Origin of the sequence: Nonomuraea solani (assembly GCF_900108335.1) — a bacterium.
Lineage (GTDB): Bacteria > Actinomycetota > Actinomycetes > Streptosporangiales > Streptosporangiaceae > Nonomuraea > Nonomuraea solani.
On the sequence record NZ_FNVT01000001.1, the window covers coordinates 721285 to 951970 of the forward strand.

187 protein-coding genes and 1 tRNA gene (2 of these 188 running past the window's edge) are annotated in these 230686 nt (G+C 71.7%); 101 read left to right on the forward strand and 87 right to left on the reverse strand.

The window, feature by feature from the left end; genetic code table 11:
• Positions 1-278 carry the beginning of an MFS transporter gene (locus tag C4V41_RS03230; RefSeq protein WP_103954181.1) on the reverse strand. 1126 nt of this gene lie to the left of the window's left edge, so only the first 278 of its 1404 coding nucleotides appear in the window; it begins with the start codon at positions 276-278; the stop codon falls past the left edge of the window.
• 67 nt (positions 279-345) lie between these two features.
• On the opposite strand from C4V41_RS03230, the gene C4V41_RS03235 reads away from it, so the two are divergent.
• Entirely contained in the window at positions 346-819 is a 474-nt protein-coding gene (locus C4V41_RS03235) for a MarR family winged helix-turn-helix transcriptional regulator (RefSeq protein ID WP_160150150.1), read from the forward strand.
• A gap of 48 nt (positions 820-867) precedes the next feature.
• Here C4V41_RS03235 and C4V41_RS03240 read toward each other — a convergent pair whose 3' ends face one another.
• From C4V41_RS03240 to C4V41_RS03265, 6 genes are read right to left on the reverse strand one after another with little or no spacing between them, the layout of a single operon-like run.
• Positions 868-3144 (reverse strand): family 43 glycosylhydrolase, encoded by a 2277-nt coding sequence (locus C4V41_RS03240; protein WP_103954183.1) that lies wholly within the window; start codon positions 3142-3144, stop codon positions 868-870.
• Entirely contained in the window at positions 3141-4610 is a 1470-nt protein-coding gene (locus C4V41_RS03245) for a sulfatase-like hydrolase/transferase (protein WP_103954184.1), read from the reverse strand. The genes C4V41_RS03240 and C4V41_RS03245 overlap by 4 nt, the downstream gene beginning before the upstream one ends.
• Complete coding sequence (locus tag C4V41_RS03250; protein ID WP_103954185.1) at positions 4607-5575, reverse strand: aliphatic sulfonate ABC transporter substrate-binding protein; 969 nt, start codon at positions 5573-5575, stop codon at positions 4607-4609. The genes C4V41_RS03245 and C4V41_RS03250 overlap by 4 nt, the downstream gene beginning before the upstream one ends.
• A gap of 27 nt (positions 5576-5602) precedes the next feature.
• Entirely contained in the window at positions 5603-6382 is a 780-nt protein-coding gene (locus C4V41_RS03255) for an ABC transporter ATP-binding protein (RefSeq protein ID WP_103954186.1), read from the reverse strand.
• Positions 6379-7188 (reverse strand): ABC transporter permease, encoded by an 810-nt coding sequence (locus tag C4V41_RS03260; protein ID WP_200823712.1) that lies wholly within the window; start codon positions 7186-7188, stop codon positions 6379-6381. Before C4V41_RS03260 ends, C4V41_RS03255 begins: the two co-directional genes overlap by 4 nt.
• Positions 7185-8411: an ROK family transcriptional regulator gene (locus C4V41_RS03265; protein WP_103954187.1), complete on the reverse strand. Its 1227-nt coding sequence runs from the start codon at positions 8409-8411 to the stop codon at positions 7185-7187. The genes C4V41_RS03260 and C4V41_RS03265 overlap by 4 nt, the downstream gene beginning before the upstream one ends.
• A 256-nt stretch (positions 8412-8667) precedes the next feature.
• Between C4V41_RS03265 and C4V41_RS03270 the strand changes: the two genes are divergently transcribed.
• Both C4V41_RS03270 and C4V41_RS03275 read left to right on the forward strand, forming a co-directional pair.
• The gene (locus C4V41_RS03270) at positions 8668-9678 is read left to right on the forward strand and encodes a BtrH N-terminal domain-containing protein (RefSeq protein WP_160150151.1); all 1011 of its coding nucleotides are present in this window, start codon (positions 8668-8670) and stop codon (positions 9676-9678) included.
• Between the two features lie 68 nt (positions 9679-9746).
• On the forward strand, positions 9747-12563 hold the full coding sequence (locus C4V41_RS03275) for a beta-galactosidase (protein WP_103954189.1): 2817 nt from the start codon (positions 9747-9749) through the stop codon (positions 12561-12563).
• 6 nt (positions 12564-12569) lie between these two features.
• Here the strand turns inward: C4V41_RS03275 and C4V41_RS03280 are convergent, their stop codons facing one another.
• Complete coding sequence (locus C4V41_RS03280) at positions 12570-12902, reverse strand: putative quinol monooxygenase (RefSeq protein WP_103954190.1); 333 nt, start codon at positions 12900-12902, stop codon at positions 12570-12572.
• Positions 12903-13018: 116 nt separating this feature from the next.
• Here C4V41_RS03280 and C4V41_RS61645 point away from each other — a divergent pair, with 116 nt between their 5' ends.
• The 6 genes from C4V41_RS61645 to trpA are packed head-to-tail and all read left to right on the forward strand — an operon-like array spanning position 13019 to position 17172.
• Complete coding sequence (locus C4V41_RS61645; protein ID WP_160150152.1) at positions 13019-13171, forward strand: hypothetical protein; 153 nt, start codon at positions 13019-13021, stop codon at positions 13169-13171.
• Positions 13164-13256: a TfoX/Sxy family protein gene (locus tag C4V41_RS63940; RefSeq protein ID WP_235029880.1), complete on the forward strand. Its 93-nt coding sequence runs from the start codon at positions 13164-13166 to the stop codon at positions 13254-13256. Before C4V41_RS61645 ends, C4V41_RS63940 begins: the two co-directional genes overlap by 8 nt.
• Complete coding sequence (locus C4V41_RS03285; RefSeq protein ID WP_200823713.1) at positions 13253-14572, forward strand: LLM class flavin-dependent oxidoreductase; 1320 nt, start codon at positions 13253-13255, stop codon at positions 14570-14572. Before C4V41_RS63940 ends, C4V41_RS03285 begins: the two co-directional genes overlap by 4 nt.
• The gene (locus C4V41_RS03290; RefSeq protein WP_103954191.1) at positions 14569-15087 is read left to right on the forward strand and encodes an NADPH-dependent FMN reductase; all 519 of its coding nucleotides are present in this window, start codon (positions 14569-14571) and stop codon (positions 15085-15087) included. Before C4V41_RS03285 ends, C4V41_RS03290 begins: the two co-directional genes overlap by 4 nt.
• 34 nt (positions 15088-15121) lie before the next feature.
• Positions 15122-16333 carry a tryptophan synthase subunit beta gene (gene trpB / locus C4V41_RS03295; protein ID WP_235029881.1) on the forward strand — a complete coding sequence of 404 codons (1212 nt, stop codon included), beginning with the start codon at positions 15122-15124 and terminating at the stop codon, positions 16331-16333.
• Positions 16330-17172: a tryptophan synthase subunit alpha gene (gene trpA / locus C4V41_RS03300; RefSeq protein WP_103954193.1), complete on the forward strand. Its 843-nt coding sequence runs from the start codon at positions 16330-16332 to the stop codon at positions 17170-17172. Before trpB ends, trpA begins: the two co-directional genes overlap by 4 nt.
• Positions 17173-17456: 284 nt before the next feature.
• Here the strand turns inward: trpA and C4V41_RS03305 are convergent, their stop codons facing one another.
• Positions 17457-18251, reverse strand: coding sequence for a GntR family transcriptional regulator (locus tag C4V41_RS03305; RefSeq protein WP_103954194.1), 795 nt, complete (start codon positions 18249-18251; stop codon positions 17457-17459).
• 108 nt (positions 18252-18359) lie between these two features.
• On the opposite strand from C4V41_RS03305, the gene C4V41_RS03310 reads away from it, so the two are divergent.
• Entirely contained in the window at positions 18360-19583 is a 1224-nt protein-coding gene (locus C4V41_RS03310; RefSeq protein ID WP_407669904.1) for an endonuclease/exonuclease/phosphatase family protein, read from the forward strand.
• Here the strand turns inward: C4V41_RS03310 and C4V41_RS61650 are convergent.
• Both C4V41_RS61650 and C4V41_RS03320 read right to left on the reverse strand, forming a co-directional pair.
• A complete protein-coding gene (locus C4V41_RS61650; RefSeq protein ID WP_160150153.1) occupies positions 19580-19927 on the reverse strand; it encodes a hypothetical protein in 348 nt (115 codons plus the stop codon). The genes C4V41_RS03310 and C4V41_RS61650 overlap by 4 nt on opposite strands.
• The gene (locus tag C4V41_RS03320; RefSeq protein ID WP_103954197.1) at positions 19846-20118 is read right to left on the reverse strand and encodes a hypothetical protein; all 273 of its coding nucleotides are present in this window, start codon (positions 20116-20118) and stop codon (positions 19846-19848) included. Before C4V41_RS03320 ends, C4V41_RS61650 begins: the two co-directional genes overlap by 82 nt.
• Positions 20119-20384: 266 nt before the next feature.
• On the opposite strand from C4V41_RS03320, the gene C4V41_RS03325 reads away from it, so the two are divergent.
• Complete coding sequence (locus C4V41_RS03325; protein ID WP_235029882.1) at positions 20385-23282, forward strand: M36 family metallopeptidase; 2898 nt, start codon at positions 20385-20387, stop codon at positions 23280-23282.
• A gap of 104 nt (positions 23283-23386) precedes the next feature.
• Positions 23387-24502 (forward strand): amidohydrolase family protein, encoded by a 1116-nt coding sequence (locus tag C4V41_RS03330; RefSeq protein WP_103954198.1) that lies wholly within the window; start codon positions 23387-23389, stop codon positions 24500-24502.
• On the opposite strand, the gene C4V41_RS03335 is transcribed toward C4V41_RS03330, so the two are convergent.
• The 3 genes from C4V41_RS03335 to C4V41_RS03345 form a co-directional block, all read right to left on the reverse strand.
• Positions 24499-24753, reverse strand: a complete 255-nt coding sequence (locus tag C4V41_RS03335) for a helix-turn-helix domain-containing protein (protein ID WP_160150154.1) — start codon at positions 24751-24753, stop codon at positions 24499-24501. The genes C4V41_RS03330 and C4V41_RS03335 overlap by 4 nt on opposite strands.
• 119 nt (positions 24754-24872) lie before the next feature.
• A complete protein-coding gene (locus tag C4V41_RS03340) occupies positions 24873-25520 on the reverse strand; it encodes a response regulator (RefSeq protein WP_103954200.1) in 648 nt (215 codons plus the stop codon).
• Positions 25517-26614: a sensor histidine kinase gene (locus C4V41_RS03345; RefSeq protein WP_103954201.1), complete on the reverse strand. Its 1098-nt coding sequence runs from the start codon at positions 26612-26614 to the stop codon at positions 25517-25519. The genes C4V41_RS03340 and C4V41_RS03345 overlap by 4 nt, the downstream gene beginning before the upstream one ends.
• Before the next feature lie 113 nt (positions 26615-26727).
• On the opposite strand from C4V41_RS03345, the gene C4V41_RS03350 reads away from it, so the two are divergent.
• Genes C4V41_RS03350 through pip form a run of 3 tightly spaced genes read left to right on the forward strand, consistent with a single transcriptional unit; the run spans position 26728 to position 29405 of the window.
• Positions 26728-27672: an ABC transporter ATP-binding protein gene (locus tag C4V41_RS03350; protein WP_103954202.1), complete on the forward strand. Its 945-nt coding sequence runs from the start codon at positions 26728-26730 to the stop codon at positions 27670-27672.
• Positions 27669-28433 carry an ABC transporter permease gene (locus tag C4V41_RS03355; RefSeq protein ID WP_103954203.1) on the forward strand — a complete coding sequence of 255 codons (765 nt, stop codon included), beginning with the start codon at positions 27669-27671 and terminating at the stop codon, positions 28431-28433. Before C4V41_RS03350 ends, C4V41_RS03355 begins: the two co-directional genes overlap by 4 nt.
• Positions 28434-28451: 18 nt before the next feature.
• Positions 28452-29405: a prolyl aminopeptidase gene (gene pip / locus C4V41_RS03360; RefSeq protein ID WP_103954720.1), complete on the forward strand. Its 954-nt coding sequence runs from the start codon at positions 28452-28454 to the stop codon at positions 29403-29405.
• A gap of 42 nt (positions 29406-29447) precedes the next feature.
• Here pip and C4V41_RS03365 read toward each other — a convergent pair whose 3' ends face one another.
• Both C4V41_RS03365 and C4V41_RS03370 read right to left on the reverse strand, forming a co-directional pair.
• Positions 29448-29843 carry a hypothetical protein gene (locus tag C4V41_RS03365; protein ID WP_103954204.1) on the reverse strand — a complete coding sequence of 132 codons (396 nt, stop codon included), beginning with the start codon at positions 29841-29843 and terminating at the stop codon, positions 29448-29450.
• 131 nt (positions 29844-29974) lie between these two features.
• Positions 29975-31231, reverse strand: coding sequence for a serine hydrolase domain-containing protein (locus C4V41_RS03370; protein WP_103954205.1), 1257 nt, complete (start codon positions 31229-31231; stop codon positions 29975-29977).
• A gap of 202 nt (positions 31232-31433) precedes the next feature.
• Between C4V41_RS03370 and C4V41_RS03375 the strand changes: the two genes are divergently transcribed.
• The 12 genes from C4V41_RS03375 (at position 31434) to C4V41_RS03430 (ending at position 46019) form a co-directional block, all read left to right on the forward strand.
• Positions 31434-32972, forward strand: a complete 1539-nt coding sequence (locus tag C4V41_RS03375; protein ID WP_146103509.1) for a hypothetical protein — start codon at positions 31434-31436, stop codon at positions 32970-32972.
• 63 nt (positions 32973-33035) lie between these two features.
• Positions 33036-34067, forward strand: coding sequence for a LacI family DNA-binding transcriptional regulator (locus C4V41_RS03380; RefSeq protein ID WP_103954207.1), 1032 nt, complete (start codon positions 33036-33038; stop codon positions 34065-34067).
• Between the two features lie 229 nt (positions 34068-34296).
• Entirely contained in the window at positions 34297-35388 is a 1092-nt protein-coding gene (locus C4V41_RS03385) for a Gfo/Idh/MocA family protein (protein ID WP_103954208.1), read from the forward strand.
• Positions 35385-36287, forward strand: coding sequence for a DUF6807 domain-containing protein (locus tag C4V41_RS03390; protein WP_235029883.1), 903 nt, complete (start codon positions 35385-35387; stop codon positions 36285-36287). Before C4V41_RS03385 ends, C4V41_RS03390 begins: the two co-directional genes overlap by 4 nt.
• Positions 36284-36994: a cupin domain-containing protein gene (locus C4V41_RS03395; RefSeq protein ID WP_103954210.1), complete on the forward strand. Its 711-nt coding sequence runs from the start codon at positions 36284-36286 to the stop codon at positions 36992-36994. The genes C4V41_RS03390 and C4V41_RS03395 overlap by 4 nt, the downstream gene beginning before the upstream one ends.
• Before the next feature lie 47 nt (positions 36995-37041).
• The gene (locus C4V41_RS03400; RefSeq protein WP_146103510.1) at positions 37042-37986 is read left to right on the forward strand and encodes a hypothetical protein; all 945 of its coding nucleotides are present in this window, start codon (positions 37042-37044) and stop codon (positions 37984-37986) included.
• Between the two features lie 5 nt (positions 37987-37991).
• Positions 37992-39020: a LacI family DNA-binding transcriptional regulator gene (locus C4V41_RS03405; RefSeq protein WP_103954721.1), complete on the forward strand. Its 1029-nt coding sequence runs from the start codon at positions 37992-37994 to the stop codon at positions 39018-39020.
• Between the two features lie 44 nt (positions 39021-39064).
• Positions 39065-39805: a class I SAM-dependent methyltransferase gene (locus C4V41_RS03410; RefSeq protein WP_103954212.1), complete on the forward strand. Its 741-nt coding sequence runs from the start codon at positions 39065-39067 to the stop codon at positions 39803-39805.
• Positions 39806-39855: 50 nt separating this feature from the next.
• Positions 39856-40239, forward strand: coding sequence for a YbaB/EbfC family nucleoid-associated protein (locus tag C4V41_RS03415; protein ID WP_146103511.1), 384 nt, complete (start codon positions 39856-39858; stop codon positions 40237-40239).
• 104 nt (positions 40240-40343) lie between these two features.
• Positions 40344-42530: a hypothetical protein gene (locus C4V41_RS03420; protein WP_103954214.1), complete on the forward strand. Its 2187-nt coding sequence runs from the start codon at positions 40344-40346 to the stop codon at positions 42528-42530.
• Positions 42527-43651 (forward strand): DUF58 domain-containing protein, encoded by a 1125-nt coding sequence (locus tag C4V41_RS03425; protein ID WP_103954215.1) that lies wholly within the window; start codon positions 42527-42529, stop codon positions 43649-43651. The genes C4V41_RS03420 and C4V41_RS03425 overlap by 4 nt, the downstream gene beginning before the upstream one ends.
• A 265-nt stretch (positions 43652-43916) precedes the next feature.
• Positions 43917-46019: a DUF3488 and transglutaminase-like domain-containing protein gene (locus C4V41_RS03430; RefSeq protein WP_103954216.1), complete on the forward strand. Its 2103-nt coding sequence runs from the start codon at positions 43917-43919 to the stop codon at positions 46017-46019.
• A 297-nt stretch (positions 46020-46316) separates the two neighbouring features.
• Here C4V41_RS03430 and C4V41_RS03435 read toward each other — a convergent pair whose 3' ends face one another.
• From C4V41_RS03435 to C4V41_RS60585, 3 genes are read right to left on the reverse strand one after another with little or no spacing between them, the layout of a single operon-like run.
• Positions 46317-48539 carry a protein kinase domain-containing protein gene (locus tag C4V41_RS03435; protein ID WP_103954217.1) on the reverse strand — a complete coding sequence of 741 codons (2223 nt, stop codon included), beginning with the start codon at positions 48537-48539 and terminating at the stop codon, positions 46317-46319.
• Positions 48536-49753 carry a hypothetical protein gene (locus C4V41_RS03440; RefSeq protein ID WP_103954218.1) on the reverse strand — a complete coding sequence of 406 codons (1218 nt, stop codon included), beginning with the start codon at positions 49751-49753 and terminating at the stop codon, positions 48536-48538. The genes C4V41_RS03435 and C4V41_RS03440 overlap by 4 nt, the downstream gene beginning before the upstream one ends.
• A complete protein-coding gene (locus C4V41_RS60585) occupies positions 49750-50367 on the reverse strand; it encodes a hypothetical protein (RefSeq protein WP_146103512.1) in 618 nt (205 codons plus the stop codon). Before C4V41_RS60585 ends, C4V41_RS03440 begins: the two co-directional genes overlap by 4 nt.
• Before the next feature lie 131 nt (positions 50368-50498).
• Between C4V41_RS60585 and mycP the strand changes: the two genes are divergently transcribed.
• From mycP to C4V41_RS03485, 8 genes are all read left to right on the forward strand, one after another.
• Entirely contained in the window at positions 50499-51653 is a 1155-nt protein-coding gene (gene mycP / locus C4V41_RS03450) for a type VII secretion-associated serine protease mycosin (protein WP_160150155.1), read from the forward strand.
• A gap of 81 nt (positions 51654-51734) precedes the next feature.
• Positions 51735-52058, forward strand: a complete 324-nt coding sequence (locus C4V41_RS03455; RefSeq protein ID WP_103954221.1) for a WXG100 family type VII secretion target — start codon at positions 51735-51737, stop codon at positions 52056-52058.
• A gap of 16 nt (positions 52059-52074) precedes the next feature.
• Positions 52075-52374: a WXG100 family type VII secretion target gene (locus tag C4V41_RS03460; protein WP_103954222.1), complete on the forward strand. Its 300-nt coding sequence runs from the start codon at positions 52075-52077 to the stop codon at positions 52372-52374.
• 5 nt (positions 52375-52379) lie between these two features.
• Complete coding sequence (locus C4V41_RS03465; protein ID WP_103954223.1) at positions 52380-52718, forward strand: hypothetical protein; 339 nt, start codon at positions 52380-52382, stop codon at positions 52716-52718.
• Positions 52719-52773: 55 nt separating this feature from the next.
• Entirely contained in the window at positions 52774-54057 is a 1284-nt protein-coding gene (locus C4V41_RS03470) for a WXG100 family type VII secretion target (RefSeq protein ID WP_103954224.1), read from the forward strand.
• Positions 54058-54059: 2 nt separating this feature from the next.
• Positions 54060-54395 (forward strand): hypothetical protein, encoded by a 336-nt coding sequence (locus tag C4V41_RS03475; RefSeq protein ID WP_103954225.1) that lies wholly within the window; start codon positions 54060-54062, stop codon positions 54393-54395.
• 11 nt (positions 54396-54406) lie between these two features.
• The gene (locus C4V41_RS03480) at positions 54407-55108 is read left to right on the forward strand and encodes a hypothetical protein (RefSeq protein WP_103954226.1); all 702 of its coding nucleotides are present in this window, start codon (positions 54407-54409) and stop codon (positions 55106-55108) included.
• The gene (locus C4V41_RS03485) at positions 55105-55524 is read left to right on the forward strand and encodes a hypothetical protein (RefSeq protein WP_146103513.1); all 420 of its coding nucleotides are present in this window, start codon (positions 55105-55107) and stop codon (positions 55522-55524) included. The genes C4V41_RS03480 and C4V41_RS03485 overlap by 4 nt, the downstream gene beginning before the upstream one ends.
• Before the next feature lie 42 nt (positions 55525-55566).
• Here the strand turns inward: C4V41_RS03485 and eccCa are convergent, their stop codons facing one another.
• On the reverse strand, positions 55567-59553 hold the full coding sequence (eccCa, locus tag C4V41_RS03490) for a type VII secretion protein EccCa (RefSeq protein ID WP_235029884.1): 3987 nt from the start codon (positions 59551-59553) through the stop codon (positions 55567-55569).
• A gap of 103 nt (positions 59554-59656) precedes the next feature.
• Here eccCa and eccD point away from each other — a divergent pair, with 103 nt between their 5' ends.
• Positions 59657-61039 (forward strand): type VII secretion integral membrane protein EccD, encoded by a 1383-nt coding sequence (gene eccD, locus C4V41_RS03495; protein ID WP_103954228.1) that lies wholly within the window; start codon positions 59657-59659, stop codon positions 61037-61039.
• Between the two features lie 119 nt (positions 61040-61158).
• Positions 61159-62586: a vanadium-dependent haloperoxidase gene (locus tag C4V41_RS03500; protein WP_103954229.1), complete on the forward strand. Its 1428-nt coding sequence runs from the start codon at positions 61159-61161 to the stop codon at positions 62584-62586.
• A 65-nt stretch (positions 62587-62651) separates the two neighbouring features.
• On the opposite strand, the gene C4V41_RS03505 is transcribed toward C4V41_RS03500, so the two are convergent.
• Positions 62652-62840 (reverse strand): hypothetical protein, encoded by a 189-nt coding sequence (locus C4V41_RS03505; RefSeq protein ID WP_103954230.1) that lies wholly within the window; start codon positions 62838-62840, stop codon positions 62652-62654.
• A 574-nt stretch (positions 62841-63414) separates the two neighbouring features.
• On the opposite strand from C4V41_RS03505, the gene C4V41_RS03510 reads away from it, so the two are divergent.
• Genes C4V41_RS03510 through C4V41_RS61660 form a run of 3 tightly spaced genes read left to right on the forward strand, consistent with a single transcriptional unit; the run spans position 63415 to position 65740 of the window.
• Positions 63415-64314 carry an ArsR/SmtB family transcription factor gene (locus tag C4V41_RS03510; protein WP_146103514.1) on the forward strand — a complete coding sequence of 300 codons (900 nt, stop codon included), beginning with the start codon at positions 63415-63417 and terminating at the stop codon, positions 64312-64314.
• 17 nt (positions 64315-64331) lie between these two features.
• Positions 64332-64637, forward strand: a complete 306-nt coding sequence (locus C4V41_RS61655) for a hypothetical protein (protein WP_160150156.1) — start codon at positions 64332-64334, stop codon at positions 64635-64637.
• Positions 64634-65740, forward strand: a complete 1107-nt coding sequence (locus C4V41_RS61660; RefSeq protein WP_200823714.1) for a transglycosylase SLT domain-containing protein — start codon at positions 64634-64636, stop codon at positions 65738-65740. The genes C4V41_RS61655 and C4V41_RS61660 overlap by 4 nt, the downstream gene beginning before the upstream one ends.
• Here C4V41_RS61660 and eccB read toward each other — a convergent pair.
• Positions 65734-67131: a type VII secretion protein EccB gene (eccB, locus tag C4V41_RS03520; protein WP_103954233.1), complete on the reverse strand. Its 1398-nt coding sequence runs from the start codon at positions 67129-67131 to the stop codon at positions 65734-65736. The two genes, C4V41_RS61660 and eccB, sit on opposite strands and share 7 nt — an antisense overlap.
• Before the next feature lie 149 nt (positions 67132-67280).
• On the opposite strand from eccB, the gene C4V41_RS03525 reads away from it, so the two are divergent.
• From C4V41_RS03525 to C4V41_RS03540, 4 genes are all read left to right on the forward strand, one after another.
• The gene (locus C4V41_RS03525; RefSeq protein ID WP_146103515.1) at positions 67281-67589 is read left to right on the forward strand and encodes a hypothetical protein; all 309 of its coding nucleotides are present in this window, start codon (positions 67281-67283) and stop codon (positions 67587-67589) included.
• Positions 67586-68431, forward strand: coding sequence for a hypothetical protein (locus C4V41_RS03530; protein ID WP_103954235.1), 846 nt, complete (start codon positions 67586-67588; stop codon positions 68429-68431). The genes C4V41_RS03525 and C4V41_RS03530 overlap by 4 nt, the downstream gene beginning before the upstream one ends.
• Before the next feature lie 263 nt (positions 68432-68694).
• Complete coding sequence (locus tag C4V41_RS03535; protein WP_235029885.1) at positions 68695-70953, forward strand: glycoside hydrolase family 3 N-terminal domain-containing protein; 2259 nt, start codon at positions 68695-68697, stop codon at positions 70951-70953.
• A 2-nt stretch (positions 70954-70955) separates the two neighbouring features.
• Positions 70956-72449, forward strand: a complete 1494-nt coding sequence (locus tag C4V41_RS03540) for a glycoside hydrolase family 43 protein (protein WP_103954237.1) — start codon at positions 70956-70958, stop codon at positions 72447-72449.
• Between the two features lie 103 nt (positions 72450-72552).
• On the opposite strand, the gene C4V41_RS03545 is transcribed toward C4V41_RS03540, so the two are convergent.
• Complete coding sequence (locus C4V41_RS03545) at positions 72553-73524, reverse strand: endonuclease/exonuclease/phosphatase family protein (protein WP_103954238.1); 972 nt, start codon at positions 73522-73524, stop codon at positions 72553-72555.
• A gap of 131 nt (positions 73525-73655) precedes the next feature.
• On the opposite strand from C4V41_RS03545, the gene C4V41_RS03550 reads away from it, so the two are divergent.
• Complete coding sequence (locus C4V41_RS03550; RefSeq protein ID WP_103954239.1) at positions 73656-74384, forward strand: AAA family ATPase; 729 nt, start codon at positions 73656-73658, stop codon at positions 74382-74384.
• Here the strand turns inward: C4V41_RS03550 and C4V41_RS03555 are convergent.
• From C4V41_RS03555 to C4V41_RS03590, 8 genes are all read right to left on the reverse strand, one after another.
• Entirely contained in the window at positions 74381-75172 is a 792-nt protein-coding gene (locus tag C4V41_RS03555; protein WP_103954240.1) for an SAM-dependent methyltransferase, read from the reverse strand. The genes C4V41_RS03550 and C4V41_RS03555 overlap by 4 nt on opposite strands.
• A 33-nt stretch (positions 75173-75205) precedes the next feature.
• The gene (locus C4V41_RS03560; RefSeq protein ID WP_103954241.1) at positions 75206-77023 is read right to left on the reverse strand and encodes a hypothetical protein; all 1818 of its coding nucleotides are present in this window, start codon (positions 77021-77023) and stop codon (positions 75206-75208) included.
• 3 nt (positions 77024-77026) lie between these two features.
• On the reverse strand, positions 77027-82237 hold the full coding sequence (locus C4V41_RS03565; protein WP_103954242.1) for a hypothetical protein: 5211 nt from the start codon (positions 82235-82237) through the stop codon (positions 77027-77029).
• A complete protein-coding gene (locus tag C4V41_RS03570) occupies positions 82237-85467 on the reverse strand; it encodes a hypothetical protein (RefSeq protein WP_103954243.1) in 3231 nt (1076 codons plus the stop codon). Before C4V41_RS03570 ends, C4V41_RS03565 begins: the two co-directional genes overlap by 1 nt.
• Positions 85464-86636, reverse strand: coding sequence for a Kelch repeat-containing protein (locus C4V41_RS03575; RefSeq protein WP_103954244.1), 1173 nt, complete (start codon positions 86634-86636; stop codon positions 85464-85466). Before C4V41_RS03575 ends, C4V41_RS03570 begins: the two co-directional genes overlap by 4 nt.
• 16 nt (positions 86637-86652) lie before the next feature.
• Complete coding sequence (locus C4V41_RS03580; RefSeq protein ID WP_103954245.1) at positions 86653-91485, reverse strand: DUF6603 domain-containing protein; 4833 nt, start codon at positions 91483-91485, stop codon at positions 86653-86655.
• The gene (locus tag C4V41_RS03585) at positions 91478-94039 is read right to left on the reverse strand and encodes a M64 family metallopeptidase (RefSeq protein ID WP_146103517.1); all 2562 of its coding nucleotides are present in this window, start codon (positions 94037-94039) and stop codon (positions 91478-91480) included. Before C4V41_RS03585 ends, C4V41_RS03580 begins: the two co-directional genes overlap by 8 nt.
• A gap of 112 nt (positions 94040-94151) precedes the next feature.
• Positions 94152-94916, reverse strand: a complete 765-nt coding sequence (locus C4V41_RS03590; RefSeq protein ID WP_103954247.1) for a SpoIIE family protein phosphatase — start codon at positions 94914-94916, stop codon at positions 94152-94154.
• 313 nt (positions 94917-95229) lie between these two features.
• Between C4V41_RS03590 and C4V41_RS03595 the strand changes: the two genes are divergently transcribed.
• The 3 genes from C4V41_RS03595 to C4V41_RS03605 are packed head-to-tail and all read left to right on the forward strand — an operon-like array spanning position 95230 to position 98164.
• Complete coding sequence (locus tag C4V41_RS03595) at positions 95230-96384, forward strand: sensor histidine kinase (protein WP_146103518.1); 1155 nt, start codon at positions 95230-95232, stop codon at positions 96382-96384.
• The gene (locus C4V41_RS03600; RefSeq protein ID WP_146103519.1) at positions 96381-97499 is read left to right on the forward strand and encodes a hypothetical protein; all 1119 of its coding nucleotides are present in this window, start codon (positions 96381-96383) and stop codon (positions 97497-97499) included. Before C4V41_RS03595 ends, C4V41_RS03600 begins: the two co-directional genes overlap by 4 nt.
• On the forward strand, positions 97496-98164 hold the full coding sequence (locus C4V41_RS03605) for a response regulator (protein ID WP_200823715.1): 669 nt from the start codon (positions 97496-97498) through the stop codon (positions 98162-98164). The genes C4V41_RS03600 and C4V41_RS03605 overlap by 4 nt, the downstream gene beginning before the upstream one ends.
• 55 nt (positions 98165-98219) lie before the next feature.
• On the opposite strand, the gene C4V41_RS03610 is transcribed toward C4V41_RS03605, so the two are convergent.
• Positions 98220-98558 carry a Uma2 family endonuclease gene (locus C4V41_RS03610; protein ID WP_103954251.1) on the reverse strand — a complete coding sequence of 113 codons (339 nt, stop codon included), beginning with the start codon at positions 98556-98558 and terminating at the stop codon, positions 98220-98222.
• Positions 98559-98883: 325 nt separating this feature from the next.
• Between C4V41_RS03610 and C4V41_RS03615 the strand changes: the two genes are divergently transcribed.
• Positions 98884-99540, forward strand: a complete 657-nt coding sequence (locus C4V41_RS03615) for a lytic polysaccharide monooxygenase auxiliary activity family 9 protein (RefSeq protein WP_103954252.1) — start codon at positions 98884-98886, stop codon at positions 99538-99540.
• On the opposite strand, the gene C4V41_RS03620 is transcribed toward C4V41_RS03615, so the two are convergent.
• Complete coding sequence (locus tag C4V41_RS03620) at positions 99510-100598, reverse strand: LacI family DNA-binding transcriptional regulator (protein ID WP_103954723.1); 1089 nt, start codon at positions 100596-100598, stop codon at positions 99510-99512. The two genes, C4V41_RS03615 and C4V41_RS03620, sit on opposite strands and share 31 nt — an antisense overlap.
• A 147-nt stretch (positions 100599-100745) precedes the next feature.
• Here C4V41_RS03620 and C4V41_RS03625 point away from each other — a divergent pair, with 147 nt between their 5' ends.
• Genes C4V41_RS03625 through C4V41_RS03665 form a run of 9 tightly spaced genes read left to right on the forward strand, consistent with a single transcriptional unit; the run spans position 100746 to position 110427 of the window.
• Complete coding sequence (locus C4V41_RS03625) at positions 100746-102647, forward strand: primary-amine oxidase (RefSeq protein WP_235029886.1); 1902 nt, start codon at positions 100746-100748, stop codon at positions 102645-102647.
• A 14-nt stretch (positions 102648-102661) separates the two neighbouring features.
• Positions 102662-104290 (forward strand): ABC transporter substrate-binding protein, encoded by a 1629-nt coding sequence (locus C4V41_RS03630; RefSeq protein ID WP_103954254.1) that lies wholly within the window; start codon positions 102662-102664, stop codon positions 104288-104290.
• Positions 104291-104292: 2 nt separating this feature from the next.
• Positions 104293-105261 carry an ABC transporter permease gene (locus tag C4V41_RS03635; protein WP_103954255.1) on the forward strand — a complete coding sequence of 323 codons (969 nt, stop codon included), beginning with the start codon at positions 104293-104295 and terminating at the stop codon, positions 105259-105261.
• Positions 105258-106073, forward strand: coding sequence for an ABC transporter permease (locus C4V41_RS03640; RefSeq protein WP_103954256.1), 816 nt, complete (start codon positions 105258-105260; stop codon positions 106071-106073). The genes C4V41_RS03635 and C4V41_RS03640 overlap by 4 nt, the downstream gene beginning before the upstream one ends.
• On the forward strand, positions 106070-107041 hold the full coding sequence (locus tag C4V41_RS03645) for an ABC transporter ATP-binding protein (protein WP_103954257.1): 972 nt from the start codon (positions 106070-106072) through the stop codon (positions 107039-107041). The genes C4V41_RS03640 and C4V41_RS03645 overlap by 4 nt, the downstream gene beginning before the upstream one ends.
• Positions 107038-107775, forward strand: a complete 738-nt coding sequence (locus tag C4V41_RS03650; protein WP_235029887.1) for an ABC transporter ATP-binding protein — start codon at positions 107038-107040, stop codon at positions 107773-107775. Before C4V41_RS03645 ends, C4V41_RS03650 begins: the two co-directional genes overlap by 4 nt.
• On the forward strand, positions 107772-108758 hold the full coding sequence (locus C4V41_RS03655) for a P1 family peptidase (RefSeq protein ID WP_103954258.1): 987 nt from the start codon (positions 107772-107774) through the stop codon (positions 108756-108758). Before C4V41_RS03650 ends, C4V41_RS03655 begins: the two co-directional genes overlap by 4 nt.
• A gap of 2 nt (positions 108759-108760) precedes the next feature.
• Positions 108761-109366 (forward strand): FMN-binding negative transcriptional regulator, encoded by a 606-nt coding sequence (locus tag C4V41_RS03660; RefSeq protein ID WP_103954259.1) that lies wholly within the window; start codon positions 108761-108763, stop codon positions 109364-109366.
• On the forward strand, positions 109363-110427 hold the full coding sequence (locus tag C4V41_RS03665) for a C45 family autoproteolytic acyltransferase/hydolase (protein ID WP_103954260.1): 1065 nt from the start codon (positions 109363-109365) through the stop codon (positions 110425-110427). The genes C4V41_RS03660 and C4V41_RS03665 overlap by 4 nt, the downstream gene beginning before the upstream one ends.
• A 3-nt stretch (positions 110428-110430) precedes the next feature.
• Here the strand turns inward: C4V41_RS03665 and C4V41_RS03670 are convergent, their stop codons facing one another.
• On the reverse strand, positions 110431-111594 hold the full coding sequence (locus tag C4V41_RS03670; protein WP_103954261.1) for an acyl-CoA dehydrogenase family protein: 1164 nt from the start codon (positions 111592-111594) through the stop codon (positions 110431-110433).
• 68 nt (positions 111595-111662) lie between these two features.
• On the opposite strand from C4V41_RS03670, the gene C4V41_RS03675 reads away from it, so the two are divergent.
• Genes C4V41_RS03675 through C4V41_RS03695 form a run of 4 tightly spaced genes read left to right on the forward strand, consistent with a single transcriptional unit; the run spans position 111663 to position 115639 of the window.
• A complete protein-coding gene (locus tag C4V41_RS03675; protein ID WP_200823716.1) occupies positions 111663-113096 on the forward strand; it encodes an aldehyde dehydrogenase family protein in 1434 nt (477 codons plus the stop codon).
• Positions 113093-114394: a CaiB/BaiF CoA transferase family protein gene (locus C4V41_RS63945; RefSeq protein WP_235029888.1), complete on the forward strand. Its 1302-nt coding sequence runs from the start codon at positions 113093-113095 to the stop codon at positions 114392-114394. Before C4V41_RS03675 ends, C4V41_RS63945 begins: the two co-directional genes overlap by 4 nt.
• Positions 114391-115053 (forward strand): GntR family transcriptional regulator, encoded by a 663-nt coding sequence (locus C4V41_RS03690; protein ID WP_103954263.1) that lies wholly within the window; start codon positions 114391-114393, stop codon positions 115051-115053. Before C4V41_RS63945 ends, C4V41_RS03690 begins: the two co-directional genes overlap by 4 nt.
• A complete protein-coding gene (locus C4V41_RS03695; RefSeq protein ID WP_103954264.1) occupies positions 115046-115639 on the forward strand; it encodes a TetR/AcrR family transcriptional regulator in 594 nt (197 codons plus the stop codon). Before C4V41_RS03690 ends, C4V41_RS03695 begins: the two co-directional genes overlap by 8 nt.
• A gap of 29 nt (positions 115640-115668) precedes the next feature.
• Here C4V41_RS03695 and C4V41_RS03700 read toward each other — a convergent pair whose 3' ends face one another.
• Complete coding sequence (locus C4V41_RS03700; RefSeq protein WP_103954265.1) at positions 115669-116244, reverse strand: hypothetical protein; 576 nt, start codon at positions 116242-116244, stop codon at positions 115669-115671.
• Positions 116245-116283: 39 nt separating this feature from the next.
• A complete protein-coding gene (locus C4V41_RS03705; RefSeq protein WP_103954266.1) occupies positions 116284-117600 on the reverse strand; it encodes a hypothetical protein in 1317 nt (438 codons plus the stop codon).
• A gap of 141 nt (positions 117601-117741) precedes the next feature.
• Between C4V41_RS03705 and C4V41_RS03710 the strand changes: the two genes are divergently transcribed.
• Positions 117742-118464 carry a thioesterase II family protein gene (locus tag C4V41_RS03710; RefSeq protein ID WP_103954267.1) on the forward strand — a complete coding sequence of 241 codons (723 nt, stop codon included), beginning with the start codon at positions 117742-117744 and terminating at the stop codon, positions 118462-118464.
• 35 nt (positions 118465-118499) lie between these two features.
• Here C4V41_RS03710 and C4V41_RS03715 read toward each other — a convergent pair whose 3' ends face one another.
• A complete protein-coding gene (locus C4V41_RS03715; RefSeq protein ID WP_103954268.1) occupies positions 118500-120959 on the reverse strand; it encodes an FtsX-like permease family protein in 2460 nt (819 codons plus the stop codon).
• On the reverse strand, positions 120959-121690 hold the full coding sequence (locus tag C4V41_RS03720) for an ABC transporter ATP-binding protein (protein WP_200823776.1): 732 nt from the start codon (positions 121688-121690) through the stop codon (positions 120959-120961). The genes C4V41_RS03715 and C4V41_RS03720 overlap by 1 nt, the downstream gene beginning before the upstream one ends.
• 272 nt (positions 121691-121962) lie before the next feature.
• On the opposite strand from C4V41_RS03720, the gene C4V41_RS03725 reads away from it, so the two are divergent.
• Positions 121963-123972, forward strand: coding sequence for an endo-1,3-alpha-glucanase family glycosylhydrolase (locus C4V41_RS03725; RefSeq protein ID WP_103954269.1), 2010 nt, complete (start codon positions 121963-121965; stop codon positions 123970-123972).
• Positions 123973-123979: 7 nt separating this feature from the next.
• On the opposite strand, the gene C4V41_RS03730 is transcribed toward C4V41_RS03725, so the two are convergent.
• Positions 123980-124855 carry a MurR/RpiR family transcriptional regulator gene (locus C4V41_RS03730; RefSeq protein ID WP_200823717.1) on the reverse strand — a complete coding sequence of 292 codons (876 nt, stop codon included), beginning with the start codon at positions 124853-124855 and terminating at the stop codon, positions 123980-123982.
• Between the two features lie 141 nt (positions 124856-124996).
• Between C4V41_RS03730 and C4V41_RS03735 the strand changes: the two genes are divergently transcribed.
• The 6 genes from C4V41_RS03735 to C4V41_RS03760 all read left to right on the forward strand — a co-directional run bounded on the left by C4V41_RS03735 (position 124997) and on the right by C4V41_RS03760 (position 131545).
• Entirely contained in the window at positions 124997-126373 is a 1377-nt protein-coding gene (locus C4V41_RS03735; RefSeq protein ID WP_103954271.1) for an MFS transporter, read from the forward strand.
• Positions 126370-126828 (forward strand): GAF domain-containing protein, encoded by a 459-nt coding sequence (locus C4V41_RS03740; RefSeq protein ID WP_103954272.1) that lies wholly within the window; start codon positions 126370-126372, stop codon positions 126826-126828. Before C4V41_RS03735 ends, C4V41_RS03740 begins: the two co-directional genes overlap by 4 nt.
• Positions 126825-128063 (forward strand): metal-dependent hydrolase family protein, encoded by a 1239-nt coding sequence (locus tag C4V41_RS03745; RefSeq protein ID WP_103954273.1) that lies wholly within the window; start codon positions 126825-126827, stop codon positions 128061-128063. The genes C4V41_RS03740 and C4V41_RS03745 overlap by 4 nt, the downstream gene beginning before the upstream one ends.
• A gap of 17 nt (positions 128064-128080) precedes the next feature.
• Positions 128081-128860 (forward strand): alpha/beta hydrolase, encoded by a 780-nt coding sequence (locus C4V41_RS03750; protein ID WP_200823718.1) that lies wholly within the window; start codon positions 128081-128083, stop codon positions 128858-128860.
• 66 nt (positions 128861-128926) lie between these two features.
• Positions 128927-130453 (forward strand): carboxylesterase/lipase family protein, encoded by a 1527-nt coding sequence (locus C4V41_RS03755; RefSeq protein WP_103954274.1) that lies wholly within the window; start codon positions 128927-128929, stop codon positions 130451-130453.
• 108 nt (positions 130454-130561) lie between these two features.
• Positions 130562-131545, forward strand: a complete 984-nt coding sequence (locus C4V41_RS03760; protein WP_327535809.1) for a LacI family DNA-binding transcriptional regulator — start codon at positions 130562-130564, stop codon at positions 131543-131545.
• 3 nt (positions 131546-131548) lie between these two features.
• Here C4V41_RS03760 and C4V41_RS03765 read toward each other — a convergent pair whose 3' ends face one another.
• Together C4V41_RS03765 and selD are read right to left on the reverse strand one after the other, a co-directional pair.
• A complete protein-coding gene (locus tag C4V41_RS03765) occupies positions 131549-132085 on the reverse strand; it encodes a hypothetical protein (protein WP_103954276.1) in 537 nt (178 codons plus the stop codon).
• A 56-nt stretch (positions 132086-132141) separates the two neighbouring features.
• Positions 132142-133125 (reverse strand): selenide, water dikinase SelD, encoded by a 984-nt coding sequence (selD, locus tag C4V41_RS03770; protein WP_103954277.1) that lies wholly within the window; start codon positions 133123-133125, stop codon positions 132142-132144.
• A gap of 19 nt (positions 133126-133144) precedes the next feature.
• Between selD and C4V41_RS03775 the strand changes: the two genes are divergently transcribed.
• The 9 genes from C4V41_RS03775 to nrfD all read left to right on the forward strand — a co-directional run bounded on the left by C4V41_RS03775 (position 133145) and on the right by nrfD (position 142285).
• Positions 133145-133237 (forward strand) — tRNA-Sec (locus C4V41_RS03775).
• A 21-nt stretch (positions 133238-133258) separates the two neighbouring features.
• A complete protein-coding gene (gene selA, locus C4V41_RS03780; RefSeq protein WP_103954727.1) occupies positions 133259-134524 on the forward strand; it encodes an L-seryl-tRNA(Sec) selenium transferase in 1266 nt (421 codons plus the stop codon).
• On the forward strand, positions 134515-136251 hold the full coding sequence (selB, locus tag C4V41_RS03785; RefSeq protein WP_103954278.1) for a selenocysteine-specific translation elongation factor: 1737 nt from the start codon (positions 134515-134517) through the stop codon (positions 136249-136251). The genes selA and selB overlap by 10 nt, the downstream gene beginning before the upstream one ends.
• Positions 136252-136260: 9 nt before the next feature.
• Positions 136261-136764, forward strand: coding sequence for a hypothetical protein (locus tag C4V41_RS03790; RefSeq protein WP_103954279.1), 504 nt, complete (start codon positions 136261-136263; stop codon positions 136762-136764).
• A gap of 60 nt (positions 136765-136824) precedes the next feature.
• Complete coding sequence (locus tag C4V41_RS03795) at positions 136825-137394, forward strand: molybdopterin-binding domain-containing protein (RefSeq protein ID WP_103954280.1); 570 nt, start codon at positions 136825-136827, stop codon at positions 137392-137394.
• Between the two features lie 12 nt (positions 137395-137406).
• Positions 137407-139830, forward strand: a complete 2424-nt coding sequence (gene fdnG, locus C4V41_RS03800; protein ID WP_103954281.1) for a formate dehydrogenase-N subunit alpha — start codon at positions 137407-137409, stop codon at positions 139828-139830.
• Positions 139830-140576: a formate dehydrogenase accessory protein FdhE domain-containing protein gene (locus tag C4V41_RS03805; RefSeq protein ID WP_103954282.1), complete on the forward strand. Its 747-nt coding sequence runs from the start codon at positions 139830-139832 to the stop codon at positions 140574-140576. Before fdnG ends, C4V41_RS03805 begins: the two co-directional genes overlap by 1 nt.
• A gap of 1 nt (position 140577) precedes the next feature.
• Positions 140578-141390 (forward strand): 4Fe-4S dicluster domain-containing protein, encoded by an 813-nt coding sequence (locus tag C4V41_RS03810; RefSeq protein WP_103954283.1) that lies wholly within the window; start codon positions 140578-140580, stop codon positions 141388-141390.
• A complete protein-coding gene (nrfD, locus tag C4V41_RS03815) occupies positions 141383-142285 on the forward strand; it encodes an NrfD/PsrC family molybdoenzyme membrane anchor subunit (protein WP_103954284.1) in 903 nt (300 codons plus the stop codon). Before C4V41_RS03810 ends, nrfD begins: the two co-directional genes overlap by 8 nt.
• Before the next feature lie 125 nt (positions 142286-142410).
• Here the strand turns inward: nrfD and C4V41_RS03820 are convergent, their stop codons facing one another.
• Entirely contained in the window at positions 142411-142767 is a 357-nt protein-coding gene (locus C4V41_RS03820) for a winged helix-turn-helix transcriptional regulator (protein WP_103954285.1), read from the reverse strand.
• A gap of 93 nt (positions 142768-142860) precedes the next feature.
• Between C4V41_RS03820 and C4V41_RS03825 the strand changes: the two genes are divergently transcribed.
• The gene (locus C4V41_RS03825; RefSeq protein ID WP_103954286.1) at positions 142861-143967 is read left to right on the forward strand and encodes an FAD-dependent oxidoreductase; all 1107 of its coding nucleotides are present in this window, start codon (positions 142861-142863) and stop codon (positions 143965-143967) included.
• 79 nt (positions 143968-144046) lie between these two features.
• A complete protein-coding gene (locus C4V41_RS03830) occupies positions 144047-144688 on the forward strand; it encodes a hypothetical protein (RefSeq protein WP_103954287.1) in 642 nt (213 codons plus the stop codon).
• Positions 144689-144691: 3 nt separating this feature from the next.
• On the opposite strand, the gene C4V41_RS03835 is transcribed toward C4V41_RS03830, so the two are convergent.
• From C4V41_RS03835 to C4V41_RS03855, 5 genes are read right to left on the reverse strand one after another with little or no spacing between them, the layout of a single operon-like run.
• Positions 144692-148081: a serine/threonine-protein kinase gene (locus C4V41_RS03835; RefSeq protein ID WP_103954288.1), complete on the reverse strand. Its 3390-nt coding sequence runs from the start codon at positions 148079-148081 to the stop codon at positions 144692-144694.
• 34 nt (positions 148082-148115) lie between these two features.
• Positions 148116-149492: a glycoside hydrolase family 28 protein gene (locus tag C4V41_RS03840; RefSeq protein WP_103954289.1), complete on the reverse strand. Its 1377-nt coding sequence runs from the start codon at positions 149490-149492 to the stop codon at positions 148116-148118.
• Positions 149493-149503: 11 nt separating this feature from the next.
• Positions 149504-150514 carry a glycoside hydrolase family protein gene (locus C4V41_RS03845; protein ID WP_146103520.1) on the reverse strand — a complete coding sequence of 337 codons (1011 nt, stop codon included), beginning with the start codon at positions 150512-150514 and terminating at the stop codon, positions 149504-149506.
• Positions 150490-153024, reverse strand: coding sequence for a family 78 glycoside hydrolase catalytic domain (locus tag C4V41_RS03850; RefSeq protein ID WP_103954291.1), 2535 nt, complete (start codon positions 153022-153024; stop codon positions 150490-150492). The genes C4V41_RS03845 and C4V41_RS03850 overlap by 25 nt, the downstream gene beginning before the upstream one ends.
• On the reverse strand, positions 153018-154517 hold the full coding sequence (locus C4V41_RS03855; protein WP_103954292.1) for an alpha-L-fucosidase: 1500 nt from the start codon (positions 154515-154517) through the stop codon (positions 153018-153020). Before C4V41_RS03855 ends, C4V41_RS03850 begins: the two co-directional genes overlap by 7 nt.
• 135 nt (positions 154518-154652) lie before the next feature.
• On the opposite strand from C4V41_RS03855, the gene C4V41_RS03860 reads away from it, so the two are divergent.
• Both C4V41_RS03860 and C4V41_RS65770 read left to right on the forward strand, forming a co-directional pair.
• Positions 154653-157514: a glycoside hydrolase family 2 TIM barrel-domain containing protein gene (locus C4V41_RS03860; protein ID WP_103954293.1), complete on the forward strand. Its 2862-nt coding sequence runs from the start codon at positions 154653-154655 to the stop codon at positions 157512-157514.
• Positions 157515-157536: 22 nt separating this feature from the next.
• Positions 157537-159135 carry an acyltransferase gene (locus C4V41_RS65770; protein ID WP_103954294.1) on the forward strand — a complete coding sequence of 533 codons (1599 nt, stop codon included), beginning with the start codon at positions 157537-157539 and terminating at the stop codon, positions 159133-159135.
• Here the strand turns inward: C4V41_RS65770 and C4V41_RS03870 are convergent.
• Genes C4V41_RS03870 through C4V41_RS03880 form a run of 3 tightly spaced genes read right to left on the reverse strand, consistent with a single transcriptional unit; the run spans position 159116 to position 164531 of the window.
• A complete protein-coding gene (locus tag C4V41_RS03870; RefSeq protein WP_160150157.1) occupies positions 159116-160189 on the reverse strand; it encodes a GDSL-type esterase/lipase family protein in 1074 nt (357 codons plus the stop codon). The genes C4V41_RS65770 and C4V41_RS03870 overlap by 20 nt on opposite strands.
• Positions 160186-162840 (reverse strand): alpha-L-rhamnosidase, encoded by a 2655-nt coding sequence (locus tag C4V41_RS03875; RefSeq protein WP_200823719.1) that lies wholly within the window; start codon positions 162838-162840, stop codon positions 160186-160188. Before C4V41_RS03875 ends, C4V41_RS03870 begins: the two co-directional genes overlap by 4 nt.
• A complete protein-coding gene (locus C4V41_RS03880) occupies positions 162837-164531 on the reverse strand; it encodes a beta-L-arabinofuranosidase domain-containing protein (RefSeq protein ID WP_200823720.1) in 1695 nt (564 codons plus the stop codon). The genes C4V41_RS03875 and C4V41_RS03880 overlap by 4 nt, the downstream gene beginning before the upstream one ends.
• 134 nt (positions 164532-164665) lie before the next feature.
• Between C4V41_RS03880 and C4V41_RS03885 the strand changes: the two genes are divergently transcribed.
• Entirely contained in the window at positions 164666-166558 is a 1893-nt protein-coding gene (locus tag C4V41_RS03885) for a glycoside hydrolase family 127 protein (protein WP_200823721.1), read from the forward strand.
• A 36-nt stretch (positions 166559-166594) separates the two neighbouring features.
• On the opposite strand, the gene C4V41_RS03890 is transcribed toward C4V41_RS03885, so the two are convergent.
• Both C4V41_RS03890 and C4V41_RS03895 read right to left on the reverse strand, forming a co-directional pair.
• Entirely contained in the window at positions 166595-167878 is a 1284-nt protein-coding gene (locus C4V41_RS03890; RefSeq protein ID WP_235029889.1) for an alpha/beta hydrolase family protein, read from the reverse strand.
• 246 nt (positions 167879-168124) lie between these two features.
• A complete protein-coding gene (locus C4V41_RS03895; RefSeq protein ID WP_103954299.1) occupies positions 168125-168451 on the reverse strand; it encodes a PadR family transcriptional regulator in 327 nt (108 codons plus the stop codon).
• Positions 168452-168573: 122 nt separating this feature from the next.
• Between C4V41_RS03895 and C4V41_RS03900 the strand changes: the two genes are divergently transcribed.
• The 4 genes from C4V41_RS03900 to C4V41_RS03915 are packed head-to-tail and all read left to right on the forward strand — an operon-like array spanning position 168574 to position 170983.
• Complete coding sequence (locus C4V41_RS03900) at positions 168574-169536, forward strand: GlxA family transcriptional regulator (protein WP_407669925.1); 963 nt, start codon at positions 168574-168576, stop codon at positions 169534-169536.
• A complete protein-coding gene (locus tag C4V41_RS03905; RefSeq protein ID WP_103954301.1) occupies positions 169533-170279 on the forward strand; it encodes an HD domain-containing protein in 747 nt (248 codons plus the stop codon). Before C4V41_RS03900 ends, C4V41_RS03905 begins: the two co-directional genes overlap by 4 nt.
• A 7-nt stretch (positions 170280-170286) precedes the next feature.
• Positions 170287-170541, forward strand: a complete 255-nt coding sequence (locus C4V41_RS03910) for a DUF3817 domain-containing protein (protein ID WP_103954302.1) — start codon at positions 170287-170289, stop codon at positions 170539-170541.
• Entirely contained in the window at positions 170528-170983 is a 456-nt protein-coding gene (locus tag C4V41_RS03915) for a hypothetical protein (protein WP_103954303.1), read from the forward strand. The genes C4V41_RS03910 and C4V41_RS03915 overlap by 14 nt, the downstream gene beginning before the upstream one ends.
• On the opposite strand, the gene C4V41_RS03920 is transcribed toward C4V41_RS03915, so the two are convergent.
• On the reverse strand, positions 170968-171774 hold the full coding sequence (locus tag C4V41_RS03920) for an MBL fold metallo-hydrolase (RefSeq protein WP_103954304.1): 807 nt from the start codon (positions 171772-171774) through the stop codon (positions 170968-170970). The two genes, C4V41_RS03915 and C4V41_RS03920, sit on opposite strands and share 16 nt — an antisense overlap.
• Positions 171775-171821: 47 nt before the next feature.
• Between C4V41_RS03920 and C4V41_RS03925 the strand changes: the two genes are divergently transcribed.
• Positions 171822-172202 carry a MerR family transcriptional regulator gene (locus C4V41_RS03925; RefSeq protein WP_200823723.1) on the forward strand — a complete coding sequence of 127 codons (381 nt, stop codon included), beginning with the start codon at positions 171822-171824 and terminating at the stop codon, positions 172200-172202.
• A 48-nt stretch (positions 172203-172250) separates the two neighbouring features.
• Here the strand turns inward: C4V41_RS03925 and C4V41_RS03930 are convergent, their stop codons facing one another.
• Both C4V41_RS03930 and C4V41_RS03935 read right to left on the reverse strand, forming a co-directional pair.
• Positions 172251-172970: an ABC transporter permease gene (locus tag C4V41_RS03930; protein WP_103954305.1), complete on the reverse strand. Its 720-nt coding sequence runs from the start codon at positions 172968-172970 to the stop codon at positions 172251-172253.
• Between the two features lie 17 nt (positions 172971-172987).
• A complete protein-coding gene (locus C4V41_RS03935) occupies positions 172988-173863 on the reverse strand; it encodes an ABC transporter ATP-binding protein (RefSeq protein ID WP_103954306.1) in 876 nt (291 codons plus the stop codon).
• Between the two features lie 138 nt (positions 173864-174001).
• Between C4V41_RS03935 and C4V41_RS03940 the strand changes: the two genes are divergently transcribed.
• Positions 174002-174604 carry a response regulator transcription factor gene (locus tag C4V41_RS03940; protein ID WP_103954307.1) on the forward strand — a complete coding sequence of 201 codons (603 nt, stop codon included), beginning with the start codon at positions 174002-174004 and terminating at the stop codon, positions 174602-174604.
• Between the two features lie 2 nt (positions 174605-174606).
• Here the strand turns inward: C4V41_RS03940 and C4V41_RS03945 are convergent, their stop codons facing one another.
• From C4V41_RS03945 to C4V41_RS04020, 16 genes are all read right to left on the reverse strand, one after another.
• Positions 174607-175908 carry a glycoside hydrolase family 28 protein gene (locus C4V41_RS03945; protein WP_103954308.1) on the reverse strand — a complete coding sequence of 434 codons (1302 nt, stop codon included), beginning with the start codon at positions 175906-175908 and terminating at the stop codon, positions 174607-174609.
• Positions 175905-177920, reverse strand: a complete 2016-nt coding sequence (locus C4V41_RS03950) for a hypothetical protein (protein ID WP_200823724.1) — start codon at positions 177918-177920, stop codon at positions 175905-175907. Before C4V41_RS03950 ends, C4V41_RS03945 begins: the two co-directional genes overlap by 4 nt.
• Positions 177917-178921: a DUF5605 domain-containing protein gene (locus C4V41_RS03955; RefSeq protein ID WP_103954309.1), complete on the reverse strand. Its 1005-nt coding sequence runs from the start codon at positions 178919-178921 to the stop codon at positions 177917-177919. Before C4V41_RS03955 ends, C4V41_RS03950 begins: the two co-directional genes overlap by 4 nt.
• Positions 178918-180294 (reverse strand): DUF5060 domain-containing protein, encoded by a 1377-nt coding sequence (locus tag C4V41_RS03960; RefSeq protein WP_200823725.1) that lies wholly within the window; start codon positions 180292-180294, stop codon positions 178918-178920. Before C4V41_RS03960 ends, C4V41_RS03955 begins: the two co-directional genes overlap by 4 nt.
• A 14-nt stretch (positions 180295-180308) precedes the next feature.
• Positions 180309-181739: an ABC transporter substrate-binding protein gene (locus C4V41_RS03965; RefSeq protein ID WP_160150158.1), complete on the reverse strand. Its 1431-nt coding sequence runs from the start codon at positions 181737-181739 to the stop codon at positions 180309-180311.
• Positions 181736-182914: a sialidase family protein gene (locus C4V41_RS03970; RefSeq protein ID WP_103954312.1), complete on the reverse strand. Its 1179-nt coding sequence runs from the start codon at positions 182912-182914 to the stop codon at positions 181736-181738. Before C4V41_RS03970 ends, C4V41_RS03965 begins: the two co-directional genes overlap by 4 nt.
• Positions 182914-183957, reverse strand: a complete 1044-nt coding sequence (locus C4V41_RS03975) for a sialidase family protein (RefSeq protein WP_103954313.1) — start codon at positions 183955-183957, stop codon at positions 182914-182916. The genes C4V41_RS03970 and C4V41_RS03975 overlap by 1 nt, the downstream gene beginning before the upstream one ends.
• Positions 183954-184994 carry an ABC transporter ATP-binding protein gene (locus C4V41_RS03980; RefSeq protein ID WP_103954314.1) on the reverse strand — a complete coding sequence of 347 codons (1041 nt, stop codon included), beginning with the start codon at positions 184992-184994 and terminating at the stop codon, positions 183954-183956. The genes C4V41_RS03975 and C4V41_RS03980 overlap by 4 nt, the downstream gene beginning before the upstream one ends.
• The gene (locus tag C4V41_RS03985) at positions 184991-185986 is read right to left on the reverse strand and encodes an ABC transporter ATP-binding protein (protein ID WP_103954315.1); all 996 of its coding nucleotides are present in this window, start codon (positions 185984-185986) and stop codon (positions 184991-184993) included. The genes C4V41_RS03980 and C4V41_RS03985 overlap by 4 nt, the downstream gene beginning before the upstream one ends.
• Positions 185961-187097 (reverse strand): ABC transporter permease, encoded by a 1137-nt coding sequence (locus C4V41_RS03990; RefSeq protein ID WP_103954316.1) that lies wholly within the window; start codon positions 187095-187097, stop codon positions 185961-185963. Before C4V41_RS03990 ends, C4V41_RS03985 begins: the two co-directional genes overlap by 26 nt.
• A 6-nt stretch (positions 187098-187103) precedes the next feature.
• Positions 187104-188102, reverse strand: a complete 999-nt coding sequence (locus C4V41_RS03995) for an ABC transporter permease (protein WP_268808520.1) — start codon at positions 188100-188102, stop codon at positions 187104-187106.
• 9 nt (positions 188103-188111) lie between these two features.
• A complete protein-coding gene (locus tag C4V41_RS04000; protein ID WP_103954317.1) occupies positions 188112-190163 on the reverse strand; it encodes an ABC transporter substrate-binding protein in 2052 nt (683 codons plus the stop codon).
• 14 nt (positions 190164-190177) lie between these two features.
• Positions 190178-192514: an Ig-like domain-containing protein gene (locus C4V41_RS04005; RefSeq protein ID WP_103954318.1), complete on the reverse strand. Its 2337-nt coding sequence runs from the start codon at positions 192512-192514 to the stop codon at positions 190178-190180.
• A 256-nt stretch (positions 192515-192770) separates the two neighbouring features.
• Positions 192771-193793 (reverse strand): sugar-binding transcriptional regulator, encoded by a 1023-nt coding sequence (locus tag C4V41_RS04010; protein ID WP_235029891.1) that lies wholly within the window; start codon positions 193791-193793, stop codon positions 192771-192773.
• A 266-nt stretch (positions 193794-194059) separates the two neighbouring features.
• Positions 194060-195313, reverse strand: a complete 1254-nt coding sequence (locus C4V41_RS04015; protein ID WP_146103521.1) for a hypothetical protein — start codon at positions 195311-195313, stop codon at positions 194060-194062.
• Between the two features lie 13 nt (positions 195314-195326).
• Positions 195327-196754 (reverse strand): pectinesterase family protein, encoded by a 1428-nt coding sequence (locus tag C4V41_RS04020; RefSeq protein ID WP_146103522.1) that lies wholly within the window; start codon positions 196752-196754, stop codon positions 195327-195329.
• A 112-nt stretch (positions 196755-196866) separates the two neighbouring features.
• Between C4V41_RS04020 and C4V41_RS04025 the strand changes: the two genes are divergently transcribed.
• The gene (locus C4V41_RS04025; protein WP_200823726.1) at positions 196867-198144 is read left to right on the forward strand and encodes a helicase-associated domain-containing protein; all 1278 of its coding nucleotides are present in this window, start codon (positions 196867-196869) and stop codon (positions 198142-198144) included.
• A 251-nt stretch (positions 198145-198395) separates the two neighbouring features.
• Here C4V41_RS04025 and C4V41_RS04030 read toward each other — a convergent pair whose 3' ends face one another.
• From C4V41_RS04030 to C4V41_RS04060, 7 genes are all read right to left on the reverse strand, one after another.
• Positions 198396-201362, reverse strand: a complete 2967-nt coding sequence (locus tag C4V41_RS04030; protein WP_103954322.1) for a glycosyl hydrolase — start codon at positions 201360-201362, stop codon at positions 198396-198398.
• Between the two features lie 66 nt (positions 201363-201428).
• A complete protein-coding gene (locus C4V41_RS04035; RefSeq protein WP_200823727.1) occupies positions 201429-203225 on the reverse strand; it encodes a right-handed parallel beta-helix repeat-containing protein in 1797 nt (598 codons plus the stop codon).
• Positions 203226-203236: 11 nt separating this feature from the next.
• Positions 203237-204004, reverse strand: a complete 768-nt coding sequence (locus tag C4V41_RS04040; protein WP_103954323.1) for an RraA family protein — start codon at positions 204002-204004, stop codon at positions 203237-203239.
• Positions 204005-204039: 35 nt separating this feature from the next.
• Complete coding sequence (locus tag C4V41_RS04045) at positions 204040-205944, reverse strand: hypothetical protein (protein ID WP_103954734.1); 1905 nt, start codon at positions 205942-205944, stop codon at positions 204040-204042.
• Between the two features lie 2 nt (positions 205945-205946).
• On the reverse strand, positions 205947-206753 hold the full coding sequence (locus C4V41_RS04050) for a carbohydrate ABC transporter permease (protein WP_200823728.1): 807 nt from the start codon (positions 206751-206753) through the stop codon (positions 205947-205949).
• Entirely contained in the window at positions 206750-207679 is a 930-nt protein-coding gene (locus C4V41_RS04055) for a carbohydrate ABC transporter permease (protein WP_200823729.1), read from the reverse strand. The genes C4V41_RS04050 and C4V41_RS04055 overlap by 4 nt, the downstream gene beginning before the upstream one ends.
• Entirely contained in the window at positions 207676-208947 is a 1272-nt protein-coding gene (locus C4V41_RS04060; RefSeq protein ID WP_103954324.1) for an ABC transporter substrate-binding protein, read from the reverse strand. The genes C4V41_RS04055 and C4V41_RS04060 overlap by 4 nt, the downstream gene beginning before the upstream one ends.
• Positions 208948-209108: 161 nt before the next feature.
• Between C4V41_RS04060 and C4V41_RS04065 the strand changes: the two genes are divergently transcribed.
• Positions 209109-210224, forward strand: coding sequence for an FCD domain-containing protein (locus C4V41_RS04065; protein ID WP_103954325.1), 1116 nt, complete (start codon positions 209109-209111; stop codon positions 210222-210224).
• Here C4V41_RS04065 and C4V41_RS04070 read toward each other — a convergent pair.
• Complete coding sequence (locus tag C4V41_RS04070) at positions 210200-212617, reverse strand: glycoside hydrolase family 95 protein (protein ID WP_200823730.1); 2418 nt, start codon at positions 212615-212617, stop codon at positions 210200-210202. The two genes, C4V41_RS04065 and C4V41_RS04070, sit on opposite strands and share 25 nt — an antisense overlap.
• 235 nt (positions 212618-212852) lie before the next feature.
• On the opposite strand from C4V41_RS04070, the gene C4V41_RS04075 reads away from it, so the two are divergent.
• Entirely contained in the window at positions 212853-213734 is an 882-nt protein-coding gene (locus C4V41_RS04075; protein WP_103954326.1) for an aldo/keto reductase, read from the forward strand.
• 3 nt (positions 213735-213737) lie between these two features.
• Complete coding sequence (locus tag C4V41_RS04080; RefSeq protein WP_103954327.1) at positions 213738-214571, forward strand: amidohydrolase family protein; 834 nt, start codon at positions 213738-213740, stop codon at positions 214569-214571.
• 4 nt (positions 214572-214575) lie between these two features.
• Here the strand turns inward: C4V41_RS04080 and C4V41_RS04085 are convergent, their stop codons facing one another.
• The 6 genes from C4V41_RS04085 to C4V41_RS04110 are packed head-to-tail and all read right to left on the reverse strand — an operon-like array spanning position 214576 to position 220037.
• On the reverse strand, positions 214576-215622 hold the full coding sequence (locus tag C4V41_RS04085) for an aldose 1-epimerase family protein (RefSeq protein WP_103954328.1): 1047 nt from the start codon (positions 215620-215622) through the stop codon (positions 214576-214578).
• Entirely contained in the window at positions 215619-216320 is a 702-nt protein-coding gene (locus C4V41_RS04090) for an SDR family NAD(P)-dependent oxidoreductase (protein ID WP_103954329.1), read from the reverse strand. Before C4V41_RS04090 ends, C4V41_RS04085 begins: the two co-directional genes overlap by 4 nt.
• A complete protein-coding gene (locus C4V41_RS04095; protein ID WP_103954330.1) occupies positions 216317-217351 on the reverse strand; it encodes a type 2 periplasmic-binding domain-containing protein in 1035 nt (344 codons plus the stop codon). The genes C4V41_RS04090 and C4V41_RS04095 overlap by 4 nt, the downstream gene beginning before the upstream one ends.
• Positions 217339-218529, reverse strand: coding sequence for a CaiB/BaiF CoA transferase family protein (locus tag C4V41_RS04100; RefSeq protein ID WP_103954331.1), 1191 nt, complete (start codon positions 218527-218529; stop codon positions 217339-217341). Before C4V41_RS04100 ends, C4V41_RS04095 begins: the two co-directional genes overlap by 13 nt.
• A 1-nt stretch (position 218530) precedes the next feature.
• On the reverse strand, positions 218531-219295 hold the full coding sequence (locus C4V41_RS04105; RefSeq protein WP_235029892.1) for an enoyl-CoA hydratase/isomerase family protein: 765 nt from the start codon (positions 219293-219295) through the stop codon (positions 218531-218533).
• A 31-nt stretch (positions 219296-219326) separates the two neighbouring features.
• On the reverse strand, positions 219327-220037 hold the full coding sequence (locus C4V41_RS04110) for a FadR/GntR family transcriptional regulator (protein WP_160150159.1): 711 nt from the start codon (positions 220035-220037) through the stop codon (positions 219327-219329).
• A gap of 113 nt (positions 220038-220150) precedes the next feature.
• On the opposite strand from C4V41_RS04110, the gene C4V41_RS04115 reads away from it, so the two are divergent.
• The 7 genes from C4V41_RS04115 (at position 220151) to C4V41_RS04145 (ending at position 229221) form a co-directional block, all read left to right on the forward strand.
• Positions 220151-220786 carry an aspartate/glutamate racemase family protein gene (locus C4V41_RS04115; protein ID WP_103954738.1) on the forward strand — a complete coding sequence of 212 codons (636 nt, stop codon included), beginning with the start codon at positions 220151-220153 and terminating at the stop codon, positions 220784-220786.
• Positions 220783-222075 carry a RuBisCO large subunit C-terminal-like domain-containing protein gene (locus tag C4V41_RS04120; RefSeq protein WP_103954334.1) on the forward strand — a complete coding sequence of 431 codons (1293 nt, stop codon included), beginning with the start codon at positions 220783-220785 and terminating at the stop codon, positions 222073-222075. Before C4V41_RS04115 ends, C4V41_RS04120 begins: the two co-directional genes overlap by 4 nt.
• Complete coding sequence (locus C4V41_RS04125) at positions 222072-223268, forward strand: four-carbon acid sugar kinase family protein (RefSeq protein ID WP_160150160.1); 1197 nt, start codon at positions 222072-222074, stop codon at positions 223266-223268. Before C4V41_RS04120 ends, C4V41_RS04125 begins: the two co-directional genes overlap by 4 nt.
• A 359-nt stretch (positions 223269-223627) precedes the next feature.
• Positions 223628-224605, forward strand: coding sequence for an ABC transporter permease (locus C4V41_RS04130; RefSeq protein ID WP_103954336.1), 978 nt, complete (start codon positions 223628-223630; stop codon positions 224603-224605).
• Between the two features lies 1 nt (position 224606).
• The gene (locus C4V41_RS04135) at positions 224607-225449 is read left to right on the forward strand and encodes an ABC transporter permease (protein ID WP_103954337.1); all 843 of its coding nucleotides are present in this window, start codon (positions 224607-224609) and stop codon (positions 225447-225449) included.
• Entirely contained in the window at positions 225446-227515 is a 2070-nt protein-coding gene (locus C4V41_RS04140; protein ID WP_103954338.1) for an ABC transporter ATP-binding protein, read from the forward strand. The genes C4V41_RS04135 and C4V41_RS04140 overlap by 4 nt, the downstream gene beginning before the upstream one ends.
• On the forward strand, positions 227512-229221 hold the full coding sequence (locus C4V41_RS04145) for an ABC transporter family substrate-binding protein (protein WP_103954339.1): 1710 nt from the start codon (positions 227512-227514) through the stop codon (positions 229219-229221). Before C4V41_RS04140 ends, C4V41_RS04145 begins: the two co-directional genes overlap by 4 nt.
• Before the next feature lie 50 nt (positions 229222-229271).
• On the opposite strand, the gene C4V41_RS04150 is transcribed toward C4V41_RS04145, so the two are convergent.
• Together C4V41_RS04150 and C4V41_RS04155 are read right to left on the reverse strand one after the other, a co-directional pair.
• Positions 229272-230102 (reverse strand): NAD(P)H-binding protein, encoded by an 831-nt coding sequence (locus C4V41_RS04150; RefSeq protein ID WP_103954340.1) that lies wholly within the window; start codon positions 230100-230102, stop codon positions 229272-229274.
• Positions 230103-230133: 31 nt separating this feature from the next.
• Positions 230134-230686: the 3' portion of a saccharopine dehydrogenase NADP-binding domain-containing protein gene (locus C4V41_RS04155; RefSeq protein ID WP_200823731.1), read on the reverse strand. It continues 473 nt past the right edge of the window; only the last 553 of its 1026 coding nucleotides appear in the window; the start codon falls outside the window, past its right edge — the gene reads right to left on this strand; its stop codon occupies positions 230134-230136.

Here is a 230686-nt window from a genome sequence, read left to right on the forward strand (position 1 = left end):
GCCGAGGCGGCGGCGAACCCGGCGATGCCGATGAGGAAGACGCGGCGGTAGCCGTACAGCTCGCCGAGCCGGGCTCCGGTGATGATGCCGAGCGCGAACGCGAGCGTGTAGCCGGCGAGCATCCCCTGCAGGTGCGCGGGCGACGCGCCGAGCTCGGCCCTGATGGAGGGGACGGTGACGTTGACGATGGTGACGTCGAGCAGGTCCATGAAACTGGCGAGCAGGATCACGGCCAGCGCGACCGCGCGCGTGCGGCCCTGGGCGGGAGCGGACAGCATCGAGGCCTTCCGATAGAATTGCCTTAGTCATGAAGTATCTTAGTAACGAAGGTAAATGGTGATGCGCATGGACGTCAAACCGCGGAACGGGGAGGAGGGCGAGCAGGCCGACCGGATCGTGCTCGCCATGACCAACCTGGCCGGCGCGCTGGGGCGGCTGAACGACGTGATCGCGCAGCAGGCCGGCGTCGGTCCCACGGACCTGATGTGCCTGCACACGCTCAACCGCGAGGGCCCGAGCACCGCGGGCGCGCTGAGCGCCCGGCTCGGCCGGACGACCGGCGCCATCACGCAGATGATCGACCGGCTGGAGAGGGCGGGATTCGTCCGGCGCGGGCCCGATCCTGACGACCGCCGCCGCGTCGTGGTCGAGGCCGTGCCCGAGGCGCTCGAAAAGGTCGCCGCGGCCTACGCGGGGCTCGACGCCCGCAGCCGCCGGCTGATGGGCGAATACACCGCCGACCAGCTCAGGATCGTGCACGCCTTCCTGGAGGCCAGCCATCACCTGGTCGTCCAGGAGATCGACTCACTGACCGGGTGAACGCGAAGTGGCGGGCCCCTTCACGGAGCCCGCCACCGGTGTGCGCGATCAGTCCTGGTAGGTCCTGACGTAGTCGAACGCGGCCACCGCGCCCGACCGGTTCATCGAGAACAGGCCGATCTTGAGCTTGTCCTTGGCGGGCAGCGTCCAGACGCCGTTGCGCACCCAGCGAGAGCCGTCCCGGCTGGTGGCCGCCCTGACCTCCGTCTCGTTGTTCGCCGCGTCATGGTGGTACGACAGCCGCAGCCACATCGTCTCCGCCGCCGGCCCACCGAACATCGGGGCGTTGGCCACCGCCATCGGCGGGGTGGTCGTCGGCCGCTCGCCCTCCTTGGCGAACTCGCTCATCCGCAGCAAAGCCCCGTTTCCCCGGGACAGCGGGATGGCCGAGTGGGCCATCTTGAAGTAGCGGTCGTCGTTCTCGTACAGCAGGATGCCGGCCTGCTGGTTGCCCTGCGCCGGCGCGAAGCGCAGCTTGGCCTCCACCGTGTAGTCGCCGTCAGGGGCGTCCCTGAGCAGCACCGACGCCGTGTTGTTGGCCTGGTGCAGCTCGGCGTTCTGGGTCGGCCACGACAGCGCGCCGCCGGACACCGTCACCCCGGCCGCCGGGCCGCGGACCCAGCGCCACGCCGCGTCCACCGCCGAGCCGTCGAACTCGTCGCTGTGGGCGGGCAGCGACGTGCCCTGCCGGGGCTCGGGGATCCGTTGCGTGACGGGCGTGTAGAGCCTGGCGGCGCCCACGTTGTCGGCGTCGGCCCGGCCGCGCGCGATCGCGCCGGCCGAGCCGGGCCGTGCCGCGGCCGCCGGCAGCGTACGCCGCTGCACCGCCACCGGGTCGCCCAGCTTGTCGGCGCTGACCTGCACCGACAGTTCGGTGCCGCGCAGCTCGGCGACGACCGTGTGCCAGGTGCCGTAGTCGAAGCCGGCCGGCAGCGCCGTCACGGTCTCGCCGCGGCTCTGGCCGCCGGCCACCACGTCGGTGACCAGGGCGCCGCGCTGCCGGTCCAAACGGGCCGACACGTGGTTGCCGCGATCGAAGAAGGCGAGCGTCAGCCCGGCCGCGCCGGACCCGGTGACCCGCACGTCGGCCTGCGCGCGCACGTCGGCGACCGCCGTCTTGCGGCCGGTGACCAGGTAGCCGGTGCCGGTGCCGAGGTGGGACACGTAGCCGTGCGGGTCCTGCGCGGATCTGGTCGTCCAGGAGCCGCCCTCGGTACGCCAGCCGGTCGTCGAGCCCTCGCCGAACGTGCCGCCCACGTCGTACGAGGTCACCGGCGCCGGCTGCGCGCCCTCCGACGGCCCGGCCCCGGCGCGGACCACGGGCCAGCCGTCGATCCAGTCCAGGCGGTCGATCAGCAGCGGGCGCCTGCTCAGGTTCGCCCGCGCCCCGGTGACCGGCCCGAAGTCCGGGTCGGCCGTCGAGATCGCGTGGTAGACCAGCCAGTCCTGGCCCGCCAGGTCGGTCTGGAAGCCGCTGTGCCCCGGCCCGGCCCACTTGTTGCCGTTGGAGCCGGCCACGATGGCGCCCTTGCTGGTCAGGGCCATCAGGTCCACGCCCTCGTCGTCCGTGAACGGGCCGGACGGGCTGGTGGAGCGGCCGACCTTGACCTGGTAGCCGCTGAAGGCGCCGTCGCAGCAGCCGGCGTCGGAGTAGAAGATGTAGTAGAAGCCGCCCCGGCGGACGACGTAGCCGCCCTCCATGCGGCGGCCCCTGGCCACCTGCGTGGCCGTGCCCTCCACCAGGGTCGCGCCGGCGTTCATCCGCGCCACGCAGATGACGTCGTAGCTGCCCCAGTACATGTAGTTGGTGCCGTCGACGTCGGTGAACTGCGCCTGGTCGATGTGCCCGGTGGGGCAGGTGGACTGGGTCGCGGCCGGCAGGATGTCGCCCCGGTCCGTCCACGGCCCCGCCGGCGTCGGCGCGGTCGCCAGGCCCAGGTCGCCGCTGGCGAGCGAGTAGTACAGGTGGTAGGCGCCCTTGATGTAACGGATGTCGGGCGCCCAGAGGCGCGCGCCGTCGTGCCAGGCGGGCTTCGTCGCCGGGGTGAACACCTCACCGGCGTACTCCCAGCTCACCATGTCCTTCGAGCGCAGGATCGGCAGGATGCGCTCGCCGTCCTCGCCCTTGCTGTTGAACACGGGGTTCTGGGTGCCGTAGGCGTACCAGAGGCCGTCCCTGGCGTGGATCATCGCCGGGTCGGGGAAGGTGTCGACCGTGCCGGCCGACACCGGGTTGGAGTACGTGGGGGGTGCCGCCGCCGCGGCCGGTAACGGGCTGACGATCAGCCCCGCCAGCAGCGCGGAGATGCCGAGGAAGGTCCTCATGGGGAGGGTTCTTCTTTCTCGAAGGAGCTCAGCGTGGGGTCGTAGTCCAGGGCGCCGATGTCGTACATGGGCGTCATCCAGTGGTAGAAGTTGTCGCCGCGCTCGCGCAGCAGGTCGTACAGCCTGCGGCTCAGGCGGCGGCGGACCGGGGCCAGCTCCGGGTGGGTGTACCGGTTGCTCAGCTCGTGCGGGTCGCGCCGCAGGTCGTACAGCTCGTTGACCGACTCCGGGTTGACGATCAGCTTGTAGCGGTCGTCGCGGATCATGCGTTGCGGGTACGGGAAGTGGTGGCCGTGGAACTCGGCGAGCAGTTCGGCGGGCCACTCGGGGTGCTCGCCGCTCACCAGGGGGACCAGGCTGCGGCTGTCCACGGCGGGCTTGGTGTCACAGCCGGCCAGTTCGAGGATCGTGGCGGTGCAGTCGGTCAGGTTCACGAACTCGTTCCTGACCTGCGGCTCCTGGCCGGGGATCCGGACGATGCCGGGGATGCGGTAGATGTCCTCGTACATGGCCGGGCCCTTGTCGTGCAGGCGGTGGGCGCCGGTGAACTCGCCGTGGTCGGCGGTGAAGAAGACCGAGGTCCGGTCCGTCAGGCCCAGCTCGTCCATGCGGTCGAGGATGCGGCCGATCTGCTGGTCGATGAGGGTGACGTAGCCCCAGTAGACCGCGATCAGCTTGCGGGTGACCTCGATCGGGATCGTGTCGAACGTCCAGTGCGCGCTGTAGTTGCGCTGCACCGGCGGCTTGCCCTCGAACGTCTCCGCGATCGAGACCGGCAGCTCCACCAGGGCCGGGTCGTACATGTCGAAATACTCGTCGGGCAGCAAATACGGCAGGTGCGGCCCGAAGAAGTGCGTGGCCAGGAAGAACGGCCGGCCGTCCGCCGCGTACCGCTCCAGGTGCTCGATGGCCCTGGTCGCCAGGTAGTGCTCGAACGTCGCCTCGACCGGCTGGTGCAGCCGCGCCGCCAGCAGGTTGCCCTGGTTGCCGTTCGGCGTGGTGCCCCTGATCAACTCCGAGATCTTGTACGGCGGCAGCCCCCGCTCCTCCAGGTAGGCCAGGTAGTCGGGGTGGTCCACCGGGTTGTGCCAGCCCGGCAGGTCGGGCCCGTCGAAGCCGTACGAGGCGGCGTTGCGGCTGGTGCCGCCGTGCCACTTGCCGATCAGCCCGAGCTGGTACCCACGTTCCTTGAGCGCCTCCGGGAAGGTGAACGCGTCCTCCCGCAGGTCCTCCAGATAACCGACGTTGCGCTCGTAGTTCGCCAGCAGCCGGTGCCGGAACGGCGCCTGCCCGGTGAGCAGGCTGGCCCGCGCGGGCGTGCAGATGGCCGTCGGCGTGTAGAACCGATCGAAGCGCGTGCCGCTCGCGGCCAGCCGGTCCAGGTTGGGCGTGGCCACGTGCGGGTTGCCGTAGCAGCCCAGGGTGTCGACGCGGTGCTGGTCGGTCATCAGGAACAGCAGGTTCACTTGGAGAATGCCTTTTCGTAGAGGTCACCGGTGTAGTACGTGGCCGGGTCGGGCTTCGACTTGAGCTGGCCGGTGCCGACGAAGAAGTCGCCCAGGCTGTTCAGCCACTTGGCCACGGTGCCGTCCTTGGTCTTGGCGACCAGGTCGGCGGTGGTCATCGTCTGGACGTTCGCCGCGTCGGCCTTGACCTTGGCCGCGTCCAGCTTGAGCAGCGCGGCCGCCTCGGTGATCGACTCCTCGGGGTGCGCGGCCCGCCAGTCGTTGGCCTCCTGCAGCACCTTGATCACCTTGCTGGTGAGCGCCCCGTCCACACCGGTGCCGCCCACGAACGCGGTCGGGAACGAGCTGTCGGGGAACTCCTTGGTGCTGGCCAGCTCGGTCGTGCCGGGCACCTTCTGCTTGATCGTGTCGATCAGCGGGTACCAGATCCCGGCGCCGTCGATCTGCCCGGCGGCGAACGCCGACACGACGGTGGCCGGGTCCATGGGCACCTTCTGGATGTCCTTGACCGTCATGCCGGCCTTCCGCAGCGCCAGGTTGAGCACCATGTCGCCGGACGTGCCCTCCGGCACCCCGACCTTCTTGCCCTTGAGGTCCTGGAGGCTGTTGACGCCGGGCCGGCCGATGACGCGGTCGGCGTACGCCAGGGTGTTGATCGCGACGACCTTGGCCTTGCCCGAGGCGGGCAGCCACATCGCGCCCGGGCCGATGTAGCCGAAGTCGAGGTCACCGGCGCCGAGCGCCTGGATCTGCAGCGGCCCGTTGGTGAAGACCTTGATCTCCGGGGTGAGGCCCTGCTTGTCCCACAGGCCCTGCTTCTCGGCGATCGCGAGCAGGCTGGCGCCGTTGTAGTCGCTGATGTAGCCGAACCTGACCGTGGAGCCGTCGTCGGAGCAGGCGGTCACGGACAGTGCTATGAGGCTCACCGCCGAGGCGGCCGTCAGGGCGCGACGAAGAGAACGCATGGCGGATCAGTCCTTTCTGGGGGAGGTTCAGGCCGCGGACGCGGCGGGAGCCTGGTGGTAGACGGCGTGCCAGACCTCGTTGCGGATGCGCCCGAACTCGGGCGACAGCCGCATCTCCTCGGTCCTCGGGTAGGGCAGGTCCACGTCGATGACCTGCTGGATGCGGCCTGGCCTGGCGGCCATCACGATGACCCGCCTGGCCAGGTAGACGGCCTCGTCCACGTCGTGGGTGATGAACATGACCGTGCGCTGCTCCTGGCTCCAGGTGTCGAGGAGCTGGTCCTGCAGTTGCACCCGGGTGAGCGCGTCGAGGGCGCCGAACGGCTCGTCCATGAGCAGGACCTGCGGGTTGACCGCGTACGCGCGGGCGATCGCGCAGCGCTGCTTCATGCCGCCCGACAGCGTCTTGGGCAGCGCGTCGGCGAAGTCGGACAGCCCGACCAGCTCGATCGCCCGCTCGGCCCGCCGCCTGCGCTCGCCGGCGGGCAGCTCCATGAGCTTCAGGCCGAACTCGACGTTCTTGCGCACGGTCAGCCACGGGAACAGCGCGTACTGCTGGAAGATCACCCCACGGTCGGGGCCAGGGCCGGTGACCGGCCTGCCGTCCACCAGCACCTCGCCCGCGCCGGGCTCGACCAGCCCCGCGGCCATGCTCATCAGCGTGCTCTTGCCGCAGCCCGAGGGGCCCACGACCGTGACGAACTCGCGGTCGGCGATGTCCAGCGACACGTGGTCCAGCGCGACGAAGGTCTCGTCCTTCATCGGGTAGGTCTTGACCACGTCCCTGAACGAGATCTTGGCGTTCATCGGCGCTCCTGCCAGTCGGTGAGGCGGCGCTCGGCGAGCAGCAGCAGGCGGTCCATCAGCAGGCCGAGCACGCCGATGGCGATCAGGCCCACGAAGATCGTGGACAGGTCGTAGTAGAGCTGGGCCTGCTGCATCCGGAAGCCCAGGCCCTCTTGGGCGGCGATCAGCTCGGCGGCGACCAGCGTGCCCCAGGCGGAGCCGAGCCCGACCCGCATCCCGACCAGGATGAACGGCGTGGACGCGGGCACGACGACCTTGAGGAAGATGGTCCGGTCGGAGGCGCCGAGCACGCGGGCGGCGTTGATCAGCGTCTTGTCCACGTCGACCACGCCCTGGAACGTCGCCACGACGCTGGACAGGAACGACGCCAGGAAGATCACGAAGACCTTCGGCACCTCGCCGATGCCCATGAGCACGATGGCCAGCGGGATGATCGCCAGCGGCGGGATCGTGCGGAAGAACTGCACGTACGGCTCCAGCAGACCGCGCGCGGTGGCGTACCAGCCCATCAGGAAGCCGATCGGGATGGCCAGCAGCGTGCCCAGCAGGAAGCCGAGCAGCACCCGGCGCAGGCTGGCCAGCGCGTCCAGCACCAGCGTGCCGTCGGCGAGCAGCTCGCCCGCCTTGGCCGCCACCTGGAGCGGATTGGGCAGCCCCTGCACGCCGATCGTGGCCAGCAGGGTCCACACGAGGAGGCCGGCGACGACCGCGATCAGGTTGAGCGCGATGGCGCGCCGCGAGCGCGTGGGGCCGCGCCGCACGGCCGGAGCCGTCGGCGACTTGCCCAGCGCGGTGAGCTGGGTCATGGGGTCCTCGTCTGATTCAAGATCGGGTCCTCCGCGAGATCCGGGCCGGCCGGATAGCGAGCGAGCAGGGGGGATTCGTGCAGCACGAGCGCGATGCCGCCGAGCGCGCCGGCGGCCTCGCCGAGCGTCGCCCGGCGCAGGCGCACGCGGTGCCGGGAGACCGGCATGACGTGCTCGGCCAGCGCCCGCTCGACCGGATCCAGCAGCGGGGCGCCGGTCGCCGCCAGCTCGCCGCCGATCACGATCACGCTGGGGCCGATCGCGTTGCACAGGGCCGCGAGCACCTCGCCGATCCGCGCGCCGACGCCGTCCAGCAGCCACAGGGCCGTCTCGTCGCCGGACTGGACGGCCTTGATCAGCTCAGGCACGTCGTCGGCGCGGCCGCCGGCGGCGCGGTAGGCGTCCAGCACGGCCCTGATCGAGGCGACGGTCTCCAGGCAGCCGGTGCCGCCGCAGCCGCAGCGGGCGCCGCCCGGCTCGACCGTGATGTGGCCGAACTCGCCGGACAGGCCGTACGCGCCGCGGTGCAGCGACCCGCCGACCACCAGGCCGCCGCCGACACCGTGGGAGAGGCGCAGGTACAGCACGTCCTGGCCGCCGGCGGCGGCGCCCCAGATCGCCTCGCCGAGTGCGGCGAGCCGGGTGTTGTTGTCCAGCAGCACCGGGACGCCGAACCGCTCGTGCAGCAGCAGTTGTACGGGGTGCGGCGGCGGATCCTCATCGTCCTCGGGCTGTTCAGGGCCTTCGACGGGGCCCACGACTCCGACACCGATCGCGGAGAGGGCGCCCAGGCGCAGCGCACCCGACCCCGTGCCGGTCAGGGAGCCGATGAGCCGTTCCGCCAGCTCGACCCGCCCTTCCCAGGGCAGGTCGGCCGCGTGCGGCTCGCTGGCCGAGCCGACGATCTCGTGCGCCAGGTTGACGGCGGCGACGTGCAGCCCGCGACGGGTGAAGTCGATGCCGATCGCCTGGCCGGCGTCCGGGTTGAGGGTCAGGGTCTCGGCCGGCCTGCCGCGCCCGCGCGGCGCCTCCTGCTGGGTGGCGGTGACCACGGCGCCCGCGGCGACCAGGTCTGCGAGGATGTCGTAGAGGGTCGTGCGCGACAGCCCACAGCGTTTGCCCAGCTCGCCCCGGCTGAGCGGGCCATGCTTGCGCAGCAGCCCGAGCACGAGCTCTTCGTGCCCGCGCCGGAGCTGCGACAGGGGGCCAGGCGGTTGTGACATGACGCAGAGTCTGCCCACGCCACGCATTTTCGTCAATAACCCGGAAAAAACATTCTCGCCTCGTCCGGGGTAAGGTGAGGACCGGCGCCGTCCCGCGCCCGACCTCCTGACCGCGCGCCCACGCCGCGCGGCACCGCGGAGGCAGAGGGGATCGATGTCCTCGGGGCGACGTCTCGATCGTCACGGGTTCTCTGGACGGCGGGCCGTGCGGCCGGAGCGTGGGTCCTTCGCGCGGGGTCGCCTCGGGAGCACTGTCATGACCGGCCACAAACACCTCAAGCGCCGCGTACGCGACCGCATGGCCAAGACCGGCGAGTCCTACACCACCGCCCTGCGCCACGTCGCCGGCCGCGCGCGCCACCACCACGAGTCGGCGCTGCTGCGCCACGTGCTCGGCGGCGGCCACTCCGAGGCCATGCTGCTCGGCCTCGGCGGCGGCATCGGGTTCATGTACTTCGTCTTCGAATACCAGGGCCATCCGCCGATGCTCACGATCGTCGCCCAGGCCCACCCCGCGCCGATGATCCCCCTCGCGCTGACCAGGGCGGGAGCCCCGCACGAGATCCGGCGGACGGGCTCGGCCAAGGTCGCCGAGCGCAACCTGCGGGCCGCGCTCGACGCCGGGCGGCAGCCCATGTGCCGGGTCGCCCGCCACCTGCTGCCGTGGCGGGACGCGATGCCGTTCCCCGACCCCGTGGACGTCGCCGTGACCGGGCTGTCCGGCGACGTCGTCCGGGTGCGCGACGACGCCACCGCCGACCTGCCGCTCAAGGACTTCCTGGCGGCCTGGTCGGCGGTGCCGAAGGAGAAGCACCAGCTCATCGAGATCACCGGGCCGGCGGCGGGGGAGCCCGACGTGGCCGGGGCGATCGCGGACACCGCCGCCAAGCTGACCGGCCCGGTGCTCGGCAACGCCTTCGACGTCAACTTCGGGCTCTCGGGCATGCGCAAACTCGCCGCCCAGCTCGCCGACACCAAGGGGAAGCAGGGCTGGACCCGCAGGTTCGCCGACCCTGGCCCGCTGCTCGACCGGCTGAGCGAGTGCCTGGAGGTGGAGTACACCGCGCCGGGCGCGACCCGGCCGCTCTACGCGGACTTCCTGGCCGAGACCGGCCGGGCCGAGGCGGCGGCGGTCTACCGGGAGGCGGGCGGGCAGTGGTCGCGGGTGGCCGTGGCGGCGGCCGCGCACACGCCGCCGCCGGAGCTGGCCGCGATGGTGGCCGACGCCGTGCTGCTGGAGGAGCGCGGGGTCGCCCTGCTCCGTTGACTTTTGTTTGGATGGTCGCCAAATTAAAGGGGCGCGTGCCGTTCCGAGCCGACCCCTGGAAGGCGACCATGAGGCGCTTGTTCCCGGTGCTCCTTGCCCTGTTACTGACCTGCGTGGCTGTGCCGGGCCAGGCTCGGGCCGCGGGCGAGGTGACCTACGACGAGCACTCGCTGATGGTGGACGGGCGCCGGATCGTGCTGCAGTCGGCCGAGTTCCACTATTTCCGGCTGCCCAGCCAGGAGTTGTGGGAGGACGTGCTGGAGAAGTTCAAGGCGGCCGGGTTCAACGCCGTCTCGCTGTACTTCTCGTGGGCCTACCACTCGCCCCGGCCCGGTGTGTACGACTTCACCGGCGTGCGCGACGTGGACCGGCTGCTGCGCACCGCCGAACGGGCGGGCCTGTACGTGATCGCCAGGCCGGGGCCGTACATCAACGCCGAGAGCACCGGCGGCGGCTTCCCGGCCTGGCTGAAGACGGTGCCGGGCCGGGCGCGCAGCTTCGAGGCCGGGTATCGCGAGGCGTACCGGGAGTGGCTGCACCGGATCAATCCCATCATCGCCAGGCACCAGGTCACCGAGGGCGGCCCGGTGATCCTCTACAACGCGGAGAACGAGTACCAGGTCAACACCGACGCCGCGTACATGCAGGACATCCAGGACCAGGCCCGCGCCGACGGCATCGAGGTGCCGATCACCACGAACGACTGCTGCGACGCCGGGTCCTGGAGCTCGACCTGGGCGACCGGGCCCGGCGCGGTGCAGATCCCGGGCGTGGACGACTATCCGCAGTCCTTCGAGTGCGCGAACCCGGAGCTGTGGGGGCCGTGGGGCGAGGGCCTGACCGAGAAGCTGCGCGACGACATCCCGGTCTTCGCCGCCGAGTATCAGGCCGGGGCCATCGACCTGGGCAACGCCGGATACGAACGCTGCCGGGAGCTGACCGGGCCGGCGTTCATGAAGTTCTTCTACAAGAACAACCTGATGCGGACCGGCGCGACGATGTTCTCGTACTACATGGGGTACGGCGGCACGAACTGGGGCTGGCTGGCCCAGCCCAACGACGTCTACACCTCCTACGACTACGGCGCCGCGATCACCGAGGCCCGGCAACTGACGCCGAAATACGATGAGTTCAAGCGCCAGGGCCTCTTCCTCCAGGCGGTCACCCCGCTGGCCAAGACCGGCGCGGTGCCCTCGCCCGCGACCTCGGGCAACGCCGCGCTCACCACCGTGGCCCGGGCGAACCCCGACACCGGCACCCAGTTCGTCCTGGTCAGGCATGAGGACCGGGCGGCGACGAGCACCGACGAGACCATCCTCGACTGGGCCGCGCCCGACGGCCGTCACCAGGTGCCGGTCCAGGTCAAGGGGCGTGACGCGCACGTCCTGGTCGCCGGGTACGACCTGGGCGGCCAGCGCCTGGCCGTGTCCAGCTCGGAGATCATGACCCACGCCGCCATCGGCGGGCGGGACGTCGCCGTCCTGTACGGCACCGCGGGTTCGCCGGGCGCCACGGTGCTGCGCTACGCCTCCCGGCCTACGGTCAAGGTGCTCGAAGGGCGGGTGCGGGTTACTTATGACGAAGGCGACCTGCGCCTCGACTACGCCCACGAAGGGCTGGCCCGGGTGCTCGTCACGGGTGGCGGGCGGCGGCCGCTGCTGCTCCTGATCGGCACCGACGAGACGGCCGCCGAGTTCTGGCGGGCCGAGACCGCCGCCGGGCCCGTGCTGGTCCGCGGCACCGAACTGGTCCGCTCGGCCACCTCGTACGGCGACACCGTGCGCCTGGCCGCGGACACGAAGGCCGGCCCCGTCGAGGTGTTCACCCCGGCCGACCGGCTGCGGATCGGCCAGGACGAGATCCGGGTCACCCGCACGCCCAGCGGCTCCCTGCTCGGCGCCACCCGCGCGCCCGGGCAGGCACACCTGCCCGCGCTGACCGGCTGGCGCGCGCACGCCGAGTCGCCGGAGGCCGCGCCGGGCTTCGACGACTCCCGCTGGACCGCCGCCGACCACACCACGACCGTCAGCCCGCACAAGCCGAAGACCCTGCCCGTCCTGTACGCCGACGACTACGGGTTCCACTACGGCAACGTCTGGTATCGCGGCCACTTCACCGCCACCGGGTCCGAGACCAGAGTCGACCTGAACGCCATCACCGGCCTGCGCGGCAACTACCTGGTCTGGCTGAACGGCCGCTACCTCGGCTCGGCGGCGGGCGGCGTGCAGGCGGACTCCGGCGACCAGGCGACCCCGCCCAACCCCGACCCGGGCCCCGGCCGCTTCGACATCCCCGACGGCCTGCTCAAGGCGGGGGCCGGCAATGTGCTGTCCGTCCTCGTCGCCACCACGGGCCACAACGACGACTGGATCGCCGACGACCTGCGCTTCAAGCAGCCCCGCGGCCTGGTCGCCGCCTCCGTCGGCGACACGCCGATCACCTGGCGGATTCAGGGCACCGCCGGCACGGACCGGCTCCGCGGCCCGCTCAGCACCGGTGGCCTGTACGGCGAACGCACCGGCTGGCACCTGCCGACATATCCCGATAAATCGTGGAACAGCGCCACGGGCACCCTGCCACCCGGCGTCACCTGGCAGCGCACCTCGTTCCGCCTCGACCTCCCCAAGGGCCAGGACGTGCCGGTCGGGTTGCGCTTCGGCGGCGACCCGTCGCCCGCGTACCGGGTGCTGATCTTCCTGAACGGCTGGAACATCGGCCAGTACGGCGCCGACATCGGCCCTCAGCGCGAGTTCTCGCTCCCCGCCGGGCTGTTGAACGAGCACGGGACCAACACCCTCGCCCTGGCCATCACCGCCGAGCAGCCGACGACGGGCCCAGGACCGCTCGGCCTGTTCGCCTACGGGAACGTCCGGAGCGGGCGCTGAAGGGGCTCAGCCCCGCTCCGGCACCCGCATCTCGCCCAGCTCGGACCAGTCGTCCTGCGGGACGGTGGCGTTGACGATGCGGGGCGTCTCGGCGAGGTAGGGCGGGAGCGTCTGCTGGGCCTGCTTGAAGTGCGCCGACCGCACATGCGCGCCCCCCGCGTCGCCGTCGCGGAACGCCTCCACCAGCACGTATTCGGCGGGGTCGTCGAGGCTGCGCGACCAGTCGAACCACAGGCAGCCCGGCTCGGCGCGGGTCGCCTCGGTGAACTCGCGGGTGATCTCCTGGAAGCGGTCGGCGTGCTCGGGCAGGACGCGGAACTTCGCGGTAATGAAGATCATCGAAGGGCTCCCTCGATCAAGCGGCGGGTACGGGACGAGACTATCGGCCGGATAATTTCCTATATCTCATGTAGGAAAAGTTGACTTTGTCGCGCCGGGCTCGTAGCTTCTTGCGCATGAGCCCGGACATCAAGATCAGTATCCGGAACGTCACCAAGACCTTCCCGGCCAGGGGCCGCGCCGAACCCCGTACGGCGCTGTCCGGCCTCGACCTGCGCGCGGGCGAGCTCCTCACGCTCGCCGGCCAGGCGGTGCCCGCCCATGGCTGAGACCTGGCCCGACGCCTTGGAGGGCCTCGAAGGCGACGTCCACTGGTACGACCTGCCCGACGACGAGGCGGAGGAGGACACGTGACGAGAAGGCTGCACCTGAACGCGTTCCTCATGGGCGTCGGCCACCACGAGGCCGCCTGGCGGCACCCGCGCACCGAGCCCGCTCGCCTCACCGACGTCCGCCACTACCAGGAGCTGGCCAGGATCGCCGAGCGTGGCAAGCTCGACTCGGTCTTCCTCGCCGACGGCGTGGCGCTGCAGGGCAACGTCGCCCACAACGCGCTCGGCGGGCTCGAACCCCTCACGCTGCTGTCGGCCCTGGCCGCCGTCACCGACCACATCGGGCTCATCGCGACGGTGTCGACGACGTACAACGAGCCCTTCCACGTGGCCCGCAAGTTCGCCTCGCTCGACCACATCAGCGGCGGCCGCGCCGGCTGGAACATCGTCACCTCCGCCGGCGAGGCCGAGGCCGGCAACTTCGGCATAGAGCGTCCCTCGCACGCCCGCCGCTACGCCAGGGCGGCGGAGTTCCTGGAGGTCACGCGCAAGCTGTGGGACAGCTGGGAGGACGGCGCGATCCTGCGCGACCGCGCGGCCGGCCGCTACGCCGACACCGGCAAGATCCACCCGATCGAGCACGCGGGCGAGCACTTCGCGGTGCGCGGCCCGCTCAACACCTCCCGCCCGCCGCAGGGGCATCCGCTGCTGGTGCAGGCCGGGTCGTCGGAGGACGGCAAGGAGTTCGCCGCCCACTACGCCGAGGCCGTCTTCACCGCCCAGCAGACCCTGGAGGAGGCGCGGGAGTTCTACGACGACCTCAAGGGGCGGCTGGCCGCGTACGGGAGGAAACCCGGCGAACTGCTCGTCCTGCCCGGCATCTCGCCGATCATCGGCTCGACCGAGCGGGAGGCGCTGCTGCTGGAGAAGGAGCTGGAAGACCTGATCATCCCCGCGTACGGGCTGGCGCAGCTCTCCCGCATGACCGGCCTGGACCTCACCGAGGGCGACCTGGACGGGCCGCTGCCCGACGTGCCCGCCGAGACGGAAGGGGCGCAGAGCCGCCGCAAGCTCGTCGTTGACCTGGCCAGGCGCGAACACCTCACGGTCAGGCAGCTCATCGGCCGGCTGGCGGGCGGACGGGGCCACCTCGTCATGGCCGGGACGCCGGAGCAGATCGCCGATCGGCTCCAGGAGTGGTTCACCGGCGGCGCGGCCGATGGTTTCAACATCATGCCGCCGATCCTGCCCGGCGGGCTGTCCGACTTCGTCGACCACGTGGTGCCGGAACTGCGGATCAGGGGGCTGTTCCGGCACGAGTACGAGGGCCGTACGCTCCGCGACAACTACGGCCTGGCCAGACCTCGCTCCCGATACGAACAGGCGGTGGCCTCATGAGCGGCATTGTCACGGTGGTCGGCAACCCCCGCGAGGGGTCCAGGACGCTGGCCGTCGCCGAAGCGGCGGCGCGGGCGATCGGGAGCCGCCTCGCGGCCGGCCCCCACGAGGTCGTGGACCTGTCGGCGCTCGGCCCGCACCTGCTCGCGCCCGGCGCGTCGCCCGGCGTGGAGGTGGCTTTGGAGCTGGTACGCGAGGCGGACGTGCTGGTGGTGGCCAGCCCGACCTACAAGGGCACCTACACCGGGCTGCTCAAGGCGTTCCTGGACCGGTTGCCGCCGGACGCGCTGGCCGGGAAGGCGGCGCTGCCGCTGCTGGTGATGGGGGATGCCAAGCATGCGCTGGCGGTCGAGGTGCACCTGCGGCCGTTGCTGGTGGAGCTGGGTGCGACCGTGCCGACGCCGGGCCTGGCCGTGCTCGAATCCCAGTTGCCGGCGCTCGACGACCTGCTGTCGGCCTGGGCCGATCGGGTCGTCCCGGCTTTGAGTCTGGCGAAGGGACCGTCCATCGTGTAGAACTGTTCTAGAAGACTAGAACACGCGATGGGTGGTGACGGTCGTGGGACTGTCCGGGCATGAAGGGCCCTACTTCGGCGAATTCGGCGGGCGGTTCACGCCGGAGGCGCTGGTGGCGGCGCTGGACGAACTGGAGGCGGCCTTCCACAAGGCGATGTCGGAGCCGGAGTTCCGCGACCGGCTCGACACGCTGAACCGCGACTACACGGGTCGGCCGAGCCTGCTCACCGAGGCGCCGGCGTTCGCCCGGCACGCCGGGAACGCGCGGATCCTGCTCAAGCGCGAGGACCTCAACCACACCGGCTCCCACAAGATCAACAACGTGCTCGGCCAGGCGCTGCTCACCGTGCGCATGGGCAAGCGGCGCATCATCGCCGAAACCGGCGCCGGCCAGCACGGCGTCGCCGCCGCCACCGCCGCCGCCCTCCTCGGGCTGGAGGCCGTGATCTACATGGGCGAGGTGGACATGCGGCGGCAGGCGCTCAACGTCGTCCGCATGCGCCTGCTCGGGGCCCGCGTCGTGCCCGTGACGTCGGGTTCGCGCACCCTCAAGGACGCCATGAACGAGGCCATGCGCGACTGGGTGACCAACGTCGAGCACACCCACTACGTGATCGGGTCGGTGGCCGGGCCGCATCCGTTCCCGGCGATGGTGCGCGAGTTCCAGCGGGTGATCGGGACGGAGGCGCGCGAGCAGGTGCTCTCGCTGGCGGGGCGGCTGCCCGACGTGGTGTGCGCCTGCGTCGGCGGCGGCTCCAACGCGATCGGCCTCTTCCACGGCTTCCTGGACGATCCCGGGGTCGCGCTGGTGGGGCTGGAGGCCGGCGGGGCCGGGATCTCGACGGGACTGCACGCGGCGGCCGTCTCCGGGGGGTCGCCGGGGATTCTGCACGGGACGCGGACGTACGTGCTGCAGGACACCCACGGCCAGACCCTGGAGAGCCACTCGATCTCGGCCGGGCTCGACTATCCCGGCATCGGTCCTGAGCATGCCTGGCTGCACTCTCTCGGGCGGGCCCGCTACGAGGCGGTGCCGGACGCGGAGGCCATGGAGGCGTTCGAGCTGCTGGCCCGTACGGAGGGGATCATCCCGGCGATCGAGAGCGCGCACGCGCTGGCGGGCGCGCTCAGAGAGGGACGGCGCCTGGGGCCCGACGGGCTGGTGCTGGTGAACCTTTCGGGGCGCGGCGACAAGGACATGGACACGGCGGCCCGGTACTTCGGTCTGGTGGAGGAGGGCGCATGAGCACGCGAACGACGCACTCCGGCGTGGAGACGACCGGGAACGTCACCGTGGGGTCGGTCATCGAACGGGCCAGGCGCGAAGGCCGGGCCGCCCTGATCGGATACCTCCCCGTCGGTTACCCCGACGTCGAGACCTCGGTGGCGGCGATGCGGGCCATGGTCGCCGGCGGGGTGGACATCGTGGAGGTCGGGCTCCCGTATTCCGACCCGCTCATCGACGGGCCCCTCATCCAGCGCGCCACCGAGGCGGCACTGGCGGGCGGGGTCACCCCGGAGGACGGATTCACCGCCGTCCGGGCGCTGGCGGGGGTGCCCGCGCTGGTGATGACGTACTGGACGCTCGTCGATCGGTACGGGGTGGACCGGTACGCGGCGGACCTGGCGGCGGCGGGCGGGGCCGGGCTGATCACGCCCGACCTGATCCCGGACGAGGCGGCGAACTGGCACGCGGCGGCCGACCGGCACGGGCTCGACCGCGTCCACCTCATCGCCCCCACCTCCACCAGGGACCGGATCGATGTGGCGGCCCGCTCGTCCCGCGGCTTCGTGTACGCGGCCTCGCTCATGGGGGTGACGGGGGAGCGGGACGCGGTGAGCGCGGGGGCACGGGCGCTGGTGTCCCGCGCCAGGGAGGTCACGGACCTGCCCATCTGCGTGGGTCTCGGCGTCAGTGACGGCGCCCAGGCGGCCGAGATCGCCCAGTTCGCGGACGGCGTGATCGCCGGCTCGGCCTTCGTCCGTGCCCTGGCGAACGCCCCAGACGTACCGACCGCCCTGTCCGCCGTCCAGGCGGTAGCCCACGACCTCGCGACCGGCGTCCGCCAACGCCCTCCCACCTGACCAACCCCCACCTAGCACCCCACCCCCGGCTCCCGCCTCAGCGGGCCGGACCCGGCTTCCGGCGCTCGGCCCAGCGGCTCCCACCCCACTTCCGGCCTGCAGCTCAGCGGACCGGGCACCCCGATCCAGCGCCCGGCTCGGCGCCTCGCCCGCCACCGCCCAGCGGGCCGGGCTCACCGCCGGCTCCTGCCCAATCCCCTATCTCGAAAGGATCGCGCCGAAGTGCGGTGGGGAAGGGAAAACGCGGTGGTGCGCCAGAATCAGGCCGAGCCAACGGGGCCGGGTCAGTGGTCGAGGCGCAAGGAGACGGCGGGTTCCGAGGCGTGGCGTTTGGTGGTGAAGGCCAGGTGGGAGGCGCACATCAGGGCCAGGTCCGCCAGCAGCGGCCGGTCCGTCGCGTCGTACGTCACCCGCGTGCTCATCAGCGCCGCACCCCCGGCGGCCCGGTGCAGCAGCGCCGCCTGGGCCTCCGACAGGACCACCGGTTTGATGGCCTCCGTGGCCCACTCCGGCGACCCCCCGCCCCGCTCCTCGATGAGCCGGTAGAGCGGCACCCGTCCCAGCTCGTCGCCGGACAGCTCGGCCGCCGGGCCCGGCGGGATGTAGGAGAGCTGGTGGATCACGGGCGAGCCGTCGACCTTGCGCAGCCGTTCGACGACGGTGACCTCGGTGTCCGGCGCGAGCCGCAGCTCCGCCGCCACCCATCCGGGCGCCGGCGCCCGCCGCACCCCCAGGAGCACCGTCTCCAGGTCGATGCCCTGCCCGGCGAGCCCTTCGGCCAGGCTGCCCAGGCTGTTGAGCCCGTACGGGATCACGGTTCCCGCCACGAACGTGCCCAGCCCGTGCCGCTGCTCGATGCGCCCCTCCGTGCTGAGCCGCTGCAGCGCCTGCCGCACCGTCATGAGGCTGACCCCGTAGTAGGTGCCGAGCTCTCGCTGGGAGGGCAGCGGCTGGCCGGGTTCGAGTTCGCCGCCGTCGATCTGGGCGAGGAGATGTCGGTAGATGGCCTGATATTTCGGCTCGCCACCCTGGGACCCCGTGAGGTGCGGCCGCGGCTTCCCACCCGATGACGTCGGCATGCCCCACCCCTTCCCTCGCCGGCTCCAACCTGCCCCGCCGGCTCCGACGAAAAAGCCTACTGGCGTACGCCGCCGGGAAATGCCATGCTCCCTCCGAGGTGAGGCATCGTGAGGATCTTCCGGTGTGTCCTGGCCGCCATCGTCGCGGCCGCCGTCGTGCCCCTGTGGACGAGCGCCGCCGAGGCCGCCGACCGGGTCAGGTTCGCCACCTTCAACGCCTCGCTCAACCGCGCCGCCGACGGGCAACTGGTCGCCGACCTGTCCACGCCGGACAACGCGCAGGCGAAGGTCATCGCCGAGATCGTCCAGCGGGCCCGCCCCGACGTGGTGCTCATCAACGAGTTCGACTTCGACGCCGGCGGCGTGGCGGCCCGGCTGTTCCAGGACAACTACCTGTCCGTGGGGCAGGGCGGGGCGCGGCCGATCGCGTACCGGCACCGGTTCACGGCCCCGAGCAACACCGGGATCGCCTCCGGCTTCGACCTCAACAACAACGGCGCCGTGGTGACCACGCCGGGCGCGGCCGGTTACGGGGACGACGCGTTCGGGTTCGGGGCCTTTCCCGGGCAGTTCGGCATGGTGGTCTACTCGCGTCATCCGATCGACGTGCGCGCCGTGCGGACGTTCCAGAGGTTCCTGTGGAAGGACATGCCGGGCGCGGCCCTGCCCGACGACCCCGCGACGCCGGCGCCCGCCGACTGGTACTCGCCGGAGGAGCTGCGGGTCTTCCGCCTGTCCTCCAAGAGCCACTGGGACCTGCCGGTACGCGTCGGGCACCGTACCGTGCACTTCCTGGTCAGCCACCCCACGCCGCCCACGTTCGACGGCGCGGAGGACCGCAACGGGCGCCGCAACCACGACGAGATCCGGCTGTGGGCCGACTACACCAGGCCCGGCGGGGGCGGCTACCTCTACGACGACCGCGGCCGGCGCGGCGGGCTGGCCCCGGGGGCGGCGTTCGTGATCGCCGGTGACCAGAACGCCGATCCGCACGACGGCGACAGCTACCAGAACGCGATCCGGCAACTGCTCGGCCACCCCAGGATCAACGCCGCGTTCGCGCCATCGAGCGCGGGCGCCGCGGAGGCCGCGGTGCTGCAGGGCGGTGCCAACACCACGCACACCGGCGACCCGAAGTACGACACGGCCGACTTCTCCGACACAGCCCCCGGCAACCTCCGCGCCGACTACGTCCTGCCGTCCCGGCGGCTGAAGGTGACGGGCGGCGGCGTCTTCTGGCCGGTGGCCGCCGACCCGCTGTCACGATTGACCGGCGTGTTCCCGTTCCCCAGCTCCGACCACCGACTGGTCTGGCTGGACATCAGACCCTAGCCCGACCGCCGCCGGCCTGGGTGGACGTCAGGCCCTGAGCCCGGCCGCCGGCCGGGCCGGCTTTTCGGGCTGGAGGTCAGGTTCTGGGCCGGGTCAGCGCTTGGGGGCCGGGGGAGCTGGATCTGGGCCTTGGCGGGGTCGAGCTTCGTGGTGACCGCGCTCGCGGGCGGTGTCTTGATCGACACCTTGGCGCCCCAGCCCGTGTAACGGGTCTCCATCGCGGTCTTGCTCAGCCCGACCTGGCCGGTCTCCAGCCGCGTGGTCAGCTTGACCGGTCCTTGACGCTCATCGACCCCTTGTACGTCGAGCCGCTCCGCTTGGAGCGTGCCAGCAGCGCCTTCCACGTGCTCGGGTCGGCGGCGTTGACGAAGTCGCCGAACATGGAGTTGATCCCGCTCGTCCAGCCCGGCGACTGCTTCCACCACGTCTTGCCCTCCGGCAGGGCGGTGCCCGTCAGGCCGCCTTTGACGTAGGACGTGCGGCCGATGCGGATCGTGCGCTCCGGCTTGGTCAGGCCACTGGAACGGCCGGCCATGGCCTCGGAGAGGCCGAAGTCGTCGACCGGCTTCTTGTCGTCGGAGCCGGAGGGGAGCTTGCCCGTGATGTCGGAGGCCGCGACGGGATGGTCGGACTAACACGACCCTCGTCTCCGCCAAGGCGCCGGCCACCGGTCCCGCACTTATGGCCCGCTTATACGCCGATATTTCGTACTTTACAAGATCTTGTCAGTCGTATAAGAGCGGTGTTTCCTCATGCCCAGATGCGCGATTTCTGTGCATCCCTGGCACGCGGGAGGGAAACGTGTCGACCAAGCCTTGGTTACGCAGCACACTCGTCGTCGTCGCTCTCACAGCGTCGGCTCTACCCCTGGCAGGGGCCGCCCGGGGCGAACCCGGCGGGCAGGCCCCGGTGATCCACGACTTCCAGGCCGAGAACCACGCCAAGCCCGATGTGGACAACCGTCAGGGCCGGATACCGCCCCCGGCGGGCGCCAACGCGCGCAGAGCCGGACCTCCGGCCGACATCCAATGGAACGCTCTAGGCACCCCGGCCACCATCACGAGCAAGGAACCCTTGGCCGAGGGCCTGGGCTCCGACCCCGGGCAGGCCGCCCGGGCCTACCTCAAGAACAACGAGGCGGTCTTCGGGCTGCCCGCCGAGTCCGTCGACGCGCTGGAGACGGTCGCGATCAACCCCATCGGCACGGGTCACGCCGTGCTGTTGCGCCAGCGCTTCGGTGACCTGCCGGCCGGTGTGGACGGTCTTGTCGCGGTCGGTGTGGCCGGCGGGCAGGTCAGGCACGTCACGTCCTCGCTGTCCCGCCAGACCGGCGCGCCGCCGGCCGCGGCGATCACCGCGCAGCGGGCCATGGAGATCGCGGCCGGGGACGGCGGCATCGACCTGGCCAAGGCGATCACCAAGCAGGCCACGCCGGTGGCGGTGCCGGCGCCCGACGGGGTGCACAGCGCGTACCAGGTGGTGCTGATCGGGGGCGGCGCGGAGGCGGCGTACACGACGCATGTGGACGCCGTCAGCGGCGGCATCCTGACGCGGGAGAACCTGGTCGACCACCACCAGGACCCCGACAACCCGCGCTGGGAGGTCTTCCCGGCGAACCCGCGCGACGACCACTCCTCCGCCGACACCCGCCAGACCTGGTGCTTCAAGCCCGGTCCGGGCTGTGACCACGTGAGCGGCGGCGACCCGGCGACGGGCAAGGCGTGGGACGTCGACCACACCACCGGCACGCCGACGAACACCAGCGTCGGCAACGCGGCCAGGACGTACGAGAACCGGGCGAGCGGCGACCCGTTCACGGTCGGCACCCGTACGAACGTGCTCACGCCGAGCAGGAACTACATCTATCCGTGGCAGAACACCTGGTTCACCGCCAAGTGCGACCCGGCGGTGTTCGACCAGCCCGGCGAGAACGACCTGGAGGCGTCCATCGCCAACCTGAACGCCATGCACAACCGCATGCATGGCTGGTCGTACCGGCTGGGCTTCACCGAGACCGCCTGGAACATGCAGACGGACAACGGGGAGCGCGGCGGACTCGGCAACGACCCCGAGCAGGGCAACGCGCAGGCGGGCGCCCGGGTGCTGTCGGTGCGCGACAACGCCAACCAGATCACCGGGCCCGACGGGGTCGCGCCGATCACGAACATGTACCTGTGGCAGCCGGTCGCCGGTGCCTTCTACGGCCCGTGCGTGGACGGCGACTACGACATGTCGGTCATCGGCCACGAGTACACGCACGCGATCTCCGGCCGCATGATCGGCGGCCCGAACGCCGGCTGGAGCGGTGCCCAGGCCGGGGCCATGAACGAGAGCACGTCGGACCTGTTCTCGATGGAGCAGCTCTTCGAGTACGGCTTCCGCCCCTCGGGCGAGACCCCGTACGTCACCGGCGGCTACGTCACCGGCGACAAGACCCGCGGCATCAGGAACTACGACATGTCGAAGTCGCCGCTGAACTACAGCGACCTCAACTACGACATCGTCGGCCAGCAGGTGCACGCGGACGGCGAGATCTGGTCGGCCACGCAGTTCGACGTGCGGGCGGCCTTCGTCAAGCGGTACGGCCAGGGCTCGGCCAGGCAGCAGCGCTCCTGCGCCGACGGCACGACGCCGCTGGACAGGTGCCCGGGCAACCGGCGCTGGATCCAGCTCTCGTTCGACGCCCTGCTGCTGATGGCCTCGGGCGCGGTCAGCTACGTCGACCACAGGAACGCGCTGCTGGCGGCGGACCAGATGCGCTTCGGCGGTGCGAACCAGGACATCATGTGGCGCGCGTTCGCCGAGCACGGCCTGGGGGAGGGCGCGGCCAGCGCCGGCCCGAACGACCCCGACCCGACGCCGAGCTTCGTCAACCCGACCGGCAAGAACGGCTCGCTGCAGCTCAAGCCGCTCGGGGAGGCGAAGGGCGCGGCGCTGCGCCTGTACGTCGGCGACTACGAGGGCCGGGTCGTCCCGGTCGCGGACACCGATCCGGCGACGCCGCTCACCGACACGGCGCACATGACGCCCGGCGTGTACGACTTCGTCGTGGCGGGCGCGGGGTTCGGCCACAAGCGGCTGAAGTTCGCGGTGCTGCCGGGCCTCAAGCTGCCGCTTCCGCTCTCGCTGACGCGTAACCACGCCTCGGCGGCGAACGGGGCGACGGCGGCGGGCGACGGCGTCAACCAGGCCAGGCTGATCGACGACACCGAGGCCACGAACTGGGCCTCGCTCACCGGTGCGCCGGCGGGCAAGTCGGTCGTCGTGGACCTGGCGGGCGACGCGCCGGTCAAGGTCCGCAGGGTGCAGGTGAGCGCGATGCTCAGGCCGAACATCGGCGACGCGGCCGACCCCGGGGCGCAGAACCGCTTCTCCAGCCTGCGCTCCTTCGAGGTGCTGGCCTGCAGCGAGAACTGCGCCGACGCGGCGAACTATAAGAAGATCCACACCAGCCGGGCGAACGCGTTCGACACCGGGCTGCCGCGTCCCCGGGGCCGGGATCTGATCTTCAAGTCGTTCGACGTGCGCACCACGAGTGCCACGCACCTGATGTTCCGGGTGCTGACCTCGCAGTGCACCGGGAACCCGCTGTACGCGGGTGAGCAGGACAACGACCCGAACTCCGCGACGGACTGCGCCACGGCCAGCCCGCAGCGGGAACAGGTGAGGGCGGCGGAGTTCCAGGCATATTCGCACTGACCTCGTCGAGGGCCCGCGCTTCACGAGCGCGGGCCCTTCTGTGTAGTTAGATGCCGTACTATCTTGGACAAGGTCTATTCGACATCGAACTACATGGAGTGCCCATGCGTACCCGAATCCGCGACGTCCGCGTCTTCGACGGCGAGCGGACCCTGCCGGAAACCGACGTCCTCATCGACGGCGACCGCATCGCCGAGCCAGGCGCCGGCCCCGTGGACGTCGAGGTGGACGGCACGGGCAGGACCTTGCTGCCCGGCCTCATCGACGCCCACACGCACGCCTTCGACGGCGACCTGGCGGAGGCGCTGAAGTTCGGCGTCACCACCGAGCTCGACATGAACAACCTGCCGCCCATCCTCGCCGCCCAGCGCCGCCAGGCCGCCGAGCGCGACGACGTGGCCGACCTCCGCAGCTCCAGCATGATCGCCACCGCCCCGCACGGCCACCCGACCCAGATCATGACCCCGGACCTCCTGCGCTCCCTCGGAGCCGACGGCGGCCTCGACACGGTCGCCGATTCGGGCGAGGCGAAGGCGTTCGTGGAGGCCCGCCTGGACGAGGGCGCCGACTACCTCAAGATCGCCATCGACGACGGCGCGGTGTCGGGCATGAAGCTCCCGGCCCTCACCCCCGACCTGGCCGCCGTCCTCGTGGAGGCGGGCCACGCCGCCGGCCTCAGGGTCATCGCCCACACGGTCACCGCCAGGGAGGCCCTGCTGGCGCTGGACGCGGGGGTGGACGGCCTGGCGCACCTGTACTCGGACGTGCCGGAGGAGCGGGCCGAGGAGGTGGCGGCCAGGATCGCCGCGTACGACGCGTTCGTGGTCAGCACGATCACCTACATCGAGGCGGTGACCACCGCCCTCGCGAAAGGCATCCCGATGCACGCCCAAGGCGTCCGCAACGCCTCACACGCGGCCGCCGCGCTGCACCGGGCGGGCGTGCCCCTGCTGGCGGGCACGGACGCCACCCCCTTCGGCCCGGCGCACGGCGCGGCCCTCCACCGCGAACTCCTCCTCCTGACGCGGGCGGGCCTGACCCCCGAACAGGCGTTGCGGTCGGCTACGAGCGCCACGGCCCGCTGCTTCGGCCTCGCGGACCGGGGCGTGGTCGCTCCCGGCAGGCGGGCCGACCTGCTGCTCATCGAGGGCGACCCGACCACGGACATCACCGCGACCAGGTCCATCGCCGGCGTCTGGCGCGCCGGAACACGCCTTTAGGGCTTCTTGCGTACGGGCCGTTTCCAGAATTTCATCAGCTCCCCGTCGAGCCAGAGCGCCTTTTCGCACCGGGCGACGAAGTCCTTTCCCGGAGGCCGTTTGCCCCGTTCGACGAAACCGACGTACGCGCCGGAGAAATTGATCTGACGCCCCAATTCCCGCTGGGTCCATCCGCGTGCGGTCCGGTAAACGCGTAGCACGGATCCCAGGTCATCGTAGGGCGGGTAGTCCAGTTCCGGATCATTCGGCACTGATGACTCCGTTTGAAGGGTTCGCAGTGGCGATCGCCACCCCGAAACCTAACCCCTTTCCGGCATACTTAAAAGTCTCCAGTGAATTCTGCTATGAACGCAGATCCGGACAAATTCTTTCAGCCCAGTACGTTCTCATGCAGAGCGCGCAGCACAGCATTGGTACGGTCGCGAGCCCCCAATTTCAGAAGAAGGGTGGAAACGTGGTTCTTGACCGTACCCTCCGCGAGAAACAGGGCCCCGGCGATCTCGCGGTTGCTGTAGCCCTCCGCCACCAGCCGCAGCACCTCCAGCTCCCGTTCGGTGAGCTGCTGGATCGGCGGCAGGCCGGCGGCGGGCGGGCGGCGGCGCTGGACGGCGCGCAGCAGGCGGTCGGTGATCGAGGGGGAGATCAGGGTGCCGCCATCGGCCAGGACGCGGATGGCGTGGGTCAGTTGTTCGAGGGTGACGTCCTTGAGGAGGTAGCCGCAGGCGCCCGCGCGCATCGCGTCGAGGACGAGCGTGTCACTGTCGAACGTGGTGAGCACGAGCACCGGCGGCGCCTCCGCGGCCCTGTCCTGGAGCGCCGTCAGCACCCAGATGCCGTCGTGGCGCGGCATGCGCAGGTCGAGCAGGACGACGTCGGGGGCGTGCTCCTCGATGGCGGCCAGCGCGGTCATGCCGTCGTCGGCCTCGCCCGCCACCTCGATGTCGTCCGTCAGGTCGAGCAGGCTGCGGATGCCCTGCCGCACGAGGGTCTGGTCGTCGACCACCAGCACCCGGATCATCGCGCGGGCATCCGGGCGGTGACGCGGAACCCGTCGCTGCCGTCGAGCCGGACGTCGCCGCCGATCGCGCCGACGCGCTCGGCCAGGCCGCGCAGCCCGTTGCCGGGCCTGACCTCGGGGCTGCCCCGGCCGTCGTCGACGGAGGTGAGCCGCACGGTGTGGTCCGGCTCCGACTCGATGCGGATCCGCAGCGAGGTCGCCGCCGCGTGGCGGATGGTGTTGGTGACGATCTCCTGGACGACGCGGATGAGCGTCACGGTCAGCTCCTCGCCGGCCTGTACGTCGTCGTCGACGCACACGCCGATGTCCAGGCCGGGGATGTCGCGCACCACGGCGGCCAGCGATTCGCGCAGGTCGGGCGCGTCGGCGCGGAGCTGCCCGACCGTCTGCCGCACATCGCCGAGCAGGTCTCTCGCCACCCGGTTCGCCCGCTCGACGTGCTCACGCGCGGCCGGGCCCTCCTGGTGCCTGGCGACCTCCAGTTCGAGGGTGAGCGCGGTGAGCTGGTGCCCGATGAGGTCGTGAAGCTCCCTGGAGATCCGCAGGCGCTCGTGGGCGCGGGTCGTCTCCGCCAGGACGACGCTCGCCGCTCGCAGCTCGACGTGCGCCTCGGCCAGCTCGCGGCGCATCCGCTGCTCCCGGATGATCGCGATGGTGCTCAGCCACGTCGCCGCCTGGATCAGCAGGTAGAGCAGCGCGCTGAGCGTGACCTCGGCGCCGGGGGCGCCGGCCCGGCTCGCGGTCAGGGCGATGACGCCGGAGTTGAGCGCGATCACCACCGGACCGGCCCAGCGCGGCAGCACGTAGGCGCTCATGGCCGCGATGAACACCAGCAGGATCGACAGCCACCCGGCCTTCGGCGCGGTCAGGACCGTGGCCCAGCCCAGCAGGACGCCCGCGCCGTACGCGGCCCGCGCGACCCGGAGCCGGTTGTCCTCGCAGAGGGCGGTGATCGTCAGGGCGGTCACCAGACCTGCGAAGAGCACCGCCCAGGTCAGGGTCACGGCCCCGCTGAACAGGGTCGGCGTCCCCACCGCGACGCACATCAGGAGCGCCGTCAGGCCCGCCCAGGCGTCCGGCTCGATTCGCCGCATACGATCAACTCTAACGGCGCCCCGACCGGCGGCGGGGGTGCCGGAAGTCATGGGTACGAAGGCTGACCATCGGCACAAGCCGGACCTGCCCGTCCGCTCCTACCGTCGGGGACATGTCTGGAACATCCCCGGCCGTCGAAGCCGACGGCCTGCACAAGCGTTATCGCGCGAAGGTCGCCGTCGACGACGTCAGCCTGTCGATCCAGGGCGGCGAGATCTTCGGCATCCTCGGGCGCAACGGGGCCGGCAAGACGACCACCGTCGAGCTGATCGCCGGGCTGCGGCGGCCCGACCGGGGCACCGTCCGCGTCCTCGGCGTGGACGCGCACCGCGACCGCGCCCGGCTGCGGCAGATCCTCGGCGTGCAACTACAGGAGAGCCAGTTGCACGCCGCGCTCACGGTCACCGAACTGGTCCGCCTCTACCGCACCTTCTACCGTGACCCCCTGGACGCCGGCGAGCTCATCGAGTCCGTCGGCCTGACCGCCTCCCGCGGCACCCGCTTCCAGAACCTCTCCGGCGGCCAGCAGCAGCGATTGTCGATCGCGCTCGCCCTCGTCGGGCGGCCCCGGGTGGTGATCCTCGACGAGCTGACGACCGGGCTCGACCCGGAGGCACGCCGCCAGATGTGGGCCACCGTCGCGGCCCTGCGCGAGAACGGCGTGACCGTGCTGCTCGTCAGCCACGCCATGGAGGAGGTCGAGCGATTGTGCGATCGGGTCGCGCTGCTCGACGCGGGGCGGGTGGTCGCCCTCGACTCGCCCGCCGGGCTCGTCCGGCGGGCCGGATTCGCGCAGCGGGTGACGTTCGTGCCCGCCGGGCCCGTACCGGAAGGGCTGCTGGAGGGGCTGCTGGAGGGGCTCGGCGAGGTCGAGCGGGTACGCGCCGACGGCGGCCGGGTCGTCGTCGAAGGCCGGGACGATCTGCTCCAGGCCGTCAGCGTCGCCCTCGTGCGCGCCGGCGTCGTGGTGACCGAGACGCGCGGCGAGCGGGCGACCCTGGACGACGCCTTCGTCGCCCTGACCGGGCGGCATCTGGAGCACGAGGAGGTTCGATGACGGATATTTCGGTACACCGCCCTGGGCTCCGGTCCTGGGCCGAGTTGCTCGCCTGCGAGCTGAGGATGGTCGTCCGCGACACCGCCGGGCTGATCGTGCCGATCGGCCTGCCCATGCTCATCCTGGTGATGAACGCCTCGGCGGCCGGCGAGCAGGTCGTCGCGAACGGCCGGACGGCGCTCGACGTCTATGTGCTGCCGCTGGTGTTCACGATGGTCGTGGCGACCACCGGAATCGTCAACATGCCGAGCTTCCTGGCCTACTACCGGCGCAGCGGGATCCTCAGGCGGCTCGCGGTGACGCCCGCGTCGCCGGCGATGGTCCTCATCGCCCAGATGGTCGTCGGCGTGCTGCAGACGGGGCTGGGCATCGCGGCCGCGTGGGTGCTGGCGATGGTGGTGTTCGGCGCGCGGCCGCCGGTGCACGCGGGCGCGGCGGTCGGCGCGCTCGTCCTCGCGACGGCCGCGATGTACGCCGTGGGCATGATCGTCGCCGCCGTGGCGCCCACCCCGAACTCGGCCGTGGCGATCGGCCTGGCCCTGTACTTCGCTCTGGGGGCGCTCGGCGGCATGTTCGGGGGCCGCGACGGCCTGCCGGACGTGCTGGCGGCGGTCGGTGCCTGGCTGCCGTTCGGCGCCTCGGTCGAGGCTCTGTCGGCGGCGTGGGCCGGGGCGGCGGTTCAGCCCGCGCCGCTGATCGGGCTCTTCGTCAGCCTGCTGCTCGGCGGAGTGATCGCGGCCGCCTTCTTCCGGTGGGAATAGATGGTATGTCTGGTCTTCATGGGATATAGGGAGCTTTATCCGCCTGTGGAGCCGTACGAGACCGGGCACCTCGACGTCGGAGACGGCCACGAGCTCTACTGGGAGGTGAGCGGGAACCCGGACGGCAAGCCGGTCGTCTTCCTGCACGGCGGTCCTGGTGGCGGGACGCTGCCGGCGCAGCGGCGGTTCTTCGACCCATCGGCGTACCGGATCGTCCTGTTCGACCAGCGCAACTGCGGGCGCAGCCGGCCGCACGCCACCGAACCCGGCGTGTCGCTGGAGACCAACACCACCTGGCATCTGGTCGCGGACATCGAGCGGCTCAGGGAGCGGCTGGGGATCGCGCGGTGGCTGGTGTTCGGCGGGTCGTGGGGGAGCACGCTGGCGCTGGCGTACGCGCGGCGGCACCCGGAACGGGTGAGCGAGATCATCCTGCGCGGCGTCTACCTGGCCGGGGCCACCAACAGGGCGTGGACGTTCACCGAGACGGGGGCGGCGTGCCTGTTCCCGGCGGAGTGGGCCGCCTTCCGCGACCACATCCCCGCCGGGGAGCGTGACGATCTCGTGGGCGCCTACCACCGCAGGATGTTCGACCCCGACCCGGCGGTGCACGTGCCGGCGGCGCGCGCCTGGGCGGCCTGGGAGCTGTCGGCCAACTGGCTGCTGCCCGTCCCGATGCCGCCGCTGGACGACCGTGAGGTCGTCGCGTTCATGCGGATCGAGACGCACTACTTCACCCAGGACTGTTTCCTCAAGGAGGGTGAGCTGCTCGACGTCGAGGCGATCAGGCACATCCCGTGTGTGATCGTGAACGGCCGCTACGACATGAAGACGCCGCCCGAGGCCGCGTACGACCTGCATCGGGCCTGGCCGGAGGCCGAGCTCCACATCGTGGAGGACGCCGGGCACGCGGGCGCGGAGCCCGGGACGCTGCACCGGCTCATCGAGGCCACCGACCGGTTCCGGCCCTGACAAGGCCGAGGCCCGGCGATCAGTCGCCGGGCCTCAGAGTGTTTAGTAGATGCGGTACTTACGGCCGCAGTTGTCGAACTTGCCCGCCCAGCAGGTGTAGGTGTAAACCTTCTTGATCCCCCGGCCGCTCCAGGCACCGACGACCTTGCCGTCCCAGGACTTGTTGAACTTGTGCCAGCCGCCGTTCTTGTAGTACTCGAACCACACCCAGCCCTTCTTGCCACCGACCTTGTCGACGCCGTACCACTTCGTGAAGACCTTGCCGTGGGACTTCCAGGTCTTGCCGTACGTGTACGCCTTGTTGTCGCTGGAGAAGAACTTGCCCCACTGCACAGTGGTCGTGGACTGGGTGCTCGCCTGGGCCGCGGCCGGGCTGAGAGCGAGACCGGTGATGGCCGTCGAGCCGACCAGTGCGGCTATCGCCAGAGTCTTACGCATTTCGGGTTCCTCCCCCTGTCGGTGCTGCCGGGTGATCCGGTAGCAGGGACATTACGGAGGCCGTACGCGATCATCTGTGGACAAATCCACACACCCATGGTGATGGGCGACACACCTGCTGAACCACCAGGTCAGCGCCTGACCGGCACCCCGTCCACGGGGAACGGCGTGAACGACGGCCGCGCCGCCTTCGCCTGGGCGCCGCTCTGCCCGCACAGGCTCAGCATCAGGAAGTCCTCGGTCGCGAAATCGATCGGATGCGGCTCGATCTGGCCGTTCTCGTTGATGGTCTGGTACTTGAGGCGGTTGAACCCGAACGAGAGCAGCCGCTCGCCGTCCGGGGTCGCCAGCGACTGCGTGGCCATGCCGAACACGCCGCCGTCGTGCCCCCAGAACCGGCCGCACGGCAGGTCGAGGAAGTAGAGGCCGAGGCCGTAGTCGATCGCCGTGCCGGCGACCAGCACCGTCACGGTCTTCTGCATCTCGGCGAGCAGCGTGGGGCTGATCAGCTCGCCGCGCAGCAGCAGCCGGTAGAAGCGGTTGAGGTCGTTCATCGTGGACATGAGCGCGCCCGCCGTCGTGGCCCACGACATGTTGTAGACGCTGTAGTCGCGCGGCGGGTCGATGAAGCCGAACAGCGACTCGTACGCCTTGGAGTGCGGCCCGGGAATGCGCGGCGTCCTCGGGAAGGAGGTGTCCCGCAGCCCCGCCTTACGGATGACGAACCGGGTGATGTAGTCCTCGGCGGTCATACCCGTGATCTTCTCCAGGAGCAGCCCGGCGATCACGTAGTTGACGTTGGAGTAGCTGCCGGGCGCCACCCCCGGCTCACCGGTCGGCGGCTGCGCCAGGCTCAGGGCCAGCAGTTCCCGCTTGGAGATCTGGCGGAAACGGTGCTCGTCCAGGCTCCGGCCGGAGGGCTCGTAGAGCGACGGGAACGCCGGGCCGATGTAGTCGGCGATGTGGCTGGTGTGGTTGAGCAACATCCGCACGGTGATCCGCCGGCCGCGCTCGCCGGGCACCAGGTCGGGCAGGTAGCGGCCGATCGGGGCGTCCAGCTCCACCTTGCCGGCGGCGACCTGCTGCAGCACGGCCACCGAGGTGAACGTCTTGGTGATGCTGCCGACCCGGTGCACCATGTCGGGCCGCACCGGGCGGCGCGTGTCCACGTCGGCGACGCCGGCCGCGCCGCGCCAGGCCGCGGCACCGTCGCGGACCTCGGAGTAGGTGCCGTACATGCCGGCCTCGTGGATGGCGGTGAGTGACTTCCGCAGCGCCTGCCGGTCGAGCCCGGGGTCGGCGGCGGCGGGGACGGCCGATGTGCCGGCCGTAAGGAGCACGCCGATCGCGGCCGCTCCCGCGAGGCGCCTGAAACGACGAATTTTCATGAGGCCAGCATGATCGAGCGGAGTTCGCGGGGTTAGTCCACGGTGTCATCGGCCTCATATGACAGAAGTCATGCGTAGATTAGAAGCACCTCGTGGGGAGGTGCCGGATGGAACGGGTGAACGCGCCCTTCGAGTGGGCGATGGCCATTCTGGTGGGGTCCTTCTTTCTCGCGACGTGGTCCGTTTCCTGGATCTTCGCCGTGTGGGGCGCGGTCTGGTCTGCGCCTGGCACGCGCGTTCGCGCCGCCGTCAGATGACCCCGGAGCAACTGCGCGACAATCCGGGATTCAGGTACAACCTCGCCGCTCACGGCGTCCTTTACCTCATTCCCATCGGCGTCGCCGTGACTTTCTCCGTCGTGCTGCCGTGGTGGGTCCCCAGGAACGCCGACGGGATGGACGTGAGCCGGCTCATCGCCTTGCAGCGTCTTTTCGAGCAGGTTTCCACATTCTTTTCCGGCCAGCTGAAATTGAGCGAGCCGAAGGTGCTCGGGGTGCTGGCCGCCGTCTATCTGGCGAGCGTGCTGCTGGCCTCCCGGCGGGGGCGGCTCGTGGGCGGCCTGCATCGGGTGGCCGACCTCTACACCAAGTACAGCGGCCCGGCCGCCGCCGGGCTGGCGACGCTGGCCGCGTTCACCTTCTTCGGGATGCGCGCCGGCGACCCGGCCCACGAGCTGCGGTTGAAGGTCAAGGTCACGCAGGAGGGGTACGCCGAGGTCGCCAAGAGGGTCGAGGCCGAGCTGTCCGCGCGGGTCGTCAGCGGGCTCTACGCCAAGGTCAGGGCACGTTTCCCGGCGCCCTACCAGCGCGCGATCGCCGAGTTACCGCAGGTCGGCGAGCTGGCGGCGAGCGTGAGGCAGGAGGCCGACTCCGCCCGCGGCGTCTACGGCGTCACCGAACCGGCGGTCGAGCGGGCGCTGCGGGCCGCGCGGACGGGGGAGGGCGGCGCGGCCGAGTGGCGCGTCGAGAGCATGGCCGAGCCCGCCGCGCCGCCGGACGGGATCACGCCGGAGCAGGTCGAGGCCGCCCGGCGGGGCCTGGCAGGGACGAGCGCGGACACCCGGGCGATCGAGCTCGTCGACGACGGCCACAAGAAGGTGACCCTGCAGCTCGAAAAGGTGGTCAGCGAGCGGATCATGGCGCTCACCAAGTCGTTGTCGCAGGCCGTGCCGATGCTGGAGCCGCTGATGGCGGCGTTCGCCGACGCGACCGACAAGACCGTGCAGGACCGGATGGGGCTGGTCTACGACCGGGTCATGGCGACGGCCCAGCGCAGGCCGGGCGATCTTCCGGCGGTCATCGACCGCGAGGTCAGGGCCGTCGTCGCGGCGGCCGACGTGGCCGCGGCCGTCGAGCGGGCCACCCCGCGCGCCGAAGAGCAGGCCGGCCGGCACCGCAAGCTGCTGGCGACGCTGAAGAAGGGGGAATACCTGATCGACCGCCGGGTCGACCGGTGGGCGGCGGCGCAGGTCGCCAAGGACCGGCGGGAGGGCAAGCTGCCCAAGGCGCTCACGCTGTCCGAGCTTCTCAAGCTGACCGTGCCGCTCGACGTTCCCAAGCTGCCCGATCTGGCCATCCGCCCCGACCTGCTCCGCCCGCCGTTCGACCACCGCTCGCTCTACGGCCACGGCGCGCCGTACTTCTCCCGCCCGCCGTCCGAGTACCGCCCGCCTCCGCTGGGCGGTCACTTCCAGGCGCCGAAACCCGTGGCGCCGCCCCGCGTGGTCCCGCGCTTCCGCTGACCGGGCGGCCGGTGGCAGTACGCTTCATAACCGGTCGGTACGCGCGGGGAAAGGACAGAACGCATGCCCCATGCGGCGAGGCCCACGGTCACGCTGCACGACGTGGCCGCTGCGGCCGGGGTCTCGGTCTCCACCGCGTCACGGGTCCTGGGCGGCAGCGCCAGAAAGGTCGCCCCCGAGTACGAGGCCCGCGTGCTGGCCGCGGCGGCGGCCCTGCGCTACACGGTGGACGCCTCGGCCAGGGCGATGCGCCGGGCCAGCGACGCGATCGCGCTCGTGGCCGACGACCTCACGACGCCGTCCATGGGCATGGTGGTGTCCGCCATGGAGCGCGAGGCACGTTCGGCCGGGGCCTTCGTCACGGTGTCGGCCACCATGGGCGTCCCGGAGCGGCAGTCCGAGACCGTCCGCGTGCTGCGCTCGCTGCGCCCGCGCGCGCTCGTGCTCACCTCGAACCGCTATCTGGCGGCCGACGTCGAGGTCCGGCTGGAGAAAGAACTGCGGGCGTACGAGCGCGAGGGCGGACGGGTCGCGATCGTCGGCGAGACGGACCTGACTTTCGACTCGATCGGCTTCGACAATTACCGCGTCGGGCTGACCATGGGGGCGTTCGTCGCGGAAATCGGGCACCGCCGGGTGGCGATATTCGCGGGCGCCGGGAATCTGCGCAACCTGGGCGATCGGAGCGCCGGATTCATCGCCGGACTGCGCGCCGGTGGCGTCGCGGAACGCGATATCCGGCTCGTTCACTGCGAGGTGAGCCGCCGTGGCGGATTCGATTCCGCGCGGGCGCTGGCCGACGCGGGAATGGACGGCGTGCGGGCGGTTCTCGCGGCCAATGACATCGTCGCCGTCGGTGCCCTGAAGGGATTTCGGGCCGCCGGTCTCACGGTGCCCGACGACGTTTCCGTGACGGGGGTCGACGACATACCGCTCGCTTATGACGTGACGCCGCGACTGACGACGGTGGCACTGCCGCTCGCGGAGTCCGGGGCGGAGGCGATCCGCATCGTGCTGGGCGAAGGCGGCACAGGCCGCCGGATGAGCGTCGAAGGCCGCCTGATCGTCCGCGACAGCACCCGCCCGGCCCTCTGACGGCACCCGCCCCGCCCTCTGACAGCACCCGCCCGTCCTCTGACGGCCCCCGCATCACCGCTGGTCAGCGCTCTCGATCGCGGCGCTCACACTCCGCGTGCCCCTGTGGACACACTCTTGACGCTCGCGTAACAGCCGGGCAAACTGCGGAATACGTTTTCCCAAGGGCGTTCATCACCGAACCGCAGGCCGAGATCGACGGCGCCTGACCACCGATTCGAAGGAACACATGTCTGAACGAAGTTACCGGGCCGCGATCATCGGCACCGGGGGCATCGCCAACGCCCACGCCCAGGCCGTCGCCAACTCCGGCGGCCGGGCGGAGCTCGTGGCCGTGGCCGACGTGGACGCCGGGCGGGCCCGCGAGTTCGCCGCCAAATACGGCGAGTCGCGCGCCTACGGAAACGCGGAGGAGCTGCTGCGGGAGGAGGAGCTGGACGTCGTCCACCTGTGCACCCCGCCGCAGTCGCACGCGCCGCTGGCCATCGCCTGCCTGGAGGCCGGGGTGACGGCGCTGGTGGAGAAGCCGCCGACGCTGTCGCTGGCCGAGTTCGACGCGGTGATCGAGGCCGAGCGCCGCTCGACCGCGCACGTCGCGACCGTGCTGCAGCACCGCTTCGGCCCCGGTGCCGTACGGCTGCGGCGGATGGCGGCGGCCGGCGAGCTGGGCCGCCCGCTGGTGGCGACCGCCCTCACCCAGTGGTACCGCGACGAGGACTACTACGCGGTCCCGTGGCGCGGCACCTGGGAGTCCGAGGGCGGCGGCCCGACGATGGGCCACGGCATCCACCAGTTCGACCTGCTGCTGTCGATACTCGGCCCGTGGAGTGAGGTCACGGCCGTGGCCGCCCGCCAGGCCCGCTCGGTGGACACCGAGGACGTGTCGATGGCGCTGGTGACGTTCGAGAACGGCGCCGTGGCCACGGTCGTGAACTCGGTCCTCTCGCCGAGGCAGACCTCGGAGCTGCGCTTCGACTACGAGAACGCCACCATCGAGGTCGAGCACCTGTACGGCTACACCGACGACGACTGGACCGTGACCCCGGCGCCCGGGCACGAGGACGTCAAGGCCCTGTGGGGCGCCGACCCCAGCGGCGAGTCCAGCGGCCACACCGGCTGGCTGGCCGCCGTGCTCGACGCGCTCGACCGGGGCGAGGCCCCGCCGGTCACCGCCGCCGACACCCGCCGGACGATGGAGTTCATCGCCGCGCTCTACGCCTCCGCCTTCACCGGCGAGCGCGTACGCAGCGGCCAGATCACCGCAGACAGCCCGTTCGCCCTGCGCATGGACGGCACGGGCGCACCATGGAGGAACCAGTGACCCTGCAGGCCGACCACGCGCTCAACCGTTCGGTCACCGTGACCGCCGGGGGCGTCGAGCTGTTCACCTACGTCTACCGCCCGGACACGCCGGTGCTGGAGTCGCCCAAGCCGTACGTGCACCCGATCCGCACGCTCGGCGGCGCCCTGGTGTCGTTGTTCCGGCCGCACGACCACGTCTGGCACAAGGGCATCGCCTGGTCGCTGCCGCACGTGGGTGAGCACAACTTCTGGGGCGGGCCGACGTACGTCAAGGGTGAGTACGTCCAGCTCGCCAACAACGGCAGCGCCACCCACCGCGAGATGACCACGCTGACGGCCACCCCGGACCAGGTCGAGATCGGGCACACGCTCGGCTGGACCTCCCAGGCGGGCGCGCCCGTCATCGAGGAGCGGCGCGCCCTGACCGCGACGATCGTCGACGGCGCCACCTGGGCGCTGCTCTTCGAGACGACCATGACCAACGTGTCGGGCGCCACCATCGACTTCGGCTCCCCGACCACCAAGGGCCGTGAGAACGCCGGCTACGGCGGCCTGTTCTGGCGCGGCCCCCGCTCGTTCACCGACGGCGTCATCCAGTCGCCGGCCGGCGCCGGCGGCGACGAGCTGCGCGGCACCCGCGCCGAGTGGTTCGGCTTCCGTGGCCGGCACGACGAGAGCGGCGACCACTCGACGATCGTCATGGTCGACGACGCCGCCAACCCGCAGCACCCGCCGCAGTGGTTCGCGCGCACCGAGCACTTCGCCTGCCTCAACCCGGCGCCGTTCTTCAGCGAGGAGGTGCCGCTGCCGGACGGCGAGAGCATCTCCTTCCGGTACGCGGTCGTGATCGCCGACGGCGACCGGGGTGAGGAGGGCTGCGCGCTGCTGGCCAAGCAGGGCAGGGACGCGCTGCGATGACGTTTCCCGGAGGCACGTCGATCAGCCGTCTCTCCGTCTACTCGGGCGACGCCTGCGCCGACGGCCTGGAAGGCGGCACACCGCACCTGCACACGGCCTCCACGGAGGCGTACGTCGTGGTCGGAGGACACGGCGCCCTGCAGACCCTCGACGCGAACGGCCTGCGGGAGACCGAACTGAACCCCGGCTCGACCGTGTGGTTCACCCCCGGCACCATCCACCGGGCGGTCAACCGGGGCGGCCTGGAGGTGGTGGTCGTCATGTCGAACGCCGGCCTGCCCGAGGCCGGCGACGCCGTCATGACGTTCCCGCCGGAGATCGTGGCCGACCCGGAGAAGTACCAGGAGGCCGCGACCCTGCCCGACACGGACGTCGAGGAAGCCGTCAAGCGGCGCAGGGACCTGGCCGTCGAAGGGTTCCTGCGGCTCGCCGACGGCGGCCCCGAGGCGCTGCGCAGCTTCTACGACAGCGCCGTCGCCCTCGTCCGCCCCAAGACGGCGCGGTGGCGCGACATCTGGGAGAGCACGGCCGCCCGGGAGACCCGCCGCACCGCCGAGGTCCTCGACGCGCTCGAACGCGGCGACGGCGCGCACCTCCTGCGCTCCGCCCTGATGGAGAGCCCGCCGCACGAGCGGTGGGGGATGTGCGGGCACCTGCGCGCCCACGACGTCGCCCACCCCATCGTGCACACGCCCGACCCGAGCTGATCTCCTGCCGGCGCCCCCGCGCCCACCCCCCACCAAGGAGCACGGCGATGTCCCGACTTCTGAGCCTTTTGACGGCGACCCTCATGATGACCTCTTTCGCGACCCCCGCCGCCGCCGAGACCGGCACCGCCTACTACGTCGACGCCAACGGCGACGACTCCGCCTCGGGGCTCGACGCGGCGCACGCCTGGAAGAGCCTGGCCAAGGTCAGCGGCACCACGTTCCAGCCGGGCGACCGCATCCTGCTGCGCGCCGGGCAGCGGTGGAGCGGGCAGCAGCTCTGGCCCAAGGGCTCGGGCGAGAGCGGCGCCCCGATCACCATCGACCTCGACGCCCGCTACGACATCACCAACAACCTGCTCCGCTCGACCAGGGCGGGAGCGGTGCTGACCACCAGCCCGACGATCACCTACGACCACAACCTGTACGGCGGCGCGAGCCTCGCGGTCCCGCCCGGCGACCGGAACGCGGTCGTCACCGCCGACCCGCTGTTCGCCAAGGCCCCGCTCGACGGCCCCAACGGCACCCCGGAGACGGGCCCCGCCCTGGAGGCCGCGTACGGCCCGCGCATCACCTCCGGCTCCTACGCCATCGACGCCGGCACCGAGATCACCGGCAACGGCGGCCGCGACTACGCCGGCACCCCCCTCTACAACGGCGCCCCCGACATCGGCGCCTTCGAGTACACCACCCCTCAGGACGCCACCACCGAATCCGTCACCGGCACCGCCCTCACCCCGCGCACCCCCTGCCCGCAGAGGGCCGTCGTCCCCGTCACCGGCCGTAAGAACGGCGTCTACGTCTACACCGGCGAGCTGATCAACCAGGCCGGCCGCACCGCGACCACGTCCGTCAAGGTCACCGTCACCGACGCGAAGCCGGGCACACCCGCGCTGAGCGGCGACAACCGGGACGGCGGCCACACGGTCGCCGAGCCGGCGAACGCGGCGGGCGTGACGAGGGGCCGGCCCTTGACGGTGGTGACAAAATGACCGCCATGGCTGACGGGTCCACGGCCCCCTCCTCCCCGCCGACCCTGCACGACGTCGCCCGGGAGGCCGGGGTCTCGATCGCCACCGCGTCGCGCGCGCTCAACGGCAGCGTGCGCAACGTCCGGTCGGAGAACGCGTCCCGGGTGCGGGCGGCGGCGGCCAAGCTCAACTACGAGCCGCACCTGTCGGCGCAGGCGATCGCCAAGGGTTCGACCAGGACCGTGGCGCTGGTGGTGCGTGACGTGGCCGACCCCTACTTCTCCGCGATCGCCGCCGGGGTCGTCCAGGCGGCGGAGGAGAGCGGGCTGATCGTGACGATGGCGGTGGCCGACGGCTCGCCGGAGCGGGAGCTGGAGATCGTCAGGACGTTGCGGGGGCAGCGGCCCCGGGTCATCATCGTGGCGGGCAGCCGCATCGAGGGCACGGGCACCAGGGACGCGCTCGTCGAGGAGCTGGCCGAATACCGTACGGCGGGCGGCCGGGTCGTCATGATCAGCCAGCGGGACCTGCCGTTCGGCACGGTGACCGTGGACAACCGGGGCGGGGCCGCCGAGCTGGCCCGCGCGCTGCTCGGCGTGGGCTACCGGCGGTTCGCGGTCTTTCACGCGCCGCCCGAGATCCGTACGTCGCGCGACCGGCACGAGGGTTTCCTGGCGGGGCTGGCGGGCTCGGGGGTGCCTGAGCCGCTCGCGCTGGAGACCGGCTTCACCCGCGCGGGCGGCTATGAGGCGGCCCGGCGGCTGGTGGAGCGCGGGTTCGAGGACGTGGAGGCGGTGTTCGCGGTCAACGACGTGATGGCGATCGGCGCGATGACGGGCTTCCGCGACGCCGGGGTGGTGCCCGGGGTGGACATCGGGGTGGCGGGCTTCGACGACATCGAGTCGGCCGTCGACGTGCTGCCGCCGCTCACCTCGGTGGCCGTACCGCTGCGCGAGGTAGGACTGAGCGCGATGCGCCTGGCCCTGTCGGGAGGGGAGCAGGACGCGCGGCTCCCGGTCGGCGTCGTCGTCCGGGAGAGCACCCCGCCGCGCTGATATCGCGGTGCGGACCGCCACGGCGGTGCGGCATGATCCCGGCCATGGATTTCGAGCAACGGATCGACGAGGCGCTGGGCACCCCGTTCGAGGGCTGGGACTTCTCGATCTTTCGTGGCCGGATGACCGACGACGGCGGTTTGCCGTGGGACTACGGGGAACTGGTGCGGGAGCGGCTTCCGGAGGCCACCGCGCTGCTCGACCTCGACACGGGAGGCGGTGAGCTGCTGGCCTCGTTCGCCCCGCTGCCGCCCAGGACGGCGGCGACCGAGGGCCACCCGCCGAACCTCCCGATCGCCCGCGCCCGCCTGGAGCCCCTGGGCGCCGAGGTCGCCGAGCATTCGCGCTCGTTCGCCGATGGCTCTTTCGACCTGGTCCTCAACCGGCACGGGGCGTGCGACGCGCGGGAGATCGGGCGCCTGCTGGCGCCCGGCGGCGTGTTCGTCACCCAGCAGGTCGCCGGCCGCGACCTGGAGGAGGTCAACGCCGCGCTGGACGGCCCGCCGCACGTGGACGTGGACTGGGACCTCGCCACGGCGGCCGCCGCCCTTTCCGGCGCCGGCCTGGAGGTCACCTGGCGGCAGGAGGCGGTCTACATCACGACTTTTCATGACATCGGGGCGCTGGTGCTGTTCCTGCGTGTCGTCTCGTGGCAGGTCCCCGGCTTCACCCCGGAGAAGTACGCCGGCCGGCTGCGCGCCCTGCACGAGGACATGGAGAACGGCCGCCCGCTCCGCGCGACCGCCCGCCGTTTCGCCCTGCGGGCCCGCGCCGCGCTCGCGTGAACAGTTCAAATTTTTTCGAAGTGGCGGCCGTCGCCCGTACGCTCCCCGGCATGAACGACTTCGACCCCGAAGACCTGGAACGGATCACGACGCGGGCCGAGGAGATGCTGGCCCGCGCCGAGGAGCTCAAGAGCGAGATCGACGTGGTGGCCGGGCGCGGTGAGGCGGCGGACGGGCAGGTGCGCGTGACGGCCGGCGCGTCGGGCCGGCTGCTGGACGTCGTGCTCGCGCCGCGCGCCATGCGCTTGGACAGCGTGCGCCTGGCCGAGGCCGTGCTGCGGGCCGCTCAGGAGGCCCAGGACGACGTGGCCAGGCGGGTGGACGAGATGATGGAGCGGACCCTGGGCGGCACGGACGTGCCGGAGGAGCGGTTCGCCGACGTACTGGAGTCGCTGGAGTCGGACCTGAGGGCCATCGAGGACGAGCGGCGCTGATCTCGACATTTCCAGGTTATTTGAAGGGATGCCGAGACCTGGGGGCGTCGCCCTAGTGTGTCCGCGGATACGTGTGCGTACGGGGTCTCGCGGGATGTGAATCGGTGGCCATTCGGTGGCGAAGCGCGACAGGGCGGCGGGCGGCGGGAATCGTCGCGGCCGTCCTGGTCGCCGTGCTGGTGGGAGTCGGCCTGTTCCTGGGTACGGGCGTCTCCAGCGCCCGGCCCAAGCTGGCCGACGTGGGGGCCTGGCTGGCCAGCGCGCTCAACGGCGAGGTGGTGCACGCCAACGGCCTGTCCGGGCAGGTGGACGGCCGGGTTGACCTGGCCTCCGCCGGCGGCCAGGAGCTCAAGGTGGTGCAGGACGGCGACAACGTGCTCGTCATGGACGAGTCCACGGGCAAGGTCAGCCGCATCGACCCCACCCAGTTGGAGGTCGCCCAGACCGGGACGCTCGGCGCGGGCGGCATGCAGATCGTGATGGGGGCCGGGAAGGCGTACGGCGTGGATCCGCGCGCCGGCACCGTCCAGCAGCTCGACCCGCTGACCGTGGACACGATCGGCGCCCCGATCGCCCTCAAGCCGCCGCTCGGCCAGGCGGGCATCGACAAGAACGGCACACTCTGGGTGCCGGTGCCCGAGCAGGGCTCGCTGGTCCAGGTGAACGGCGCCCAGCAGGGCAAGGCCGTGACGGTCGGCGAGGCCGGTGACCCGCTGACGTTGACGATCGCGAACGGTGTCCCGCTGGTCACCAACTCCGCGTCCGCGTCCGCGATGGTGATCGGCTCGACCGGCACCCGGCTCCAGGTGAGCCTGCCCAGCACTGTCACCGACGCGGGCGGCGGCGGCCTGCTGGTCCCGGCCGTGGCCGAGAGCCAGGTCGTGCCGATCCTGGCGCCGAAGCAGGGCGCGCTCGTCCTGGTGGACACCGCCAGCGGCGCGCTGACGACGGTGTCGGTGAAGGGCGGCAAGCTGGGCGCGCCGCAGGCGCTCGGGCGGCGGATCTACATCGCCGATGAGAGCACGGGCCGGCTGATCGTGTACGACACGGTGGCCAAGCGGTTCGACCCGGAGAAGGTGGTCACGGGCAAGCCCGGGCCGCTGGAGGTGTTCGTCAAGGACGGGCTGCTCTGGGTGAACGACCAGTTCAGCGAGACCGCCCTGGTCATCGAGCAGGACGGCAGGGGGCACCGGGTCGGCAAGTACGACGAGGCGCTCGGCCAGAAGGACACGCCCACGCCGCTGCCGATCCCGAGCTCCATGCCGACGGTGGTCCAGCCGACCGTGGTGCCGACGGTGGTGCCGACCAAGAACCCCACGGGCAAGCCGACATCGGTCCCGACGAAGACGAAGACGGCCGTACCGACCGTGACCGTGACGAAGACCCCGACCGCCAAGCCCACGCCCACTCCTTCGGAGACCGAGACGCCCACTCCCACCCCGACTCCGACCCCGACCCCGACGCCCAAGGTCACGCCGGATCCGCCCGGGACGGTCACGGCCAACTCCGGGCCCGGCTGGATGGAGATCGTCTTCACGCCGTCGGGCAAGGGCGACGTCACCGGCTACTCGCTGCAGGGCGCGCCCTCCGGCGCCGACGTCACCCCGTCCCGGGTGCAGCCGGACGGCCCGTTCCAGTTCAAGGTGACCGGCGGGCAGTGCAGCCAGGAGTACTCGTTCAAGGTCGCCGCCGAGTACGACGGTGGCGAGGTGGTGTCCGCGGCCTCGATCCCGGTACGCCCCTGCGTCGCCCCCGGCCGGCCGTCGAACTTCGCCGCCAAGGGCAAGAACCACGGGGCCGACCTGACCTGGTCGGCGCCGGAGAACGCCAAGGACGGCGTCACGTACCAGCTCGAAGGCCCCGGCGAGCACCCGGCCGCGCCCGAGGGCACCAGCGCGGAGGTGACCGGGCTGAAGAACGGCCAGTCCTACACCTGGACGCTGCGCGCGAAGAACGAGGCGGGCGAGAGCCAGGAGCGGGCCGAGGCTACGGCGCAGCTCACGCCGCAGTCCGCGCAGTTCAGCAACGCCAACAACGACGACAGGGACACGCTCATCCGTTCCGGACCCAGCGCGGGCGCGGAGGTCGGCCGCATCCCGAAGGGCGAGTACATCACCATGACCGTGCTCTGCCAGCAGAAGGGCGCCGCCTTCACCGACAACGACACGGGGATGAGCAGTGACGTCTGGAACAAGGTGGAGTCCAGCCGGGGCAACGGCTGGCTCAACGACGTGCTCATGAACACCCCGAAGGGGGGCTTCCCGGCGGCCCCGCTCTGGGAATGTGAATGATCACGCGGGCGGGGTGGGGCCTGGCGGCCGCTTCGGTGCTGGTGTACGCCGTGGGCGCGCCCCTCGGCTACGCCCAGGCGGCGGTCCTGGCCCTGACCGGGGTGGCCGCCGTCGGGGCCGGGGCGCTGTGGACGCTGCGCGGGGTCCGGCTGGAGGTGCGGCGCGAAGTGACACCCGTCAAGGTGGCCCGGGGGGAGCCGGCGGTGGCGATTCTGCACGTGCGCAACACCGGGCGCTGGCGGCACGCCGGGCTCCTGGCGCGCGACGTGTGCCGGGGCACGACGGTGACGGTCGAGGTGCCGGCGCTGGCGCGGCACACGGCGCGGACGGTGTCGTACCGGCTGCCGACCCGCCGGCGGGGGGAGACGCCGGTGGGGCCGCTGCTGCTCGACCGGGTGGACCCGTTCGGGCTGGCGCGGCGCTCGGTCGCGTACGGGCGGCCCGACATGCTGCTGGTGCGGCCGCGTACCGTGGTGCTCGCGCCCCTGCGCTCCGGGCGGCAGCGCCACCTCGACGGGCTGACCTCCCGCTCGGCGCCCTCCGGCGCGAGCAGCTTCAAGGGCCTGCGCGAGTACGTGATCGGCGACGACCTGCGGCACGTCCACTGGCGTTCGACGGCCAGGACCGGGACCCTCATGGTCAAGGAGCTGACCGACGTCAACCTGCCGGACACGGTCACCATCCTGGACACCCGGCCGTCGTCGTACGAAGGGGACGACGAGTTCGAGCTGGCCGTGGACGTGGCGGCGTCGGCGGCCTGCGCGGTCACCCGGGACCGCTTCCCGGTGCGGGTGCTGACGGGGATGGGGGAACTGGTGCACGCGAAGGGCGGGCCCGGCGAGGACGAGGAGGTGCTCGACCGGCTGGCGCTGGTGGAGCGCGAGGCCGCCGCCGAACCGCCGCTGCACGCGCTGCGGCGGGCGGGCTCCGGTGGGGCGCTGGTGCTGGTCAGCGGGACGTTCGCGGCCCTGCCCGACGCGGCGGCGGTGCGGCGGCGCTTCGACCAGGTGCTGTTCGTCCGGGTGGGCGACCCGACGGACGGGGGGCCGCCGCGGGCGGCCGGGGTGAACGTCATCGAGGTGGCCGACCTTGAGGAGCTGGCGGCGGCATGGCCGGGCTGACCCGATGAACGGCACCGGCCACCCCCGGCTCACCCACCCGGCCCCGCCCCCGGCCGGCGGGATCGGCTCCGCGTTCGCGCCCACACCCGGGACCGGTCCTCCGGGTTCACCACCCGCTGGGACCGGTTCTGCGTCCGCGCCTGACCCTTCGGTTCCGGCACCCGCTGGGACCGGTTCGTCACCGGCTTCCGCGCCGTCTGGTTCGTCGCCGGTTTCCGGTTCGTCGGATTCGCGGCCCGTTGTGCGGGAGTCGTGGGGGCGGCGGGTGGCGTCCGTCGTGGTGGTGGCGTTGCTCTGCGGGGCGGCGGGGATGGCGTTCGACGGGGTGTTCCCGCTCGCGGCGTTGCCGCCCGTGGTGGCCGTCGCGGCGGTGGCGCCCGGTGTGCTGGCGATGCTGCGGTTGCCGCTGTGGGGAGCGATACCTGTCAGCGTGCTGGCCTGGCTCGTGGCGGTGTCGGCGACGATCTTCCGGGCGGAGGCGTGGCTGGGGTTCGTGCCCAGTCCGGCCGCCGTACGGGCCGCGCTGCTCGGGGTGCGGGACGCCGGTGGCCGGCTGCTGACCACGATTCTGCCGGCCGCCCCGGACAGCAGGGCCATCGTGCTGGTCAGCTTCCTCGTGTGGGCCGCGACCTTCGCCGGGTGCGAGCTCGCGCTGCGGACCAGGGCCGTCATGCTGCCCGCCGTGGCGGCGCTGCCCGTGCTGGCCGTCGCCGTCGTGCTCGGGGTCGCGGGTGCGGGGTCGGTGGTGCCGTACGCGGCCGTGTTCGCGGGGCTGGCGCTGCTGCTCGCGCTGGTCAGGACCTCGCGGTCGGCCGGGACGCTGGCTTTGGGGGTGCCGCTGCTCGCCTGCCTGGTGCTGGGCGCCGTGGTCGCGGCTCCCGTACTGCCCATGGCCGAGCGTCCGTACGATGTGCGCCGGCTCGTCGAACAGCCCCCGCCCCAGCCGATCAGAGGCGTGAGCGCGCTGGACCAGGTGTCGGCCTGGCTGCAGAACCCGCAGCGCGAGCTGTTCACCGTCCGTACGGCCTCCGAGGCGAACCTCCGGCTGGCGGTGCTCGACACGTTCGACGGGGTGACCTGGACGTCGAACGCCGGATTCGTCCCCACGGGCGGTCGCGTCCCCGGGCAGGAGGGCGAGCGCGACACCGTCGAGCAGCACTTCACCGTGCAGCGGCTGCCGGGGCCGTGGCTGCCCGCGGCGGACCGGCCGCTGCTGGCGAAGGGACCCGGCATCGTGGTCGATCCGGCGACCGGCATGCTGGCCAGCACGCAGGCGCGCGAAGGTCTGACATATCAGGTGACCTCGGGCATCCGCCAATACTCCACCGCGGAGCTGCGCGAGGCCACCCCCGCCGACGACCCGGCCGCGCGGCGGCTGCCCGACGGGCCCGACGGCCGTACGCCGCCGCAGCGCGCCCGCCTCGGCCAGATCGCCCGCCGGGCCACGGCCGGGGCGCGCAGCCCGACGCAGCAGGCCGCCAAGCTGGCCGCGTACCTGCGCAAGCTCGCCAAGAACGACGTCAACGCGCCGCCGGGGCACGGTTATCGCAGCGTCGAGTTCTTCCTTACGGAGTCGAAGCGGGGGACGACGGAGCAGTTCGCGGCCTCGTTCGCGCTGCTGGCGCGCTCGATCGGGCTGCCCAGCAGGATCGTCGTGGGCTTCCGGCCCGGGGCGGCCGAGGGCGGCCTGCGGCAGGTGCGGGCCGGGGATGTGCTGGCCTGGGCCGAGATCGAGTTCAAGGGGATCGGGTGGGTGCCGTTCTACCCGACGCCTTCGCGTACGCGGTCCGGTGGGGGTGGTGATGTCGTGGAGGGGGCGCCCAAGCAGGCCAGGGAGATCGAACAGGCCATCAACAGCGACTCCGCCCAGCCCAAACCAACCCAGAAACCCACCACCCGCCCCACCCCAACGGCCACACCTCGTCCGGGGACCGGGACCGGTCTTGTGGTGTGGGCCGTGGTGCCGGCCGCTGTGCTGGTGGTCTATCTGCTCGGCGTGGGCTTGGTGCCGCCCATACGGCGCTGGCGCCGCCGCCGGGCCTCCTCACCGGCGGCCCGGGTGGTGGGGGCGTGGCGCCAGACGGTCACCCGGTTGCGGGGGGCCGGGATCCCGGTCGCGTCGGGGGCGCTGACGGCCGGGGAGGTGGCGTCCGTGGCGGAGACCGCCCTGGGGCCCGCGGCCCGCGAACCGCTGACGGCACTCGCCGACCTGGCGAACCTGGCCACGTTCGGCGGCGCCCCCATGGACCAGGCCGACGCCGACCTGTCCTGGCGCCACTTCGGCGAGATCGACACGCTGGTCAGACGACGGGTCGGGACGCTGCGCAGACTGGGACACCGGCTGTCGCCACGATCCCTACTCGGATAGCCCCTGCTCAGCCAGAACGCTCCTCGGGCAGGGGTCTACGCGGGGTGCCGCCGCTCGCGCAGGTCCGGAGCTGCTCGGGGAGGTCGTGCTCAGGGCAGGGCGCTGCTCTGGCGGGTCGTACTCAGACAGGGCGCGTTTGGGGGAGGGCCTGCCCCGACCAGGTCCTGTGCGGCCGGACCAGGTCCTGTGCGGCCGGACCAGGTCCTGTGCGGCCGGACCAGGTCCTGTGCGGCCCGACCGGGTCCTGTGCGGCCGGACCGGGTCCTGTGCGGGCAGGGCAGGGCTTGGTCGGTGAGGTCAGGAGGGCGGTGGGGTGGCCAGGGGGAGCACGATCGGGGGCTGGACCTCCTCGTCCTGGCCGCCGCCCGCCTCGGCGGCGCCCCGGATGCACAGGGCCGACGACCAGGCCACGGAGGACGGCTGGCCCAGGCTGACCACGCTGCCGACCTTGAAGCAGTAGCCGGTCGCCGGGTTCAGGTTGCCGATCGTGTAGGAGTTACCGCCGCCGGTGGTCGCCGACATCAGGCGGTCGCCGGGGGCCTGCTGGATCACCACGGGGTAGTCGCTCTTGCGCACGGCCTTCCAGGACAGGGTCACGGTGGTGCCGTTGTCGGACACCACCTTGAGACTTTTGGGCCGGTACGCGGCCACCACGGCCGGATCAGCGGTCCGCTGGAGCGGGGGCGGTGACGTGGCGGGGCCGGCGGACGGTTCCGACTGAGCCTGGTCCGGCTGCTCGGCGGGTGTCTGGTCCGCCGGATTCTGGTCTGCCGGATTCTGGTCTGCCGGCAAACGGCCATCGCCCTGGGACGGTGCCACGGTGGGCACACCATCGGACGTTCCATTGGACCCAGCGTCGGACCCGCCATCGGCTGTGCCATCGGGCTGGGCTTCGGCCGGGGCACCCGCGGTCGCGGCGACGGGCTGCTGGGACAGGGGCTCCTGCAGTCGACCGCTCATCGCCAGGGCCACACCGCCCACCCCCACCAGCACCGCCAGCCCGGCCGCCCCCGCGATCAGCAACGGGACCCGCCTGTTCCGCCCACCCTGAGCGTCCACCGGCGCCTGGGGCACGGCGGCGTTGGTGGAAGGAGGCAGGAACGGCTGCGGCCCGGCCGGCGGTCTGACCTGCGACCGATCTGGATCAACCGTCCAAACCAGCTCCCGCGGCCCTGACCGCTCGGCCCCCGTCCCGTCACCCTCGGGCACCGCGCCAAGCGGCTGGCCCAACTCGGTGACGGGCGGTCGAGCGGTAGCCGGACGACCTGGCCCAACAACGGCCAGGCGACTCGCGAGAGACTGCTCCGGACCACTACCGGTGGCCGAAACGCGGCCCCCGGACGGCAGCCCAGAATCGGCCAGGTGGCCGGCGAAGGGGTGGTCCGGGCCGGAGGCCGTGGGTGGGCGGCCTGGGCCGGTGGTGCCGGTGGTCGGGTGGCCTGCGCCGGTCGTCGCGGTGGCCGGGTGGCCCGCAGCGGGTTGGCCGGGGCCGGTGGCCGTGGGTGGGCGGCTCGGGCCGGTGGTTGATGGGCGGGCGGCGGGTGACGGGCCGGGGTCGGCCAGGTGGTCGGCGAAGGGGTGGTCCGGGCCGGTGGCCGTGGGTGGTCGGCCTGGGCCGGTGGTGCCGGTGAGTGGGCGGCCTGATCCGGAGGTGGCTGTGGGTGGGTGGCCTGGGCCGGTCGTTGTGGCGATCGGGTGGGCTGGGCCGGTGGTGGATGAGCTGAGGGAGGTCAGGGCTGTGGTGAGGTCGGTGGCGGTGGGGCGGGCAGCGGGGTCCTTGGACATGGCCTGGGTCAGGGCCTGGGCGAGGTCCGCAGGGACGGTGGGTGGGAAGGGCGGGGGGTTCTCGGTGAGGACGCCGAGGACGAAGCGGGCCGTGCTGCCAGGCCCGTCCAGGGCGAACGCCGGACGGCCCACGAGCAGCTCGTATGCCATCGAAGCCAGCCCGTACACATCCGAGGCCGGCTGCGGCGGGTGGCCTTCGAGTTCCTCGGGTGAGGCGTGCGGCGAGGGCAGCGTCCCGTCCGGGAGCTCGACGATCGACATCAGGGCCGACATCGCGAACCCCGTCAGCATCACCCCCGTCCCCGTCATGACGACGTTCTCCGGCTTGACGCGCCCGTGCACCCCGCCGGCCCCATGGGTGGCCGCGAGGGCGCGCGCCACCGCGCGCAGCAGCCCCATGGCCTGCTCCAGCGGCATCGGCAGGCTACGCCCCGGCCGTTCGGCCAGCGTGAGTCCCTCGTGCAGGGGCGTCACCAGGAACGGCCGTCCGTCCCCCGTCGCCCCCACCTCCAGCACCGGGATGACGCCTTCGTGGGCGGCCAGTTCGTCGGGGAAGCCGAAGCCGCGGATGATCCGCTTCAGCGCCCGCTTGTCCACCTGGTGACAGGCGAGCGTCTTGACCAGCACCTCCGCCCCGCCCGCGTCGGCTCGGGCGAGGTGTACGGCCCAGGGACCGTCCTGACCGGCCCGCTCCAGCAGCCGGTAGCCGCGGACCCGTTCGGTGATGACCGTCATGCGATCACGGACGGGCCGCCCATGTCATCGCTCTCGAACGCCTCGTCCTCCACCAGCGGCAGCCGGTCGCGCTCCCGATCACGCTCCTGGTTGCCCTGCCCGCCGCCCATCATCGGCGGCATCATGCCCATCGGCATGCCGGCCGCCCCGACTCGTGCGCCGCCGAGGCCCTGCGCGCCCGCGGTGCCGAACGGCGTGACCGGCGAACTGCCAGGGGACATGCTGGGGCCGCCAAGGGAGCCGCCGGGCGGCTGGCCCGGCAGGCCCGTCGGCGGCACGCCCGGATAGGGCTGCAGGCTGGACAGGTCCGTCGTGGTGGGGGTGGTCAGCGGGGGGACGTTGGGCGTGTTGAGTCCGGGAGCCTTCAGATCGGGGGTCTGTGGCGTCTGGAGAGACGGGTCCCGCAGCGACGGGTTCTGCAGCGACGGGTCCTGGAGAGATGGGTTCTGCAGCGACGGGTCGGTGAGGGACGGGTCCTTGAGAGACGGGTCTTTGAGGGACGGGTCGTCGAGGCCGGGGATGTTCGGGTTCCCGAGGCCGTCCGGCGTGCCGAAGCCCGGAGTTCCGTACGGCGAGGGCAGCCCGGCCCCCGAGTACGGATCACCGGTCAAGCCGCCGGGCGGCAGGCCCAGGGACGGGCCGAGCGAAGGATCGGTCATGCTCACCTGGGGCGCGTTGGAGCGCTGCTCCACGTAGCCTTCGACGGCGTGATAGACGTCCCCCATGTACGCGTTGAGCAGCCGGAGATGATGGCGCGCGAGGGCGTGGCCGTTGTCCTCGACGGCGCCGAAGCTGTCGAAGAGGTCGTCGTCCAGGCTGACCGAGCCCGTCCCCGGGACGTTGCCCTTGAACCAGGGGAGCACCTGGGCGCCGTACCACTCCAAGGGCCGGCCGACCGTCGTGGCGGCGGCGTGGATCCGGGCGAGGTCCTTCTGCAGCTCGCCGATGGTCTCGAAGATGCCCTTCAGCGACTCCCCGCCGAGCGTTTCCGAGATGGCACGGGCCTGCGCGCTCAGCTCTCCCACCGACTCCTCGCACATCCGGGCGATCGCCAGGTAGTTCCGCCCGGCCTGCGCGATCCGTTCCGGCTCGGTCGCCTGGAGGAGCGCGGCGACGCCCTCGCTGCTCTCCGAGTCCCCGACGCCGAGCGGCCTGACGCCCCCGGGTTGCGGAGCCCGGCCGGACATGAGCGCTTCCTCGAAGTGGCCGCTCATGTACGCGTCCTCAGGTCGTTCGCGACGGATCCGTCCGCCGCCTTGGCCGACTTCACGGTCTGGTCGAGGGCCTCCACCACGGCCGCGTACACCGTCCACACCCGCCGGGTGGCGCCCTCCAGCGTGGCCTGCGCCTGGACCGTGGTCGCCAGCAGGTCGTCGGCGGCCTCCCAGGAGCCGAGGTCGCGCTGGTCGAGCCTGGACAGGTCGAGCAGGGCCTTGATTCCCGTCGTGCCCTCGCCCTCGCCTTGGAGACGGGCCAGGTCCGCGCGGAGCCTCTCCACGGGGGACGTCGGCCGCGCCTTGCCGGTGGCCGGGTCCTCGTAGGCGTCGAGGTCGATGAACAGCTCCCTCTTCGCCGCTCCGGGATTGACCGGATGGTCGGCGAGCAGCTTCTTGCCCTCCAGGTCCGGCGCCTGCGCGTAAGGCTGGCCGGGATAGGCGCCCTTTCCGTAGTCGACGAGGTGATCGGCGTAGGCGTCTTCGATGGTGTCGGCTTCGAAGTCGTACTCGGTGCCGGAGCCGCCACCTTCGTAGCTCTTGGTGTTCTGCTCCCGTTGCAGGTACGACCGGCCGACCTGCGGCCGCTCCTCGTCCCCCTCAGGTGCCGCCATGCTCACTCTCCGCGTCCACGTCGACGGACATACCGACACCTGCCTATCCCGCAGGCCGCCGCGCAGCGCGTCATTTCAAGATATTTCTAAGAGAGCCCCGACAAATCGGAAATCTCGGCAGACTCCGTACCGTGCCTGTCCATTGGTACGGCGCCGTGGCCCTCGCCCTGGTGTTCGTCCCCACCCCGGCGCCCACGCGCCCGGTGACCTGCGACCCCGAACCGGGGATCGCCGAGGTCACCGGTACGCCGTGGGCGCAGGAGCGGCTGCGGTTCCAGCGGGTGTGGCGGCTCACCAAGGGCGAGGGCGTGGCGGTCGCCGTCGTGGACAGCGGCGTGGACGCCACTCACCCCCAGCTCGCCGGCGTCGTCACGCGCCAGGTGGACCTCACGGCCACCGACCAGCGCGACTGCGTCGGCCACGGTACGGCGGTGGCCGGGATCATCGCCGGCCGTGACCTCACCTCGCGCGGCGTGCCCGTGATGGGGGTCGCGCCGGCGGCCAGGATCCTGGCGATCAAGCAGACGCAGGGGCAGTCGGGCGACGTGTCGCGGCTGGCCGAGGGCATCAGGCGGGCGGCCGACCTGGGGGCGGACGTGATCAACGTGTCCGTGCAGGCCCACGACGCGCCCCAGCTCAAGGCGGCGGTGACGTACGCGCAGGCCAAGGACGCGGTCATCGTGGCGGCGGCGGGCAACGTCAAGCAGGAGGACGGGGCGGTCTCGCCCGCGTACCCGGCCGAGTATCCGGGTGTGGTCGCGGTCGGGTCCGCCTCGCCGGACGGTAAGAAGTCGGACTTCTCCAACGGCGCCACCCGCATCTCGGTCACCGCGCCGGGAGCCGGGGTCACGAGCGCGTGGACGGGGGGCGGGTACCGGACAGGTCTTGACGGCACCAGCTTCGCCGCGCCCTTCGTGGCCGGGGTGGCCGCCCTGGTCAGGGCCAGGCATCCGGACCTCGACCACTGGCAGGTCAAGCGCCGGCTGGAGCGGACGGCCGAGGGCGGGGGCGCGTCGGGCACCGGCGCCGGGCTCGTCAACCCGCTGCAGGCGGTCACATCGGTGCTCCCGGCGACCGAGGAGAAGGCGGCCGGCGCGGCGCCGGTCGTCCTGGCCCGGGCGCCGGTGCCCGACGAGCGAATGCGCGGCATCGCCCTCGGGATCGCCGGGGGCGCGGTCGGGGCCACCGGACTGGTGGTGTTCCTGGCGCTGACGCTGCCCAGAGGCCGCCGAAGGGGGTGGCGGGCCGGGAACACCGCGATATTTACAGGAAAGTTGAAATCGTAGCCAACTTAAACTCCGACCATTTACGTTGTTCAAAGATGAAACCCGATTTAATTCGGGTTCGCCAGATCTGAGAGGTACACGGTGGCAGAGCCGACCCGCTTCCAAGAAGGTAGCCAGCACAGCGCCGCAGAACGCGCGCTCACCGCCCACGGAACCATCACGCAAATTCACAACAGGCTCACCCAGATTCCCGCGACACTCGGCGGGGCCTGGCAGGGCGAGTCGGCGACCGTCTACACGCAGGTGCTCAACGAGTGGAACCCGCAGTTCAAGAAGGTCATCGACGCGCTGCACACGATCGCGGAGAACCTGAAGGCCTCGGGTATCCAGTACACCGAGGCGACCACCAGTTCGCGCGAGGTCGCCGAGAATCTCAGGGCGGCACTCGGCGGCGGCAAGATCTGACGAACGGAGAAATACCATGACCGGTGGCGGCGACATCATTCTCGCCAATTTCGACGAGATGGACGAGATCGCGTCAGAGCTCGGCCGGGCCTACGCGAACCTGGTCGGCGAACTGGCCGACCTGGAAAGCGACCTGAAGGTCCTCGAAACCTGGGACGGCTCGGCCAAGGACGTCTACATGGAGGCCAAGCGCCAGTGGAACGAGGCCGTGGTCACCATGGGCGACACCATGCAGCGCTTCGGCCCCGCCCTGCACGACGCGACCGAGATCATGCGGGACGCTGAGAACACCAACGTCCGCCGCTGGGGCACCTGAGCGGGGTGGACGAGCCGCTCATCGACCCGGCTACGGCCGGCGACAAGACGATGTGCAAGCCGGAGGCGCTGCGTGACGTGGCCGGCAAGCTCTCCAAAGACCTGTTGCCGGGGCTCACGGCGATCCGCGACCAGACGTACAGGCTGCCGGACGGAGCCGCGGGGGACTGGGACGTCGCCCTCGGATATACCGGCACCGTGAGCCGGGCCCATGAGGCCACCAGAGACTCGCTCCGGCTGGTCCTGGACCAGGTCCAGCGCGTGATCGATGATCTGGTCGCCACCGCGGACACCGTGCGGGAGGCCGACGAGCGGGCCGCCGGCGCGGCGCCGCGTAACGGATAGCCGCGTAACGAATAGCCGCACAAGGGATAGCCGCGTAAGAGATAGAGGGAAGGCGTTGCCGGAACCAGTACCGATCAAGGATAGCGGCCTGCCGGCCGGGGACGTCAGCTCCTACGGCGACCGCGATCGGATCAAGCAGCGCATCGAGCAGGCGAAACCGGGGGAGTTCCAGCCGGTCATGGACGCGTACGGCGCCGCGTCCACAGAGCTGACCGAGGCGATCGGCGCGCTGGCGGGCTACGCCGCCAACCTGGTGGCCGACGGGAACTGGGGCGGCGAGTCGGCCAGGGCGATGCTCACCCGGATGAACCGGCTGCAGACGTACATGCGGTCGTTGCGGGACGGCCTGAACGCCCTTCCGCCGGGTCTGCGGACGGTGCGCGACGCGCTGGTCACCGCGCAGCGGGACTTCGAGGGGGCCACGGCGCTGCGCGGCGACTGGACGGAGGCGGGCCCCGGATACGGGCAGATGACCTACAACGATCCGGATCAGGAGGCCCGCACCTTCATGGCGGCGCTCAATCCCAGCTACCACGCCGGGCACGACGCAATGCCGCAACGGCTGCCGTGGGACGAGGTGCTGGCCTCGCCCGAGCCCTACATGCCGCCGATCGAACGCCCGCCGGCGCCGGTACGGGGGAACGACCTGCCCTATGGTGACACCTCGCGCTCCGGCCTGGCGGAGACGTCCGGCCCGGCGGCCGCGGGGTCGCAGTCGGGCACGTCCACGGCGGCGGCACCCGGGAGCCCGGCTCAGCCCACTCCCGGGCCCACGCCCGGGTCCGCTCCCGGGCCCACGCCGCAGACTCCACCGCCCGCCGCGCCGCCACCCGTCACCGCCGCTCCGCCGGTGCCCGCTCCCGGCGGGACCGGGCTGCTCAGCGGCACCACCCCCGGCCAGACCGGCGCCGCCCGGCCGGGCACACCGGTGACCACACCCCCGGGAACCGCGCCACCGGGAACCACGGACGCCGACCGGCCGAAAAGTCCCGTGCCCACGCCCGCAGCCACCCCCACAGCACGCCGCGACAGCGCGCCCACCAGCGGTCAGCCCACCGGAAATCCGTACACCACGACCGCCCAGGAGGCCGCGTCGCAGGGTCCCAGCGTGCGGCCCGGCAGCGTGCCGGTGGTGGACGGCTCCTGGCCCGCCACCCGGTCGCCCGTGGCCGGGGCTCAGCCGGGCACGACGGGTATGGCCGGCATGCCGTTCATGCCCATGGGCGGCGGCATCCCGCAGGACGGGCAGAGCGCGGCCCGCCGGCCGGTCACCTCCAAGAGCCGTGACGACGACTTCTTCCAGCCGGACGTCGACCACGGCCCGCCGGTGGTGGGATAGCCATGGCCGGAGACAAGATCGCTGTCGAGGCCGAGTCCATCCGCGAGATGGGCCGCAACATGATTGACGAGCCCATGCGAGACCTCGACGAGCTGGCCAGGACCGTCGCGCGGATCGAGCTGTCCGCCGTCGGCGGCTACGGCGTCTTCGGCCTGCTCGGCAGCTCGCTGGGCGACGCGTTCGACGAGGTCAAGCTGGCCGCCCAGACTTACGTGGCGGACAAGCGCAAGCAGGTGGCCGACATCCACACCAAGGCGTACGACACGGCCAACGGCTACGTGGGTGGCGACACGGACGCCGCCACGATCGCCGCGAAGATGCCGACCATCCCGACGTAAGGCGACATCCCATGCTTGAACAACCCGAGTCCGTCTTCCAGGGCTCGACCATGGCCTTGACGGGCTCGCTGCTCCTGGGCATGGGCCGTGGCCGCCGCGCCGCGATGCTCCTGCCGCTCATGGCCGGCGACACCGGCCGGCAACGGGCGGCGGCCGACGGGTGGGACGAGGTGGCCCGGTCGTTGACCGCCCATCCGGACCTCGTGGAGCGTTCGGTCACCAACGTGAGCTGGACCGCGCCCAGCGCCGAGCTCTTCACCGGCACGATACGGGACTACGCCGACGACGCGGGGGACAAGGCGGCGTCGCCCAAGGCGTCGGCCGACGTCCTGCGGACCACGGCGAACGTCTACGACGTGCTCGGCCAGGCGGCCTTCGCCACCGGGGCGGCGATGCTCACGGCGGGATACATCTACCGGATGGCCCAGCTCAACGCGTTCACCAGGGTCCCGGCGGAGGTGGCCGCCACCTCGTTCGGGATCCGGGCGGACCAGCAGGCCGGGCAGCTCGCGAGCCGGGTCAGGGCGTTCGCGATGAGCGGCCAGGGCATCGTGGGCAAGGCGGTCGCGAAGCTGGCCCAGATGTCGGCGGGCAAGAAGGTCGTCCTGGGCGGGATCGCCGGGGTGACGGGCGGAATGATGGGCCAGTCCGCGGTCGCGGGCGAGTTCGGTGACACCGCGATCAAGCCGGCGGCCCCCGGGGTGAAGGCATGATGGAGGAGGCCATCGACCGGCTGATCGCCGACGCCCAGCGGCCCGCCGACGGGCTCGACGCCCTCTATCAGCAGATGCTCACGATCAAGGGCATCGCGCAGGACCCGGACAAACTGGTCACGGTCGAGTGCTCGTCCGAGGGCGTCACTGGCCTGGAGATCGACCCCCGGGCCATGCGCTGGGGCTCGCAGCGCCTGTCCGCGACGATCCTGACGCTGATCGCCGGCGCCCTGGTCGACATGCAGGCCAAGTCGGCCGCGCTCCTCGGCGACGCCCTGGGCGAGGGCCCGCTGGACCTGGCCGCCGAGAACAACCCGGCCGACGTGCACATGCGCGAGGCGGGCGAGGCGTACGAGGCCGCCATGGACCAGGCGATGGCCGAGCTCTCCAGGATCCAGCGCGACCTAGAACGCTAGCCGGGGCCTCCGAGAACCGCCGGGAGGGGCCGTCGAGAACCGCTAGCCGGGGCCTTCGAGATAGGCGGTCTGGACGAGCTTCTCGCCGGACCGCCTGTCCACGTAGAGGCCACGCCCGGGCGGCAACTGCCGTGGCCGTACATTCCCGAAGAGCTGTCCCTCGTCCCGGGGCCCCGACAACATCACGGCCGGCGAGTTCATCTCCTTCAGCCGCCGCACGACCGGGTCGAGCATGCCACGCCCCGCGCCGCCCATGGCCCGCGCCAGCACCACGTGCAGGCCGATGTCCCTGGCCTGCGGCAGCAGGTCGCCGAGGACGGTCAGCGGGTTGGCCGAGGTCGCCACGAGGTCGTAGTCGTCCACGATCACGTACAGGTCCTGCCCGGTCCACCAGCTACGGGTGCGGAGCTGCTCCGAGGTCAGGTCGGGCGGCGGCAGCCGGTCCTGCAGCACCTCGTGCACGCCCTTGAGCAGGGTCGTGGCGGCGGTGCTCGAGGCGGCGTACCCGACGCGGTGCTCGGTGTCGGTGGCGTCCAGGAGCGAGCGGCGGTAGTCGATGACGATGAAGCGCGCCTCCATCGGCGTGCGCGCGGTCGCGAGGCCGTGCGCGACGACCTTGAGCAGGTTGCTCTTGCCGCTCTCGGTGTCGCCGAACACCACGAAGTGCGGGTCGGCGTCGAAGTCGAGCAGCACCGGCGCCAGCGCGGCCTCGTCGATGCCGATCGGCACGCGGGTGCCGCCCTCCGGCGGGGCCGGCAGGGTGTGCGCGGGGAGCAGGGCGGGCAGCAGCCGTACGGGCGGCGCCGGGTGGTCGTGCCAGGCCGCCGCCGCGGCCGCCACCAGGGCGGACACCCCGTCGGACAGGTCGTCCACGGTGGAGCGGCCGTCGATGCGCGGCAGCGCGGCCAGGAAGTGCAGCGACTCTCTGGTCAGCCCGCGGCCCGGCGCCCGCTCGGGGACGTTCGCCGCCGCCTTGCGGTCGATCTCGGAGTCGAACGAGTCGCCGAGCCGCAGCTCCAGCCGGGTGGCGAGCAGGTCGCGCACGCCGGCCCGGAACTCCAGCCACCGGTTGGCGGTGCCGACGACGTGGACGCCGAAGCCCAGGCCGCGGGTGACCAGGTCGCCGAGGTCCGCCTCCAGCAGCTCGTACTCCTGGCGCAGGGTCGACCAGCCGTCCACCACCAGGAACACGTCGCCCCAGCCGTCGCCCTCGTAGGCACCCGAGGCGACCATCCTGCGGTAGGTGGCCATGGAGTCGATCCCGCGCTCGACGAACAGCCGTTCGCGCCGCTCTACGAGCGTCTTGACCTCGGCGACCGTCCTGCGCACCGCGTCGGCGTCCAGCCGGGTGGCCACGCCGCCGACGTGCGGCAGCCCGGACAGCGCCGACAGCGTGCCGCCGCCGAAGTCCAGGCAGTAGAACTGCACCTCCTTGGGGGTGTGCGTGAGCGCCAGCGAGGCGATCAGCGTGCGCAGCAGCGTGCTCTTGCCGGTCTGCGGCGCGCCCACGATCGCGACGTTGCCCGCCGCCCCCGACAGATCCAGCCAGTACGGGTCCCGCCGCTGGTCGAACGGGCTGTCCACGATCCCGGCCACGGCGTGCAGCCGCCCGGGCCGCTCCTGCCCCGTCCCGGCGGCGGTGAGCCCGTGTCCCGGCGTGGACTCGATGGCCGGCAGGAGCCGGTCGAGCGAGGAGGGCTCCTTCAGCGGCGGCAGCCAGATCCGGTGCGCGCCGGTGCCCTTCCCGGCCAGCCGGGACACCACGATGTCCAGCAGGCTGTCCTGGCGGCTCTTGTCCTCCACGACGGGCGGCGCCTCGGCCACGGGCGGCATGGGCACGCGGTCGGGGCCGTACCAGACGATCTTCCCGCGGTGCGCCGAGCGCGGCGCCGCGGCCTGTCCCTGCGCGACGGCCGCCCGGTACGGCCCCGACACGTACGCGGCCTTGAACCGCGTCATGCCCGTGGTCTCGAACATCAGGTACGCGTTGCCCGGCTCCGGCGGCAGCGAGTACGCGTCCGCCACCCCCAGCACGGCCCGGCTCTCGGCCGCCGAGAACGTCCGCAGCCCGATCCGGTACGACAAATGCGTGTCCAGCCCCCGCAGCCGCCCCGACTCCAGCCGCTGGGACGCCAGCAGCAGGTGCACCCCGAGCGACCGGCCCAGACGGCCGATCATCACGAACAGCTCGATGAACTCCGGCTTGGCCGTCAGCAGCTCGCTGAACTCGTCCAGCACGATGAACAGCGTCGGCAGCGGCCGCAGGTTCGCCCCCTGCTCGCGGGCCTGCTCGTAGTCGCGCAGCGAGGCGTAGTTACCGGCCGAGCGCAGCAGCTCCTGGCGGCGTACCATCTCGCCGTGCAGCGCGTCGTGCATGCGGTCGACCAGCGGCAGCTCGTCCTCCAGGTTGGTGATCACCGCGGAGACGTGCGGCAGCCCGTCCAGGCCGAGGAACGTGGCGCCGCCCTTGAAGTCGACGAGCACGAAGTTGAGCGTCTCGGACGAGTGCGTGATCGCCAGCGCCAGCACCAACGTGCGCAGCAGCTCCGACTTGCCCGAGCCGGTCGCGCCCACCACCAGCCCGTGCGGGCCCATCCCGCCCTGGGCCGCCTCCTTGATGTCCAGCTCGACGGGCCGCCCGTCGGCGCCCAGGCCGAGCGGCACCCGCAGCCGGTTCCTGACGGGCCGGGGCTGCCAGGTCGTCGTGGGGGAGAGCAGGCGGGGGTCGCCGATCCTGAGCAGGTCGGTGAGCGTGGTGTTCGTGGCGAACACATCCCGCTCCTCCTCGTTGCCGCCCGCCGAGGCGGCCCGCATCGGCGCGAGCTGCCTGACCAGCGCGGCGAACGCGGGCGGCCGCAGCCGGTCGGGCCGACCGAGCGTGGTCCTGACCTCCTTGCCGAGCTCGTCCTCCGCGACCCTGACCACGGCGTCCTCGCCGACGTCGAGACGCAGGGTGAGCTGCGAGGGCACGGGCGGGGTGACGCCGCCGACGTCGATCACGGTGACGCCCTCGATGACGTCCAGGGCGAGCTGGCTGCCCGCGGGCACCGTGCCGCCGTCCACGACCACCACGTGGTACGGCACCGCCTCCGGCGTCAGCCCCTTGCTGAACCGCGAGCGGTCCTTCAGCTCGAATCCCAGCAGGTCGTCCAGCTCGCCGAGGTCGCCGACGACCAGCCGTACCGGCCCGGCCCCGTCCTCCTCGGTGGGGTGCAGGGCGTGCGGCAGCCACTTCACCGGCTCCCACTCGCGGGCCCGGTCGCCCGCGGCGCACACCGAGATCCGCAGGTCCTCGGGCGAGTGCAGCGCCGCCGCCTGGGCCAGCGCCGCCCGTACGAGGTCGCGCGCCGCCCCCGGCTCGCCGGTGACCACGATCCGCGCGAAGGAGTGCAGCGCCAGCGCCACCGGCAGCCCGGGCACGGTGGCGTGCGTGCGGACGAACCGGCGCAGCGCCCCGGCGGTCACCGGGTCGAGGTCCTCGATCGGCCGGGTCTCCGGCGGGATCATCGGCAGCGCCAGCCGCTGCGCCGAGGTGGCGATCCTGATCTGGGCGAAGTCGTCGTCGCGGGGCCGGCGCTCCCACAGCCGCGTGGTCATCACCAGCGACCACAGGGCGGCCGGGTCGGGGTGGTTCCAGGTCATGGCCTTGTACTGCTGCGCGGCGGCGTTCCGTACCCGCTTCCTGACCTGCTCCAGGTAGCGGTAGTAGTCGCGGCGCTGGCCGTTGAGCTGGTTCTTGCGCTCGCCGGCGTTGCGCATCATCTGACCCACGCTCATGCCGACCATCGACACCGCGAACAGCCCGCTCGACACCAGCATGATCGGATTGCTGGTGTTGCCGCCGGTGAACATGAGCGCCATCGCCCCGGCCCCGGCGATCATGGGCAGATACGTCAGCAACTGCGACATCCCGCCGCCCGTGACGGTCTCGGGGATCTCCGGAGGAGACTCCAGGAGCACCTCGCCGCCAGGAGGCTCAGGCGGCCGGCGCCGCTCCGGCCTGCGCACCACGATCAGGCTGCCGCTCACGAGCCCCATGAAAGCCACTGACGTAGGGATATAGGCGACACTTCAAAATTCCTGAACGTTTTTCGCGCGTCGTTCCCGCCCCGCGCTCCCTACACTCGTCCGGGTGAGCGCCACCGGAACCGACCTGTGCCGGGTCACCGTCGTGACCCCGCGCGGATTCCTGGACCTGGGCCTGCCACCGGACATCCCGCTGGGCAACCTGCTGCCGACGCTGCTGCGCATCGCGGGAGAAGGGCTCGCGGAGGCGGGCCTGGCGCACGGCGGCTGGGTGCTCCAGCGGCTGGGCGGGCCGCCGTTCGACCCGAACGCGACCCTGTCGGAGCTGGCCGTGCACGACGGCGAGCTGCTGCACCTGCGCCCGCGCGGCCACGAGCTGCCCGAGGTCGTCTTCGACGACGTGGCGGACGCGGTGGCGACCGGCGTGCTGGAGCACACGGGGCGCTGGCGGCCGGCCACCACCAGGACCTACGGCCTGCGCGCCGCCGCCGCCCTGCTCGGGCTGGGCGCCGCCGCGCTGCCGCTGACCGGCCCGCCCTGGACACCGACCGCGCTGGTGGCGGGCGCCGTCGCGCTGGTCCTGCTGGTGGTGGCGGTGGCCCTGTCGCGGGCCCTGGGCGACGCCCGCTCGGGGGCGGTGATCGGGTACGCGGCCCTCCCGTACGGCTTCGTCGCCGGCCTGGTCGCCCCCGCCTCCGGCCAGGACATCCTCCAGCCGGCGACCCTGCTCTCGGCCTCGGGCGTGGTGCTGATGCTGGCCACGGCGACCGGGTTCGCGGTGGCGCAGGGGCTGCCCACGTTTCTCGGCCTGGCCGCCGCCGCGTTCTGCGGGCTGGTGGCCTCGGGCCTGGTCATGGCCTTCGACCTGGCCGGGGCGGGCGTGGCGGCGGTGCTGGCCGCGATCGCGGTGGGGCTGACGACGGCGATCCCCGCGCTGTCGTTCCGGCTGGCCGGGATGCCGCTGCCCGCGCTGCCGACCACGGCGGAGGAGCTGCGGCGCGAGAGCGGCGACCTGGACGGCGGGCTGGTGATCGACAAGACCGTGGTCGCCGACCGCTACTGCGCCGGGCTGCTCGGCGGCGTGGCGCTCGTCGTGCTCGGCGCCCAGGTGCTGCTCGTGCTGGAGGGCACCTGGTCCGCGTTCGCGATGAGCGCGGCGCTGTCGTTGTCGCTGCTCATGCGCGCCCGCGTCTTCGAGGGGCGCGGCCAGCGGACCTGGCTGCTGACCACGACCCTGCTCGGCGTGATCCTGCCGGCCGCCGCCCTGTCGCTCGGCGGGGGCGGGGCCCTGCTCTACGGGATCGTGCCGGGGCTGGTGGTGCTGGCCCTGGCCGTGGCGGGGTCGGCGCTGTGGCTCACGTCGGGACGCCCGTCGCCGTTCTGGGGCCGCGTGGGCGACATCTTCGACATCCTGCTGATGATCGCGCTGATCCCGCTCGCGCTGGCCGTCCTGGATCTTTACGAGACCATCCGCGGCCTGGTTGGCTGAACACGTTCTCCCCTCGTGCCGGCTAGACGGATGTCACCTGCCGGTTAGATCGAACGCGTATTCGAGTGTGGAATCGTCTCCTGGTGGCGGGGGCCCATTGACGCTAGGAGAGATCTTCCATGTCCCATCGCAAGTCCTTATCCGCGCTCGCGATCGCCCTCGTGAGCGCGCTGGCACTCGTTCTGCCCGCGCTGCCCGCGCAGGCGGCCACCGGGCCCAACGTGGTGATCCGGTGGAACCAGGCGCTGCTGACGGCCATCCGCACCGGCACGCTCGGCCCGCCGATGGTGTCCAGGGCGCTGGCCGTCGTGCACACCTGCGCCTACGACGCGTGGGCCGCCTACGACGCCGTCGCCGTCGGCACCCGGCTGGGCGGCACGCTGCGGCGGCCCGTGGCCGAGCGGACCGACGCCAACAAGGCCGAGGCCATCAGCTTCGCCGCCCACCTGGCCGCGGTCGACCTCTATCCGGCGCAGCGGGCCGGGTTCGACGCGCTGATGGCCGACCTGGGCTACGACCCGGCCGACGCGTCGAGCACCCCGGCCACCACCGGGGTGACCGCCTGCCAGGCGGTGCTCGACCAGCGGCACGCCGACGGCTCCAACCAGCTCGGCGGCTACGCCGACACCACCGGCTACGCGCCGGTCAACGCGCCCGTCGTGGTCGCCCAGCCGCTGACCACGCTCAACCAGCCCGGCCGGTGGGCGCCGCTGACCTACGTCAACCGGGCCGGCGTGCTGGTCACGCCGCCGTTCCTGGCTCCGCACTGGGGACAGGTGGCCTCCTTCAGCGGCGACGCCCGCGACCTGGCCGACGGCGTGCGGGCGCCTCACGCCTACGGCTCGGCCGGGTTCCGTGCCCAGGCCGCCGAGATCGTGGCCGGCACGGCCGCGCTGACCGACCGGCAGAAGGTCATCTCCGAATACTGGTCCGACGGGCCGGCCAGCGAGACGCCGCCCGGCCACTGGTGCCTGTTCGCCCAGCAGATCTCGGCGCGTGACCACCACGGGCTCGACCAGGACGTGAAGCTGTTCTTCGCGCTGGCGAACTCGGTCATGGACGCCGGGATCGCCTCGTGGGAGGTCAAGCGCGACCACGACTCGGCGCGGCCGATCACCGCGATCCGGTTCCTCTACCAGGGGCAGCAGATCCCGACGTGGGGCGGCCGGGTGGTCGACGGGGCCTCGTGGGTGCCCTACCAGGTGCCGACGTTCCCGACGCCGCCGTTCGGCGAGTACGTCTCCGGGCACAGCACGTTCAGCGGGGCCGCGGCCGAGGTGCTCAAGCGCTTCACCGGCGGCGACACGTTCGGCGGGCAGGCCGTGATCGCGGCGGGCTCGTCGCAGGTGGAGCCGGGGGTGACGCCCGCGGCGGACGTGACGCTGCGCTGGCGCACCTTCACCGCGGCGGCCGACGAGGCCGGGATGTCGCGCCGATACGGTGGCATCCACTTCCGCCTGGGCGACCTCGAAGGCCGCGCCCTGGGCCGGGCGGTCGGCGGGGCGGCGTGGGAGCGTGCCCAGGACTACTGGACCGGCCGCGGCTGACCTGAATCGCAAGCAGAAGCGCCCGCTCCCCAGCGCGGGAGCGGGCGCCCTTGTGCTGCGGAAGGTCAGGCCACACTCTCCTCGGCCTGCCTGTTGAGCGTCTCCAAGTCGAAGACGCCCGACTTGACGGCCGCGGTGAACGCCTCCCAGTCACGGCGAGGAACTTCCAGCACCGAGTCCGGGTTGTCCACGTGGATGAGCTCCACGTGGTCGTTGATCCGCTTGGCCGCGACGCGGCTGGCGTCTTGTGTCATCTGCAGCACTCCTCTCGGTGGTGCCTTGCGGAGGTTCCGCCCCGGCCACCCGTTCGCAGGAGGACCGGGGCGGTTGCGGGCAGCCTGACATCCCGCCGGGGACGGTCGCCACCGGTTCCGGCAGCCGGACGGAGAGAAAACCCAACTCTCAGGTGACGGTCTTTTGACCTCGGTGCAAGAAACCCCGCCCGCCGGGCGCCCGCGCGTGGCACAGCGGCCTGGAGGGCCCCGACTAGTGAGAGTCAAGTGGTCTGTAAGCCAGAAGTTAGTGGAGGTCCATAAGTTTCACTCTGAAACCGCAACACAGCATGACATAGGGGGCAAGACATGGACCTGACCCAAGTGCGGACGGACGGCGTCGAAAGCAGAAGCGTCCGCATCACGTGAGGCAGTAGATCATCCGTTTTATGGATGTTTCGAGCATTGTTGAAGCATTCCTCCGACGATGTCTTCCCTGTCTACAGTCCTACCTGTGGGGGCCCAAGTAACAAGAACGAATGTGTGGAGCGAGCTGCGCTTCGGCTCCACACCCAGGCTTCACATTTCGATCTCACCGAACCTGACCGCCCTGGCCATGATCGCCGACGCTCTCGCGGGCCGCCGACGCGGCCTGCCGGAGCTGTGGCGGCGGGCGATCAGCTCGCGCGTCGGCCCGGCCGGTCACGACGCGGTTCGCCCGCTGGCCGCGCCCGGCTACTCGATCGCGCCCGACAGTCTCGTGCCGCACTCGCCCGTCGACGGTGACATCTCCGTGCCGACCCAGGTCAGCGCGCTGCACGACATCCCGCCCGACGCCCTGATCAAGGACCTGGAGGAGACGTTCGGGCCCGGCACGCCGCCGGCGCACTGGCGTTCGGCCGCCGAGCGGCCCACGCGCTGGCTGCGCGGCTACGCCAGTGCCCTGGCCGATGTCTGGAACACCACCGAACCGCTGTGGCAGCGGGCCCGCCCGCTGCTCGACCGGGAGATCCAGCGGGTCGGCGTGACGAACGTGCGCGGCGGCCCCGAACTGCTGCTCGGCGCGCTCAGCGGCCGGATCATGTACGGCGAGCGCGGCCTGCTCATCTCCGACGTCGAGGCCACCACGCACGAGCTGGGCGACCGGAAGATCGTCCTGGTGCCGATGCTGGCGGGCAAGGACGCCGTGATCGTCAGCCTCGACCACCCGGACGCGGTGTGGATCGCCTACCCCGTACCCGGGGCCGACTCGCTGTGGCGCAAACCCGTCGCGCCCGCCGTGGACGAGCTGACGGCGCTCGTGGGGCCGGTGCGGGCCGACCTGCTGTGCGCGCTCGACCAGCCCATGACGATGTCCATGCTGGCCACCGACATGAAGATCGCGCCCAGCGGCCTCACCTACCACTGCGACCGGCTGCGGGCCGGCCGGCTGATCACGAGGGAGCGCCGGGGGCGCGAGGTGTGGATCGCGCGTACCCACCGGGCCGAGGAGCTGCTGGAGCTGTTCCGGCGCTGAGGAAAGGAAAGCCGAGCGTGATGCTCAAGTTCCACCGCGAAGCGCTGACCGGGTGCGCCGCGGCGGTGAAGTCCGCGTCCGGCGCGTTCGACCAGTGGGTGGACAACGCCCCGGCCCGGACGGCCTTCGGGAACCTCCTCGGGCTTCCCGGCTCGGACCACATCTGGGGCGCCGGCCTGCTCTCCGAGGCGGTGACCGAAGTGGTGACCGCCTCCAGAGAGGTGTCCAACACCCTGCACCTCCGCCTGAAGGACGTGGAACTCGCACTCGACGCCGTCGAGCGGACGATCGTCTCCGCCGACTCGGGGGCGGCCCGGCGGTGAGCGCGATCGAGGAGGTCAGGGGGGTGCCGGGCGGTGCCAAGCTGGCGGACCTGGCCGTCGAGCTGAACGGCGACCCCGGCGCCCTCACCGCGGCGGCCGGCAACTGGCGCGCGATGGCGGGCACATACACGGAGCACACCGGCGCGCTGAGCGCGTCGGTCTCCGACGTGGACGGCGCCTGGGACGGGCCCAGCGCGGACGCCTTCGCCGGATACATGACCAAGGTCGTGAACCGCGGCGGCCAGCTCGCCGGCACCCTGCAAGAGTGCGCCGGTCAGTTGGAGGCCGCCGCCGAGGCCCTGCGCACCGCCAAGGGACAGGCGGAGCAGATCTGCCAGGACTACATCACCGCCGCCCAGGAGGCGCGAAACCGCGACCCGAAGCCCACCGAGGAGCAGGTCGGGACGATCCTGTCGGAGAAGCTGGGCACCCTCAGCGGGGATCTCCAAGAGGCGATCGACGCGACCGTCAAGACGATGGCCGACGCCGGCAAGAAGATCAAGGGATCGCTCGGCCCGCTCACCGGCGCGTCCGGCGGCCTGGAAGAGGTCGACACCCAGCCGTTCGTTCCGGCGGCGGGCAAGCCGCTCGGCTGGGAGCCCGCGCGCCTGGACGGCCAGAACACCGACCTGGCCGGCGCCTCACCGGGCACGAAGTCCGGCTCGGCGCCCGACTCGGGCACCGTGGGTTTCGGTGGGTACGGCCCCAGCGGCCCGCCCCCGCCCGGCGGCGGCCCCGCGCCTCAGGGGCAGGTGGCCGAATGGATCGACCAGGCGATCACCATCCTCAAGCGGCACGGCGTGCCCGCGGACAAGATGAACCCGAACGACATCTGGATGATCATCAAGCACGAGTCCGGCGGAAACCCCAACGCGATCAACAACTGGGACTCCAACGCCGCCAAGGGCACGCCGTCCAAGGGGCTCATGCAGACCATCGACCCCACGTTCAACGCGCACAAGCTGCCGGGGCACGGCAACATCTACAACCCGGTGGACAACATCATCGCGGGCGTCCAGTACGCGATCTCGCGCTACGGCTCGGTGTCCAACGTGCCGGGCGTGGTCGGTATGAAGACCGGCGGCGGCTACCGGGGCTACTGAGCCTCCAGCACCGGTTTCGCGGCTCGGGCCGGGTCGAGCACCGGGCCTTCTGGGATGAGCTGGAGCACGTTCGCGGGGACCGGGGCGGCCTGGGCGGCGGCGTAGCCGAGCTTGGCCAGCACGTCGGTGCCCGGCACGGCGTAGCGGCGGCCCTCCGGGGTGATCAGGTAGTAGGACTGCACGGCCGTGAGCTGGCCGTCGCCGGGCAGGACGCCCGCCAGGACCGCGCGGCCCGGCGGGAGGCGTACGAGGTCGGTGGCGTCGCCGCGCGGCTCGGGCAGCCGGGCGCCGGTGGTGAGGCGGACGCGGGTGGAGCCGGTGCCCGTCTCGGCGTAGACCACGCAGAGCGGGTTCGCCGGGTCGTACGCGGTCATCCGCGGCATGACGGCGGGCAGGCCGTCGGCGGGCGGCTTGGTGCGGGAGCGGGGGGCGGCGTTGGCGGTGGCGGCGTCGACCGCGATCTCCTTGACCGCGCCCCCACCGTAGGCGGCCCTGCTGTCGGGGTCGCTGAGCAGCAGCGTGGCCTGCCCCTGAGTGATGGGGGCCAGGCCGTCGCCGAGCAGGACGTACCAGCGGGCCTCGCCACCGGCCACGGCGCCGGCGCGGAACACCTGGCCCACGGCGGCGGCCTTGCCACCGGGACCGGCCACCGGCCGCCCGCGCCCGGCGATGGGCGGCGCGGCCAGGTCGGGCCCTTCAGGCAGCGCGTTCAGCCAGGTCACGGGTACGGCGGCGGGCGTGGCGGCGGTGAGACCGCGGGCGATGCCGGCGGCCACGCGCATGCGGGTGCCGCGCCAGACGGCCCACGTCTGGCCGCCCACGTCCACGAGCAGCGCGTCGCCCTCCGCGACCGGCGTGCCGCCGATCTCCCGTCCCGCGACGAGCGTCACGTACGGCTTGCGCCCGGTCGGCTCGGCCCGCTCCTGCACGCAGGCCGACCAGGGGCCCTTGGTGAGGTTCGCCGGAGTGGGCAGGGAGTCGGGGGCGTCGGGGATGCCGATGGCCGCGCCGCGCTCGTACTTCGTCAGCGCCTCCCGCGCGACGACCCGCTCCTTGACCTGCCCCTCGCCCAGGACGAGCCGGGCCGAGGCGTAGTTGGCGACCGGGATGAGCCGGCGCTGGTCCTGGCTGTAGACGAACCTGGCGCCGGTCTCGCGTTCGATGATCAGCGTGCCGGGGTTCTCCAGCGACTTGGTGCCGCCGGGGCGCAGCAGGCCGTAGACGGCGAAACCGACGCAGAGCAGGACCGCGACCATGATCCCGGCCAGGAAGCCGATGTTCTGCCGGCGCAGCGGCCACTCCGGCTGGTTGGGCTGGGCGCGCAGCAGCGCCAGGCCGATGCGCTGGATGGTGAGGCGGTACGCCTGGTAAAGGTCGCGCTGGCTGTGCACTCCGCCCCTCAAATCACATGTGTCCCCCGGTTACCCCAATTTATCGGGATAAAGGGTGGGAAGCGGCGTGGTTTCGCACATGAGAACTGTTAATGATCAATAAATGACGTTCCAGCGCCGTCCGCGTCGCGCATTACAGAGTGGGATCCGTGGATACGCGTTATATCACCCCCTCCGCGATCGGTGCGGTCCGTCGGGGTCTCAGGGACGACGTGCTGCCGGTCATCACCGAGGTGCGGCAGATCTTCGAGGAGAACAGGTCCGTCGACTTTCCCGGCTGGGGGCCGCTCGGGGAGTGGAGTGTGGGGGTGCTCTACCGGTCGCTGCTCGACTCCTTCCTGCGTGACACGGAGGCGGCGCTGGCCGTGCTCGGCAAGTGGGAGGGTGAGGACCTGAGGATCGCCGAGCGGAACTGGCGCGCCGCCGAGGACCTCGCCGTGCAACGGATCAAGCCGTGAGGGCGCGTCCGAGGGTCGCGGGGCGGGCCAGGGACGGGTCGCCGCTGCGGGCGGTGAAGAGCCCGCCTGACCCGGCCGCGGTGCGGGACATCCTGCGCAAGGCGGCCCGGCTGGAGCCGTCGATCGCGCTCGGCCTGCTGGCCACCGCGCCCGCCGTCGCGAACGTCTTCGGCATCTGGACGGCGGCCTCCAACCTCCAGGCGGGCGCCGGCGGGCGGCTCGACAAGGGGGCCAACAACGCGCTCACCGCCGTCATCAACGCCTCGGGGCAGAAGTGGATCGCCGACGACCAGCGGGCGTTCGCCAGTGCGGCCACCGAGTTGCGGGCCCACCTCGACGCCTTCCGTACCAACGTGCAGTGGGTGGCGGGGCACGTGGACAGCATCGGCGACGGGTTCCTCGTCTACTGGGGCGCGGCGGCCAAGATCGCGCAGACGACGTACCTGCGGCTGCTCGCGTTGCAGGCGCTCTCGCTCGCCCCGCAGACCAGGGTGGCCGCGAAGATCGCGATGCGTACGACGGCGGCCCAGGCGAACGCGTCCCTGGCCGCCGCGACCGGGCAGTTGCAGCGCTTCCTCGGCTCGCTCGGGCTCAAGGACGTGCTCGGCGGCCTCGCGGCGGGGATCGGCGGCTCGGCGGCCGTGCAACTGGCGTTCATGCGCCCCGACGGCGCCGCGGCGATCGACTTCGGCAAGGCGGCCATCGACCCCGCGAAGGCGGGCACGTATGTGGCGCCGCAACAGGGACAGCCGCTCCCGGACGCCGCGCGGTCCTTCGACTGGCAGGTCAGGACTCCGGACGGCGACATGAGTCTTGAGGACGTGGTCAAGAAACGCGGTTAGGCAACTTTCCTGAAACTTTCATCGGCCGGGCCGGGCCGCCTGAGCAGGTCATCGCGGGGTGCGAAGGTCGTTCTCCGGGTGGCCGCCGACCCGGCTCCGAAATTTTCGGTATGACTTCGAAATATTCTTGACGTCGTTGCGAGAGGCACTTAAAGTCCCGGCGTAATGATCGGGTGAATCTCTCGAAAGCCGCAGCCATGACTTCTGTCAACGCACCGGGCCTCGCGCCCTGGCGGGACCGCGCCCGTACGATCGGCGAGCGCGTGGATAGCCTGATGGCCGAGCTGACCCTCGAAGAGAAGGTCGCGCAGCTCGGGTCCGTCTGGGTCCAGACCGATGAGCCGGGCAACGTCGCGCCCCTGCAGGACCTGTTCATGGCGGGCGGCGCGCTGGAGGAGCGGCTGCGCTACGGGCTCGGGCACCTCACCCGCGTCTACGGCACCGCCCCGGTGAGCCCGGCCGAGGGGGCGGCCCGCCTGCGCTCGCTCCAGGAACGGGTCGTCGCCGCCAACCGGCTCGGCATCCCGGCGATCGCCCACGAGGAATGCCTGACGGGCTTCGCCACGTACGGGGCCACGGCCTACCCGACGCCGCTGGCGTGGGCGGCCACGTTCGACCCCGGGCTGATCGAGCGGCTGGCGGGGGCGATCGGCGCCGACCTGCGCGCGGCCGGGGTGCACCAGGGGCTGTCGCCGGTGCTGGACGTCGTGCGCGACTACCGGTGGGGGCGGGTCGAGGAGACGCTGGGCGAGGATCCGTACCTGGCCGGGCAGCTCGGGGCGGCGTACGTGCGGGGGCTGGAGCGGGCCGGGATCATCGCCACGCTCAAGCACTTCGCCGGGTACGCGGCCTCGCGCGCCGCCCGCAACCACGCCCCGGTCAGCATCGGGCCGAGGGAACTGGCCGACGTGGTGCTGCCGCCGTTCGAGACCGCGCTGCGCGAGGGCGGGGCGCGCTCGGTGATGAACTCCTACACCGACCTCGACGGGGTGCCGGTCGGAGCGAGCGCCGACCTGCTGCGGCGGCTGCTGCGGGAGGAGTGGGGGTTCGAGGGGACGGTGGTGGCCGACTACTGGGCGATCCCGTTCCTGGCCTCGATGCACGGGGTGGCCGAGGACGACGCGGACGCGGGCGCGGTGGCGATGCGGGCGGGCATCGACGTGGAACTCCCCGAGACCGTCGGATACGGCGAGCACCTGGTGGCGCACGTCCGCGCGGGCCGGGTGGACGAGGCCCTGGTCGACGAGTCGGTACGCCGCGTGCTCCACCAGAAGATCGAACTCGGCCTCCTCGACACCGCCCCGGACGCCCCCGGCGATGACCTTGAGCTGGACAGCGCCCGCAACCGGGCCCTCGCGGCGGCGGTCGCGGAACGTTCCATCGTGCTCCTGAGCAACCCGGCCGACACCCTGCCCCTCGACCCCGCCACCACCGCCGGGATCGCGGTCATCGGGCCGTGCGCCGGCGACCCGCGCTCCCTGCTGGGCTGCTACGCCTTCCCGAACCACGTGCTCGACCGCTATCCGGAGCACGGCATGGGCCTGCCCGTCCCGTCCATCGGCGAGGCCCTGGCCGCCGAGTTCCCCGGCGCGGACCTGCGGCACGCGATCGGCGCCGACGTGATGGGCGACGACGCCTCCGGGATCGCCGCGGCGGCCGCGCTCGCCGCCGAGTCCGACCTGGTGCTGCTGTTCGTCGGCGACCGGGCCGGGCTGTTCGGCGGCGGCACCTCGGGCGAGGGCTGCGACGCGGCCGACCTGCGCCTGCCCGGCCTCCAGCCGGACCTGGTGGAGGCGGTCCTGGCCGCCGGTACGCCGGTCGTGCTGGTGGTGGTGTCCGGGCGGCCGTACGCGCTGGGGGCGTACAAGGATCGGGTCGCGGCGGCGGTCCAGGCGTTCCTGCCCGGGGTCGAGGGCGGGGCGGCCGTGGCGGGCGTGCTGAGCGGCCGGGTCAACCCGTCGGGCCGGCTGCCGGTGCAGATCCCCGCCTCGCCGGCCATCAACCCGTCCACGTACCTGCAGCCGCCGCTGGGCCGGCGGGCGGACGGGATCACGGTGCTCGACCCCACGCCGGCGTTCGCGTTCGGGCACGGGCTGTCGTACGCGGAGGTCGCGTACACGGCCCTGGTCACCGACCGGGCGCAGTGCCCCACGGACGGCACGGTCGAGGCCAGGGTGACCGTCCGCAACGTCGGTGACCGGCCGTGCGAGGAGGTCGTCCAGTTGTACGCCTCCGACCCGGTCGCGCAGGTCGCCAGGCCCGCGATCCAGCTCATCGGGTTCGCCAGGGTGGCGCTGGCGCCGGGGGAGACCCGCGAGGTGGCGTTCGACGTGCCCGCGGACGCGTTCTCCTACACCGGCGTCGACCTGCGGCGCATCGTCGAGCCCGGCACGATCACCCTCGCCGCCGGCCCTTCGGCGGACGAACCCCTGCTGCGCGCGGTCATCCGGCTCACCGGTGAGACCATCACCCTGGGCCCGGCACGGCGGCTCACCACCTCGACCCGGCTCCTGGAGGGCTGAAAGTGCGGACGTACGACAACCCGGTGCTCGGCGGGTTCCATCCGGACCCGAGCGTGTGCCGGGTCGGCGAGGACTACTACCTGGCCTGCTCCAGCTTCGAGTACTTCCCCGGCGTGCCGATCTTCCACAGCCGGGACCTCGTGCACTGGCGGCAGATCGGCAACGTCCTCGACCGGCCGGAACAACTCCGCCTGCCGCCCGAGACCCCCTCGTCCGGCGGCGTCTACGCGCCCACGCTCCGGCACCACGACGGCCGCTTCTACCTGATCACCACCAACCTGAGCGACCGGGGCAACTTCCTCGTCACCGCCGACCGTCCCGAGGGGCCGTGGTCGGACCCGGTCTGGCTGGATCTGCCCGGGATAGACCCCGACCTGGCGTGGGACGAGGACGGGTCGTGCTGGTGCGCCGTCTGGGGTACGCAGGTCGCGCGCATCGACACCGGGACGGGCAAGGTGCTGGAGGGGCCGTTCCCGGCCTGGCCGGGCACCGGGCTGCAGTATCCGGAGGCGCCGCACCTCTACCACGTGGGTGACTGGTGGTACCTGGTGATCGCCGAGGGCGGCACCGAGCGGGGGCATGGCGTGTCGGTCGCTCGTGCGCGTTCGCCGCGCGGGCCGTACGAGGGCGCTCCCGTGAACCCGATCCTGTCCCACCGCAGCACCGACCGGCCGATCCAGAGCACCGGGCACGCCGACCTCGTCCAGGCGGCCGACGGGACCTGGTGGATGGTGCTGCTCGGCACCCGGCCGCGTGGTCGTACGCCGGGTTTCCACGGGCTGGGCAGGGAGACGTTCCTGGTCCCGGTCGAGTGGGTGGACGGGTGGCCGGTCGCGGGGCCGGTGCTCGACCGGCATCCGGCGCCCGCCGCCTGGCATCCCCTGCCCGAGGACCCGGCGCGCGACGACTTCGACGCCGCCGTTCTGGCGCCGTACTGGATCTCGCCGCGCAGCCGTCCCGACTCCTCCTGGTCGCTCACCGAACGGCCTGGCCACCTGACCCTGCACGCCACCGGGCCCACGCTCGACCGGCCCGGCCACACCTTCGTCGGGCGCCGTCAGCAGCATCCCGACTGCCTTGTCGCCGCCCGTCTGGAGGCGGGCGGGGGGACGGCGGGGCTGTCGGTGCGCCTCGACGAGGCCCATCACTACGACCTGGAGGTGGCCGGGGGGATGGTCCGGGTGATCGCGCGGATCGGGCCTGTCCGGCAGTGCGTGGCCGAGCGGCCGGCGCCGGTCGGGGCGCTCACCCTCGGGATCGCCTTCCGCACCACCGGCCTTCTCCCGCCGTCCGTCATCGCCCCTTCCGGCGACCTCCTCGGGGTGACGGCCACCGGGCCCGACACGATCTCCTTCACCGCCGACGGGGTTCTGCTCGCCGAACTCGACGGCCGGTACGTCACCACTGAGGTGGCCAGCGGTTTTACGGGGCGGGTGGTCGGGATGTACGTCACGGAGGGGAGTGCGGCTTTCGACTGGTTCGACTACCGGGCCTGACCCCCCCGGCTTTCCCGCCCGTTCCGCCCCGCCGCACTTCGGCGAGGTCCTTTGGAAGGTGGGGGTCCCGACGTGAGGGCCCCGAGTGGGCGTCCCGGGGGTTCTAAGGGAGGCGTAGGTCGGCGTAGACGGCGCGGTGGTCGGATTTGGGGACGTCCAGGATCTCGACGTGGGCGACCCCGGCTCGCCGGTCGACCAGGATGTGGTCGATGGAGATGATCGGCGGGATGGCCCGGAAGTTCGGCCAGGTCGGGGTAAGGCCCTGGCCCACCTGGGAGGCCGCGTCCACGTAGCCGCGTTCCAGGAGGTCGCGGAAGGCCCGGTGGTCGAGGCTGGCGTTGAAGTCGCCGGCCAGCACCCGGATCGCCGACGAGGAGGCCGAGGGCAGGTCGCGCAGGACGGCCCGCCACTCCGCCTCCTTGCGGCCGAGCGGCGGGTTGGGGTGTACGGCCACCAGCTCCACCTTGCGCCCACCGGCCAGCGACAGGGTGGCGGCCGGCATGTTGTGGCCGATCGGCGTGAACAGCCCCGTCAGCTCCGTCGCCGGATGCCTGGAGTAGATCCCGCTCCCGGTCGCCCCGAACTCCGGCTGCAGCACCCGGTACGGCAGCAGCTCCTTCATCCCGGCCGCGTCCAGCGCGGCGGCCACGGAGTAGGTGAGCTCAAGCGCGCTCAGCACCTCGACGTCGTACCGCCGTACGAGCTCCACCACGGCCTGCGCGTCACCGCGCCCGAACAGGTTGACGGTCAGCACCCGCAGCGCCGGCCCGCCCGTCACCGGCTGGTCCGCGCCGAACGCCCGTGGCACCACGACCGACGCCATGACCACGCCGACGATCGCGGCGGCGAGCGCGGCCGGGCGGTTGCGCCGCAGCAGCGACAGCAGCGCGACCACCGCCGCCAGCCCCGCCCCATAGGGCGTCACGGTCATGAGCTGGGTGGGGAACGAGCCCCACTCCAGGCCGCCGACCCGGAGGACGGCCCACAGCGCCAGCAGCGCGACGACCGTCCAGGCGAGCCACCCCCTGCGCCTCTTCCGTGGCGCGGCCACGTCGACCTCGACCGTTGTACGCACGCCACCGTCCCGTCGCCAAGACCCACCTACCAATTGAAGCTTAAACCGTTTTGGAACGATTCGGGCGCACGCGTTCGCCGTCCGGATCGCATAGGAAAGGTCTGACGGACACCAGGAAGGAATCTCGAACGTTGCTACTGACCAGGATCGACGTCCCCGAGCTTCCCGACGGCTGGTCGGCGGGCCTGGCCCCCGTCGCCCACCTGGCCGAGCACGGGCTGAGCCTCACCCGCCCGGTCACCTTCCTGGTCGGGGAGAACGGATCGGGCAAGTCCACCATCATCGAGGCCATCGCCGACGTGTGCCGCATCAACGCCGAAGGCGGCAAGGCGGGCACCAAGTACGCCTCCACCGGCGAGCCCACCCCGCTCGGCGCGGTCCTGCGGGCCGGCTTCACCGCGACGGGACTGCGCCTCGTCAAGGGCCCGCGTCTCAAGCGGCGGGCGTTCTTCATGCGCGCCGAGACCCTCTTCAACCTCGGCCAGCGGGTGTCCGGCCTGTACGGCTACTGGGAGAGCGACCTCACCGAGCAGTCCCACGGCGAGGGCTTCTTCACGGTGCTCGACCGCATGGTGTCCGGGCCAGGGCTCTACCTGATGGACGAGCCCGAGGCCGCCCTGTCGTTCCATTCGTGCCTGCGCCTGGCCGGTCTGTTCCACCGCGTGGCCCAGGAGGGCGGCCAGATCATCTGCGCCACCCACTCACCCATCCTCACCAGCCTGCCCGGCGCGCAGATCGTCGAGCTCGGCGAGCACGGCATCCGCGCCACCGAATGGGACAAGCTCCAGGTGGTCGACGACTGGCGGCGCTTCCTCGCCAAACCCGACTTCTACCTGCGCTACTTCCTGGAGGAGGACTAACGTTTGCGGCCCACGCCGGCGTACATCCAGGTGGCCGGGTCCGGGAAGAGCGGCGCGTCCTGCCACTCCGAGACGCCCACCAGACCGGGCTCGACCAGGTCGAACCCCTCGAAGTAGCGGGTGATCTGCTCGCCGGTCCTGGGCGTCCTGTGCATGGCCTGGTGCCGGGTGGCCTTCAGGTAGCGGCCGGCCATCTCCTCGGAGACCAGGTCGAGCGTCAGGTGGCTGACCACCAGATAGCCGTTCTTGGGGAGAGCCTGCGCGTACGCCTTGACGAGGCCGGCCGGGTCGTCGTCGTCCGAGATGTGCATGAGGATCGCGACCATCATGATCGCGACAGGCCGGGTGAAGTCCAGCGTGGCCAGCACGTCGGGGTGCTCCAGGATGGACTGCGGATCGCGTACGTCGGCCTCGATGTACGCCGTCCTGCCCTCGGCCGTGCTGGTCAGCAGCGCCCTGGCGTGCGTCATCACGATGGGGTCGTTGTCGACGTAGACCACCCGCGACTCCGGCGCCTCCGCCTGCGCGACCTCGTGCGTGTTGCCCTGGCTGGGGATGCCGGTGCCCAGGTCGAGGAACTGGCGCACGCCCAGCCGGGTGAGGTGGCGGACGGCCCGGCCGAGGAAGGCGCGGTTGTTCCTGGCGCTCTCGCGCACACCCGGCACCGCCTCGATGACCTGTTCGGCCACCCGGCGATCGGCCTCGAAGTTGTCCTTGCCACCCAGCCAGTAGTCATAGACCCGGGCGGAATGTGGAACATTCGGGTTGATGCCGTGCGGCGCGGTCACAAACCAGATCCTAGGTCATAGACTCCCGAAATTTCAGGGTATGGAGGGGCGGTCGGTGGCCGTGTCCACCAACAGGTCGAAGGCCAGCCCGCTGGAGCCCTCGCCCCGCCCGGTGCCCCGCTGCGCGCTGAGCCACACCACGACCCTGCCGCCCCGCCACCGGGTCCGGTTGTAGGCGACCGTGAGCCGCGTACCGGTCTGCGGCACCTCCTCCTCGTGCACGAAGTACGCCGCCTGCGGCGTACTGTCCAGCCCCTCCCGCAGCAGCCCGGTACGCGGCCGCACCGGCCGCGCGTCCACCACGCTCGGCATGGCCGCGCGCCGCAACCGGATCCGCCGGTTCTCGCCCGGTTCGTGCACCGCGATGAACGGCACCCAGTACTCCGGCACCGAGTTCATCGCCTGATAGGCGATCGGCGCGCGCGGATCGGTGGGCGGCACGGGCGGGAAGAGCCGCAGCCGGTGTGCGAGGATCTCGGCCGCCACCTCGCTCCCTGAACGCCCCTGGCCGGTCGGCAGCCGGACGGTGCGCTCGATGCCCCACACCATGTTCGCGTTCTCGTCGCGGATCAGCGTCACCTCCTCCAGCGGCGGCCCCGAGGCGGCCTTCGGCACGGTCGGTGGCAGGAACAGGCCGGTGTCGGCGGGCACCGAGCCGGAGCCGATGGTGTCGAGCGTGAACATCGACCACCGCTGCCAGTCCTGGTCGTCGCCGGCGCCCGCCGGGGTGACCCACAGCCGCTGCCCGAAGACGTCGGTCACCGCCAGCCCCAGGATCGAGGCCATCGTGCCCGCGGGCAGGTCGCAGGGCAGGTGGAACCAGTCGTTGCCGTAGACCAGCGCGAACTCCAGCATGATCAGCCGTGCCAGGTCCGTGCTGTCCGGCCGGACGGCGGCGAAGTTCGTACGGCCGTCCTCGATCGCCCACCAGCGCGGCAGCGGCATGCCGGAGAAGCGCACCGGAGCGGGGAACACGGTCCTGTTGATCCTGGCGGGCGCCGCGGACGTGCCGCCCAGCGGGCCGCCGGGGTCGATCGAGAACGCGTGCCAGTCGAGCTCGCCGCCCGGATATTCCGGCGCGGTGAGCACCTTGCCGCCGCCCGAGACGGAGAAGTGGTGCTCCAGCCGCCGCGGATCCCAGGCCGCGCCGCCGGCGGGCTGCTCGATCAGCTCGTCGAACCAGGCCACCAGCCTGGCCCCGAGCTCGTCCAGCTTCTGGCGGTGGTTGTGGTGCACGTCCTCGACGCCGTCGTAGGCGTGGTGGCCGTCCTTGACCCGCCGGTACAGCTCGTACCCGTCCATCCTGCGGCCCGCGACGGCCTGCAGCGCCGACCAGACCTCCGGATGCGCCACGCGGGGCGTGTCGGCGTCGGCCTTCGGGTCGGGCAGCGCGATGGGGAAGCGTTTGACGTACGCGGGCCGGTACTGGCGCAGCGACGAGGACTTGCCGAGCAGCTTGAGCCACCGGCGGCCGAGCGCCAGGCGCAGGTCGAACGAGATCCGGTCGGTCCCGAACGCGAACGGCAGAGCCTGGCGCTCCGCGGCCGCCTCCAGCGGCAGCCCGGCGGGCAGGTCCTCAGGCGCGCTCTCACCCGGCCTGAAACGGTCGGGCGTCGCGGCGGCCAGCGCGTACGTCGCGGTGACCGGCGAGCCCGCGTCCGACCCGCGGAACTCGCCGAGCTGCCACTGCCGGGTCAGCATCCACAGCGCGTCGCGCACCTCGGCCCGCAGCGCGCGGTCGAAGTCGGTCGCCCGAGGCCGGACCTCCAGCCGGTTCCACAGGCCCACCACCGGGTGGTCGCGGCGCGCCAGCGCCTCGCGCAGGTTCTCGATGCGGGGTGGTTCGAGCATCGGTCATCCCTCCCGGCCGCGCAGGTTGTTGACGGCGAGGTCGGTGCTGATCGTGATGGGCCGGCGCGTCGCGGACAGCACGGTCGCGGGCAGCAGGTGCGCGTACGCCGTCCCGTCCAGGTGCGCGGGCTCCACCGCGCGGCTCCTGGCCAGGTCGAACGTCTCACCGACCGCCGCCACCAGGTCCTCCCACCGCCACGCGCCCGTCTTGACCGGCGGCGCCACCAGCAGCATCGCCTGCGGCGGCTCGGAGTCGGGCCGGTCGTGGTTGAGCGCGATCGACGTGGTCTCCCGCTCGGCCGGCACCACCTCGGTCCACTCGTCCAGCAGCAGCCCGCAGGCCGCGCCGTCCTCGATGAAGTCGTCGTCGGCGTAGTGGGCGGTGAACAGCACCCGGTCCTCCCCGAACGTGGCCCCCTCCGCGAACTCCATGCCCAGCCAGTGGTCGCGCTGCCGGTAGGGGAGCTGGATCGGGGTCAGCGCGGGCTCGTCCCAGCCGTCGTGGTTGCCCATCAGGCCGTCGCCCGGGCCGCGCAGCGCGTCACTGAGCAGCGTGACCTGCTCCCACAGCCGCGCCCGGTCCCGCACCCTGGCCACGCCGTGCAGCCAGTCGTCCACCGGGAACTCGCGCCCGAAGTCGTCCTCCAGGTGCTCGACCAGGTCGTCGCTGTCGTCGTGGGCCCTGCGCCAGTCCTGGGCGAGCCGCTGCGCCGGCGTGAACTCGGGCACCGCCAGCACGTCCTCGCCGAGCAGCGCCTTGAGCGCCTCCATCGCGGCCTGGACCTTCTCCGGGCCGGTCACCGCCTTGTCGTAGGCGTCCAGCGCCTTGCCGGAGGACTCCACCCGGCCGTCGATCTCGGCGGCCAGCGCCCTGGCCCGGCCGAGCAGCTCGGCCCCGTACGCGACCGCCCGGTCCTCGTACGGCCGCAGGTCCAGCCCCGCCGGATCCACGTCGGTCAGCGGCAGCAGGTCGGCCACCTCGTCCAGCAGGCCGCTCAGTGACCTGCGGTTCGTCCGTGCCACGTCGCGCACGTCGTCGAGACGGCGGGCGAAGTCCCTGCGGCGGTCGTCGAGGATCGTCCGCAACCGGCGCGGCCGGTCGGGCAGCGGGCTGGTCGGCCGCGTGGTGAGCAGCCGCTCGGCCTTCTGCAGCAGCAGGAAGCGCTCGGTGTCGGACGCGGACTGCGGGAGCGCGTCGTAGGCGGAGATGAGTTCGTCGGCCTCGTCGAGGGCCTTGGCCAGCCGGTCCGCAACGGTGTCGGCCGCGGCCAGCACCTCGGTGAAGACGCCCTGCCGCCAGGCGGCCACCTCGCCCCAGCCGCTGCGCACCATGCCGAACCCGCCGGCCCTGGCCACGAGCGTGGCGTACCGGCTCAGGAACGTGTCGATCCCCTCGATCGCGTCGCCGCGCCGGACGGGCGCGGGCGGCTCGGGGAACACCCGGGCCAGGTCCTCCACATAGTCGCCCACGTCGTCGGCCAGGCGCCGCAGGGCCTCCCTGACCTCGGCGGGGCGCGACCTGGGCAGGGAGACGGCGTCGTCGGCGGCGCGGTCGACGGTCTCGGCGCCGGCCGCGGGGGTCAGGTCGCTCGGGCGTACCGGCCTCGACGTGGTCAGCAGCGTCCGCAGGGCGGCGATGAGCTGCGACAGCTCGAAGAACGTCACCCTGCCCGGCACCCGCTGGGTGTAGCGGATGGTCAGCACGGCGTCGGGCCGGGGATGGTCGCGGTCGATGACGACGCCGACGATCCGGTCGTCCAGGTCGGTCATGGCCGCCTCGCTCGCCGGGCGCAGGGCGTACAGCAGGTCGATCGCGCCCAGCCCGCAGTCACGCTGGGTGACGACGCGGCTCTCGGCGTCGCCGTCCACCGGGTCCGTCCAGGTGACCAGCGCGGCCACCTTGTCGTCATCGGGCAGCAGCGACGGCAGCCAGTCCTCGATCGCCGGCTCGGCCTTGCCGCGCGGCGTGTCCCCAGGTCCGGGGCCACGTCCCGGGCGGAACTGCACGGCCAGCCGGTGGGTCAGCGTGACGCCGCCGCGCGGCGTGCGCACCACGGCGGGGTCGGGCGGCAGGCCCTCCTTGGCGTACGCGTCGAGCGTCGCGGACGCGCGCTCCGGGTTACCGGCCAGCGCCTGGTACGTCCCCTCCGCCACGGCCAGGTCGGCCAGCGCGTCGTGCGTGTCGAGCAGCCGCAGCGCCTCCGCGTCGATGGCGTCCTGCTGGGCCTGGCTCTCGACGTCGGGCAGCCCCTCGGCGCCGAACGGATAGTGGGCCGCGCCCGGCGTCCGCGTGATCCGCCGGACGAGTGCCAGGCCGTCCACGACGTTGCGCGCCTCCACCAGCTCCACGGCGGTGTCCTGGTCCGGCTTGGCGCCGGGCAGCCGGCCCGCCCGCAGCGGGAACGCGCCGCGCAGCGCGGTGATGAACGTGTCCAGCTCGACGTCCTCGAACCGGTCGTGCAGGCCGCGCTCGAACCGGTAACCGAGCAGCGCGCCCAGCGACTGGCCCTGGCGCAGGCCGTCCAGCAGCGACAGCGCCACCCTGACCCGCTCGGAGCTGAGGTTCACGGCGAACATGCCGGGCGTCTCCGGCGTGGCGTTGGCCAGGTAACCGGCCCGCAGGACCGCCGCCGTGGTCGCCTGGGCGGGGGAGTGGGCGTGCACGTAGCCGCCGTTCGCCGGGTCGTGCCACACCGTCGGGCCGAACAGCGCGGCCAGGTCGCCGGTGAGAGTGACCGGCCGCAGCGGCTTGGGCCGGGGCCGGACGTCCTCCAGCCAGCCGTACGCGCCGACGTGGACACCGCGCCGCACACCCGTGCCGCCGGGGCGGCGCAGCTCGGTCAGCCGCTCGGTGGCCAGCCCGAGCATCCAGGCGTCCATCCGGTACGCGGCGCAGTCGAGGTGCTCGGCCAGCACCCGCTCCAGACGCGCGGTCGGCAGCCCGGCCAGCAGGCCCAGCGCGCGCACCTGCTCGCCGAGCTGCGCGATCGCCTGCCCCTGCGGGCCCGCCGTGCCGAGCACCGCGGGAATGTGCTCGCGCACCAGCCGGTCCGGCAGGCCGGTGATCGCCTGGTCGGGCGAGTAGAGCTGGCGGAACCGGCTCTCGCTCGGCGCCCCGCCCCTGACGTGCACGAACAGCGGGTCCACCGGCGACGGCACCGGACTGCCCGCGAGCGCCGCCAGCCGGCGGCCCGCGTCCTCCCAGCCGAGCAGCACCGCGTGGCGCAGCAGCAGGTACAGCAGCGCGGCCGGTCGCCGGTCACCGGCGAACCCGCTCTCCAGGCGGATCGTCTCCAGGTCGGTCCCGGCGTGCGCGGCCAGCCACTGCAGGTAGTTGCCGCCGCCCGGCAGGTAGGCGCGGACCGGGTCGGTCTCCGAGGGCGGGCGGTCGTCCACGAGCGGGCCGAGCAGCGGGTGCTGCGTGCCCACGAACAGCCGCCGCACCAGGTCGGGGTCCTGCCCCGTGTGGCCGAGCCTGGCCAGCAGGGCGCGGATCGGCCGCGGCATGTCGAGCCGGTCCAGGGCGGGCAGCACCCGGGGGCCGCCACCGGCCAGGTTCTCCCGGTTGTAGACGTCCTCGACGCTCTGCGCGTATCGCTGGTGGTACTCGGCGGAGGTCGGGTGCAGCGCCAGAATGTCGAGCAGCACTTGGTGCGGGTCGTCGTCCTTGTCCAGGTGGGCGACGTGCGCCGTGGCGGCGGCCCGCCAGTCCTGGGCGGCGGCGTCGAGGACCCGCTTCAGGCCGCGCCGGTGGCCGGGCGGCAGGGACATGCGCGAGTACGCCGTGGCGGGCACGATCCCGTACGGCTGCCGGCCGATCTTGACGACGGGGAGCGGGCCGCGACCGGACACGTACCGGGTGAAGAAGGCGCGCGTCTTGTCCACCATGTCCGGCGGTACGATCGGGTGCAGCATGGTCCGCAGGTACGAGCCCCAGGTCGCCGGCCACAGCGCGATGTTGGCGGCCTTGGCGTCGCGCTGGTCGGTGCGGTCGGCGTTCGGCGTGCCGGCCAGCGCGGCGGGGTCGATGCCGAGCAGTTCGGCCAGCCACTCACCGTCGGTCCTGGTGGCCCACTCGTCTTGGAGCCCCGGTTCGGCCGTCAATCCGATGCCCGCCGCCGTGCGGAGGCCCGCCTCGGCCTCCTCGCGGGCGTTCTGCCCGGCGGGGGCCGCCTCGCTGTTGTTGGTCGGCGTGCCCTGCGGCACCAGCATGAACCCCGACGGGCCGCGCAGTTGCCGGGTGATCAGGTCGGCCAGCTCGGCGCCCGTCTCCTCGGGCCCCGACCGCTGCCGCAGCCCGAGCACCACCAGCCGGTCGAGCCCGCCCCTGATCCGGTCGGTCAGCGGGATCCGCACCGCCATCCCCGTGGCCACCGCGCGGTCCAGGTCGGTCAGCCAGCCCAGCTCGTCGGGGACGTGCAACGACCCGCTCCGCTCGTCCACCTTGAGCTGGTCGGCCGCCTCCGGGTCCGGGCTCACCGGCAGCGTGTCCGGCACCGGCGTACCCGTCACCGACACCACCTGCTCGCCGCCCTCGAACCCGAGCACCACGAACCTGTCGGGCAGCAGCCGCGCCCGCGCCGCCTTCGTCCACGACTGCGCCGCCACGTCGGCGGCCACCGGCAGCACCAGGAACGACACCACGACGTCGTCGCCCGCGCCGGGCGGCGGCGCGTCCACGCCGACCGGCCTGCGGGCCCTGATGGCCTGCGCCCTGGTGTTCCCGACGGCGGTGCGCAGCGCCACGAACGCCGCCCCGACCGCCTCCCGGTCGCCGTGCGCCCGCCACACGGCGGTCCAGTACGTGATGGCCGGCTGCCGGTCGTTCGCGGGCAGCGGCTGGTTGCTGACGATCACCAGGACGGTCGTCCCGGCGGCCACACCGGTCGGCCGCGCGCCCATGTCGGCCGGCCGATGCCCCTGGAGCAGCCAGTTCGCCCGCCCGGCCGGAATCCGCCGCGCCAGCTCCTGCCAGGCCGCCTCCTCGGCCACCGCGCCGCCGCCAGAACGCCACAGGGCGATCCAGTACGCGTCCAGCGCCGCGATCTCGGCGGCCGTCGGCTTCGGCTCGAACTTGTCGATCGCCCACTCATCCGGAAATATCCGGACCAGTAGCTCCGTGTCGGTGAACCGCGTCTCCAGCCGCACGGGACCGAGCAGCACCGGGTGGTCATCGCTCAGCGGGCCGGTGAGTGGCCCATCGGTGACGGACATCAGGGCAACATCTCCTGCGCGTGCACGGCCAGCAGCACGGGGGCCTGGAAGAGCACGTAAGCGACGTCGGCCGAACTCAGGCCGCCGTTCCAGACGGGCAGCTCCAGGTCCTCGCCCTGCTGGGCCAGCTTCTCCTGGTCGTCGTCGGGCAGGTCGAACTTGAGCAGCGGCACCGGGGTCGTGGTGTCGTCGAGCCGGATGAAGCCGTTGCCCGCCGGGTCCACGTCCGCCCACGACAGGTCGTTCCACACCTCGACCCGCGTCTTCGGGCCCTCGTCGAGGCCGAACCTGGGGTCTCCAGGGCGTTCCTTGATGACGAAGAACCAGCCGGGGTCGCCGTGCTCGCCCTTGGCCGCCTTGGCCGTCACGTCGAAGCCGAGCAGGTGGATGTCGGGCGCGACCCTGGCCTCGTACAGGGGGAACAGGATCTCCTTGGGCGTCGGGTTCAGCGGGTCGAGGAGGTCCACCGGGAGGCGTTCCTGGCGCGGGTCGGGGTGCTCGTTGTCGGGCTGCCAGCGGGCGCGGTGGGCGTAGACGGCCGCGTTGGGATATTTCCTGAGAAGTTCGCCCCTGATGACGAGGACCAGCTCGTTCTCCTGCGCCTGGCCGATGTCCCGGTTGTCGTTCTCGCCGAGCCTGCCGGTCTTGGGCCAGTCGTGGACGGGGCGGATGTCGTACAGGCGCTCGCGCCGCTCCTTGGCCGACTCGGCCGGCGGCGAGGGGACCGTGCGGACGTCCCAGAACTGGCGGAACGGCGAGCCCCGCTGGTCGGTCGGATATTCGCGCCAGAGCAGCTCGCGGGCCATCTCGTGGTTGAGCCCCACCAGGTACGACTCGATGAACTCCGGGTTGGGCTCCAGCAGGGTGATGGTGTTCGGCGGGATGAGGGACAGGTTGGGCACGAACAGGTCCACGGACATGTCCAGCAGCGCCTGATACATCGGCAGGTCGATGACCGGATAGGCCATGGCCTCGATGAACCGCTCGGCGAACGGCCGCAGCCGGTCCGGCAGCGCCACGGAGGTCAGCAGGCTTCTCGGGACCGCCTGGTCGGCGCGGAGCCCGGTCAGCATCGAGTCGGTGAACGCGGTCACGTCCAGCCTGGGGCGGGGCTCGGCCTGGCCGGCCAGCTCGGCGGCGTCCCAGCCGCGATAGAGGTCGCGCAGGGCGTCCTTGAAGCGCAGCGCCTCGTCGCTGTCGTCGGTGCCCTCGGTGGGGATGAAGGGATCGCCGGGCAGCGTGATCACGAAGTCGGGGCTCTTGGGCAGCCGGTCCACGGGGTCGCCGCCCTCCGCCGGGGGCTCCGAGTGGAGCACCTCGTCGAGCCGGCCCGGGGTGACGACGGCTTCCGGCGTGACCTTCGGGGGAGCCGCGGTGACGCCGCCGGGCTCGTCCATGCGGGGGACGAGCGCGTCCGGGGCCAGGGTCTCGGTGAACGGCAGCGTACGCATCAGGCGGGAGCCCGGCCTGGTCAGGCGGCGCATCGGTGGCGACAACGGCGTGCCGGAGACCCGGCTGCGCGCCACGTGGAACCCCACGGACACCTTCCCGGCCCCGTTCGAGGCCGTCTCCATACCGAGGCCGGCCGCTCTCGGGTCGTCGGCGAGGACGCGGGAGCCGGCCGGGGCGGTCAGGGCCAGTGTCCGGCCCGACAGCGCCGCCGCCAGGCCGGCGCCCGACGGGGGCGGGCCCTCCGCGCCCATCATGGCCGCCACCCGGGCGCGCATCAGCGTCGCGGGCGGTTCCAGGTGCTTGCCGTGCAGGACGAACCCGACCTCCCTGGCCAGTTGCGCCGCCCTGATCCGGGCGTTGGCCGCGAGGACGTCCCCCACCTGCGACCACGCCGCCAGCATGAACTCCTCCTGCCGTTCCCGCACCACCCGCGTGCCCAGCCCGGCGGCGATCCTGAACCGGGGGTCGAGGTTGAGCCGGTGCACCCAGTTGCGGTTCTGGGTGATCGGCTGGTTCTCCCTGTCGAACAGCAGCCGGGTGGTGAGCGCGTGCCAGCGGCCGTACAGGGGCGGCGTGATGACCGGATCCGGCTCCGCCGCCAGGTCCCCGGCCGTCGGGAGCTCCGCCGCCAGCCGGGCGTGCGCCGCGATCGGCGGCTGCTCCAGGTAGTCGTCACCGAGGTTGATCAACTTGGCCAGCGCCCGCTGGAAGTCGTGCGGGTACGGTTTGTCCGGCGGCTGGTCGTCCCAGTTCTCGTGCAGGTCGTCGGCGCGTAGTGGCGCGCGCAGCGCCCCGCCCAGCCGCAGGACACCGCCGAGCGCGGCCGGCGAGTCGATGCCCGGCAGGCCGGGCCCGGCGGACCGGTGCACGTCCACGTCCCTGCGCCCCACCCGCGCGTCAGGCAGGCGCGGCACCAGCAGGCGGACGAGGAACTCGAAGTCGCCGGCGGCGCCCGTACCGAAGAACCAGCGGTGATAGTACGGCAGCGCGCCCGGCTCCTGACGCCCCGTGTAGTCCGGCCCCCAGGCGCCGTGCAGGGCCTTCGGCGAGGGCGCCGGGTCCAGCCCGAGCCCCGCCAGCCGTCCCGTCTCGAACGCCGGCACCAGGAAGGCGTGATAGGTGGTGTTCGGCCGCAGATGGCGCGGGCACATGACGCGGGAGCAGGCGCTGTCGGCGTTCGACGCCAGGATCCCGCCCAGGGCGGGCAGCGCGAACCCCATGTCGTTGGAGACGACCTGCCCGTTCAGCGCGCCGTTGACGTGCACGTGCGCGAACGCGCCGAGCTGCTCCGGCGGCGGCAGCGTCGCGGCCGGATTCCGCACCGTGATGTACGGCAGCGGCCGCCCCGGCACCGTGCCCTCGGCGAATTCGGCGCCCGGGTCCTCGGCCGGGTTCTGGCCGCCGGCCAGCACGATCAGCGCCAGCCACGGGGCCAGCCGCGGGGTCGTCGCGGTGGCCGGGGCCGGGCTGTAGCGCCACGGGAAGTCCTCGTCGTAGAACTCGACGTGCGCCAGGTAGTTGGGCTCGGCGTTGGTGATCCAGGGGCTGGGCTCCACACGGGAGATCGCGCGCGCGTCGACGCCGACGATGTCACCGGGCCCGTAGAGCTGCACGCGCCGATCGACGTCCCGCGTGATCGTGCCGCCCTTCAGCGCGTCGCCGGTCAGCCGCAGCTTGACGGCCATGCTCGCCCGCGCCGCCGTCCCGGGGTCGTCGGTGAGCCGCGTCGTCAGGCCGGTACGCAGCCACGGAAAGAACGAGTACGCGTTGGGGGTCACGGCACGACCGCCTCGGTGAAGACCTCCGTCGCGACGGTCAGCTCGTCGGTGCCGAGGACGGCCGCGGCCAGCCCGGACCGTACGACGCCGCCGGTCACCAGCACCCCGGCGGCCCCGGCCAGCTTCGCCACCGCGAACCCCCATCGGCCCACGGCCAGCCCGCCCGCCGGGGTCCACGTCTTCGTGGCGCCGTCGAAGATCAGGGCGCCGGCGTAGCCGACGCCGTCCCGTACGCTGCCGGTCCCGCCGATCACGAGCGCCCGCTTCTGGCCGAGCGGCACCGCGCGGTGCAGGCCGCGCCCGGACGGCATGTCCGGCAGCGCCGTCCACGCGCCCGTGCCCGGCGTGTAGAGCTCGGCCGTGGCCCGGCTGTACGGGTCGAACGTGCCGTCCCCCGGCCCGCCGGGCGCGCTGCCGCCGGTCGCCAGCACCGTGCCGTCGGACAGCGGCGTGGCCTGGTGCCTGCCCCGCGCCGCCAGCAGGTCGCCGGTCGGCGCCCAGGTGCCGTTCGCCGGGTCGAAGATCTCGCAGAACGCCAGCGCCGCCTCCGCGTCCTTGGCCACGGGCACCACCCCGCCCACGACCAGCACCCGGCCGTTCGGCAGCACGACCGCGACGTGGCCCGAGCGGGCGTCGGTCATCGGGGCGGCCTCGGTCCACGTGCCGGTGGCCGGGTCGTACAGCTCGGCGGTGCGCAGCGCCTTGACCGACTGGCCGGAGCGGACCGTGGCGCCGCCCGCCACCAGGACCTTGCCGTTCTGCAGCAGGGCCGCGCTGTGCCCCCATCGGTTGCCGTGCAGGCCGCCGGTGGCCGTCCAGGTGCCGGTCGCGGGGTCGTACAGCTCGGCGGAGGCCAGGCCGGGCGCGGGGAACTGGGCCGTGCCGCTGATCCCGCCGGCCACCAGGACCTTGCCGTCGTCCAGGAGCGTCATGGTGTGCAGCCGCCGCGACGTCTGGAGCGCTCCGGTCGCGGTCCAGGTCTTGGCGCCCGGGTCGTAGAGCGCGGCCTGGGTACGGGCGGCCTGGGAGGCCGTGGCGCCACCGGCCGCCAGGACCTTTCCGCCGGTCAGGGTGACGGCGCCGTCGTGGCGGCCGTACCAGCTGCTCGGAGCGGGCAGGTCACCGGTGCGCGTCCATTGGCCGGTGGCCGCCAGGGTGGTACTGGTCATGACGTGCCTCTCCTGGTCAAGGGGTGAGGATCTCGGTGGTGGCGGTGAGCACGTCGGTGCCGGGATGCGGCGCCGCCGCGGCGGATCGGGTACGCCCGCCCGCGACCAGCACCCGGCCGTCGGGCAGTTCGGCGAGCGCGGCCCCCGAACGGCCGGTGGCCAGGCGGCCCGTGGGCGTCCACGTGTCGGTGCCGGGGTCGTAGACGAGCGCGTCGCGGAAGCCGCCGTCGAACGACGGCGCTCCGGCGCCGCCCACGACCAGCACCTTGCCGGACCGCAGCAGGACGCTGTGGTGCCCGCTCCGGCCGCCGGGCATGCTCTTGACGGTCGTCCACTCGCCGGTCGCGGGGTGGTAGCGCTCGGCGCTCGCGAGCCCGGCCGGGTCGAACGGGCGCGCGGGCGGGTCCGCGGTGCCCGTGGCCTGGCCGGACATGCCCGCGGGCGCCACGCCGGGCGTGTCGCCGCCGGTGACGAGCACGGTGCCGTCGGCCAGCACGGTGGCGCGGTGACCCGCGCGCGGGGTGGCCAGGCTGCCGGTCGGGGTCCAGGTCCCGGTGGCCGGGTCGAAGATCTCGCAGTACGCGAGCGCGGCGTCGTTTCGCCCGGTACGCACCACGCCGCCGATGACCAGCACCCGTCCGTCCCGCAGCGGCACGGCGACGTGCCCGGACCGCGCGTCGGTCATGGGCGCGGCCGCCGACCAGGCGCCGGTGGCGGGGTCGAAGATCTCCGCCGCCGCCGTCGCCCTCCTTTGCGACGTGCCGCCCGCGACCAGCACCTTGCCGCCGGGCAGGACGGTCGCGGTGTGGGAGTGACGCGGCCGGCCCATCGCCGTCTCGGACCAGGCCCCGCTCAGCGGGTCGTAGATCTCGGCCGACGACGTTCCGGCCGGGGCGCCGGTGTCGCGGCCGCCCGCGACCAGCACCCGCCCGTCCGCCAGCGCCGTCACCGTGTGCAGGTGGCGCGCGGTGGCCAGGGAGGCGATCGGCGACCAGGCGAGGGCCACCGGATCGAACACCGCGGCCGCCCGCAGCGCGTTCCCGCTCGCGCCCGTGCCACCGGCCACCAGGATCCTGCCGGTGCGCAGGAGGGCGGCCGCGTCGGGGGAGTCCCAGCTCGCGGTGGCCGGGAGCGCGTTCACGGCGGTGTTCCAGGTGCCGGACGCCGCCGGTGGGGCCGCCGCGTCCGACTGCGGCACCACGTGCAGCGTGCCCGCCAGGCCCGGATCGGCCACGATCCAGCCGTCCAGCGCGTCCAGGGCCGAGGCCAGGCTGGGGAAGCTCGACGGGCTGCCCGCCAGCGCCGCCGGAGGGAACGCCTGGAGGTTGTTGCGGAGCTGGGCGATCACGAAGGTCGCCCCCGTGAGCCGTACGGTCTCGCTCACCGGGAACGGCTGCCTGAGCGTGGCCTCGTGCTGCGACAGCGGCGACCGGCTGGTGCTGCTGCCCTGCAGGAACCGCCCGAACACGGCCGGGCTGACACTGGCCAGCCGCTTGGCCCGCACCGGCGGCGGCACCACGAACCCCCGCACATCCCCATTACCGGACCCGTTACCGGAGACCCGGCCGCCGTTACCGGACGCGGTCCCAGCGCCGCCGTTGCTGTTGCCGTTGCCAAGGGCGCGGTTGCGGGCCACGGCGCCGCTCGGGGCCTGGCGGGCGCGGCTGTCGATGACGATGGCCTCGTACCGGGCGCTGCGCCGCACCACCCGCGCCGACGCCATCGCCCCCTGCGCCGCCACCAGTTCGAGCCCCGCGCCCTGGTCCTCGTACGCGGGCCGCGACAGCTTGGCCGCGTCGTCCATGTCCTGGAACTGCGCCATCGCGAACTTGTCCGGCGTGACCGAGGCCCGCACCAGCCCACTGTCCGGCGCGGGCGCCACGGCGAACCGGGTGCCGTCGCCGGGCCGCTGCGCCCCGACCCGGTCCAGCCGTACCTCCAGCGGGATCGAGCGCTGCCGGACGAACAGCGAGCCCAGCGGGTGCAGCACCAGGTCGCCGGTGGACGGCAGCGCCCTGAGCGTGACGAGCGTGCGCGTACCGCCGGCCGGCAGCCGCGTCTCCCAGCCTTCCAGTTTGGCGAACTCGCCCGCCAGCAGCGGCAGCACCTCGACGGGCGGCAGCGTCGTGTCCCTGCGCTCGCCCCACTCGATGTCGAAGTCCGCGGAGATCTCGAAGAACAGCAGCGAGATCGACCCGCGCCCCTTGGCCCGCCACGGCGACGGCCCGGACAGCTCGAAGTCCAGGTCGATGCCCAGCAGCCCGACCCCGAACGCCCTGAGCGTGACCCCGGCCGACACGGCGATGACGAACGAGAACGGCGAGAACCGGAACAGCGCGTCGAAGGCGATGTGCCCCTGGATGCCGAAGTCGTCGAACCCCAGCACCATCTCGGCCCGCGCGCCGAACTGCACCGTGTTACTGGTTATCGCGAAATATCCGGACACGCGGATCCGGGCGCCCGGCCGGTTGAGGATGTCCACGGCCAGCCGCCGCGGCACCGGGAACGGCAACGGCGGCGGCTTGAACGACGGATGGAACCCGCCCACCGTCACCACCAGGTCCGGATTGTCCCCCCACGCCACCAGCAGCCCCATGCCGCCCTCGATGGTCATGAAGAGCACGTGCGAGTCGAACAGCTCGGCGAAGAACCACAGCCGCTGCTTGTCGAACTCGATCGCCCCCGCGAAGTTGACCTGGAGCGCCAGCAGCGGGATCCGCTCGTCGGGCAGCAGGCACCGCAGCACGCCGACGATGGCGATGTTCCCCGGGATCTCGATGATGACCCCGACCGACACGGTGATCAGCGCCGGCGTGCCCCACCCGATCTTGGCCATCGGCCCGATCAGGAATTTGCCCTCCTCGATCGGGAAGAAGGCGTTCAGGTCGCTGAGGATCCTGGGCGCGTTCGCGATGACGTCGCGCGGGAACATGACCGACTCGATCGCCCCGGTCCGTACGCCCTCGGCCAGCGCCTCCAGGTTCATCCGCCGGTTCAGCCCGATCAGGCCGCCCACCGCGAGCAGCGTGAACCCGAACCCGAGCTGGATCCCCCCGGGAAACTCCGCCGTGATCACGAGCAGCAGGGAGAAGCCCTTGGACCCGTCGGGCATCCTGGTGCTGATCAGCCCGAGGGCCTTGACCCCGAACAGGCCGGTGAACTCCAGCTCCAGCGCGCCCGCGTATTCACCGCGCTCGGGGAAGAAGCGCAGGAAGCCGCCCCCGGTCACCACGCCGGCGTCCACGGACAGCCCCGCGCCGCGCGGCGGCCGGAACCCGAGCGACAGGTCGAGCGGCCCGAGGTTGCCGTCGTGGCCGGACTTGAACGCGAACGCGGCGGTCAGCCCGACCTCCTCGACCACGACCTTGAGCGGACCCAGCTCGGCCTTGAACGTCGCGCCGAGCCCGATCGGCAGCCCGTCGCCCGACGGGGCCGCCGAGATCGTCAGCGACCGCATCTCGACGGGCCCCAGCCGCAGGTGCACGGGCAGCTGGATCTCCATGCCGGCCGCGCCGCGGAAGTAGAAGCCCTCGCGGTGCGAGAGGCCCACCGTCAGGTCCGCGCCGAACGAGAAGCCGCCTTCCGGAATGATCTTGGCGATGAACCCGTCGGCCCCGGACGGCTCGAAGACGAACTCCAGCCCCGTCAGCTCCACCTCGGCGAAGACGTCCACGTCCGAACCGGAGAGCCGGATGCCGCCGGTCCCGGCGATCTTGCCGAACTGCAGCCGCGTGCTCCCTGGCGCACCGAGGATCACGGTCGGTACGCCGTCCGCCCCGGACCGCTCGGTCCTGACCTCCAGCGCGCCCTTCGCGTGCACGGGCGCGCTGCCGGACTCGAACCCGAGCACCAGCTCGATCGGCCGCCCCGGGCGCACCTGCACCGCCACCCCGCCCTGCAGGTCCAGCTCGCTGCGGATGGTGACGAAGATGTCGGGCCCCAGGTCGAGCCGGAAGTTCAGCACCCCGTTGAACGACGGCAGCACCGCCAGGCCCGGCGCCACGGAGTCCACGGCGGGCAGCGGCAGCAGCCGGATCTCGGCGGCCATGCGGCCGGACTCGCGTACCCGCTCGAACATGACGGCCTTGACCGCCCTGGGCCGCGGCCGCTCCGGCAGCGGCGGCGCGCCGCCGATCGCCACCATGGTCTCCACGTCCGGCCGCTCCGCCACCACGTGCAGGCCGATGGTGGACAGCAGGTTGTCCACCTGCGAGGCGAGCGCGGGGAAGTCGAAGCCGGCCTCACCCCAGCCGAACGCGTTCTTCAGCACCAGCGACGGGTCCTCCAGCACGCGCGGCAGGTCCGCCAGGTCCAGCGACAGGCGCATGTGCGGCGGCCGCCCGCCGGTCTGCGGCGTGTACGTCGCCTTGATCACGCCCAGCGAGCGCAGCGCGAACCCGATCGACGGATGGAAGTCCTGCAGATACGTGACGATCAGGTAGTCGACGAGCTGCTTCGGGAACACGGTCTGGAACCCGTCGGCGCGCAGCGGCGCCGGGATCGACGCGGCCGGCGCGGTCCCGATCGCCCGGATCCCGGCGATGACCTGCTGCGTCGCGTGCAGCGCCCGGGCCACGTCGTCGGCCGAGATCTGCACGTTCGCCTCGCCGCCGCCGATCTGGCCGCCCACCTTGACGTTGCCCTCGCCGAGCAGCTTGGTGAGGCTGTCGTAGAGGGTGTCCACCCCGGCGCGCAGGTCACGCAGCGGCTGCGGGATGTCGGTGGCCTGCCAGCCGAGCCGCTGCAGAAAAGCGATGAAGGATTCCGTCGAGCCGAGCGCCCGGCGCAGCGGGAGCAGCGCCTGGCCGATCTCGGCGACGAACATGTCGAACGTCCCTTGTTCAGCCATTCTTCTTCGCCTCGGGATAGAACGTGTCGTAGAGCTTGGCGTGGTAGCTGGGATCGACCCGGTTGACGAGCAGCCACTTGCAGACGTAACAGAACGGCACGGCCTCGCCCGTCGCGCCGATGCTGCGCATCTTGCACGTGCCCGTGGGCCGGTAATAGCCGCGGGCGTAGAACTGGGCCCCCTCGAAGACGCCGATCAGCAGCGACGAGGTGCAGGGCGGCTTGAACCCGGAGATGGACACCGGCTCGTCGGGCGCGTCCTTGGGGTCGGTGTTGTTGAGATCCTCGTTGAGCGGCTTGTGCGAGGTGGTGAGCTGCTGCAGCACCTTCGGCACGGTGATGGTGACGGGCTGCTGGTTCTTGTCCGCCACCGGGACGAAGACCGCCGAGCCCGCCTCGAAGACCGGGCTCTGGTCGAGTCCGGGCCCGAGGAGGATGAGGACGCCCTCGGGCGTGACGTCCTGGATCATCAGCTTGTCGAGGTAGAGGGTCAGCGAGAGCGGAAGCTGCCGCCCGGAGACGTCCGGCGCGAAGTTGCGCAGGTGGACCAGGGGCGCGGGCGACTCCGACATGAGCTTGCGCCACTGCCCGACCTGGCCCGGGTCGATCGGCAGCCGGATGCCCGTGGCCGTCCCGGCGGTGGACCTGGCGATCAGCCGGGAGGAGACCCTGATGCGCGGCAGCGTCAGCCATTTGACCTTGGCCGGGTCGATCGCCGGAGCGGGCAGCGAGGGCGCCTGCAAGAACTTGATCTTCGAGACGTTGTCGCCGGTCAGGTCGGCGACGCCGGCGTCCTCGGGGTCGTCGTTCGGGCGGGTCTCGTACTCGTCGGAGAGGTTGAAGCTGTGCCCGAACTCGTGCGCGATCGTGCCCGCGACGTCGTCGATGTCCGGCTCGATCGGGCTCGGCGGCTGACGGACCCGCTTGTGGAGGCTCTCCGGCGCGGCGGGCGGCGGGGGAGTGGGGACGTAGGCGGCCGTCAGGTCCGTCGCCGTGCCGACGGTCACGGTCGTCATCGTGTTGTCGTTGACGTTGCCGCCCCCGTCCATGCCGTCGTGGCAGATCATGCCGACCAGGCCACGGCTCCGCTTGAACGTCGGGAAGGGGTCCCACACCGGCCCGATCGGGGTGTTCGGAGCGCGGTCGAGCTGCAGGTTCCTGATGAAGCGCATGATGGTGCTCTGCGTGCTGGTGAAGCGGTTGCTCGGGAGCACCTCGGGCGCGTGCCTGCGCCGGTCGGGCGTCACGAGGCGGGCCTCGTCGGCGGGCCGGTAGAACTCGTACACGCGCTTGACGAAGTCCGCCAGCGCCTGCGTCTTCTCGTCCTTGGGCGGCGGGTTCACCGACGGCCGGTCGGTGTGCCGGTCGCCGGGCCGGCTGCCGATGATCATGCCGAAGAAGGTGTCCCTGGCCTGCAGGATGCCGGTCGACCGGTGCACCTTCCAGGCCGCCAGCAGATCGTCGTCCACCTTCTCCGGCTGGAAGCCGGGCAGCGACTGGTCCTTCCAGAGGTTCACCAGGTCGCCGCGCTGCTCGTTGTGCATGGGATCGCCGACGATCCCGATCAGCTCTTCGAGCGTGTAGGCGTTCTTGTTGCCGTTAGCCCGGAAGATGTAGGGGATCTGGGCGCCCTTGGGTACGCGCCCCGACGCCGTGTCGGTGACGCGGTAGCCGCAGGTGAGCGCGTGCTGCCGCGACGGGGCGAACGCGGTGAAGACGTTGAAGGCGTCCTTCAGCATCGGGTACGGCTCGTGCGCCGGTTTGCCGAACACACTCTCCTGTACGGCCTTCGTGTACACCATCTCGAAGTGCGCCTTGTCGGCCTCCCTGAACCCGTCGGCCAGGAAGAGCATGTTGTGCGCGTCATTGACCCCCGCCAGGTTCGGGGTGTGCCGCGGGGTCAGGATGCGGCGGGGCGTGTCGTAGTTGACGACGTGCGTGGCCAGGGTGTGCGTCTTGCCGAGGAACGTTCCGCTGATCACGACCGGCGTCGCGGGCGGGGTCTCGGCCGTGCCGCGCAACCGGCCCTCCGGCATCACCACGACCTTCGGGTCGGGAGAGGTCAGCGTGACGTAGCCGTGGCCGGTGATGTCCCCGACCAGGTCGGCGCCCGTCGAGTTGGGGTTGCCCGGCGCCGAGTCCTCGCTGAACTCCGCGTAGATCGACGGCTGCGCGTGCCCGACGTCGTCCACGGCCGTGGTGATCGAGTCATTGCCGAACCACCACGCCTTGATCTCGTTGTGCACCTGCAGCCGCCCCACGAGATAGTCGGGCCCGACCCGGAACTGGAACAGATAGACCCCCGGCCTGGTCGCCGTCACCTCGATGAGCTGCGGATTCGCCGCCGTCGGGGCCACCCTCGGCAGGTCGAGCATGCGCTCGCCGACCTTCCGGTACGGCGCGAAGAAGTCGAACGCGAAGCCCGTGAAGATGGGGTTCAGCGCGTAGCGGCCGGTATTCAGCGTGTCCACGCTGAAGAGGCGGACGAACAGCTTGGGACCGCCGGTCAACGCCATGTGCAGGTCGCAACTGGGGAAAAGAACAAGCTCGGCCACGGCGCATCCCATCAATGACAGAGTTGATGGACCGATAGTGGAACGGTGGCGCTTCCCCCGAGAAAGGTCTTCGGACCCTTCAGCGTGCCACCGCCCACGGGCGCCGTCCAGATCAGGCCGTGACGAAATCCGCGATGATGACCGTGGCGTCGTCCTTGGGCTCCAGGGCCGCCATCTCGTCGTAGATCCGGTCCAGGCAGGCCACCGCCGACGTGCCGTCCGTCAGCAGTTCCTTCATGCGCCGCTCACCGAGCGCCCTCGTCGCCCCCTCGGTCACGATCACCACGCGGTCGCCTGGGCGCAGCGCCACGATGCCGACCTCCGGGTTGAGCGCCGACGGCAGGCCCACCCCGCGCAGCAGCGGGCCGTCCTCGAAGGCGTGCTGCGTCGTCAGCGGCCGCGGGTCTCCGCCCTTCGGGCAGTGCCAGATCGCGCCGTTCCCGACGTGCGCGAACCGCAGCCGCGGGTGTTCCGTCCGGTCGAGCACGACCAGGTCAAGGGTGCTGACCAGCTCGGGCATGGCCGGATTGCGCAGAGCCGCGGTACGCACGGCACGATGCGCCCCCTGCACGCACTCGTCCAGGTCCGACTCGCGCGTCCCCGCGTGCTGCGGCCGGTCGGCCACCACCGAGCCCAGGGCCAGCGCGGCCGCCGTGTGGGCCAGCTCGGTCCCGCCGACGCCGCGGGCCGCCGCGATCAGACGCTCCTGGATGACGTACACGTCCGACGGCCGGCCGTCCGAGCCCTCGTACGTGCCCCCCACCGCCACCAGTCGCGGTCGCGCCACCGGCATGCCGGCCGGCCAGTTCCCCCGCCGGCCCCTGACGGTCATCACCGACAGGCAGCCCACCAGGAATGTGATCACGAACAGTGTCATGTGTCCCCTCCCCACCGCATTCGTCGCGGCCCGAGCCCAGTACACGCTCTTGTGAAGGGATGCGACTGACGGCTGATCGGCCGTCGTAGCGCATTGACGGCCGATCGACCGTCATGCCACCGGAGCGCTCAGGGGCCAGGGTTCGGTGTGGGCGGTGAACACCGCTGCGGAGCCGGCTCGAGGAAAACTGCCATGCGACCCATGACGCCACCCGTAACGACGGCCGGAGAAAACCTTTCGCGTTTCTTTTTACCCACCGTGCCCTGCGTTATCGTGAGACCCGTCTTGTGCCCATATCGCGTGCGGACGGCTCATGTCATTTCCCGGCTCCACGCCACACGACTCGGCCACCAGGCAATTAACGAAGGCGGTCGCGCGTACCGGTGCCGGCGCGCGAAGCGCGGTGGGCTCGGTCGCCGTCGTGGCGGCGGTCTTAGGCGCCGTTCCCCCGGTCTCCGCCCGGTGGCTGGTGCCCATGTTGCTGTTACACGGCTTATGGACCGCTTTGCACGTGCGCGTGTTCTGGCGCAAGGAGCTGCTGCCCGGCTGGCTGGTGGCCGGTGATGTGGCCATCACCGTCGCACTGTGCCTCCTGCAGCGCCACCTCGTGGCCGTGGAGGCCCTCACCACGTCGTCGAGCTGGGTCGCGGGGCTGGTCACGATGACCATCGTCATGGCCGGAGTCAGGTGGCGGCCGCGGGTGGCGGTGCCCGCCGGAGTCGCCGTGGCCGCGTCGTTCGCGGTGGGCGTACGGCTGGCGTCCCCCGCCGGCGACGTCTACACCACCCTCGGCATCCACCTCGTCCAGTTGCTCGCGATCGTGCTGCTGATGACGCTGCTGCGCCGCTCGGCCGCCTCCGCCGACACCTTCCTGCGCGAGAGCTCCCGCGCCGAGATCGCGCTCATCGTCGAACGGCTGCGCCGCGAGGACGAGCTGAAGCAGGTCGGCAGCATCCACGAGACGTCGCTGCACACCCTGACCATGGTCGGCCTGGGCACCTACGACGAGCCCTCGCCCACCCTGCGCGCCCAGGTCGCGACCGACCTGGCGGCCCTGGAGCAGCTTCGCGCCACCCCGCGCCCGCTCTCCGCGCCCATCGCCCTGGACGCCCTGCTCGACGAGGTGGCCGGGCGGGCGACCGGGCTGGACGTCCGCAAGCGCCTGGTGCCGGAGACGGTGCCGGGCGACGTCGCCGAACGCTTCGCCCGTGCCGTAACCGAGGCCCTCGCCAACGTCGCTCTTCACGCCGGCGTACGCGAGGCGGAGCTGGTTTCCAGCAGGCGCGGCGGAGAGATCCTGGTCGAAGTCGCGGATGCGGGCCGCGGCTTCGACCAGGATCGGTTACCGCCCGACCGGTTCGGCGTGCGCGGCTCGATCCTCGACATGATGCGCTCGCTGCCGAACGGCGGCGCCGAGATCTCCTCCGGCGACCGGGGCACCCGGGTGAGCCTGTGGTGGCGGCCATGACCGAGGAGATCGAGCAGATCGCGCGGCGCTACGCCCGCTACACCGCGCTCGGCGCCGTGGTGATCGCCGGAGTCTGGCACGTCGGGTACGACCTCACCGTCACCGTCACCGGCTGGGACACCTTCCGCTGGCCGTGGCTGGCGGCCGGGGCCTGGGTCCTCTACTCCGTGATCTTCGTGATCGGCGCGCTGTCGCTGTCACGAACCTCGTCCGGGCCCGGCAGGATACGAGAGCTCGCACTCGCCGCGCTGCTCGTGGACATCGCGGTGATCGTGGCCTGCCGGCCCGGCGAACTGCTCGGCATCAGCGACTGGGCGTGGGGCTCGGTGGGCTGGCTCGGCGTCATGCTCGCCTGGAACCGGCCGCGCTGGCGCGCCGAGCTCATCGCGTTCCTGGCCGCCAACGCCGGCATCATGCTGGTCGCGATGGCCGTCGCGGGGTCGTTCGACCGGGTGTCCATCGCCAAATACCTGGTCGTCATCGCGGGCGGCGTCACCATGCAGCTCGGCTACACGGCGGGCTGCCACCTGCTGCGCACCCGTGCCGAGGAGACCGTGCTGCTGGCCCGCAGGCTCGCCGCCGACGACGCCTGGCGGGAGTCCGCCCAGCGCATCCACGCCGACCGGCTGCGCCGCTACGAGGCCATCCGCGACGTGGCCGAGTCGCTGCTCACCCAGCTCGCCGACGGCGCCGACCCGGGCGACCCGCGGGTACGGGTGGACTGCACGGCCGGGGCCATGCGGCTGCGCCGGCTCATCACGGAGCGGGAGGACGTACCCGATGAGCTGGTGTCGGTGCTGCGCGCCCGCATCGACGCGGCCGAGCGGCGTCAGGTGCTCGTGACGGCGCCGCCGTTCGGCGAGAGCATGCCCGCGCTGCCGGAGGGTGTGCGCGAGGACCTGCTTCGAGCACCGGTACGCGCGCTGGACGGGGCCAGGTCACGCGCCCGCGTAACGGTGTCGGCGATGTCGACGATGGTGAGCGTGGCCGTCGTGGCCGACAACGAGGAGCTGCCCATCAGCCCGACCCCCGTGCGGGAGGCCAGCGGAGTCGTCGTCACCTATCAGCGTCAGGGAGGGGAGGTATGGGTCAACAGCATCTGGGAGGGCTCGTGACGGTCGCCCTGGTGGAGGACCACCAGGTGGTGGTGGACGGGGTGCGGTCGTGGTTCGGCCCGCCGAGCCCGGTCGAGCTGGTCGCGCAGGGGCCCACCATCGAGTCCGTCAGCGGCACGGCCGCCGACGTGCTGCTGCTCGACCTCAACCTCAACGGCACCATGGTCGTCGACCGCATCGCCGGCCTGTGCGCGGGCGGTCAGCGGGTCATCGTCTTCTCCGAGCACGAGGAGCCGGAGATGGTCCGCACCGTGCTCGACGCGGGCGCCTCCGCCTTCATCGGCAAGGGGCGGGCGACCCGGGAGTCCTGCCTGGAGACCATCCTCGAGGTGGCCGCGGACCGGCCGAGCATGACGCCGCCGATGGCCCAGGCGATCGCGACCGACGAGGGACCGCACCGGCCGCAGCTCTCCGACAAGGAGCGGGCGGCGCTGCTGTACTGGTTCCAGTCGATGTCCAAGGCGTCGGTGGCGGCGCGCATGGGGATCAAGGAACGGACGGTCCGGCAGTACATAGACCGGGCGCGGGTCAAGTACGCGGCGGCCGGTAGACCCGCGCCCACCAAAGAGAAGCTACTGATCTGCGCCATCCAGGACGGGCTGGTCCAGCCGGACGAGGTGACCGTCTACACCTCGCTGGCCGCCAAGACCCCGCCCGACCCCTGATCGCCTGGACCCCGGCACTCCCGGCAGGAGGGGGCCGGCAGAGCCGGGGTCCAGGTCACCTGTCGAATCGGTCAGGGTCAAAGCTGACCGGGAACGGCGCCTTCAGTTCGGCGATGGCGCCGGGCTTATAGGCGGTCGGCGGGTCATAGGTGTCACCGTTGAGCTCGTAAACGTAGAGGATCGGTCCCTCGTCCAGCTCGATCCGCCAGTAGGTGGGGATGCCGGCTCTGGCATATACCTCCGCTTTGAGGGTCTTGTCCTGTGTGACAGTGCTCGGGCTGGCCACCTCCACAGCCAGCAGCATGTCTTCAGGGGCGAACATGAGCCTCACGCGCCTGACCGAGCTCCTGGGCACGACGACGACGTCTGGAATATAGAGGTGGCTTGCCGCCAAGGAAACCTCGGTGCCCCTGGCTTGCGGGTTCGATCGTCACCATTGCGGTCACCCACTCAGTATTGAGACTCTCTCCCTCGCTCACATGCTGCTTCCCCAAATCTCATCACCTTAAGTTATCGGGTGATTACGTTGCGATTTGTAGGTATTTGGTGGCCGGTTGAAACTTTCAACCCCTTGGAAAGCCCTTTCCGCTGTTCATAGCCCCCTTCGGTCCTCGTTGACAACAGCTCTCACTTGGCCCTTCCCACGCCGTCAGATACCGTCCCTCACCAAGAGCGCTCCTTATCCCCGGACCCCCCGACCGGAACCTGGAGAACGCACCATGCCCCGACCTCGCTGGGTGCTGCGCGCCCTGGCCCTGCTGATGACCATGGCGATGATCGTCGTCGTCCCACTGACCGGCACCGCTTCCGCGCACGGCTCGGTCGTCGACCCGGCGTCCCGCAACTACGGCTGCTGGCTGCGCTGGGGCAGTGACTTCCAGAACCCCACGATGCAGCAGCGCGACCCCATGTGCTGGCAGGCGTGGCAGGACAACACCAACGCCATGTGGAACTGGAACGGGCTCTACCGCGACAACGTCGCAGGCAACCACCAGGCCGCCGTCCCCAACGGCCAGCTCTGCAGCGCCGGCCGGACGCAGGACGGCCGTTACCGGTCCATGGACACGCCCGGCGCGTGGCAGACGACGGCCCTGGCGAGCACGTTCAACATCCGGCTGACCGACCAGGCCTATCACGGCGCCGACTACATCAGGGTCTACATCACCCGCCAGGGCTACAACGCGACCACCACGGCGCTCGGCTGGAACCACCTGGAGCTGGTCCGTGAGACCGGCAGGTACGCCCCGGCCGGCACCTACCCCATCGACAACATCAGCAAGGGTTCGCGCACCGGCCGCCACGTCGTCTACACGATCTGGAAGGCCTCGCACATGGACCAGACGTACTACTTCTGCAGCGACGTCACGTTCTCCTGACCGCCCGCCCGGCCGGCCCTCGCCCATGAGCGGGGGTCGGTCGAGGCGCGTACGGCCAGCTCTATGGGATGGACGCGCTCCGTCCCCGCCGGAACCGTCCCCGAGAGCAGATCGAACAGCAACTGGGCACAGCTCGCCCCCGCCTCACGCGGGCGCAGGTCGATGGCGGTGATCGGCGGGTCGGCCAGCCGCGTGGCGGCACTGTCGACGCACGAGGCCAGCAGCACCCCCGCCCCCGCCTCCCGCAACAGCGGCGCCACCTCGGTCGCCGCCCCGGCGGGAGCGCACACCAGCGCGTCCATCGCCCCATCGCCCAGCGAGGAGACCGCCCCACCGCCCGAGGCCGGGCCGCCGCCCATCTCGGGCGCGAGCAGGGCGCGGGCCGCCGCGCGTACCTCGTCGCCCGTGGCGTCGAAGGAGACCCGCCGCACCAGCGGCGCGACCCCCTGGGCGGCGCACCACTCCAGGTAGCCCCGGTGCACGCTGGCCGCCCAGTCGCTCTCGTCGCCGGCCACGATCAGCCCGGGCCGCGCCGCCCCCGCCGAGCGCAGGTGGTCGAGCAGCCGGGCCAGCATCGGCGCGTGGTCCGACCACACCACCCCGTCGGCCTGCCGCGCCCCAGGGAAGTGCTCGCACGAGACCGTCGGCAGCCCCGTCGCCATCAGGCTCTCGACCACCGGATCGCCCCCGAGCGGGTCGCCGAGCACCAGCCCGTCGACGCGCGGCGCCCGCGACCGCCGCTGGCCCGAGGTGATCAGCGTGACGTCGTAGTCGTGCCGCGCCGCCTGCTCCACCACGCCGAACACGAACGACATGTAGTAGGCCGACCGCGTCAGCACCTCGGGCACGTGCAGCCCGAGGGTGCCGGTGCTGGCCTTGCGCAGGTGGCGGGCCGAGCCGTTGGGCACGTAGCCGAGCCGCTCGGCCACCTTCGCGACCGCCTCGCGCGTCGCCTCCGACACCCGCCCTGAGCCGCGCAGCGCGTCGGAGGCCGTCGTCTTGGAGACCCCCGCCTCCCGGGCGACGGTGAGGATCGTGATCGGCTCGTCTGCTTGCACGCCCCGATGGTAGCCGTCCGTCAGAACCACCCCGCTCCGGTAAACGATGTGTTTCGCCTGGGCTCCAGGTCTTGTGCACTCCGGCCAGCGCAATTAAGTTATCGCAAAACTTGCCGGAACGTTCCGGCAGCAGAAAGGGGCGGAACGTTGCACCTGACCACCGGGAAGCATCCCCATCCTCTCGACCCGCTCGCGGCGCGGGAGATCGACGAGGTCAGGCGGGTCCTGATGGCGGAGGGCCTGCTGACCGACACGGTCCGGGTGGCCTATCTCGGCCTGGAGGAGCCCCCCAAGGGCGAGGTGCTCGCGGGCGCGCCCGTCCACCGCAGGGCCCGCGCCTTCCTGCTGGACCTGGCCACCGAGGCCGCCGAGGACGTGATCGTCTCGATCACCGACGGCCTGGTGGAGTCACGGGCGCCGATCGACCCGATCACCGACGGCCAGGTGCCCATGCTGGACGAGGAGCACGCCCTGGTCAGGCGCGTGCTGCGGGCGGACGCCGGCTGGGCCGCCGCCCTGGCCAGGCGCGGCATCGACGACCCGGCGGGCGTCTACCTGGCGGCGCTCAGCGCCGGCCACTTCGAGCTGCCGAAGGAGGAGGGCCGCCGGGTCGCCAGAGTGCTGGCGCACGTGATGCCCACCCCGGAGAGCCTCCCGTGGGCACACCCGGTGGACGGCCTGGTCGCGTACGTGGATCTGGTCAAGGGCGAGATCCTGGAGATCGTCGACACCGGCCCCCAGCCGATCCCCCAGGAGAGCGGCGACTACGACAAGGGCCCCCACCGCACCACGCAGAAGCCGATCCACATCACCCAGCCGGAAGGCCCCAGCTTCACGGTCGACGGCCCGCTCGTCACCTGGGAGAAGTGGAGCCTGCGCCTCGGGTACGACATGCGCGAGGGCCTCACCCTGCACCAGATCGGCTTCGAGGACGACGGCCGGGTCAGGCCGATCGTCTACCGGGCCTCGGTGGCCGAGATGGTGGTCCCGTACGGCGACCCGAGCCCGATCCGGTTCTGGCAGAACTACTTCGACACCGGCGAATACCAGCTCGGCAAGCTCGCCAACTCCCTCGAACTCGGCTGCGACTGCCTCGGCGAGATCACCTACTTCGACGCCGTCGTCACGGACGGCGCCGGCGTGCCCAAGGTGATCAAGAACGCGATCTGCATGCACGAGGAGGACTACGGCGTCCTGTGGAAGCACAGCGACCCCGCCAACGGCTCCAAGGAGACCCGCAGGCAGCGCCGCCTGGTCATCTCGTTCTTCGTCACCGTGGGCAACTACGACTACGGCTTCTACTGGTACCTCTACCTCGACGGCACCATCGAGCTGGAGGTCAAGGCCACCGGCATCGTCTTCACCGGCGCCTACGACGACCGCGCCGCCCCGTACGCGTCGGAGGTGGCGCCCGGGCTCGCGGCGCCGTACCACCAGCACCTGTTCAGCGCCCGGCTGGACATGACCGTGGACGGCGTGGCCAACGCCGTGGACGAGGTCGAGGTGGACCTGCGGCTGATCGGCGGCGACAACCCGTACGGCAACGCGTTCGGCCGCTCCGCCACCCGGCTGCGCACCGAGAGCGAGGCCATGCGCGACGCCGACCTGAAGGCGGAGCGCACGTGGCACGTCGTCAACCCCGAGGTGCGCAACCGCCTCGGCCGCCCGGTCGGCTACGCGCTGCACGGCGAGGGCAAGCCCACCCTGCTGGCCGCGCCGGAGTCCAGCATCCGCAGCCGGGCCGAGTTCGCGACCAGACATCTGTGGGTCACCCGGTACGACCCCGCGGAGCGCTATCCCGCCGGAGACCTGGTGAACCAGCATCCCGGCGGCGCGGGCCTGCCCGCCTACACCAGGGCCGACCGCGACATCGACGGGCAGGACATCGTGCTGTGGCACACGTTCGGCCTGACACATTTCCCCCGCACCGAGGACTGGCCGATCATGCCGGTCGACACCTGCGGGTTCGTACTGAAGCCGGTCGGGTTCTTCGACCGGAACCCCACGCTCGACGTACCGCCGAGCGCCGCCGAACGTTCCTGCCACTAGAGGAGAAGAGGCCCATGCGTCCCATACGCCTGGCCTGCGGTGTCGCGGCCGCGCTGCTGGCTTCGGCCTGCGCCGCCACCGGAACGACCACCACCCCGGGGGCTGCCCCCGCCGCACAGGAGACCGCCGCCCCCGGCTACCTCGCCGTCGCCGATCAGGCCCTCCCCACGGGAGGCGCCCTCAACCTGCAGGTCCACATCGACAGCGGCGCCGCCACCGGGTACGACCCGCAGCTCGCCGACGTCGCCACCACCTGGCAGCTCCTCTCGCTGTCCTACGAGACGCTGACCACGATCGGCCCCGACTTCAGCGTGCAGCCGCTGCTGGCCGAGAAGTGGGACACCCCGAGCCCCACCGAGTACGTCTTCCACCTGCGCAAGGGCGTCACCTTCTCCAACGGCAGGGAGATGACGGCCGACGACGTGGTGGGCAGCCTGAAGCGGCTGCTGGCCTCCAAGGGCGTGTGGCGGGGCCAGCTCGGCCCGGTCAAGTCGGTCACCAAGGACGGCGACGACAAGGTCAAGGTCACGCTGGAGCAGCCGTACACGCCGTTCCTGGCGGCCCTGGCCAACGTGCCCGCCGCCGTCCTGCCGATGAAGGAGATCGACGACAAGTCGGTCGATCCGGCGACCACGCTCCTCGGCACCGGCCCGTACGTGGTCGACAACCACCGCCAGGACGTGTCGTGGACCTTCAAGCGCAACGACAAGTACTGGTCCAAGGGCAAGCCCGCGGCCGACACCGTGAACGTCTCGATCGCCCCCGAGGAGGCCGCCCGCATCGCCGCCCTGCAGAACGGCGGTGCCGCGCTGGCCACCTTGGGCAACGTCGACTCCGCCTCGATGCTGGCCGGCGCCAAGGACGTCAAGGTGGTCACCCAGGCCACCACGGACTTCTACTACCTGATGCTCAACACGCTGAAGCCGGGCTCGAAGCTGGCCGACCCGAAGGTGCGCCAGGCGATCGCGATCGCGCTGGACAACCAGCAGATCGCCGACGTGGCGCTCGGTGGCAAGGGCAAGCCCACCGCGATCACCCCGGCGGGCCTGCCCGGCTCCTGCGACCCGGCCGCGCTGCCGTCGGCGGCCAAGAGCGTCGACGACGCCAAGGCGCTGCTCGCCGAGGCCGGCGCGCAGAACCTGACGTTCACGCTCAGCATCTTCTCCACCGAGCCCGCCCCCGCCGTCGCCCAGGTGATCCAGCAGAACCTGCAGCAGGCGGGCATCACCGTCAAGATCGAGCAGATGGACGAGGCGAGCTGGTCGGGCAAGGTGTACGGCAAGGCGCCCGCCGAGTTCGACGCCGCGATGTCCTGGTTCGCCGGCTACGCCGACCCCGGCATGGTCACCAAGTGGTGGAACCCGGAGACGGCCGGCTTCAACGTCGGCTTCATGAAGCCGGACAAGGACCTCAACGCGCTCATCGACGCGGCCGGTAAGGAGCCCGCGGGCGCCGGCCGGGACAAGGCACTGACGGAGGTGTGCGCCAAGGCCGACGCCGACGCGCAGATGATCCCGCTGGTCACCCGCCCGGCCACGGTCGCCTACCGGACCGACGCGCTCAGCCCGAGCCTGTACGCCACCGAGGGCTACGGCAACGTGCTGCGCCTGGTCGCCGACGCCCGCGTGAAGAAGTCCCAGTAGCCATGCGGCTGGTGATGTGGTGGTCCGGCCGGGCGCTCAGCTCGGCCGCCACGCTCCTGGGCGTCTCCGTGCTGATCTTCGCCGCCGTGCGCCTGATGCCCGGCGGCTTCGCGGAGACCGTGCTCGGGCCGTTCGCCACCGCCGAGCAGAAGGCGGAGCTGGCCGCCCGCTACGGCCTGGACCAGGCGGTGTTCCTGCAGTACGGGCACTGGCTGTCGGCCTTGGCGGGCGGCGACTTCGGCGTCTCCATGATCAGCCGCCAGCCGGTCGGCGCGGAGCTGCTGGCCCGCCTGCCGGTGACCGCCGAGCTGACCGTGCTGGCCGTGCTCGCGAGCATCCTGGCCGGCGTGCCGCTCGGCGTGCTCACCGCCGTGCGGGCCCGCCCGGGCGGCGGCGGCGCGGCCGGCCGGCTGCTCAGCGGCCTGGGGGTCAGCGTGCCCGAGTTCGTGCTGGGCAGCCTGGTGGTGTTCGTGTTCTCCCGGTACGCGCTCGGCCTGGAGGTCGGCACCTGGGTGCCGCTCACCCAGGACCCGGCCGCGAACCTGGCCACGATGATCCTGCCCGCGGCCGTCCTGTCGGTGTTCTCCATCTCGGTCACCGCCAGGACCACGCGGGACGCCGTCATGGGCGTGCTGGTGGAGCCGTACGTCACGGCGGCCGTCGGGCGCGGCGAGTCGCCGTGGTTCATCGTCAGGCACCACATCCTGCGCAACGCCGCCACCCCGGTGGTCACGCTCATCGGCACCACCACCGCGTACCTGCTGGGCGGCGCCCTGATCGTCGAGCACGTGTTCAACCTGCCGGGGATCGGCTCCTACATCGTGCAGGCCGTCGGCCGCCGCGACTACGCGGTCGTGCAGGCCGGGGTGCTGCTCGCGGCCGGGGTGTTCATCGTCATGAACGTCCTGATCGACCTGCTCGTGGGGGCGATCGACCCCCGGTTCGGCGTTACGGCGGGGAGGCGCTCGTGAAACTGGACAAGCTGTCCATCGGCGGGCTCGCCGTCCTGGCGGTGCTCGTGCTGTTCGCGCTCGGCGGGCTGGCCGGCCTCGGGGGAGACCCCGGCGCCATCGTCGGCCCGCGCCTGCAGCCGCCGGGGCCCGGCTGGTGGCTGGGCACCGACAACCTGGGCCGCTCGGTGCTGCCGCGCGTCATGGAGGGCGTGGGCACGACGCTGCTCCTGTCGTCGATCGCCGTGCTGCTCACGGCCGCGTTGAGCGCCACGTTCGGCATCGTCGCCGGGTACCGTGGCGGTTACCTCAACGAACTGGTGATGCGCCTGGTGGAAGTGCTCTACTCCTTCCCCGCCATCGTGCTGGCCATCCTGGTGGCCGCCGTGCTCGGCCCGGGCCAACTGGCTGCGCTGGCCAGCATCGTGCTGGTGACGATCCCGCTGATGACCCGGCTGGTGCGGGCCGCCGCCGTGGCCGTGTCCCAGCGCGACTACGTCACCTCGGCCGTCATCAGCGGGGCCCGGCTGTCGCGCGTGCTCGGCCGGCACGTCCTGCCGAACGTGGCCGGCACGATCGCCGTGCAGGGTACGTACGCGCTGTCGGTCGGGATCGCGGTCGAGGGCGGGCTGAGCTTCCTCGGCTTCGGCGTGCAACCGCCGCAGGCCTCGCTCGGCGTGCTCATCCAGCAGGGCGGCACGTACATGATCGCCGCGCCCTGGCTGATCCTCGGCCCCGGCGTCGTGCTCGTGGCGGCGATCCTGGCGATCAACGTGGTGGGCGACGGGCTGCGCGACCGGCTCGAGCCCAGGGAGACGAGGTCACTGACGTGAGCCTGCTCAGCGTACGGAACCTGGTGATCGACTACGCCAAGACCCGGGCCCTCGACGGCGCCGACCTGGAGGTGGCGCAGGGGGAGACGGTCGGGCTGGTCGGCGAGAGCGGCTCGGGCAAGTCCACGCTCGGCTCCGCCGTCGGCCGGCTGCTGTCGCGCGCCGCCCAGCGGACGGACGGGGAGGTCGTGGTGGCCGGGGAGCCGGTGTTCGACCTGCCGCCCGACCGGCTGCGCCACCTGCGCAAACGGCATCTCGGGTTCGTCTTCCAGGACCCGATCGCCTCGCTCGACCCGACCATGCGCGTGGGCGCCCAGCTCCGGCTGGTGCTCGGGCGCGGCGGTGACGTGGGCTTCCACCTGGCGCGGGTCAGGCTCGACGACCCCCGGGTGACGCGCGCGTACCCGCACCAGTTGTCCGGCGGCATGGCGCAGCGGGTGGCCATCGCGATGGCCATGGCCACCTCGCCGGAGCTGCTCGTCGCCGACGAGCCGACCGCCGCCCTGGACAGTCAGGTACGCGAGGAGGTGTCGAACATGGTCTTCTCGCTGGCCGCCGACGCGGGCACGAGCATCCTGTGGCTCAGCCACGACCTGCCCGCCGTGGCCCGGCGGTGTGACCGGGTGGCGGTCATGTACGGCGGCCGGGTGGTCGAGAGCGGTCCCGCCCGCGAGGTGCTGGGCCGGCCCGCGCACCCGTACACGGCGGCGCTGGCCGGCGCGTCACCGGCCGCCGCGGCCCACGGCGCGCGCCTGGAGCCGGTGCCCGGCCGTCCGCCCGTGCTCACCGGGCCGGCCCCCGGCTGTGCCTTCGCGCCGCGGTGCCCGTTCGCGGTCGAGCGCTGCGAACACGAACGCCCGGAACCCGTCAAGGTCCGCGACCAGCACGTCCTGTGCCATCGCGCGGAAGAGCTGGCCGAACGCGGCGTACACGGCGAGCCCGTCGTTCACCCGGAGGTGACCGCGTGATTCTGGAGATCGACGACGTCACCGTCACCTTCGCGGCCGGTCCGCCGCTGCGGCGGATCCATCTGGACGCCATGCGGCGCGTCTCCCTGTCGGTGGCCGAGGGCGAGACGCTCGGCCTGGTCGGCGAGTCCGGCTCCGGCAAGACCACCACCAGCCGCGTCGCGCTCGGCCTGCAACGGCCCACGTCCGGCGCGGTCAGGTTCGACGGCCGTCCCTTCCCGAAGCGGCGCCGCGAGCTGGCCGGCCGCATGCAGGCCGTGCTCCAGCACCCGCACTGGTCGCTCAACCCGCGCATGCGCGTCGGCCAGAGCGTCGCCGAGCCGCTGGCCGTCCTGGGCCGCCCGGCCGGCGCCGCGGTGACCGAGATGCTGGAGCACGTCGGCCTGGAGGCGGCGTTCGCCGACCGCTATCCGCACGAGCTGTCCGGCGGCCAGCGCCAGCGCGTGTCCATCGCCCGCGCCCTGGTGACCAGGCCGGCGTTCATCGTGTTCGACGAGGCCGTCAGCGCGCTGGACGTCTCCGTACAGGTGCAGATCCTCAACCTGATCAAGGACCTGCAGGCCGAGTACGGCTTCAGCGCCCTGTTCATCTCCCACGACCTCGGCGCGGTGCGCTACGTGGCCGACCGGATCGCGGTGATGCGCCGCGGCGAGATCGTCGAGACCGCCGAGACGGCCACGTTCTACAGCGCCCCCGCCCACGAATACTCGAAGCAACTACTGGAGGCATTGTGACCACCGAGCCACGGCTCGCGAAGCCGTCCGCGTTCGCCCCGGGCGTCCCGCGCAACGCGGACCTGCCGCTGACCCCGCAGCCCAGCCCCGGGCGCGGTTCCGTGGCCTTCGACCTGCCCGGCGTGCACGTCGGCACGGCCGAGTACGGCGAGGGCCCCACCGGTTGCACCGTGATCCACCTCCCGGCGGGCGCCCGCACGGCCGTGGACGCGCGCGGCGGCGCGGTCGGCATGAGCGGCGGCTACGACTACAACCACGCCATCTGCCTGGCCGGCGGCTCGGTGTACGGGCTGTCGGCCGCCGCGGGCGTGAGCGACGAGCTGCTGTCCCGCCGCAAGAACCAGACCAAGTGGGATGAGTTGCAGCTCGTGTCGGGGGCGGTGATCTACGACTTCTCCACCCGGGACACCGCCGTCTACCCCGACGGCGAGCTGGGCCGGGCCGCGCTGCGCTGGGCCAAGGAGGGCGAGTTCCCGGTGGGCCGGTGCGGCGCGGGCCGGACGGCGAGCGCGGGCAAGGTGGACTTCGGCCGGGCCGAGTTCGCCGGGCAGGGCGCCGCGTTCGGCACGTTCGGCGAGGCCAAGGTGCTGGTCGCGACCGTGGTCAACTCCGTGGGCGCGGTGATCGACAGGGACGGCCGGGTCGTGCGCGGCAACTACCACGCCGGCCTGGGCGCCCGCCGGCACCCGAGCGCCGACTACGCCGACCTGGTCGGCACCGAGGCCGCCTCGGTCATGGGCAACACCACGCTGACCGTGATGATCACCAACGTGAAGCTGACCGACGTCGAGCTGCTCCAGGTCGGCCGCCAGGTGCACAGCTCCATGCACCGCGGCATCCAGCCGTTCCACACGCTGACCGACGGCGACACGATGTTCGCCATGACGACCGACGAGGTCGAGCTGAACGGCATCAAGCCGACCGGCCTCGGCACGCTCGCCTCCGAGATCGCCTGGGACGCGATCCTGAGCGCGGTGGAGTAGGGATGCACACCTTCCCCCGTTACGCCGCCGCGAGCCCGCGGCAGGTCGCCGACCTGGTGCGGGAGAACCCGTTCGCGCTGGTGGTCACCGCGGCGGACGGCGTGCCGGTCGCCACCCACGTGCCCGTCATCGTCGAGGAGCGCCCGGGCGACGGCTTCGAAGGGGCGACGCTGCTCGGTCACATGGCCCGGGTCAACCCGCACTGGCGCACGTGGGAGCAGGGCGCCCAGGTGCTCGTGATCTTCTCCGGGCCGCACGGCTACGTGTCGCCCACCGTCTACCGCACCGATCCCGCCGTCCCGACGTGGGACTACGCGGCCGTGCACCTGACCGGCCGGGTGGAGCTGATCGACGACGCGCTCGACGTCGTGGAGCGCACCGTCCACGCGGCGGAGTCGCTGCGGGAACCGGCCTGGGAGCCGACCCCCGCGTCCAGGGAGAAGTTCGCGGAGCTGCTGCCCGGGGTAGTTGCCTTTCGCGTCCGCGTACACGCGGAGCAGAGCATGTTCAAGCTGAGCCAGGACATCGACGCGGAGCGGTACGCGCGGGTCCGCGACGACTTCGCCGCCGACAATCCTCGGCTCGCCGATCTGATGGGCCGTTCATGACATTTCCCACGTTCACGTCCACTCAGAGCGGGCCGCACGCCCGCGGCAAGGAGCTCGGCACCGACCGACGCAGGCAGATCACCGGCAACCTGGCCGGCTACACCGACCTGTTCACCGTCGCCGGCGCCACCGGCGCGCAGGTCCGCTCCTGGGGTGAGCAGGCGCTCGACCGGACCGCGATCTGGGCGCCATGGCTGGCCGAGGAGATCATCGGGATCGCGGCCGGCGCCGGGCTGGAGCCGTGGCAGCTCGCCGTGGTCAACGCTCGCACCGAGATCCTGGCCGCCATCGACGCCGTCGGCCACGGGGAGTGCTCGACCTCGGTCGTGCTCCCGGCGGCCGGGCCCGCGCGCACGGTCCAGACCTGGGACTGGCACGACCACCTGCGCGACGCGCCCATGTTGTGGGAGTTCGAGCCGCGCCCCGGGCACGTCGTGCGCACGTTCACCGAGGCCGGGGTGCTGGCCAAGATCGGGGTCAACTCGGCGGGCCTCGGCGTGCACTTCAACATCCTGCGCCACGACACCGACACCGCCGACCTGGGCGTGCCCGTGCACCTGATCGCCCGCCGGATCCTGGACGAGGCGACCACCGTCGCCGAGGCCGCGGACATCGCCCGCTCGGCCACGGTCTCCGCCTCCACCGTCATCACGGCGGTGACCGCCTCCGACGCGGCCTCCATCGAGATCTCCCCGGCCGGGGTGTCGGCCGTCCCGCCCGACGCCGACGGCGTGCTGATGCACTGCAACCACTTCCTGGACCAGGAGCTGGCGGCGGGGGAGCGGCACGCGACCGAGCGGCCCGGCACCTACGACCGGCTGCGGCACCTGCGCGACCACGTCGAGGGCCTGAGCGCCGAGGACCTGAACGGCCGGGCGCTCGCGATGCTCGGCCACGCGCCCGACGACGCCCCCGTCTGTGCCCACCCCGACCTCACCCAGCCGCTCAACCAGCGGTGGGAGACGCTGGCCACGATCGGGCTCGACGTGAGCGCCGGGCGGATGCGGGTGCACCAGGGCGGGCCGTGCCAGGTCACCGAGGCGACCTGGCAGACGTTCTGAGTGTCACTTGAACGCGGCGATCCCGGTCAGCGCCTTTCCGATGACCAGCGCGTGGATCTCCGACGTGCCTTCGTAGGTGAGCACGGACTCCAGGTTCACGGAGTGCCTGATCACCGGGTATTCCAGGGTGATGCCGCTCGCTCCGAGGAGCGTGCGGCACTTCCTGGCGATCTCCAGGGCCTCGCGCACGTTGTTCAGCTTGCCGGTGCTCACCTGCTCGGGGGTGAGCGTGCCGGCCTCCTTCAGCCGGCCCAGGTGCAGGGCCAGCAGCAGGCCCTTGCCCAGCTCCAGCGCCATGTCGGCGAGCTTCTCCTGGGTGAGCTGGTACGCCGCCAGCGGCTTGGCGAACACCTCGCGCTCGCCCGCGTACGCGATGGCCGTCTCCAGGCAGTCGAGCGCCGCCCCCATCGCCCCGAACACGATCCCGAACCGCGCCTCGTTCAGGCAGCCCAGCGGGCCCGACAGCCCCCTGGCGCCGGGCAGCATGGCGCCGGCGGGCAGGCGTACCCCGTCGAGCACCAGCTCGCTCGTCACGCTCGCGCGCAGCGAGATCTTGTGCTTGAGGTCGTTGACCGTGAAGCCCGGGGCGCCCGCCGGGACCAGGAAGCCCCTGACGCCCTCGTCCGTACGCGCCCAGACCACCGCCACGTCCGACACTGAGCCGTTGGTGATCCACATCTTGGTGCCGTTCAGCACCCAGTCGCCGCCCGCGCGCTTGGCCGTGGTGCGCATGCCGCCCGGGTCGGAGCCGAAGTCGGGCTCGGTGAGGCCGAAGCAGCCGATGCGCTCGCCGGCCGCCATCGCGGGCAGCCACTCCCGCTTCTGCTCCTCGCTGCCGTACTTCCAGATGGCGTACATGGCGAGCGAGCCCTGCACGGACACCAGGCTGCGCAGGCCGGAGTCGGCGGCCTCCAGCTCCAGGCAGGCGAGTCCGTACGAGACCGCGCCCATGCCGGCGCAGCCGTACCCGTCGAGGTGCATGCCGAGGACGCCGAGCTCACCGAGTTTGCGGGCCAGCTCGCGCGCGGGCAGCTCCCCGGACTCGAACCAGCCGGCCACGTGCGGGCGGATCTCCCGGTCGCACACCAGCCTGACCGTGTTCCTGATCTCGCGCTCCTCCTCGGTGAGGAGGGTGTCGATGGCGAACAGTTCGGTGGGGGCGATCATCGCGCGAGCCTCCGTATTTTGGATCCAATATTGAAAATCCAATATTGCATAGTTAGGGTGCGTTGACCATGGACGTTCTGAATCTCATCGCCGGCCGCTGGGTCGAAGGGGACGGCGCGGAGTTCGCCGACACCAACCCGGCCCGGCCTTCGGAAGTGGTGGCCCGGGGACGGTTCGCCTCCCCGACGGAGGTGGAGCGCGCGATCGTGGCCGCCCGCGAGGCCGCGCCCGGCTGGGCCGCTACCCCGCACCACGCCCGCGCCGCCGTGCTCGTCGCCGCCGCCGACCTCGTGGACGCCGCCGCCGACGACTGGGGCGCCGAACTGGCCCGCGAGGAGGGCAAGACGCTGCCCGAGGCGGTCGCCGAGGTACGCGGCGCGGCCCGCATCCTGCGCTACTACGCCAGTGAGGCCGACCGGGAGAACGGCGAGGTCTTCGCCTCACCGCGCCCCGGCGAGACCGTGCTCGTCGTCCGCAAGCCGATCGGCGTGGCCGGGCTGATCACGCCGTTCAACTTCCCGATCGCGATCCCGGCCTGGAAGATCGGGCCCGCGCTGACGTACGGCAACACGGTCGTGTGGAAGCCGTCCTCGCTGGTGCCGCTGCTGGCCTACCGGCTGGCGCAGGCGCTGACCTCGGCCGGGCTGCCCGACGGGGTGCTCAACGTCGTCTACGGCGAGGGTGACGCGGGCTCGGCGATCGTGGACCACCCGGGCGTGGACGCGGTGTCGTTCACCGGCTCCACGGCGGTCGGCCGGGCCGTCATCGCCCGCTGCGGCGAGCTGGGCAAGCCCGTACAGACCGAGATGGGCGGCAAGAACGCCTCCGTCGTGCTCGCCGACGCCGACCTCGACCACGCCGCCGAGCAGGTGTGCGTCGGCGCGTTCCGGTCGACCGGGCAGAAGTGCACGGCCACCTCACGGCTCATCGTGGCCGAGCAGGTGGCCGACGAACTGCTGCACCGGGTGGCCGAACGGGCCGCGCGGCTGGTGGTCGGCGACCCGCTCGACGCGGGCGTCGAGATGGGCCCCCTGGTCAGCTCGGCCGCCCGCGACCGGGTGTCGGCCGGGGTGTCGCACGCCGTGGGGGAGGGGGCGAAGCCGCTGGCCGGCGGCGCCTCGCTGGACCGCGACGGCTGGTTCGTGCCGCCGACCGTGCTGGATCTGCCGGGGACCGGGGTGGACTTCTGGCGTACGGAGCTGTTCGGGCCCGTCGTGGGGGCCGTGCGGGCGTCGTCCCCGGAGGAGGCCCTCGACCTGGCCAACCTCAGCGACCACGGGCTGTCGGCGGCCATCTTCACGCGTGACCTCGGGGTGGCGCTGCGGGCCACCGAGCGGCTGGAGGTGGGGGTGCTGCACGTCAACTCGGAGTCGGCGGGGACATTTCCGTACGTGCCGTTCGGCGGGGCCAAGCAGAGCGGGTTCGGGCCCAAGGAGCAGGGGCGGGCCGCCCGCGAGTTCTACACCCGGACGGTCACCGTCTACCTGGGGTCGCCCGCATGAGCGGAGCGCTGTCCGGGCTGCTGGTCGCCGACTTCAGCCGGGTGCTGGCCGGGCCGTACGCCACCATGCTGCTGGCGGACCTGGGGGCCGACGTGGTCAAGGTGGAGCGGCCCGGCTCGGGGGACGACACCCGCGCCTGGGGTCCGCCGTACGCCGGGGGTGAGGCGACGTACTATCTCGGCGTCAACCGCAACAAGCGCTCGATCGCCCTCGACCTCAAGGCCGACGTGGAGGTCGCGCGGGCGCTGGCCGCGCGGGCGGACGTGCTCGTGGAGAACTTCAAACCCGGCACCATGGAACGGCTCGGGCTCGGCTACGAAGAGCTGCGCGCGCTCAATCCGGGGCTGGTGTACTGCTCGATCACCGGCTTCGGGTCGGGGGACGGGGCCGGGCTACCGGGGTACGACCTGATTGCGCAGGCTGTCGGCGGGCTCATGAGCGTCACGGGCGAGGTGGACGGGCCGGGGACGAAGGCGGGGGTGGCGCTGGTGGACGTGATCACCGGCCTGCACGCGGCCCTGGGCATCCTCGCGGCCCTCCACCACCGCGACCAAACCGGCCACGGCGGCCACATCGGCGACGCCCACTCCTCGGGCGGCGTCGGTTCCCCGGGCGATGCCCGATTGCCGGACGGCATTGGCTCCTCAAGCGATGCCCGCCTCTCGGAGGACGCCCACTCCGCGCGGGACGCTCGCTTCTCGGACGGTGGCCGGTCCTTGGGTGGTGGCCGGGCGGCCGGGGTTGGTCAGCGTGTTGAGGTGTCGCTGCTCTCGTCGCTGTTGTCGGCGCTCACCAACCACGCCTCCGCCTACGCCGCCGCCGGGGTCGTCCCGCAGGCCATGGGTAACCGGCATCCCAGCATCGTCCCCTACGAGGTGTTCCAGGCCGCCGACCGCCCGATCGTGATCGCGGCCGGTAACGACCGCCAGTTCCAGGCGCTGTGCGCGGCCCTGGACCGGCCCGACCTGGCCGGGGACGTCCGGTACGCCACCAACGCCGGCCGGGTGGCCGCCCGAGAACCGCTCGTCACCGATCTGAACGCCGCGCTCGCCACCCGTACCGCCGACGAGTGGTTCGAGCGGCTCACGGCGGCCGGCGTGCCGTGCGGTCCGATCAACGATCTGGCCGCCGCCTTCGCCCTGGCCGAGCGGCTCGGTCTCGAACCCGCCATCGAGCTCGACGGCGTCGGCCAGGTCACCAACCCGCTGCGCCTCAGCGCCACCCCGCCCGCCTACCGCCGGCCCCCACCGGCGCTCGGGCAGGACGAGGCGTGGGTTCGTGAGATATTGGGGCGGTGAGTCCGGACGAGGCACGACGCAGGCCGCCCACGGCCCAGCAGTTCGTGCTGGCCGAGCTGCGCCGGGCCATCACCACCGGCCGGCTGCGCCCCGGCGCCCCCATCCGGCAGGACGCGCTGGCCGAGGAGCTGCAGGTCAGCCGCGTCCCCCTGCGCGAGGCGCTGAAGACGCTGCAGGGAGAGGGGCTGGTCACCTACGAGGCGCACCGGGGCTACTTCGTCGAGACGCTCTCCCTCGACGACCTGCGCGAGGTCTACCGGATCAGGGAGCTGCTGGAGGAGGAGGCCGTGCGCCGGGCCGTCGCCCGGCTCACCGACCTCGACCTCGCCCGGCTGGTGGCCGCCCAGGACGAGGTCGAGCGGGCCGCCGGGGCGGGTGACGTGCCGGCCATGACCGCCGCCAACCGCACCTTCCACATGACGCTGTTCGAGTGCGCCGGGATGCCGCGCCTGGTCCGGCTGATCAGGACACTCTGGGACACGACCGACGCCTACCGTTCGGTCTACTACGGCGACGCCGGCAACCGGGAGCGCGTGGTCAAGGAACACCGCGCCACCCTCGACGCCCTGCGCCGCCGCGCCGCCGACGAGGCCGTGGCCACGCTCAACGTCCACCGCGACCACGCGGTCGCCGAGCTGGAGCCGCTCCTGGATGCCTAAGACCGTCGACCATCAGGCGCGGCGGCGGCAGATCGCCGACGCCGTGCACCGGATCATCGACGCCAAGGGCATGGACAGCGTCAGCCTGCGGGAGGTCGCCGCCGAGGCGGGCATGTCGATGGGCGCGGTGCAGTACTACTTCGCCACCAAGGACGAGATGCTCCGGGTGGCGCTGGAGCACATCAACACGCGGATCGGGCTGCGGGTGGCCGCCGCCGGCCAGGGGTCCTCGCCGCTGGCCCTGCTGCGGGTGGCGATCCTGGAGCTGCTGCCGCTCGACGAGACCCGCCGCTTCGAGGCGCGCATCGGGCTGGCGTTCCTGGCCAGATCGGTGGTGGCCGACGACCTGGCCGAGCTGTTCAGGGGCGGGCTTCCCCTCGTGCTGGAGTTCTACGTCGCCCAGGTCAGGGCGGCGCAGGCGGCCGGGGAGATCGCGGCCGGCCTCGACGCGGACAAGGAGGCGAACATCCTGTTCATGTTCGCGCAGGGGCTGGTGCAGCCGACGCTGGTCGGCCACTATCCGCCGGAGGCGGTGGTGGCCGCGATCGACTACCACCTGGCCAGACTCGCACCGCGCCCGGCGTAGCTTCAGGCCCTCGTTCGATCTTGAGCCCTTCAACGCAGCCGCAGCCCTGACATGCGTTCGGCCTTGTGATCGAGCAGGTCGAGCTCGACCCCCTTGCGGCCGGGCCGCCACGCCAGTGCCTGGAGCCCGTGTTCGGGGACCTGGATCTCCCGCGCCCCGATCCTGACCGCGCCCACCTCCGCCGACAGCCGCAGAATGCCGTACATGACCCACTTCGACGGCCACGGCAGCCACCGTACGGGGCTGGTGTCGTAGCGGGCGGTGCCCACGTCCTGCGTGTGCCCGTTCAGTACGGCGGCGTCGGAGCGCGGGGCCAGCACGTCCTCGTCGTCGGGGGCGGCCGCGGCGCTGCTCCCGGTACGCAGGCTCCACCGGCCGCCCCGCTGCGACAGTAACCAGACGTCCAGCCAGAACAGCCCCACCCCGTCGAGCCTGGCGAACGCGGCGGCGGCCAGCCGGTCGCCCACGTACAGGGAGAGCGGGGTGAACCGGTGCCGTCCCCCGAGCGTCTCCGGCAGTTGTTTCGGCAGCCCGTGCCCGATGAGCCGGCGGCTCTCGGTGGCAGGGGTGTAACCGAGGTATTCAGCGCGATCCAGGGGTCTCATCGTCGGTACCTCGCCTTCCCGGAGGAGACCGGCTCGCGGTCAGTTGGCGCAGGCGTCGCGGCAGCCGCCGAACCTGGCGGCGTCGGGCCTGGTGAAGGACGTCTCGGTCGTTCCGTCCAGCGCCGCTTTCATGGAGTCCTTCCAGATCTGGCCGGGGATGGACGTGCCGCGCACCTCCGCGTGGTGCTCACCCCCGATGGTGACGTCCACCAGCGGGTGTTTGTAGCCGCCGTCCGGATGTACGAGGCTGACGGCCGAGGCCAGGGCGGGGGTGTAACCGGCGTACGTGGCGGACGAGTAGGTGTCCGTCGTGCCGTCCATGCCGGCGGCGTCCCGGCCGAGGCCCTTGAGCGGGCTCTTGGCCAGCGCGCCCGTCAGCACCCCGGTCACGGCGTCGGCGACCGGCGCCTCCAGCACCTGCTCACAGCGCGGCGGGAACGTACGCACGAATCCTCCGTCGCCGCGGATCTCCGTGACCACCCGCGGCGCGCAGCGCAGGCCGCGGGCGGCGAGGGTGGCGTAGCTGCCGGCCAGCGTGACCGGGTCCACCTCGTTGGTACCGAGCGCGAACGTCTCGAACTCCATCAGCGGCCTGCCGTCGGCCCGGCCCAGCCCGAGCCGCTTGGCCATCTGTACGCTCTCGCAGAGGCCGACCCGCTCGGTCAGCTTGAGGAAGAACGTGTTCTCCCCGGCCTGCGTGCCCGACTCCAGGGTGGTGAAGGCGTCGTGCTCGCGCCTGTCGTTGACCACCGTGTGGGAGGGATCGGCGACGTTCTCACCCTTGCAGTTCCTGAACGCCGAATAGGCGGGCGCCCGGTAGCTCCGGGTGTAGGGGAACCCGTCGGCGGAGCGCAGGCCGCGCTCGAAGGCGGCGGCCAGCGGGTACACCATCGCGGTGCCGCCCTGCTGGACGCTCAGGGCGTCGCCGCGGTTGGTGGCCAGCGCCCTGACCTCGCCGCTGCCCGGCGCGACCATGGCCTGGGCCGCGACCTGTGCGTCGTCGTGGTGGACGTGGCGGTCGACGGCCTCCTGCGCGGCCCGTTGCGCGCGCGGGTCGATCGCCGTCTTGATCGTCAGGCCTTTCCGCGTCACGAGGGAGTCGTCACCGCTCGCCAGCAGCTCGGCGCGCACCCGCTCGCACAGGTACTCATACCGGTCGGCCTTGCAGTCGCCGGTGAACTCCCCGAGGGCCGTGCCCTGGGCGTCGGTCAGCACGCTGGCGCGGAGGGGCGGCGTGGTCAGGCGCACTCTGGCGGGCTCGGCCTCGCCACCGCCTCTGTCCTGGAGCAGCAGGAACGTCCCGGTGGCCAGCACTCCCGCCACCACCACGGCCGCGACGACCCGTAAGGAGGTCACCAGCGGATCTTACGGCGGCGCGCGGCCCGCCGCGATCCCGTCCAGGACGAGCTTCGGCTTACGGCCGAGACCGGTCCCAAGCGCATGGGAGGGCTCGCCTACCGTATATGTAGGCATTTGCCCGCTCGCCGAGGAGATCGTGTGTCCTGGTTCCACTGCATGGCCCCCCGCCCCGAGGCCGCCATCCGGTTGTTCTGCTTCGCGCACGCCGGAGGTGCCGCCTCCGCCTACCGGTTGTGGCATCGGGCGGTGCCGCCGGAGGTGGAGGTGCAGGCCGTACAGTATCCGGGGCGTGCGGATCGCCTGCGTGAGCCGCTGGTCGACGACGCGCACCGGCTGGCCGACCTGATCGCGGAGGCCATGCGGCCGTTGCTCGACCGCCCGGCCGTGCTGTTCGGGCACAGCATGGGCTCGCTGCTCGCCTATGAGACCGCACTCCGGATCCGGCCCGCCCACCTGGTCGTGTCCGGCCGCCAGGCCGCGCACGTGGCGCGGCCCGGCACGGTGCACACCGGTACGGACGACGATCTCGCCGCCGAACTGCTGCGCCTGGGCGGCACCGGGACCGAGCTGCTGGACGACCCGGAGATGCGGGCGTACGTGCTGCCCACCGTACGAGGCGACTACCGCCTGGCCGAGACCTACCGCAGCCGTCCGGCCGAGCCGCTCGACTGCCCCATCACCGCGATCATCGGCGACCGCGACCCCACCGTGAACCCCACCAACGCCCGCCGCTGGGCCGAGCTCACCCGCGGCGACTTCAACCTGCACGTCCTGCCCGGCGACCACTTCTACCTGGCCGGCCGGCACACCGAGGTCATCGACCTGATCCTGTCCGCCGTCGGCCGACCTGTGACGAGCTGACCTACGACCAGCCGGCCAGGCGGTGGGCGAGGAGGTCAGTCGAGGGAGAGGCCCGCGGCCGGGGTCACCCGGGCGGCTCGGCGGGCCGGGAGGACGGCGGCGAGGAGGCCGGCCAGGGCGGCGGTGAGGACGACGACGCCGAGCGATGACCAGGGGATGAGCATGACGGCCCGGCTGAGGGCCCGCTTCACGATCGTCTCGTAGGCGACCCAGGCGAAGCCGACGCCGATCGTGGTGCCGAGCACGGTGGCCACCACCGACATGAGCACCGCCTCGGCGGCCAGCATCCGCCGCAGTTGCCCGCGGGTGAGCCCGAGCGCGCGCAGCAGCGCGTGTTCGCGGGCGCGTTCGAGGACGGAGAGCCCCAGGGTGTTCGCGATCCCGATCAGGGCGATCGCCACGGAGATGCCGAGCAGGCCGAGCACCGACCAGGTGAGGATGTCCCGCTCCCGGTTCGCCACCGCCTGGGCCTGCAGTTGGTCTTCGAGCTCCGCGCCGGCCGCGTCCGCCAGCGCGTCCAGATCGTCGACGAGCTTGAGCGGGTCGGCGCTCGCGGCGGCGCGGACCCAGATGGTGTGCGGTTCGGGGGCGTCGGTGAGCTGGGCCAGGGTCTCGGGCGCGACCACGCCGGCCTGGCCCCAGCCGGAGAGGGCGATGACCCGCAACCGGACCTGGCGATCGCCGACCCGCACCGTGACCTGGTCACCGGGCCGGACGTTCCGGTCCACGAAGGCGCCCAGGTCGATCCGGATCGTCCCGGGCTGCTCCACCCGGGCGAACGACCCGCCGTCGCGGGCCACCTGCCCCGCGTCCGGCGCGGTGAGGACCGGCAGCGGTTCGTCGAATCCGGTGATCTGGGCCACGGCGCCGTTCACGGCGATGGCCCGCTCCACGCCGGGAGTGCGACGTACCCGGTCGAGGAGGTCGCCGGCGATCGGCTCGCCGAGCGAGGTGAGCGCGGCGTCGATGGGGTGATGCCGCTCGTTCACCTCGTCCATCGCCGCACGCCACGTGGCCAGTCCGGTGATCACGGCGGTCGTCAGGGTGACCCCGACCAGCAGGGCGGCGGTGGTGGCCGCGGTCCGGCGCGGGTTGCGTACGGCGTTCTCGGTAGCGAGCCGCCCGGCCGGGCCGAGCAGCGCCCCGGTGACCCGGACCAGGCGGGGTACGAGCACCGGCCCGACCAGCAGGATGCCGGTGAACACCGACGCTCCGCCGGCCACCATGAACAGCGGACTGTCCCGGATCATCGCCACCCCGAGCAGGGCCGGCCCGGCCACCAGCAGCAGCGCGGCGAGCGCCAGCCGCGCCCGGCCGGTGGCGGTGCGCACGACCGCGGCCGGCGGGCGCAGCGCCGCCAGCGGGCTCACCGCGACCACATGCCGGGCCGGCAGCCAGGACGCGGCCATGGTGACGAGCAGGCCGACACCGAACCCGCCCAGCAGCCAGGGCACGGGCGGTGCGGGGGCGGCCATCGGGGTGGTGGGCGCGAGGGCGTTGATCACGGGGAGCAGGCCGTAGCCGAGCCCGGCGCCGGCCAGGGTCCCGGTCAGCGACGCGAGCACGCCGACGGCGGCGGCCTCCCGGCGTACCGAACCCAGGACCTGCCGCCGGGTCGCGCCGACGCAGCGCAGCAGGGCGAAGTCGCGCAGGCGTTGCGCGAACAGGATGGAGAACGTGTTCGCGACGACCAGGACCGAGACCACGAGCGCGACGCCGGCGAACAGCAGCAGCATCAACGCGATCGTGTCCGTGTCGTTGTTGAGCCCGGCCAGGCCGTTCCTGACGTACTCGTCCGCCGGCCACACCCGCATGCCTTCCGGGAGCGGGCCCACCTCCCCGCGCACCGCCACACTGCCGACGTGCCACTTGGGCTGGTCGCGCCATCGCAGGTACTGCGGCCACGTGACGTACATGGAGGCCTGGGTCCAGGTGGTGGGGGACACCACGAGGCCGACCACCGCCAGGTCGGTCGCGGCGGCGCCCTCGCCGACCCGGATCCGGTCGCCGACCGCGACCTCGTGGGCCTGCGCGTCCCAGACGTGCATCACCGCCTCGCCGGTGCCCGCCGGGAAGCGGCCCGAGACGAGCTTCTGCCAGCGCAGGCCGGCCGCGGCGGCGATCGGCCCCACGGTCGTCCTTCCCCGGAGCTCGCCCGAGCCGAGCGGGGCGCCGCCCTCCCGGAGCGCCGGCAGGTCGACCCGGCCCAGCCCGGACGCGTTGTCGCCGAGGCGGTCGATGAGCGCGATCGCGTCCGACGTGTCCAGCGTGTCGGGGCAGCACGACGGGCCTCGCGAGGGTCCGTCCTCGGGGGCATCGACGACAAAGTCGGCACCGCGGTACGGCGCCCCGGCGTTCTCCATGAATCCGGCGCGCGCCCCGGACGTGAGCACGCCGATCACGATGACGAAGGCGACCGAGGCGGTCACCGCGATCGCCGCGGCGACGTACCTGCGGGTGTGGGTGCGCAGTGAGGCGAGGAAGACGGTACGCATCAGGCGATCCGCCCGTCCTGCATGGTGACCACGTCGTCGGCGTAGGCCGCCGCGTCCCGGTCGTGGGTGACCATCACGATGGTCTGGCCGAGCTCGCGCGCCGACCGGCGCAGGTGGTCCAGCACCTCCGCCGACGTGGTGCTGTCCAGGTTTCCGGTGGGCTCGTCGGCGAACAGCAGGTCCGGCTGGGTGATCAGGGCCCGGGCGATCGCGACCCGCTGCTGCTGGCCGCCGGACAGCTCCGCGGGCCGGTGGCCGAGCCTGTCGGCTACGCCGAGGGTGTCGGCGAGCGCGTGCGCGCGCTGCCGTGCCGCGTGGTCGATCCGGCGACCGCCCAGTTCGAGCGGGAGCACGATGTTCTGGAGCGCGGTGAGCATCGGCAGCAGGTTGAACGACTGGAACACGAAGCCGATGTGCTCGCGGCGGAAGATCGTGAGCGCGTCGTCGTCGAGTGACCCGAGGTCGGTGCCGGCCACGGTGACGGTGCCGCCGCTGGCCTGGTCGAGCCCGGCCAGGCAGTGCATCAGCGTGGACTTGCCCGATCCGCTCGGTCCCATGATCGCGGTGAACCTCCCTCGGGGGAGGTCGAGGTCGATGCCGCGCAGGGCCTGCACCTGGGCGTCGCCTTGGCCGTAGGTCTTCGTCAGGTCCCGCGCGCCGGCGGCCAGGGTTGCCTGAGCGGCCTGGTGGGTGGTGGCCGGCCGAGGCGGGAGGGCGAGTGGTTCGTTCATCATGACCACGATGGGGGCCGAATGTTCGCGCGTTGTCCGCCGAATGTCACCGTTTGTCGACGACGGCGATGGGTGACCGGTCATTCTGTTCGGTGAGGCGCGGCCGGCCGGCCGGGAGCGAGCGGCTGAGAGGTCAGGCGGGGCGTGATCACGTCATGACCTGGTGTAATAAACCGGATCTTGACTCAGTTCATTTCGCAAAGTCATTCCTCAAGTGCCCCTCACCGCAGTAGCTTGTCGTGATCTTTCGTAATGGACCTCATAGGAGGGCAATGTTCCCCCATCACCGCCGGGTGGGAGTCATCACGCTGCTCGCGCTGGCCGTGTCCGTGGGCACGACGAGCGCGGCGACGCCCTTATCCGCGGCCGCCACGGCCGCACACTTATCCACGGCACCCGCCTCCCTGGGCGGGGTGCCCACCAAGCTGTCCGTCCCGGCCTCTGACGACGTCTTCGTCAGCCAGGCCGAACGCGCCAAGAGTTTCAGCACCGCCACGTGGATGTCCGTCTGCGGTGCCACCTGCGGAGGTTCGCCCACCGGGCAGCGGGTCGCGCTCGCCGGGTTCAAGGTCTCCGGCATCCCGGCCAACGCCGGGGACGTCAAGGCCATCCTCGAACTGACCCCCAGCAGAACGACCGCCACCACGCTCTCCGCCCGCAAGGTGACCGGGGTCTGGACCGAGGCCGCGACCACGTGGAACACCCGTCCGGCGACCGGACCGCTGGTCGCCTCGCACCGGGGATTCACCGCCGGTGAGCCGGTCAGGCTCGACGTCTCGTCCGCCATCGACGGCGACGGTACGTACTCGTTCGCGCTCACCCAGCCGGACGCCACGACCACGGTTCTGTACTCCTCGCGAGAGACCGGCGACCGCGGCCCCAAGCTGACGATCACGTACACCACCGGCACCACGCCCTGCGCCGCGCTGCCCTTCGACAAGCCCTCGGCCGCCGCGCTGCGTGCCTCCGCCAAGAAGGCGTTCGCGTTCTACTTCCCGCCCTTCCCGGTCTCGATCGACAACAAGGATCCCGCGAAGGACCAGTACGCCTCCTGGCTCGACCCCGCCGGCTCCAGCGGCCTCTACCAGGACCGGGGCGGCTACCTGCGAGACCGCCCGCTGACCCGGCCCGTGCGGCCGGAGGCCGAGTGGCGGCGGCCCGACTTCGAGTACGAGGTTCGCCAGGCCATCGCGCAGGGGCTCGACGGGTTCATCTACGAGCACCACACCTCCAGTGACCAGCGCTGGAACCAGCTCCCCAAGCTGCTCGCCGCCGCTCAGGCCGTGGACCCGGCGTTCAAGATCATTCTCAGCCCGGACTTCCCTGCCACGGCCGGGGCCTCCGACGAGAAGATGATCTCCGACATCCTGCTGGCCAAGGGGCATCCGTCGCTGTTCACGCTGCCTGACGGGAGCGTGCTGCTCGCGCCGTACACGATCGAGCGCCAGCCGCCGTCCTGGTGGAAGAAGGCCCAGGTCAAGCTGGCCGCGCAGGGCATGCGTACGTCCCTCATGACGATCTTCGGCTACTGGAACGGCACGGGCAAGACCAACTGGGACGAGTACGTCTACGGCCACTCCTCCTGGGGCGCCAACCGCCCCGAGGTGACCGGCGCCTTCAAGCGCGCCGCCAAGGCCGCCCACGGCCGTGGCCTGAAGTACATGGCGCCGGTCGGGTTCGAGGACACCAGGGCCAAGGAACTGCGCTTCTGGGAGGCGCGGAACAGCAGCACGCTGCGCGGCTCGTGGAAGGCCGCGATCGACGGCAAGGCCGACATGGTGCAGCTCGTGACCTGGAACGACTATGGCCAGAGCCAGCAGGCGCCGTCCAAGGTGCGCGGGAACGCGCTCGCCGACGTCAACGCCTACTACACGACCTGGTTCAAGACGGGCCGGGCGCCGGAGATCGTGCGCGACGCGCTCTACTACTTTCACCGCGGCCACAAGGCGAACGCCCCGTACGACACCGGCAAGCAGACGGCCGGCAAGTTCACGATCGTGGCGGGGCCTGGGGCGGTTGACGAGGTGGAGTTGCTGGCGTTCGTCAAGGGGCCGGGCAAGCTGGTGATCAAGCAGGGCTCGGTGGTGAAGACCAAGCGGGTGGCCCGCGCTGGGATGGTGTCCTTCAAGGTGCCTCTGGTGCCGGGGACCACGCCGGTCTTCGAGCTGCAGCGGGGTGGCGCCGTCGTGCAGACGGTGCGGAGCGGGACGCCGATCAGGGCGAGTGTCACCTACCAGGACATGATCTACCACGCGGGCGGCGGAACGGCCTGCGCCAGCTAGAGGGCCTTCAGGTGGAGGTGGGGCGGCGGTGGAGGAGGGCGAACTTGGCCCACATGGCCTCGGCCGCCTCGATCGAGGCGCCCGTTCTGGCCGGGTCCACGGCGGCGAGCTGGGTGACCAAAGCCTGGGCCACGGCCATGCCGGCGGTCAGTGACGGGAAGAACGCCTCGCCCTCCGCCGGCACCATCACCACCACCTCCGCCGCGCCGGCCAGCGCCGGGCTGGCCGCGTCCGTCAGGGCGAACACCCGCACCCCCCGCGAACGCGCCTCGTTGGCCGCCAGCACCGTGCTCTCGTACAGGCGCCAGAAGCTGATCGCGATCAGCACGTCCCCGGCCTGGATCGCGGACATCGCGTTCGCCAGTTCGGCGTCCCCGGCCGTCACCGCCGCCACCGGGTAGCCCGCCAGCCGCGCGTTGTGCGCCAGCGCCAGCCCGACCGCCGCGTAGCTGCCGTCGGCCACGATCACCGTGCGCCGCGCGCCCGCGATGGCCTCGGCGATCGTCAGCAGCGCGCCCTCGTCCACGCGCCGGTTGAGCAGCGCCAGACTGTCGAGGTCGCGCCGGAGCGAGCGGGAGCTGGGCGAGCCGGTGCCCCGGTGCTCGGCGGCCACCTGGCCCGCGCTGAGCGAGGACAGGTAGCGGGCGCGCAACTCCTGTTGCAGGGCCGGCCAGCCGGCGAAGCCGAGTGCCTGCGCCGTGCGGGTGACGGTGGCCACGTTGACGCCGGCGATCTGGGCGAGTTCGCCCGCCGACCCGAACGAGGCCCGGCGCGGCTGGGAGAGCAGCACCTCCAGGACGGCGGCCGCCTTGCCGCGCAGCCCGCGCCCCGGCAGCCGCGCCCGCAGCCAGTCCTCGAAGCTGTCCGTGGCCCGCTCTGTCACGTGATCCCTTCCTCCGGCCGGGAACATGCTACGCGGTCGTCACCATCCCAACGTGCAAAGACCATTGCAATTTCGCTGATTCGCACTATATGTTGCTTCGCAATCAACTTGCAGGGCCACGACCTGGGGAAAGGTGTTTCTATGACCTTGCTGGCCCGTCTGGACCGGCTCCCGCTGAGCCGCCCCCACTACGTTCTGCTCCTGATCGGCGGCCTCGGCTACACCTTCGACGGCATGGACTCGGCCGTGGTCGCGTTCCTGCTGCCGAGCGCGAAGGCCGCCTGGGCCCTGTCCGACGGCCAGCTCGGCATCATCGGCTCGGCCACCCCGTTCGGGTTCCTGTTCGGCGCGATCGCCGCCGGCCTGCTCGGCGACCGCATCGGGCGCAAAAAGGTGATGATGTACGCGCTCGCCTTCTACGCCGTCTTCTCGGTGGTGGCCGCGTTCGCGCCGAACTACGAGGTGTTCCTGGGCTCCCGCGTGCTGGCCGGGGCCGGAGCGGGCGCCGAGAGCGCGATCATCGCCCCGTTCCTGTCGGAGTTCGTGCCCGCCAAGCGGCGCGGCTGGTTCATCGGCGCGCTGGCCGGCTTCTTCTCGTTCGGGTTCGTGATGGCCGCGCTGATCGGGCGGTTCGTGGTGCCCACGATGGACGACGGCTGGCGGGTGGCGCAGATCATCACCGCGCTGCCGATCGTGATGCTGCTGTGGTGGCGCCGTTCGCTGCCGGAGTCGCCGCGCTTCCTGCTGCTGAAGGGCCGGGTGGACGAGGCCGAGGCCGTCGTGGCCGACCTCGAGCGCCGCGTCGAACGGGCCACGGGCGAGCCGCTGCCGCCGGTGCCCGAGGCCGCCGTCGCGCCCCCCGCCGAGACCCCGAAGGTGAACCTGCTGAGCGCGCTGCGCTTCCTGTGGAGCCCGGTGATGCGCCGGCGCACCTCGGTGATCTGGCTGGTGTGGTTCGTGATCACGTTCTCGTACTACGGGTTCTTCTCGTGGATCCCCACCCTGCTCATCGGGCGGGGGATCACCGTGACCAAGAGCTTCGAGTTCTCGATCATCATCTATCTGGCCCAGATCCCCGGCTACTTCTCGGCGGCCTGGCTGTCTGAGCGGCTGGACCGCAAGAACACCATCGCCCTCTATCTGTCCGGCTCGGCGGTGAGCGCGTTCTGGCTGTCGCAGATGGACTCGCCCGTCACGATCACGATTGCGGGCGCGGTGCTGTCGTTCTTCCTGAACGGTACGTACGCCGGCGTCTACTCCTACACCCCCGAGGTCTTCCCCACCTGGATCCGGGCCAGCGGCACGGGCCTGTCGAGCGCGTTCGGCCGGGTCGGCAGCATCCTGGCACCCACGATCATCGGCTTCTCGGCCGCGAGCCTGGGCTTCGGCGGCGTGTTCGGGCTCACCACGGCCGTGCTGGTGACCGGGGTGATCTGCGTGGTCGTGTTCGGTCTGTCCACGGCCGGGCAATCGCTCGAAGAACTGACAGAACCCACTACTGAGGAGGCGGCCAAGTGAACGAGCTGGAGGAGCGGGTACGCCGGGAGGTCGGCGTACGACTGTTCACCGTGCTCGCCTGGGTACCGGAACGGCGCGCCCTGCGCCGCGTCCACAGCAGCCATCCGGCGGAGTACCCGGTCGGCGGCGAGAAGACCGTCGAGGTCGCCCAGGGCTGGCTGACCCGGTGCATCGAGGGACGGCAGCCCTACTTCGGCCCGGACAAGGCGGCCGTGCGCGAGATCTTCGCCGACCACGAGCTGATCGAGAGCCTGGGCTGCGGATCCATCATCAACGTCCCCGTGCTCGGAGACGACGGCGAGGTGCTCGGCGTGCTGAACATCCTCGACGCCGAGGGCGGCTACGACGAGAAGTCCGTGACCGCCGCGCAGACGATCGCCCGCGACGCCGCCCCCGCCCTCCGCGCCGCCGCCAGTGCCGCCGCCAGTGCTGCCGGCCGTGGGGGTGCCGCGTGAGTCTGTTGCTGCGTAACGCGCTGCTGCTCGACGTGACCACCGGCGAGTACGCCGAAGGCGACCTGCGCTGCGCCGACGGCCGCGTCGCCGAGACCGGCCCGGGGCTGAGCGCCCCCGATGGCACCCGGGTGCTCGACCTGGCGGGGGCGCACGTCGTACCCGGGCTGATCGACGCGCACGTGCACGTCACCGCCTCGACCGCGAACCTCGGCACGCTCGGCTCCATGTCCCCGTCGTACGCCGCCGCCCACAGCGCCCGCATCATGGGCGGCATGCTGGACCGGGGCTTCACCACGGTCCGCGACGCCTCCGGCGCCGACTTCGGGCTGGCCGACGCCCAGGAGGAGGGGCTCATCCGCGGCCCGCGCCTGCTGTTCTGCGGCAAGGGCCTGAGCCAGACCGGCGGCCACGCCGACTTCCGCGGCCGGGGCCGGCACCTGAAGGACGAGCACCCCTGCTGCGCCGGCGTCGGGCGGGTGGCCGACGGCGTGGACGCGGTCCGCGCGGCCGCCCGCGACGAGCTGCGCAAGGGCGCCCACCACATCAAGGTCATGGCCTCCGGCGGCGTGGCCTCGCCGACCGACCGCATCGACTCGACCCAGTACTCCATGGACGAGCTGCGCGCCATCGTCGGCGAGGCCGAGGCCGCCAACCGGTACGTCGCCGCCCACGCCTACACCGCGCGGGCCGTCAACCGGGCCCTGGAGGCCGGGGTGCGGTCGATCGAGCACGGCAACCTGATCGACGACACCAGCGTCGAGCTGTTCCTGCGGCACGACGCGTACCTGGTGCCGACGCTGGTGACGTACTGGGCGCTGAAGGAGGAGGGCATGGAGTTCGGGCTGCCCGAGAGCAGCTGGCGCAAGGTGGACGAAGTGCTCGAAGCCGGGCTGGTGGCGCTGGAGCGGGCCGCTCGCGGCGGGGTGCGGCTGGCGTACGGGAGCGACCTGCTCGGCGGCATGCACCGGCACCAGAACCACGAGTTCCGGCTCCGGGCCGAGGTGCAGCGGCCGATCGACGTGCTGCGGGCCGCCACCACCGGCGCGGCCGACCTGGTGGGGATGAGCGGTGAGATCGGCACGCTGGCCGTGGGCGCGCACGCCGACCTGCTGGTGCTCGACGGCGACCCGCTGACCGACATCGGCGTGCTGGCCGACGCCAAGCACCTCCGCCACGTCGTCCAGGCGGGCGCGATCGTCGGAGGTCAGGCGGGCGCGACCGTCCAAAGCCTCTAGGACGTACCGTTGGCGGGGTGACGACGCTGACGCGCACGGCCCTTGTGGTCGTCGCGGTGCCGCTCCTGCTGCTCGCGCTGCTCTGGCTCTTCCAGCGGCAGCTCATCTACCTGCCCGACCGCGAGCCGGTGCCCCCGGCCGGGCAGGTGATCCCGGGCGCGCGCGACGTCACGTTCACCACGCGCGACGGGCTGCGCCTCACCGCCTGGTACGTCCCCGGCGACCACGACGTGACCGTCCTGGTGACGGGCGGCAACGCGGGCAACCGCCTGCACCGGGCGCCGCTGGCCAGGGCGCTGGCGGCGCACGGGCTGGGGGTGCTGCTCATGGACTACCGCGGCTACGGCGGCAACCCGGGCAGCCCGACGGAGGAGGGCCTGTTCCTCGACGCCGAAGCCGCCCGCGCGACCATCCACAGCTCCAAGGTCGTCTACTTCGGCGAGAGCCTCGGCGCGGCGGTGGCGACCAGGCTCGCCATCGAGCACCCGCCCGACGGCCTGGTGCTGCGCTCGCCGTTCACCGATCTGGCCGCCGCGGGCCAGGCCAACTACCCCTTCCTGCCGGTACGCGCGCTGCTGCGCGACCGCTTCCCCGTCGCGACCGGCATCGCCGCCGTCCGGGCCCCGGTCGTGGTCGTGTACGGCACCGGCGACACCATCGTCCCCCCGAGCCTCAGCAGGGCGGTCGCCACCGCCGCGCGCGCCAAGGCCGTCGAGGTGGCCGGCGCCGGGCACAACGACCTGGCCATGCTCACCGGCCCCGAGGTCATCGGCGCAGTGGTGGATCTGGCGCGCTAGGACGCATACGTTCGGGGCGCGTGATGCTCACAGCAGACAGTGCTCACAGCAGAAGGGAGAACCTTCGTGAGACTTCTCAGCGCCGCGGCGGTCCTGCTCACCGCGATCATGGCGGGTCCCCCCGCCCTCGCCGACTCGAACTCACCGGCGGTCGTGCGCACGGACAAGGGGGTGATCAGGGGCGAGGTGCTCCAGGACCATCGGGCCTTCCGCGGCATCCCGTACGCCAGGCCGCCGGTCGGCGAGCTGCGCTGGCGGGCACCGCGACCGGCCGAACCGTGGCGGGGCGTCCGCGACGCGACCGCCCCGGGCAGCCAGTGCGCGCAGTTGCCCACGCCCTTCGGCGGCACGGCGACGTACATCGAGGACTGTCTCTACCTCAACGTCACCACACCCATGCGCGGCCACCGCCTGCCGGTCATGGTGTGGGTGCACGGCGGCAACAACACCTCGGGCGACGGCGCCCTCTACGCCCCGCCCGACCTGGCCGTGGACGGCAACGTCGTGCTCGTCACCGTGAACTACCGGCTCGGCGTGTTCGGCTGGCTGGCCTACCCGGCGTTCGAGACCGGCGACCGCTACCAAGCGGGCAACTACGGGCTGCTCGACCAGCAGGCGGCGCTGCGGTGGGTGCGGAGCAACATCGCGGCGTTCGGCGGTGACCCGGGGAACGTGACGCTGTTCGGCGAGTCCGCGGGGGCCGCCGACACGTGCGCCCACCTCGCCTCGCCGACCGCGGCCGGGCTGTTCCACAAGGCGCTGCCGCAGAGTTACAGTTGCGCGGCCCCGACCAGGGAAGAGGCGGCGGCGGAGACGGCGGCGACCGCGTACGCGCAGACCGTCGGCTGCGACACCGCGGCGTGCCTGCGGGGGCTGCCGGCCAAGACGCTGCTGGAGGCGTACCAGGAGCAGAATCCCTACGCGGTGGCCGGCGGCGATCACGTGCTGCCCGCGCAGCCACGGGCGGCGCTGGAGAGCGGCCGGTTCAACCGGATGCCCGTGCTGCACGGCAACACGCTCGACGAGGCGCGCCTGTTCATCCCGCTGATCGCGCCACAACCGATCACCGCCGAGGAGTACGAGGGCTACGTGCGCGCCAACTACGGCGCGAACGCCGGCCAGGTGCTGGCCCGCTACCCCGCCGCGAACTACCCCGAGGCGCGGATCGCGCTGGCCACGCTGCTGACCGACTTCGGCGGGCCGCTGGCGACGTGCGGGCACCAGGACGCGCTGGCGCTGTTCGCGAAGGCCGGCGTGCCCACCTACGGCTACCAGTTCGCCGACAGGACCGCGCCGCCGCTGGTGGACTTCCCCGGGTACGAGGAGGGCGCCCAGCACGCCTCCGAGCTGTCGTACGTGTTCCCTGACCTGCTCGGTGAGCTGAACGCGTCACAACGGCGCCTGTCGGATGCGATGATCGACTACTGGACGTCGTTCGCGCACGACGGCCGGCCGAGGGCCGCCGCCGCGCCGCGCTGGCCGCGCTTCCGTTCCTCCGGCGACGTGCTGAGCCTCGCCCCGGACGGCGGCATCCGGCCGGTGGACACCTCCGAGCGGAGCAACTGCGCGTTCTGGCGGTCCCTGGGGTCATGAACCTATGGCAAGGTCGTGATGTCCGGGATTCGTCCACGTCACGGCCTTGCTAACGTTCTCCTGGGAGGAAGCTCGGTGTCAGATGCCCGTCAGAGGACACGCCCCGCGGTGATCGGCGATGTGGCGCAGCTCGCGGGGGTGTCCAACCAGACCGTGTCGCGGGTGCTCAACGAGCATCCCAACGTCCGTCCCGACACCCGCGACCGCGTGCTCGACGCCATCAGGCGGCTCAACTACCGTCCCAACCTGATGGCCAGAGGTCTGGTACGCCAGCGCTCCCACCTGATCGGCGTCGTCAGCTTCGACACCGTGCTGTTCGGCCCCGCCTCGACCCTGGTCGGCATCGGCCGCGCCACCCGCGACCACGGCTACGGCGTCACGATCGTCACCCCGGAGAGCGCCGACCGCTCCAGCATCGCCGACGCCATGTCCACGATCGCCGGGCAGGCCGTGGCCGGGGTCATCATGGTCTTCCCGTCCCGCGCCGCGTCCGCGACGGCGCTGGTCAGCCTGCCCGAGGGCGTGCCGCTGGTCTCCGTCGAGGCCGACGCCGACCTCGTGGCCAGCGTGCACATCGACCAGGCGGCGGGCGCCAGAATGGCCGTGGAGCACCTGCTCTACCTGGGCCACGAGACCGTCTGGCACGTCTCGGGCCCCGGCGACCGGCTGGACGCGCAGGCCAGGGTCGACGGCTGGCGCCGGACCCTTGAGTCGGCCGGGCGCGTCGCGCCGCCGGTCATCCCCGGCGACTGGGGCCCGGAGTCCGGCTATCAGGCGGGGCTCGAACTCGCCGAGCGGCCGGGGGTGAGCGCGGTCTTCGCCGCCAACGACCACATGGCGCTGGGCCTGCTGCGGGCCTTCCACGAGCGGGGCATCCGGGTGCCGGAAGACATCAGCGTGATCGGCTTCGACGACATCCCGGAGGCCGGCTACTTCATCCCGCCGCTGACCACGGTCCGGCCGGACCACGAGGAGGTGGGGCGGCGGGCGGTCGCCACGCTGCTGTCGCTGGTGGACGGGCAGCGGGCCGACTCGGAATGGGTCGTCCCCACCCTGATCAGGCGTAACAGCACCGCCGCCCCGCCCTCCTGACGGCTACAGCCAGCTCTCGCGCAGGCTGGTGGTCTCGGGGTCGGGCGGGGTGCCCAGCTCGCCGGAGCGGATGCCGTCCAGCAGGCGGCCGACGGCCTCCAGGATCTCCGGCGTCCGCTGCCGCAGCCCGGCCACGTCCGCCGGGCTCACCTCGTCGCGCGCCACCCCGGCCTCGTCCAGCACGCCCTCCAGATCGACCAGCCGCTCACCCAGCCACTTCAGCGGCTCCTTGGACAACCGCTCGTCGAACACCCGCCGCCCCGGCTCCCATCCCTTGACCGAAGGGTGGTGATGGGTACGGTCGAAGCTTCCGACCGGCCCGTCGACCGACTCCAGCAGATCGATCCGCCAGATCGGCCGGTCGACGCCGATGGGCCGCGCCGAGTAGATCGAGCCCTTCAGCTCACCCGGTTCCAGCCTCCTGAGTTCGAGCCGGACGCCGCGTTCGGCGCCCTCCTGGCCCTTGATCGGGTTGGGGTCGACGAAGTAGATGTCGCTCACGGCCACGCCGATCCGGTCGAATCCGAAGAGGTAGAGCACGGTAACCACGTCCTTCGCGGGTGTCGGGCACGCCTTGCCCAACGTAACATCGCCGCCTATCGGACGATCAAGGCCCGATCCCCGGCGGGCACCAGCTCACCGATCACCGGCGCCCCGGGAATCTCGCCCGCCACGAGCAGCCCGCCCGAGGTCTGCGCGTCGGCCAGCAGCAGCAGGTCCTCCTCGGCGGTCGCGCCCGCGTCCAGGTGCGGCGCCACCCAGGCCAGGTTGCGGCGGGTGCCGCCGCTGACGTACCCGTCCCGCACGGCCTCCCGCGCCCTCTCCAGGTACGGCACCGCCGCCGCCTCCACCACCGCCGTGACACCGCTCGCCCGGGCCAGTTTGAACAGGTGCCCCAGCAGCCCGAACCCCGTCACGTCCGTCGCACACCGGGCGCCCGCGCTCGTGGCGGCGCGGGCGGCGTCCCGGTTGAGCGTGGTCATCGACGCGATCGCCCCCGGGAAGACCTCACCGGTGGCCTTGTGCCGGGAGTTCAGCACGCCGACGCCGAGCGGCTTGCTCAGGCTCAGCGGCAGCCCGGCGCGCCCGGCGTCCAGGCGCAGCAGCTTCGCGGGGTCGGCCAGGCCGGTGACGGCCATGCCGTACTTGGGTTCGGCGTCGTCGATGCTGTGCCCACCGGCCACGGCGCAGCCCGCCTGCCCGGCCACGTCCACGCCGCCGCGCAGGACCTCGCCGGCCACCTCCATGGGCAGGACGTCGCGGGGCCAGCCGAGCAGGTTGAGGGCGACCAGGGGTTCGCCGCCGACGGCGTACACGTCGGACAGGGCGTTGGCGGCGGCGATCCGGCCGAAGTCGTAGGGGTCGTCGACGACGGGGGCGAAGAAGTCGACGGTGGAGACGAGGGCCCGGTCACCGTGGATCCGCACGACGGCCGCGTCGTCACCGTGCTCGATCCCGATCAGCAACTCCCGCACCTGCGCGGGAGCGAGTCCGCTGAGCACCGCCTCCAGCTCGCCAGGCGGGATTTTGCAGCTACAACCGCCCCCACGGGCGTACTGCGTGAGCCTGAGATCCGTCATATCGTGAAGTATCGCTCTTGGAGGCGCGTGTGTTCTGGTGGGCACCCCGGTCTTCAAAACCGGTGGGCGGCGCGCGGCGTCGCCGGCGGGTTCGATCCCCGTGCGCCTCCGCGCCGGACCCCGCGGGGTCACCGTGACGGGCGATCCGCGCCGGCGCATTCCCCGTACCGACGCCGTTCTGGCCGATCCCCGCGTGGTCGCGGCGGGTGAGGGGGCCGGGCGGGAGGTGGTCAAAGGGGCGGTGGCCGCGGCGCAGGAGCGGGCCAGGGACGGGCGGATCGCGCCGGAGGACGTGGTGGCGGAGACCGTGGCGGCGCTGGCGGCGGGGCCCCGGCGGGTGATCAACGCGACCGGGGTGCTCGTGCACACCAATCTGGGTCGTGCGCCGCTCTCCGCCGCCGCCGTGGCGGCGGTCGGGGCCGCCGCCGGGTGTACGGACGTGGAGTTCGACCTGGCGACCGGGGAGCGGGCCGGGCGGGGGCGGACGGCGTTGCGGGCGCTGGCCGGGGCGGTGCCCGAGGCGGAGGGCGTCCATGTCGTCAACAACAACGCGGCGGCGCTGGTGCTGGTCGCGACCGTGCTGGCGGCCGGGCGCGAGATCGTCATCAGCCGCGGTGAGATGGTGGAGATCGGGGACGGGTTCCGGCTGCCCGACCTGCTGGAGTCGACCGGGGCCCGGCTGCGGGAGGTCGGCACCACCAACCGCACCAACCGCCAGGACTACGCCGAGGCCGTCGGGGACGCCACCGGGTTCGTGCTGAAGGTGCACCCGTCCAACTTCCGGGTCGAGGGCTTCACCGCCGCGGCCTCGGTCGCCGAGCTGTGCGCCCTGCCGGTGCCCGTCGTGGTGGACATCGGCTCCGGCCTGCTCGCCCCCGAGCCGCTGCTGCCCGGGGAGCCCGACGCCCGTACGGTGCTGCGCTCCGGCGCCTCCCTGGTCACGGCCAGCGGCGACAAGCTGCTCGGCGGGCCCCAGGCCGGGCTGATCCTGGGCCGCTCCGGCCTGGTGCACCGGCTGCGCCGCCATCCGCTGGCGCGGGCGCTGCGCGTGGACAAGCTCACGCTGGCCGCCCTGGAGGCCACGCTCCGCGCCGACCCTCCGGTACGCCTCGCCCTCCACACCACCCTCACCGACCTCGAAACGCGCGCCCACCGCTTGGCGGAAACCCTCGCCGCCGACGTGGTGAGCAGCGTCAGCGTGGTGGGTGGCGGCGGCGCGCCCGGGTACGAGCTGCCCAGCGTCGCCCTCGCCCTCCCCGAACGGCTCGCCCTCCCGCTCCGCCTGGGCGACCCCTCCGTGGTGGGACGGGTCGCGGGCGACAGGCTCCTCCTCGACCTGCGCTCGGTCCCGCCGTCGCAGGACGACGAGCTGGTGGAGGCGGTGCGCGCATGTACGTGATCGCCACCGCCGGCCACGTCGACCACGGCAAGTCCACCCTGGTCCGCGCCCTCACCGGCATCGAACCCGACCGCTGGGCCGAGGAACGCCGCCGCGGCATGACCATCGACCTCGGCTTCGCCTGGACCACGCTGTCCTCGGGCCGGCGCCTGGCCTTCGTGGACGTGCCGGGGCACGAGCGGTTCGTCACCAACATGCTGGCCGGGCTCGGGCCGGTGCCGGCGGTGATGTTCGTGCTGGCGGCCGACCAGGGGTGGCAGGCGCAGTCGCAGGAGCACTGGGAGGCGATCGAGGCGCTCGGCGTGGAACGCGGGCTGCTGGTGGTGACCCGGTGCGACCTGATGGACCCCGCGCCGGCCGTGGCGGCGGCCCGGGAGCGGATCCCGCGCTGGCCGGTGGTCACGGTGAGCGGGCATACGGGGGAGGGGCTCGCCGAGCTGCGGCAGGGGCTGGACCTGCTGGCCGCCTCGCTGCCGCCGCCGGACCCGGACGCGCCCGTGCGGTTGTGGATCGATCGGGCGTTCACCATCAAGGGCGCGGGCACCGTGGTCACCGGCACCCTGGCGGCGGGCACGCTGCGGGTGGGGGACTCGCTCGTGCTGGGTGGCGAGCGGGTGCGGGTGCGGGGGTTACAGGTCACGGGCGAGGCCGCCGATGAGGTGACGGCGGCGGCGCGGGTGGCGGTCAACCTGCGAGGGGTGGAGCGGGAGCGGGCGGCCAGAGGCATGACGCTGCTCACGCCCGGGGCCTGGGTGGAGACGAGCGTGGTGGACGTCCGGCTGGGGGCTTGCGCGGAGCCGGGGGCGGACGTGCGGCCGGAGTGCGACGACCCGCCGCGTGAGGCCGTTCTGCACATCGGGTCGGCTTCGGTTCCGGTCAAGGTGCGGCCCTTCGCGCCGCCGGGTGCGGCCAGATTGACGCTGGGCCGGGCGCTTCCCCTGCGGATCGGCGACCGGGCGTTGCTGCGGTGCTCGGGGCGGCCGATCGTGAGCGTGCTCGTCCTGGACGTACGTCCTCCAGCGCTGCGCCGCCGGGGCTCGGCGGCCAGGCGGGCGGCGGAGCTGGCGCCCTTCATGAGCCGGGTCCCCGACGCGGCCACCGTGCTGGGCTGGCGCGGGGTGGCACGGAGGGCGGAGCTGGTCGCGATGGGGCTCGACGTTCCCGACGCGCCGGGGGAGTGGCTGGTCGATCCCGGGCGGTGGAAGGAGCTGGGTGAGCGGCTCGGGGCGATCGTGGGGGAGCAGCCGGGCATTCCGGTGGACGCGGCGAGGACCGCGCTGGGCCTGCCCACACGTGAGCTGGTCGAGGCGCTGGCCAGGACCTGCCCGGCGCTGCGGGTGGCGGATGGGCGGATCGACGGTGGCGGTGTGCCGCGCGCGGTCGCCGAGGCGGTCGGGCGGCTGCGGGTCGAGCTGGCCGGGGAGCCGTACCTGGCTCCGGAGGCGGCGCGGCTGCCCGAACTGGGGCTCACCCGGCAGGCGGTCGCGGTGGCCGCCCGGGCGGGGCTGGTGCTGCGGCTCGCCGACGGGGTGGTCCTGCTGCCGGGGGCCGACGCCGCGGCCGTGCGGATTCTGGCGGGGCTGCCGCAGCCCTTCACGGCCGGGGACGCGCGGGCCGCGCTCGGGACCAACCGCCGGGTCGTGATCCCGCTGCTGGAACACCTGGACCGGCTGCGCCTCACCCGCCGTATCGACGACCGCCTGCGGATCGTCGTCACAGCACCATGAGAGGTCGCCATGACTGAACAGGACGCGCGGGTCAGGGTGGGGGTCGTGCTGCCGAGGCCGCGAGGCGATCCCGGGGAGTGGCTCACCGATGCCGTGGCGTTCGAGGCGGCCGGGGCCGACGCCCTGTGGGTGGAGCACGGGGCGGCGCCCGAGCTGGATCCGCTCACCCTGACCGCCGCGCTCGCCGCGCTCACGTACCGCTCCCTGCTGGTCGTGGCCGTCGACCCGGCGTCCCCCGCGCGAACCACCGTCGAGCGCCTGAGCCGCGGCCGGCTCGTCCTGATCGCCGAGCAGGTCGAGCAGACGGACGGCGGTCACCTTCAGGATGGTGCCGGGCGATGGGCATCGGTCAACGTGCCCGCCAGCCGGGCCGCCTGGCGGGAGGTTCTGCGGGAGGCGGCCGAGCGCGGTGATCACGGTGTGCTCGTGCCGGCCGATCCGAGGTTGCTCGATCTGCTGCGCAATCCCGACGACCCGGGCGGCCGGCACGACCTCCAGCTCGCCCAGGGCTAGACGCGCGCAGGGCCGGATCATACGGTGAAACCACGGACCCGCGGTTGAGGGGAGTCCGGTATGGAGGTCAGCCGGCGGCAGTTCCTGAGCATCGGCCCGGTGGCCGGTGGCTCGGCGCTGGGCTTCGACCTGACCGCGTCGATCGGCGTCAAGCAGCGCCTGCGCATCGAGGGCGCCACGCTCTCCCACTCGCTCTGCCCGTACTGCGCGGTCGGCTGCTCGCTCGTCGCGTACACCAAGAAGGCCGCGAACGGGAAGACGGAGCTGCTGCAGATCGAGGGCGATCCGGACAGCCCGGTCAACGAGGGCACGCTCTGCCCGAAGGGCGCGACGGCGCTGCAGCTCGCGGTGTCGCGCAGGCGGGTGCCGCACCCGCTCTACCGCGCGCCGGGAGCGGGCGAGTGGCAGCGGGTCTCCTGGGAGTTCGCGCTGAACCGCCTGGCCAGGAACATCAAGGCCGCGCGCGACGCCACGTTCGTCACCCAGGACGCCGACGGCAACGTCGTCAACCGCTGCGAGGGCATCGCCTTCGCCGGCGGGGCGGCGTTCAGCTCCGAAGAAGGTTATCTGGCCACCAAGCTGATGAGGGGGTTGGGCCTGGTTCACCTCGAACAACAGGCCCGTGTTTGACACGGTCCCACGGTGGTCAGTTTGGCCGCCACGTTCGGCCGGGGGGCCATGACCAACCATTGGCGTGACATCAGGCACGCCGATCTCATCCTGGTCAACGGGGCCAACCCGGCGGAGGCCCATCCGGTGGGCTTCCGATGGCTCATGCGCGCCAAGCTCGACCGGGGCGCGAAGATCATTCACGCGGATCCGCGGTTCACGAGGACCTCGGCGGTGGCGGACACGTACGTCAGGATCCGGACGGGCAGCGACGTCGCCTATTTCGGGGGACTCATCAACTACGTCCTGGCGAACCGCCTCCACCACGATGAGTACGTCCGGTGGGCGACCAACGCCGGGTTCGTGGTCAAGGAGGGGTACGCGTTCAAGGACGGCATGTTCAACGGCTTCGACCAGGAGCAGGGCGTCTACAACACCAAGCTGTGGGCGTACGAGACGGACGAGAACGGCCACGCCAAGATCGACCTTGACCACCCGCGCTCGGTGATCAACCTGCTGCGCATCCACTACCAGCGCTACGACCCCGACACCGTCGCCCGCATCACCGGCATCCCGCGCGACCAGTTCCTCCAGGTCGCCCGGCAGGTCGGCGAGATGGGACGCCCGGACAAGGTCATGACCATCGTGTACGCCGTCGGCCTCACCCACCACACCACCGGCGTGCAGCTCATCCGCTCGGGCGCCATCCTGCAACTCCTGCTCGGCAACATGGGCCGCCCCGGCGGCGGCATGAACGCCGAGCGCGGCCACGCCAACATCCAGGGCAACACCGACCACGCCATCTCGTGGGACATCCTGCCCGGCTACCTGCGCATCCCCGCCCCCGGCCAGAAGGACGTCAAGGCGTACCTGGACGAGAGCGCCAGCGTCAGACAGCACCCGAGGGCGGTCAACTTCTTCGGCGAGAACTACCGCCGCTACCTGGTCAGCCTCCTCAAGGCCTGGTACGGCGACGCCGCCACCAAGGACAACGAGTTCGCCTTCCACTACCTGCCCAAACCGGCCGCCAACTCCTCCTGGATCTCGATCTTCGACCAGGCGCTGAGAGGCAAGATGCAGGGCCTCATGCTGTCCGGGATGACCGCGACCAGCATCGGCCCCGACTCCAACCAGGTGCTCCAGGCGCTGTCGAACCTCAAGTGGCTGTGCGTCATGGACCCGTTCGCGACGACCAGCTCGGAGTTCTGGCAGGCGCCCGGTATGGACCCGGCGAAGATCCAGACCGAGGTGTTCATGCTCCCCGCCACCCACTGGATCGAGAAGGACGGCTCGTTCACCAACAGCGGCCGCTGGGTGCAGTGGAAGGAGCAGGTGCTGCCGCCGGAGGGCGAGTCGCGGCACGACCACTGGATTCTCGCCGAGCTCTTCCAGCGGGTCAGAGACCTGTACGAGGCCCAGGGCGGCAAGTTCCCCGACCCGGTGAGAAAGCTGACGATGCCGTACCGGAACCCGAGGAAGCCCGAGCTGGACGAGATCGCGCAGGAGATCAACGGCAGGGACCTGGTCAACGGCAAGCGGCTGACGACCTTCGTGGACCTCAAGGACGACGGCACCACCAGCGCGGGCGACTGGATCTACACCGGCCACTACCCGGAGGCGGGCAACCTGGCCAGGCGGCGCGACGGCGTACAGGATCCCGCCAGGAACGACCCCAGCGGCATGGGCCTCTACCCGAACTGGGCCTGGAGCTGGCCCGCCAACCGCCGCATCCTCTACAATCGGGCCTCCGCCGACGAGAACGGCCGCCCGTGGGATCCGGCCCGCCCCGGAATCGCCTGGGTGAACGGCAAGTGGGAGGGCGACGTGCCCGACTACCCGCCGACGACCGGTCCCGGCCCTGACGCGCCGCTGCCGTTCATCATGACCGGCGAGGGCGTGGGCCGCCTGTTCAGCAACGCGGTGGCCGACGGGCCGTTCCCCGAGCACTACGAGCCCGTCGAGGCGCCGATCGCCAACCCGCTGCATCCGCAGGTGTCGGCGACGCCGGTGGCCTACCGGTACGACGAGCGGGCCGGGCGCCCGAACCGGTTCGGCACCGTGGCCGACTATCCGTACGTGGCGACCTCGTACCGGCTGACCGAGCACGAGCACTACGTCACCCAGAACGTCGAGCACCTGGTCCAGCTCCAGCCGGAGGCGTTCGTCGAGGTGCCCGCCGGGCTGGCCGCCGAGAAGGGCATCGAGACCGGCGACCTCGTACGCGTGTCGTCCAGGCGCGGCAAGCTCGAGGTGCGCGCGGTCGTCACCAAGCGGCTCGGCCCGCTCGACATCGACGGCAGACAGGTCTACCAGATCGGCATCCCGATCCATTGGGGCTTCGTCGGCATCACCACCGGTCAGCACTGGCTGGCCAACGCCCTCACGCCGTTCGTGGGGGACGCCAGCGCACGGACGCCGGAGTACAAGGCGTTCCTGGTCAACATCGAGAAGCTCTGATGTACGGGCGGGAGCGGGCCTTGGAGCTGCGGGAACGCTACCCGCACGCGTCCGAGATCATGGCCCTGTACGTGGCGCTGACGCGAGTATGGGAGTCCGCCCCGCCGCGGGCGCCGCTGGAGTGGGCGGGAAAGAACCTCCTGCCGCGCGTCATGTCCGCCACCGTGACCTCGGGGCCGCCCCCGCTCGCCGAGGCCATGCGCACGGCCGAGCCGGGAGACGGGCCTGGGCTGCTGGCCGCGTGGCTGGCGGACGAGGAGCTCACCCCGGTCGAGCGCTACCTGGCCCGCGCCACCATGCGCGTCGTCCCCCTCGAACCAGGAAAGGGCGGCGCGGCCGGGCGCTGCCCCGAGTGCGGCGGCCCGCCGCAGGTCAGCTTCCGGCAGGCGAGCGACGACCCCCTGGTCAGCGCCCGCCGCATGCTCGCCTGCGCCAAGTGCCCCCACGAGTGGAACTTCTCCGCCACCACCTGCCCGGCCTGCGGCGAGAGCGCTAAACGCACGGTCCACGCCGAACCGGCGGCGGGGCCCGCGCGGGTCGGCAGGAAAGCCCCCGGCGAAGCGTCGGTGTTCCCGCACCTGCGCGCCGAGTCCTGCGAGAGCTGCCACCGCTACCTGATCGACGTCGACCTCGGCCGCGACCCGAGGGCGGTGCCGCAGGTCGACGAGCTGGCCGCGGTGCCCATCGACCTGCACCTGGCCGACCAGGGCTACACCAAGATCACGCCCAACCTGATGGGGTTCTGAGATGCCGCACATCACACCGGGCCAGGCGTACGGGTTCTTCACCGACACCAGCGTGTGCATCGGCTGCAAGGCATGCGAGGTGGCCTGCAAGCAGTGGAACCAGTTGGAGGGCCACGCCCCGTCGTTCCTGGACGGGTTCGACAACACCGGCAGGCTCGACGGTGAGACCTGGCGCCACGTGCAGTTCCACGACAACGTCCCCGACGAGAGCGTCACCACGGGCAACGGCAAGGCGTGGCTGATGATGTCGGACGTCTGCAAGCACTGCAAAGAGGCCAGTTGCATGGAGGTCTGCCCGACGAACGCGATCATCCGTACCGAGTTCGACACGGTCTTCATCCAGCCCGACGTCTGCAACGGCTGCCGCGACTGCATCGCGGCCTGCCCGTACGACGTCATCGGCACCAGCGAGACGACCGGCATCGCGCAGAAGTGCACGCTCTGCTACGACCGCCTCCAGAACGACATGACCCCCGCCTGCGCCAAGGCCTGCCCCACCGAGTCGATCCAGTTCGGCCCCGTCTCCGAACTGCGCGCGACGGCCGCCGAGCGGCTGCGGACCCTGCACGCCCAGGGCGTCACCCAGGCCCGGCTCTACGGGCACGACGAGAAGGTGTACGGCGGCCTCAACGCGTTCTTCCTGCTCATGGACGAACCGGAGAAATACCGCCTCCCGGACGAACGCAACGCCGTCCTGCCCAGCCGCAACAACGCGAGCGGCTACCTGACCGCCGCCGTCACGGCCGTGCTCGGCGTGCTCGGCGGCCTGATCGCGCTGCGCCGCCGCAAGGAGAAAGTGGAAGCCGATGGATGAGGTCCAGCATTTCGCCGGCCCGCCGGACTGGCTCTGGTACATCCTGTTCTACTTCTTCCTCGCGGGCCTGTCCGGCGGCTCGTACGTGCTGGCCACCCTGCTCAGACTGCGCAACGCGCCCGGGGACGAGCCGATGGCCAGGATCGGCCTCTACATCGCGTTCCCGCCGATGCTCATCGCGCCGCTGCTGCTCGCCCTCGACCTCGGGCAGCCGCTGCGGTTCTGGCACATGCTGATCAACACGACGCCGGGCAACCCGGGGCTCAACTTCAAGTACTGGTCGCCGATGTCGATCGGGGCGTGGGCGCTGGTCGTGTTCGGGGCGATCACCACGGTGTCGTTCGCGGCGGCCCTCGTGCGCGACGGCAAGATCCGCCTGCCGCTCGTCGTCCGGCTGGACAACCGGCTGTTCAACGTGGCCGGCTCGCTGTTCGGGCTGTTCATCGCGGGCTACACGGGCGTGCTGCTGTCGGTGTCGAACCAGCCGGTGTGGAGCGACACGTGGGCGCTGGGCGGCCTCTTCCTGGCCTCGGGCCTCGCGGGGTCGGCCGCGCTGATGCTGCTGCTGGCCCGCTACCGCCCCGACGCGGGCCCGAGCACCCCGATGCTTTCGGTCTCGGAGCGCCTGTACTCCCTGCTCGAACTGGCCCTCATCGTGGCGTTCGCGCTGACGCTGCTCACGGCCGGCACCGAGGACATCGTCTTCGCCCTGCCCTGGCTGCCGCTGTGGGCCGTGGCCCTCGCCGGCCTGGTCCCCGGCCTGTACGGCCTGGCCACCGAACGCCTGTCCGCCGGTGGCGCGGTGGCCCTGCGTCAGCCCGTCGCGCTGTCGCTGCTGGTCCTGGCCGGGGTGCTGGCTCTGCGGGCCGCCATCATCTTCAGCGTCCAGCTCTGACCAGGGTCTCGACCAGGAGGGAGACGAGCCGGTCGTTGTCCACGCCGTCGAGCACGTCGATGGGCTCGATCGACGTTAACCACATAACGGTCAGTCCACAAGTCTGCCCAGGTAGGGCGGCTTGACTAGCAGGGGTCGGCGGGCCCCAAGTGTGCCTCTGCCCAGCTGGAGATCTGTTCGAGGGCGGGCATGAGCGCCCGGCCGCTCTCGGTCAGCTCGTAGGAGACGGTGACGGGCGGGCCTTCGTCCACGGTGCGGGCGATCAGGCCCTCTTTGGTCAGCTCGGACAGCCGGTCGGACAGCACCGAGTCGCTGAGCCCCTCGATCGCGCGCGACAGCTCACGGAACCCGGCCGGCGCCACGCTCAGGCCGCCGAGCACGACCGCGCTCCAGCGTTTGCCGAGGATCGTGAAGGCCCGTGTCAGCGCCGCGTTGCTGCGCTCGCACTGTTCGACGTCGTGTCGCGCGGGAGCCTTCGGCATGCCTCCAGACTAGTCGAAAAATTGCCGCTTTGATTTTAGAAGCGAATATGCATAACCTAGCGACATCTGCATTGCTAGCGAGGAGAGTCTCTGATGATCGAAAAGGCCGGTACGCGCCCGAGTGTCGTAGTGCTCGGGGGCGGCTACGGCGGCATGTTCGTCGCCAAGCTGCTCGACGACGTGGCCGACGTGACGCTCGTCGACCCGAACGAGGCGTTCATGCACAACCTGGCGTCGCTGCGGGCGCTGGTCGAGCCGGAGTGGCTGGACCGGATCTTCTTCCCCTACCGCCACCTGCTGGTCAACGGGCGTTTCCTGCGGGACAGCGCCGTCGCCGTGGACGGCCGGCACGTGACGCTCGCCTCGGGGGAGACGCTCGAACCCGACTACCTGGTGCTCGCGACGGGCTCGGCGTACCCGTTCCCTGCCAAGACCGACAAGCCGGACACGGAGTCCACCAAGGCCGCCGTCCGGGCCGCCCACGAGGTGCTGGCCGGCGCCGAACGCGTGCTCCTGGTCGGCGCCGGGCCCGTCGGGCTCGAACTCGCCGGCGAGATCAAGGCGTCGTTCCCCGGCAAGCACGTCACCATCGCCGACGTGGCCCCCGACATCCTGACGGGGCCGTACGCGCAGGAGCTCCGCGACGAGCTGCGCGGGCAGCTCACCGAGCTGGGCGTGGAGCTCAAGCTCGGCAGCCCGCTGCGCGAGCTCCCCAGCGCGCCGCCCGCCACGGCCGCGTCCATCGCGATCGCCACCGAGGCGGGGGAGAAGCTGACCGCCGACGTCTGGTACCGGTGCTTCGGCGTCGCCCCCCGCACCGACTACCTGCGCGGCACACTGGCTCGGGCCCGGGACGACCAGGGTCGCCTGGCCGTGGACGGGCTGCTGCGGGTCCAGGGCCAGGAGCGGGTCTTCGCGATCGGTGACATCTCCGACGCCGATCGCGACATGGCCGGGTTCGCCCGCATGCAGGGCGAGCTGCTCGCGGCCAACCTGCGCGCGACGATCACCGGCGAGGGGGAGACGGTCGCGTACGAGCGGCAGCCGGCGCTGATCCTGGTCCCGCTCGGGCCCGAGGGCGGCGACGGCCAGTTGCCGGGGCAGACGCTCATCGGCCGCGAGATGGCCTCCCAGATCAAGGGCGAACACCTGATGGTGGACAGCGCGGCAGCCCTCTTCACCGTCCCCGACCCGGCTTGAGGGACCAGGGTTCCACGAGGGGTAAATCAGGGACGATCACCGATGAGAAGGCCCGGGCCGGTCGGGCATCGTGGAAGGCATGAACCCCGCGACCCGTCTGGCCCAGCTCTCTTTCAGCGCCGGCCCCGCCGCCCTGCTCGCCGGTTGGCTTCTCATGCGTCCGATCGAGGGCGGCCTCGTGCCCGGCCCCTGGTGGACGGCCGCGCATGTGGCCTGGCTGGCCGGTTTCGCGATGTGCGGCATCATGGCCCTGGCCATGCGCGGGCTGGCCGGACCGGTGACGGGCGGCCGCCGGGTGGCGGTGGAGGCGCTGACGGGGGTGGCGTTGTTCGGCGTCGCCGCCAACGTCACCCAGATGGTCATCGACCTGTACGCCGGGTTCACCGCCGTGGACCGTGAGGGGATGCGGGCGCTGTACGAGCAGGTCAAGGGCTTCCTGGGGGTCGAGCCGGTGATCTACGGTCTCGGGTCGCAACTCTTCTACGGCGCCCTGCTCGCGCTCGCCGTCCTGCTGGCGGTGCTGCGCCGGGCCACGGCCGTCAGCGCCGCCGTCACCGTCTCGGGCGTGGTGCTGCTGGTGGTGGCGACGTTCCAGGACGGAAGAAATTCGGAGCTGGTGGCGCTGGGCATGGCGGTCATGTGGCTGGGCACGCTCCTGCTGGGCCGGGGCTCGTCCACCGGCGGCCCCGGCCTGGGCGCCGCCACCCCGTCCCGCGCCTGACCGTCACGGTCTGCCCGCGCAGCCCCGCTCGTACGGGCGTTCCGGCAGGTAGCGGTGCCATTCGGCCGCGGTCAGCCCGCGTCCCGCCCGCTCGCACACGGTGGCGACCAGCGGGTCCACCGCCACCGGCAACCGGGTCACCCGCCCGCCCCTGCCGATGGCCAGCAGTTCGGCGGAGCCGGCCGTGAACGCGACCGACCGCGCGCTGCCGGACAGCCCGACCTCCGGCCCCGCGGGCTCCCCGCGCCGCACGTCCCACAGGCTGAGCGCGTTGTCCTGGTTGGCGAACGCGAACAGCCGCCCGTCGGGGGAGAAGGCCGCGTCCCACGACGCCGCGTCCACCCGCAGCCAGTCGCCCACCTGCGCGCCCGTCTCCGTGTTCCAGATGCCGACCTTGAGGTCGTATCCCACCGCGACCAGCTTCAGGTCGTCGCTGAACCAGACGTCCTCCGTCTGCGCGGGCAGCGGCAACCGGGCCCCGAACGGCTCGCCGGTCTCAAGGTCGACCAGGCGCAGCCGGTCCGCGTCCAGGCCGACCAGCCGCCCGTCCGCGCTGGTCGTCCAGCCGAACAGGCGCGGTCTGGGCACCTGCTTGAGCCGTTCGCCGCCGGGCAGCCGCCAGAGCGTGAAGGTCTTCTCCCCGGCCGTCCAGAGCCCCTTGGCCGTCGGCAGGGCGGAGTTCGGCTCGCTCGTCGGGTTGAATCCTGGCCTGAGGCTCGCCAGCGAGCGCCAGGTGGCGGTGTCCCGGACGGTGACGTTCTCCCCGCGCCTGATCGCCAGCAGGGCGCTGTCGTGGCTGAAGGCGAACTCGCTGTCGTAGCTGCTGAAGGCGCCGGCCTCCAGGCTTCTGCCGTTCAGGGTCACCTTGGTGGTGTCGACCGCGTGGGTGGCCAGGAGGCGGCCGTCGCGGCTGAGCCGTACCGAGTCCATGGGCTCGCCGGCGTCCGGGGTCGTGCGGAGCGTGACCACGCTGTCCTCGCTCAGGTAGCGCAGCCCGCCGGGGGTGAACGCGGCCGCGGTCACCGGGTCGGCCACCTCGCGCCTGAGCAGCAGCGGCTCGTCGGCGTCCGGCTGCCACACGGTGATCGTGGTGTCCCCGAGGCCCGCGACCAGCAGGCCGTCCGGGCTGAACACCGGCACCGCCAGGTTCTCCCAGGTGATGAGCGTGGTGCCCTGCTCGCGGGTACGGGCGTCGTACAGGGTCAGGCCGGCGGTGTCGGCGACGGCCAGCCGCCGGCCGTCGGGGCTGAAGGCCGGGACGCTGGCGCACGACTTGCAGATGTTCGGGAAGCCGGCGCGGTCCCGGCCCGACGGAAGGGTCCAGCTCTCACGTCCGGACACGGCGAACGTCCCGTCCGGATGGACGGCGGCCGGCCACATCGTCGGCAGCGGGGTCGCCTTGCCGGTGCGCCAGTCGTAGACCTGCGCACCCTGTCCGATGCTCACCAGCAGCCGTCCGCCGCTGAAGGCGATCCGCAGTTCGAGCTCCTGGCTCGCGGGCAGGCGCTGGCCCGTGGGCCGCCCGGTGGCCAGCTCCCAGAACCCGACGCCCTGGCTGTCGCCGACGGCCAGCACCCGGCCGTCCTCGCTGACCGCGACCGCGCGCAACCGCCGTTCGGCCAGCCCCAGCCCGGTGAAGCCGCCGGCCCGCCGTCCGGTGGCCACGTCCCACACCCTGACCTCGTCCTGGCCGACGCTGATCAGGAAGCGGCCGTCGGCTGTGAGCGCCCGCGCCACGTCGGGGCCCGTGGCGGGGTCGCGGAAGGCCGCGCTCGCCGGGTCCGTGGCCGAGGCGAGCAGGCTCGATCTGGCCTCGGCCGTGGGCGAGAGCCGCCCGGCCGTCGCGCTGAGCAGCATCGCGAGCACGGGATCCTTCTCCCTGACCCCGTCGGAGGCGGCGGCCAGCCGGGCGGAGTCGGCCGCGTCGCGCTGCCCCGCCAACGTGGCGCTCTGCTCGGCCAGCGTGCTGGCCTGCCATACCGCCAGGCCGCCCGCGATGAGGGCCACCATCAGCAGGACGGCCAGGCCCGCGGACAAGAGCCTGGCCCGGCGGGAGCGCCGCCGGGTGAGAGAGGCGCCCGCCTCCAGGAAGTCCCGTTCCGCCGGGGTCAGCGTGATGTGCTTGCGGCCGCCCGCGGCCCAGCCCAGCGCGTCGTCCAGGGTGCTGCCGTGGAACAGGTCGCCGTCCCTGCGGCCGTGCTCCCGCCAGCGCTCGGCCGCCGTGGTGATCCGGCGGTGCACGGCCAGCCCGTCCTTCTCGGCCTCGATCCAGGCCCGCAGCCGGGGCCAGGCCAGCGGCAGCGCGGGCCGCATGAGCCGGACGGGGTCGGTGCCGGTCACCACGTACGTGAACGCCTCCAGCACCGGCTCGACCCCGTCGGGCAGCTCGGACCTGCGCGGCTCGCGCAGCACCAGCTCGCCGTTCTCGGTCATCGTGACCATCCGCAGGAACAGCTCGGGCACCAGCTCGCGGTCGGCGGGCGAGAGCGCGGCGTAGGCGTCCTCGGCGATGACGCCGAGCGCGGGATCGTCGGCCGCGGCCCGCACCTGGCGGCCGTCGTCGGCGCCCTGGGCGAGCAGCCGCTTGGTGTTCAGGCTCCCGGCGCCGCTGAGCAGGCCGAGCAGCAGCTCGCGCGCCGCCGGCCGCCGGGCCGGGTCCTTGGCCAGCGCGGCGCCCACGAGTTCGCGCAGCGAGGCGGGCAGGACGTCGAGGCCGGGCTCGTGGGAGAGCACGCGGTGCATGACGGCGCCGAGCGCGTCGCCGCTGAAGGGGTCCTTGCCGGTGGCCGCGTACAGGACGACCGCTCCCCAGGCGAACACGTCGGCGGCCGTCCCCGCCCGCTCCCCGGAGAACACCTCCGGCGCCATGTAGCCGGGCGTGCCCGTCACCAGCCCGGTCGAGGTGACCGACATCTCCAGGGTGCGGGCGATCCCGAAGTCGATCACCCGGGGTCCGTCCGGGCCGAGCAGCACGTTGTCGGGCTTGAGGTCGCGGTGCACGACGCCCGCGTCGTGGATGGCGGTCAGCGCGGTGGCGATGGCGGTGGCCAGCCGGTGCAGGTCGTCGCCGCGGAACAGCCGCCCGGCGTCCCGCAGGCTGGCGCCCTCGACATATTCACTCACGATGTACGGCCTGGGCCCCTCCAGATCGGCCCCGAGCACCCGCGCCGTGCAGAACGAGGCCACCCGCCGCGCCGCCACCGCCTCCTTGGCCAGCCGCTCCCGAAGCTCCGGCTGCCCGGCCGGATCACCCCGCAGCACCTTGACCGCGACCCGCTCCCCGGCCGGATCGTAGGCCTCGTAGACGACCCCCTGGCCGCCCGCGCCGAGCCGCCCGGCCAGCCAGTAGTCGCCGATACGCTGCGGGTCCCCGTCGATCAGTGCGCTCCCCATACAGGGTGGGACGATACTCGCGGCGCGGAAGTTGCTACACGCGCTCGCCGTTGACCCACACGTCGCGTAAGACGAACCCGGTCACATCGGTCACCACGTCGGCCTCGGTCATCTCCGTGAAGACGCTGTTCGTCACCCGCACGCCCCTGATCGGGTTGCCCGGGTTGCCGACCAGGTAGAACGCCCTGGGCGCCCGCTCGGCCCGCAACCCCCGGATGTCGATGTCGCCGACATACGGGAAATAGGGCCCGGTGTGCTTGTTCTCGTAGTTGAGTGCCACCTCGACGACCGCGTCGGCCGCCTGCCCCACCCTGATGTCCCGGAAGTAGAGGTCCCTGACGTAGCCGCCCCGTTCCGGGTTGGTCTTGATCCGGATCGCGCGTTCCAGCCGGGTGCTGCTCATCTCGCAGTCCCACGCGAACACCCAGCGCACGCCGCCGGTCGTCTCACTGCCGGCCGTCACGCCGCCGTTGCCGTCGCGCATCACGCACCCGGTCACCAGGATGTTCATGGACGGCGCGTTCACCCGGCGGCCGTCGGCGTTCTTGCCCGCCTTGATCGCCACGCAGTCGTCGCCGGTGTCGAACACGCACCGCTCGATCAGCACGTCCACGCACGACTCCGGGTCGCAGCCGTCGTTGTTGGGGCCGCGCGGGCTGTCCACCGTGACCTCCCTGATGGTCACGTTGGCGCACAGGACCGGGTGGATGTTCCACATCGGCGAGTCCTTGACCGTCACGCCCTCGATGAGGACGTTGCGGCACCGGTAGAGCTGGATGAGGTTCGGCCGCAGGTAGTGGCCCTCGCCGAAGACCCGCTCGGCCACCGGCACGCCCTGCTCGGCCAGGCTCGCCAGCAGCTTCTTGTCGGGCCCCTCCGACGGCGCGGGGTCGCTCGACCAGTCCCACCAGTGGGTGGCGTCCGCCTGGCCGTCGATGGTGCCCCTGCCGGTGATGGCGACGTTGGTCCGGCCGTGGGCGTAGATGAACGGGGAGTAGTTCATCAGCTCGATGCCCTCGTACCGGGTGAAGACGGCCGGCAGGTAGTCGGCGGGATCGCGGCTGAACCTGAGGGTCGCGCCCTCCTCCAGGTGCAGGTCGACGTTGTCGGCCAGGTGGACGGCGCCGGTCAGGTACGTCCCCGCCGGCACCAGCACGCGCCCGCCGCCCGCCGCCGCGCACGCCTCGATGGCCTGCCTGAAGGCGTCAGTGCACTTCACCGTCCCGTCGCCGACGGCGCCGTACGAGGTGACCGGGAACTTGCGGCCGGGGAAGCGCGGCGGCCGGATCCGCCGCCTGATCTGCGGCACCCGGCTCCACGCCGAGCCGGCCGCCTCGGCGCGGCCGGCCATCGGCACGGTGAGCAGCCCGCCCGCGGCCGCGGCGAGGAACCTGCGACGAGACGCTTGCATCGATGTCTCCTTCATGACCGGGCCACGGAGATCCCGCGCCGTTCCACCAGCGTGTGCTCGCCCACCTGGTACGGCTCCACCCGCCGCACCGCCGTGTAGAAGTGGTGCAGCCGGCCGTCGCGGGAGACGACGGCGGGCTTGTGCGCGTAGGTGTCGTCCACCGAGCCGGGCGGCCCCACGTCCACGAGGATCTCGTCGCTCTTCTCCCAGGTCAGCAGGTCACGCGAGACCGCGAACCCCTCCCTGGCCCGGCCGTCGAACGAGAGGCCGAAGTAGAACATCACCCACCAGTCGCCGTCCCGCAGCACGCACGGGTCGGAGGCGAAGCGCTCGTCGAACGCGCCAGGGCCGCCGTTCGGCACCACCGGCGTCTCCCGCGGGCGCTCCCAGTGCTCCAGGTCGGGGGAGACCGCGTAGCCGATCTGCTCGCGCCAGCCGTCGTAGGTGCGGTTCTTGGCGTTGTAGAAGCAGTAGTAGAGGCCGCCGTACCGCATCAGCCACGACTTGTAGAGGCCGCCGCGCTCCCACGCGCCCCCGTCGCGCGGGTGCAGCACCGAGCCGGTGTCCCTCCAGGTCCGCAGGTCGTCGCTGACGCAGAACCCGATGATCGCCGCGCCCGCCTCCATGCCCGGCTCGGGATAGGCGTGGTACGTGCCCACCGCCCGCCCGTCCAGCCAGGTCACCTGGCCGTCGGAGCCGAGCCGGTCGTCGCGGACGATCGAGGTCAGGGCGGCGTTGTAGCGGCGGTACGGGTGATCGGGGTCGCGCGCCAGGATCACCTCGCCCGGGCTCCACGATTCGAGGTCCTTCGAACGGCTCAGCGCGGTCTGGTAGCCGGTCCCGTCGAAGCCGACGTACGTCATCAGGTATTCGCCGCCGTCGGAGCACACGAACGGGCAGTCCACGAACAGGCCGTCGAAGCGGCCCGGCTCCCGCGACGGCCCGACCAGCAGCCGCCCGTCCTTGTACGGGGTCCTGATCGCGGCGGGGTCGTAGGTCATCGGCTCCCCCCGAACGTCCACCGGCCGGCGGGCACCTCCCAGGCGCGCTCGCCCACGGCGGTGCCGGGGCCGTCGTGGCTGGTCAGCCCGAGGTCGGGCAGGCGCACCTCGGCCGTCGAGCCGGGCGGCACCTCCACCTCCAGCGCGAACTCCCCGTCCGTACGCCGCCACGCCACGCTCACCCGGCCATAAGGGGTGGCCGTGCTCGCGCGCACCGACTCCAGGTCGCCGGGCGCGGCGGGCGCGACGAGCAGCCGGCGGAAGCCGTTCGAGCCGGGCGCCTGGCCGATGCCGCCGAGGGTCCGGTAGAACCAGGCGTCGATGGCGCCCAGCATGTAGTGGTTCTGGGAGAGGCCGCGCGTCGGGCCGTCCCACGCCTCGGTGAGCGCGGTGGCGCCGTGGCGCACCTGGTAGCCGTAGCTGGGGTGGTCGGTGGAGGTGGCGAAGCCGTACAGGGACTCGTGCCGGCCGGCCCGGCCGAGCACCTGGTAGAGCGCGGGGAGCGCGATCTCGCCGACCGTGATGGCGCCGGTGCGCACGGCCTCGCTCAGCCGGTCGAGCGCGGCCGGTACGAGCTCGTCGGGCACCACGCCCATGTCGAGCGCCAGGATCTCCGACGCCTGCCCGCCGCCCCCGAACCGCTCACCCCTGAAGAAGGCGCCGGTGAACGCGGCCGAGATCGCGTCGGTCAGCGCGCGGTAGCGCTTGGCGTCGTCGTCGCGGCCCAGCACGCCGGCCACCTTCGCCATCGTGCGCGCCGCCCGCCAGTAGCCCCACGTGCCCACCAGCGGCACCGGCGTCGTGTCGTCCAGGCCGAACCAGTCGCCGAGCCCGTAGCCGAGGATGCCGTCCTCCGCCCGGCCGGTCAGGTAGCCGACGTAGCGGCGCATCGCGTCGTAGTGGGTCTCCATCGCGGAGGTGTCGCCGTACCAGCGGTAGAGCTGCCACGGGACGCGCACCATCGCGCCGCCCCAGTTGGGGTCGTCCCTGAAGGCGCCGTCGAATACCAGGTATTCCGGCGCGATGTCCGGGATCAGGCCGTCCTCGGTCTGCGCCTCGGCGATGGTGACCGCCAGCTCCCGGCAGTACGCGGCCACGTCGTAGTTGTAGGCCACGACGTCGAACAGCAGGTGGGTCTGCTCCAGCCAGCCCAGCTTCTCCCGGTGCGGGCAGTCGGTCAGGACGCTGTACATGTTGCCGCGCACCGCGCGGTCGATGATCGTGTGGATGTCGTTGAGCAGCGCGTTCGAGGTCTCGAACCGGCCGATGTGCTCGTTGTCGGCGCGCAGCACCAGCGCCGTCAGGGCCTCCTGGCCGACGTGCCCGGGCAGGCCCTGGGCCTCGACATAGCGGAAGCCGTCGTAGCGGAAGTCCGGGTGCCAGCGCTGGGGGCCGTCCTTGGTGACGTACGTGCTGAAGATCGGGGCGCCGGTCGTGGGTTTGGACTGGATCACCCGGCCGAACGCGTCGAGCTGGTCGCCGGGCAGCAGCCGTAGATGGTGGCCCGCCGGGAGGTCGAGGCGCAGCTCGGCCCAGCCGGCGACGACCGCGCCCACGTCGAAGACGGCCGTGCCGTCGGTGGCGACGAGCTTGGCGGTCGCGGGCAGCTCCTCGGTGACCCTGATGGGCGGGCAGGCCCGCGCCCGGAGCATGGCGGTGCCGTCGGGGCGGACCGTCGCCGGGTGCCAGCCGGAGCGGTCGGTGCCCGGGACGTCCCAGCCGGGCACCGCCAGGCGGGCGTCATGGTCCTCGCCGCCGTACCAGTGCGAGCGGGTGGTGGGACCCTCGGTGGCCCGCCAGTCCGCGCCCGTCCCGAAGCGGTCCGAGGTGCCGTCGGCGTAGGTGACCTCGAGCTGGGCGATCGCTCTCGGGGCCGCCTTGGAGCCGTAGAACTTCATGTAGCGGTCCTGGTGCGGGAACACGTGCGCGATCCCGGGGCCGAGCGCGAGGCCGAGCGCGTTCGCGCCGTCGCGCAGCAGCGCCGTCACGTCGTGCGTGGCGTACGCGACCCGCCGCGCGAAGTCCGTGTACGGCGGCTCCAGCACGGCGTCGGTCACCGGCGCGCCGTTCAGCGACGCCACGTAGACGCCGAGACCGGCGACGTACAGCCGGGCCCGTTCGATCGGCCGGGTCAGGGTGAACTCGCCCGCGAGCAGCGGCAGCGGGCGGCCCTCGCCGGCCCGGGGGTTGCCCTCGTCGTACCAATCGGGGTGGGTGATCCAGGCGGCCGTCCAGTCGGCGGGGTCGAGCAGCCCCAGCTCGAAGCGGGCCTCCGCGCTCCAGCCGGACCAGTCGCCGGCGGCGTCGCGGGTCCTGACGCGCCAGCGGGCGGCGGTGCGGCCGGTGAGGGCGGTGCCGCCGTAGACGACGCGCTGGTCCGCCGACTCGACCTCGCCGCTGTCCCACAGGCCGTCCACCCGGACGTGGTACGCGGTCTGCGCGGGCCCGGTGAGCTGCCAGCTCAGGGTGGGCCGGGTGGTCTCCAGGCCGAGCGGGTCGGTCAGGTCGCAGGTTCGCAGGTTCGTCACCATGGCACTCCCGTGATCTTGAGCATGTAGGCGGCCCGGGTCGGCGGCTCAGGGGGCAGGTCCACGTGCAGCGCCCGGTCTGACGGTCGCCAGGGGACCGGGCCGTGCCCGAGCAGCTCGACGGCGGCCGGCGGGCCTTTGACGAGCCCCGCCGCGGTGCCCAGGCTGGTGATCGCGGCGGTGCGGTCCTCCGGCCAGGCGAGCAGCGTGGCGTACAGGGTGCCGCCCCGCGTGGTGAAGCGGATGTCGCTCGGGCGGTAGGCGCGGTCGGCCTCGTTGTAGCCCTCGTAGCCCTTGGTGCCGCCCAGGCCGGTCGCGCCCTCGGCCGCGCGGAGCCAGGGGGTGGTGCCGTACACGCCTTCGCCGCACACCCGCAGCCACGCGCCGACCCCGGCCAGCAGGTCGCGGGCGTGGTCGTCGATGGTGCCGTCGGCGAGCTGGGGGACGTTCAGCAGCAGGCAGCCGTTCTTGCTGACCACGTCGATCAGCGTGTGGACGATCTGCTGGGCGCTCTTGCGCGGATGGAACAGGGGGCCGTCGTCGGCGCAGTCGAACCACTCGCCGTCGCTGGTGTCGAACTGCCAGGGGTGGGCCTGGGCGGTGTCGAGCTGGCGGCGTTCCGAGTCCAGGACGACGGCGGTGCGGTCGCCGTCGGGCACGTCCTTGATCGTGACCAGGCCGCCGGTCGGGCAGGTGTTGTAGTAGTGGGCCAGCAGGTCGAGCCCGGCCGTGCTGACCGGCGCCGACTCGACCACGCTGCCCTCGTCGAACGGCATCCGGCCGTCGTCCAGGTAGACCAGGTCGGGCCGGTAGCGGTCGAGGGCCTCGCGGACGCGGGCGTAGAAGTGCTCGGCGACGCGGGCCGGGGGCTTGGCGCCCGGCTCGTGGCGTTCGGGGTAGAGGTCGGCCGGGTCGAGGCCCTCCCACCAGGTGCCGATGCCGTCGCGCTTGGTCAGCGCGCCGTCGTAGGGGCGGCCGGTCGCCGGGTTCGTCCCGTGGGCGACGTCGAGCCAGCGCCACGTCCAGTTCTGGTGGAAGCTGAGCCCGAACGGCAGCCCGGCGGCGCGGGCGGCGCGCTGCCAGGCGGCCACGATGTCGCGGCCCGGGCCGATGCGGGCGGCGTTCCAGTCGTGCAGGCGGGAGTGCCACAGGTCGAAGTTGTCGCAGTGGGTGGCCAGGGCGACGAAATAGCGGGCGCCGCTCGCGGCGTAGAGGTCGATGAGCTCCTCGGGGTCGAAGCGTTCGGCGCGCCAGCGGGGGAACAGGTCCTTCGCCCCGCCCGCATTGCCGAAGTGGGCGTGCTGGCGGTCCGCCCTTCCGCGTTCCCAGGGCTCGGACCAGGGTTGCATGCCGTAGAGGTGGCGGGCGTACCAGTCGCCTGAGCGGGCCACGGACTGCGGGCCCCAGTGCGACCAGATGCCGAACTTCGCCTCGCTGAACCATTGGGGGATCCGGTGGGCGCGCAGCGACGCCCAGTCGGGCTGGAATCGGGTCATCTCACCCCGCTGCCATATTAAAACGATTTACCGGATGATATATTTATTCAATGCCACATGTCAATCCCTTGCGGGATGGTGTCATGACGGGTCCCCGGTTAGGGTTAAAACGTTTTGTCTTCACCGGGAGGGACGATGGTCGATTTCCATGAGGACCCTGTGCCGGGCTCCGGGCGGCGGGCGGCGCGGGCGGACTTCGTCTCCGACGCGCCCCGGCTGCCGCTCAACGGCCGGTGGCGCTTCCGGCTCTCGGACACGGCCGGAGGGACGGGGCCCTCACTGCCGGACCCGGCGCTCGACGACACCGACTGGGACGACATCCGGGTGCCGTCGCACTGGGTGCTGGAGGGGTACGACCGTCCGCTCTACACCAACACCGCCTACCCGTTTCCCATCGATCCGCCGTACCTGCCCGACGACAACGCCACCGGCGACTACCGGCTCCGCTTCGACCTGCCGTCCGGCTGGCCCGGCGGGCGGACGGTGCTGCGCTTCCAGGGGGTGGACTCCTGCGGCACGGTGTGGCTGAACGGGGAGTTGCTCGGTCACTCCAAGGGCAGCCGGCTGCCGTTCGAGTTCGACGTGACCGGCGTCGTGCGGCCGGCCGGCAACCTGCTGGCCGTCCGGGTGCAGCGCTGGTCGTCGGGCAGCTACCTGGAAGATCAGGACATGTGGTGGCTGCCGGGCATCTTCCGTGACGTGGAGCTGCTGTCCCGGCCCGTGGACGGCATCGACGACTTCACCGTGCGCGCCTCGTACCGGGACGGCTCCGGCACCCTGTCCGTGACCGCCGACGTCCCGGGGACGGTGGAGATCCCCGAGCTCGGCCTGGTCTTCGGCACAGGGGAGCGGGTGACGATCGACCGGGTGGAGCCGTGGAGCGCGGAGCGTCCTCGTCTCTACCGTGGCACGCTCTCGGCGGCCGGGGAGACGATCGAGCTGGCGGCCGGCTTCCGTACGGTCGAGATCATCGGCGGCCGGCTGCTGATCAACGGGGTGCCGGTGCTCTTCCGTGGGGTCAACCGGCACGAGCACGACCCCGACCGGGGCCGGTCGCTCGACCGCGACACCATGATCCGCGACATCGAGCTGATGAAGCGGCACAACGTCAACGCCGTCCGCACCGCCCACTATCCGCCGCACCCGGAGTTCCTGCGGCTCTGCGACGAGTACGGCCTGTGGGTCGTGGACGAGTGCGACATCGAGACGCACGGCTTCATCTACGCGGGCTGGGAGGGCAACCCGCCCGGCGAGCCGATGTGGCGCGACGCGCTGCTCGACCGGGCCCGCCGCATGGTGGAGCGGGACAAGAACCATCCCAGTGTGGTCGTGTGGTCGCTCGGCAACGAGAGCGGCGCCGGGGCCGCCTTCGGCGACATCGAACGATATATCCGGCACCGCGATCCCACCCGGCCACTGCACTACGAGCGCGACCCCAGCTACCGGCACTCCGACTTCCACAGCCTGATGTATCCGTCGCTGGACGACCTGGAGCGGATCGGGCAGCGCAAGGAGGACCCGCCGGAGGGAGTCCTTCCCGAGTCGGACGATGACGTGCGGCGGCGTGGGCTGCCCTTCCTGCTGTGCGAGTACGCCCACGCCATGGGCAACGGGCCCGGGTCGCTGGCCGACTACCAGGCGATTCTGGAGTCGTACGAGCGGTTCTGCGGGGCGTTCGTGTGGGAGTGGATCGATCACGGGCTGGCGGAGGTGGACTCACTCGGCCGTCGTTACTACCGGCACGGTGGCGACATCGGCTACCAGCCGAACGGGGAGCGGTTCTGCCTGGACGGGCTGCTGTTTCCCGATCGCACGCCGTCGCCCGGGCTGGGCGAGCTGCGCAAGGCCATCGAGCCGGTGGGGATCGCGGTGGACGGCGGTTTCGTCGTCGTCACCAACAAGTACGACGTGCTCTCGCTCGGGCACCTGGCGTTCCGGTGGCGGGCCGAGGTCGACGGGGTGCTCGAAGACGAAGGGACGCTCACCGTGCCGGACTGCCCGGCGCGGTCGGTGGTGCGGGTGCCGCTGCCCGCCCTTGATCATGGGTTCGAGGGCGAGGTCTGGCTCACCGTCGAGGCCGTCCTGGCCGAGGCCGCCCGCTGGGCTCCGGCCGGGCACGTGGTCGCCTTCGGTCAGGCGCGTTCGGGGTCGGGCGCTCATCGTCGTCCGGCTCGCGCGCCGGGCAGGGCGGTGTTCTCCGCCGATGGGCGGCTGGTCCGGCTCGGTGACCTGGAGCTGGACGGGCCCGTGTTCGACGTGTGGCGGGCTCCCACCGAGAACGATCGTGGCCAGGGGCCCAGGAACGCCCTGGCCGCCGACTGGGAGGCCGTGGGGCTCGACCGGTTCCTGCACCGTCGCGGGGAGATCGAGCGGCCCGATGGCGACACGATCGTCGTACGGGGGCGGAGCGGGCCGGCCACCAGGACCCTCGGTTTCCGTACCACCTACACCTACCGGCGGCGGGATGACGGCCTGCACCTGCTGATCGAGGCCGACCCCGTGGGGGACTGGGACGACACCGCCTACGGGCATCTCACCGTGAGCCCGCCCAGGATGGGTGTCAGGTTCGCGCTGCCCGGCGGGTACAGCGAGGTCACCTGGTTCGGGCGCGGGCCGGGCGAGTCTTACGCCGACAGTCACGCCGCCGCCCGCGTCGGCCGGTACACCGCCGCCATCGACGCGCTGCAGACCCCGTACCTCGTCCCTCAGGAGAACGGCAACCACGTCGAGACCCGCTGGCTCGAATTGTCGGGTCAGGGGCTGCCCACCCTGCGCGTGGACGGCGAGCCGCACCTGGACTTCACCGCGCGCCGCTGGACGAGCGAGGCGCTGCGGGCCGCGCGCCGCCCGCACGACCTGACCGACTCGGGACGGGTGTGGCTGAACCTGGACCACGCTCAGCAGGGCATCGGCAGCGCCTCGTGCGGGCCCGCGCTGCCCGAGCGGTACCGGCTGCCGGTGCGCCGTTACACCTGGTCGATGACGCTGAGCGTATGAGCCTGGAGAGGATGCCACCCGTATGAGCAAGTTCGACTTCTGCCCCTGGCTGTTCTGGGACCACGCGACCGAGGAGGACCGCCGCGCCCAGGAGAGCCATCTGACCGCGCTGCGGGCCAGGATCGACCTCGACGCGGCGGAGAAGGTGTTCGTCTCGCCGCTGGCCGCCGTGTACGCCGACAGCCTGCGCATGGGCGACCACTGCTACATCGCCGCGCACGCCTACGTCACCGACGACATCGTCATGGGCAGCGACTGCACCGTCAACCCGTACGCGGTGGTGCGCGGGAACGTGGTGCTCGGCGACGCGGTGCGGATCGGGGCGCACACCTCGCTGCTCGGCTTCAACCACGGCACGGAGCCTGACCGGCCGGTGTTCCGGCAGCCCATCACCTCGAAGGGCATCCGGATCGGTGATGACGTGTGGATCGGCTCGAACGTGGTCGTGCTGGACGGGGTGACGATCGGCGACCACGCCATCGTGGGGGCGGGCGCGGTGGTCACCAAGGACGTGGCGGCGTGGGCCATGGTCGCGGGCAACCCGGCCCGCCCGATCCGCGACCGCCGCACGACTGCTGCTCCTTCTACCCCTCGTGATGTGGAAGGGTCGCTCGGGGACTTCGCCGGCCGTGCCCGGAGTCAGGCCGAGGCGGTGCTGGCCCGCTGCTGGACCGGCGACCGTTACCTGGACCGGCCCGGCGCCCAGCCCACCGTGCGGGCCTGGTGCGACGCCGTCGAGATCGCCGACCTGCTCCTCGGCGGCCCGCCGCCTACTCCGGCCCGCGAGGAGGTCGTGGCGTTCCTGCGCGACCGCCAGGACCCGGCCACGGGCCTCGTCCCCGAACTCGGCGCCACCGGGACACCCGAGCTGGAGGGCGTGACCGCGTACCACGTGCTCTGCGTCGGCTACGCGCTCGACCTGCTCGGCACCGGCTTCCGGCACCCCGTGCACGCCATCGCCGAGCTGGGCTCCCAGGAGCTGATCGCGCTGCTCGACGGCCTGGACTGGGCGCGCGGGGCGTGGACGGCCGGGTCGCTGGTGGACACGATCGGCACCGGGCTCTACCGCAACCTCGCCTTCGGGGTGAGCGGCGAGGTCGAGACCCTGTACGGCTGGCTGCTCACCCGCTGCCGGCAAACCCACGGGATGTGGGGCGAACCGGACTCAGACTCGGGCTGGCTGATGGTGGTCAACGGGTTCTACCGGCTCACCCGGGGGACGTTCGCGCAGTTCGGGCTGCCGCTGCCGTATCCGGAGCGGGCCGTGGACACCGTGCTCACCCAGTCGCGCGACCCCCGCTACTTCGGCCCCGGCACCGGCAACGCCTGCAACGTGCTCGACGTCATCCACCCGCTGTGGCTGCTGGGCCGGCAGACCCGATACCGGCGGGCCGAGGGCGAGGCGTGGGCCAGGGAGAACCTCGTGCGCGCGGTGAACGCCTGGCAGGACGGCGCGGGGTTCGGCTTCACCCTGTCAGGGGACGCCGGGCTCCAGGGAACCGAGATGTGGCTGGCCATCATCTGGCTGCTCGCCGACTACCTGGGGGTCTCGGGGGCGCTCGGGTACCGGCCCCGGGGGATTCACCGCCCGGAGCCGGCGGTCACGTTCCCCGGGCGGTGAGGCGGGCCGGGTCGATCGCGGCGGCCATCGCCTGGTGGCCCGCCGCGCTCGGGTGCAGGTGGTCGCCGCAGTCGTAGCGGGGGAGCAGGCGGGCCGGGTCGCCGGGGTCGCGGAGCGCGGTGTCGAAGTCGGCCAGCCCGTCGAACGCGCCGCCGTCCCTGACGAACGCGTTCACGGTCTGTCTCGCTCGCTCTCCCGCCGGGGTGTGGTACTCGGCTCCGGCGTACGGGGTGAGCGTGCCGCCGATCACCCGTACCCCGGCGGTGTGGGCTTTCGTGGCGATGCGGCGGTAGGCGGCGACGAGGTCGTCCGCGCGGGCACCGTGGCCGAGGTCGTTGAGCCCGGCCAGCAGGATCACGGTGCCGATGCCGGGCTTGGTCAGCACCTCCGTGGTCAGCCGCTCTTCGGCGGACCGGCCGGTGCCGGCGGTCAGCACCCGGCCGCCGGACACGCCCTCGTTGGCCACCGCGAGCGCCAAAGTGCCGGCGAGCAGGTCCGGCCAGCCGTGGCCGGTCTCGGAGCCGACGCCCGTGGCGATCGAGTCGCCGAGCACGGCGACGGCCCGCTCGGGCGCGGTGACGACCAGCGCGTCCAGCCAGTGCCAGATCGCCACCTCCTCCGTGAACGCCGCCCCGCTTTCGTCGGCGGCGTGATCTCCGGGCGATCGGTACGCGGGCGCGAACCCGGGGTCCCCGGTCGTGGCGCGGTTGCGGCCGGTGAGCGTGCCGGGGCCGCTCAGGTGCACGCTGACCGCCAGGCGCTGCCGGGGGAGCACCCGGCCGGGTAAGGGGTCGCTCAGCGCCGTCGCTCCCGGGGGCAGCCGGGCCTCTGGAGCTCCGTCGAAGGTCAGCGGCCGGTTCGAGTGCGGTTCCAGTGACGCCCCCGAGCCGGGCACGCCCACGTGGACGTGCCCGAAGGTCAGCGGCTCCGCCCCGAACGCGTTCGTCAGGCGGACCCGCAGGCCCGTGCCGCCGATCGTGGTGCGGACCACGTTGCGTACCGTCACCTCGTGTAAGGAGCCGAGGCGTTCGGCGGCGGCCGCCCACGTGGTCACCAAGCGGCCGTGAATGTGTGACTCCCCGAAGAGACCTCGCACACCAGGGCCGACGCCGTGGCCACCCCCTCCACCGGCGTGCCCGACTCGCGGACCGACGACGGGTCCGTGGTGGGGACGTGCACGGTGGCCAGCGCGCCGGGCGGGATCTGTACCTCCAGGCGGATCGTCCCGCCGGCCACCTCCCACCGGCTGCTGAGCCGTCCGAGTGGCGTGTCGTGCGCGGCGGCCGCCCAGCGCAGTGTCCCGCCGGGCAGCGGGCGGACGAGTGGCCGGCGGTAGCCCGCCGAGTCGTGCCGCTGCCCGATCCCGGCGACCCCGCCGTACAGCCACTCGCCGACCGAGCCCAGCGCGTAGTGGTTGAAGGAGTTCATGGCGACCGGCCCGAACCCGGCCTCCTCCGTCCAGCCGTCCCACCGCTCCCAGATCGTGGTGGCGCCGCGCTTGATCGAGTAGCCCCACGACGGGTAGCGGTCGTCGTGCAGCAGCGCGTACGCCAGGTCGTGGTGGCCGTGCTCCGACAGGACGGGGCCGAGCAGGCCCACTCCGGCGAAGCCCGTGGTCAGGCTCCGGCCCCGCCGCTCCAGGTCGGCGACGAGGTGGGCGACGGCGGCCGGTACGAGGTCATCCGGGACCAGGCCGTGCGCGAGCGCCAGCAGGTAGCCGGTCTGCGTGTCGCCGGTGATCCGGCCGTCCGCCGACACGAACTCCCGCGTGAACGCCTCTTTGATCCGCTCGCGGAGTCCGGCGTAATGTTCGGCGGTCTCCGCGTCGCCCAGCACGGCGGCCGCTTTCGCGGTCAGTTCGGCGCTGCGCGCGAAATAGGCCGTGGCCAGCACGTCGCGGGAGGTCGTGACCCCCGCCTGCAGCCAGTCGCCGTAGTGGCTGCCGACCTTCTTCCGCCAGATCAGGCCGGGATTGTGCCGTTCGATGTGGTCGACCCACCGGCGCATGCTCGGCAGGCTGTCGCGCAGGACGCGCTCGTCCCCGTACACCCGGTAGAGGTGCCACGGCACGATCGTCGCCGCGTCGCCCCACGCGGGCGTGCCGTGCCGCTCGGTCATGAGGTGCGGCACCACGTCCGGCACCGCGCCCTCATCGGTCTGCGCGCAGCGCAGATCGGCCAGCCAGTTCGTGAAGAACGCGGCCACGCCGGCGTTGTAGCAGGCCGTGGGCAGGAACACCTGCGCGTCCGCCGTCCAGCCGAGCCGCTCGTCGCGCTGCGGGCAGTCGGTCGGCACGGACACGAAGTTGCCGCGCTGGCTCCACCGCAGGTTGCTCATGAGCTGCCCCACCATGGCGTCGGAGCAGGAGAACTCGCCCGCGACCGGCGTGTCCGAGTGCGTCACCCGGCCCGTGACCTCGATGTCGGCCGGGTGCCCGGTGATCTCGACGTAGCGGAAGCCGTGCACGGTGAAGCGCGGCTCGAACGTCTCCTCCGGCCGGCCCGCCGCCACGTAGTGGTCGGTGGCCTCGGCCGAGCGGAGGTTGGCGGTGTAGAGGCCGCCGTCGTCGGTCAGGGCCTCGCCGTGCCTGAGCGTGACGCGGGCGCCCCTCGTGGCGCCGCGCATCGTCAGGCGGACCCGGCCGGCGAAGTTCTGGCCCAGGTCGACGATGGTACGGCCGTCGCTCTCATGCCTGGCCACCGGCGCGAGGTCCTCGGTGACGCGGACCGGCTCGGCGGTGGAGGGCACCAGGACGCCGTGGCCGGTGTCCTCGACGCGGGCCGGGGCCCAGGACGAGTCGTCGAAGCCCGGCAGGTCCCAGCCGTCGTGCTCCAGGCGGGCGTCGTACCACTCGCCCATGAGCAGGTCGGCGTAGCGCAGCGGCCCGGTGGTCTCGCGCCAGCGCTCGTCGGTGCCGGCGACCGTACGTGAGCCGTCCGGGTGGTCGGCCACGATCTGCGCGAAGAGCTGTGGCCTGCGGCCGTAGTGCTGCGCCTGCCGCCGGCCGTCCCAGCCCAGGCTGCCCGACCACCAGCCGTCCGCCAGCACCGCGCCCACGCAGGCGGGCCCGTCGCCGATCAGGTCGGTGACGTCGTACACCTGGTACGGGATCCGGTACCGGTAGTCGGTCCAGCCCGGCGTCAGCTCGCCGTCGCCGACGCGGGTGCCGTTGACGCGCAGCTCGTACAGGCCACGGGCGGTGCACGCGATCAGGACCTTCGTCGCCGGCGCCAGGGTGAGCTCGGTGCGGAAGTAGCGAGGAGCCGGCAGGGAGGCGGTCTTCTGGCTGCGGGGCTCCTTGTCGTCGGTGGGCGGCTCGAACGGCGGCTCGGTCTCCGGGTCGTGGCCGATCCAGGCCGCCCGCCACTCGTCCGGATGCAGCACGCCGGTGCCGAACGACGACTCGGCTCCGTTGTTCGAGGGGCCTACTTCGACCCGCCAGGTGTACGCGGTGAACGACGTCAGCGGTGCGCCGCCGTAGTCCGCCGCGACCTCCTCGCTCTCGACCCAGCCGCTGTCCCAGGCCAGGACGCCGCCGGGGCCGTTGACGCGGATCCGGTAGGCGGTCTGTGCGTCGCCGCGCCGGTCCGAGGCCAGGCGCCAGCTCAGCCTGGGCACGGGCACGCCGATGCCGGAAGGGGTGGTCAGATGCTCACAGCGCAGGTCGTACGGACGCAGCGTCTCGGCGGCCGGGATCGCCTTCACCAGGTCCACTCCTTCGCGGGACGGGTCAGCGTGTACTCGCGGCGGGGGGCGGTGGGGTGGACCTTGCGCCCGCTGTACATCGGCCGGGCCGTCCCCTCCGGGCTGATGCCGGTCACGTCGTCGCCGCGCCAGCGCACCTGGTATTCGCGGCCCGCCGCGACCTCGGTGCTCGTCGTCTCCGGCACGGGGAAGGTGACCGTGACGCGCTCGCCCCTTCGCGGCGTGGGGATCGACAGGTAGCCGTCCGGCGCCCACGCGCCGGCCTGGGTGCCGTTCTCGCGGGCCACGCGCACCTTGGCGTAGCCGGCCCAGTCGGGGACTCTCATGCGGAGTTCCCGCAGGTCCTCGTGCACGTCCAGGTCCACCCGGCCCTCGTGCGGGAGGTGGCTGAGCACCGTGACCCGGCGGGTGGCCCTGGTGAGGAGCAGGTTGACCCTGGTGGCCTGGTCGTCGGTGGTGACGATCGAGTTCCAGCCCCAGAACAGGCCGCGTACGCCGGAGCCCACGCAGCACGCCTGCACGTCGGCGGTGTGGCCACGGCCCTGTTCGACGTCGCAGACGAAGTCGTTGGGGGCGCCGTACCCGGCGAAGGCGCCGCGCACGCGCTCGCCGACCCGCACGTGGGTCGTCCAGCCGGGCTCGTCGCCCGAGGTGTCGGGCGCGGACTCGACCCAGCTCAGGTCGAGGAGCTGCGACTCGACGAGGTGGTTGCGCAGGAACCGCTCCACCACGCCCCAGTAGCGGGTGTGCCCGGCGCGCGCCAGCGTGGTGCCGGTGCCGATCAGGTCCACCAGCGAGCAGCTCTCGTGTTCGAAGCGCTGGTCGGCCAGGTCGCCGGGCGTCCAGCCGAACGCCGTGGCCTGGCCCAGGGCCCAGTCGTAGGACCGGCGTACGAACGCGGTCAGCTCGTGGTCGCCGGTGTGGCGGGCGTACCGGGCGAGCCCTTCGAGGGTGCCCAGGCGGGTGTGGAAATGCCCGCTACGGTACGCGCGCGCCGGGTTGAAGCTGCCGTCCTCGTGGTACACGCCGCTCTTGTGCACGATCAGCCGCGCGAACCAGCCGCACAGCTCCAGCGCGTCCTCGTTGCCGGTGGCCTGGTGGTAGCGGAGCAGCGGCATGATCAACCGCCCGCTGAACGAGGCCGGGTCCGGCGCCAGGTGCAGCGCGATCGCGTTGGGGGAGGGCCAGCCGGCGGGGGTGTACTCGGAGGCGGGATAGAACCAGACGTCCCGCTCCTTGATCGCGATCCGCTTGAGCGCGGCCACGTGCCGGTCGGCCAGCCGCTTGGCCTCGGGGTCGCCGTCGGACAGGTACCAGGTGGTCAGCGACAGGAGCGCGGCCCGCTGGTCGATGAGGTTGGCGTTGGCCGGCCAGCCCACCTCGGGGCGGGCCAGCCGGTAGCTCAGCCCGTCCTCGCCGAAGAAGCCGATCAGCCGCCGTCTGAGCCCGTCCTCGACCTCGCGCCACGCGTCCTTGCCCGTCATGTGCCGGGCGAGCAGGCTGGCGTCGAGCAGCCGGCCGTGGCTGGAGCCGTAGTCCCAGTCGCCGTGCCGCAGCGTCGCCGGGCGGGCCAGCAGGTCGGCGCTGAAATACGGGATGCCGTCCATGTCGTCGTCGGGCAGGCCGGCCACGGCGTTCATCGCCAGGCCGGCCCGTTCTTCGAGCAGCACCGTGTCGGGGATCTCCGGCATGGCCACCCTTCTCACATAAATATTCACTCATGCATAGATGTCCCATTCAGCCTGCTTCGGGCGGTCGTGGGAGTCAAGGTGTGTATAAATATTCATATCTTGTTGGATATGTGATCCTGATGGAGGATGGCCGCATGAGCGATGATTCGGCGGTGCGGCCGCGCCCGGAGGCGGCGGTGGCTCTGAGACCGGCTTCCGGAGGGCGCGTCGAGGGCGGGTTCTGGGGGGCGCGGCAGCGGGTCAACCGTGAGGTGACGATCCCGCTGGGCGAGGAGCGGATCCGCGAGTCCGGCGCCTTCACCAACCTGGAGCTGGCCGGTCGCGGCGCCGGAGGGGAACACCAGGGCAAGGTCTTCGCCGACTCCGACGTGTACAAGTGGCTGGAGGCGGTGGCCTGGGAGCGCGGCAGAGCTTCGGGATCCCCGGCTCCTACGGCCATTTCCGACGAGAGCCTGGCGTCTTCGTACGGGGAGGCGGTGAAGCTGGTCGCCGGGGCACAACGCACCGACGGCTACCTGCACACCCACACCCAGCTCACCGGCCGCGAACGCTACTCCGACCTGGCCTCCAGCCACGAGCTCTACTGCGCGGGCCACCTCATGCAGGCCGCCGTCGCCGGCAGCCGCGCCACCGGCGACCGTAGCCTCCTCGACGTCGCCACCCGCTTCGCCGACCACCTGGTCAAAGACCTGCCGGCCGACGCGCTCGACGGCCATCCCGAGATCGAGACCGCCCTGGCCGAGCTCTACCGGGAGACCGGGACGCGCCCGTACCTCGACCTGGCCGCCCGCATGGTCGCCGGCCGGGGCCGCGAACTCCTCCCGCTCAAGGGCCACCACGGGCCCGGCATCCGCCAGGACCGGGTGCCGGTGCGGGAGGCGACCACGGTGGAGGGGCACGCGGTACGCGCCATGTACCTGGCCGCCGGGGCGGCGGACGTGGCCGTCGAAACCGCCGACGAGGGCCTGCTCACCGCCCTCGACCGGCAGTGGCACGACATGGTGGCGACCAAGACGTACCTGACCGGCGGGCTCGGCGCCAACTGGTACGGGGAGGCGTTCGGCGGCCACCACGAGCTGACCCCGGAGACCGCGTACTGCGAGACCTGCGCCGCCATCGGCAGCGTCCAGTGGTCGTGGCGCATGCTCCTGGCCACCGGCGAGCCCGCCTACGCGGACCTGATGGAACGCACCCTCTACAACGCCGTCCTGCCGGGCGTCTCGCTCGGAGGCGACCGCTTCTTCTACGTCAACGCACTCCGCGTCCGCGCCGGCGCCAACCCCGACGACCGCCGCGCCCCGGCCCGCGGCCGCCAGGACTGGTACGGCACCGCCTGCTGCCCGCCCAACGTGATGCGCCTGCTCTCCTCCCTGGACCACTACGTGGCCACCCAGAACCAGGACGGAATCCAACTCCACCTGTACGCCGGCGGCACCGTCCGCGCGGGCGAGGTCGTGCTGGAGATCGAAACCGACTATCCCTGGAACGGCCACGTCGACATCGTGGTCCGCGAAACCCCCGGCCGCCCCTGGGCCCTCTCGGCCCGCATCCCCTCCTGGTCCGACCCGTCGCTGGCACCCGCCGCCCCCGGCTCGTACCACCGCATCCACCGCACCTGGCACCCCGGCGACCGGATCACCCTGGACCTCGGGGTACGCCCAAGGCTGACGGTGGCCGTACCCAGGCTGGACGTGGCCCGAGGCCAGGTGGCCGTGGAACGCGGCCCCCTGGTCTACTGCCTGGAACAGGCCGACCACCCGGGCGTGGTCGTGGACGACCTGTGCGTGGCCTCACCGGACCTCCGCGACGGCCCCCCACTGACGGGCTTGCCACCGGACGTGGTCCCGATCATCGCCCGGGGCCGGGCCCACGTACACCGGCAAACCGACGACGGCTTCCCCTACAGAACGGCCACCACCCCCCGCGCCCCAGACCACACGGGCACGGCAGACCTGACCTTCATCCCTTACTACACCTGGGCCAACAGAGGAGTAGGCCCCATGACGATCTGGACCCCCATGCACTGAAGGTCCTCGCGATGCGGGGAGAGTCCCCTTCGGTGCCTACTCGATGAAGTCGATGTTCGGGTGTCGCGGGGATTCGCCGTCGAACAGGTGCCGGTCCCGTCCGCGAAGGTGCAGATCGAAGAACGCGCCGATGTAGTCCCGTTGCGCGGCCAGCGAACGACGGGGGTCGATGGAGCCGATGAGCGCCTCACGCTTGTCCGGTGCCACGCGCGCGCCGAGTTGCGGCACGATGTTCTGCAGATCGCTGAAGGCCAGGTGCGTGCTGCCGCCGCGCAGGAACAGATCCCGCTTCCAGCCTCGCTGGACGGCCCAGAAGTCCGCCCAGCTGCGGTCGAACGCGGGATTCCGGTGAGTGTGCTCGAGCAGTTTCCCGTTCTCGTCGACGCCCTCGGCGCCCATCAGGAGGAACGGCCTGTCCAGGCCGCGTTCGGTGACTTCGCCCGGCTCGTATGGACTTCCCGGGGGATAGCCGATCGCGGTCGCCATCGCGCCGTCCAGGTTGATCCCGGCGTCGACACGGCGGTCGTGGACCATCGTCTCGCCCGCGGTGAACCCGCCGTAGGAGTGCCCGTAGGCGCCGACCCGGGACAGGTCGAGCGACCGGCCGAGCCCGCGGGGGAGCGGGCGCTTGTCCGCGTCGGGGTTCGCGCCCCGGGTGAGCTTCGTGAGCTGGTCGAGGACGAACCGGCTGTCGGCCACCCGGGCGTCGAGCGCCTTCTTCAATGCGGGCTCTTCGCCCTCGGACACCGCGAGTTCGAGCCGCCCGCCAGGAAACTCGACCGCCGCGCTCTCGTAGGTGTGCGAGAGCGAGACGACCACGTAGCCGTGGCTCGCCAGGTCGTCGACGATCGCGGTGTACATCTCGCGTGGGAAGCCGAAGCCAGGGGAGAAGAGCGCGACCGGCTTCGGCGCGCCGTGCGCCACGGGGACGCTGGTCTCGGCCCTTCGCTTCGCCGATGCCCAGTCGATGGAGCCGACCGGGAGACTGAGGTAGTCCTCGCCCGCCAGCGCCTGGTCGACGACGGCGCTCATGCCGGGCGTGAGCCACGGTGCCCGCGGGCCCTCGGCCAACCGGTCCGCCGGGTAGGTGACGGTGACCATGAGTTCCCGGCGCCGTTCCGGTTTCCACGGATCGGGGCGGGACGGGTCGACGAGGTGGAGGTCGGTGGTGCCGACGTCGTACTTGCCGGTGAGGGATGGCGCGGTGAGCCTGGCCCGCTCCGCTGCCACGGCGGGAGCGGTCACGGTGAGCCCGCCCGCGAGCGCGAGGCCCGCGATCAGCGCCGAACCCCGCACCACCCTGGTGTGTCTCGATGGCACTGCTGGAGTCCTTCCGGATCGGGGCGGCCCAGCAGCCGCCTGCTTTCGACTGTGGCAGCGCCCTTGCGGCACGCGCATCCTCCTTCGGATGGAGCCCGCGTTCATCCGAGAAGGGCACCTAGGCCGGCGCGGTCTCAGGGTGCGGCGCCACCTCGCCGGTGCCGATCAGTGGCCGGACGTCGAGAAACCGTGTCCCCACGGCGGGCGCCGGCACTCGGGGTCAGCGGCTTTCGTAGGAATGCACGGTCATACTCCGAACCGCGGTCGCGGGCCGAGGCGATGCTGGGCGGTGGCGGTGAGCCGGGCCAGGCGGGCCGTCTCCTCGACGAGGACCTCGCCGCCCTGGCCGGTCAGCTCGTAGTAGCGGCGGTGCCGCCCGTCCACGACCTCTTCGCCGGACACTCTGACCAGGCCCTCGCCCGCCAGGCGTTCGAGCGCGCCGTACAGGGTGCCCGCCCCCATGCGGATCCGCTCCTCCGACAGCTCCCGCACGGACTTGATCACCGCGTACCCGTGGAGCGGCCCGTCGGAGAGGGCCAGCAGGATGAGATAGCTCTGCTCTCGTAGTGCCATGTCCGATATATATCGCCAAACGTACTATGAAGGCAAGCGCGCCCGAGGCATGTCCGGATCTGTGGGTTGATGGTCATTGCGGACCTGTGCGGCGGGCCGCGAGGCTTGGCGGTGTGAGAGAGCTGGTGGTGGCCGTCTATGACGGCGTGGTGCTGCTGGACGTGGCCGGGCCGGTGCAGATCCTGCACGGGTCCCGTGGCTACCGCATCCGGCACGCCTCGATCGACGGGCGGCCCGTGCGCACCGACATCGGGCTGCCACTGGGCGTCGACCTGGCCCTGGGCGAGATCGAAGGCCCTGTCGACACGCTACTGGTGCCGGGGTACGCGCCGCCGGACGGCGACCGCCCCGGCGAGGCGTTCCTGGACCTGCTGCGCGACCTCGGCTCCCGTGCGCGCCGCGTGGCGTCGGTGTGCACGGGTGCGCTCCTGCTGGCGGAGGCCGGGCTGCTCGACGGGCGGCGGGCCACCACGCACTGGGCCGCCTGCGCCGATCTGGCGTCCCGGTTCCCGAGCGTCACCGTGGAGCCCGACGCCATCTTCGTCCGTGACGGGCCGGTCGTGACCTCGGCCGGGGTCACCGCCGGGATCGATCTGGCGCTGGCCCTGGTCGAAGAGGACCACGGGCCGGACCTCGCGCGCGCGGTGGCCAAGTACATGGTCGTGTTCCTGCAACGCCCGGGCGGCCAGTCGCAGTTCAGCGTGCGCGGGGCCGTCCCCGCGCCGCGTCACCCGGCGCTGCGGGGCCTGCTGGACATGATCGCGGCCGAACCGGCGGCCGAGCACACCCTCGCGGCGATGGCGGCCCAGATCACGGTCAGCGAGCGCCATCTGAGCCGGCTGTTCCGGCGCGAGGTCGGGCTGACCCCCGGCCAGTACGTCGAGCAGATCCGGGTCGAGGCGGCGCAGGCCCTCCTGGAGACCAGCGCCGAACCCGTGGCGTCGATCGCCCGCAGGTGCGGTCTCGGATCCGACGAGACGATGCGCCGGACGTTCCTGAAGGTCCTGGGCATCACCCCGACCGCCTACCGCCGGCGCTTTCACAGCACCGACCATTCGCCGACCCGACCGAAGGAGACCTTATGAGCTCGTCCCTGGACCGCCGTACACTGCTGGGAGCCGGCCTCGCCGGCGCGGCGGGCCTGACCGCCGCCAGTGCCCCCGCGGCCGCCAGCGCTCCCGACGACCTGTCCTTTCCCGCCACCCGCGTCGCCAAGGCGGCCCGGAAGCTGGTGGCGGACGAAAAGCCGTACCTGCGCAACCACAGCCTGCGCAGCTTCCTGTTCGCCCGGGCGGTCGCCGCCCAGGTCGGCCGGCTGCCGGGCCGGGACTACGACGCCGAGGTCATGTTCCTCATCTGCGTGCTGCACGACATGGGCCTGACCGAACACGCCGACACCGGCCAGCGGTTCGAACTCGACGGCGCCGACTTCGCCGCCCGGTTCCTGGAGCGGCACGGCATCACCGACGACCGCGTCGACACCGTCTGGGACGGCATCGCCCTGCACACCTCCTTCGGCTTCAACCAGTCGCCGGTGTTCGCCCGCCGCCGCCCACCGGAGATCGCGATCGCCCAGATCGGCATCGGCGTGGACCTGACCGGCGGCCCCGGCGACCTCCCCGACGGGTACGGCGAACGCGTACACGCCGCCTATCCCCGCCACGGCGGCGCCCGCGCCCTCACCGACGCCTTGGTCGCGCAGGGCCTGGCCGACCCGCGCAAGGCACCGCCCATGACGCTGCCCGGCGAGATCCTGCACCAGCGCCACCCCGAGGCGCCCTACATCACCTGGGAGGGCTTCCTCGCCGCCAGTGGCTGGGATGACTGAATCAGACATGAGATCACTGCGAATCGCGGCCGGCGTCGAGGCCGTCTCCTTGATGGTGTTGCTGATCAACCTGTTCGCCACCCACATCAAGGCGATTCCGGCCCTCGTCGGCCCGCTGCACGGCGTGGCCTACCTCGCCGTCATCACGGCCACCCTGCTGGCCACCGCCTCATCCGGCGTCCGCTGGCGCGCCGCCATCCCCGCCGTCGGCGGGCTGCTCGCGCTGCGGCGACTCCGTGACCGGTCACATGCGCACGAGTGAGGTCGTGCTGCTGGCGACGCTGATCGTGGCGATGTTCAACGCCGGGGTCATCTGGCTCACCCAGCTCGTGGTCTATCCCGTGTGGGCGCTGGTCGGCGAGGCGGAGTGGAGCGCCTACCACGACGCCCACAAACGGCGCCTGCCCGGTACGGCGTTCGTCCCGCACGGACTGGCCCTCCTGGGCGCCCTGCTGCTGATCGTCCTGCGGCCCGCCTACGTGCCGGGCTGGGCGGTCTGGCTCGCGTTCGCCGTCGAGGCGGTCATGCTGGCCGCGACCGCGACCTACTGGGCGCCGCTCCAGATCCGCCTCAGCCGCGGAAACGACCCCCGGCTGCTGCGCAGGCTGCTCGCCACCCACTGGATCCGGGCCGGGCTGGTCACCGTGTTCGGCGCGCTGCTGTGCTGGATGGTGATGCTCGCCCTCGATCAGCTCGGGCGGTAGCGGCCGAACTCCCAGGGGTCGTGGGCGCTCACGAGCGACACCTGGTCGCCGTGCCGGCGGACGAGCTCGCGCAGCCGGGCCTGGGTGCCGAGCCGCAGGTCGTGGTGGACCTCCGAACTGGTCTGCACGAGGTCGAGCAGCGGATGCGGATGCGGATCCTCATCCAGCTCCCGGTGGTAGTAGTAGGCGTCGCCGCAGTGCAGCAGCCAGCGGTCGCCGTCGTGCACCGCGACCCCCATGTGCCCGGCCGTGTGACCGCCGAGCGGCACCAGACGGAACTCGGGCGGCAGGCCCACAGGCCGCAGGGAGGTGAAGCCGTACCAGTCGTCACCTGAGCCCGCGTCCGGGTAGGTCACCCAGTTCGGGCCGTGCGCCCAGTGGGCCGGGCGGTAGCGGAAGCTGGGCGCCTCGCCGAGCGCCGCGTCCAGTTCGGTGGCCAGCACGTGGACCTGGGCCTCGGGAAAGTCGGGCAGGCCGCCGCAGTGGTCCACGTCCAGGTGGGTCACGATGATGTGGCGTACGTCGCCCGGGTCGTACCCCAGCCGCGCCACCTGCCGGACGGCGGTCTCGTCCTCGTCCAGCACGGGCTGGGACAGCTCGACCCAGTCGGCCCCGAGGGTGTCGCCGGGACGGCGCACGTCCTCCAGGCCGAGCCCGGTTTCGATGAGGACCAGCCCATCGGAGCCGGTCTCGGCCAGGAGGCAGTGGTTGACGGCGTGCGCGGCGGCCGGGCCCTGGTAGGTGGGTTCGATGCGCCGTACGGACCCGCAGTTGAGGTGGTGGATCTGCATGGCGGCTAGCCTGCTACTTGAAGCGCGGTTCAAGTCAAGGAGGCAGGGTGGGCGAGCTGCTGGACATCGCACAGGTGGCCGAGCGCACCGGGCTGGCGGCGTCGGCGCTGCGGTTCTACGAGAAGCGGGGCCTGATCGACTCGGCGGGACGCAACGGGCTGCGCCGGACGTACCGGCCGGAGGTGCTCGACCGTCTCACCTTCATCCGCTGCGCCCGCGACGCCGGGTTCACCATCGCCGAGATCGCCAGATTCATCCAGGCGGACCCCGGCGACCAGGAGCTACGTGCCCATCTGGCCGCCAGGGCCAGGCGGCTGGAGGAGGACATCGCCCGCCTGACGGGCATGCGCGACGGCCTCCGCCATGCCACGACCTGCACGCACGAGCCCCTCGTGGAATGCCCCGACTTCAAGAAGACCTTCAGGTGACCGCCGTCTCGTCGTCGAGCAGCGGCATCAGGTCTTCGACGATCAAGCTCATCGGCGGGGCTCCCAGCGGAAGATGCGGGTCGCCAGCGCGACGGCGACGACGACCCAGGCGAGTGAGGGCGCCAGGAGCAGCAGGGAGTCCGTGACGGCGACGCCGCCGTTCCAGGCGTTGACGGCCAGCTCGGCGGCCGAGCCGCCGGGGAGCAGCCGCTTGAGCAGGGTGAGGTCCTCGGTGCCGGCGATCCCCACCCAGGTCACCACGGCGATGACGCCGAGGCTGACGGGCAGCGTGGTCACCTGGGCGTGCTCGGGGGAGTTCGTCACTCCCGCCGTGGCCAGTCCCAGGCCGAGCATCATGACCGTCATCGCGAGCACGGCCGCCGCCAGGAGGAGGACGTTGTCCGGCCGGCCGGTGACCGCGCCCAGCACGGTCATGATCACGGCCACCTGGACCAGCGAGATGACGGTGATCGGGAGGAGCAGCCCCGAGAGGATGCCGCTGTCGCTCGCCGCCGTGGAGCGCAGCCGTTTGAGGAAGAGGTTCTGGCGGCGGGCGGCCAGCGTGGTCACCGAGGTGGTGTAGAGCCCGAACGCACCGACGGTGGCCATCACCACCGCCGCGATGTATCCGAGGCTGCCCAGGGCCGCGAAGCCCTCGTGCTGGTAGATGAAGAAGCCGCTGACCACGGCGGGCATGACGAGACCGGTGACCAGGACCAGCCGGTTTCTGAAGATCTGGATCAGCTCGCTGCGAGCGATCGAGAGCATGGCGAAGATCCTCTTTTCTAGATGTCGAGGGCGCGGAAGACGTCGTCGAGCCGGGTCGGTCCCGCTTCGAGGTCCCGCAGCTCCACCGCGTGGTCCTGGGCCCAGCGGAGCAGGGTGTGCAGGTCCTTCTGCAGGCCGAAGGTCTCGATGAGGACCTTCCCTTCGCTCTCGCGCGCGGCCCGCAGCGGCAGCGCGGGTGCGGAGGCGGGCAGGGAGAAGCGGATGGCGGCGGGCAGGGTACGCGTCAGCTCGGAGACGGTCCCTTCCCGGTGGAAGGTGCCCCGGTGCATGAGCCCGATGCGGTCGGCGCGCTGCTGCGCCTCCTCCAGGTAGTGCGTGGTGAGGACGATGGTGGAGCCGTCCTCGCGCATCCTGTCCACGGCCTCCCACAGATCGTCCCTGGACTGGATGTCCAGGCCGGTGGTGGGCTCGTCCAGGAAGATCAGCTCTGGTGTCCCGTAGACGGCGGTGGCGAAGTCGAGTCGCCTTTTCTCGCCGCCGGAGAGCTGGGCCACCTTGGTGCCGGCCTTGCGGGTCAGGTCGACGATGCCGAGGACGCGGTCGGCGTCGTCGGTGCGCTGGGTGAGCCCGCCGATCAGGCGGACGGACTCGCCTACCGTCAGATCCGGCGAGAATCCGCTCTCCTGCAGCATGATCCCCATCCGGGGCCGCACGGCCCGCCGGTCGCGCGGGCTCTGCCCGAAGACCCGCACGGTGCCCGAGGTGGCCGTGCGGTGACCTTCGATGATCTCCAGGGTCGAGGTCTTCCCCGCCCCGTTCGTGCCGAGCAGGGCGTAGAGCTCGCCACGGCGTACCTGGAAGGACAGGTCTTTCACGGCGTGGAAGTCGCCGTAGGTGAGGTTGAGACGTTCGACGTCGATGACGGAGGACATGCCGTCGATCTCAGCCGTCGCCGCGCCTCTTCACCAGTGTGACCACGTCATGACGAACGCATGACGCCGCGTCACTGGTGGTACGACGGGACCGGAAGAATACTGGGCAGTCCGTCTGAGACGTGGAAGGACCGACCGATGACCACCGTGGTGCTCGCCGACGACGAGGCGCTTCTCCGCAAGGCGCTGGCGGCGCTGCTCCCTCTCGAAGGCGAGATCACCGTGCTCGCCGAAGCGGAGGACGGTGAGTCGGCCGTCGAGGCGACGCTGCGGCACCGGCCCGACGTGCTCGTCATCGACCTGGAGATGCCCGGCGTCGACGGGCTCGGCGCCGTCGCGGAGATCCGCCGCGAGCGCCCTGACCAGGTGATCCTCATGCTGACCCGGCACGCCAGGCCCGGCGTGCTCCGCAAGGCGCTGAAGCTCGGCGTGCAGGGGTTCGTCAGCAAGTCCGCCGAGCCGGCGCACATCGTCTCGGTCATCACGACGCTGCACGAGGGGAGGCGGTGGATCGACCCGGACGTCTCGGCGCTCGCCGTCGTCGACGACTGCCCGCTCACCGACCGCGAGATCGACGTGCTGCGGGTGACGAGCGAGGGCTACTCGGTCGCCGACATCGCCGGTCGCCTCCACCTGGCGGAGGGCACGGTGCGCAACTACCTCTCCAACGCGATGCAGAAGACCCAGACCAAGACCCGGCACGAGGCGGCACGTTACGCGCGCGAGCACGACTGGTTGTGAGGTCAGGCGCCGCCCACGGTGACCCCCCTGACCGAGAGCCCTTCGACGTCGCAGGCCACGTCCGCGCGTTCCACGTGCGCGAACGTGCTGTCCCTGATGCTGATGTCGCGCAGCGGCTGCTCGGGATAGCCCCGCAGCAGGTACGCGCTCCGCGTGCGATCGCTGCGCACCCCCGACACGCTGACGTTGCGGATGGGCGGCGGGTCGTCGCCGTTGTGCCCGTCACCGTGGTAGAGGTCGATCGACACGGCCTCCTTGGTCAGCTCGCTGATCTCGACGTCGTCCACGAACACGTTCTCCACGAACCCGCCGCGCACCGAGTTCGTCTTAATGTAGAGCCCGAAGTACAGCCCGGGCCCACCCCACCGGCACCGGCGCACGAACACGTTCCTGATGCCGCCGGTCGTGTCCGTGCCGATCGCGACGGACCCGTACCGGTAGCGCATGTCGCAGTCCTCGATCAGGACGTCCTCGCACGGCACCCCCACCCGCCGCCCGTCGGGGCCCCGGCCCGCCTTGATGGCGATACAGTCGTCGCCCACGTCGAACACGCACCCCGAGATGACCACCGACCGGCACGACTCGGGGTCGCAGCCGTCGTTGTTGGGGCCCCGCGAGTGGATCGACACGTTCCTGACGAGTACGTTCTCGCACCGTACGGGGTGGATCTCCCACATCGGCGAGCGCTCGACGCGCACGCCCTCCACGAGCACGTTCCGGCACAGGTACGGCTGGATCATGTTCGGCCGGAAATAGTGCCCGGCGCCGAAGACGCGCTCTTCGACCGGCACCCCGTCCGCCGCCATGCGCTGCAGCTCGGCCCAGTCCTCGGCCTCGTGCGGCATGCCCTCCCGGTAGCCGAACTCCGGCGTGCCCACCCACGGCCACCAGTGCTCGGGCCCGGCCTGGCCGTCGAGGACGCCGGCGCCGGTGATCGCGATGTTCTCCTGGCCGTAGGCGTAAATGAAGGGGGAGTAGTTGTAGCACTCGATGGCCGAGAAGCGGGTGAAGACGGCCGGCAGATAGTCGGCCGGGTCGGTGCTGAACAGGATGCGGGCGCCCGCCTCCACGTGCAGGTCCACGTTGCTGAGCAGGTGGATCGCCCCAGTGGGGTAGGTTCCCGGCGGCACACGGACGTGGCCGCCGCCCGCCTCGTGGCAGGCCGCGATGGCGGCGCGGAACGCCTCGGTCCACGTGTCCCCGCCGCCGTAGGAGGTGACGTCGAACCAGCGGTCGGGGAACTCGGGCGGCCGCACCCGGTCACGGAGCTCGTCCGCGTACCGCCAGGCCTCTTCCTCTGTCATGGCACCTTCCTCATGCGCAGCGCGTGGAAGAGCGGCAGCGCGATCACCCACGACGGGTTCCACGTGTTCGCCTCGCCCTTGCGCTGCCAGTTGGTCTGGAAGAACCCCTCGCCCTGCTCGCCGGGCGTCGCGAAGCCCCAGTCGCCGGGCTTCCGGCTGACGCCCTGGCCCATGGCGCGCAGGATCGCCTCGGCGCGCGCCGCGTACCAGGGGCGGCCGGTCGTCAGGCCGAACTCCATCAGCTCCGAGGTCGGGAAGAACACGTCGAGGTGGTGGTTCTGCACGCTCACCGAGGGCCAGCCGCACGCCTTGAAGTCGCGCCGCGCGAACGTGCTGCCGGTGCCGAACTCCGGCGACCACACGTAGACGAACGTCAGCAGCCAGTCGGCCGCCGCCTCCGCCCACCGCGCGTAGAGGTCGCGCCCGGTGAGCCGGTAGAGGTCGAAGGCGGCCTGGAAGTAGTACATCCCGGCCTCCTTGTCCTCGCCGGAGGCGTCCAGGGTGGCGTGCGCGAACGGCCGCTCGAACGTGGCCGCGTGCAGCCGGTGGTAGCGGCTCAGCACCTCCTCGGCGCGCAGCAGCCACACGCGCTCCCCACTCAGCCGGTACGCCCCCAGCATCGCCTGCACACAAGCGGCCCCCGCCGCCGAGACCATGCGCGTGACCGGCGTGCCCTCCGGCGTCCAGCCGAGCGGGACGATGCCCTCGGGCAGCCGCGTGTGCCAGAAGAGCGCGGCGGCGTCCTCGACCGCCTCCTCCCACTCCGGCGGCACCTCCAGCCCGGCCTGCCTGAACTGGATCGCCAGCTCGGCCAGGTCGGCGATCGTCTCGCCGTGGGCGCGGCTGGAGACGAACTCGGCGCCGTCCTTGCGGAACATCTCCCACGTGCCGTCGTCGACCAGGTAGCGGCCGTGGCGCAGGCCGCGCACGGGTGTCGCGCTGCCCTCGACGTAGAAGGCGGCGGCGCGGCGGGCCCGCTCGACCCGCTCCGGCTCGCCGCGCTCCAGGCCGAGCATCGCCTCGCAGCGGGCCAGCTTCATGCACTGGCCCGTCCATCCGTACAGGTAGGAGCGGGGGCGGCCGTGGCGGACGCCCTCGTAGGCCAGGTAGCCGTCGCCCGCCCAGCGCGCGTCCATGGCCGTGGTCTTGAGCCGGATCAGCTCGTCGCGGGACAACGGGTTCGCGGCAGGGGAGTCGTACAGCTCGGTGTGGACGAGTTTCCTGAAGCCGAGCCCGCGCGGCTCCACCGGCCCCCAGTCCAGGGTGTGCCGGGTGCTGATCGACTCGCCGGGGGCCAGGTCGCGGTAGCCGACCGGCTGGTCCGCGACCTCGGCCTTGCTGACGTAACAGACGTCCGGCGCGCCGTCGAACATGATCACCCCCGTCATGGCGGCCACCGTGAGCCCCGGCGACCTGACGAGGCCGAGCGAGCCGTAGGAGACGGAGCCGTCCTGGTGGCGGGCGGGTTCCGGGTGCGCGAACAGGCTGACGTAGCGGTCGTCCCAGGCGGCGTTCACGGCCGGGATGGGCAGGCGGTCCTCCTCGCACACGAACCCCTGGTCGATGCGGGGGATCTGACGGCGGGGGTCGGAGGAGGGGTTGCCGTTGTAGAGGACGCCGGGCATGGTGACGTGGGCGTCCGAGGTGGGGAGCGGCAGCAGGAGCCCGGCCGCCACGTCGGTGACCGGCTTGCCGGAGTCGTTGCGCCACGTGGTGGTGAGGGTGAGCAGGCCGTCGGGGGTGAAGGCCAGCTCCAGCCGGGCGGTCAGGGCGCCGGCCCGCGCCGTGATCACGACGGTCTCCCCACCCTGGAGGAGGACGGTGCCGGGTTCGGCGGGTTCGATCCGCCACGGGCGGCCGGTCGAGGCGGTGAGCAGGCCGCGCAGCGGCGCCCGCAGGTGGGCCGAGCCGTGCCGGCCGAGCCGCACCTCGGGCCCGCCGGGGCCGGTGACCACCTCGACGACCTTTCCGCCCGGCTCCGCGATGGAGGTGAGGAGCGCGGCGGCCGTCATGGGCACCGCCTCAGCCGGATGGCCTGGCCGACCGTGCCGGGCAGCGGGACGGTCAGCGAGTCGCCCTCCCGCACGCCGTGCGCCTTGACCGTCATCTCCCACGTGTCGATCACCTCGACCTCGTACCGTCCGGAGGGCACCTCATAGACGCGCTCGGGGAACCGGTGCTCGCCGCAGTACTCCAGGTAGAACTCGCCGGGCACCTCCAGCATCGGCGCGTCCCGGTCGCGGTAGCGGGCCTCGTCGGGTGTGGCGGCGAACACCTGGCGCAGCAGGGCGATCCTGGGCACCGCGCCGCCGGCCAGCGTCCCGCCGTCGGCCGACCAGGTCAGGCCGTCGTCGTCCGGGTACGCCTCCCCGTGCGTCACCGGGCGCCGCCTTACCGCCCCGTCCCACGCCTGGTGGACGACCTCCTCGGGGGTCAGGCTCAGCCACGGGTCGTCGGCGTCGCCCTCGTAGCCGCACATGTCCATCAGCACGGGTTTGTGATGATCCCGGGTCAGGACCCAGGCGTCCCGGGGGCTGGGCGCGCGCACGCTTCCGTGCGTGAACGCCCGCCGCCACAGCAGCGGCGACCCGGCGTCGACGGTGATCGACAGCGGGTGGTGCCCTGGGTCCTCCTCGGCCACCAGGTCGGCGAGCCGAACCCAATCATGTTCCGAAAAATCGGGAAAATGGGTGGGATCGTCGGTCAGGGACCACCACACGTTCGGGTGGGCGGCCAGCCGTGGCACCACGTCCGCCACGTACCGGGCCGCCGCCGCCACGTCCGCGATGCCGTCGTCCGGATGCAGGAGCATCAGCTCGGCCGTCACGCCGATCGCGCCCAGCTCCGCCACCCGCTCCTCCAGCGCGTCCAGCGAGCACCGGGTCGCCAGCGCCGCCATCCGCACCCGGTCGAACGGCGAGGCCCGCAGCGCGGCCAGGGTCCGCGCGCGCCGCTTCTCGCCGTGCAGGTGCCAGCCGAGCGCGGTGGTCGCCAGAGAGTTGAAGATCATCATGCCCTCGTCATCCGCAGCGCCAGGTACGGCCGGCGCGGCAGCCCGACCCGTACCCGGTCCCGGTGCACCCCGCCCACCGGGGTGATCGTCATGTTCCAGGTGTCGATCAGCTCGACCTCGTACCCGCCGTCCGGCGGCAGCTCCACGGTGACGCCGGCCGCCTGCCGCCGCCCGAGATAGCGCAGGAAGGTGCCGTCGCGGCGGTCCTCCATGATCCGCCGCAGGAACGCGATCCTGGCCGGGCTCTCCCCGTGCAACCCGCCGCCGTTGCCGATCCACGCCCGCTCCTGGAAGCCGGTCAGCGACTCGCCGTGCCCCACGTAGCCGCCGCGCGACATGCCCTCCCAGAACCGGTCCACCAGCTCCTCGCCGGTCACGTTGCCCCAGCGCCGGCCGATGTCGCCCTCGTAGCAGATCTCGTCGAGCACCACCGGCTTCGGGCAGTCCCGCAGCCAGGTGCCGGTCAGCGTGACGTCCCAGTGCTGCACGCTGTGGTGCGTCACCCAGGGCTTGGTGTTGTCGTAGAGGGTCGCGACCTCGTACATGCGGGTCCCGTTGTGGATCGAGCGCAGATGCTCGTATGGGTCCAGCCGCTGGATCGTCCGCAGGATGTCGTCCCAGTCGGCCACGGTCTTGGCCCGGTTGAAGTCGTACTCGTTGGCGGCCGACCACCACACGTTGCGGTAGGCGGCCAGCCGCGCGATGACGTAGCGCAGGTAGGCGTGGTCGGTCTCGCGGCCCATGTCCTCGATGCCGCGCAGCCCCCCGTCGTACGGGTGGAAGAGGATCACGTCGGCCTCGACGCCCAGGTCCAGCAGGTCCTGGACGCGGGACTCCAGGTGCCGGAAGAACACCGGGTTGAACCGGGTCTTGTCCAGCCCGTCCGGGTCCTTCCCGGCGAACGGCACCTCCGGCGGCGCCGTCATGCTCCCCGTCGGCAGCACGCACATGCGCAGCTTGTTGAAGGGCGAGGCCGCCAGCGTCGCCAGGGTCCGGCGCTCGCGCTCCTCGTCCATGTCGTGCGTCCAGTGGTAGGCGGTCGTGCCGAACGGCAGGTACGGCGTGCCGTCCGCGTACGCGAACCCGGTGCCCACGGCCCGCACCGGACCATGGTTGTCCTCGGAGGCGGGCGACACCTCGAAGCCGCCCGCGTGCCCGTCCAGCTCGGTCACATTGCTCACGGTGGTGTAGCTCCACGGACCCACCGCGTCCGGCATGAACCGGACGCGGTAGACGCCGTCGCCGTCGTAGAAGCCCTCGGCCTCGACGATGCGATTGCGGAACCGATACCGGGCCGACAGGCGAACCTCCGCGAAGGGGTTGCCGCCGGACGGCCCGGCCAGTTCGATCTCGTGGACGCCCCAGCGTTCCACGATGGGAGACAGGGTTACCAGTCCTTCCCCGCGCCGGCCTGCGCCTTGATGTAGCCGGGGATGTCCTGCTGCTCGGAGACGGCCAGCGACTGCTCGGGCGTCATGCCGTCACGCAGCACGTGCTGGCGGAAGACCGACCACAGCGGCAGGTCCCAGAACTCGGTGTTCTGGTAGTTGGACACGGCGGCGTTCTCGCCCCAGTAGACGGCCGAGGTGTCCAGTTTGGCCAGCTCGGGGACGCTCTTGCCGAAGTTCGACACCACGGCCGGGGTCTGCAGCACGGCCTTGATGCCCTGCTTGGACAGCTCGGTCTGCGCCTCCTCCGACACCAGCCACTTCGTGATCCGCAGCGCCTGGTCCTTGTGCGGGGCCGACGGCGGGATGAACGCGGCCCGCGTGTTCGGCTGGTAGAGCGTCTTGGAGCCCCGCTTGAGCACCGGCACCGCGGTGACCCCGATGTCGACGCTCTTGGCCTGCTCCTTGAACGACTCCTCGTCGCCGTCCTCGATGAACAGCTCGTTGCCGGCGTACATGTTCAGCCGCGACAGCGTCTCGACGGCCATGGCCAGGTGGCCCGGCTGGCTCATGTCGCCCTTGAAGAAGTCGGTGACGGTGGTGAAGTCGTTGCGCGGGATCTCCAGGAACCGGTACAGGTTCTCGACGTACTGCTTCCAGCCGTCACCGGTGATGCTGACCTTGAGCTCCTCGGGCTTCGGCTCCTCGCTCGTGGTCGGCTGGAACGGGTAGAGGCCGGCCTGGTTGAACTCCAGGTACTGGTCGGGGTGCTGCATGTAGCCCTTGTAGTGATCCAGGCCGTCGTCCCTGGTCAGCTTCTTGGCCAGCTTGTACGCGTCGTCGTACGTCGTGCCGGGCTTGGGATACCGCACCCCGAACTTGTCGAAGATCTTCTTGTTGTAGAGCAGCACGTGCTCGTCGATGAACAGCGGCACGCCGTAGACCCCGCCGTCGGAGCGCGACTTGACCAGCTCGACGGCGGCCTTGTTCAGCGTGTTCAGGTCGATGCCGGCCTGCTGCAGCGACGGCGTCAGGTCGCCGACCCAGCCCATCGGCTCCAGGTCGCGGTCGATGCGGGACTTCGGGTCCTCGATGATGATGTCGGGGGTGACCCCGGCCTTCTTGAGATCCTCGTAACGGACGGGCAGGTCCCAGGTCGCATACTTGATCTTGACATCCGGGAACGCCGCCCGCAGCTTGTTGCCGATGACCTCGTCGAAGACCCTGGTGCCCTGCCGGGTCCCGTCGACGGTCGCCTCGAACGGCTTGTAGTTGGCCGCGAAGATGAACAGCTCGTCGTCACAGACGCTGAACGGCAGGTTGTACTTGTTCCCCACGTCCTTGCACGCCGCGGCGGAGGCGTCGGCGGGGACGGCGGTGACGCTCAGCGCGAGCGCCAGCAGGGCGATCCCACGGACCTTCTTCGTCATTTGCTCTCCTTGGCGGGCGCGTAACTGCACTGACGCACGACATTCCGCCGTACGCCGTTCTTGAATTCGGTGATGGTGTGCTCGGGCCAATTCGAGATCAGGCCGACCGAGTCGCGCAGATACTGCTCGTTGAAGACGACGTGCCGGATGTTGTTGCGGTTGTAGGAATAGACCATGTGAATGAAGCCGTCGGCGCTCTGCGTCATGATCGGATACGTGAACTGCGGCCCCGACTGCGCTTCGACGTCGACCGAGTTCTCCCATGTCCGCCCCTTGTCGGGCGACAGCGAGACCCGCATGGGGGAGCGGTGCTCGACCCAGGGGTTGTAGGCCAGCACGAGCTTGCCGCTGTCCAGCTTGAGCGCGGCGATCCGGGAGTTCGGGTTGCCGATGGGCTCGGCGACGGGCGCGCTCCAGGTGCGGGCGAAGTCGGTGGACTGGCTCTTGTAGATCGCGCCGTCCCCGGTCCGCATGTACGCCACCAGCCGCCCCGGCTCCACCTCCACCACGGTCGGCTGGATCGAGCTCCTGGCCGTCTTGATCCAGCTCGTGTGCTCTTCCGGGTACGCCTTCCACGACGTCATGTCCGGGCTGAACACGTAGAAGCCGGAGCTGGACTCCGCCTCGTCGTAGATCGGCACCAGCACTTCGCCGTTGGACATCTTGATGGGGCTGGTGCCGACCATCCAGCCCCACTCCTTGCGGATGTAGGCCGGGTCGCTCCAGGTGTGGCCGCCGTCGTCGGAGGTGATCAACCGGATCGGCGCCTGTTCCCAGCCGTGTCCCTCGATCGTCACGAAGAACAGGTAGAGGCGCTTGCCGTCCGACCACAGGACCGGGTTGCCGTCGGCCTTGCCCGGCTCGTCGAACACCACCTCGGGCGCGGACCAGGTGCGCTCGCCGGCCGCCAGGCGCGACAGGTAGAGCGCCTGGTTGGCGGCCCCCTCCGAGGTCCCGCCGTAGTAGACGGTCAGGATGTCGCCCTGCGGCGCCTGCGCGATGCCGGCCGCGTGCACCTTGGGGACGTTCGGGTCGGGGGCGGCGACGTCCTGGCGGCAGGCGTAGGAACCGGTGGGCTCCACCCGTACCTCACCCTTGCCCTGGCCGGCCACGTACGACGGAATGCCGACCGCCACCGCCAAAGCGCCGTATAAAACGCTTTGTCGAATTTTCATCAGCTGCCAATCTCCAGATATTTGATCGTTTTCCGCAGATAGGAGAAGGCGACGTGCAGCCGCCCCGCTCCGCCGTCGATGACACTCGGATAGGAATAGCCGAGCTCGTTCTGCTCATATTCGGAATCGGAATCCTGCAGCACCCGCCGGTACGGCCAGTTCGCGCCGCCGTCCTCCGATACGGCGACGACCAGCGGGGTGCGCAAGGCCTTCTTGCGCGGCTGCCCGTTCTTGGTCACCCATCTGAACTGGTCGCGCTCCAGGCTCGCGTCGTTGTAGACGAGCGCGAGCCGTCCGTCGCCGAGCCTCGTGAGCTGGACGGAGGAGTCGTTGCTGGGCAACTCGGTCCGCTCGGGCGCGGACCAGGTGCGGCCGTCGGCCGAGACGGAGCCGTGGATCCGCTCCGCCCGCCGGTCGCGGAACATCGCCAGCAGCCGCCCGTCCGGCCGCTCCGCGATCGTCATCTGCACCAGGTCGCCGCTGCCGGGGACCTCGTGCTCGGTCCAGGTGCGCCCGCCGTCCGCGCTGACCTTGACGACGCTTCGGTCACCCGATGCGCCGCAGTGGTAGGCGGGCAGCAGCCACGTCCCGTCGCCCAGGACCACGGGCGGATGACGGACGAAGACGCCCGGCTCGGCGAACAGCACGCGCGGCTCGCTCCACGTCCGGCCGGAGTCGGCCGAGGTGCGGGCCACGACGTGCGCCGTCGTCTGGTCGTGCGGCTCCATGGAGGTGTGCAGCAGCCAGGTCACCCCGTCGCCGCCGTCGAACAGCACCGGGTTCTGCTCGCTGCGCTCCGGGTCGGTGGCGATGAGCGCGGGCTCCTCCCACCGGTCGCCGCGCAGCCGGGCGAGCACCACGTTCGTGCCGGGGTCGCCCTCCTGCGGGCCGCAGAACCAGCAGCACAGCAGGTCGCCGTCCGGCGCGCGGAGCAGGTTGGCGGCGTGGTTGTCCGGCCCGTGCGGCGCCCGGAGCAGCGCCTCGCGTGTTCCGTCCAGGACGGCGGACGGCCGGACGAGACCGTCGAAGCGCGGGTCGCTCATGCCGTCACCTCTCGCACGTCGGGATCGGGCACGCCGCGCAGCTCCAGCTCCTCGGCGAAGTGACAGGCCACGCGCCGCCCGCCCAGCTCCCGCAGCGGCGGCGGCTCCGTACGGCACACGTCCTTGGCGTAGACGCAGCGCGGGTTGAACGGGCAGCCGGGCGGCACGTGCGCCGGGTCGGCGATGTCGCCGAGCAGCTTGATCCGCTCCCGGTGCCGCCTGGCCGCCGGATCCGGGTCGGGCACCGCCGACAGCAGCGCCTCGGTGTAGGGGTGCAGCGGCCGGCCGTAGAGCTGGTCGGTCGGGCCCTGCTCGACGACCTTGCCCAGGTACATGACCGCGACCACGTCCGCGACGTGCTCGATGATGCCCAGGTCATGGCTGACGAACAGGAAGCCGAGCCCTTCCTGCTCCTGCAGGTCCATCAGCAGGTTGAGGATCTGGGCGCGGACCGACACGTCCAGCGCGCTCACGGCCTCGTCGGCGACGACCAGCCGGGGCGACAGCGCCAGCGCCCGCGCGATCCCGACCCGCTGCCGCTGGCCGCCGCTGAAGGCGTGGGGGTAGCGGTCGGCGTACTCGGGACGCAGGCCCACGCGTTCGAGCAGCTCGCCGACGCGGGCGTCGATCTCGTCCTTGGTGCCGTACTTGTGCACTCGCATCGGCTCGCCGATGATCTCGCGCAGCGTCTTGCGCGGGTTGAGCGACGAGTGCGGGTCCTGGAAGATCATCCGAACCTGCGCCCGGTACGGCCTCAGCTCCCGCTCCTTCAGCCCCGCCACGTCGATCACCGAGTCGTCCGGCCGCCGGTAGAGCATGCGCCCGCCGGTCGGGTCGTGCGCCCGCACGATGCACCGGCCCAGCGTCGTCTTGCCGCAGCCGGACTCCCCGACCAGGCCGAGCGTGCTGCCCGCCGCGATGCTCAGGTCGACCTCGTCCACCGCCTTGACCGCCCCGATCTGCCGGCCCAGCAGGCCGCTGCGGACGGGGAAGTGCTTGGTCAGCCCTTCGAGCCTGAGCAGGGGTTCCGTGCTCACTTGTCCTCCTCGTAGAGCAGGCAGGACACCTCGCGGTCGTCCACCGGAATCAGGCTGGGCGCCACCGTGTCGCACCGCCCGGCCATCACGTGGTCGCAGCGCGGATGGAAGAAGCACCCGCCGGGGCGCGCGTACGGGGGCGGCACCATGCCCCTGATCGCCGTCAGCCGCCGCTGCCTGGCCTGCCCGAGCCGGGGCATCGAGCGCAGCAGCGCCTGCGCGTACGGGTGGCGGGGAGCGGACAGCACCTGCTCGGCGGTGCCGTACTCGACCACCCGCCCCAGGTACATCACCGCCATGCTGTCGGCCACCTGCGCCGCCACCCCGAGGTCGTGCGTGATCAACATGATCGCCATGCCGAAGTCGTCCTGGAGGTCACGCAGCAGTTCGAGGATCTGCGCCTGCGTGGTGACGTCGAGCGCGGTCGTCGGCTCGTCGGCGATCAGCAGGCTCGGCCGGCAGGCCAGCGCCATCGCGATCATCGCCCGCTGCCGCATCCCGCCGCTCAGCTCGAACGGGTAGGAGTCCACCCGCCGCTGCGGCATCGGGATGCCGACCCGGTCGAGCATGTCGATGGCGCGCTTGCGGGCGGCGGCCTTGCCCACGTTCTCGTGCAGCCGGACCGCCTCGACGATCTGGCTGCCGATCGTGTGCACCAGGCTCAGCGAGGCCATCGGCTCCTGGAACACCATCGCGATGTCGTTCCACCTGATCTCGCGCAGCAGCTTCTGCCCGGCGCCGACCAGCTCGACCGGGCCGCCGTCGCGGTGCAGCGTGATCGTGCCACCCTCGATCTGTCCTGGCGGGTCCACCAGGCGCAGGATCGACCTGGCCATGACGCTCTTGCCGCAGCCGGACTCGCCGACGATGGCCAGCGTCTCGCCCTTGCGCACCCGCAGGTCCACACCGTCCACGGCGCACACCACGCCGTCGTCCAGCAGGAAGTGCGTACGCAGGTCCTCGATCTCAAGCAGCACGTCGTCTGCGCCCACGCCGGCTCACCTTCCTGTTCCCGTACGGATCGGCGGCGTCCCGCAGGCCGTCCCCGAAGAAGTTCATGGCGACCACGACGACCACCACCGCGACGCCGGGCGCGAGCATCCAGGGCGCGTTCGCCACGACGCGTACGTTCTGCGCGCCCTCCAGCAGCACCCCCCAGCTCACGGCGGGGGCCTGCAGGCCCAGGCCGAGGAAGCTCAGGCTGGTCTCGCCGAGGATCATCGCCGGGATGGCCAGCGACAGCGAGGCGATGATGTGGCTGGCGAACGACGGGATCATGTGCCGGAAGATGATCGCCAGCCGGCCCACGCCGTCCAGCCGGGCGGCGGTGACGAAGTCCTCCTCGCGCAGCGACAGGAACCGCCCGCGCACGTCCCGGGCCAGCCCGGTCCACCCGATCAGCGACAACAGCACCGTGATGGCGAAATATCGGGTGAGCGGCCCCCAATCCGTGGGCAGCGCGGCCGACAGCGCCATCCACAGGGGCAACGTCGGGATCGCCATCAGGAACTCGATGACCCGTTGCACGACGTTGTCGACGCCACCCCCGAAATATCCGGAAATGCCGCCTATGAGCATGCCGAGCAGGAAGCTGGCCGCGACCCCGACCAGCCCGATCGACAACGACACCCGGGCGCCGTGGATCAGCCTGGACAGCAGGTCCCGCCCGTTCTGGTCGGCGCCCAGCAGGAAGAACGGCTCGCCCTTCGACACGGGCCCGATCAGGTGGATGTCGGACGGGATCAGGCCGAGCAGCTTGTACGCGTCGCCGTGCACGAACAATCCGACCTCGACCACCTTGGACGGATCCTCGGTGTAGGTCTGCTGGTACGTCTTCGGGTCGCGCTCGGTCGTGTACCCGTACACATGGGGGCCGTGCTCACCGGAGAGGCGCAGAACCTGCGGCGGCGCGTACGTCATCGACGTGTTCGCCGTCGAGCTGGACATCGGCGCGAAGAACTCCGCGAAGATCGCCACGAAGTACACCGGGATCAGGATCGCCGCGCCCGCCATCGCGAGCCGGTGCCGGCGGAACTGCCGCCACATCAGCCGCCACTGCGGCAGCGTCCCTACTTCCTGCGCTTTCGGTCGCCTGAGGAACATGGGGCGCTACTCTCTCTTGTACCGTTTGCGAATTCGCGGATCCCACCACGCCAGCGCCAGGTCGCTGAGCACGGTGCCGATCACGGTCAGCGTGCTGAGAATCACGATGAAGCTGGCGACCAGGTACATGTCCTGGTTCATGACACCGCTGAGCAGCAGCGGGCCGCCGGTCGGCAGGCTCATGACGACCGACACGATGGTCTCCCCGCCGATCAGCCCCGGCAGCAGCCAGCCCACCGTGCTGAAGAACGGGCTGAGCGACATCCGCACCGGATACTTCAGCAGCAGCTTCCACTCCGGCAGCCCCTTGGCCCGCGCCGTGTGCACGTAGGGCCGGTAGAGCTCGTCGAGCAGGTTCGCCCTGGTCACCCGGATCATGCCGGCCGTGCCGGAGACCGCGATGACCGCGATCGGCACCCAGAGATGGCCGAGCAGGTCCAGGACCTTGCCCAGGTTCCAGGCCGCGTCCTGGAACTCGGGGGAGAACAATCCGCCCACGCTTTGCCCGAAGAAGCGGAACCCGACGTACATGAGGACCAGCGCCAGCATGAACTCGGGGATCGCCATCCCGATGAAGCCGAGGAAGGAGAAGCCGTAGTCGCCCCAGGAGTACTGCTTGACCGCGCTGTAGATCCCGATCGGGAACGCGATCGCCCAGACCAGGAGCAGCGAGGCGACCGACAGCACCGCCGACAGGACGATCCGCTCACCGATCAGCGTGGAGACCGGCTGGTTCCAGGCAAACGATTGACCAAAATCGCCGTGGAGCAGGATGGCGGAGATCCAGCGCCAGTACTGGACGAACATCGGGTCGTCCAGGCCGTAGCGCTGCCTGAGGTTGGCGGCCTCCGCGGGAGTGATGCCCTCGCCGCCCGACTCCGCGTTCGCGACCAGCGTCGAGACGTAGTCGCCCGGCGGCAGGTTGATGATGACGAACGTGACGATCGAGACCGCCCAGAGCGTCATCACCACGTAGAGCAGGCGGCGGCCGAAGTAGTGCAGCACGTCGCCGCCTCAGAAGGAGTACTGCTCGGGCATGGTCGGCCCGGGGTTCACGACGGCGGCGGCCATGGCGTCGGGCACGTTCTTGATGGCGTTGGAGACGATGCCGTACTCGTTCGGGTACGAGCTGATCCCGATCGCGTAGAACTGCTCCTTGGAGATCCGCACGACCTCCTTGGCGTGCTCCACCGCCTTGGCGAAGTCCGGCTCGGTACGCATCGCGGAGAACGCCTCCAACTGCTTGCGCACCTCCTCCGGCGGCTCGTCACCGCTCTTGCCCTTGCTGCCGTACCACTGGGCCCAGCGGATGGCGTAGCGGGCGCTGCCGGAGTTGCTCGGCACGTAGTAGTGGTCGCCGCCGGTGCCGGTGATCACGTCGAAGTCGCTGCAGGTGAACACGGACGCCTGCGGGTTGTTGCCCATCGTGCGCTCGTCGTACAGGGTGGAGGCCACCGGATCGACCCGCAGCCCGACCCCGACCGCCTCCCAGTCCTTCTTGATGAACTCCAGCGCCTGGACGTGGTGGGGGAACTCGGTGTCGGACATGATGCCGATGACCAGCGGCTTGCCGTCGGGGCCGAGCCGCTTGCCGTCGGCGTCCTTCTTGGTCAGGCCGGCCTTGTCCAGATACTCGTTGGCCTTGGCGACGTCGAACTCGGTGTACTGCTTGGCGAAGTCCGCGTCGTAGAGGGCGTTGGCCTTGGAGGGGGCGCCCTGCCAGGGTTCGCCCTGGCCCGCGTACACGCCGTCGATGATCTGCTTGCGGTTGATCGCGTGCGACAGCCCGATCCGGAAGTCCTTCTTCCTGAACAGCTCGCGCAGGCCCTCGTCTGAGACCGTCTGGTTGAACTGGATGATCATCGTGTTGCTCAGCCGGCTCTGCACGTCGAACAGCCGGTACCTGCCCTTCGCCGCGTTCTGCGCGACCAGTGGCTTGTTCTCCGGCGTGTTGTAGTTGCGGAGCTGCATGCCGATCTCGCCGTTCATGATCTTCAGCAGCTCCACCTCGACGTCGCCGAGGATCTCCGACCTGAACCGGTCGAAGTACGGGAGCTGGCGCCCCTGGTCGTCGACCTTCCAGTAGTACGGGTTCCGCTCGGCCACCACCGCCGTGCCGCTGCCGATCGCGTTGCTGATCTTCCACGGGTGCATCGTGGGCATGTCGGCGTTGTGCGGGACGTCGTTCTTGAGCATGAAGAGCTGGGTCCAGTCTTCGAGCTGCTGCTCCTTGGCCAGCTTGTCGGCGTCCGGGTTGTACTTCTTGTGGAACTGCTTGAGGTAGTGCTTGGGCAGCAGGAACCCGCTGGCGCCCGGGCGTTCGAACGTGGAGGTCGCGATCTGGAACAGCAGGCCCGCCTTCGGCTCCTTGTAGACGTAGCGCACGGTTCGCTCGTCCACCTTCTCGACCTTGACCCGCTCGGTGGTGCTGCCGTTCTCCAGGAAGAGGTCGTAGATGCCGGTCGTGTGCAGGTCGTGGTAGGTGGCCACGTCCTCGAAGGCGAAGATCATGTCGTCGGCGGTGCACGGCTGGCCGTCGGACCACTTCAGGCCCTCGCGCAGCCGGAACACGTACTCGCGGCCGTCGTCCTTGACCTCGAACTCGGCGACGTTGGGGATGATGTCGTCCGAGCCCTTCTGGCCGTTGGTGCCGGGCTTGAGGCGGACGAGGGGCTCGTACATGAGCGTGAAGACCAGCCAGTCCCAGTCGTCCTCGCCGACCAGGGCCGAGGCCCACGTGCCGCCGTACTTGCCGGCCTCCTTCAGCGGCTTGACGACCAGGGGGTTCTTCGGCAGGCGCTGCGCCAGCGGGGGCAGCTTACCCTCCTTGACCAGCTTGGCCAGGGCGGGCGCCTCCTTGGCGTTCAGGTCGGCGGCCTGCGCGGCACCGGCGCCGCCGGTGTCGGGGCTGGTGTCGAAGAAGCTGCAGCCGGTGGTCGCCGTGGCCAGCATGAGCAGCCCGCCGCCACGGAGCAGGTTGCGTCGTGTATATGTCCGCGCTCCGCGCGGCTCGGTCGCCATGATGCCGCCGACTTCGTCGGCAGCGCTCCCTCGTGATTCGTTCATGGGGGCACTCCGTTCTAACGATTGACCTTCACCAGGCTGAAGGTCGCCGTGGTGTAGGGGTGGACGGCGTTGGCCTCCTGGTTCCCGTCGACCGCGAGGCCGATGAAGAACCGGCTGGTCCGCATGACGATGCGCTCGTAGCCGATCCGGGTCCAGTTCAGCGAGTTCTCCGACAGGAACGCCTCGAACTCGTTGTCCCCGCCGTCGAGGCTGCGGCAGATCAGGCGCAGCCAGTACGCCTTCTCGTCCAGCGGATCATCGCTGGTCGGCGGGTAGACGCCGACGCTCGCCGCGGTGCCGTGGGAGGCGACCCTGATGGCCTTGGCGCGCCGCCCGGCCCCGTCCTCGCTGCTCGCCGAGTAGCCGATCCCGGCCATCATGAACGGCGAGTTCGGCGCCAGGTCCTGCCGGATCATCAGCCCGGCCACGGCGTCCACGTGGGACTTGCTCACCTTGTCCAGCCGGGCGGTGATCTCGATGACCTCGCCGCGCCTGCTGAACCCGACGGCCTGGTGGGCGAAGTGGAAGGAGTCCTTCCAACCGGCGATCTTCCCGGAGCCCTTCAGCGTGAACACGCCGTCCTTGAGCGCCGTGTTCCCGGGGATCGGCGCCGGGCCGATGTCCCGCGCCTTCCACGGTGTGTAGGTGGTGGTGCGGTTGACGTGGATCGGCACCAGCGACGACGTGGTGGCGCTGCCGGTGCTGTCGGTGGCCCTGACGGTCAGGCAGTAGTCGCCGTCGGTCGCGTCCGCCCAGGTCACCTGGTACGGCTCCGCCGTCGCCTCGCCGAGCTTCCTGTCGCCCTGGAAGAACTCGACCCTGGCGATGGACGCGCCGTCGAGTGCCTTGGCGGTGGCCTGGATGGTGACGCTCTGCTTGTCCTGCGCCGCCGCGAACACCTGGTCGATCTTGGGTGAGGTGATCGCGACCTCGGGGTTGCGCGCCCCGGCCCGCTGGATCGAGTTCAGGTAGCGTTCGAGGTTGGTGTACCCGCTGCCGTCCACGATCTTGCCGTCGTCGGCGTTCTCGGGGTTCAGCCCCTGCGCGGTCTCCCACTCGTCGGGCATGCCGTCGTGGTCACTGTCGGCAGGAGCGGGCACCTCGCTGGGTAAGGGGAGAAAGCCGCCCACGTCCTTCTGCGAGTTGATGTGGCGTCCCGTGCCGGTGCGCACCTCGTTGATCAGCCGGGCGTCGATGGCGTCGCGGCGCGGCAGGATCGCGCCGGCCTGCTCCAGCACCGTCGCGTACGCCTGCGCCGCGCTCTGCTCGGTGATGCCGTTCTCGAACTCCACCGCCCTGGGCAGCAGCGTGATGCCGCCGATCGGGTAGGTGATGCCCTTGCTGTTGTCGGCCGTGATGTCGGGGTGGCCCTCGACCTCGTTGCCGCTCAGGTGCCACTGGCCGAACCGGCCGGGCGCCACGATCGTCCTGGCGATCGGGGGCAGCGTGTTGGGGCCCGGCTTGTAGTAGTTGCCGACCATGTTGACGCCGTTCGACCACTCGCCGCCGTAGCAGGACGTGATCCCGTGGTTGTAGATCACGTTGTTGCGGTGGTCCACCACCATGTTCATGCCCTCGGTGAAGCTGAAGCGCGGGTTGCGCGCGTTCTGGTGGATGAGCAGGTTGTGGTGGTACGTGATCGTGTCGCCGCCCCACAGGCCGCCCATGCCGTGCCGGCCCTTGGGGTGCACCGAGTTCGTCAGGCCCTCGGAGATGACACACCACTGGACCGTGACGTTGGTGTTGCCGTAGACGGAGAAGCACTCGTCCACGCCCCAGCTGAACGAGCAGTGGTCGATGATGATGTCCCGCACGTTGCGGGCGCCGAACGTGTCGATCGGGGTGCCGAGCCCGTCGCCGCCGCGGAAGCGCAGGTGGCGGATGATGATGTTGTTGCCCTTGATCTGCGTCTCGTTGCCCGTGACGGTGATCCCGTGGCCGGGGGCGGTCTGGCCGGCGATCGTGAGGTTGGACCCCGTGATGTCGAGTCCGCCCTTGATCTGGATGTTGCCGGAGACCCGGAAGACGATCGTGCCGTCCGACTTGGCGGCCGCCTCGCGCAGCGACCCGGGTCCGGAGTCGTCGAGGGTGGTCACCTCGTAGACGGCGCCGCCCCGGCCGCCGGTGACGTACTTGCCGGCGCCCTCCGCGCCGGGGAACGCGGGCACCTGCTCCGGGGCGGCCGTCGTCGTGGGGGTCTTGCTCGGGGCCGGGCTCGGGGTCGGGGTCGCCGTCGCGGCCGCCTCGCCCGGAGTGCCGGCCAGCGCCACCGCGGGCGTGGCCAAAGCCGCCGAGCGCACGAAAGCGCGGCGGCTGAATTCTGATTGCTCGAAGCCAGGGGCCTCGGTCATCGAAACGCTCTCTTTCCGCCCCGAAATAGGCAGGGCTGTGCCACCGATCGGCACGACTCCGGACCAGCTGTCGCTAGGTGAGAATTTTTATTCAGCCATGAATGGAGTGGATTCATCACATCGTGAACGACACGGTTGTGACTGTCAAGAGCGCTTTCTCAAGCGTTCAGGTGCGAGGTCAACCCGGCGCTGGCCGTACAGAACGGCGAAGGCCGCCGTGCGCTGCGCACGGCGGCCTGGTCGTGGGCGGGGGAGCTCAGTCCTTGAGCAACTGCTCGGCCACGCCCACGTCGGTGATGAGCGTGTTGACCCAGCCGCCCTTGAGCGCGGCCCGGATCGCCGCGGTCTTGCGCCGGCCCCCGGCGATGGCGATGCGCCGCGGCACCCGCAGCAGGTCGGCCGCCGGGATGCCGAGGATGCGCTCCTCCAGCGGCGAGTCGATCAGCCGCCCGTCCGCGTCGAAGAAACGCAGGCACACGTCGCCCACGGCGCCCAGCCCGCGCAGCGTCTCCCGGTCCTCCTCGGAGATGGCGTTGCCGCTCTCCTGCAGCAGCGGCGACGGGTTCAGGCTGCCGACGCCCACCAGCACGGTCGTCAGCCGCGCCCACGCGTCCACGACCTGCCGCACCACGTGGTCGTCCGACAGCGTCTGCCGGGCCACCGCCGAGCCGACCAGGCCGGGCGCGGGCAGGAACACCGGCTCGGCGCCGGTGAGATCGGCCAGGTGGGCGGCCAGCCTGGTCGCCTGCACCTGCGCGGACCCCTTGCCCACGCCGCCGATGAGCTGGACGACCTCCTCGGCCACCCGCACCGGGCGGCGCTGCATCGCCTCGACGGTGGCCAGCAGGCTGGCGCTCCACGAGGAGATGCCGAGGTGCTCGCCACCGATCAGCGTGGCGTCCAGGTGGGTCGCCCCCGCCGAGCCCAGCGCGGCCACGACGTCATGGCTGTCGCCCGTGGCGTCCACGACGATGATCTGCTCCACGCCGTATTTGCGTTCGAGGTCCTCCTCCAGCAGCGCGTGCACGCCGCTCGGCACCACGACCACCGTGCGGACGATGCCGATCTCCGCGGCCTCCTTCAGCAGGCGCGAGACCCGCGGCTGCGAGATGCGCAACTGCTGGGCGATCTGCGGCTGCCGGACGCCGTGCTCGTGATAGAGGCGGGCGACCCGGACGAGCAGCCGCATGCGCTCGGACTCCTGGCCGAGGCGGCGGCCCGTGAACCTCACGGGGTCGCTCGCGGCGCGGCCCTTCTCGGACTGACTGTCAGCTCCCACGATCACTGGCCTCCGCTTCGGCTCCGCCGCTCTCGCTGGTCCGGTGGCGAGCCCGGGCCACTGCCGAGTGCCATTCTGCTAGGGCGCGGCGCCACTCGTACACCGAGAGGCCGGCCAGAGCAGGGCGTGGACGATGGCGAATTGGTGGTCCGCCTCCTTTTTCGCATCGGTGTTGACGATCACCCGGCGCCGGTGGGAAAACGTCCTGTCCGCCATGCCGCCCTCTCGGCTGAATATTTATTCGATAATGTATCTATATTCCGATATTAGGTTTTGACATTTGTGGTGTCAAGATCCCACAGGATGACGGAAAGGGCGTGCGGTGAGATGGTGTGGTCGTCGTGCGTGGCGTCCTCCAGGAGGTCCCATCGCCCCCGCTCGGGGCGCCCTCCGGCGAGGAGCCTGACGCGGTCGCGTACCGGAGCCTGGTAGGCGCGGTGGCTCACGCCGTTGAAGCAGCAGTCGTCGAAGCGGTTGAGGATCTGCAGTTGTCCGCGTCCCTCTCCGATGGCGGCCATCACGTACATGTCGAGGAAGTCGTCGGACTGGGCGGCGTAGAAGCCCGGGAACGCCGCCTTGGTCTGCTCGAAGTCGCCGATCGTCGGGCTCGGCTTCGGCGAGGCCGGCCGCAGCCAGAACGGCAGCGAGCCCGCCACCGGGTAGCTGCGGGTGACGCGCGGGTCGAGCGCCGAATAGACGGTCGTCGTCCAGCCGCCGCCGGACAGCCCGATCATCTCCGTGCTGACGGGCCGGTAGGTGGCGTGGGCGTGGTTGAGGGTGACGGTGAGCGGTTCGAGGAAGAAGGTCAGCGTGGAGAAGGCGGCGCTCTCCCATGGCGGGAGTTCGCGGTGGGAGGGGCCGGGGAGCATGGTGCCCGGGTTCTTGGGGTCCTCGATGCCCTGGGCGTTCCAGTGGTGGAAGGGCATGGCGTACACCATGACGCGGTAGCCCCGGTCGAGCAGGGCCTGGGTGGTGCGGAGCATGGTGTCCGGGGGTTCGCCGTGGCCGTTGTGGTAGAGGGCGAGGCGGCGGTTCCAGGCCTTGCGGGGGAGCAGGTCGTACACCTTGGCCGTGACACGATAGTTGAGCGGGACCGTCAGCCGGTCGATCCGGCGCACGCCGGTGAGGCCGGCCAGGGCCTCGGGGCCGGTCACGCCGGTCTCGACCGCGGGGAGCGTCTTCGGCCGCCCCGCGTCCTTCCAGATGTAGTCGATCATGTGCTTGCGCCGGGCGGCGATGTCGGCGACCGTGTGCATGCCGATGAGCGGCTCGACGTCCACCCCGGCCACGGCGGCGGGCAGGGTCCTGTACTCAGGCCCGAACCTGGCCGCCACCTCCTGATTCACCGGCGCCACGGGCCGGGGCGCCCGCTTGCCGCCCTGCTCGCCGTTGGGTCCAGCCGTCGCGCTCGCCACCTCGGCCGGTAGTGCCACGGCCCCCGTTGCCAGCGCGGCCCCGATCCCCCCGAGCACCCCGCCCAGCATCCTTCGCCTGCTCGCGCCCGCTTCCAGATCCGTCATTGCCTCGCTCCGATCAGTCATGTACGCGGGCGGGATTCCAGCCGCCCAGGACGAAGGACGGGTCGCTCCACCGTGCCGCCTCCTCCTCGGTGAGCTGGCGGGAGCAGGCCAGCCGCCGCGAGGTGTCGATCGGCCGCCCGGTCAGGTCGGTGCTGCCGTACTCCCAGAAGGACGCCGACTGGGCCTGGGCGCAGTCGTTCGGGTCGATCTGCCAGCCGACCGGCGCGATGTGGGCGTCCATCTTCGTGTCGATGAACACGGCCTGGCTGTGCGTGAACCGCCACACCGCGCTGCGGCTCAGCACCACGGACGCGTCCGCCACGCCCGGCGCCCGGGTCAGCTTCGTCCGTACGAACACCGCGCCCGGCCGGGTCGCGTCGTTACGGCTCTGCGAGATGTAGCCGCGATCGGTGGACTCCAGCACCGAGTCCTGGATGAACACCGTGCCCGTGCCCCAGACGAAGTCCGTGTCCCCGCTGATGCGGCTGTCGGTGACGAAGCCTTTGCCCTGAAGGCGCAAAGTGTCCTGGTTGCTCCGCAGGTCCACCCGCGCCAGCGCGATGCGGTCGTTGTTGCCCCGGAACGCCTCGGCCTGCGAGCCGCCGTCCGGTGTCGTGTTGTGCAGCGTGACATCGCTCAGGCGGAAGTCGGCCGCGTCCACCCCGAACGACGCCCGCCAGCAGTTGTGCAGGTCGGAGGTCTCCAGCACCCGGCGCGGGCACACGTCGGCGGGGCCGCCATTGCTCAGCGCCTTGTCGCCGTTGCGCAGGTCGTTGTTCGGATATCGCACCACGGTCCGCCCCGCGCCGGAGCCGCGCACGGTGAGGAACGGCCGGTCCTCGCGTACGTACACGATCTCGGTGTAGATCCCCGGCCGCACGTCGATCGTCACGGGCTTCCGGTTCCCGGTCGGCACGGCGTCGACGGCCCCCTGCACCGTGCAGAAGTCACCGCCCCCATGAGCGGAGACGGTCAGGCGATGCCGCGGAAAGGAGGCCCGCTTCTTCGTCCTGAACCGCCACGACCCCCGCACGTCGCCGAAGACGCCCGGCTCGACGGTGACCCGATATTCCTGCCCGTACTCCAGTTGCCTGTGCAGGTAGACGGTCGCGGTGTTGCCCTCCACCATGATCGATTCATAGGAGAAGTGGTGCGGCAGCCCCGTGTCGGAGATCGCGCCGCCGATGTTCTTCCTGTCGGTCTTGGCCGTGGCCGCCTCGATGCGGTCGGCGAGCGAACCGTCGGCCTTCCTGACCTCGATGGCCCCGGACGAGCCGAGCGTGGGCGGGGTGGGGAACGTGAGGGTCAGGGGCGCGTCCACGCAGGTCCCGCCGCCCCGTCCCGGCACCGAGAAGCGCGGCTCCGACTCCGCCGCCGCCGTACCGGGAGCGCATAAGGCGAGGGCCATCGCCGCCGTCAGCACTGTGATCGCTGCCTTCACGAGCAACCTCCGAATGAATACCTAACGTTGAATATATATGTAGACCCCCTGACAGGCCCGGTCAAGAGCTCACTCCGCGCTACCGTCGAGCGTGGCGTTCGACGATGCGGCAGTGATACGTGAGACCGAGGCGGAAGCGCCCGCCAACCTGCACGCCGTCCTGCAGCTCTGCGCGGCGGGCAGGCTGCGGTGCGGCGAGACGACCCGGCGGCCGAGCGCGGCGACGGTGACCGCCGTGACCTCCGCCCTGGCCGAAGGGGATTTCTACGACGGAGAGGCGATCGCGGCGTACGCGTGGCCGCTCCTGCTCCAGACCGGCGGGCTGGCCGAGCTGACGGCGGGCAAACTCCGGCTGACCACGCGCGGTCACACGGCACTCGGCCGCCCGCCGGCGGAAACGATCAAAGATCTCTGGCGGCGCTGGATCAGTGGCGGCCTGATCGACGAGTTCAGCCGCGTCGAAGCGATCAAAGGCCAGCGCGGCAAGAACGTCCTGACCGCCGAGAAACCCCGCCGCCAGAAGGTCGCCACCGCCCTCACCCGCTGCTGCGAACCGGGCGAATGGCTGACCGTCGACGACCTCTTCGCCCAGATGCGCGCCGAGCGCCTCGACCCGGTGATCGCCCGCTCCAGCCGCGCCCTGTGGAAGCTCTACCTCGTGGACCCCGAGTACGGCAGCCTCGGCTACGCGGGCTACGCCGACTGGCCGATCCTGGAGGGCCGCTACACCCTGGCCGTGCTCTTCGAGTACGCCGCGACCCTCGGCCTGATCGACGTGACCTACGTACGGCCGGACGGGGCGAGAAGGGACTACCACCGCAACTGGGGCTCCGGCGCCCTCTCCCGCCTGAGCCGCTACGACGGCCTGAAAGCCATCCGCCTCACCACCCTGGGCGCCTACGCCACCGGCCGCACCCGAACCTACAAGGCACCGGCGGCCCCGGCCGAACACCTGCTCAAGGTGCTCCCCAACTTCGACATCGTGGTCACCGGCACCCTGCCCCCGGTCGACCGCCTCACCCTCACCGCCTACGCCAAACAGACCTCCGACCACGTCTGGACCCTCTCGGCCCGCTCCCTCCGAGACGCCCTCGGCACGGGCCGGAGCCTGGACCACCTGCGTACGTTCCTGCACGACCGCTGCGGCCACCCGTTACCCGGCACCGTCGCCACCCTGCTCACGGACGTGGACCACAAGGCCCGCCAGGTACGCGACCGCGGCCTGGTACACCTCATCGAGGCCGCCGACCCGGCCACCGCCGTCCTCATCGCGAACGACCGCAAGGCGGGCGCCCTCTGTCAGCTACTCGGCGACCGCCATCTCTGGGTGGCACCGGAGAACGAGGAAGCCTTCCGCAAGGCGGCGAAGACGCTTGGCTACATCCTGTAGACGGCTCAGGAGTAGAGGCGCTCCGGCGTGACCAGCATGAGTTCGTCACCTTCCGCCGCGAGCGGATCAGCGGTGAATCCCGCCGCGCCGTGGCGGGCCGGCCGGGTTGATCGCGTGTCATGTCCGCGGCCGGCGTGGAGGTCCCGAACGCGGCGGAGCCGTTCGACGTGCCCTCACACATGGTGTCTTGCGGGGCGACGAGGTCTCGAAATCGAGGATCGCGCGCCAGGAGGTGGAGTGCAAGGGGGAGTTCAGGGATTCGCTCCACCCGCGACGCCCTCCCCGTACGGCACGAGCCGGGCCGGTCCGAGGAGGCCGTAGGGCTGGCGGGTCAGGCCGCCGTAGACCGCCGGGTCCGCCACCCTGAGGCGGTTGCCGAGCGGGGTGGCGACCTCCACCTCGATCGTGTTCGTTCCGCGCCGGAGGTACGGGCCGAGGTCGATGACGGGGTTGAGCTGGTCGATGGGGGGCGTTCGGCGGCCGTTGACGGTCACGCGGCAGGTGTCCGTCACCTCGCCCAGTTCCAAGTAGGCGCCCGCGCCGTTCCAATCGACCGTTGTGGTGTACGTGCCGATGCCTGAGGTGTCGGCCAGGGCGGGGATCTCCGACCACGGGGTGAGCCGGTCGAGGGTCAGGGTGTGCACCACGGGAGGGCCTGGGCGGCGGTCCTCTACGCGGAGGTGCCATGAGGTGAAGGGGATGGGGGAGGGGACGGAGGCGATCGTGGTCGTGAGGGTGCGGCCGTTCGACAGGGTGGTCGTGTAGGTGCCGGGGCGGGTGGCGCGGATGGTCAGGTGGTCGCCGGTGAATGTGGCCAGGTCCGCGTCGGTGGTCACTGCGTGGGGGCGTTTGCCGGTCTTGTCGCCGAAGAGGCCGGGGCGGCCGATCGCGATGATTTTCGACTGGCCCGGTTGCAGGGTTACGCGCAGGCGGATGCCGTCGGGGGTTTCCGTGTACAGGGCTATGCGGGCGGCTCGGCCTGTCCACGGGTTGAGGAGGTAGGGGACGCCGTCGCGGGTGGTGCGGGTCAGGGTGACGTCGTGGTCGATGGGGGCTACCGGGGGTTTGGCGTTCTCCTGGTGCTTGCCGTTGCACAGGTAGTAGTAGTCCACGTCGTCGTCCACGCGGCGCAGGGTGAGCAGGGTGGAGCCGGTGGCGTACCGGATGTCGGGGTGTACGCCGAGAGAGGTGAGGGCGGCGGGGATGTCGGTTGTGGTCGTCACCATGCGGACGGTGGGCTGGGTGAGGAGGTCGGCGAGGATCGCGCGGAGGCGGGTGGTCTCGTCGTCGCCGGCCACGCCGGGGAGCGAAGCCGACTGCCAGGCGCCGAACAGGATGATGGGGAGGCCGGCCCGGGCGTGGCCGAGGAGTTTTTCGGCCACCGCGAGCGTCATCGTGCACTCGTTGGCGTAGAAGCGGTCGCCCTCCACGAACAGGGCCTTGTACGCGGGGCGTCCCAACCGGCCCTTCGTGACGCGGGCCGAGGGGAGGTCGAGGAGAGGGGCGCTGACGAACTGGTGGGTCCAGCCGGTGGGGATGCCGGTCGCGGTGAACCAGGAGGCGCCGATGCCGGTCTTCGTGTAGCCGGTCTGGCGGAGGACGGCCACGTCGGCGCGTGGGGTGCCTTGTTGGGTTATCAGGTGGACTCGGGCGAAATATTGGGCGATGTCGGTGATGTGGTGCCAGGTGGGCTGGCGGGGGCCCCAGGACTCCGAGTAGCCGGTCGTACCGTTGTAGGGCGTGAAGGCGGCGAAGCCGGGCCAGGCGGCGCCGGGCGCGGTGGCGTAGGAGAAGCCGTGCAGGACCGTCTGGTTGAGGCCGGCGGCATACGCCCCGCCCATCGTGCGCAGCAGTTTCTTCCAGGTGGTCGTGTACGCCCCGCCCTGGTACGCCCCCGCCTCGCACGACAGCACCTTGTGCCCCGCCATGTCCCGGCCCCCGGCCAGGCACCGGTAGTCGTCGAGGTTCTTGAAGCCGAGCGACTCACCCTCGGGCACGTCGAGGATGGCGGCGGCCTCGATGGCGTCGGTCTGGAGACCGTACGGCTGCGCCCGCGACCGCAGGCCGAGCGAGTGGGCCCAGTCGCGCAGCATCGTGAAGTGATACTCGTTGAACAGCTCGGACACCGTGTCCCAGTAGTCCTTGCGGGCGTGCCGGGTGAGCACGGGGTCAAAGGCGAAGACCGGGTCCTCGTCGGCTAACACGATCACCGGGAGGAAGGGCGCGAGCGCGTACCCGCGCCGCCGCTCGAACTCGGCGGGCAGGTGCGGCGTCCAGGGCAGGGCGTCGGTCTCGATCTCGATGGAGTCCTCGAACAGCGCCCCGCCCGAGCGCCGCAGCAGCCTGCGGATGGCCGGGGTGAGCAGCTCCGACTCCCAGAAGTCGATCACCGCCTGGGTGCCCGCGCGGCTGAAGTGGTCCACGACGTAGGACTCGGGCGCGGTGTGCGGGCCGGATTCGGGACGCTGGCCGGAGCCGCGCTGCCAGTACGAGATCAGAAGCCAGTCGCCCTCACCGGGCGCGGTCCAGGTGATCGTCGCACCCGTCACGGTGACGTTCTGGACGGAGCCGGGGTCCAGGCCGGTCTCGTCGCGGGTGGAGTGGGCGGGGTCGATTCTGGCGGCCTGGACGAGGAGCAGCGTGCGGTCGGGGCGCCCGTCCACGGCGGGCGGAGGTACGGGGCCCGTGTAGGTGGCGCCCGGGGCCACGGGGGTCGAGCCGTAGGCCAGCTCCTTGCAGGCGGCCTCGCTCTCCGGGGTGATCGACGGGACGGCGGCCGGCCAGGAGGGGCCGATGGTCAGGTCGATGCCGATCCCGCGCTTGGCGGCCTGGTCGAGCGCGGCTTCGACGGCGGCGTTCCAGGCGGGGGTGCCCCAGCCGTACCGGGCCGGGTCGAGGACGGACTTGTCGCGGATGCTGTGGTGGACCGCCGCGATCTCCGCCCCGCCGAACCCGGCGGCGGCGAGCTGGTCCACCTCCCGGCGGATCTCGGCCGGGTCGACGTGGGCGTCGGGCCACCACCAGCGCACCATCGGACGTACGGCGGATCGCGGCCGCGCGAACCAGGCGGCGGAGGGACGGGAGGAAGGGGCAGAGGCGTCGAAGGCCAGGGCGGCGGAGGGACGGGAGGAAAGGGCGGAGGCGTCGAAGGCCAGGGCGGCGGCGCTGCCCACCAGGAAGCCGCGCCGGGTCAGCGGGGAGTGCGTGGGGTCGTTCACGGGCGCTCCATGAAAGCCGGTTGGTTGGGGCGCCGGGCCACCGGGCCCGGCGCCCCGGTCAGTGGGCTAGCCAGGAATCGGGTACGGGAACGAGCTCGTCACCCCGATCTTGTCGTACTCCATCTTCGAGGCGTCGAAGCCGGCCGCCCAGTTGGCGTTGGTGACCTCGTTGCACTGGTAGCTCTGGTACTTGTCGTCGCTGACCTTGCCCACCTCGATGTTCTCGAAGGTGAACCCGCAGCCGCCGGCGTCCATGTGCACGCCCCGGGTGCCGCTGTCGGGCATCGCCCCGGCCGGGTCGTTGATGACGTCGGTGATCACCATCTGCTTGACGTGGTTGTCCTTCATGTGCGGCTCGGTGTTGCTGACGCCGTAGGTGTAGAAGGCACCCATGTCACCGCTGTCGAGCCCGGCCTCCTCCAGCTTGATGTAGGAGAAGCTGTTGTTGCGGGCGTAGTTGTCGGCGTCCTTGACCTCGGGCCGGACTTCCAGGCTGATGCCGTACCGCGCGCTGTGCTTGACGTTGATGTTGCTGACGGTGTTGTTGCCCGTGCTCATCAGCTCGATGCCCGACGCGTCGCCGGGGACCAGCTCGCCCACGTGGTAGATGTAGTTATTCGAAATCGTGTGATGCCCGGAAATGTCGCCTTCGCCGGGGTAGCCGCCCTCGACCTTGATGCCGTCGGCGCCGATGTTCTCCAGCAGGCTGTCCGACACCTTGACCCGCTCGTTGGCGAACAGCATGTAGACGCCCATATAGCCGCTGTCGGACAGGTTCAGCCTGGTCAGGTCGATGTCGCGGGTGTTGGTCAGCGTGATCATGCCGAACCGGTTGCGGGGCATCTCGATCTGCCGGTCGTACACGGGGTACTTGTGCTCGTAGCCCGAGTCGCCCTCGCTGATCCAGCCGGCGCGATACCAGTCCACGAAGTCGGAGTACTGCAGCGCCAGCCCGTCGAAGGCCAGGTTCTGCACCCGCTGCTCGGGGCTGCTGCCCTTGAGCGAGAGGATCGTCTTGACCGTGGGGGCCATGACCTTGTCGATCGAGCCCTTCGGCCAGTAGTAGACCTCGCTGTTGGCGAAGTCGAAGTAGTACTCGCCCGGCTGGTCCAGGAAGCGCAGCGTGTTCTGCAGGAAGTAGCGCGAGCCGCTGCGGCTGTTGACGAACGCGTAGCGCGCCCAGTGGTTGAGGGTGAAGAAGTTCTTGCGGAAGTCGGCGCCGCCCAGCGGCACGGTGTCGGTGAACCAGCTCCACGAGCCGCCCGACCAGACCATGATCTGGGAGTTCTTGTCGAAGTCGGCGTCCCACTCCTTGGGCACGTCCTCCGGCTTGAAGTACAGCCAGTTGCGCACGGCCTCCTTCTCCGGCTCGCCCAGCACCGAGAACAGGTACGGCGACCACAGGTCCTCCTTGCCCCGGTTGGGGTGGCGGGCGGTGGTGGCGCGTTTGCCGTCCTCGAACAGCGTGTAGAAGCTACGATCGACCTTGGTCTTGTAGATGTCGTCCTTGTACTTCTGCCAGCCGGTCACCGGCCTGGCGCCGAGCAGGCGGGCCTTGCCGGGCCCGTCCGCGCTGCGATAGGTCACGCGGTGGCCGTTCTTGCCGGAATCGGCCTCGGTGAACTCGATGGTCTTGTCGACCACGTAGTCGCCGGCCTTGACGTTGACCACGACGTCGCAGGTGTTGTGCTGACGCCTTCTGAGCCCGTCACGGGCCTGCTCGATGGACTTCCACGGCCGGTTCGCGCTGCCGTCGCCGCGGTCGCTGCCCGCGGGGGAGACGTAGTAGTCGCAGGCCGGCCGACCGGCCGTGGCCGGGGTGGGGCTCGTCATACCGCCCAGGAGTAAGACAATCGCGCCCACGGACCTGAGAATCACTGGCTCTCCTTAACTTCCCGCCACCGCTCGTACTCGGCGCGGGTCTCGGGGGTGAGTGGGTAGTAGTCGGAAAGTGCGCCGCCCTCCTCGATGCGGGCGCGGCTGTAGCGCTCCCACCGCTCGTGGTCGGCGGCGGCGTCGAGCACCGATTCGGCCCGGCGGCGCGGCACCACCACGGCGCCGTCGTCGTCGGCCACGCACAGGTCGCCGGGCAGCGCGAGCGCGCCGCCGACGGCCACGGGCACGTCGTACGCCCACGGGAACAGCTCCGCCTGCGAGGCGTAGTGCGGGGTGGCGCCCGTGCACCAGATCGGCACGCCCACGCCGCTCACCCGGGGCAGGTCCCTGATCCGGCCGTCCACCACGATCGCGGCGCCGCCCTTGCGCTTGAAGTAGCGGACCAGCATGTCGCCGAAACACCCCGTGTACGCGCTGCCGTACGCCTGCACGACCAGCACGTCACCCGGCTCGATCTCCTCCAGCACGTGCCACAGCGCGGTGTGCCGCTCGACGTACTCCTGGCCGAGCCCGGAGGCGATGTCCTCGCGCTGCGGCATGAACTGCAGCGTGCGGACCCGGCCGGCGATCTTCAGGCCCGGCGCGATGGGACGCGGTCCCTCGATGAAGGTCCTGCGGATGCCCTGCGCGTGCAGTTTGGCGCAGGCGGTGGCCGAGCTGATCCGGGACAGCCCCTCCACGAGGACGGGATCGGGCTTGGCGGGCAGCTCCCCGCGAACAGGCAGATCCCAGATGGCGTCGTCCATGTAACTCCTCGATAGGTATGTCTTAAGAAGCGAGCTCAGTAGTGCTGGTGCGACGGCGTGCGGACACGCGCGGTCGTGTGCAGGTCGAGCCGGATGCGGCGGCCGGGCGGCAGCTCCACGAGCAGGCGCGGCCCGTCCACCGTCACCTCCTGCTCGGTCTCGGTGATCGCGGGCGAGGTGTAGGCGCGCGGGTCGCCGGGATAGCCGTCCTCGCCGCGGGTGACGGTCGCGCGGTCGATGCGGTGCTCACCGAAGGCGCCCGCCTGCACCACGACCCTGCGGGTACGGCTCAGGCTCAGGTTGACCAGTTGCACGCCGGTCCCGTCGGGGCGGACCGAGTCGACCAGGGCGGCCACGTCCGGCGGCAGCCCGGGGCGGTGCCGGTCGGCGTCGAAGTAGGCGAGGCGGGCGGGCAACAGGCCGCCGTTGTAGAGCACCTGCGGCGTGCCGGTGGCCAGTTGCAGCAGCGCCTCGGTGAGCACTGGGTTGAGCCGCTGCCAGTGGTGCACGTGGATGGTGGACAGGTCCGCCTCGTCGGCGTCGACCAGCGCCATGCGGCGCTGCACCTGGCCGAGCGCGGTGGTGAGCATCCGCTCGGGGAAGCCGGGGTTGGCGCCACGCAGGAACTCCAGCCAGGGCGCCTCGTGCCCGGCCTCCTCCTTGTTGCGGAACGGCCGGACGGCCGACCAGTCGTAGCCGGAGGCGGCGCGGATCCGGTCGAGCCGGTCGGCGTCCTTGCTCCCGAGCGTCATGTGCCAGAGCCAGACCGGCAGGCCGAGCTGCGGCGGCTGGAAGTCGAACCAGCCGTTGTCGTCGTGCCGGTTGGGGACGAGCATGGTGGGCTTGCCGGCCTCGTCGCCCAGCTCCGCCAGCCAGCGGTCGCTGATGCTCATCTCGGTCTCGGTGACGCCGGCCTGGATGGCGCGCTCGTACACGGTCTCCAGCGGGTCGCGGCCGATCGCGAGCGAGGCGTCGTCGCCGGTTAGCAGGTGGGCGTTGACGGCGGCGATCACGGCGGCCGCGCCGACGCTGTAGAGGCCGTGCGGCCACTGCCAGCCGTAGTTGCCGCCGTACCAGCGGCCGTCGTGCAGCTCGCCGACCACGCCCGACGGGCCCACGTTGTCGGGAATGATCCCGTCGTTGGCCTCGGCCCTGCGCTGCCAGGCGCCGATGTAGCGCAGCGCCCAGTCGCGGTAGCGGTCGTCGCCGTCGTACAGCCAGGCGTTGACGGCCAGGCTGGTCGCGGCCAGGTTGACGGCCACGTCGCCGCGGCCGATGCGCTCGCTCATCGCCGCGCCCATGCGGGCGGCGTTGCACGGGTCGGCCAGGTCGTCCCACGCCGCGATGCCCGGCAGGTCGCGCAGCGGCAGGCCGAACGGCCGCATGCTGGTCAGGTCGGTGTGGTAGGAGGCCCACTCCCACTGCAGGCCGTAGCGGGGGCCGCCGGCGCCGTTGTGCGGGGCGCGGATGATGTCGCGCTCGGCGTCGTAGTTGGCCGAGCCGGGCAGGTAGAGGTCGGCGAAGCGGCGGGCCCGCTCGCGGAAGCGTTCGTCGCGCGGGTCGGCGGCGCAGATGCCGTAGAACAGCAGCATCGACTCGCCCTGGTGGAACCAGTCGTAGCCGCGCTCGTACTCGTCCACCAGGTAGCCCAGCTCGGTGAGCTGCGTGGTCACGCCCTCCCAGTGGTGCTTGGAGGCGTCCAGCAGGTCGTCGGCGCCGCCGAGCTGGTAGAGGGCGGGCCAGTTGAAGAACGCCTCGTAGAAGTCGTCGGCGCCGTCCCTGTCGGCGGCCGGGCCGTGGTAGATGAGCCGTCCGTCGGGTCCGCAGTAGCGGCCGGCGAAGGCCCGCCAGGCCTCGTCGAGGGCGTCGAACAGCCTGCGTTCGAGCACCGCCCACGCCGGTGGCACGCCGAGCGGCACCGTAGCTTGGATCTCCCGCATGTTCACCCTTTCGTAGCTCCTGCCGTCAGGCCGCTGATGATGTGCCGTTGCATGAAGACGAAGAAGACCAGCAGCGGGGCGATGGCCAGCAGCAGCGTCGGGAAGACCACCGTGTAGTCGGTGGAGTACTGGCTGACCGCCGCGTAGACGCCGGTGGTGACGGTGTAGAGGCCGCTGCCGGGACCCAGGATGATCTGCGGGTTCACGAAGTCGTTCCACACCGAGAAGGTGTTGAGGATGACCATCGTGGCGACCGCGGGCCGCATCAGCGGGAAGACGATCTGCCAGAACGTACGCAGCCGGCCCGCCCCGTCCACGGCCGCCGCCTGGTCGAGCACGGCCGGGATGGTGGCGATGTAGCCCGCGTACAGGAAGATCGAGAACGGTAGCGTGAGCGTGGTCTCGAAGAGCACGAAACCGCGGATGGTGCCCATCAGGCCGAGGGTCTTGAGGACGTACACGACCGGGATGACCAGCACCTGGCCCGGGATGAACGTCCCGGCCAGGAAGAACAGCATGAGTACGCGGAACCTGCGCTTCGTGCCGCGCGCGATCACGTACGCGGCCGGGGCCGCCAGGCCCACGGACAGCACGTTGACCGCCACCACGAACAGCAGCGTGATCGCGTAGCCCAGGAACACGTTGAACTGCGGGTTGGTCAGCGCCCTGCCGAGCGGTTCGAGGGTCAGGCCGCCGAGCCCGAACGGGTTGGCCAGGATGTCCTGCTGGCCCTTGAACGCGTTGACGGTCAGCACGTACAGGGGGATGAGCATGAAGGCGACGGTCGCCCAGAGGAAGGTCCTTCTCACTGGTGCACCGCCAGTTCGCCGCGCCTGCGCAGCTTGACCACCACGAACGCCAGCGCCGCCGTGACCAGCATGAGGATCACCGACTGCGCCGAGCCGAAGCCCAGGCGGGCGTCGTGGAAGGAGTTCCACAGGATGAGGTAGGCGACGGTCTGCGTCTGACCGGCAGGCCCGCCCGCCGTCAGCGACACCACCAGGTCGTACGTCTTCAGCAGCGTCACCAGCGACAGCACGATGTTGACCGTCACGGACGGGCCCAGCGCGGGCAGCGTCACGTTCCTGAACACCTGCCGGCGCGTCGCCCCGTCGATCCGCGCCGCCTCGATCAGCGAGTGCGGCACCGCCTGCAGCCCGGCCAGGTAGAGCACCACGTTGACGCCGAACCCGGCCCACACCAGCACCGCGATCATGGTGACCGTGGCCCAGGTGGGGTCGGACAGGAACGGGATGACCTGCCCGCCCCACGTCGTGACGAGGTTGTTGACCGCGCCGGTGGTGCCCAGGATGGCCGACCAGAGGAAGCCGACCACCAGGGCGCTGAGCACGTGCGGGTAGAACAGCACGATCCGGAAGAACGTGTTCGCCCGGGAGGCGCCGTTGACCAGGAGGGCGAAGCCGAGGCCGAGCAGGTTCAGCCCGGCGGTGCCGGCCGTCGCGATCAGCAGCGTGACCAGGGCGGCGCGCTGCAGCTCCGGGTCGCTCAGCAGGCGGGCGTAGTTGGCGGCGCCGACGAACGCCGGGTCGGCGCTGAAGCCGTCCCAGTCGGTCAGGCTCAGGTAGAGGGCCAGGCCGACCGGGACGATCAGCATCACGACGTAGAGGATCGTGGCGGGCGCCACCATGATCGCGCCGGCCAGCCCGTCGTAGCTCCGCTTGCGCGGGGCCGGCGGCCGAGCCGTGACGGCGGGTGCTTCCCGGGTGAGTGTCATGCGCGTCCGGCCAGCCAGCGGTCCACGCCCTCGGCGACTTCCTTGGGGGACTTGCCCACATAGAGGCCCTGGACCTCGGTGTTCCAGGCGGCGTTGAAGCCCTTGGGCAGGGTGGCGTCGCCGTAGCCCTCGCCCTGCGGGACCCCGGAGGGCGCCTTGTCGAGGATCTCCTGGACCTGCTTCTCCAGCGGGGTGAACTCGCGCTCGACGCCGGTGCGGAAGTTGCCGTCCTGGGCGAGCTGGCTCTTGACCGCCGCCGGGTCGGTGACCAGCCATTGCACGAGCTTGAGCGCCGCGTCCTTCTGCGGGGTGGACTTGAGGATCATGTACGGCGCCGCCAGCGTCGCCCCCTGCGGACCCGGGTATGTCTGCCCCTTGTCCACCGGAGCCGGGAAGACGCCCACCTCGAAGTCCTTCTTGGCCTTGGCCTCGGAGGCGGTGAACCAGCTCCCCATGACGTACATGGCCGACTTGCCGGTCAGGAACGCGGTCTCGGCGTCGGCGTACTTCATGCCGAGGGCGTTCTTGTCGACGTACCCCTTGTCGATCCAGGTGCGGTAGCGCTCCAGATACGGCAGCAGCGACTCGCCCGCCTTGGTCTTGCCCGCCTTGACGTCCTGCTGCCAGGCGGGGTGCGTCTGGGCGCGGCTGGGGTTGGACAGTTGCAGGAGCTGCAGGCCGGTCAGGAAGTCGCCGCCGGTCTGCAGCGGCAGGTAGCCGGCCTCCTTGAGCTTGCCCATGGCCGCGTCGAGCTCGTCGAACGTGGTCGGCGACTCCTTGATGCCGGCCTTGTCGAACGCGGCCTTGTTGTAGAAGACCAGCGACTGGGCCTGCACGCCGACGCCGACCGAGTACGTCCTGCCGCCCAGCTTGGCCTGCTCGGCCAGCGGCGTGTCCTTGGTCCAGGGCTGGTCGGTCAGGTCGAGCATCTGCTTGGCCAGCGTCTCGTCCGCCATCAGCGTCTCGACGACGTCGGGGGCGTTGCCGGCGGCGAGCTGCTGCGGCAGCGTGTCGGCCACGCCCTTGCCGGTCGGCGCCTCGATCTTGACGTCGATGCCCGGGTTGGCCTGTTCGAACGGCTTGACCAGGCCGTCCCAGTACGCCTGGGTGAGGTTCGGGCTGATGTTGACCAGCATCCTGACGGAGACCTGGCCGCCCTCGCTCTGCTGTGCCTGGGAGTCGCCGGCGAAGCCGCCCCCGCCACAGCCGGTGAGCAGGACGAGACAGCCGACGGCTGACAGGGCGAGGGATGGACGGGGGGAACGCATCGCACCTCCAAGGGGGCGAGATCTGCGACGCCTTTTAATGGGTCGATACTCGATTAGCGATTATTTAATACGTTGGTCATATAGGCCCGTCAAGGGGAAACAGGCCGCTACAAATATGTGTCCAGCGGGTAGCTGAGTCATAAATACGTTAAGGTGGGCGCGTGGCTGGACAGGATGACGACAAGCGGCTGGTATTGGGAGCGGAGGAACGGTCCGCACTGACGGCATGGGCCGGCGAGGAGCCGGGAGGAGGGCTCGCGCTGCGCAGCCGCATCGTCCTGGCCTGCGCCGACGGGCTGCCGCGCAAGGAGATCGCGACGCGGCTGGCGGTCAGCCCGGCGACGGTGGCGAAGTGGCGCGCCCGCTTCGTGGAGCGCGGCCTGGACGGCCTGTCCGACGCGCCACGGCCCGGCCGCCCGCGCAGCGCGGAGCGGCAGGAGGCCGAGCGGGTGATCGCGGCCGCGGCCGGCGGGACGGCCGTGCCCTCGACGCGGACGATGGCCGAGCAGCTCGGGCTGTCACAGTCCACGGTGGCGCGCATCTGGCAGGAGCAGCAGGTCGCGCCGCCCACGGCCCGGCTGCTGCCCAGGGAGCTGCTGTCGGACCGCGTCTACGCGCTGCTGCGCGGCTGGATCGTGTCGGGGGAGCTGCGGGCGGGGCATCGGCTGGTGGAGGCGGAGATCGCCAGGCGGGTCGGCACCAGCCAGGCCCCGGCCAGGGAGGCGATCAAGCGGTTGGCGCACGAGGGGCTGGTCATCTCCTATCCCAACCGGGGCAGCTACGTCGCGGAGATCTCGGACGAGCAGGCCCGGGAGGTGCGCGACATCAGGGTGTTGCTGGAGGAGTATGCCGCACGCGGCGCCGCCACCCGCATCCAGCCCGACACGTTGCGGCAGCTCTCGGCCGACGTCATGGCCATGCGCCAGGCGGCCCGCGACGGCGACATAGGGGCCTTCCGCGACGCGGACCTGACCTTCCACCGGCGGGTCTGCGCGGCCTGCGGCAACTCCTTCCTGCTGCGGTTGTGGCGGACGATCGAGTCGAACCTGTGGAGCCTGCACGTGGTGGGCAACCCGCTCTACAGTGGCGACTGGTCGGCCATGGCCGGCCACCATGACGACCTGGTGGCTGCCCTGGCCTCGGGCGACCCGGACGAGGCGGCCCGCCTGTTCGCCGCCCACGCCCGGGGTGAGGCGTCCCGCACGCGCCCTCGTGCCCGGGCGCTCGCGGAGCCGGGCACGGGGGCGCATGGTCAGGCCGAGGGCGTTATGTCGTAGGTCGCGCCCCGGCGGGTGTCGAAGACGACGACGCCCGGCTCGGGGCGCTCCACCTTGACCTCACGACCGTGCTGCCTGACCGTGACCGGGGCCGCGGTGCGCAGGGTGAGCTTCCGGCCCAGGTCCGAGCGGATCCGGCTCCCGCCCAGGGCGCCGCCGGCCCACTCCAGGTCCACCTCGAACCCGCCGCGCGCCCGCAGCCCCTTGAACGACCCCGCCGGCCAGGCGGTGGGCAGCGCGGGCAGCAGGTGCACCTGGTCGCCGTGGCTCTGCAGCAGCATCTCCGTGATCCCGGAGGTGCCGCCGAAGTTGCCGTCGATCTGGAACGGCGGGTGCAGGTCGAACATGTTGGGCGCGGTCCGCGCGGGAACCAGCAGGTTCCCCAGCCGCTTGTACGCCTCCTTCGCGTCGAGCAGCCGCGCCCAGAAGTTGATCTTCCAGGCCAGCGACCACCCGGCCCCCGCCTCCCCGCGCAGCTCCAGCGTCCGCCGCGCGGCCTGGGCCAGCTCGGGGGACAGGCGTGGATCGATCTGGTGGCCGGGGAACAGCCCCCACAGGTGCGAGATGTGCCGGCTGCGGGAGAGCGCCGCGTCGCCCCGGTAGTCCTCCTGCCACTCCTGGATCTGCCCGAGATGCCCGACCTGGTTGGGCACGAACCGGGTGGCGGCCTCCGTCACCTTCGCCCGCATGCCCTCCTCGACCCCGAGGATCTCCGACGCCTCCGCGAAGGCCCCGAACAGGTCCCGCAGGATCTGCATGTCCATGGTCGGGCCCGCGCAGATGCTGACGTTCTCGCCGCCGTCCTCGTGGTGGCCGACCTCGGGGGAGTGCGACGGGTTGGTCACCAGGTAGCCGGTCCTGGGGTCGGTCTGCAGCGTGTCGAGGAAGAACTCCACCGAGCCCTTGATCAGCGGGAAGTGCTCGCGCAGCCGCCGCTCGTCGCCGGTGTAGAGGTAGTGCTCCCACAACGTCAGGCACAGCCACGCGCCGCCGGTGGGCCAGACGCCGTAGAAGGCGAAGTCGACGGGGGCCGTGCCGCGCCAGCCGTCGGTGTTGTGGTGCGCCACCCAGCCGGCGGCGCCGTACTGGGCCTTCGCGGTCCGCGCGCCGGTCTCCGCCAGGTCCTTGATCAGGTCGAACAGCGGGTCCATGCACTCGGCCAGGTTGCCTGGACCGGCCGGCCAGTAGTTCATCTCGCAGTTGATGTTGATGGTGTACTTCGACTCCCACGCGGGCGTCAGCGAGTCGTTCCAGACGCCCTGCAGGTTCGCGGCATGGCCGGGCGCGCGGGAGCAGGAGATCAGCAGGTAGCGGCCGTACTGGAAGTAGAGGGCGGCGAGCTGCGGGTCGGTGTCGAGCTGCTTGCGGGCGATGCGCTCGTCGGTCGGCAGCGCGATCGCGTCCGACGTGCCGAGGTCGATCTCCACCCGGTCGAACAGCCGCCGGTAGTCGCCGAGGTGCCTGCGGCGCAGGAGCTCGTACGGCTGCCCGCTCGCCCGCTTCAGGTGCTTCCCGGCCACCTCCGCCGGGTCGCCGCCGACGTCCTTGAAGCTGCGGTAGCTGGAGCCCATGGAGATCAGCACCGTGACCTCGTCGGCGCCCGCCACGGACAGCGTGCCGCCGTCGGTGGTGACCGTGCCGCCCTTCGCCTTCGCCCTGGCCAGGGCGCGGAAGCGGACCTCGCCCTTCAGGCCCTGGGTGTCGCCGCTGACCCCGTCGAGCGCGATCGTGCCGTCGCCGGCGGACGACGTGGTGGTGGCGACCTGCGGGCTGGTGAAGGCCGCCTGGAACGTCACCGAGCCGGGCTTGTCGGCCGTGTGCCGGACGACGATGACCTGGTCGGGGTTGCTGGCGAACACCTCGCGCGTGTGGCGTACGCCGTCGCGCACGAACGTCACGGTGGTGACGGCCCTGGTCAGGTCCAGCTCGCGGCGATATTCGGTGAACTCGGCCGAGCCCGGGTAGGTCAGCGTGAGGTCGCCGAGCACCTGGTACGGCGCCTGCTCGCTGGGCTTGCCGAGGAACTTCTGGTCGGCCAGGTTCTGGGCCGCCTGCCACTTGTCCTCCCAGACCCACTGCCGGATCTGCGGAAGGGCGGCCAGCGCCTCCGGATTGTCGTAGTCGTGCGGCCCGCCGGCCCAGATGCTGTCCTCGTTGAGCTGCAGGCGCTCGGTGGCCACGCCGCCGAACACCATCGCGCCCAGCCGCCCGCAGCCCACGGGCAGCGCCTCCAGCCAGACCCCGGCCGGGCGGGTGTACCAGAGGGTCAGCGGGTTGCCCCGCGTGCCCGCCTGGGCCGGGCCGCCGGTCGCGCCGCTCACCAGCAGGGATCCGGCCGCGGCACCTAACCCGGTCGTGATCACGCCGCGCCGTGTGTAGCCGTCAATGGTCACCGTTGCTCCTGTTCCAGAACACAAGGGAAGTCCACGAAAAACGATGGGAAGATCGCGCCACGCGCCCGGCGCGGGGGAAGGTGTCGGCGGAAACTCTCGCCGTACAGACGTAGGATGTATGTCTACGCGACGAGGTCGATATCTGTCCAGACCCTTGGTCATCTGGTCCATGACATGGGAGGTCTGCTAGGTTGCGTGCTGCAAACGATCTCCAAGCGGAGAGGGGACCCGAGACGTGAGGCTCGGTCGCAGCGGCGTCACCGTTTCCAGGGTCGGCCTCGGCACCGCGCCCCTGGCCGGGCTCTACACCCCCGTCGGCGAGGAGCAGGCCGCGGCCACGCTCGAAGCCGCCTGGGACGCGGGCGTCCGCTACTTCGACACCGCCCCCCGTTATGGCGAGGGGCTGGCCGAGCGCAGGCTGGGACGGTTCCTGGCCGGCGTGGACCGGGCCGCGGTGACGGTGTCCAGCAAGGTCGGCGCGCTGCTCGATCCGGTCAGGCGCGACTACACCGTGGAGGGCGTGTACGCCTCCCTGGTCGGCAGTTTGGAACGTACCGGGCTGGACGCGTTCGACCTCCTGCTCATCCACGACCCGGACGACCACTGGGAACAGGCGGTGCGGTACGCGTACCCCGCGCTGGAGCGGCTGCGCGCGCAGGGCGGGGTGCGGGCGATCGGCGTGGGCATGAACCAGGCCGCGATGCCGGCCAGGTTCGTGCGGGAGACCGACGTGGACTGCGTGATGGTGGCCGGGCGCTACAGCCTGCTCGACCGCACGGCCGGCGACGAACTGCTGCCGCTGTGCGCGGAGCGCGGGGTCGGCGTGCTGGTCGCGGGGGTGTTCAACGGCGGGATCCTGGCCGACCCCACACCCGGCGCGCACTACGACTACCGGCCGGCGAGTGAGCCGGTGCTGAAGCGGGCCCGTGCGATGGCCGAGCTGTGCGAGGCTCACGGGGTCCCGCTCGCCGCGGCCGCCCTGCGGTTCCCGCTGCGCCATCCGGCCGTGACCGGCGTCGTCGTCGGCGCCCGTAGCCCCGAGGAGGTGGCCGAGGACATGACCCTGGCCGCCACCACCATCCCCGACGCCCTCTGGGCGGAGTTGGAGGCCGAGTAACCCATGAGCCGCATCGACGCCCACCACCACGTCTGGGACGTGTCCGCCCGGCCGCACACCTGGCTGGACGGGGAGAAGCTGGCGCCCGTGCGCCGCACGTTCACCCTCGACGACCTCGCCGGGCCCGCCGCCGCGGCCGGGGTGAGCAGGACCGTGCTGGTGCAGGTGCTGCCCGACCAGGCCGAGACCGAGGAGTTCCTGGCTCTGGCCGCCGGGTCCGAGCTGGTCGCCGGCGTCGTCGGCTGGGTCGACCTGACCGCCCCCGACGTCGGCGACCGGCTCGCCGCGCTGCCCGCCGGGCTCGTGGGCGTGCGCCACGGCGTGCAGTCCGAGCCCGACCCGAACTGGCTCAACCGGCCCGGCGTGCGCCGCGGGCTGGCCGCAGTGGCCGCCGCCGGGCTGGCCTACGACCTGCTCACGCTGCCGCACCAGCTGCCCGCCGCCATCGACACGGTGGCCGCGCTGCCCGGGCTGACGTTCGTGCTCGACCACCTGTCCAAGCCGCCGATCGCCGCGGGCGAGCTGGAGCCGTGGCGGTCGCGGATCGCCGAGCTGGCCGCCCACCCCAACGTCTACTGCAAGCTGTCCGGCATGGTCACCGAGGCCGACTGGGCGGCCTGGCGGGTGGCCGACCTGCGGCCGTACGCGGAGGTGGTGCTGGAGGCGTTCGGGCCCGGGCGGGTGATGTTCGGCTCCGACTGGCCGGTCTGCTTGCTCGCGGCCGAGTACGAGCAGGTCGCCGGGGCGGCGGACGAGCTGACCGCCGGGCTGTCGGAGGGCGAGCGGGCCGAGGTCTTCGCCGGTACGGCGCGGCGCGCGTACCGGCTCGACCTCTGAGCCCTCAGGCGGCCCCGACACGGAAGGTCGTGTGGTACGAGCGTGACTCCTGCGGTCCCAGCCAGATCATGCTGCCGTCCTGCCGGGAGGCCGCGTCACCGGAAACGTGGTGCGTGGACGGCTCCAGGCCGACCGCGTAGTTGCCCGAGCGCAGGTTCATCCACTCGAAGAAGTACGGGAACTCATCGGCCCGCCACTCCACGCTCACCCGCATCCCGAGCCGGTCGTTGACCACCGCCACCCGGTGCAGCCCGTCGCCGCCGGGGATGAGCGCGTGCTCGTACACCTGCTCCACGAACCCCGGCACCGGGCCGGGGAAGGTGATGTGGTCGGCCTTCTGCTCGGCCACGCTGTCGCTCTGCCAGAGCGTCTCGCGGATGCCGGCCTCCAGCCGGGCGCCCTCGTCGAGCAGCGGCCAGCCCAGGTTGATGTGGTACAGGTACATGTGCGGCGACGCCTCGAACCCGGCGTTCGTCACCGTGTCGATCAGCCGGATCTCGTCGCCGCCCAGGTCGGCCTCGATGCGGCGGACCAGCCGCAGGTTCTCGGCGAACACCGCCGCCTGCCGCACCTCGCCCTCCGCCCACAGCACGCAGCGCTCGCCGTCCCACCGCTCGCCGTAGCCGGTCAGGCGGGCCGGCAGGTTGCCGGCGCGGCCGTGCAGACCGTGCCGTACGGACTCGCGGGGCGGGTAGCGGTAGGTGCCGGCGGGGACCTCGCCGCCGAACAGCGTGTGGTCCAGGCCCGCCGTGACGATGAGCCCCGAGAACGAGCGCAGCCAGGACAGCCCGTCCTCGTCGTTGTTCTCGTGCAGGCCCGGGTGGCGGAAACCGGTGGGGGAGCGCCAGCCGAACGAGCGCCCGGCGTGCTCGGCGTGCCCGATGTCCATGCACCGATCCACCAGCACGTCGAAGGCCAGCCCCGAACCGGTGCGGAACTCCAGCGTCCTGATCCCGCGCTCGGCACCGTCGCCGAGCGTCACCAGCCGCACCCCGCCGGCCGCGCTCAGGTCGCCCGTCAGCTCGGCCAGCCGCCTGCGGTTCGGCGTCATGCCATCACCCACCCTCCGTTGACTTCGATGGTCTGGCCCGTGACGAACGAGGCGTCCGGGCCGGTCAGGAACGACACCACGGCGGCCAGCTCCTCGGGCGTGCCACGCCGCTGGAGCGCCTGCCGCTCCAGGACATGCCGGTTGTACGCCTCCAGGTCCTCGTGGATCTCCTCGGCCGCCGTCGGGAACGCCCCCGGCGACACGCAGTTGACCCGGATCTCCTTCGGGCCCAGCTCGCGGGCCAGCGCCCTGGTGAGCGAGGTGGCCGCGCCCTTCGTGGCCACGTAGGCGGCCAGGTCGGACCAGCCGCCGTGCATGGTGATCGAGGCGATGTTGACGATCGCGCCGCCGCCGTCGCCCATCTGCCGGGCGGCGTGCTGCGCGCACAGCCAGTAGGCGCGCTGGTTGACCGCGTGCACGTCGTCGTACTCGGCCAGCGGCACCTCCAGGAAGGGCCGGGCCGGGTAGATCGCGGCGTTGTTGACGAGGATGCCGACCGGGCCGAGCCGGTCGGCCGTCTCGCCGAACGCGGCCTCGATGGCGGCCGGGTCGCGCAGGTCGGCCTTCAGGTTGAGCGCGCCCTCGAGCCCCGCGGTGCCGACGTCGAGTGCGGCCACCTGGTGGCCGTCGGCGGCCAGGCGGCGCACGATCGCGCGGCCGAGCGCTCCGGCGGCGCCGGTGACGAGCGCCGTGCTCATGCGTTCCTCCATTCCTCGCGCAGGTCGCCGAGCAGGGCGGGAGCCGGGGTGCGGGCGAGCAGCCCGGCTCGGATCAGCGCCGACGAGCGCTCCTGCAGGGCGATGTAACCGGGGAAGCGCGGCCTGATCCAGGCGGCCTCCATAGTGGCGGCGGTGTCGCGGTAGAAGCCCTCGCGCTGCCAGGCGGCGGCCGACGCGGGCTGGCCGCCGGTGGCCGGGAACAGCCCGGTCTGGACCGGCTCGGAGGTCAGCCGCAGCAGGTGCGCGCGGACCGCGTCGCGGATGGTGCCGATGCGCCGCCGTGAGACCACGAGCCCGGTGCCGCCGAGCACGCTTCCCGGCGCCTTGCCCGGCCAGGCGGGCGCGTCCGAGAAGGCCAGGTCGTAGCTGGCGTAGCCGTACAGGAGCGGGCAGCAGTCCACGGCGCCCGCCGTCATCGCGTCCAGCACGCCGATCGGGTTGAGCAGTGACGACTCCGGGTCCGACAGCGCGAGCAGCTCCGCCATCAGCTCCAGCGCCCGCTCGCCGGCCGCCTCGTCGAGGAAGTCGCCCGAGCACAGCGCGCAGAACATCAGGAACGCGTGCGGCCCGCCCAGGCACAGCGCCATCCGCGTGCTCTTCGCCAGGTCGATCACCTCTGGCCAGGTCGCGGGCACCGTCACCCCGGGCCGGGCGGCGGCCACCTGGGTGGCGGCGTCGAGCGGCAGTGCCCACTGCCGGCCGTCGAGGTGGTAGCTCTCGCGGGAGCGGCCCGCGAACCGCAGCCCGGCCAGCTCCTCCGGCGCGAACAGCTCCTCCATCGGCACCAGCGCGTCCGTGGCCGCGCCCAGCCCCGGATGGTCGATCACCATCACGTCATAGGTCGCGGCCAGCTTCGCGATCGGCTCCGACTCGAAGCCCTCCAGCGGCTGGCGGTCCCATACGATCGGCTCGGGGACCTGTCCGTACGGGTGGTCGCCGGCCTGGTCGAGCCGGGTCAGCTCGTCCAGCGGAGCATACCCGCGCGGGTGGTCCCAGGTCAGTCCTCGCATGCCAGCACGCCCTCCGCCACCAGCTCGGCCGTGCGCTCCGCGGGGTAGCCGAGCTCTTCGAGCAGCTCCCTCGTGTGCTCGCCGACCAGCGGGGCGCCCCTGCGCACCCCGGGCGGGGTGGCGCTGAAGCCGTACGGGAAGCCGGGCGTGGTGACCGTGCCCTCGGTGCGGTGGTCGTAGGTGACGAACGAGCCGTTGTGCTTGACCTGCGGGTCGTTGACCAGGTCGGCGTAGCCGTACACCGGGCCCGCCCACAGGTCGAGACGGGCGAGGATCTCCAGCCACTCGGCCGTCGTGCGCTCCGGCAGGCGGCCGGCCACGAGCGCGGTGATCTCGTCGCGCCGGGTGTGGCCGTCGGCGTCACCGTCCATCGCGGCCAGCTCGGGCAGGTCGAGCGCGACGGCCAGGCCGTCCAGCCGGGGCATGCCGAGCGCGATGTAGCCGTCCTTGGTGGCGAACACGCCGTACGGGGCGCGGATGTAGGTGTGGCCGTGCGGCTCGCTGCCGCGCCGCTGCGGCACCTTGCCGACCGTGTAGATCGACAGCTCCTGCATCTGCACGGCGACCGCCGCGTCCAGCATGTTGACGCTCACCCGCTGGCCCTCGCCGGTGCGCTCGCGGTGTAACAGCGCGGCCAGCGCGCCCTCGAACGCGCTGTAGGCGGTGATGGCGTCGATCGCGTACGAGCCGGCGGGCACGGGCGGGTCGCCGTCGCGGCCGGTGCTCAGCATGGCGCCGCTCATGGCCTGCAGCAGCAGGTCCTGGCCGGGCCTGGAGATGTACGGGCCGCTCTCGCCGTAGCCGGACATGGAGACGTACACGATGGCCGCGTTGAGCCCGCTGATCGTGTCGTAGTCCATGCCGAGCCGCTCGGCCACGCCGGGCCGGTAGTTCTGCAGGAACACGTCCGCCGACGCGGCCAGCTTGTGCACGATCTCGCGGCCCTCGCCGGACTTGAGGTTGACCGCGAGGCTGCGCTTGTTGCGGTTGAGCGACAGGAACGAGGCGTTGACCTGGTTGCCGACGGCGCCGCCCGCCGGGGCGTGCCGCTGCCACTCGCCGGTCACCGGCTCCACCTTGACCACGTCCGCGCCCAGGTCGCCCAGCCGCATGGCGGCCAGCGGGCCCGCCATCGCGATGGACAGGTCGACCACGCGGTATCCGTCGAGCACGCCCATGTCAGCGCCCCTCGAAGACGGGCTCGCGGCGGGCGGCGAAGGCGGCCCTGCCCTCGGCCGCGTCGTCGGTGGCGAAGCAGACGGTCTGCAGGTCGCGTTCGTACTGGATGGCCTGGTCGAGCGGCATCGAGTAGGCGGCCTTGAGGTTGGCCTTGGCGGTCTGCGCGGCGATCGGCGGCCGCTTGGCGATCGTCTCGGCCAGCGTCCTGGCCGCCTTCAGCAACTCGGCCCGCGGGTGCACGTCGGTGACGAGCCCCCAATCCCTGGCGCGGGCGGCGTCGATCGGGTCGCCGGTGAGCAGCATGGTGGCCGCGTTGCCAGGGCCGACGGAGTGGGCCAGCAGCGCCGACTGGCCGCTGCCGCCGATCCAGCCCAGTTTGATCTCCGGCGCGGCGAACGTGGCCGTCTCGGCGGCCAGCCGGATGTCGCAGGCCATGGCCAGCTCCAGGCCGCCGCCGTAAGCGTAGCCGTTGACGGCCGCGATGATCGGCTTGCGCAGGGCCCGGACGGCGTCGCCGTAGTCGCCGCGGTTGCGGAACTCCCACGGGGTGGCGTACTCGTCGAGCTCGCGGATGTCGCTGCCGACGCAGAAGGAGCGCTCGCCCGCGCCCGTGAGCACGGCCACCCGGATGGTGGGGTCGGCCTCCACCCGGCTCAGGCAGGCGCGCAGGGCGGCGGCCATGTCGGGGGTGATGGCGTTGAGCTTGGCGGGTCTGTTGAGGGTGACGACGGCCACCGGGCCGTCGACGTCGAGGAGGACGTCCAAGTGAGAGCTCATTTCCAGCGTTTCGACGGGTCTAGCAGCAGAGACGTACGTGCTGCTCGGCGTCGGCGCGAGCCACCTCGACCACCTCGCGCATGGCCTCCTCGGCCTTGCGGTGGTGGCGGCGCCTGATCGCCAGGGCCACGCGTTCGTGGCCGGGCAGCGTTTCCTTGTTGTGCGCCACCGAGCGGGTGTGCACCTGGCGCACGGACCGCAGGGCGATGCTGATCATGTCGTAGATGTAGAGCAGCAGGTCGTTGTCCGCCGCGGCGAACACCGCCTTGTGGAAGGCCAGGTCGGCCTCGATGAAGGGCTCGGGGTCGTCGGCTGTGGCGTAGAGCGTGGCCAGGGCCTGGTCGATGCGCTCCACCGCGCTCGCGTCGGCCCGCTCGGCCGCCACCCGGGCCGCCCCGGGCTCCAGCGCGACCCGCAGGTCGGCCAGCACCCGGATGTCGCCGGGCCGCGGCTCGGGCTCGAACCGCCAGCTCAGCACGTCGGCGTCGAGCAGGTTCCAGGACTCGCGCGGGCGCACGATCGTGCCCGCGCTCCGCCTGGTCTCCAGCAGGCCCTTGCCGGCCAGGACCTTCACGCCCTCCCGTACGGCGGAGCGGCCCACGCCGAGCTCGCCGACCAGCTCCTCCTCGATGGGGATGGACGTGCCGGGAGCGAGGGAGCCGCCGACGATGCGGGCGCCGAGGGCGTGCACGACCTGGGCGTGCCGCTCCCTCTGAGGGTCAGTTGCCACGGCTCGCACGCTAGCGGGCGCGGCCCGCTTTTCCTAGCCCTTCATCAGATGAAGTGAGATTTTCATCTGATGAAGCCTTAACATCCGGCACACCCGGCAGTACCTTGTGGACCATGAGACTCGGACTGGTCCACACGTCGGCGACGCTGGTGGAGGTGTTCGCCAAGCTGTGCGCCGAGCACCTGCCGGGAGTCGGCACGTTCAACATCGTCGACGACAGCCTGATCAAGAACACCATCGCCGCCGGCCGGCTCACTCCCCAGACCGCGCGCCGGGTCGCCGGTCACATCGGCTCCGCCGAGGCCGCCGGCGCCGACCACATCCTGGTCACCTGCTCCTCGATCGGCGCGGCCGTGGAGGCGGCCGAGCCGCTGACCGGGGTGCCGGTGACCCGCGTGGACCGGCCGATGGCCGACCGCGCCGTCGCGCTCGGCCGCCGGATCGGCGTGCTCGCCACCCTGTCCACCACCCTCGAACCCACCGCCGACCTGGTACGCCGCCGCGCCGGCGGCAAGGACGTCGAGCTGACCGCCCGGCTGTGCGAGGGCGCGTTCGAGGCCCTGATGAGCGGCGACGCCGCCACCCACGACGCCCGCGTGGCGGCGGCCCTGACCGAGCTGGCCGGCCAGGTGGACGTGGTCGTCCTGGCCCAGGCGTCGATGGCGCGGGTGGTGGTCGACGTCCAGGTGCCCGTGCTGGCCAGTCCGCCGCTCGCCATGGAGTACCTCGCGAAGGAGTTGCATACGTGAGCGACACAGCAGCCGTCAGTTCACGCCCCCTCCTTCGTCGGGGCCGTGAACTGACCGTCGCCACGTACCGGATCGTCACCCGGCTGCCGCTGGAGCAGGCGGTGAGCGCGATCGCGGGTGAGCAGAGCACCGGCACGTTCGTCGCCGTGGCCGGTGAGACCGCCGAGCTGCGCGCCCGGCACGGCGCGGTGACGCTGGACCTGACCGAGATCCCCGTCCCGGTCGGCGAGGGACTGCCGGGAGCGCGCGGCGACGGGCCGCTGCGGGCCGGTCTGGTGCGGATCGGGTTCCCCCTCGCCAACACCGGGCCTTCGCTGACGAACCTCTTCCCCGTCGTCGCGGGCAACCTCTACGAGTTGCGCGAGCTGGCCGGGGTCAAGCTGGTGGACCTGGAGTTGCCGGCCGCGTTCGGGCAGGCGTACCTGCCGGCCGGATACGCCGTCTCCGGCACCCGGCGGCTGGTGGGGCGGCCCGAGGGCGTGCTGATCGGCACCATCGTCAAGCCCAACGTCGGGCTGCGGCCCGCCGACTACGTCTCGCTGGTGCTGGAGCTGGGGCTGGCCGGGGCCGACTTCATCAAGGACGACGAGGTGAACGCCGACTGCCCGCCCGCGCCGCTGGCGCAGCGCATCAGGGCCGTGACGGGGGCGCTCGACGAGGTGGAGCGGCGCACCGGGCGGCGGCCCATGTACGCCTTCAACATCAGCGACGAACCCGACCGGATGCTGCGCAACCACGACATGGTGGTGGCCGCCGGAGGGACCTGCGTGATGGTCAACCTGAACGTCGTGGGCTTCCCGGCGGTGGCCATGCTGCGGCGGCACGCCAGGGTGCCCATCCACGCGCACGTCACGGGCATCGGGGCGCTCGCGCGGCATCCGGGGCTGGGGGTCGGGCATGTGGCGTACCAGAAGCTGGCCCGCCTGACCGGGATCGACCACCTGCACTGCGGCGGGTTCCACAGCAAGTTCTACGTGACGGACGACGAGGTCGCGGCCACGGTACGCGCGGTCCGCGAGCCGCTGCTCGGCGGCTTCCCGTGCCTGCCCGTCCTGTCGTCGGCCCAGTGGGCCGGCACCGCGCCCGTCGCCCTGGAGCGGACCGGCACCGACGACCTGCTCGTCCTGGCGGGCGGGGGCGTCCTCGGCCACCCGGACGGGCCGGCGGCCGGGATCACCAGCATCCGGCAGGCGTGGGCGGCCGCGGCGGCCGGCACCCCGCTGACGGAGGTGGACGAGCCGGAACTGGTCAGGGCCCTGGAACACTTCGGCGGGGTGGTCGGCCCGTGACGCTCTTCGCCTTCGTGGCCGACGACTTCACGGGGGCGACCGACGCGCTGTGGCAGTTCAGGCGGTTCGGGCTGACCGGATCGCTGGTCACGGACCTTGCGCACGTGCACTCGGAGAACGACGTCATCGGCCTCGCCACCACCGCCCGGGCCTCGGCCGACCCGGTCGCGGTGGTGTTGCCGGCCCTCAGGGCGATGGCGGCCCTCCGGCCCCTGGCCGTCCAGTACAAGATCTGCTCGACCTTCGACTCCTCCCCGGAACGCGGCAGCATCGGCGCGGTCGTGGCCGCCCTGCACCGCTCGGGCCTGGCCACGGGGCCGGTGCCGGTCCTGGCCGCACAGCCGGAGTTCGGCCGTTACACGTGGTTCGGCAACCATTTCGTACGGTCGGGCGACGAGGTTCTCAGGCTGGACCGCTACCCCCCGATGCGCGACCACCCCACCACCCCCGCCACCGAGGCCGACCTGTGCCTCCGTCTCAGGGAACAGGGCGTCGGGCAGGTCGGCCGGCTACCGGCGGGCACGGACCGGCTGGAGTCCATGGACGCGGCCGTCGTGGCGGACGCGACCACCGACGACCACCTCCGGGCCCTCGGCACCCTGCTGCTCGCGGAGGCCCGAAGGCGCGGCCCGCTCTTCTGCGTCGGCTCCGGCGGCCTCAGCTACGCCCTGGCCTCCGCCTGGACCGCCCGGCCGACGACCTCACCGGAACCGGAGCAGGCGTCGCCTGAGGCGGCCGGGCCCGTGCTGGTGGTGTCGGGGAGCCGGTCGCCGATCACCGTGCGTCAGATCGACACGGCCGAGCGGGCGGGATGGCGGGTGCTGGACGCCTCCTGGGACGTGGCCGGGCGGGTGGAGGAGAGCCTGCGCGAAGGCCGTCACACCATCGTCCAGTCCACCCGGGGACCGGCCCGCGACCCGGCGGGCATCGGCGACCTGCTCGGCCGGATCGCCGCGGCCGCCGTACGGGCGGGGCTGGTGCGGCGGCTGGTGGTGGCGGGCGGCGACACCTCGGGCCAGGTCGTGGCCGCCCTCGGAGCCCGCGCCCTGGACGTGGTCGGCACCCTGGCGGTGGGCGGCCCCATATGTGTCCTGGCCTCGGACGATCCCGCGTGCGACGGCCTCGTGGTGGCGCTCAAGGGTGGCCAGGTCGGCGCGGACGACTACTTCCTGACCGCGGCTCTGCGCCCCTAGAGACAGCTCACAGTTGCCGTTCCCCGATGTTGAGGGGGATCTCTTTGTCCGGACGTAAAGTTTTGTCCGGATTCTGTGACATACGTCCTCGTATGAGGGCTGTCGTGGTCACCTTGGAGGGTCTCGTTACCCCAGGCCGGCACGGGGATCGTGGGGTATCGGACGGGTCAAGTCGATCTTTTGTGGGTGACCTGACTGTTATATCCCACGGTTTCTGACTGTTATATTTTTACATATATTCTGCGCGTTGATCGCCATCTCGGTGTCAAGAGAATTTCATGAGACGAGATGGGTTTTCGTTGCGGGGGCTGTAGCTACCAAGCCGGAGTCGAGCCCTCGGTCAGCGCGAACGGAGAGTAATGGGCAAGTACCTGCTCCGCAGGTTGGCAATAAATGTGATCTTGGTCGCCGTGGCGGCCAGTCTGGCGTACATGCTCGCGGCCAGCACCATGAACCCGCGCGCCTCGTACGAAGGTAGGCAGCCGCCCATCCCGGCGGCCACTATCGACGCCACACTTGATGCCTACAACCTGAACGACAAGACGCCCGTCCTGGAGCGCTACGCGACCTGGGCGGCGGGCGTCGTCACCGGAGACTTCGGCAAGACCTGGAACGGCGGCTCCGTCAACGACGAGATGGGCCGGCGCATCATGGTCAGCCTCCGGTTGCTCCTCATCGGCACCCTGCTCGGGTTCGTCGTGGGCGTGGCCCTGGGCGCGGTCTCGGCGGTGAAGCAGTACCGGCTCTCCGACCGGTTAATAGGTGTCAGCTCGTTCGTGATCATGGCGATCCCCGTCTTCGTCCTGGCCACCCTGCTGGCGATCTCCACGTACAACCTGAACCGCGGGCTCGGGTTCACGCTGATCGAGTACACCGGCGAGTACAACCCCCGCCTCTCGGGCTGGGACCAGCTCGTCAACCGGCTGAACCACCTGATCCTGCCGACCATCTCGCTCAGCCTCGGCTCGATCGCGTTCTACAGCCGGATCCAGCGCAACATGATGCTTGACGTGCTCGGCCAGGACTTCGTCCGCACGGCCATGGCCAAGGGCCTGCGCCGCAGGACCGCGCTGACCAAGCACGCCCTGCGCACCGCGCTGATCCCGTCGGCGACGTACTTCGCCTTCGCGTTCGGGACCATGTTCACCGGAGCGATCTTCACCGAGAAGATCTTCGCCTGGCACGGCATGGGAGCCTGGCTGATCGACTCCATCAACGCGAACGACGCCAACTCCGTCGCCGCGGTGACCTTCTTCACCGCAGTCTGTGTCCTGGCCGCCGCGTTCCTTTCGGACCTGCTGGTCGCGGCCCTCGATCCTCGGGTGCGGGTGAGCTGACATGCGTTCCAAGGTCGTCCTGCGGCGCCTGTTCGCGAACAAGCAGGCCCGTTACGGTTTCGCCGCGCTGCTCGTGCTGGTGCTGCTGGCCTACGTGGGCCCCTACTTCGGCAGCTACGAGTGGACGGACAAGGACTTCCTGTCCTTCATGTCGCCGCCCGACGCCGACCACTGGTGGGGCACCACGTCCATCGGCCAGGACATGTACGCGATCACGCTGCGCGGCATGCAGAAGTCGATCATCATCGGCCTCCTGGTCGCCTTCATCTCGACCGGCCTGGCCGCGGTGGTGGGAGCGTTCGCCGGATACTTCGGCGGCTGGGCCGACAGGGTGCTCATGTGGGGCGTGGACCTGCTGCTGGTCCTGCCCAGCTTCCTCATCATCGCGATCATCTCGCCGCGGCTGAAGTCGGACTCGTCCTGGCTCTGGTTCGTGGTGCTGCTGGCCGCGTTCTCCTGGATGATCACCTCCAGGGTCGTGCGCAGCATGACGATCTCGCTGCGCGAGCGCGAGTACGTCCTGGCCGCCGTCTACATGGGCATCCCGCGCTGGAAGATCATCTTCCGGCACATCGTGCCCAACCTGTCGTCCCTGTTGATCATCGACGCGACGCTCAACGTGTCCGCCGCGATCATCGGCGAGGCGGCGCTGTCCTTCTTCGGCTTCGGCATCCAGCCGCCGGACGTCTCTCTCGGCACGCTGATCGCGGCCGGCTCGGGCAACGCCACCGGCTATCCGTGGCTGTTCGTCTTCCCTGCCGGCCTGCTGGTCCTCCTGGTGCTCAGCGTGAACCTCATCGGCGACGGCCTGCGTGACGCACTCGACCCGGGGAGCAACTCGTGAGCATCTTGGAGGTCAGGGACCTCACCGTCACCTTCCCCGGCGGCATCGAGGCCGTGCGCGGAGTGTCGTACGAGGTCGAGCGCGGCGAAGTGCTCGGCATCGTGGGCGAGTCGGGCTCCGGCAAGTCGGTCACCTCGCTGGCCATCATGGGCCTGCTGCACCGCAACGCCGTGGTGAGCGGCTCGGCCAAGCTGCACGGCCGCGAGCTGATCGGCATGGACGAGGACGAGCTGATCAAGGTCCGCGGCAAGTCGATCAGCATGATCTTCCAGGATCCGCTGTCGGCGTTCACCCCCGTCTACACGATCGGCGACCAGATCGCCGAGGCCGTGCGCGTCCACCAGAAGATGGGCAAGGACAAGGCCGCCAAGCGCGCCGTCGAACTGCTCGACCTGGTCGGCATCCCGCACCCGGACGTGCGCGCCAAGGCGTTCCCGCACGAGTTCTCTGGCGGCATGCGGCAGCGCGCGATGATCGCCATGGCCATCGCCAACGACCCCGACCTGCTGATCTGCGACGAGCCGACGACCGCGCTGGACGTCACCATCCAGGCCCAGGTGCTGGAGGTGCTCAAGACCGCCCAGCAGGAGACCGGCGCGGGCATCGTGATGATCACCCATGACCTGGGTGTCATCGCGGGCATGGCCGACCGGGTGCTCGTCATGTACGCCGGCCGTCCGGTCGAGCAGGGGCCGGTGGACGACATCTACTACCGGCCGCGCATGCCGTACACGATGGGCCTGCTCGCCTCGGTCCCGCGAGTGGACGGCGAGGAGGGCGCGCTCGTGCCGATCGACGGCAACCCGCCGTCGCCGGCGAACCTGCCGCCGGGCTGCCCGTTCGCGCCGCGCTGCCCGATGAAGGTGGACATGTGCGACGACGAGGAGCCGCCGCTGACGCCGTTCGGCGGCGGGCGTCACGTCGCCTGTATCCGGTCGCACGAGATCGAGCACAAGAACCTGACCGGGGCCGACGTGTTCCCCGTGCCGGTCATCCCGCCGAGCGACGTGGTCCGCGTGCCGCGGACCGAGCGCGCCACGGTGCTGGAGCTGGACGACATGATCCGGCACTACCCGCTGATGAAGGGCGCGGTCTTCAAGCGCCGCGTCGGCACGGTGTACGCGGTGGACGGCATCAGCCTCGACATCGCCGAGGGCGAGACGCTGGCCCTGGTGGGCGAGTCGGGTTGCGGCAAGACCACCACCCTGCAGCAGATCATGCAGCTCGCGCCCCCGCAGGGCGGCCGGGTCGTCGTGCTCGGCAAGGACAGCGCCAAGCTGGACTCCGCGGGCCGCCGGGCGCTCCGCCGGGACCTGCAGATCGTCTTCCAGGACCCGATGGCCGCGCTCGACCCGCGGATGCCGGTCGGCGACATCATCGCCGAGCCGCTGCGCGCCCACGGCCGCAAGGACGTGCGCAAGCGGGTCGGCGAGCTGCTGGAGCTGGTCGGGCTCTCGTCCGAGCACGCCGAGCGCTATCCGGCCCAGTTCTCCGGCGGTCAGCGCCAGCGCATCGGCATCGCCCGGGCGCTCGCGCTGGAGCCGAAACTGCTCGTCCTGGACGAGCCGGTCTCGGCGCTCGACGTCTCCATCCAGGCGGGTGTGATCAACCTGCTGGAGGAGCTGAAGAACACCCTGGGGTTGTCGTATCTGTTCGTGGCCCACGACCTGGCCGTGGTCAGGCACCTGGCCGATCGGGTGGCCGTGATGTATCTCGGCAGGATCGCCGAGGTCGGCACGGTCGAGGACGTGTACGACCACCCCGCACACCCTTACACGCAGGCGCTGTTGTCGGCGATTCCACTTCCGGATCCGGAGATGGAGCGCACCCGCAAGAGGATCTTGCTCGAAGGCGACCTGCCCAGCCCGGCCGACCCCCCATCGGGTTGCCGGTTCCGTACCCGTTGCCCCAAGTTCGCCCAGCTCAGCGAGGGCGAGCGGCGGCGGTGCGTGGACGAAGAGCCTTCGGTTGCTCGGCTGGCGAAGGCCGTGGATCACGGCGCCGCCTGCCATTACGCGGAGGAGATCGAGGTCATCACGGCCTCGGACGATCAGGAGGAAAAGTGAAGGTTCGTTACCGGGCGGCCGCGGGCATGGCGGTCCTGGCCCTGGCCGTGTCGGCGTGCGGCGGAGGTGGCGGCGAAGCCAAGAAGCCGAGCGCCGAGCAGTCGCAGCAGGCTCAGCAGCAGATGTCGCAGACGCCGGCGATCAGCGTGAACCCCGTGGCCTACGACCAGGTCAAGGACGGTGGCACGCTGACCCTGGCCGTCGGGCAGTGGCCGTCGCAGTGGAACGGCAACCACGTGGACGGCAACCAGGCCGACACGGCGGACATGCTCGACGCGATCATGCCGCAGCCGGTCTCGTTCGACGAAGAGGCGAACTACTCGCCCAACCCGGACTACCTGACCGACCTCAAGAACGACATGACGTCGGGCAAGCAGGTCGTCACGTACACGATCAACGAGAAGGCTCAGTGGTCGGACGGCACGCCGATCACCTGGAAGGACTTCGAGGCCGCCTGGAAGATCAACAGCGGCGAGAACAAGAAGTTCAAGCCCGCCTCCACCGACGGCTGGGACCGCATCGAGTCGGTCGTCAAGGGTGACAGCGACAAGGTCGCGATCATCACGTTCGCCAAGCCGTACCCCGAGTGGATGGGCCTGTTCTCCCGCTCGCCGCACCTCTACCCGGCCGCGCACATGACGGACCCGGAGAAGTACGAGAAGGACTACCTCCAGAAGATCCCGGTCACCTCGGGCCCGTTCAAGGTCGAGAAGATCGACGAGGGCACCAAGACCCTCACGCTCGTCCGTGACGACAAGTGGTGGGGCAAGAAGGCCAAGCTCGACAAGATCATCTTCCGGGCCATCGAGTCGCCCGAGGCGCAGGTGAACGCCTTCGCGAACGGCGAGCTCGACGGGGTGGAGATCCCCTCGGGTGCTCCGGCCGAGCTCAAGCGCGCCAAGGAAGTCCCCAACGTGGACATCCGCAAGGCGCTGAGCCCGAACTGGCGGCACTTCACGGTCAACAACGCGAGCGAGATCCTCAAGGACAAGAACGTCCGTCACGCCGTGTCGTACGGGATCAACCGCGACGTGATCACCCAGTCGGACCTCAAGGACATGGACTGGCCGCTGCAGACGCTCGGCAACCACGTCTTCATGAACAACCACAAGGGTTACGTCGACAACTCCGGCGACCTCGGCAAGTACAACCTGGAGAAGGCCAAGCAGCTCCTCGACCAGGCCGGCTGGAAGCAGGAGGGTGAATACCGGAAGAAGGACGGCAAGGAGCTGGAGCTCCGCTTCGTCATCCCGTCGGGCACCCCGGTGTCCCAGACGGAGGGCGAGCTGACCCAGGCCATGCTCAAGGAGGCGGGGGTCAAGGTCACGATCAAGACCGTCCCGCTGGACAAGTTCTTCACCGACTACATCATCAAGGGCGACTTCGACCTGGTGCCGTTCTCGTGGATCGGCACGCCGCTGCCGATCGGCTCGCTGTCGCAGATCTACAAGACGGGCTCCGAGAGCAACTTCCCGAAGGGCAGCGACCCGGCCGTGGACGCCGCGATCGAGGCGGCCGTGAGTGAGATGGACCCGGCCAAGGCCATCGAGAAGGCCAACGCCGCCGACAAGCTCATCTGGGACATGGTGCACACGATCCCGCTGTACCAGCGCCCGGACATCCAGGCGACGAAGAAGACGCTCGCCAACTGGGGCGCTCGTGGCTACAAGTCCTACGACTACTCCATCATCGGCTTCACCGGCTGATCATCGGTAGCTGAGAAAAACCCCCGGCCGACTCCGGCCGGGGGTTTTTCCTATCCGCCGGTCAGCCGTACGGGCGGGCGGCCCCCATAGCGCTCGATGCTCTCGGTGACCCGGAAGAGCGGGTGGTCGGCGGTGCCGAGGAAGCGGAAGATCGCCCACAGGTGCGACAGGTGCTCGACGGTGACCTCGTCGCGGTAGAGGGCCATCGCCCCCCGCTCCCACTCCTCGGGCGGCACGTCAACGTACTCGACGCCGAGCGCCCGGGCCGCCTCGCCGATCGAGGCCATCTGACCGGTCACCAGGCACACCGGGTCGGCCGGGGCGGGGTCGAGCAGCAGCCCGGCGCCGACCCGGGCCACGTCGGCGCCCGCGACCAGCGGGATCCGGGTGTCCTGCGGGCCCAGCGGGAGGGCCAGCCGGTCTCCGGTCGTGGCGAAGGCGAGGTTCTCGAAGAAGACCGCGGCCCGCAGGTGCACCGCGCCCACCCCGGCCCAGTCGAAGACCTGCTCCGACAGCCAGTGGCGGCGCATGCGCGGCGTGCCGGCCTCCGGGGAGGCGTCGAGCTGGGACACCTCGACGACCCGCTCGACGCCCGCCTCCCTGGCCGCCGCCGCGAACGCGGCCGTGGCGTCCAGGAAGCCGGCCGTCACCGGATAGGTGAAGAAGGCCCGGCTGATCCCGCGCAGCGCGGGGCGTACGGACTGGATCTCGCGCAGGTCGCCGACGACCACCTCGGCGCCGAGCTTGCGCAGTTCCTCGGCGCGGTGGTCGTCGGAGCGCACGAACGCGCGCACGGCCTGGCCGCGCGCCAGCAGCAGGTCGACGACGTGCCGCCCGGTCGAGCCCTGCGTCCCGCCGGCCGCTCCGGTGACCAGGATCATCGCTCCTCCGGGAGGGTCGAGGTGAACGGGATCATCGCTCCTCCGGGAGGGTCAGGGTGAGCAGGCCGAGCCGCTCCAGATCGCGCAGGAAGGGCCCGGCGGGGAACGCCTCGGCCGGGCCGAAGACGCCGGGGCCGGGGCCGTGCCCGTCGGCCAGGCGGACGGCGGCCTCGACCGAGGTGAGGGCGCTCATGCGCCACAGGTCGTGCCCGCGCGCCTGCCCGGCCCGCCCGCCGGTCCCGGTGATGACCTGGACGGCGACGGTGAAGGCGGAGCCCGCCCTGGTGGCGGCGTCCACGTGCTCGCTGGTGAACGCCTGCTCCTCCTCGAACGTGTGCGCCGTGAGCTGAGCCTCGACGCGCTGGGCGGGCGTGTGCCTGGGGACGGTGAGGACCTCGGAGAACGGCACCGGCGCGATCATCGTGCGCGGCCCGAGCGGCGGCGGGAACGGGAAGACCGCGTTGCGCGGCTCGACGTAGCCGATGTGCTGGGCGCCTTCGGTGTAGGTGATCCGCCGGGTGTCGGCGAACAGCAGCTCGGCGGTGCGCCTGGCTCCCGTGGTCAGGCGCCAGCCGGTCACCGCG

Excerpts from the sequence above, each read along its gene's own strand:
- C4V41_RS03235 (WP_160150150.1), top strand. The coding sequence starts at position 346 with ATGGACGTCAAACCGCGGAACGGGGAGGAGGGCGAGCAGGCCGACCGG.
- C4V41_RS03240 (WP_103954183.1), bottom strand. The coding sequence starts at position 3,144 with ATGAGGACCTTCCTCGGCATCTCCGCGCTGCTGGCGGGGCTGATCGTC.
- C4V41_RS03250 (WP_103954185.1), bottom strand. The coding sequence starts at position 5,575 with ATGCGTTCTCTTCGTCGCGCCCTGACGGCCGCCTCGGCGGTGAGCCTC.
- C4V41_RS03255 (WP_103954186.1), bottom strand. The coding sequence starts at position 6,382 with ATGAACGCCAAGATCTCGTTCAGGGACGTGGTCAAGACCTACCCGATG.
- C4V41_RS03260 (WP_200823712.1), bottom strand. The coding sequence starts at position 7,188 with ATGACCCAGCTCACCGCGCTGGGCAAGTCGCCGACGGCTCCGGCCGTG.
- C4V41_RS03265 (WP_103954187.1), bottom strand. The coding sequence starts at position 8,411 with ATGTCACAACCGCCTGGCCCCCTGTCGCAGCTCCGGCGCGGGCACGAA.
- C4V41_RS03270 (WP_160150151.1), top strand. The coding sequence starts at position 8,668 with ATGACCGGCCACAAACACCTCAAGCGCCGCGTACGCGACCGCATGGCC.
- C4V41_RS03275 (WP_103954189.1), top strand. The coding sequence starts at position 9,747 with ATGAGGCGCTTGTTCCCGGTGCTCCTTGCCCTGTTACTGACCTGCGTG.
- C4V41_RS03280 (WP_103954190.1), bottom strand. The coding sequence starts at position 12,902 with ATGATCTTCATTACCGCGAAGTTCCGCGTCCTGCCCGAGCACGCCGAC.
- C4V41_RS61645 (WP_160150152.1), top strand. The coding sequence starts at position 13,019 with ATGAGCCCGGACATCAAGATCAGTATCCGGAACGTCACCAAGACCTTC.
- C4V41_RS63940 (WP_235029880.1), top strand. The coding sequence starts at position 13,164 with ATGGCTGAGACCTGGCCCGACGCCTTGGAGGGCCTCGAAGGCGACGTC.
- C4V41_RS03290 (WP_103954191.1), top strand. The coding sequence starts at position 14,569 with ATGAGCGGCATTGTCACGGTGGTCGGCAACCCCCGCGAGGGGTCCAGG.
- trpA (WP_103954193.1), top strand. The coding sequence starts at position 16,330 with ATGAGCACGCGAACGACGCACTCCGGCGTGGAGACGACCGGGAACGTC.
- C4V41_RS03305 (WP_103954194.1), bottom strand. The coding sequence starts at position 18,251 with ATGCCGACGTCATCGGGTGGGAAGCCGCGGCCGCACCTCACGGGGTCC.
- C4V41_RS03320 (WP_103954197.1), bottom strand. The coding sequence starts at position 20,118 with ATGGCCGGCCGTTCCAGTGGCCTGACCAAGCCGGAGCGCACGATCCGC.
- C4V41_RS03330 (WP_103954198.1), top strand. The coding sequence starts at position 23,387 with ATGCGTACCCGAATCCGCGACGTCCGCGTCTTCGACGGCGAGCGGACC.
- C4V41_RS03340 (WP_103954200.1), bottom strand. The coding sequence starts at position 25,520 with ATGATCCGGGTGCTGGTGGTCGACGACCAGACCCTCGTGCGGCAGGGC.
- C4V41_RS03345 (WP_103954201.1), bottom strand. The coding sequence starts at position 26,614 with ATGCGGCGAATCGAGCCGGACGCCTGGGCGGGCCTGACGGCGCTCCTG.
- C4V41_RS03350 (WP_103954202.1), top strand. The coding sequence starts at position 26,728 with ATGTCTGGAACATCCCCGGCCGTCGAAGCCGACGGCCTGCACAAGCGT.
- C4V41_RS03355 (WP_103954203.1), top strand. The coding sequence starts at position 27,669 with ATGACGGATATTTCGGTACACCGCCCTGGGCTCCGGTCCTGGGCCGAG.
- pip (WP_103954720.1), top strand. The coding sequence starts at position 28,452 with ATGGGATATAGGGAGCTTTATCCGCCTGTGGAGCCGTACGAGACCGGG.
- C4V41_RS03365 (WP_103954204.1), bottom strand. The coding sequence starts at position 29,843 with ATGCGTAAGACTCTGGCGATAGCCGCACTGGTCGGCTCGACGGCCATC.
- C4V41_RS03370 (WP_103954205.1), bottom strand. The coding sequence starts at position 31,231 with ATGAAAATTCGTCGTTTCAGGCGCCTCGCGGGAGCGGCCGCGATCGGC.
- C4V41_RS03380 (WP_103954207.1), top strand. The coding sequence starts at position 33,036 with ATGCCCCATGCGGCGAGGCCCACGGTCACGCTGCACGACGTGGCCGCT.
- C4V41_RS03385 (WP_103954208.1), top strand. The coding sequence starts at position 34,297 with ATGTCTGAACGAAGTTACCGGGCCGCGATCATCGGCACCGGGGGCATC.
- C4V41_RS03395 (WP_103954210.1), top strand. The coding sequence starts at position 36,284 with ATGACGTTTCCCGGAGGCACGTCGATCAGCCGTCTCTCCGTCTACTCG.
- C4V41_RS03400 (WP_146103510.1), top strand. The coding sequence starts at position 37,042 with ATGTCCCGACTTCTGAGCCTTTTGACGGCGACCCTCATGATGACCTCT.
- C4V41_RS03405 (WP_103954721.1), top strand. The coding sequence starts at position 37,992 with ATGGCTGACGGGTCCACGGCCCCCTCCTCCCCGCCGACCCTGCACGAC.
- C4V41_RS03410 (WP_103954212.1), top strand. The coding sequence starts at position 39,065 with ATGGATTTCGAGCAACGGATCGACGAGGCGCTGGGCACCCCGTTCGAG.
- C4V41_RS03415 (WP_146103511.1), top strand. The coding sequence starts at position 39,856 with ATGAACGACTTCGACCCCGAAGACCTGGAACGGATCACGACGCGGGCC.
- C4V41_RS03425 (WP_103954215.1), top strand. The coding sequence starts at position 42,527 with ATGATCACGCGGGCGGGGTGGGGCCTGGCGGCCGCTTCGGTGCTGGTG.
- C4V41_RS03435 (WP_103954217.1), bottom strand. The coding sequence starts at position 48,539 with ATGACGGTCATCACCGAACGGGTCCGCGGCTACCGGCTGCTGGAGCGG.
- C4V41_RS03440 (WP_103954218.1), bottom strand. The coding sequence starts at position 49,753 with ATGAGCGGCCACTTCGAGGAAGCGCTCATGTCCGGCCGGGCTCCGCAA.
- C4V41_RS60585 (WP_146103512.1), bottom strand. The coding sequence starts at position 50,367 with ATGGCGGCACCTGAGGGGGACGAGGAGCGGCCGCAGGTCGGCCGGTCG.
- C4V41_RS03460 (WP_103954222.1), top strand. The coding sequence starts at position 52,075 with ATGACCGGTGGCGGCGACATCATTCTCGCCAATTTCGACGAGATGGAC.
- C4V41_RS03475 (WP_103954225.1), top strand. The coding sequence starts at position 54,060 with ATGGCCGGAGACAAGATCGCTGTCGAGGCCGAGTCCATCCGCGAGATG.
- C4V41_RS03480 (WP_103954226.1), top strand. The coding sequence starts at position 54,407 with ATGCTTGAACAACCCGAGTCCGTCTTCCAGGGCTCGACCATGGCCTTG.
- C4V41_RS03485 (WP_146103513.1), top strand. The coding sequence starts at position 55,105 with ATGATGGAGGAGGCCATCGACCGGCTGATCGCCGACGCCCAGCGGCCC.
- C4V41_RS03500 (WP_103954229.1), top strand. The coding sequence starts at position 61,159 with ATGTCCCATCGCAAGTCCTTATCCGCGCTCGCGATCGCCCTCGTGAGC.
- C4V41_RS03505 (WP_103954230.1), bottom strand. The coding sequence starts at position 62,840 with ATGACACAAGACGCCAGCCGCGTCGCGGCCAAGCGGATCAACGACCAC.
- C4V41_RS03510 (WP_146103514.1), top strand. The coding sequence starts at position 63,415 with ATGATCGCCGACGCTCTCGCGGGCCGCCGACGCGGCCTGCCGGAGCTG.
- C4V41_RS03560 (WP_103954241.1), bottom strand. The coding sequence starts at position 77,023 with ATGCTCGAACCACCCCGCATCGAGAACCTGCGCGAGGCGCTGGCGCGC.
- C4V41_RS03565 (WP_103954242.1), bottom strand. The coding sequence starts at position 82,237 with ATGTCCGTCACCGATGGGCCACTCACCGGCCCGCTGAGCGATGACCAC.
- C4V41_RS03575 (WP_103954244.1), bottom strand. The coding sequence starts at position 86,636 with ATGACCAGTACCACCCTGGCGGCCACCGGCCAATGGACGCGCACCGGT.
- C4V41_RS03580 (WP_103954245.1), bottom strand. The coding sequence starts at position 91,485 with ATGGCTGAACAAGGGACGTTCGACATGTTCGTCGCCGAGATCGGCCAG.
- C4V41_RS03590 (WP_103954247.1), bottom strand. The coding sequence starts at position 94,916 with ATGACACTGTTCGTGATCACATTCCTGGTGGGCTGCCTGTCGGTGATG.
- C4V41_RS03595 (WP_146103518.1), top strand. The coding sequence starts at position 95,230 with ATGTCATTTCCCGGCTCCACGCCACACGACTCGGCCACCAGGCAATTA.
- C4V41_RS03600 (WP_146103519.1), top strand. The coding sequence starts at position 96,381 with ATGACCGAGGAGATCGAGCAGATCGCGCGGCGCTACGCCCGCTACACC.
- C4V41_RS03615 (WP_103954252.1), top strand. The coding sequence starts at position 98,884 with ATGCCCCGACCTCGCTGGGTGCTGCGCGCCCTGGCCCTGCTGATGACC.
- C4V41_RS03630 (WP_103954254.1), top strand. The coding sequence starts at position 102,662 with ATGCGTCCCATACGCCTGGCCTGCGGTGTCGCGGCCGCGCTGCTGGCT.
- C4V41_RS03635 (WP_103954255.1), top strand. The coding sequence starts at position 104,293 with ATGCGGCTGGTGATGTGGTGGTCCGGCCGGGCGCTCAGCTCGGCCGCC.
- C4V41_RS03660 (WP_103954259.1), top strand. The coding sequence starts at position 108,761 with ATGCACACCTTCCCCCGTTACGCCGCCGCGAGCCCGCGGCAGGTCGCC.
- C4V41_RS03665 (WP_103954260.1), top strand. The coding sequence starts at position 109,363 with ATGACATTTCCCACGTTCACGTCCACTCAGAGCGGGCCGCACGCCCGC.
- C4V41_RS03670 (WP_103954261.1), bottom strand. The coding sequence starts at position 111,594 with ATGATCGCCCCCACCGAACTGTTCGCCATCGACACCCTCCTCACCGAG.
- C4V41_RS03675 (WP_200823716.1), top strand. The coding sequence starts at position 111,663 with ATGGACGTTCTGAATCTCATCGCCGGCCGCTGGGTCGAAGGGGACGGC.
- C4V41_RS63945 (WP_235029888.1), top strand. The coding sequence starts at position 113,093 with ATGAGCGGAGCGCTGTCCGGGCTGCTGGTCGCCGACTTCAGCCGGGTG.
- C4V41_RS03695 (WP_103954264.1), top strand. The coding sequence starts at position 115,046 with ATGCCTAAGACCGTCGACCATCAGGCGCGGCGGCGGCAGATCGCCGAC.
- C4V41_RS03700 (WP_103954265.1), bottom strand. The coding sequence starts at position 116,244 with ATGAGACCCCTGGATCGCGCTGAATACCTCGGTTACACCCCTGCCACC.
- C4V41_RS03715 (WP_103954268.1), bottom strand. The coding sequence starts at position 120,959 with ATGCGTACCGTCTTCCTCGCCTCACTGCGCACCCACACCCGCAGGTAC.
- C4V41_RS03720 (WP_200823776.1), bottom strand. The coding sequence starts at position 121,690 with ATGAACGAACCACTCGCCCTCCCGCCTCGGCCGGCCACCACCCACCAG.
- C4V41_RS03725 (WP_103954269.1), top strand. The coding sequence starts at position 121,963 with ATGTTCCCCCATCACCGCCGGGTGGGAGTCATCACGCTGCTCGCGCTG.
- C4V41_RS03735 (WP_103954271.1), top strand. The coding sequence starts at position 124,997 with ATGACCTTGCTGGCCCGTCTGGACCGGCTCCCGCTGAGCCGCCCCCAC.
- selD (WP_103954277.1), bottom strand. The coding sequence starts at position 133,125 with ATGACGGATCTCAGGCTCACGCAGTACGCCCGTGGGGGCGGTTGTAGC.
- selB (WP_103954278.1), top strand. The coding sequence starts at position 134,515 with ATGTACGTGATCGCCACCGCCGGCCACGTCGACCACGGCAAGTCCACC.
- C4V41_RS03790 (WP_103954279.1), top strand. The coding sequence starts at position 136,261 with ATGACTGAACAGGACGCGCGGGTCAGGGTGGGGGTCGTGCTGCCGAGG.
- C4V41_RS03795 (WP_103954280.1), top strand. The coding sequence starts at position 136,825 with ATGGAGGTCAGCCGGCGGCAGTTCCTGAGCATCGGCCCGGTGGCCGGT.
- C4V41_RS03805 (WP_103954282.1), top strand. The coding sequence starts at position 139,830 with ATGTACGGGCGGGAGCGGGCCTTGGAGCTGCGGGAACGCTACCCGCAC.
- C4V41_RS03810 (WP_103954283.1), top strand. The coding sequence starts at position 140,578 with ATGCCGCACATCACACCGGGCCAGGCGTACGGGTTCTTCACCGACACC.
- nrfD (WP_103954284.1), top strand. The coding sequence starts at position 141,383 with ATGGATGAGGTCCAGCATTTCGCCGGCCCGCCGGACTGGCTCTGGTAC.
- C4V41_RS03820 (WP_103954285.1), bottom strand. The coding sequence starts at position 142,767 with ATGCCGAAGGCTCCCGCGCGACACGACGTCGAACAGTGCGAGCGCAGC.
- C4V41_RS03825 (WP_103954286.1), top strand. The coding sequence starts at position 142,861 with ATGATCGAAAAGGCCGGTACGCGCCCGAGTGTCGTAGTGCTCGGGGGC.
- C4V41_RS03830 (WP_103954287.1), top strand. The coding sequence starts at position 144,047 with ATGAACCCCGCGACCCGTCTGGCCCAGCTCTCTTTCAGCGCCGGCCCC.
- C4V41_RS03835 (WP_103954288.1), bottom strand. The coding sequence starts at position 148,081 with ATGGGGAGCGCACTGATCGACGGGGACCCGCAGCGTATCGGCGACTAC.
- C4V41_RS03840 (WP_103954289.1), bottom strand. The coding sequence starts at position 149,492 with ATGCAAGCGTCTCGTCGCAGGTTCCTCGCCGCGGCCGCGGGCGGGCTG.
- C4V41_RS03850 (WP_103954291.1), bottom strand. The coding sequence starts at position 153,024 with ATGGTGACGAACCTGCGAACCTGCGACCTGACCGACCCGCTCGGCCTG.
- C4V41_RS03855 (WP_103954292.1), bottom strand. The coding sequence starts at position 154,517 with ATGACCCGATTCCAGCCCGACTGGGCGTCGCTGCGCGCCCACCGGATC.
- C4V41_RS03860 (WP_103954293.1), top strand. The coding sequence starts at position 154,653 with ATGGTCGATTTCCATGAGGACCCTGTGCCGGGCTCCGGGCGGCGGGCG.
- C4V41_RS65770 (WP_103954294.1), top strand. The coding sequence starts at position 157,537 with ATGAGCAAGTTCGACTTCTGCCCCTGGCTGTTCTGGGACCACGCGACC.
- C4V41_RS03880 (WP_200823720.1), bottom strand. The coding sequence starts at position 164,531 with ATGCCGGAGATCCCCGACACGGTGCTGCTCGAAGAACGGGCCGGCCTG.
- C4V41_RS03885 (WP_200823721.1), top strand. The coding sequence starts at position 164,666 with ATGAGCGATGATTCGGCGGTGCGGCCGCGCCCGGAGGCGGCGGTGGCT.
- C4V41_RS03895 (WP_103954299.1), bottom strand. The coding sequence starts at position 168,451 with ATGGCACTACGAGAGCAGAGCTATCTCATCCTGCTGGCCCTCTCCGAC.
- C4V41_RS03905 (WP_103954301.1), top strand. The coding sequence starts at position 169,533 with ATGAGCTCGTCCCTGGACCGCCGTACACTGCTGGGAGCCGGCCTCGCC.
- C4V41_RS03910 (WP_103954302.1), top strand. The coding sequence starts at position 170,287 with ATGAGATCACTGCGAATCGCGGCCGGCGTCGAGGCCGTCTCCTTGATG.
- C4V41_RS03915 (WP_103954303.1), top strand. The coding sequence starts at position 170,528 with ATGCGCACGAGTGAGGTCGTGCTGCTGGCGACGCTGATCGTGGCGATG.
- C4V41_RS03920 (WP_103954304.1), bottom strand. The coding sequence starts at position 171,774 with ATGCAGATCCACCACCTCAACTGCGGGTCCGTACGGCGCATCGAACCC.
- C4V41_RS03930 (WP_103954305.1), bottom strand. The coding sequence starts at position 172,970 with ATGCTCTCGATCGCTCGCAGCGAGCTGATCCAGATCTTCAGAAACCGG.
- C4V41_RS03935 (WP_103954306.1), bottom strand. The coding sequence starts at position 173,863 with ATGTCCTCCGTCATCGACGTCGAACGTCTCAACCTCACCTACGGCGAC.
- C4V41_RS03940 (WP_103954307.1), top strand. The coding sequence starts at position 174,002 with ATGACCACCGTGGTGCTCGCCGACGACGAGGCGCTTCTCCGCAAGGCG.
- C4V41_RS03945 (WP_103954308.1), bottom strand. The coding sequence starts at position 175,908 with ATGACAGAGGAAGAGGCCTGGCGGTACGCGGACGAGCTCCGTGACCGG.
- C4V41_RS03950 (WP_200823724.1), bottom strand. The coding sequence starts at position 177,920 with ATGACGGCCGCCGCGCTCCTCACCTCCATCGCGGAGCCGGGCGGAAAG.
- C4V41_RS03955 (WP_103954309.1), bottom strand. The coding sequence starts at position 178,921 with ATGATGATCTTCAACTCTCTGGCGACCACCGCGCTCGGCTGGCACCTG.
- C4V41_RS03965 (WP_160150158.1), bottom strand. The coding sequence starts at position 181,739 with ATGACGAAGAAGGTCCGTGGGATCGCCCTGCTGGCGCTCGCGCTGAGC.
- C4V41_RS03970 (WP_103954312.1), bottom strand. The coding sequence starts at position 182,914 with ATGAAAATTCGACAAAGCGTTTTATACGGCGCTTTGGCGGTGGCGGTC.
- C4V41_RS03975 (WP_103954313.1), bottom strand. The coding sequence starts at position 183,957 with ATGAGCGACCCGCGCTTCGACGGTCTCGTCCGGCCGTCCGCCGTCCTG.
- C4V41_RS03990 (WP_103954316.1), bottom strand. The coding sequence starts at position 187,097 with ATGTTCCTCAGGCGACCGAAAGCGCAGGAAGTAGGGACGCTGCCGCAG.
- C4V41_RS04000 (WP_103954317.1), bottom strand. The coding sequence starts at position 190,163 with ATGAACGAATCACGAGGGAGCGCTGCCGACGAAGTCGGCGGCATCATG.
- C4V41_RS04005 (WP_103954318.1), bottom strand. The coding sequence starts at position 192,514 with ATGACCGAGGCCCCTGGCTTCGAGCAATCAGAATTCAGCCGCCGCGCT.
- C4V41_RS04015 (WP_146103521.1), bottom strand. The coding sequence starts at position 195,313 with ATGACGGATCTGGAAGCGGGCGCGAGCAGGCGAAGGATGCTGGGCGGG.
- C4V41_RS04040 (WP_103954323.1), bottom strand. The coding sequence starts at position 204,004 with ATGGACGACGCCATCTGGGATCTGCCTGTTCGCGGGGAGCTGCCCGCC.
- C4V41_RS04045 (WP_103954734.1), bottom strand. The coding sequence starts at position 205,944 with ATGCGGGAGATCCAAGCTACGGTGCCGCTCGGCGTGCCACCGGCGTGG.
- C4V41_RS04055 (WP_200823729.1), bottom strand. The coding sequence starts at position 207,679 with ATGACACTCACCCGGGAAGCACCCGCCGTCACGGCTCGGCCGCCGGCC.
- C4V41_RS04060 (WP_103954324.1), bottom strand. The coding sequence starts at position 208,947 with ATGCGTTCCCCCCGTCCATCCCTCGCCCTGTCAGCCGTCGGCTGTCTC.
- C4V41_RS04080 (WP_103954327.1), top strand. The coding sequence starts at position 213,738 with ATGAGCCGCATCGACGCCCACCACCACGTCTGGGACGTGTCCGCCCGG.
- C4V41_RS04085 (WP_103954328.1), bottom strand. The coding sequence starts at position 215,622 with ATGACGCCGAACCGCAGGCGGCTGGCCGAGCTGACGGGCGACCTGAGC.
- C4V41_RS04090 (WP_103954329.1), bottom strand. The coding sequence starts at position 216,320 with ATGAGCACGGCGCTCGTCACCGGCGCCGCCGGAGCGCTCGGCCGCGCG.
- C4V41_RS04095 (WP_103954330.1), bottom strand. The coding sequence starts at position 217,351 with ATGCGAGGACTGACCTGGGACCACCCGCGCGGGTATGCTCCGCTGGAC.
- C4V41_RS04100 (WP_103954331.1), bottom strand. The coding sequence starts at position 218,529 with ATGGGCGTGCTCGACGGATACCGCGTGGTCGACCTGTCCATCGCGATG.
- C4V41_RS04115 (WP_103954738.1), top strand. The coding sequence starts at position 220,151 with ATGAGACTCGGACTGGTCCACACGTCGGCGACGCTGGTGGAGGTGTTC.
- C4V41_RS04130 (WP_103954336.1), top strand. The coding sequence starts at position 223,628 with ATGGGCAAGTACCTGCTCCGCAGGTTGGCAATAAATGTGATCTTGGTC.
- C4V41_RS04135 (WP_103954337.1), top strand. The coding sequence starts at position 224,607 with ATGCGTTCCAAGGTCGTCCTGCGGCGCCTGTTCGCGAACAAGCAGGCC.
- C4V41_RS04150 (WP_103954340.1), bottom strand. The coding sequence starts at position 230,102 with ATGATCCTGGTCACCGGAGCGGCCGGCGGGACGCAGGGCTCGACCGGG.